Below are 230,686 nucleotides of genomic sequence, written 5' to 3'. Positions count from 1 at the left end.
TTATCACCGCGATATCTGTCTGGTCCCAGAGATTCTTATGGGCGATGGGACTCTGGCAGTCTTCGTCCAGACGCATGGTCCGAATCAGTTCCTGAGCAATGGGTTCGACCTCAAGTTCCGGATAGATAAATGCCAGGTGATCCACCACCTTCTGATGTAAAACTTCCTCGATTGGTAAGTTCGCCGTCGGTTGATTCACTGTGTCCCCCGTTGCATTGTGATGCTGGTCTTGCCGTTGTTTTTTGTTATGCGTTGTATTCTTCGTAGTCCGCTTCCACGGCCTGTTTCAGTTGCTTCAGGAATCCGGGTTCGGCACTGGTGATACGGTTCCAGCTTGGTATAAAAGGTGTTTCCATTGGATTGTCCAGAAATGCCTGTCCGGCTTTTACCAGATTGCTGGCAAACAATTCGACGGTCTGCTCTTCTTTGTGAATGTCGAAATTGAGGCCGTTTATGAGGGCATCATTGCGATAGGTTTCCACGAAATCCAGCGCAATACGGAAGTAGGTAGCCTTGATGCTGCGGAAGGTTTCCGAGGAAAAGACGGTGCCCTGGGTGGCCAACTTGCGGAAAAACGATTTGGCTATATCAATGGACATTTTTGATAGGCCGCAATGTTCGTCGTCAAAGGATACATCCTGGTGCTTGTGGTCGTAGGCGTGGGCAATATCTACTTGGCACAGTCGGTTGGTGGAGTAGTTCCGGTGCATTTCAGATAGCACACCGATTTCCAGGCCCCAGTCACTGGGGATGCGCAGGTCGTTGATAACATCGCGGCGGAAGGAAAATTCACCAGCGAGCGAATAGCGGAAGCTGTCCATGTACTCCAGATATTTGGTGTGGCCGTATATTTTCTTCAAGGTGCGGATCAGCGGAGTGACAAGGAGACGGCACACGCGGCCGTTGATTTTGCCGTTGGCGACGCGGGAGTAATAACCCTTGCAGAATTCGTAACTGAATTGTGGATTGGCCACTGGATAAAACAGGCGTGCGAGCATCATGCGGTTATATGTGACGATGTCACAGTCATGTAGCGCAATGGCCTCGCCACGACGGGATGCGAGAATATAACCCAGGCAGTACCACACGTTTCGACCTTTCCCCGCATCTTGGGGAGCGAGGCCATCTCGCTGTAGCTGTGCATCCAGTTCGCGCAGGCGCGGGCCATCATTCCACAATACCCGTACGTGCTGCGGCAGGATTTTGAATTGCTTTAGTGCATCCCGATACTGGTCTTCATTGGCGCGGTCCAGCCCGATCACAATTTCTGAAAGGTAAGGTACTTCTGCCAGTATTTCGAGAATCTTGGGTAGCGCCTCGCCTTCGAGCTCTGAATAAAGAGAGGGAAGCAGCAGGGACATAGGGCGGTGTTTAGAGAAGCGAATCAGGTCCGCTTCCATATCCTCCAGGCTGCGGTTGGAAAGATTGTGCAGGGTCGTGATGTCACCATTCTGAAAAAAATCGGTCACGGTTTGCTTCCTGTTTTACGACGGTAGAAGTTTTTACAAGGGTAGAAGTTCGGTGGCGAGAATGTCCTGAATGGCCAGTGCCCAGCCCAACGGGCCAGTTTCCTGGGTAACGATCAGTTCAGGATGATGAGGTAATTCGGGGGGCGCGTGGGAGGGCGAGCGCACGATAACAGCGACGTCGGCAATCTTCAGCATGTCCAGATCATTGGGCCCGTCGCCACTGGCGATCAGCTTGCACGAACGGTCGGTGTAGTGCTGGTAGGTCTTCTTCAGCAACTTTGTCGCCTGGCCTTTGTCGGTTTGTCCCAACACATGCAGGAAACGTCCGCCCTGGAGAGTGGCGAAGCCGGCGGCATTGGCACGGGCGGCAAAGGCAGCTTTTTCTTGTTCGTTACCGCGCCATAACAGCGGCTCGGAATAGCCGCGGCGGTTGGCCTGTTCCGCTTCACTGGCGTTCAGGCCCGTAGCTGCGACGATTTCCTCATTGCTGGCGGAGGAAAAACTCAGGTAGGGCACACCGTGGCTTTCGCCGTCGTTGTGCAGAAAGTCCACAATGCTCTGGCGCTGTGCGCCTGGCTCCAGCACCCAGTAACCATCCTCTTCCCGTGCCAACTCCGGCTTATTCGGAAAATATCCCGCGGGTATAAAAATCGCCGATCCGTTTTCAACAATAAACGGGTGCTGGTTCTGCAGCGCATCCCGCAGGGCCAGCATTTCATCGCGGGTTTTACTGCTGTTGAGGATCACCGGTATACCGGCGGATTCCAGCTGTTGCAGGGTGGCATCGGCAGGCTGGTGGGAGTAGCTGAAATGATCCAGCAGAGTGCCGTCCAGATCACTGGCGATTAGCCATTGGGTTTTCGGGCTCGCTATTGTCGTCATTCGATTCCGTTTTTCTGGCTTCTTTTTCTGGCCTGGCGTCGGCACGAAAAAATGCGTGCGCTAATTAGGTAATCCAAAAATAGTGCCAGTCAGAGGAAAACGAGCCATTGCACCGGTTCAGAGCAGTGGATTGGCGTCAGAATCTTTTAGTTCGGATTTGTCGGGCCAGAAATGTGCGGAACCTGCATCGTATTGGTGAGCACACTGCAGGCTAATTTTATGATTGCACCGCAGTGGTGCGCGCAGGAGGGAGGGAAAGCCCCACCGGCACAGCCGGTGAGGCTTTAAAAGGCGATCAGGGCGCGGAGCACCCCAGGCAGCGCGCATAGAGTGCGCGGGGATCTTTAAAGGTTTGCAGTTCCGCCAGGGGCTGTACCGCCGGACGAACGCTGTTCAGCCAGGCACCCAGCGGCAGGTTGCGCTCCACGCTGGCAGAGACATGGGCGTCCACATTTTCCGCCAGGGCGCGCATGATTTTTTCGCTCGGGGTCAGCTCGCGCTGAATTTCCATCACTTCATACTTTTCCAGCTCGGCCAGCTGCGCGGCATCGGCGATGGCATCGTTGAGGTTGCCCAGTTCATCTACCAGACCCAGTTCGTGGGCGGCGCGGCCGGTCCAGACCTGGCCCTGGGCGATTTTATGAATTTCCTCCGGCGTACTGTTGCGCGCTTCCGCGACCAACTGCAGGAATTGCGCGTAGGTGTGTTCTACGCCCTGTTGCAAGATGTTTGCGGCGGCCTCTGGCAGGGCGCGGTCGAGGCGCATGGTGCCCGCTAGTTCGGTGGTGCCCACGCCGTCGTTGTAGATGCCCAGGTGTTCCAGGGAGTCTTCGAAAGTGGGGAAGGCGCCAAACACACCAATGGAGCCGGTAATGGTGGAGGGGGATGCCCAGATGCGATCGCCGCCGGCAGAAATCCAGTAGCCACCGGAGGCGGCGACGCTGCCCATGGAGATCACTACGGGAATACCGGCTTCGCGGGTAGCGAGTAGCTCCTGGCGAATGGCCTCGGAAGCGAAGGCGGAGCCGCCGGGGCTGTCAATACGCAGTACCAGCGCCTTGACGTTTTTCTCGCGGGCCTCGGCAATCAGTTTACCGAGCGTGGTACTACCGATCTGTCCCGCAGGCGCTTCGCCATCGATGATGGCGCCGGCGGCACTGATCAGGCCAATTTTATCTTTCTGCAGACGGGGGTCCGGCAGGTTGGTGAGTTTGACCTGACGCAGGTAATCGTGGGCGTAGATGCCGCTGTACTGGGATTTGTCGTCGTTGGCGACGCCAACCACTTCCTGCAGCTCTTCGATGGCGGCGCGGCGGGTGAGCAGCTTGTCGACAAACTTGTTGGCCAGTGCGGCTTTGGCCCAGCTGCCGCCTTCTGCGCGTAGGTTTTGCGGCAGGTTGGCAATGTAGCTGTCGATGGCGTTGGGCGGCAGGTTGCGCAGGCCGGTGACCTGTTCGGTGTACTCGTTCCACAGCTGGTGCAACCAGCGGGCGTTGTTTTCCCGGGAGGCGGGAGACATGTCGTCGCGGGTGTAGGGTTCGATAAAGTCTTTGTAATCGCCCACACGGAACACGTGGAAGTTGATTTTCAGCTTATCCAGGGCGCTTTTGTAGTAGTTGCGGTAGCTGCCGAAGCCGGTGAGCAGTAGGGAGCCCATGGGGTTCATATAGACCTTGTCGGCGTGGCTGGCGAGGAAGTACTGCCCCTGGGTGTAGTTGTCGCCGATGGCGTAGACCGGTTTTTCACTGGCTTTGAAGCGCTGTACGGCTTCGCCGACTTCTTCGAGTTTGCTGAGGCTGGCGCCGGCGAGGTGATCGAGTTCGAGCACGAGTGCGCTGATACGGTTGTCGCTGGCGGCGGCGTCGATGGCGTCGACGAGGTCTTTTACGCGGGTTTCCGGTGGTGAGGCGGGGCCGCCCAGGAAACTGGGAACGCCACTGGGTTGGCTGACTTCGTCGACGAGGAAGCCGCCGGGGGCAACTTTGAGGGCGCCGCCCTGGGGTACGGTGATGCGCTCTTCACCGCCGAAGATGGCCATGCCGATAAACAGGAGCAAAAGAAGGAAGAGGATGTTGGTGAATACCCGGCGCAGCCAGGTGATGGCTCCACCAATGGCGCCAAAAAAGCGACGAATAAGGCCGCGACGTCGTGTTGATTCGGTCAAACCTGAAACTCCTTGTTGTTCGGTCTATGGGGCTTCTTTCTTGTGGCCCTTGGAAGTTCTTAATTAGCACTGTGGCGTCACTACTGCCGGGTATAGCCTCGCGAGACACGGGCTAGGCGCCCCCCCTCAACCCATCCATGGGGGCTCTGCAAAAACATCCTGTTTTTGAAGGTCTCGCGAGGCTATACCCGTCAGCAGCGACTTCTCGTCGACATCTGATTATTGAAAGACGCCTGCGCTATGTCCGAGCATTTTGTAACTGCACTTGCCAGCGGCTGGTCATCATTGCAGATACAAACAGAATAAGGCTCAAAGCGGTTAGCGCGCCATGCTGCCAGCCGCGTGTAGGCATCATTACGTCGACGATACCGGCGGTGATATAGAGCAGCAGGATAAAACATAGCCATAGATAGGCGCGTTGGTGCTGTTTGAGCAGGCCCGGCAATACCAGCAGCAGGGGGAAGGTCTGTAGTATCCACCACTTGAGTGAGCCGTCGAGGAACAGGTTCCATACCGCGAACAGTAGCAGAAGGCCGCCGTAGCAGAACCAGTTGAGCTTGCGCGCGACGTCCAGTTTGCGGGTGAGGCTGGTGGGGTCGATGGGTGTGCGTTGTTTTTTCTGTTTAGCCACGGTGGTCTCCCAGTTTTTCGGCGAGGGTGGCAATGCGTTTGCCGAGGGCGCGGCACAGGGTGGTTTCGTCCTGGCTGAGTTCGCCGTCGTTGCCGCCGGCCCAGTGGGAGGCGCCGTAGGGGGTGCCGCCGGTGGTGGTGTGCATGAGGGCGCCTTCGGAGTAGGGGATGCCGGCGATGATCATGCCGTGGTGCATGAGCGGCAGCATCATGGAGAGCAGGGTGGTCTCCTGGCCGCCGTGGAGGCTGCCGGTGGAGGTGAATACGGCGGCGGGTTTGCCGCTCAGGCTGCCGTCGAGCCACATGTCGCTGGTCTGATCCAGAAAGTAGCGCAGGGGCGAGGCCATATTGCCGAAGCGGGTGGGGCTGCCCATCAGCAGGCCCGCGCATTTACGTAGGTCGTCGGCGGTGCAGAAAGGAGCGCCGCTGTCGGGTACCGGCGGTTCGCTGGCTTCGGTATTGGGGGAAACCGCAGGCACGGTGCGCAGGCGGGCTTCCAGTCCGGTTTCTTCAATACCGCGACCGAGTTCCGCGGCCATTCTGGCAGTGGCTCCGTTACGGCTGTAATAAAGAACAAGGATGTACGGTGCAGTTGGTGCGGAAGCCACTAGATCAGCTCCAGCACATTTTCCGGCGGGCGGCCGAGTACGGCTTTATTGCCCTTGATGACGATGGGGCGCTCGATCAGTTTGGGGTGACTTACCATGGCGTCGATCAGAGCCGCGTCGCTGTGGGCGGCGTCTTTGAGGTTGAGCTCCTTGTAGGCGTCTTCCCCTTTGCGTAGCAGGTCCCGCGGGGCAATGCCCAATTTGCCGAGGATGTCTTTCAGCGCTTTGGCATCTGGCGGGGTTTCCAGGTAGAGCACGATTTCCGGCTCGATATTGTTTTCCTGCAGCAGTTGCAGGGTCTGGCGAGATTTTGAACAGCGGGGGTTATGGTAGATCGTCCACATCGAAAGCGTATCCTGTTAAGGTTTGGCGTATTCTAACAGCACTCTGTTAGTCGTCTACGCTGAGGTATGGCGTACTTTTTAGACAAAATACACGGATTTACCCGCCAGATTCACCGGAAAATGGCGGACAGCTCCTCTTTTAAAAAATGGTTTGGCAAGCCGTATAACAAACTGAGAAGACCCATGACTGAAATGGTGCACCGCTGGCGGCGCTTTTTTACTTCCCTGTGGACCGTATTCAACGAAAAGAACTGCAGACAGAATGCGGCGGCGCTCACTTATATGACGCTGTTCGCCATAGTGCCACTGGTAACGGTGAGCTATGCCATGCTGTCACTGTTTCCGGATTTCGCGGGGCTCGAGAGCAAGATTCAGCACCAGATCTTTTCCCACTTTGTGCCGGAAAGCGGGCGCGAGGTGCAGGAGTACATCAACAGTTTTTCCACCCAGGCCCAGCGCCTTACCGGGGTGGGTATCGGCCTGCTGCTACTGACCGCGGGTTTTATGCTGAAGAATATCGAGAACACCTTTAATGCCATCTGGGATATTCCCAAGGGGCGCCGGGGTGTCTCCAGCTTCCTGCTGTACTGGGCGATCCTGAGCCTGGGGCCGATTCTGCTCGGTGCCGGTATGGCTGCCACCACTTATCTCTTCTCTCAAAAAGTACTCGCCCAGAACGACAGCCTCGGACTACTGCCGATAGTGTTGCGGGTATTGCCCTGGGTATTTACCGCCATCGCGTTCACGCTGTTGTTTGTTGCGGTTCCCAACTGCCGGGTGCCGTTGCGCCACGGTCTCGCCGGGGGGGTGATTACCGCGTTTGCCTTTGAGGCGGCCAAGTATCTGTTTGGTGCCATTGTCGCGCGCAGCTCGGTACAGGCGATTTACGGTGCCTTCGCCTTTGTGCCCATGTTCCTGATCTGGATCTACCTGATGTGGATGATTGTGCTGGCGGGTTGTGTGCTGGTGCGGACTCTGTCGGCCTATCACGCGGCGGCCCAGGGGCGAAATTACTCCGATCTGGTGGCGACGCTTTCCATCCTGTGGAAGTTTTTCAGCAAGTATCAGCAGGGCCAGACCATCAGCGATCAGGATATTTCCCGCGTAGGGATACGCCCCGCCCAGTGGCGCCGTATCCGGGAAGTTTTGCAGAACAACAAGGTGATCGGGCAGACAGACCGCAACGATTACGTTCTGGTGCGGGATCTGGATTCAGTCACTCTGCAGCAGATGCTGGACTGGCTGCACCCGGCGCCGGTACCGGAGAGCGGTCACCGCGAGTTGCAGGTGCGCCCCTGGTACCGAGACGTGGAAACCCGTTTCCGCGAGGCGCGGGAGTTCTCCCGCGAGCATCTGTCGCAGAGCCTTGGGGACCTGTTCCGGGAGTCCATGTCCAAGGAGATGCTGGAGAAAACCGTGGATACCGGCAATCTGGAACCGGCCAAGCTGCCTGCTTCGGTGGAAACGGTGGACGATTCCGTCGACAACAAATCCAGCGCTAGCAAATCTGCCAACAAGGGAAGCAGCCGCAATGCCCGTAGTAGCAAGTCGTCCAGCAAAACGGCCAAATCTTAACCCGGTTGCCGCGCTACTGTTGCTGATCGCGCTGGCAATTGGCGGTTGCGAATCCCGTAGTGGCGGGCTTATCGCACTGAATGGCGACCGACTGGAGACCGGCGGCAAGGTGCTGCTGGTGAATTACTGGGCCGAGTGGTGTGCCCCGTGTCGAGAGGAAATACCCGAGCTCAATGATTTTTATCGCGAGCATGGTGAGCAGGTGCTGGTGCTGGGGATCAATTTCGATCAGCCGCCTGTCGAGGAAGTCCAGCGACAGGCCGACAAGTTTGGCATCGCTTTTCCGCTGCTCGCTGCGGCACCGAAAGGGCGCTGGGGGCAAGCGGTTCCTCAGGTTCTGCCATCGACATTCATTATTGATCGCAGCGGCCAGTGGCAGCGTACCCTGGTCGGACCGCAGACGGCCACCTCGCTGCAAGAAGCAATCCGTCCTTATCTTGAACAGTAGGTGGCCGTGCAATCAGCGGTCGCCTCGCTTCTACCGGTATAACCAAAGCGTCTTTTAGGGGAAACTGCGCCAGCTGTTAGGATGTGCGCGATTTTTTAACCTTGAACACGCAAACTGGGACTCAAATTCGATGCAATTGGGCGCATTTCTACTGCTGGCGTTTTACCTGTTTCTGCTCTGGCCACTGGCGCGCTGGCACCGCAGTCGTAACTCTCTGGCGCCGGCGGTATTCGCCGGCCTGTCCTTGGGAGTGATGCTGGGTGGCTTAATGCACCTGGCGGAAGGCTGGGGCGTGGATGTGCCCTGGGTGTTGAGCTGGGTGGGGCTTATTGGTGACGGCTATGTAAACCTTTTGCATTTGCTGGTGATGCCGTTGGTGCTGATTTCGATTCTGGGAGCGGTGGTAAAGGTCAGTAATACCCGCTCGCTGGGCAAGATCAGCGTATCCGTGCTGGCAGTTCTACTCGGTACCACTGCCATCGCCGCATTGATCGGCGTAATGATCGCCCACCTGTTTGGCCTTTCTGCCGAGGGGCTGGTGGAAGGCGCGCGGGAAGCGGCACGAGCGGAAGTGCTCAACGAGCGCATCGGTCGTGTCAGCGACCTCAGTATTCCGGAAATTCTGACTTCATTTATCCCGCGCAATATTTTTGCCGACCTCGCCGGCCAGCGAGACACTTCGGTGATTGCCGTGGTGGTCTTTGCGGTATTGCTGGGGCTGGCGGCACTGGCGGTGCGTAGGGAAAACCCGGAGCAGGGCGCGGCTATCGAACATTTCGTTTCCGTGGCTCAAGCCTGGGTAATGAAGCTGGTGCGCCTGATTATGGCGTTTACCCCGTACGGTGTAATGGCGCTGGTCACGGCGCTGGTGGCCAAATCCAGCTGGGCGGATATCTTCAACCTGTTCAATTTCGTGTTGGCCTCATTTGTCGCCATTGTACTGATGTTTGTGGTGCACGCGGTGCTCCTACTGGTGAACGGCATTAGCCCTTTGCACTATTTCGCCAAGGTATGGCCGGTGCTGGTGTTTGCCTTCAGCTCCCGTTCCAGTGCAGCGACGATTCCGTTGAACGTGGAAACTCAGATCGACGAGCTGAAAAACTCCCCGGCCATTGCTAACTTTTCTGCCTCCTTTGGGGCAACCATCGGCCAGAATGGTTGTGCAGGTATTTATCCTGCGATGCTGGCGGTAATGGTGGCGGTACCATTAGGGATCAATGTGTTTGACCCGGTCTGGTTGGCCTCTCTAATTGCCGTCATTGTGATCAGCTCCTTTGGTATTGCCGGCGTCGGCGGCGGCGCAACCTTTGCGGCTCTTGTGGTGCTGCCTGCCATGGGGCTGCCGGTACAGATAGCCGCGCTGCTGATTTCTGTGGAGCCGCTGATTGATATGGCGCGCACCGCGCTCAATGTGAATGGTGCCATGACTGCCGGCACCCTGACTCAGCGCTGGCTGGGTGATAGTACGGGTGAAAGCAGCGGTGGCGATGACCACGGCAGAGAAGAAGCGAGCGAAGCCAGTTAATCCAAAATTTTTTCATCGTTGTGTCAACCAATAGCGCACCCGTGCGTTTTGATAAGAGAACAGAGCAGTTCTCACCCGTACAGCGGGGAATACAACAAGGAAACCACCGATGAAACTGATCAATAAATCGACTCTCTTTTTCACTGCAACCATGCTGTTTTCCGGCGCCGCACTGGCCGAAGATGGCGAGGCGCTGTCGAAGCACCTGGATAACAAGGGCGACCGTATAGAAAATCGTCTGGACCGCCGCGGTGATCGCATCGATAGCCGTCTGGATAATAAAGGTGATCGCATCGACAACCGGCTCGACAACAAGGGCGACCGGATCGATAACCGGCTGGACCGGGCCTCGGAACGCGCCGAAGCCAACGGCAACGATAAGCGGGCCACCTATCTGGACAAAAAGGGCGACCGTATTGATCGACGTTTGGACCGCAAGGGCGACAAAATCGACAATCGCCTGGATCGCAAGGGCGATCGTATTGACCGTCGCCTCGACCGCAAGGGACAAGGTATTGACCGGCGTATGGACCGTCGCAGTCAGCGCGTGAAAAAATAATCACCGCGTTCAGGGCGGTGCTGAGAAACCAGCGCTTGTCCTGATTGAAACAATCACATTGATGCTCACAAGACACCTCTCGGAAAAGGGTGCCGCGCACTGCATGGATCAATTTCTTGCCTCGGTGGAAAAGCGAGCCTATTCCATGGCAGCCATGGCGGTAGGAAACCGCGAAGATGCATTGGACATCGTACAGGATGCGATGTTTGCTCTGGTGCGCCGATACAGCCACAAACAGCGGGAGCAATGGCGCCCGCTGTTTTTTACCATTCTCAATAACCGCATCACCGACTGGCACCGCCGCCACAAAACGGTTTCCCGCTGGCAACTGTTGCGAGAAAAGTTTGCCGGTGATGATGGTGACGAAGACGGCTTTGATCCGGGCATTCTCGAAGACACCGCTGGTCCGAGACCGGAGCAGGGCGTTTTTTCCCAATACACCCTCGACGCGATTGAAGCGGCGGTCGGTCGTTTGCCGCCTCGTCAACAACAGGCGTTTTTACTGCGCTGCGTGGAGGGCTTCGATATCACCGAAACGGCTAGCGTCATGGCGTGCAGTGCCGGTAGTGTAAAAACCCACCTTTCACGGGCGCTCGCCGCCCTGCGTACACAATTGGAGGAAGTGCGATGAGCTCGTCAAAAGATCGAGCAAACGGTCACAGTGACCAGGGGAAACTGATTGCCGGAACCCGTGAGGTGATGAGCCGCCGTGATGAATCTATCGACGGGGAAACCCTGTCCCGCCTGCGCCGCGCGCGCTCGGCTGCGCTAGACGCCAGACCCGGCTTGCGTCCACGCACAGGTCTGTGGTTACCCGCAAGCCTGGCATCTACGGCGGCTGCAGTGGCAGTGGTATTACTGCTGGAGCAATATCACGCTTCTCAGGCAAAGGAGGTGGATTTTCTTGCGGACGCTTGGATTCTGGATGAGGAGGCGGAATTGGAACTGATCGAAGATGTGGAGTTTTACCAGTGGCTGGCAGAGGAAGAGCTGGATGGCTAATCGTGCTGGCCGCTACTTTCAAAAGCGCCTGGGCAAGCCGCGGCTATCGCGCCTGGTTTTGGCCTGGACGCTGTTGGCGTTTCCCGCGGCATTTGCCAACGAATCACTGGATGAAGATTTTTTACTGTTCCTGTCCGACTGGACCGATGATACCGGCGAGTTTGTTTCGCCCAGCGACATGGACGAAAGTTGGGCCGGTGCATCCGTATACGTGGAACCCCAATCGCCGCAGGCACCATCCCAGCAAGCGGCAGACGCCGAACAGGGAGAGCAGAACAAGCAAGGTGAGCCAGATGAGTAACGCCACAATGCGAATGAAAGTACAGAGGGTACGAAAAGAGTTGCGCCGCGGTTTCGGATTTCCCTTGCTGCTAGCGCTGGTTTTGACGGCGATGAGTAGTCTGACCTGGGCAGATCCCGTGACCTGGCAGCAATTGAGCGAGAGTGAGCGTCAGCTGCTGCAACGATTCGAGAACCGCTGGAATGAATTCACTCCGGAGCAGCAGGCACGCCTGCGCCAGGGGGCGGAGCGCTGGACCTCCATGACCCCGGAGCAGCGCCAGCGGGCGCGCCAGGAGTTTGGCAAATGGCAGCGGCTTACCCCTGAACAACGGGAGAAACTGCGTGACGCCTACCGACGCTTCAAGGCCCTGCCGCTGGAGCAGCGGCAGAAAATCCGAGAGGCCCGCCAGCGCTTTCGTCAACTGTCACCGGAGCGGCAGCGGCGCCTGCGTGAGCGCTGGCAGAATATGACCCCGGAACAGCGCCAGCGATTTCGGGCGCGCCGCCAGCGCAAGGAGTCGAGTGATTGACCGCTTAAGGGCTACTGCCGATAGTGCTCCCGCGGCAAAGCGCTCAATGGCCGGAGGCATAGCCCCGCGTAATTTTTCCGCAGAGTTCAGTTTCGATTCAGCCTGTCCCTCGTAAAGTGCTCCCATCGGCCGCTTGTGGCCACAACGAGGCACCCGGTAGCGACCAAATGCAGCTCATGGTCACGCCAGGGCGCCAGAGTCCGGGTCTCTGGGAGTACTGAATATGGCGACAGTAAACAATTGGTTACAGCAGTTGGCATTTGCCGGTCTCACCGCCGCTCTGGTGGGCGTCAGTGTTTCGGCTACCGCCGGTGAAAGCGGCTATCCCGAGCCGTATGAAGGCCAGTACGTGGGCCAGCAGGGCTATCACTATGCCACGGTTACGGGCGTTACCCCCATTTACAATGATATCCGCGTAGTTGAACCCAGAACCCAATGCTGGGACCAGACCGTCACCTACCAGCAACCTTCACCCGCCGGCGCCATTATTGGCGGCCTTGTGGGCGCGGCTGTGGGCCGCAATGTGGTGAAGGGGCACAAGCATCGAAACTATCGTCATTACGGCCGCCATCACTATCGCCACCACCACCGCGCCAACAAGGGCGCGGGTATGGTAGCGGGCGCTGCGGTGGGCACGATTATTGGCAGTGCCATCAGCCGCCATCAGGCGCCGGTGCAATACGGCACCGAGCAACGCTGCCAGGTAGTGGAAGAAGTGAGCACCCGCCGGGAACTGATCGGCTACGACGTGAACTACCGTTACAACGGCCAGGAATATCTGATTCGCACTGACCACCATCCTGGCGATAGAATTCGGGTTCGCGTAGACGTCACGCCGGTATTGTGACCAAAAAGTGTCCATTCAGCGGCGAAGTGGAATTGACAGGAGCAGATTAGTGAAAGTTGCATTGGTTTGTCTGTGGGTGGCCATTCTGGTTGCCGCGCCGGTTTCCGCATCCTCGCGGTATCAGGTGGATACACCTGCCCCTCGGATCGCCAGCGTTCACAAACTGCATATGCAGCCTCTGGCCAGTTTTCGGGTGCAGAACAAGGGCATTTCCAAAAATGAGGCCGCCGCGATCGTAAAGCGGCAGTTCGGCGGCAAGATTCTGGCGATCAGTGAGGTCCAGCGAAAAGGCAAAGCTGCCTACCGGGTTAAGGGACTTTCTGACCAGAGTCAGGTCTATGTCGTATTCGTCGATAAACAGAGTGGGCGTATCTCCCGTTAAACGACCACTCGCCCGCAGAACAACTGCCGAATAGAATTGACCGAGGAAAAACCATGCGCGCACTGCTGGTAGAAGATGAGCACGCCTTGCGTGAACAATTGGCGACCTCCCTGCGCAAGGGGGGGTACACTGTTGACGAAGCGCCAGACGGGGAAGAAGCCCTGTATCTGGGGCGAGAATTTCCCTACGACGTCGCGGTGATGGACCTGGGGCTGCCCAAGGTGGACGGTATCCAGGTGATCGAGACCCTGCGCAAGGAGTCCCGTCATTTCCCGATTCTGATCCTTACGGCTCGCGGCCACTGGCAGGAACGGGTGCGCGGACTGGAAGCCGGTGGTGATGACTATCTCACCAAACCCTTTCACACCGAAGAACTGCTGGCCCGACTCAACGCACTGGTGCGCCGCTCTGCAGGATTTTCCTCGCCTACCATCAATGCGGGCCCCATCGAGCTGGATACCAGCGCCCAGCGGGTAAAGGTCTCCGGCAGTGAGCTGGAACTCACTTCGTTCGAATACAAGGTACTTGAATACCTGATGCTGCACCCGGATGAAGTGGTATCCAAGACCACCCTTACCGAACATATCTACGAGCAGGACTGTGACCGCGACAGCAATGTCATCGAAGTGTTTATTGGCCGCCTGCGAAAAAAACTGGATGCCGCCGGCGGCGTAAAACCGATCGAAACCCTGCGCGGGCGCGGTTACCGCTTTAGTCCGGCGGGCTGATGGACTGGTTGAGGCGGCTGCACCGCCCGCGGCAGCTGCTATTCCGTTGGGTACACTCTTTGTCCGGCCGTCTTTCTCTGATGGCGACACTGGTGCTGCTGGTCTTCCTGGCGGTATTTTCCGGGGTGTTGGAACGCGCGTTCCGTACCTCTCTGGGCGAAGCCAAGGCGCGGGAGCTGCAGCTGCATGTTTACACCCTGCTGGCGGTGGCGGAGCCCGATGGTGATACCCTGCAGTTGCCTCTGAGCCTTCCAGAGCCCCGCTTCAACCAACCGGACTCGGGCCTGATCGGCGCGGTGATGGATGCCCGTGGTCGGGTAATCTGGCGCTCCCCCTCGGCACTCAGTCTGCCGAATTTTTCTGCCCTTCCTCTTCCCCTGCCATTACGCCAGGGCCAGCAGGTATTTGCCGAAGTGCAGATGCCAGACCTGAATCAGCCATACACCAGTTTTCGCCAGGGCATCGCCTGGGGACTGGATAACGAGCTGCAATTTACCTTTGTGGTACTGGAAGACGCGGCGCCGTTGTATGCCCAGCTCAAGCAGTTCAATACCACTCTGTGGCGTTGGCTGGGGGTTGGTTCTCTGGCGTTGATCGCAGTGCAATTGCTGGTGCTGCAATGGGGGCTGGCGCCGTTGCGCGGGCTGACCCGCGCGCTGAAAAACATGCAGCACGGCGGCGCCGATCGCCTGCAGGGCCACTTTCCCCAGGAGCTGGTTCCGCTTACCGATAACCTGAACCTGCTGATCGAGAATGAGCGCCGCCAGCGGGAAAAGACCCGGCACACTCTCGGTGATCTGGCGCACAGCCTGAAAACACCTCTGGCGGTATTGAAAGGCATGGACGTGGCGGCCGATCCAGAGGGTGCGCAGCGCGCTCTGGCAGAGCAGGTAGAGCGGATGGACAGTATTATCAGCTACCAGCTGAAACGGGCGGTTACGTCTTCACCCAAGTCGATCTTGCGCGGTGTGCCGGTGAAGCCCCTCGCGGAAAAAATTCTCTCGGCCCTGGACAAGGCCTATCGCCATAAAACGGTCGACGCGGAATTGCTATGTGATGACTCTGTGCTGTTTTATGGCGACGAGGGGGATCTGATGGAAATGCTCGGCAATCTTTTGGATAACGGATACAAGTACGGTGGTGGCAAACTTGTGGCAAAAATCCGAAATACCGAGGGTCGTCGCGGGCTCGAAATTATTGTCAGCGACAACGGCCCCGGCCTGTCCGAGTCCCAGTGGCAGCAGGTAATCCAGCGCGGTGTGCGCGCGGACCAGAAACAGCAGGGGCAGGGGATCGGGCTTGCGGTGGTGGTGGATATTGTGGAAAGTTACCACGGTACTATAGGCATAGTACCTCCTGCCCAACGGGATGATGAGTACTTCGGGGACGTGGATCTTGGGGGACTTACCCTGCGCGTCGCCCTTTAAAAAAGAAATAACAAGCAAATGGAGTTGGTATGTTTTTCCGATCACTCAAGAGGTCGTCGCGCAGCTTGACCGCTGCGTTGCTGATGGCCGGTTCTATCGCCGCATCGGCGTCTGCCACTGAGGTATCTTCACCCTGGCCTGGTGGTGCCGAAGTCGCAGTGGTACTGACCTATGATGACGCACTGGATTCCCATCTGGATGTGGCCATCCCCCAGCTAAACGAGCATAAACTCCCGGGCACCTTCTATTTGAGTGGCGCGCGCCCCTCAATCCGTATGCGCTTGCACGAGTGGCGCCGGGCCGCCCAGTCCGGCCACGAGCTCGGCAACCACATGCTTTACCATCCTTGCCGAAAATCCGTCGCCAATCGCAGCTGGGTAAAGCCCTGGCAGGACCTGGATAAATACACCCTGGAGCAGTTTATTGACGAAGTGCAGGCCACCAACAGCATGCTTGAGGCCATCGATGGTCAGCAGCAACGGACTTTCGCTTATCCCTGCGGCGATATGGTGGCCGGCGGGCAGGATGTGGTGCCGGAACTGAAAAAACTGGTACCGGCGGCGCGACTGTTTTCCGCTGATGGCCAACATCATCCCGATGACAGGGATTTTTACCGGGTGGCATCATTTGATGGCGCTGAGAAAAGCGCGGATGAATTGATCGCGGTGGTGGAAGCCGCGCGACAAAACAACAGCCTGGTGGGCTTTATGTTCCACGGTGTGGGTGGGGATTACATAACCGTATCGGAGGAAGACCATCAGGCGCTATTGGCGCACCTGGCGGCGCATCCGGGTCGCTACTGGGTGGCCACCATGCGCGAGGCGGTAGCGCATCTGAAGAAAGAGCAATTGCGACAAAACCGCTGACCTTCCATCGGTCTACGCCCACAGGGCGTAGACCGATGGAAGGTCTATCCGGCGGCGCTCAGGAGCTTTCGCTTCCCTTGGCGCCTTCAATTTCCTCCGCGGTTTCCAGCGGAATATTGGTACTGGCCTGCTCCGCGCGGCGCTGACCTGGAACGACACCCTGCCACAATGTGTCTGCGAGGGCTTGTGGCGACTCGCTGCGACCGTCTGCGATCCACTGCACGATCGCGTGCGCCACATCCGGCCAGGCGATGCGCACGCCTCTCGGCTGCTCTTCGAGCCAGCGACCAATGGTCAGTGCATCAATATGCTCGACCACTTTGGCCAGTTGCAGCTCCTTTAATGCCATTCCATTCGCTTCCTGCTCGAACTGTCCCTTCAGCGGGCGGGTCAGAATGGGCTTGCCCAGGGTCAGGGTTTCGGCAATCAGTTCAAAACCGCTATTGCAAATGACTGCACGGGCGGTGGCTACGTCGTGACGGAAGCCTTCCACCGATGGCGCTTTCAGAGTGATATTGTCCGCTTTGGGCAGGTCTGTGGGTAGGCCGTAGACGATAAATTGCTGTGGCAGTTGTGCCAGGTGTTGCAGCAGTGGTGCTGCATGCTCAAACGGCAGGTACACCAGGATATGGTCCTGTTCCGCCGGGGCCGGTTCTTCGTGCGCGTGGGCGATGGGGGGCAGGATCGGGTGGCCAAAGTGATACCAGTGCATGCCCAGGCTTACCGGGACCGGCGCGAAGGCTTTCATGATGCTGCGCGCAACCCAGCCGAAGGCCGGGGTCGGAATGGCGAAGTTGAATGCATACTGGTGGCCCAGCCCGAGACTCGGACATTTGCGCTTTTTCGCCGCCCAGGCGGTAACCGGCTCGAAATCGCTGATGACCAGGTCAAAATCGTTCACCGGCAGATCGCGAATATCTTTCAGCAGCTTGCGCAGATCCAGTTGTCTGGCGGTCGCCAATTTGTCGATCTTGCCTTCCTTGTGCACAAAGGTCAGGCCTTCTCGCCACCAGTAGTCACCGAAGGCTTCCATGGCGAAAAGTTTTTCCGGCGGGCGACCGGAGAAAAGCCACTGTACTTCGAGATCGGGGAATTGCTGAAAGGCTTCCGCCATGGCGCGGGCGCGGGAGATATGACCGTTACCAGTACCTTGAACACCGTACAAAATTTTCAAGTTGCTTCTCCGGGAGGAATGCGAGGATTGTCTATTTCTGGAGCAGGGTGGTGCTGCGCAATAGTTATAGCAGTACGCCGCTCACCGCGAAGCCAACACTGGTGCCAAGTAGCGCACCGGCAAACACATCCGTGGGGAAGTGCACGCCGAGACCTACACGGGAAGTGCCCACACCCGCGGCCCACAAGTAACCAAGTGCCCACAATGGGTTAAGGCACTGGGCGAGCATGGTCACAAACAGGAAGGCGCCGGAGGTGTGGCCCGAGGGCAGGCTGAAGCGGTCGTTGGCCACCACGATGGAGCGCAGTCCCGGAATGGATTCCGGCGGCCGGTTGCGGCGGGTGGTGTTCTTGATGGTCCAGTAGAGGGAGCGCTCGATGGCAAACGCAGCACCGCACACGGTGAAGAACTGCAGTGCGGCACTCAGGCTCATGGCCGCCACCACCAGTGGTGACAGCAGGTAGAGCCAGCCATCCGCCGAGCGGGACAGCAGCAGATAGTTTCTGCGGGATGCCGGCCGTGTTGCCCGTTCTGCCATTCGCAGCACCAGCGACACGTCGACGGTTTTCAGTGTGATAGGTAAGCTTCGCATACGGTAAAAGTACGAAGCCTATGTTGCGCAGACTTGAACAAAATATGTCAGGTCTGTGAAATCTGCCCCTTTTACAGGGGCGGAGAGGTGCGGCGGCGCGATAAGCCACGTAAAACCGTGGCCGCGCGCCGCCGAAATGTGATCAGTCGATGCCGATTTTGATGACCCCGGAGCCGGGCAGTTTTTCCACCAGCTCGTGACCACACAGTTTTGAAGGGGTGAAATAACCGCCTTCCCCCTGATAGTCGAGCAGGAACTCCACCACCGCCAGGGAGCCGTGCACGGTCACATCGTAGCCGTTGGCGGTAACCACACGTCCCACCCGGCGCTCGCCGCGGCGGTCATTGCGCACTTCGCCCCACACCCAGGTTTGCTGCTCTGCGCGCTGGTTTTCGCTGGGGCCGCGGACCTTGTTGTCGACCTTGCCCTTGAGCCAGTTCTGCACCCATTTCATGCGCAACAGCCAGCGGAAGGCGTTCAGCTTCTGCATTTTTTTAGCCCGGCGCGGGCTCATGGGGATGTACACCTCGATATTGGGAATCTCGGTGGAGTAGTAGGCGGTGGCGACGTCACCCCAGGGAATGGCGACGGCGAACTTTTCACCGCGGCCGAAATTGATCTTGCGGGTCAGCTCGGCGTGGGGAGTCACCTCGATCTTGCCGTTGCGACGCACCGCGCCACCCACGCCGAGGCTTTCGATCGAGGTCTTGGCGGTACCGGGGCTGAGGCCGGAATCCGAATCGAATCCCAGGGTCAGGTGCGTAGCGCTGTACATTTCCTTGTGCAGAGCGGCCGCCAGGCAGTCTGTAGGAATCACATCAAAGCCGGTGCCCGGGCACAGTACCACGCCGGCGGCGCGGGCTTCCGCATCCAGGCCGTGGGCCAGTTGGTACACCGACATTTCCCCGGTGATGTCCTGGTAGTGAGTGCCGCTGGCAATACAGGCGCGGATCATCGGTTCGGCGGTGCTGGAGAATGGTCCCGCACAGTGAATCACCGCCGCCACATCCCTCAGGGTATGTGCGAGCGCGTCTTCATCGTCCAGAGAAACGGCAATGGCGGGCAGGCCAAGCTCTGTGGCCAGCGGCTGCAACTTGGCTGCACTGCGACCGGACAATATGGGCTTCAGGCCCCTGGCCACGGCTTTGCGGGCAATCAGCTCGCCGGTATACCCGTAGGCGCCGTAAATCAGGATGTGCTTTTTGTTATCCGAGTTGTTCACCGAGTGTCCTTATTGTCTTTTTTGGGCGAAGCCCGGTATCAGTCGAGTGGGCGTTCCAGGGCAAAGCGCGCGATCGTCTCGCCGTCTTTCTCGATGGTTTCCATAAACATGGTGAGGGGACGTGCCCACACACCGAACTCATCATACAGAGCGCGGTAGATCGCCAGTTGTTCCCCGGTCTCGCTGTGGGTGGCAATTTCCATCAGGTGATACAGGTTGCCTTTGTAGTGCCGGTAGATACCTTTTTGTGGGGCTTGCATAGAACTCACGTGGTTTAGTCCATATGAAAAGGAGAGAGCTGAATCTGGGTAATACGCTGTCCGTGCAGCACGGCAATGCCACTGTAGCGGCGTTCGCCGGTAGAGGTGAATTCAAATTCGTATTGCCGCTGCAGCCGCACATGACCGCGCCGGTCGCGCTTCAGGCGGGTGCGGTTCAGCATCACCGTATCGTCCAGCAACTGCACACCGGTTTTTGCACAGTGATCTTTTACGATGCGCCGCACCCGATCCTTGGCCGCCATACCGGCCCAGAAATACCAGGCGGGCAGTGCCAGGAGAGAAATCCAGAAGAGGTCGCCGAGCGAGTAATACATAAGCGTTGCAGTTGCTATCATCAAACCGCGCAAGAATACCACCACAGGAGGAAACATGTCTGGCACGATTCTCATCACTGGCTGCAACCGCGGCATCGGACTGGAAATGGCCCGCCAATTTGCCGCGGATGGTTGGAAAGTGATCGCTACCTGCCGCAACCCCTCCGCCGCCTGGGAATTGAGCGAGCTGGCGGAGTCCCATGAAAATCTGCAGGTACACGGGCTGGACGTGACCGATTATCAGCAGCTCGAGGAACTCGCGCACAGTTTAGATGAGCTTCCGCTGGATGTACTGGTCAGCAACGCGGGCTATTACGGCCCGAAAGGGGTGACCTTTGGCAGTGTGGATGTGGAAGAGTGGCGCAAGGTGCTGGAGGTCAACACCATCGCACCCTACAAACTGGTGGAAGCATTTGCTCCCCACCTGGCCGCCGGCAAGCGCAAAGTGATCGGTGTGCTGAGCAGCAAGGTAGGCAGTATCGATGACAATGGTTCCGGCGGTGGTTACCTGTACCGCTCATCCAAAACGGCGGTCAATCAGGTTGTTAAAAGCCTGTCCATCGACCTGGCGGAACAGGGCATCCGGGTGCTCGCGTTGCACCCCGGTTGGGTGCAAACGGAAATGGGTGGTCCCAACGCATTGATTTCCACTCAGCAAAGCGTGCAAGGACTGAAGCATCTACTGCTGAACGCGACACCGGAAGACAGCGGCTGTTTCTTCAATTACGACGGTTCGGAAATTCCCTGGTAAATCACGGTTTCTGTTACGGCAGCGGAATCAGATCCAGATGCTGGGCGATCTGCCCCAGCGACATCAATATGCACATGGTGATCACCAGGGGGCGAATCAGGCGGGTACCGCCGGCGAGCATGGTGTGACTGCCGATAAAGGCACCCAGCATCTGTCCGACCATCATGGCACCGCCAATGGTCCAGATCACCTTGCCACCGGCGGCAAACAGCGCGAGGGAAACCATGTTGGTGGTGAGGTTGAACAGCTTTGCGCGGATAGTGGCGGTGAGCAGGGTCTGCCCGCGAAATGCGACCCCGGAGGCGGCGAAGAAGGTGCCGGTTCCCGGACCAAAGGCCCCGTCGTACACTCCCACTGCAGGGACACAGGTCAGCGCCCACTGTTTTTCACTCATTTTCCCCTCGCGCTCGCTATTGCCCATGTTGGGAGTGAACCACACGTACAGCGCGACGCTCAGCAGCAACAGGGGGATAACCCAGTTGAGCCAGCTGGTATCCACCCGCTGAATCAGCCAGGCACCCACGCCCGCGCCAATCCCGGCGGTAATTATGGGGAAGATCAATGAGCGCTCGCGTAAGTGCCCCTTGGAATACAGGGTGGCGGTAGCGGTAAAGGTTCCCAGAATGGCCTGGCTCTTGTTGGTGGCCAGAGCGGCCACCGGCGGTACGCCGGCGAGTAGTAAGGCGGGTACCGTCAGCAGTCCGCCGCCGCCGGCCAGGGTATCCACCCAGCCAGCCAGCATGGCTACGACAAACAGGATCAACAGCAGGGGCAGGGTGATTTCCATCGGGTACTTCTTGGGTAAGTCGGGTTAGGGGGTTTCGGAAGGCGAGTTCAGCGTTTGCGTCGGCAGACTGAGTGCACCGGCGATCAGCGCCTCTTTGCGTGCCTTGCTCCATTTTTTAATCTGCAGCTCCAGTTTGAGCGCTTCGGAATGGCTGTCGACACCCTGCTGGAATTCCAGGGTCAGAGGGCCGCGCCCACGCAGTGCCTTTGCCGCTTTTGGGCCACTACTGTTGTGTTCTTCGAAGCGCCGCGCCACATCCCGGGTAATGCCGGTGTAGAGCGACCCTTTGTTGGTGCGAATCAGGTAAATAAACCAGTCGGACAAAACACTACCGTCGATAAAAAGCTATTAAAACAGACTCTGCTGATCCCCGGACTGGGGTGGCAGGGTGAACTGGCTGCAGTCCAGGTCCAGCTTGCGTGCATTCAGCCCCAGTTTGCGACAGGTTATCCGAAATCGCTGCTGCAGTAACTGGGCAAATACGCCGGTACCGCGCTGGCGCTGGCCAAATTCCGTCTGGTTGTCCTTACCGCCGCGGCTCTGTTGCACCAGGCTCATCACATGCTGCGCGCGCTCCGGATAGTGTTCCGCTAGCCACTGGCGGAACAGCGGCGCCACCTCGTAGGGCAGCCGCAGCAGAATATAGGCGGCGTGGATGGCACCTGCCCCGTGGGCTTGAGTGAGTATCTGCTCCAGTTCCGAATCGTTGAGGGCGGGAATCATCGGCGCGGCCATCACAGCGGCGGGAATGCCGGCATTGGCCAGCGCTTCAATGGTGCGCAGGCGCGCCGCCGGTCCCGCGGTGCGCGGCTCCAGCCTGCGTTTCAGTTCGTGGTCCAGTGTGGTTACGCTGATGCCCACGTGCACCAGATTGTCCCGGGCCATTTCCGCCAGTATTGGCAGGTCACGCAGGATCAGCTGGCTCTTGGTGACGAGGGTGACCGGGTGGCGATAGCGCTGCAGGGTTTCCAGTATCCGGCGGGTGATCTGTTTGTCTTTCTCGAGCGGCTGGTAGGGGTCGGTATTGGTACCCATGGCGATGGGGCTGCACCGGTAGCTCTTTTTGCGCAGCGCCGATTCCAGCAGTTCCACCGCATTGGGCTTGTAGAACAGCCGCGTTTCAAAATCGAGCCCGGGCGACAGGTCCATATAAGCGTGTGCCGGACGGGCGTAGCAATAAACACAGCCATGCTCACAGCCCCGGTAGGCGTTGATCGACTGGGTGAAGGGAATATCCGGTGAGTTATTGGTGGCGATGATCGATTTCGCCTTCTCCTCAATCGCTACCGTCTCGATCCGCTCCTGAGGTTCCAGCAGGGTCTCCCAGCCGTCACTCTCGCGGCTGCTAACCTGATCTACAAAGCGTCCCGCCAGGTTACTGATGGCTCCGCGGCCCTTGAGGGATTGGGTGGGGTTGTCGGGAGCGTCGTTGGCCACGGTGGGTATTCGGTGCTTGGCTGTATGTTTGTACAGTTTATTGCCAGGCCGCAGACGGTGCAAGCGCGTTCCCCAGCACTTACAATGACCGATCAGTACGCGCTAAAAACCAGCCATCAGGAACTAGGGAATGGATCTTCAATCTGTCGCCGCTATTTATGCGTTTGCGGTCAAGGTGCTCCAGATATTCGCCATGCTGTTTGCTTTCGGGCTGGTGGTGCTGGTGCTGTATGTGGTGTATCTGTATCTGTCGGATATCAGCCAGAGCAAACAGGCGATCCGCCGCAATTTTCCGGTACTGGGGCGTTTCCGCTATCAGTTCGAGCACCTGGGCGAGTTCTTCCGCCAGTATTTCTTTGCCCTCGACCGGGAGGAGATGCCGTTCAATCGCGCCCAGCGCAGCTGGGTGTATCGGGCAGCGAAGAATGTGGATTCCACCCTGGCCTTTGGTTCCACCCGCCCCCTGAATCAGCCCGGCGATATTGTCTTTCTCAATCATCCGTTTCCCACTCTGGCCAAGGATGCGGTACCAGCGCGGGAGGTCACTCTGGGGGAGGGTGTTGCGCGCAGACCCTATACCACCCGCTCGATTTTCAATATTTCTGGAATGAGCTTCGGCGCCCTGTCGGTACCGGCGGTGACTGCGCTTTCCAAAGGCGCGGCGAAAGCCGGTATCTGGCTGAACACCGGGGAAGGAGGCCTGTCTTCCCATCATCTGGCCGGTGGTTGTGACATCGTGTTTCAGATTGGCACAGCCAAATACGGCGTACGCGATGCCGAGGGCAATCTGTCCGATGCAAAGCTGCGCGAGGTTGCCGGGCACGAGCAGGTGAAAATGTTCGAGCTGAAACTCTCGCAAGGGGCAAAACCCGGTAAGGGCGGTATCCTGCCGGGGGTGAAGGTGACACCGGAGATTGCCCATGTGCGCGGCATACCGGTGGGAGAAGATTCAATCAGCCCCAACGGCCACCCGGAAATCAAGGACGTCGAGGGGCTGCTGGATATGCTCAATCATATTCGCGAAGTCACCGGCAAGCCCACCGGGTTCAAATGTGTGATCGGCAATAGCGACTGGCTGCACGAACTGTGTGAGGCCATTTTGCGCCGCGGCGCCGAGAGCGCGCCGGACTTCATCACCATCGACAGTGCCGATGGCGGCAGCGGTGCCGCGCCGCAGAGCCTGATGGATTACATGGGTCTGCCATTGAATCGCAGCCTGCCCCTGGTGGTGGATCTGATTGCCGAATACGGTCTGCGCGACCGCATTAAAATCATTTGTGCGGGCAAACTGCTCACTCCGTCGATGGTGGCCTGGGCGCTCGCCATGGGGGCCGACTTCGTCAACTGCGCGCGGGGATTTATGTTCGCCCTCGGCTGTATTCAGGCCATGCAGTGCAACAAAAACACCTGCCCGACCGGCGTCACTACACACAACCCGGATTTACAGCAGGGGCTGGACCCCATGGACAAAGCGGAGCGTGTCTATCACTACGCGCACAATATGGAATACGAGGTGGGAACCATCGCGCACTCCTGTGGCGTACCGGAACCGCGCCAGTTGCGTCGCGCACACGTTGAGGTCATCAACGAACGCGGTGTGCCGGTACCGCTGACCACCCTGGCGCCGGAAGGTAGGCCCAAGGCGGTGATCGCCAGCGATCGCGATCAGATCTGAGCCGCGTTACGCTCTACATAGGCACAACATACATACGCACAACAGAGAGACCGCGAGCATGGAAGGCGTCACCACACTGGTTGGGCAGGGGCTGTATATGGCGGTGGCCGCAGTGGTCGGTCTCGGTATCGCCCGTGTTCTGAAGCGCGATAACACCCTTGGTTGTCTGATCGCAGGCGTGCTGGCCGGGATGCTGTTACCGGTATTCGACTACGACACCGGGCTGCGCGCGGAAAACCTGCATCAGCTGGTATTTTTCGTCATCCTGCCGGTACTGATTTTTCAGTCCGCGTGGAAGATTGATCCGGATATCCTCTTTCGCTGGCTGGGGCCGGTACTGCTGCTGGCGACCCTCGGCGTGTTGATCTGTTGTCTGATTACGGCGCTGCTTGTCTTCTACGGTATTCACCATCCTACTGGTTTTCCCTGGCTGGCCGCGTTTCTCACTGGCGCCATACTGGCCGCCACCGATCCGGTGGCGGTGGTGGCGCGTTTGCGCCAGAGTCGCGCAAATGAAGAGTTATTAACCCTGGTGGAAGGGGAAAGCCTGTTTAACGATGCGGTCGCAATTGTGCTGTTTGCTTTTGCACTGGGTATTGCCAGCCACAGTGCTATGGAGGGCAGTGTAGCTACCGGCGAGGCGATCAGTGGTGTGGGTGGTTTTGCGCTGTATTTTGCGGCGGTATTTTTTGGTGGCCTTGCGGTGGGCACCATCTGTGGGCTGGTTACCGCTATCGTGATTCTGTTTCTCGGCTCGGCGGGCGCTGCGCTAATGGTTCTGGTGCTGGCGGCCTTCGGCAGCTTTTATCTGGCGGAGCACGTGGTCGGGGTCTCAGGAATCCTGTCGGTCATGATCTGCGCCATTGTGGCTCGCGCCTGTCTGCGCGAGCAGCAGGAAACCTACCTGGCCCATGCGGCACCGACCTGGGAGTGGCTGGGGTTATTTTTCAATGCGTTGATCTTCGTGATCATGGGGCTGGTGATCACCTTCGAGATGTTCACCCATCAATGGCTGGCGATGATTATTGCGATTGTTGCTGCAATCGGAGCGCGGGCACTGGCGGTGTTTCTGGTGGCGCCCTTTGCGCGTTTTGTGGGGCCGCCGATTCCAAACAGCTGGCGTTTGATTTTGAGCTGGGGCGGTTTGCGGGGTGTAATAGCGGTGGCGCTGGTGCTATCACTGCCCACGGAACTGCCGTACTGGTGGACGGTGCAGTCGATGGTATTTGGCGTGGTGTTGTTTTCGTTACTGATACAGGGGACAACCAGTACGCGATTGATCAATAAACTGGGGCTTTGAATACGGGCAGCGATATCGCTGCCCGTAGGTGGTCAGGTAGATAGCCAGGGCATTTAGGACGCCCAATTCAGAATAACCTTGCCTGATTCCCCGGAACCCATGGTGTCAAAACCCTGCTGGAATTCGTCCACGGAAAATTGGTGGGTGATGATAGGGGAGAGGTCGAGGCCGGATTGGATCAGGCTGGCCATTTTGTACCAGGTCTCGAACATTTCCCGTCCGTAGATACCCTTGAGAATCAGGCCTTTAAAGATCACCTGACTCCAGTCGATGGCCATTTCGCCCGGGGGAATCCCCAGCATGGCAATCTTGCCGCCGTGGTTCATGGCGGAGAGCATATCGCGGAAGGCGACGGCGACGCCGGACATTTCCAGGCCCACGTCAAAGCCTTCGGTCATGCCGATGTCTTTCATTACATCCGACAGTTTTTCCCTGCTGACATTGACGGTGCGCGTCGCGCCCATTTTCTTTGCCAGTTCCAGACGGTAGTCGTTGATATCGGTAATCACCACATGGCGTGCACCGACGTGGCGGGCGACGGCCGCGGCCATGATCCCGATGGGGCCGGCACCGGTAATCAGAACGTCTTCACCGACGAGATCAAACGACAGTGCCGTGTGCACCGCATTGCCAAACGGATCGAAGATGGAGGCGAGCTCATCGGAAATATTGTCCGGAATCTTGAAGGCGTTGAGAGCCGGGATTACCAGGTATTCCGCAAACGCGCCCTGGCGGTCTACGCCCACACCGTAGGTATTGCGGCACAGGTGGCGGCGGCCGGCGCGGCAGTTGCGGCAGTGGCCACAGGTGATATGGCCTTCGCCACTCACTCTGTCACCGATCTTGAAACCGGCGACTTCCTGGCCCATGCCAACAACTTCACCCACATACTCGTGGCCCACCACCATGGGGACGGGAATGGTTTTCTGCGACCATTCGTCCCAGTGGTAAATGTGCATGTCGGTGCCGCAGATCGCGGTTTTACGGATCTTGATCAGCAGGTCGTTGTGGCCCGGTTCCGGTACCTCAACGTCGGTCATCCAGATGCCGGGTTCGGACTTTAATTTGGATAATGCTTTCATAAATACTGCTTAGATAATCTCGAGTTCTTTACCGACTTCAATAAATGCATCGATGCAGCGATCCAGCTGTTCGCGGGTGTGCGCGGCGGACATCTGGGTGCGGATGCGGGCCTGACCTTTGGGGACCACCGGGTAGAAGAAGCCCACCACGTAAATGCCTTTCTCCAGCATCTTGTCGGCCATTTTCTGTGCCAGGGCGGCGTCACCGATCATTACCGGAATAATCGCGTGGTCCGCACCGGCGAGGGTGAAGCCGGCGTCGGTCATGCGCTTGCGGAAGTACTGGGAGTTTTCCTGCAGCTGGTCGCGCAGTTCGCCACCTTCCACCAGCATGTCCAGCACCTTCAACGACGCGGTGACGATGGCGGGCGCGACGGAGTTGGAGAACAGGTAGGGGCGCGAGCGCTGGCGCAGCAGGTCGATGATTTCCTTGCGGCCGGAGGTGAATCCGCCGGAGGCGCCGCCGAGGGCTTTGCCGAGGGTGCCGGTGATGATGTCGACGCGCTCGACCACGTCGCAGTATTCGTGAGTACCGCGGCCGTGTTGGCCAAGGAAGCCGACGGCGTGGGAGTCGTCGACCATTACCAGTGCATTGTATTTGTCCGCCAGGTCGCAGATGCCTTTGAGGTTGGCGATGACGCCGTCCATGGAGAAGACGCCGTCGGTGGCGATCAGTTTGGTTTTGGCGCCGGCGGCGTCAGCGGCCTGCAGTTGCGCTTCGAGATCGGCCAGGTCGTTGTTGGCGTAGCGGAAGCGTTTGGCTTTACACAGGCGCACGCCGTCGATGATGGAGGCGTGGTTGAGGGCGTCGGAGATGATGGCATCGTCTGGGCCCAGTAATGTTTCGAAGAGGCCGCCGTTGGCGTCGAAACAGGAGGTGTAAAGGATGGTGTCTTCGGTCTGTAAAAATTCAGACAGCTGGAATTCCAGGGCTTTGTGGATGTCCTGGGTGCCGCAGATAAAGCGCACGGAGGCCATGCCGAAGCCGTACTGGTCGAGGCCTTCTTTGGCGGCTTCGATCAAGTCCGGGTGGTTGGCGAGCCCGAGGTAGTTGTTGGCGCAGAAGTTTAGGACCTGGTCTTCGTTATTGACCTGAATCTCGGCGCTCTGCTGCGAGGTAATGATGCGCTCGCGCTTGTAGAGGCCATCGGCCTCGATCTGTTTCAGTTCGTCGCGCAGGTGCTGGAAAAATTGCTCGGGCTTGGACATGGCGTTGTTATTGGCTCCTGTCAGTGCTTTTGGCAGTAGGACTATTTCAGGCGTCGGTGGTACCGCTTGTTCGCGATCTGTGGCGGCAGCGCTAGCGGGTATAGCCTTGTGAGACACGCCGTGAACCCATCCCTGGGGGCTCTGCAAAAACATCCTGTTTTTGAAGGTCTCACAAGGCTATACCCGCTATCGCAGCCTTATCGGCAACCCTATAGGTTATCAATCCAGTAAAGTGGAAAGAGTCTGTATATCCACTTTTTCAATCCGTGCCTAGTGTAGTGTCATCCCACCAGTTCACAGGCCTTGTGAGCCGTGACCGGTGCGTCGCTGGCGCGGCAGTGGGTAGCGAAGGCCAGCGCGTCTTCCGTAGTGTCGAACAGTAGTTGCCACAGCAGTTGCCGATCGCTGCGTTTGACTGCCCGGACGGCGGTTCGGGCGCGCTGGGGCGCGATCTGGATTTCGATAACGTCGGTGCTGGATAGCTGTAATTCGGACATGTTCCCTCCAAAAATTCTGGAGGGCTGACGGCGGAAGAGGCGATTCGTCAGTTAAAAAAATCGCATCCCGGTAGGATTGCAACGCTGTAACCAATGCGGTTCAGCGAGAGCCCCATCCTCTACACGGGCCGTACGCTGGTACGTTCCGTGACGAGAAACCACCTTGCCCCGGTAGGCAGGTTGGCGTTGGCGTCAGCCACTCTCTTGATGTCGGGGGCAAAGATAGCGATGGCGGAACAGCCAGTCAACAGCGCCGCCGCGGGCGACGGCGCGTCAGAGTTTTATGCCGGAAGTTGCACGGATTTCAGTTCAATAAACTCGTCCAGGCCGGCGGCGCCAAATTCGCGCCCATTGCCGGAACGCTTAACACCGCCGAATGGGGCGTCGTAATTGAACTCACCGCCGTTGACGAAGCACAGGCCGGCTTCGATACGGCGCACGACGGGCATTGCGGACTCTGCGTCTTTGGCCCAGACACCGCTGGAGAGGCCGTATTCGGTGTCGTTGGCGATGGCGATGGCTTCGTCCATATCCTTGTAGGGAATCATGCAGGTGACCGGACCGAAGATCTCTTCGCGGGCGATGGTCATGTCGTTGGTGACGTCGGCAAAGACGGTGGGCTTGACGTAGAAGCCTTTGGCGAAGCCTTCGGGAATTTCGCTGCCGCCGGCAACCAGGCGTGCGCCTTCGGCGATGCCTTTATCGATGTAGCCGCGCACGATGTCGCGCTGGCGGGCGGAGGAAAGGGGGCCCATAAAGTCGTCGGCACCGGTGCCCATGGCCACTTCTTCGGCCACGCGTTTGGCAATGTTCACCGCTTCTTCGTAGCGCTCGGCCGGTACCAGCATGCGGGTCAGTGCGGTGCAGGTTTGTCCGCTGTTGATGAACACGTCTTCACAGCCCCAGCGTACGGCGGCTTCGAGGTCGGCGTCGGGGGTGATGATAAACGGGGATTTACCGCCCAGCTCCTGGCACACACGTTTGACCGTGGGCGCCGCGGACTTGGCCACCTCGATACCGGCGCGGGTAGAGCCGGTGAAGGACACCATGTCGATGTCCACGTGGCTGGAAAGCGCCGCACCGACAATGGGGCCGGCGCCCGGTACCAGGTTGAATACACCGGCGGGGAGGCCGGCGGCGTCGATGATTTCCGCCATCACGTAATCCTGTAGCGGGGTCATCTCCGAGGGTTTCTGGATCATGGTGCAGCCGGCGGCGAGGGCGGGGGCGACCTTGCCGACAAACTGGTGCAACGGGTAATTCCACGGGGTGATAAATCCACACACGCCCACCGGTTCCCTGAGCACGACAGAGTGCCCGGCCTTTTCGGTTTCTTCCATCAGCGCGGCGCGGTCGGCGTAGTAGCGCATGGCGTAGATGGGGCCATCGATATGCAACCATTCAGTGATATGCGCGGGGCAACCGAGCGCCTGGGATACGGCGTCGATCAGGTCCTGCTTGTGCGCTTCCATACCGTCGGCAATAGTGTGCATCAGAGCCTGGCGTTTGGCAGCGCGGGTGTGGCGCCACTCTTTGAACGCCACCTTGGCAGCGGCTACGGCGTCGTCCACATCTTCCATGGAGCCCTGAATGACTTCGCACAGGGCTTCTTCGGTGGCAGGGTTGATCACCGGGTGCAGGCTGCCGCCTTTTGAATCGCGCCATTCACCGTTGATGTACAGTTTTTTCGTGGGCAGTTGACTGATTGTTGTCATGAATTAATTCCAAATTTCTCTGTGTTTCTTCTGTATGAGCTTGCCGCCATGGGAACCGCTACAGAGCTCTGACTATTTCGCCTGCCGGCAGGCTCCTGCAGCGCATTCATTCAGGGCGCAGTAATTTCAATCAGGGTCGGGCCCTGGCGGCCGAAGGCTTGTGCCACCGCTTCGCCCAGTTGCTCCGGTTGCTCGATGCGACAGCCCTCGGCACCGAAGGCGCGGGCGAGTGCGACAAAGTCTGGCGCGTGCAGATTGACACCTTCCTGCTCCACCGCCGCCTCGTCCATGAAATCGCGAATCTCGCCGTAGCCGCTGTTGTTCCAAACCAGTATTGGCAGCGCGAGCTTCTGCTCCACAGCGGCGGCCAGTTCACCCAGGGTAAACATGATGCCGCCATCGCCAATCAGGCCGATTACCGGGCGCCGGCTCGCCAGTGCGGCGCCGATGGCGGCGGGCAGGGCGAAGCCCAGGGTGCCGTAGCCGGTGGTGCAGGTAATGTGGCTGCGCGCATGAAACAGACGTAATGCATGGTTGGTGTTGTAGGCCAGCTGGGTGGAGTCTGTCACGAGGATGCCGTCATCCGGCAGCGCGTCGCGCAGAGCCTGCACCCAGGGGTAGCGATCTTCGGAACCCGGCCACCATTCGCTGCGGCATTCGCGCAGCAATTGCGCGACTTCGTCGGCGGCATGTTTCGCTTGCGCAGTTCTGTCGACCGCAGCCATTGCATCGACCAGCTGTTGCAGGGCGGCTTTGGCATCGGCACAGATTGCCAGGTCCGGATTGGCGTTACAGACCAGTTGCGCCGGGTCCAGATCTACGCGAATCAGCTTGCCTTTAAAATGATAATTGTCACGCACCAGGTTGCGGTCGGTTTCTGCCAGTTCCGTCGCCACTGCCAGTACCACGTCCGCGTTTTCAATCCGCTCGCGCACATTGGAAAAGCTCAGGTTGGCGCCGCCGCACAGCGGGTGGCGTTCGTCGACGATGCCTTTTGCGGCGAGGGATTCAAATACCGGTGCGGCAATTTTTTCCGCCAGCGCGGTGGCCTCTGCGCCAGCCTGCTGCGCGCCGCCCCCCAGCAGAATCACCGGCCGCTCCGCTTTTGCTAACAGTTTCGCCGCGCGGTCAATGGTGTCTGCCGGTGCGGCAGGCAGGGCGGTGGGCGCCACTGCCCGATAGTCCGCTATCCCGTGGGACATGGCCGCGGGAAAAAGATCGATGGGAATTTCGATATGCACGGGACCCGGCCGCGGCGCGTGCATCACCTGGAAGGCGCGGGCCAGGGTTTCCGGCAGTTGCTCGGCACTGGTCAGGGCGTGTTGCCACACGCAGAAACCGCGGGTGACATCCTGTTGCCGCGGCAGTTCGTGCAGGCGACCGCGACCACTGCCGAGATCTTCACGGCGGTTGACCGCACTGATCACCAGCATCGGAATAGAGTCGGAATAGGCCTGGGCCATGGCCGTAGCGGCATTGGTTACACCGGGTCCGGTGATCAGAAAACACACACCGGGTTTGCCGCTGGCACGGGCGTAGCCATCCGCCATAAACGCTGCACCCTGTTCATGGCGCGGCGTGATGTGGGTCAGGCCGCTGCCCGGTAGACCGCGGTACAGTTCGATAGTGTGTACCCCGGGGATGCCAAATACGGTATCCACACCGTAACCTTTTAACAGGTGCATCAGTACCTGTGCGCAGCTTGGTGCTCCGGTATTCTGTGGGGTTTGAGAAGTTGCGGAAGACATGCCTTGTTCCTGCCTGTTCTTTCTTGTGTTGGCTTGCCTGCGCAAGCGGGTATGCAACGGAGCCTAGTCTTGCGCCGCGGGGGCTGCAAGCGTCCGCAGAGTCTGCATCCCTGCGGGATTAAACGCAGGAAAATTGAGATAGGGCTGCCTTGGCGGCAGGATATTTGTGAATCCTGCCGGGGTTGCAGGTTGGGGGTGAGATAGTGTCCTCGCAGGGCGGCTCGTCAAATAGTGCCTGGCGCCTGAAATATGGTTCAATGGCGCACAACGATAAAAACATTTCAGCCGGTTTTATGTTCAGGGGGAACAATGGCCATTGTCGGGATTGATCTGGGTACGACCAACAGTGCATGCGGAATTTTGACGGATGAGGCTGTCACCCTGATCCCGAACCGGTTGGGGGAATTACTTACGCCCTCGGTAGTGGGGCTGGATGACGCTGGCGAGCTGGTAGTCGGGCGCACGGCAAAGGAGCGCCTGATCAATCACAGTGATCGTACCGTCGCCGCATTCAAGCGCCTCATGGGCACCGATCACAAGGTCAAGCTGGGACGTCAGTTGTACAGCGCCACGGAGCTTTCTGCGCTGGTATTGCGCTCTCTGAAAGAAGACGCCGAAGCGCATCTGGGCGAGCCGGTTAGCGAAGCGGTAATCAGCGTGCCTGCCTATTTCAACGACAACCAGCGTCACGCCACCAAGCTGGCGGGCGAGCTGGCCGGGCTCAAGGTTGAGCGCCTTATCAACGAACCCACCGCTGCAGCCGTGGCCTACGGACTGCATGACAAACGCGAAGGAAACTTCCTGATTCTCGATATGGGGGGCGGCACCTTTGATGTGTCTATCCTCGAGTTTTTTGACGGCATTATGGAAGTGCATGCCAGCGCCGGTGACAATTTTCTCGGCGGTGAGGATTTTGTCGAGGCGATGATCGACAGCGTGCTGAAAGAGCTCGACCTGGAGAAGTCTGCACTGACTGCCCGGCAGCAGCAGAATCTGTATATGCAGATGGAGAGCGTCAAGCGCCGGATTGGCCAGCAGGCCTCCCAACCCCTGGAGCTGGACCTGGGCAAACAAAAATTCCAGTGGGCCGCTACCAGTGAATGGTTTGAAAAAGTGGCGACTCCGCTATTACTGCGCGCCAAACGTCCGATCGAGCGCGCCATGCGCGACGCGGACATGCCGCCGCAATCTATCGATGAAGTGGTACTGGTGGGGGGCTCCACCCGCATGGCCCTGTTCCGCTCCATGGTGGGGCGTATGTTCGGGCGCCTGCCGTCCTGCCATCTGGATCCGGACACCGTGGTTGCCATCGGCGCGGCGATTCAGGGTGGACTGAAATCCCGCAATGCTGCGCTGGACGATATCGTGCTTACCGACGTCTGCCCCTACACCCTGGGCACCGGCATTGTGAATGAAGACAGCCCGGATCAGGGCAGTTACTTCCTGCCAATTATCGAACGCAATACGGTAGTGCCGGTCAGCGTGGTGCGGCAGGTGTGCACGGCCAGCGACAACCAGACCGAACTGCGTATCGATGTCTACCAGGGGGAAAACCGCCTGGTAAAGAAAAACGTATTTCTTGGTGAGATGAGTGTGCCGGTGCCCAAAGGGCCGCGGGGCAAAGAGGCGGTGGATATTCGCTACAGCTACGATATGAACGGCTTGCTGGAAGTGGATGTCACTGTGGTCTCCACCGGAAACACCTACAACAAGCTGATTGAATTTACTCCCGGTGCACTGGATGACAAAGCGAAAGCGGCGGCACTGGAAAAACTGGCTGCTCTGAAATTCCACCCGCGGGAGGACGAAGTCAACCGCGCACTGATTGCCCGCGGAGAGCGTCTGTACGAAGCCAGTCTCGGTCCGCAGCGGGATGCCATTTCCCATGCACTGGGGGAATTCGACCGGGTGCTGAACGGACAAAACCCGGCGGAAATCAAAAAAGCGCAGGCGGGGCTGCAGGCGTTTCTCGACCGCTTCGACGGCGAGGACTGGATCTGATGAACCCCTGGGCACACCTTGGCATCGAGCCCTGTGATGACCCCCGTGCGGTCAAGCGAGCCTATGCGGCCAAGCTGAAGCTCAACCGTCCCGACGAAAAACCGGAAGAATTTCAACAGCTGCTCAGTGCGTACAAAATGGCACTGAAGCTGGCTCAGGCTCAGGCCCGGCGCAGTGCGCCGGTGGCCGAGGAGCTTACAGAGGTCCTTATCGAGGAGCCTGCCGGGGCAGCGACGGAATCTGTTGTCGAGCCGGCTCGGGAAGCGGTACCACCGCTGATCGAGTCGTCTCCGCAGGTATCTCCGGTAGAGCAGTCCGCTCCATTGGAACCGGAAGAGGCTGGGGTAGAGATCGGGTCTGAAGCGGAAGAGGACGCGGCCCGGCAATTGCGCATCGAAGAATACCGCCGTGTGCTTGTTCTGGTGGAGCAGGTGCTTGAAGACCCCCTGCGTATTCACCGTGAGGAGCGCTGGCACTTCCTCGCTGAATCCCGCTATATGCTGGAAGAAGAGTACAACTGGAATCTCGGGCTGGCGGTGTTTGAGCGTTTTGCGCGCTTCAATCAGGATGCCGCAAAGCACGGGGGCAAACACAATACCCATATCACCGGGAATGTACTGGCTTACTGTGATCAGTTATTTGGCTGGTCTGGCAATGCGCCGGCCTATTACCAGCAGTTTGACGAAGCGCTCGCGGATACCCTGTTTGATGCCATGCAGCCGATTGACACAGAGCGTGACCCAACGACGGCAATCCGGGGTGGTAGCAAGCTGGTTCGCGAGAAGCCCAAGGTGGCCGAAGAGCAGCTGGGCCAATACTTTTTTGGTTCACTGCTGGGGCGCTCCGTTGCCGTGTTACTGGACATGATGCTGGTGCACCTGATGATGGGGGTCATGGCTACGGCAATCATCATGAAAGTCTCCGGCCGGGCGGAGTCCGATGCGACCGTCCTCGGTATCGTTGTGACCGGTGGACTCTATTTGGTGGGTTCTTGGCTGTGCGAGTGCTCCCGATGGCAGACCACACCGGGGAAATGGGTGATGGGGTACAAGGTCACCAACAAAAATTTTCAACGGCTGGGGTACGGGCGCGGTCTTTGGCGCACTCTCAGCTTCACTCTCACCCTGGTTACCTACAAGATTGGCTGGTTTATCAATTGTTTCCTCGGCGGCAACCTGATGCACGACCGCCTCAGCGGCACGCACGTGATCAATTATCGAAAAAGCCGTGAGGAACATCTGCGCCGGCAGAAGTAGCCCTCCGGTGTGGTATACAGATTGGGGATCGGAGACCAAACTGCGTACACTTGCGGGCGATGTCGAAGCCGATGGCGACCACTGGACCCGGTGTTGCGATAGATTGGTCTTCAATGGTTAAGTTGAGCTGTATGTAATGAGTTGTAAAGGAAATGACAGCGATGGAAATTGATCAGTGGCGTAGAGATTACCTGCAAGGTGGCCTGCAGCGGGAAGACCTGGCGGATGATCCGATCAGCCAGTTTCGCAGTTGGCTGGAAGAGGTGGTCAAAACGAATATCTCGGACCCCAGCGCCATGTGCCTGGGTACCGCCGATGCCAGCGGTCAGCCATCACAACGTATCGTGTTGTTGAAAGGGTTTGACGAGGCGGGCTTTGTTTTCTATACCAACCTGAAAAGCCAGAAGGCCTGGGATATCGCCGCGAATCCGCAGGTATCCCTATTATTTCCCTGGCATTTTCTCGAGCGCCAGGTCATCGTGCGCGGCGTCGCTGAGCAGGTGGCCGATAGCGAGGCGGACGCGTATTTCAGTACGCGCCCCAGAGAGAGCCAGATTGCCGCCTGGGCATCGCATCAGAGTGATGCCATAGTGTCGCGTCAGGTATTGGAGGATCAGTTCGCGGCCTGCGCGAAAAAGTTTGCAGACTCCGCGGTGCCGCGCCCGGACTTCTGGGGTGGTTATCGGGTTGTGCCTCACGCCATCGAGTTCTGGCAGGGCAGGGCGTCCCGGCTACACGATCGTTTCGTCTATCGCACCATGCAGAGTGGGGAATGGCAGCTGGAACGGCTGAGCCCCTGATCCGCCTCGCTGCTATTATCCCTGAAAGCTATGGTTATCCCTGAAAGCTATGGTTGGACGAGTGTGCAATAGCCTGAGTGAATATCTAAAAATAAACTTTTGAAACTCGGACAGCTCTTGTAGTCTTTGATTGCCGGCATTGGAGAGTGTCGGCAAAAACAGCGCGGTTTCAGATCGGGTTGTCAGAGGTATTGGCGACAAGCAATACCGGTCATAGTGAATCTGTTGCTGGAAATTACATAAAAATAACTCAGTGCAATGGAGAGAGATTATGGGAAGCGATTCCAATGCTTTCAATACGCCTATTACCCCCTTTAATTCCACCTGTGAACGAAAGAAAAGCGCGAGCCTGACCCTGGCTTCGGCCTGTTCTGTATTTGTACTTTCGGTTGTGTGTGGTTCCGGTGATGCGCGCGCAGTGGAGAGTTCTGTCAATACTTTGATGGAAGAGGTTCAGGTTACTGCGCGCAAGCGCGCGGAGGCTGAACAGCTGCAGCAAGTGCCCGTGGCTGCTACTGCCTATTCCGGGGACCAACTGGAGGCACTACAGACGCGAGATCTGCAAAGTCTCTCTTTCAAGATGCCAAACGTGCAACTGGAGGATATCGGTACCGTCAAGAATACGGCCAACTTTACCGTGCGCGGTCTGGGAGTAAACAGCTCGATTCCCTCCATTGATCCTACTGTAGGAGTGTTTGTCGACGGAATGTACATGGGGGTGAATGCCGGGGTTGTCACCGACATGTTTGACCTGGAAGGTATCGAGGTGCTGCGCGGGCCGCAGGGACTGTTGTTTGGCCGCAATGTGACTGGTGGTGCTGTGGTGATAAAAACCGCGCGTCCATCCGAAGAGTTCTCCAGCAAGTTCAAACTCTCAACGACGGACAATCTCGATACCGTTGCTGCGGCCACCGTAAACGGTGCTATTTCCGAGCGGGTTAATGGTCGAATCACTGCCTATTACAATGATGATCAGGGCTGGTTCGAGAATGTATACACTGGTGATGACCAGGCCGGTGCCTCGGATACCTGGTTTGTGCGGCCGAGCCTGAGTATCGCCCTGAGTGAGTCAGCTGAATTGTTGGTGCGGATGGAGCACGGACGCATGGACGCCGCCGGCGTGGTGGCGCAGAACCGCGGCGCACTGGCCGCTAATTTCCCGGCCTACCCACTATTTGGAGTCGATGTCTCTGATTGGGATAACGGCGAAGGCTCGTTTGAAATTGCCCAGAACGAACCGGGCTATCAAAACGACGAATGGTCGCAGATGATTACCGAGTTCAATCAGGATGTCGCCTTTGGTGACGGTACCATTACCAATATTCTGGCCTGGCGTGAATATGCGGCGATTGGCCTGGGTGATATCGACTCTTTGCCTATTACCGCGTTTCACGCCCATACCAGTATCGACCAGAGCCAGTTGAGTAATGAGTTGCGCTACGCCGGCCGTTTCGGTGCGGCCGCCGTGACCACCGGGTTGTACTGGTTCAGCCAGGACCTGGCCTACTTTGAAAATCGCCAGTTGCCCCTCAATGGTCTTGATATTACCGGTGGCGGTTTGCAGGAACATGAGGCGCTGGGTGTGTTCGCCCAGGCGGATATCGACCTGAACGAAGCCTGGGTACTGACTCTGGGCGGGCGTTATTCCACCGAAGAAAAATCCGCAAAAGTTGCCACCATTAATCCTGTGGTGACGGCGTCGACCCTATGCGATCTGGAAGGCTGTGCATTTTATGATTTCGACGACAGTGCGCGCTGGAATGCGTTTACGCCCAAAGTAGGCCTTCAGTGGAATCTATCGGACACCGCACAGATCTACAGCTACTGGACCAAAGGGTTCCGCAGTGGCGGATACAACATGCGGAATACCGGGCTGTTACATGAACCTGGCCCCACGGATCAGGAGGAGCAGACATCGTTTGAGATCGGCGGAAAAGCGGAGTGGCTGGATGGGCGGCTGCGCACCAACGTAGCCCTGTTCCACAACACCATTGACGATATGCAGCGTGAGGAAAACCTGACGGATCCCGTATTTTCGGTTGTTCAGTATATTCGCAATACCGCGGATGCCACCATTCAGGGGGCGGAGTTCGAATTGATGGCAGTGGCTAGCGAGAATCTGCTGTTCACTGCAAACGTGGGATATGTTGATGGTGCTTACGATAGCGTTCGTGGTGACATCAGCGGCGACGGGATGGTTGATGAACAGGATCTTGCCCTTGATATACCGCGTCTCGCGCCCTGGACTTACGGAGTCGGCGTGGTGCATGATCTGCAGATGGGTAGTCTGGGTATGTTGACCTCGCGGCTGAACTTCAATCACCGTGACGCGGCGCCCTATACCGACAATAATGTAGGCATGCTGTCGGAAGCGGATATGCTCGATGTAAGTCTCGGATTTGTGCCCGACTCCGGCAACTATCGTCTCGCACTGTTCGGGAAAAATATGCTTAATGAGGTCACCGAAGGCAACAACACGCAACTACCCTCGACATTGGGTGGGCCCGGTGCGAGCTTTACCCCGCTGAATAAGGGGCGGGTGTGGGGCCTCGAATTAACTTACGAGCTATAACCGTTCGTTTTTATGAGCCCGGCACTGCCGGGCTTTTTCGTACCAGGGCTCAGGTATCAGGAAAACGGAGTTATCACATGCGATATATTGACCTGCCAGAGCACGGTGGTCCGGAAAAAATGGTGGTCGCCGAAGGCGAGTTGCCAAAGGCTGGCGCTGGCGAGGTGTTGATTCGTGTAGCCGCGGCTGGTGTCAACCGCCCGGATATTGTGCAGCGTGCCGGATATTACCCGCCGCCACCGGGTGCATCTCCGGTAATGGGGCTGGAAGTGGCAGGTGAGGTTGCCGCAGTCGGTGGTGGTGTGCAGCGCTGGAAGATCGGTGACCGGGTGTGCGCATTGACCAACGGTGGTGGTTACGCCGAATATGCGGTTGCGCCCCAAGGGCAGTGCCTGCCGATTCCCGAGGGACTGGGTGACATCGAAGCCGCGGCGCTACCGGAGACGTTCTTCACGGTATGGAGCAATCTGATGCACCGCGCGCACCTACAGTCCGGTGAAGTGTTGTTGGTGCACGGCGGTTCCTCCGGAATCGGCACCACCGCGATCCAGATTGCGGCCAATTTAGGTGTGCGTGTGTTCACCACCGCAGGCAGTGATCGCAAATGTGCAGTATGCGAGCAGCTCGGCGCAGAACAGGCAATCAATTATCGCGAGCAGGATTTCGTGGAGACTGTACTCTCGGCCACCGGCGGCAATGGTGCCAATGTGATTCTGGATATGGTGGGCGGCGCCTATGTCGATCGCAATATCCAGTGTGCCGCTCGCGATGGTCGCATCGTCAATATCGCTTTCCTCAATGGCGCGAAAGTGGAGGTCAATATGCTACCGGTGATGCTGAAGCGCCTGACGCTGACCGGTTCAACCCTGCGCCCCCAGCCGCCCGAGGTGAAGGAAGCAATCGCCCGGGACCTGGAGCAGCATGTGTGGCCGCTGATTGCCGCTGGCAAGATCCGTCCACATGTGACGGCCACATATCCGCTGCAATCGGTAGCCGATGCCCACCGGAAAATGGAATCTGGTGAGAGTATTGGCAAGATAGTGCTGGTGAATTGAGGGATATCTTCACTTGTTGCAACAGATGCTCCAGCCGTGCAGAGAGATTGGCAACGGTGGGCAGTTCCTGAAGCCGGATATGACCCACATCACCGGGTTTCAGATCGGTGTAGGCTTTGTAGATGTTGCTGATATTCTGCACGTAATGCACGGGTTCCGCACCGCGCACATAGCCGTAGCGGGCTTTTTTGAAATAGCGCGGCTCGGAAAGCTTGAGCATCGCTTTTTCCACGTTATCGAACCACACGTTTGGATCCAATCCCAGTTCTTCCGCCAGCCGCTGGGCGTCGTACAGGTGGCCAATTCCGGCGTTGTAGGATGCCAGTGAGAACCAGAGTTTGTTTTCCAGTGTCAGGTCCTCGTCAAATCGATCGCGTACCCAGTTGAGATATTTGACACCGGCCTCGATCCCGCGCTTGGGTTCGAAAAGCGGGTGAGGATAACCGACCTCATCAGCGGTGCGCGGCATTACCTGCAGTAGTCCCTGAGCGCCCACCGGTGATTCTGCCTTGGGGTTAAAACTGCTTTCCTGCCACATCTGCGCAACGATAAGGCGCCAATCGAACTCGTGCTTGCGTGCCGAGCGCTTCACCAGTTTGTCGAAGGGGGAGAGATCCCCGTCCGGGGTCAGGCTTTCCAATAGTTTGGCGGTTGCGGTGCGGTCAGGCTCGAAATACGTTTTGATTTTTTTGGCGTAACTCTCGCTTTTCACATATTCGGACAGAAACGCATCCAGTTTTTTCAGCAGCGCGTGGCTTTTTTTCTCTACCATCCATCCCTGCGGTAGCGGATCGCTGACCAGCGGGCCGGCGGACAACGTATCGCGGAGCATGGACTGTATTTTGGCGGCGTGCGCATCGACGATGGTCACATCCGCCTCACCATTGGCCACCATATTCATGATGGATTCATAGCTGATTTCCGGTGGGGTGAATTCGATCTTCAGTTTGATGCCGCGTTTCTGCAGCGCTTTTGCGGTTTCGACAAAGGCGGTTGTCGGGCGCAGTGTGAGGGTGCGCCCGTTGAGATCATCAAGGGTCTTGATCTCCGGTTTGGCGTTGTTGCTGAGAATCTGCTGAGCGGTTTCGAAGTAGGGTGTGGTGAAGGCTACACCCTGCGCCTTGCGCTCAGGCGTGATGGTCATGGACGCACCGGCGAAGTCACCACGGCCTTTTTTCAGCCATTCAATCAGGGACTCCTCGGGCGGGACGGCGATCAATTGCAGCTCGAGGTCGTGCTTTTTCGCAAAAGCCTTGGCGAGATCGTAGTCGAAGCCCATCAGTTCGCCTTTCCACATAAAGTAACTGGTAGGACCGTTGTAAGTAAGAAAGCGGATAATGTCCGATTTCTTGATGGCTTCCCAATCCGCGGTGCGTTCGACCGGGGCCTTGATCAGTTTTTTTGTGAGAAAATTATTGATGCGAAGACGCAATTCAGAGGAGTCTTTGCGCATGGCCCATACAATATCCTGATCACCGCTGACCATAGCGCCAGCTTTCAGGTCGTCTCGATACGACAGAAATCCCTCGACGATATTGCTGTCCAGGATCATAACCGCATTTTTTCTTGCCTTCATTTTATCGAACACGCGGTCGAGGGGTTCACCGACCTGTAAAACCAGGGTTTCCAGTTTGGCATCGGGGATCTTGTCCACCAGTTGTTTGGCGGTATCCATGTAAGTGCTATCGGCGAGCGCGATAATCGTGATGCCTTTTAATGCCTCCACTGAACTGATATTCGGGCCATCTTTTCCGGTGATCAGCTGTTGCCGAACGCGGTAGATATTTTCACTGAGATCGTAACGTTCTTCACGCTCGTCTGTCCGGGTGAGGTTGGCGGCGACCACATCGGCACGGCCATCATTCAGCATCTGTAGCGCCTCTTCCGGGGTTGTAGCGGTCACCCAGTAAGGCTCCAGACCAAGTCGTTTGGCCAGATCTGCAGAGAGATCAAAGTACAGTTGTGTGACGATGGTGGCGCGGGGCAGCATGGTGTCGAAACCGGTAACGAGATTTACAAAGCGTATGGAACCGCGTTTCTCCAGGGCATCCAGGTCACCTTTCTCGATATAGTTTTCAAACGGGCCTTTGTGAAACTTGCGCTCTGTGGGTGGTTGTTTTTCCGGTTGGCTCTCTGATTTGGCGTCTACCTGAGAATCTGCCTGGGGATCTGTCGGGTCCTTATGACAGCCGCTCACCGCCACTGCACACAGCAGAGTCAGGTGCAGGAGGTAGGTGTAGAAGCTTGTAGTGTGGGGTTGCATTCGCATGGGCAGCTCCGCAATTCCAGAATCGCATAGCCCGCAATGCTAATGTCCCGACAGCGGAAATGGTGTTTCCAATCTGCCGGGCAGTAGGAGGTGATAAAAGAAATAGGAGAAAGTCACTGTTACTCGACCCGTGCGGCGATTTGTCCACGGCTCAGTTTCGCGGTGATCTTCTGCCCTGACTTTACATCGTCTGGCTGTCGAATGACCCGTTGGTTTTCATCAAGTAGAATGGCATAGCCGCGATCGAGCACCGCCAGGGGGCTGACACTGTTCAGCAACTGGCCGGTATAAGCTGCCTGCTCCTTCTTGTGTTGTAGCAGTGCCTCTACGGATTTGTGCAGGCGTTGGGTCTGATGGGCCAGCTGGCTGTGCGCAACCGCAATTCTCTGGCGGGGGTGTACCTGATTCAGGGCGCGTTCCAACTGTGTCAGTCGCTGGGCATGAGACTGGGAGCGGGTGCGCACCGCGGCCTTCAGGCGCATTTCCAGGTGGTCCAATCGCTGCGCGTGATTTTGCAGCTGCTCCCTGGGGTGGCGGATACGATTACTTACCAGCTGGATTTGCTGCCGCTGATGGCGCAGCTGAATTTCCATGGCGCGGGTCAAGCGCCAGCGATACCCCTCGACTTCCTCACACAGTGCGGCTGCATTGGCGCTGGCGATCTCTGCCGCCGCGGACGGTGTCGGTGCGCGTACATCCGCTACCAGGTCGGCAATGGTGGTATCCGTTTCGTGTCCCACCGCGGAAATTGTTGGAATCGGACACGCCGCCAGTGCGCGTGCCACGATCTCTTCGTTAAAGGACCACAGGTCCTCCAGTGACCCTCCGCCGCGACCCACGATCAACAGGTCGTGGCGCTGCAGCCGTCCGGCCATGTGAATGGCGTCAGCGATCTGCTGGGCCGACCCTTGACCCTGTACCGACACGGGAATGAGTTCTATCTTCGCTGCCGGGTAGCGCCGCCCCAATACTTGGATCATGTCCCGCACAGCGGCACCGGTGGGAGAGGTAATGATGCCGATGGTGGCGGGCAGGTAGGGCAGGGGTTTCTTGCGCTCGAGATCGAACAGTCCATCGGCCTGCAATTTCGCCTTCAGCATCTCCAGCTGGCGCATCAGGGCCCCGAAGCCCGCTTCTTCCAGGTGTTCGATGATCAGCTGGAATTCGCCGCGCCCCTCGTACAGGCTCACCCGTGCCCGCGCCAGGACCTCGCGACCGTTACCGGGCTGGAAGCGCACGCTGCGGTTGCGCCCACGGAACATGGCACAGCGCACCTGGGCGCGGGCGTCTTTGAGGGTGAAGTACCAGTGTCCGGAGCTGGGGGCGGCAAAGTTGGAAATCTCGCCTCCGACCCATAACAGCGGCACATTTCCCTCTAACAGCTGTTTCACTTCCCGATTCAGTTCGCTGACGGTCATGACCGGACGGCCGTCGGTGGGGAGTGGATTGGGTGTGCCGGGGGGAGTATTTAGCATTTACGTCTCAACTGGGCTGGCTTGGGCGGGCAATATTGCAAGGATGAGGGTTCACGTAAAGAGTTTTGCCATTCCTGTAGAAATAGGCTTTTGTTTCGGGGCGGGTTGCGGCTATAATCGCGCCGATACCCAATCCCGCTCCCTAGAGGTTTGAGTGTCCATGTCTGAATCTCTGCGTATTGCACGCGAAGCCCTCACTTTTGACGACGTCCTCCTTGTGCCCGGTTATTCCGAGGTCACGGCCAAAGACGTTTCCCTGAAGACAAAACTGTCTCGCAATATCACCCTGAATATTCCGCTGGTGTCCGCCGCAATGGATACCGTGACCGAATCGCGCCTGGCCATTGCCCTGGCTCAGGAAGGCGGTATCGGCATCATCCACAAGAGCATGTCTATTGAAGAGCAGGCTCTTGCGGTACGCGCGGTCAAGAAATTCGAAGCGGGTGTTGTAAAAGACCCGATTACCATCGAATCGGACGCTACCGTACGCGAGCTGATCGCGCTCACGGGCCACCACAACATTTCCGGTGTACCGGTGATGGAGAAGGGTGACCTGGTCGGCATCGTTACCAGCCGTGACGTGCGTTTCCAGACCAACCTGGATATTCCTGTTGCCAAGATCATGACGCCGAAAGAGCGTCTGGTAACCTGTGACGAAGGCGCCTCCCCCCAGGAAGTGCGTGAGTTGCTGCACAAGCACCGTATCGAGAAAGTGCTTGTCGTCAATGACAAGTTCGAGCTGCGCGGCCTGATTACCGTCAAGGATTACAACAAGGCAGAGCAGTACCCCAACTCCTGTAAGGACGCCGATGGCCGACTGCGTGTCGGTGCTTCCGTCGGTACTAGTCCGGACACCGACGACCGCGTTGCCGCGCTGGTTGAGGCCGGCGTCGACGTGCTGGTAGTGGATACTGCTCACGGTCATAGCAAGAATGTGATCGAGCGAGTGCGCCGAATCAAGGAAATGCACCCGCAGGTCGACGTGATCGGAGGCAACATTGCCACTGGTGAGGCGGCCACCGCGCTGATGGAAGCGGGTGCTGACGCAGTAAAAGTCGGTATCGGTCCCGGCTCTATCTGTACTACCCGTATCGTGACCGGTATCGGTGTACCGCAGATTTCCGCGATCGCGGAAGTGGCCAAGGCGCTGGAAGGTACCGGTGTGCCGCTGATTGCCGATGGCGGTATTCGCTTCTCCGGTGATATTTCCAAAGCCATCGTTGCGGGTGCCTACTCGGTAATGATGGGCTCCATGCTGGCGGGCACCGAAGAAGCCCCCGGCGAAGTCGAGCTGTATCAGGGCCGAACCTACAAGTCCTATCGTGGCATGGGTTCTCTGGGCGCCATGTCCCGTACCCAGGGCTCCTCCGACCGTTACTTCCAGGACGCCAGTAAGGGCGCCGAGAAACTGGTGCCGGAAGGTATCGAGGGTCGCGTGCCGTACAAAGGCCCGATCTCAGCCATTGTTCACCAGATGATGGGTGGCCTGCGTTCAGCCATGGGCTATACCGGCAGCGTCGACATGGAAACCATGCGTACCAAGCCTCAGTTTGTGCGTGTTACCGCCGCTGGCATGGGCGAGTCTCACGTTCACGACGTGCAGATCACCAAGGAAGCGCCGAACTACCCGGTGGGTGGTCGTTAATTTTCATTTGCGTAACGTTCCATTCGCGAATCAAAGCCGCGCAGAATGTTTTCCGAAAAATAGAAGTGCACTATTAAAGTGAACCGCAAACGGACCTCTCAGGGTCCGTTTGCCGTTTATTAACCCCTACGAGTAAGCCATGAGCCAAGACATTCATTCCAGCCGAATCCTGATCCTCGACTTCGGCTCCCAGTACACCCAGCTGATTGCCCGTCGCGTGCGTGAGCTGGGTGTATTCTCCGAAATCCGTGCGTTCGACATGAGCGACGAAGAGATCCGCGAGTACAACCCCCAAGGTATTATTCTCGCCGGTGGCCCGGAATCTGTACCGGAAGCCGGCTCCCCGCGCGCGCCGCAGGCGGTGTTTGATCTGGGCGTGCCGGTACTGGGTATCTGTTACGGCATGCAGACCATGGCACACCAGCTGGGCGGCGCTGTAGAGGGCAGTAACGTGCGTGAATTTGGCTACGCGCAGGTGAAAGTGGAAGGTGAATCCGCACTGCTGCACGACATCAAGGATCACCTGGATGACGCCGGCAATGCACTGCTGGACGTGTGGATGAGCCACGGTGACAAAGTGGTGAAAATGCCAGAAGGCTTCGAGTTGATGGCTTCCACCCCGTCCTGCCCGATTGCCGGTATGTACAACGCGGAAAAGAATTTCTTCGGTGTACAGTTCCACCCGGAAGTGACCCATACCCTGCAGGGCACTCGTATCTACGAACATTTTGTCATTCAGCTGTGTGGCTGTGAGAAGTTGTGGACACCGGAAAATATTATCGAAGATTCCATTGCCAAGGTGCGTGCACAGGTGGGGGATCAGAAAGTCCTGTTGGGCCTGTCCGGTGGTGTCGACAGTTCCGTGGTAGCCGCGCTGTTGCACAAGGCCATCGGTGATCAGCTGACCTGTGTGTTCGTTGACAACGGCCTGTTGCGCAAGAACGAAGGCGATCAGGTCATGCAGATGTTTGCCGACAATATGGGTGTACGGGTGATCCGCGCTGACGCAGAGGAGGAGTTCCTGTCCCGTCTCGCTGGGGTGGATGAGCCGGAAGCCAAGCGCAAGATTATCGGTAATACCTTTATCGAGATCTTCGACCAGGAAGCGACCAAACTGAAGGATGTGAAGTTCCTGGCCCAGGGCACTATCTATCCGGACGTGATCGAGTCCGCTGCGGCAAAAACCGGCAAGGCCCACGTGATCAAGTCCCACCACAATGTGGGCGGGCTGCCGGAGGATATGGCGTTTGAACTGGTGGAACCGTTGCGCGAACTGTTCAAGGACGAAGTGCGCAAGATCGGCCTCGAGCTGGGGCTGCCTTATGACATGGTTTACCGTCACCCCTTCCCGGGCCCGGGGCTGGGCGTGCGTATCCTCGGCGAAGTGAAAAAAGAGTACGCGGATATCCTGCGCGAAGCAGATGCCATCTTTATCGAAGAGCTGCACAACGCGGACTGGTACCACAAGACCAGTCAGGCGTTCGTGGTGTTCCTGCCGGTGAAATCCGTGGGTGTTGTCGGCGACGGCCGTCGCTACGAGTACGTAGTGGCGCTGCGTGCCGTGGAAACTGTGGACTTTATGACCGCGCGCTGGGCACATCTCCCCTACGAATTGATTGAGAAGGTTTCCAACCGCATCATCAATGAGATCGAGCACATTTCGCGGGTGGCTTACGACGTCTCCAGTAAGCCACCGGCTACGATTGAGTGGGAATAAGTACTCATTTGGTAGCTGCTGTTCCTAACCAGCAAGAAATGACAAAAAAGCCCATGTTTTCATGGGCTTTTTTGTGTTTAAAGCGCGTGGTTTCCAGCAGTGATTGGCAGGGTAAAGCTTGGTGATTTACCTCTCCGGAGGCAGATGAAAGGAGGTGCCGCAGACATCTATGCCGGGTTTTTGTCGACCCAGCCTGCGCATTGCCCAGAGCCCGAACACTGGCCCCGGAAGTAACCACCAGGTTACCCAAACCCCTTGCCATTGCCACAGTGCTGTAGTTACTGCAATGGACGGGATAGTCAAAGCAAAGCCCACGGTATTTAACATGGCCAGGGTTGAACCGATTCGCTCTCTCGGAGCTGTTTCCGCGGCCAGAGCCGACAGCTGAGGAGAATCCGCAATTGCAGTGAGCCCCCAGATGGCGAGTAAAACGAGGACCGTTATGGGTGGCAAAAACGCAAGCAATGGATACGCCATACAGACTAGCCCGGAGGACGCCAGGGCCAGGCGCGCCACTGGCAGGCTTCCTACGTGTCGGCTCAGTACCCCGCCGCCCACACAGCCCAGCAGCCCAATTGCGATGATGGCGAATGACAATAACGGAATTGAGGAATCCGGCGCGTTGAGACGGAGCATCTCGCGTGTCACCAAAAATGGGACAAGTGTCCAGAACGCATAAAGCTCCCAGCTGTGCCCAAAGTAGCCAATGGCAACGGCGCGGAAACGCCTTTCCCGGAAAGCGGCAAACCCTTCTCGCAGCTGTGCTTTGCCACTCGATGGCGGTAAGTGCGGACCATCACCCAGAGCGAAAATAGCCGCTCCGCCAAGTAATGCTAATCCGGAAGCACCCAGAAGTGTCCATTCCCAGGGGAGTCCCAATGTCGCGCCGCGCAGTAAATGGGGCAGGGCAGTGCCTAACGTTAGCATTCCAACGAGCCAGGCCATCGCGGCCCCCACATATTTAGGCGTCCAGCTGATCACCAACTTCATACCCAGGGGGTAGATCCCCGCCAGGCTTAGACCTGTGAGAAACCGGAGGAGCAGATCAAATGGCTGATAAGCCGCCACCAGCGCAAAGCCGGCATTCGCCAGGGCACCTGCCAGACACGAAATCGCGAATATGCGGCTGGCAGGCAATCGATCTGCTAGGCCGGTAGTGGCAATTGCGAGCGTGCCGGTAATAAAACCGGCCTGCACAGCCAGGGTCAGCCACCCAAGATCAGCTTCGGTTAATCCTATATCGTGAATCAGGGCCAGGCCCGCGCCATTTACGGAGAACCAAAGTGAGGTGCCACATAGTTGGGCGAACACAATAAGGAATAGCGGGAAACGCTGAATCAAGTTTGGCACTGCACCTCACCATATTTAAAGTGACAGATAGGGTGTCCTCTGGTTGAAATTGTGGGCCACGGTACAACTTCAAGCAGAGGGCTGGGTTCTTATTGTGAGCAAGCTCCGTTAACCGCCAAGGCATCACAAGGAGTGGTGCGTTTGGCAGCAGGGAGGTGATTGTCTTTTGGATTCGCCAGGGCGGTTGTTACTGACTTCACTTGCCTGTAGCCAGTTTTCAGTAGAAACGTTGGTGCGCGCCCGTAGCTTTTGATTCCCACAATATAAAGACCGGACTCAGGGTGTGAAAGCTCAGCAGAGCCATGTTCCGGGACCGAACCACACGTATGTAAGTTTGGGTCAATAAGCGGGCCCAGGTCCGCCGGGCTTTCTGTGGCCGGGTCAAGCGAGGTGCGCAACTCAGACAATAGAGCAAGATCCGGCCTAAACCCGGTTGCGGCAATGAGCTGATCCACCGGCGGCAGTTGCCCAGAACGGCTTTGTACGAATAATTTGCCGTTTTCAGTTCTAATATTTTCGATTGCTAGATCGGTAAATACCTCGATTCTTCCCTCGGTAAGTAACTTTTGAATGTAGATTTCCAGTCGCCGACGCTCTTGCAGCTCGTCATTTTCAGGTGAGCGTACGATATTTGTTACTGAAGAGCCACGTACTCCCCACAGGATTCGCATGCCCTCAGATTGATCTGAAAGTTTGACTAAGTCCTGTAGGGCGTTGAATGCCGAATGGCCGCCGCCGACCACAAGTACGGATCTGCCTGCGAACCGTTCACTGGCGGCGCCCAAAATATCAGGTACTCCATAGGTAATCTGTTGGGAAGCCGCAAGCTCTCCAATTGCTGGAATACCATGAGCACCAAGCCAGTTGGGGGTCTGATACGTACCGGACGCGTCGATTACTGCCTGAACAATAATGTCGCGTTCGCCTTCGGTGTTGGAGGTGCGTATTACGAAGGGCGCGAGAGGCCGTTCTGCATTTCGGAGAATATCGTGATATTGACGGCTTACAGCTTCAACGCGGGTATTCAAATGCAGGTGGGGAGCAATCGCTTCATGGGACGCTAGAGGAAGTACGTAGCGCTCCAGTAGCTGTCGTCCGGTGGGAAACTCTGTCGGGGCTGGCGCGGCCCAGTCCGTATTCTCAAGAAGAGACATTGCAACAGGGTCCATATTGTATGACCAGGGTGAAAACATACGCACATGGCCCCAGTTCGCTAGGTTTGCGCCAGCGCGATTGCCTGACTCAAAAATAATGGGGGTGAGACCGACATCAATCAGGTTCGCTGCAGCACTCAAACCAATAGGGCCCGCACCAATGACTGCAACCGGTAAGTCTTTTGCGTTAGATGTCATGCATATATCTCCAGTAAAGGTTGGTAGTAACAACAATGTGGTTAAAAAAAGGCTTAGGTGCCGAGACGAGCCCGTGCCGCTACGGTAAGTTTTTCCAACAGCTCAAGCGCGGCATCGACTGCTTCTGGAGGCATATCCGTGATCATCAATGCCTCTTCTGCGATCAGACTTTTGCGTATGGTTTGATAGAGCTCGCGGCCGTCGGGAGTCAGCGACAGCTGAACCGCACGCTGGTCCATCGGATCCGGGGTCTTGAGCACATAGCCTTTACGAAGCAGGGCGTCAACTACACGGCTTGTAGTGCTTTTATCGAGACACATCTCGTCCGCTAAGCCTTTCAGTCTCAAGGGGCCAAGCTTTACCAGGGTTTCGAGTGCATAGCATTGAGCGACTGACACGTTGTGGCAGCAAATACTTTCGCGATCACGGAATTGATGCACACGGATCAGCTGGTTGACCGCTTCGTAAAGGGCTTCTGCACGCTTGAGCTTGGATTCCATCTGAATGTCATTGCCTATGTTGCTAGTAACAACCATATCCTAGAGATTGATTCTCTACAACCCCTGGCCCCCTGGCTCTGCCTCCTGGCCGCGGATGGAGGGGATCTCTACCGCTATTCCGCTTCCCGGTGTTAAACCCGCTCCATTGGCAATCTGTAAACCCGATATTGCCCCCACATCTGCCCGTCCAAGGCTATTCGAATGGTGAGATTTTCTAAAGTTATTGTGATTTTATTTCAATTTTATTCAAGATCGGCTCAGCATAGAATGCGCACATCGACTGACGGCAGGCCGGAAAACCGGATGCCAGAGGGCTTCCCGTGCAGGGTGAGATACTGAAGTACGGGAGTCTGATTCAGGCTTAATTGTGGACTCAGGATACGGACCGCTATGAGTAAAGAGCTTACATTCGCCATCAAGCGTATTGCTTTCGATGAACACTATCGTCCATCGGACAGCTCACGAATTACAACCAACTTCGCCAATCTGGCCCGAGGGGAGCGTCGGCAGGAGAATCTGCGCAATACTTTGCGAATGATTGACAACCGCTTCAATGCACTTGCGCACTGGGATAATCCCAATGGGGATCGCTATTCCGTGGCACTGGAAATCATTTCTGTGGACATCGATGTCGAAGGTAATGGAGAGACTTTTCCGACGATAGAAATTCTGAAAACGAATATTGTCGATCGCAAAGCCGGCAGGCGTATTGAAGGTATCGTGGGCAACAATTTCTCGTCTTACGTGCGGGACTATGATTTCAGCGTATTGCTGTCGGAGCACAATAAGGGGAAACAGGAATTCAGCCTGCCGGAAAACTATGGTGATCTTCACGGAAAAATATTCAAGTCTTTCTTGGGATCCAATGCGTATAAAGAAAGTTTTAAAAAGCCACCGGTAATCTGTCTGAGCGTGTCAAGCAGCAAGACATACTACCGCACAGAAAATCAGCACCCGGTGCTGGGTTTTGAGTACAGGAACGATGAGTATTCATTAACGGATGAATACTTCGCAAAGATGGGATTGCGGGTTCGTTATTTTATGCCTCCGGGTAGTGTTGCTCCCCTGGCGTTTTATTTCGCTGGTGATTTGCTGGAAAATTATTCAAATCTTGAGCTTGTGAGCACTATCAGCACCATGGAAACTTTTCAGAAAATCTACCGGCCCGAAATATATAACGCGAATTCAGCCGCAGGGAAAATCTTTCGGCCCAGCTTGAAGCATGCCGATTATTCTTTGACCCAGGTTCAGTACGACCGGGAAGAGCGTAAACAGTTGGCGTTAAAGCAGGGGAAGTTCACCGAAGAGCGGTTCATAAAGCCGTATAAACGTATCCTCGATCAGTGGGCAGCCAATTGCGCTGTTTGATTACCCGGAAAATAAGATTTTTACTATGCAAAAATTATTGCCGACCTCTACCGCGGGCAGTCTGCCCAAACCGTCATGGCTGGCCGAACCGGAAAAACTCTGGTCTCCCTGGAAGCTGGAGGCTGCTCAATTAACGGAGGGCAAGCGGGATGCACTGAGCCTCGCGCTGCAGGAACAGCAACAGGCAGGTATTGATATTGTCAGTGACGGTGAGCAGACCCGGCAACATTTTGTAACCACGTTTATTGAACATCTCAGCGGTGTTGATTTTGATAAGCGTGAGACTGTGCGAATTCGTGATCGATATGATGCCAGTGTACCGACGGTTGTGGGAGCCGTGTCCCGACCAAAATCGGTTTTTGTCGAGGACGCCAGATTTTTGCGACGGAAAACCAGCAAGCTGATCAAATGGGCCCTGCCGGGTCCCATGACGATGATTGACACACTATATGACGGTCACTATAAGAGTCGCGAAAAACTGGCCTGGGAATTTGCCCGGATACTTAATCAGGAGGCTCGGGAGCTCGAGGCGGCGGGTGTCGATATCATTCAGTTCGATGAGCCCGCCTTCAATGTTTTTTTTGACGAGGTAAATGACTGGGGGGTGGCGGCGCTGGAAAGAGCTGTCGAAGGTCTACGCTGTGAAACAGCGGTTCATATTTGTTATGGCTATGGTATCAAGGCCAATACGGATTGGAAGAAAACGCTGGGTTCCGAGTGGCGGCAGTACGAGGAGGTTTTCCCCAGGCTGCAGCAGTCGAGTATCGATATCATTTCTCTGGAGTGCCATAACTCCCGGGTTCCAATGGATCTGCTGGAACTGATTCGAGGAAAGAAAGTGATGGTAGGAGCCATTGACGTGGCGACGGATAGTATCGAGTCACCGGAAGAGGTTGCCACAACCCTGCGCAAAGCGCTGCAATTTGTGGGTGCCGACAAGCTTTACCCTTGCACTAACTGCGGTATGGCGCCGCTATCCCGCGAGGTGGCCAGGGGTAAATTGCAAGCACTGAATGCCGGTGCCGAGATTATTCGCACAGAGCTTTCGGCCAGCTAGTTCGGAACCAATCATGTCAATTCACAATGCGGCAATAGAGCCACTGCACTTTCGCCAGGCGCTGGGGCACTATGCCTCCGGTATTACCGTCATTACATCGCAACTGGACAACGACCCGGTAGGCTTTACCTGTCAGTCGTTTTATAGCGTATCGATGGCCCCGCCCCTGGTTTCGTTCAGTGTGATGTCGAGCTCTTGTAGTTATCCCAAAATACGTCGCGCCGGCCGATTCGCGGTCAATATTCTGTCTGGCGCTCAGGTAGAAATTTCCAATCAGTTTGCGCGGCGGGGCGCGGACAAATGGCGTGGCGTCGACCGGAAAGAGTCACCGCTCGGCAACCCGATTATTACGGGTAGTCTGCACTGGCTGGATTGCGAAATACACGCCGAGCACACTGCCGGTGACCACCTGATCGTCATTGGAGAGGTAAAAGCGTTGGCACAGCAAGGGGGTACCGTAGACCAGCCACTGCTGTATTTTAAAGGGCAGTATTGCAATCTTGCCGAACATGGCGTGCTTCACCCTGGGCACCGGTAATTTTATGACAGTGGGGGAAGCGCAGCACTTAGTGTTTTTTCCCGAAGGGGGCCGATAGTGCTCTGAGGTTTTCCAGCAATTTCTGAGCCCGGGCTATGTTGGCTCGAAGCTCGACATTTTCCGGGGCGATGGCTTCCGCTTCACGCCATACTGTCAGCGCCTCTTCAATGTGTCCCTGGCTGTAGAGGTCATTGCCGGTTTTGAGGGCAGTGTCTACCCGTGCGTTCAACTGCATGTTGAACTGCGACTTTAATGGAGTCAGTTGAGGGTGTTGCGGCGCTTTTTGTTGAAGTCGGTCTATATGTTGCTGAGCGCTGACCAGGTCGCCGCTGGCTAACGCCTGCTGAAGCTCTGCGATGGGCAGCCGTTCAATTTTTTTACGGGGCTGTGGTGTGCGCCGCGGTTGTGGTGGACGGAGCCGGTTGTTTACCGCAGCCAGTTCTTGCTCAATCTCATTCCGAAGGTGTTCATTTTGCGGCAGCAGAAGCTCTTCGCCATAGAGCCCTCTGGCGACTTTCAACGCGCGCTGTACTAATTGGTCGTCGGTTTTCTCCTCTCGCTCTAGAGCCCGCTGGGAGAATTCCAGCAGTGATTGTGCGGATGCATTGCGTTTACGATCAAAGTTCTTTAGTTCCAGCCAGTTCAGCACACCGGGCCCCTGCAATTGTTGCAGGCGCTGATAGGCTTGGGCATCTTTTAGCAGTTGTTCACCCTGGTGGATCGCCATTTCCATGCGCACACGCTCCTCATGGAGTTGACGGCGTTCCCGCAGTTGTTGTTGAGCGCTACTGAGTGATTGGCTGTGGGGCCGCAGGCGGGCGGCGCCTTTGAGTAATTGCATGGCACCGTGCCAGTCATTTTGCACTTGGAGTGCGCCCGCTGCGCGGATCACATCGCGCTCAAACTGTTGCAGCTCTTTCTCCAGCCGGGCGATCTGCTGCTGTTGCGTGGGAGAGGGTTGTGGGTATTGCTGGAGCTGTTTCAGATCCGCGGATTGCTGACGAACCTGAGCCAGTGCCTCCCGCGAGTAGCCCGGTAGTGTTTCTGGCGTCGTGGGGACCAGGCTGCAGCCGGGAAATAGCGACAGCAGTAAAAAACCAGTCAGATACCACGCGCTTGTACACCTGTGGTCAGGCATGATCAACCGCTCTTCGGTCTGGTGACTGAATGTCATTCTGCAGGAGCTGGTTCAGGTTGGCCTCCAGGGTCAAACGGGCATCCGTGCGGATATCCCGCACGGAATAGACCTGCACGGGTACCGATTTACCGCGTATCGACAGGGTCTGCTCCATTTGAGCGACAATGCGCGGCTGCAGCATACTGAATAGCTGCTCCCGGATTATGATCTGGTTCGGAGCCGCCTCGCAGCAGAGACGAGAAGCAAGGTTTACGGCGTCGCCGACCACGGTGTATTCCATACGCTCGTCCGAGCCTAGGTTTCCCGCCAGCATGGCACCGCAGTTAATGCCGATGCGGAAGTGGACTTCCGGACGTCCGTCGGCGCGCCGTTGTTCGTTCAGTCTGGCCGCCAACTGCTGAATCAGAACGCCGCAACTGACCGCGTTGAATGCGTGGTCGGTATCATCTTCCAGCACCCCGAACACCAGCATTGCACAGTCGCCAATAAACTTGTCGACAACGCCGCCATAGAGTGCGCAGGCGCGAGAGATGTATGAGAAGTACTCATTCAACAGCTCGGACACCTGGCAGGGTTCCAGTTTTTCCGACATGGCGGTAAAGCCTGTGATGTCAGCAAACAGCACAGTCGCCTCGATCGGCCGATCCACCAGACGCACCTCATCCAGGTTGGCGAGCACCTTGTCCGCAACACTTTTTGAGACGTAGCGGGAAAACACCTGCTCAACCTGGGATTTTTTCAACAGCCCGGCGGCCATATTGTTAAAGCCTTCAAACAGGTAGCCGATTTCGTCGTTGCGTTGCGCATCGATTCGCGTGGCCAGGTCGCCGCGGCCGATAGCCTCGGTCGCCTCCATCAGGTGATGAATCGGGAGCGATAAACGGCGGCTCAGCCAGTAGGCTAGCAGGGAGGCCAAAAGGATCATGGCAAGAGTTGCGTAGATGACCGCAGTGCGGGCCTCACTGGCGGCGCGATCCATCAGTGACGCGGATAGCGTCACCACCACTGAGCCTACGCGGACGCCCTGGTACATAGCGGGCGCCACAAAGGAGATCACACGCTCCGAAGCGGCTTCTGCTTCCTGGTGAAACCAGGGGTGTGCACTTGCTTCGGTGGAAGCCAGCGTAGAGGTTGGCAGGGTAGGCTGTATACCGGATGCCGACAGCAGCGCTCCGCTGTGCGCATAGATTCCCGCGCCGAGCACTTTCGCCTCCTGCCCCAGATTGGCCGTCAGTAGGCTCAGGCTCAGACTGTTCTCGGAAAGAATGGGTTCGCTGGCCTGGCTTGCCAGCTGGAGTGCCATGGCGCTGCCAAAATCGTGGAGCTGGGTGCGGATAAGGTGATTTTGCTTGTCACTGATCAACAGGCCGAGGGTGGTCATGCCCAGAACCAGCAACAGGGTCATGGCCAACGCCAATTTGAAAGCGATGGGGACGTGGCGTGGGCGCAGTCGAGCCAGATTCACCTGTAGACCGGCAATAACGTGCTTCATTGTCGATTTGGTCTTGGTGGTCAAGTGCGTGCTCGTGTGAATTTGGGGAGGGCTGAGAAAAAGGGTGTTGTGGTTAAGAACTATACCAGCTCTTGGCTATTCACTCTCGGTATTGCCGTGAATGAAAGGCGGTGCCCTCCGTCGGGAGGAGAGGATAGCAGGGTGAGACAGGTGAAAAAACAGAGCCGTGCTGATAGTATCCCGTCGCGATATTTAGCGTGATTCGCCATCATCCGAGTGGCTTTCCGGGAGCGCACCGCAGTAGAAGAAGGGAACTTTCCGCATTTCCTGTTATCACAGGACACGCTTTATTCCATTTTTGATAATGAGTATCATTTGCGAAGTTAACGCAAAGAGAGTATAGAACCATGCAAGCTAATTCCTTTCTCCGTAAGCATCGCGGCCTGGGGCTGGCAGTCGGCCTTACCGCGTTGTTGACCACGGCCCAGGTTTCCGCCAATGGCGAAATCGGCGACCACGTAAATGATCTGAAAGGCCATCTGGGGCAGTACTCGGAAGAAGTGAGCTGGCTGGTTGGCAAATACGACGGTGTGGTCGATACCTATGAGGCCAAGGGTAAGGCGGCCGTAGAGACTCAGCAATTGATCGATTTCTGGGAAGAAGTGGATTTCCACTCCGCTATCGAAACCAATTACGTCCCTGTTTACGCGAACATCTGGCAGGGCATTTACGGCATCAAGCAGGCCATTGAAGCCGGCAAGCCGGCGGCGGAAGTGCGCGCCGAGCAGGATAAACTGAACGCAGCCTTCTGGCAGGCCCTGGGTGCGGTGAAGCTCGCCTCTCAATATCAGGAGAAAGGGTTACTGGCAAAGGTTCAGACAACCGAATCCGAGCCCACCACCATGCCGGAGACCCTGGATGACATCAATCATCGTCTGGACCGGGTCGTCGCCAAATACGCGGAAAAGCTACCGGAAGCAGCAACCACAATTGTCCACGATACCTACCTGCATCGTTTTGAGGGTGTGGAAGGTGCGCTGATTGAGCAGGACGCTGCTTTGGTGGAAGACCTCGAGAAAGATTTCAATGTGACCCTGCCACAGGCGCTCAATGGAAAAACCAGCGTAGATGACGTGCGTAAGGTGGTGGAATCCATGCAAGCAAAAATCAACCGCGCCAAAGAGCTACTGGTGGCGGCCGAGAAAAAGCGCAAGGACGTTTTTTAACGCGCGCGCATTCATTTACCCAAGGGCCCTGAAGATGAAAGCCGCCGCGCGGCTTTCGGCCCAAGCCTCCGAGAGATTCGAATAAGGACCATCCGTGCAGCGCAGAGCTTTTTTACGTAGTGCCTGTTTAAATAGTTTTGCCGTGGCTGGCGCCATGGGGTGTCTGCCGGTTTCCGCATTGGCGGCAGAGTCAAACAGCGTGGCGCAATCTGTGGATCAGCTTCCGCCGTTGAAGGGTGACCTCACTCTCTATCTGGGGCGCGGAGAAGGGGGACTGTACGAGAATGTTCTCGAGGCAATCCGCAAGCGAAACCCAGGGTTTAATCTGCAAATCCGCCGTGGGGTGACTGCGGCGCTCGCCAATACCATCGTTGCTGAATCCAAGGCCGGAGTACGTCGCGCCGATGTTTTCTGGGCGGTGGATTCCGGTGCTATCGGCCTAGTTGCGGATGCGGGCTTGGCGCGACCACTTCCTGCGGATGTGACTGCGCAGTTGAAACCCGGCTTCCAGTATCCTCAGTGGGCGCCGGTTACCGGCCGAATTCGTACACTGCCGTACAACACGGAGCGGGTGACTCCCGACCGTATCCCCGACAGCGTTATGGCGCTGGCAGACAGTGATCTGAGTATCGGCTGGGCGCCGGCCTACGCTTCCTTCCAGTCTTTTGTGACCGCGATGCGCCTGCTGGAAGGGGAGCAGGCTACTACTGACTGGCTGAAGGGCGTGAGCAAGCGGGCAAAAAGCTACGCCGGTGAACTCGGCGTCGTTATGGGAGTGGAGCGCGGTGAAGTGGATCTTGGCTTTGCCAATCACTACTACACCTTACGTCTGAAAAACGGTAAGCCAGATGCGAACGTGGATCTGGCATTCACCAAGAACGACGCGGGCTGCCTGGTCAATGCGTCGGGAATACTGGCACTGAGCGAGGGCGACCTGCCAATCAATTTCATTCGCTACCTGCTGACCCGTGAAGTGCAGTCTTATCTGGCCAGCGAAGCCTATGAAATTCCCCTGGTGAACAGTGTGCAGCCGCCACAAGGCCTGCCGCCACTCAATACCATTTCACCTCCCAAGATTGATCTCACCCAGCTGGCGGACTTGCGTCCCACTCTCAATCTGATGCGCCGTGTCGGGGTGTTATGACCCGCTGGCCCAGCTCCTACCCACTGGCGGCGCTGATTGCGCTACTGGCCATTCTGCCTATTGGGGTATTGATTGACCTGGCCGCGGATGAGGCGGCGCTGTTCGATGCTCACAACCTGCGCGTGCTCTCCAATACGCTGTTACTGATGGCGTTTACGGTACTGGGCTCCGTGCTGATCGGCGTACCACTGGCATTGGCGACGGCCTACGTGCAGTTTCCCTGGCGCCGACTGTGGCTGGTGATTCTTGCGGCACCGCTGGCAATTCCCAGCTACATCGGTGCCTTCACCATTTACGCGGCATTTGGTCGGGGTGGGGAAATTCATAATCTGCTGGGGATTCCGCTGCCTGCAATGGATGGCTTGCTCGGCGCGTCATTGGTGATGATTCTATATTCCTATCCGTTTGTCATGCTGACCACCCGGGCTTCGCTGTTGAGTCTGGATGCGAGTCTGGTAAACGCGGCGCGCACGCTTGGAATGTCACTGGGAATGAGCCTCTGGAAAGTGGTGCTGCCTCGGGTTGCCACCGGTATTGCTGCCGGCGGGTTACTTGTAGCCTTGTATACACTTTCAGATTTTGGCACCCCGGCGATCATGCGCCTGGATACATTTACCCGTGTAATTTTTGTTGAATACAACGCGTTCGGCCTGAGCCAGGCGGCGATGCTTTCCCTGCAGTTGCTGGTTATTGTCGGCCTAGTACTCTTTCTCGAATCTCGGGTTCGCGGCAGTCGGGAAAAGCCGGGGCGACATTTGACCCTATGGCCAAGTCCTGCCCAGCGGTTGCTTATCGGATTGACGGTGTCGCCGGTCATATTGCTGGCGGTGGTATTGCCGCTGGCGATTTTCGCAGTCTGGCTGGTGCGCGAGGGCAGTGCTGGATTCGATCCCAGATACGCCTGGAACTCGGCCCATGCATCCTTTCTGGCGGCATTGTGCGCGGTGGTGTTGGCGATACCAGTGGCGCATGCGGCGATAGCCGGTCGTGCAGGACGTATTATGGAGCGCGTGACTTACTTTGGCTTTGGTGTTCCGGGAATCGTAATGGGGACTGCGCTGGTTTACGTTGGTCTCAAGCTGCCATTCCTGTATCAGACACTGGGCTTGCTGGTGCTGTGTTACGTATTGCGTTTTCTACCTCTGGCGGTGGGCTCCGTGCGGTCTACTGCGGAAGGCTTGGATTCCAGTCTGGTGAAAGCCGCTCGGGTACTGGGGGCCAGCCCGCGGGAAGCGTTCCAGCGAATTACCCTGCCATTGACCCTGCGCGGCATGATTGCTGGTGCGGCGCTGGTGTTTCTCGAGGCCATGCGCGAGCTGCCCGCCACGCTGATGCTGGGCCCCACCGGGTTTGAAACGCTGGCGACCTACTTGTGGCGGGTATACGAAGCAGGGTATTTTGGCCGCGCGGCCATCCCCGGGCTGTTGCTGGTGTTGATGTCGGCATTTGGGTTGGCTCTGATGTTGTCCGGGGAGCGCCGGGCCGAACTTGAAGTTTCAGGAAAGTAACCGCGGTAATGCTGAACGTAAGCCACCTGTCTATCGATTACGGTTCCACTCGCGTGGTGGACGACCTCAATCTCGCCCTGGGAAAGGATGAGGTATTGATGCTGGTGGGCCCCACAGGATGCGGTAAGACCACCATCCTGCAGGCGCTGGCCGGACTGATACCAGTATCAGAAGGTGAGATCACTCTGGGGAGCTGGCGATCCACCGCAAAGCAACCTGTGCCACCGGAAAAACGCAATGTGGGGATGGTGTTTCAGGACTTTGCCCTGTTCCCGCATCTTACTGTTCAGGAGAACGTCTGCTTTCGCCTCAAAGATACCGCGCTGGCAGATCACTGGCTGAAGCTGCTGGGGCTGGAAAATTTCCGTCAGGCCAAACCGGCAAGCCTGTCGGGGGGGCAAAAACAGCGTGTTGCCCTGGCGCGGACCATTGCACATCAGCCCGCATTTATTCTATTGGACGAGCCACTTTCCAATCTGGATGCCGCTTTAAAAGACAGTCTTCGCTGGGAAATCCGCGAAGCGCTTAAAGCCGCTGGTATCCCCGCTATCTGGGTCACCCACGATCAGGAAGAAGCGCTTTCCGTGGGCGATCGGGTGGGGATATTGAACGGTGGCAAGCTGGAGCAGCTGGATACCCCGGAAAAATGTTTTGGTGAGCCTGCGAGCCGGTTTGTGGCGCGCTTTCTCGGTGAAGCCAGTTTCCTCCCCGGAATGCTCGACGGGCATCAGGTAACCACTGCATTGGGACCGGCACCGGGCATTCCGATTCATGGTGCCAGTGGTGCTGTAGATTTGTTGTTGCGCCCGGATGATCTGTCTCTGGTTCCCTCACAAATGGGCAACGGGGTAGTGGACTGGGTCCGTTACGAGGGGTGCTCGCGCCTGTTTGCTGTTCAGATCGCCGACGGCGTGCAACTCAAGGTGCGCACCAGCCACGAAGTGCAGGCGGAGCCCGGAGCCCGTGTGCAAATGGCAATTACCACCACCCATCCACTGGCTGCCTTTGCCCGGTAGCACTTTTGCGGCGCCTATTTCACACATTATATGTGACCACTTGGTGCTGTTGCCTGACCGCTGGCCAATCTGTGCCCGCTGCGCGGGCAGTTACCGCTCTGGCGCCTCCTGTAGCAAAAAAACCTTGAAATTCGATAGCTCTTTGGGGCTACCCGAAAAAGCTTTCCACAGTGAAGGGTGAACGGATCAGGTTGTTTAGTTACAGCAGAAATTTGTCAAGTCTGATTTGAAACCATTTGTAAGTGACTGATTTGTAATGAAAATTTAATTTGGTTAAATTTTCTTCACAAAGTGGTTACAACGGAGTCATGCGGGCTGGCGGCGTTTTCCCGTATGTTGCGCACAGACATATCCACAGTTTCTGTGGATTGTGAATAAAAAAGCCGGCAATTTGCCGGCTTTTGTACTACGGAGCTGGGTGCCCTCCCCGGGGAGGTTCCGCAGTGAGGGTTTCTGAACTAATTGGTCAGATCAGCGGAAGTTCAGTTCCACCCGGCGGTTCTGCGCGCGCCCGGCTTCTGTTGCATTGGAAGCGACAGGTTTGGTCTCGCCGTAGCCTTTGGCGGTAATCCGCGAGGTGTTCACCCCACGGGAAACCAGATAGCGACGCACCGATTCGGCACGTTGACCGGACAGGCGAAGGTTATATCCATCGTTGCCCTGGCTGTCGGTGTGTCCGGCAACTTCCACCAGGGTGTTCGGCTGGCTGCGCAGGGACTGAACCACCATATCCAGCGCGGTTTCCGCCCGTGGGGTCAGCTTGGCAGAGTTAAATTCAAACTGGATGTTTTCCAGGGTGATGGTCTGATCCGCAACCACGCAACCAAACTCATCCACCTCTGCACCCGGCAGGGTATTTGGGCAGCGGTCGTTCTGGTTGAGTACGCCATCGCCATCGTCATCCAGATTGATCTGCTCTACGGGTTCCTCTTTGGGAGGCGGCGCATAGGCCACAGTAGGTGCGGGTGGAGGCGGGCAGTTCAGTGGGATGCTAATGCCAATACCGAACTGGTAATCGTTCATATCACCAGCGAAAAAGTCGCGCAGGTAGCGTACTTCCGCGCGTACCTTCAGGCCGTTGTCGCTGATCGGGCCGCTGACAATACCGGCACCAAGGTTGAAAAAGGCGTTGGTTTCCTGGATCCCATAGTCGAACTTGGTGTTGTTGTGAGATACGCCGACACCGCCCAGCAGGAAGGGGGAATACCCCTGGCGGCCGTTGAAGTGATACACCACATCCATACCCAGGCCCGCTAACTCTACATCCCCCGACGGAGTCAGGTTACCGGTAAAAATGTAGGGGTTATCGGTGGGTTGGAGCTCAGGTTGAAACTGATTGTCATCTTCATCCAACTTCACACCAAACAGTTGCACTTCGGTGAACCAGTTGCCACTGGTCTGCCAGCCGTAGGCGGCTCGTGCACCGGCGCCCTGGCGCTCGGTGTGGCGGTCTTTATCTACGCGGGTACCCACCGCCATCAGGTCGATATAGCTGGTTTCCTGCGCGGCAACCTGTGTGCTGGCAATCAGTGCGGCGGCGAGCGTGATCCCCGCGGAGGTTTTGGGAGTAAAGAATTTGAAAGGCATAGAAGTCTTCCTTGGCATTTTCATTAGCAGAGATCGTTTTTTTACGCTGGTGTCAGAGGCGTTGGTTTATGGTACGCGCGTTAAGAACTCTTGAGATCGAACGCACTCCATGTCAGAAAAAAATTAGAAGCTCGTTGCTGTTCTGGGCACTTTTACTTCTTCCCGTTACTTTTAGTTGATCTCGGCGACTTTGCCAGTGCTGTGCTAGGGGGAGGGCAATAATTGGCGGGAAAGTTAACGTGTTGATCATGAACCACGACTTGCGCAGAACTTCAGGTGCGCGAGTCCGCCCGGATGTCTGTGGCCGGCGAGGGAGTGTCCTGTGAGAAAAATCGCGCGGGAAACGTCTGCGGATCAGAACTGGTGTCGAAAACTGATCAGTGCCGCGGTGATGGCTACATTCAGGCTTTCAACATCATTCTGCATGGGAATGCGAATACGATGGGTGCAGGATTTCGCGACCGCAGGGCTCACACCGTGGGTTTCATTGCCCAGAACAAAAATGGTTGCCGCCGTTGAGTCCAGAGTGCCCAGTGTATCTTCTGCGTGGGAGGAGAGTGCGCAAACACGCGCCCCCCGATCACTGAATTTTTGCAGGGTGCTTCCCAGCTGGTCACAGCGCAGAATTCGGGTCCTGAACAGTGTGCCGACGCTGGCTTTGATTACCAGTGGGTCGATTTGCGCGCAGCCCTTCTTTGGCAGCAGGATGCCATCGATGCCGCCCGCGCATGCCGAGCGGATAATCATGCCGAGATTCTGGGGGTTGGTGATGCCGTCAAGCGCCAACAGCTCAAAGTGTGTGCCGTCATTTTCCTGCAGAAAAGTCTCCGCGCTGCCGTATTTCGGCAAGGCCAGATCCAGTGCCACCCCCTGATCCTGGCGGGCATTCTTGGAGATGCGCGACAGGCCTTTGCGGTCCCAGTGGGCGACCGCGATTCCCCGCTCCTGCGCTAGCTGCTCGATGCGGGTAATCAGCTGATCCTTGCGGTTGCTGTCTGCCAGATGCAGCTTGTGCACCGGCAGCGAATTGTCTTCCAGCGCCTCCAGTACCGGTTTGCGCCCGTAGATCGTGAGGAGGCTGTCGAAGAAGGCGCGTTTTTTCAGGTATTCGGGGGAGTCGGTCACGATAGCGGTTCGTCAAGAATGGTTTGCAGTTGGCGGAGCGCATCTTCGCTCAAGCCGGTGTTTTTCGCCAGCGGTAACGCTGCCAGTCCTAAGGTGCGATAGAGTCGCTCTGTTTCCGGGCTCGCATGCTGTAGAGCGCTTAGCTGTCGCGCGACGGTCGCGAGATCACCCCTTACCAGTGGGCCCGTGAGCGCCTGCTCCGGGCCGAGGGCGAAGTTGTTGCGCGCGGTCTGCAGCACAATCGGCTCCAGTAATCGCATGGCGGTCTCGCGATCAATACCCGCTGCATCAAACAGCTGTAGGCTCTGCTCCAATAACACTGTCAGGTAGTTACAGGCCATCACCGAGCCCGCGTGGTACAGCACTTTTTGTTCGGGGCTGAGGTGAATGCAGCGGCAATCCAGCGCGAGAAACGCACTTTCCAGTACCTTTACGCCCTGCGGAGCGCCTTCCAGCGCGACTGTGGCACCGGGCAGGTCCGTCAGTGAGCGCCGTGGGTCGGCAAAACTGTGTACCGGGTGTGCGCTTGCCAGGTTGGCCTCACCGCAATGGGTGAGCACAGCGGCGGGCAGGGCACCACTGCAGTGAAATACCAATGGATGTGCAGCCTGTGTTTGGAAAATCGGCGCGAGTGCTGTCGCTGTTGCCTCGATTCGATCATCCGGCACTGCCAGTAGCCAGATCTCCGCGGGGGGCATTGCGTGTAAGGTATCAATTACCGTGCCCGCGCCGATAAATGCCCGCGCTCGGGTGGCGCTAGCGGTCTGGCGATTGAGAATGCCACCGATCGCGAAGACACCGCGCCGGTGCCACAGGGCGGCCAGGGTCTGCCCCAGTCTGCCAGCGCCAATGATGTTCAGAGTGCGCAATCAGTCACCTGCCAGGCAGCTAACATAGGCGGCCACCGCGTTGGACAGGCCCATACTGATGGCATCTACGGTCAGCGCGTGGCCGATGGAGACTTCCTGTAAGCCGGGCAGTGTGCGGTAGCGGCGCAGGTTGATGAGATTCAGGTCGTGGCCCGCATTGACTCCGAGCCCCAGGTGCAGGGCGTGTTCTGCAGCCGCCCAGTGTTCGGCAAAAATGCGATCGACGTCGGCACTCTGGTTGGTCACCGCTTCGGCAAAGGGGCCGGTATACAGTTCGATACGATCGGCCCCGACTTCTTTCGCCAGGCTGATCTGTGCCTTGACTGGATCCATAAACAGGCTGACACGAATTCCCGCGTCTTTAAGCTGCTGGATAATTGGTTCAAGACGTGTGCCGTCGCGCGTCAGGTCAAAGCCGTGGTCGGAGGTCAGCTGGTCGTTGCTGTCGGGCACCAGGGTGCACTGCTGGGGCCGGGTTTCCATGACCAGCGGCAGCAGCCCGGGATAGCTTCCCAGGGCGCCGGCAAAGGGGTTGCCCTCCACATTGAATTCAACGCCCCGCGCGGAGCAGAGTGCCGCGAGGTCGCGCACATCTCCCGGGCGAATATGCCGCTGATCCGGGCGCGGGTGCACGGTAATACCGTTGGCGCCGGCATCCAGGCAAGTGCGCCCGTGGGCGACCACATCCGGAAAGTTGCCTTCGCGGGAATTGCGAATCAGGGCAATTTTGTTCAGGTTGACACTGAGATCAATCACTGGATTTGTTCTCCACTGGGCTGGGGGAGGCGGAAGACGGAGTACTGTCCGAGTCTTTACGTCTGGCTTTCAGTATACGCACTGACATGTTTGGTGCGTCGCGGAAGGCCTTGTGCTGGCCGCGGGGCTCAGCAGCGATCTGCTGTACCACGCTCATACCTAACAGTACCTTGCCGAATACGGTGTAGCCGGGCTTGTCGGCACTGCCATCAAGACGGCTGTTGTCCACGAGGTTGATAAAAAACTGCGAGGTAGCGCTGTCCGGGTTATTGGTGCGCGCCATGGCTATGGTGCCGCGCTGATTCGACAAGCCATTATCCGATTCATTTTTGACCGGGTCGTTCGTCGGTTTCTCTTGAAAATCGAAGGTGAAGCCGCCCCCCTGAGCCATAAAGCCTGGAATTACCCGGTGAAAAATTGTGCCGTTGTAGAAACCACTGTCTACATAGTTCAGGAAATTTTCCACCGTGGCTGGCGCTTTGTCCGCGTACAGCACCAGCTCAATGGTGCCGAGATCCGTTTCCAGTTCGACACGGGGGTTGTTGGTTACCGCCAGTGTGAGGCTGGAAAGACTCAACAGGACAAAGGCGAGCAGAGTGTTGAGTGGGGCACGACAGCTGGAGAGGTATTTCATCTTCTTTTCCGGTAGTGAATACAAATGTCGAACACAAAAAAGGCCCGGTCGGTGACCGGGCCTTGGAATTCTAACCGCAGCACTGGGTATAGGGAAAATTCGGCGCTGTCAGTTGGCCCATTCGGAATTGCGTTTGCGCGGTTTGAAGTGCGGTGCCACCATGGCCAGTATTGCGCCTAGGAGTACAGACACGGCGCCGTACATATACCATTTCTGGGACTCACTGGAAGACAGGCGTTGAATTTCCGCCTGGCTCATGGACTGCTTCTGCTTCAGTAGTTCGTGCTGATTCAGCAGCTTCTGGTGGCGCTGGTTCAGTGCGACCGCATCCGCCGACAGGGATTTCAGTTCCTTCAGTTCTTTCGCCAGGGCCTCGGCGCGCTCCCGCTCGATCTTTAACGCGGTGGTGAGTTTGGTGTTGTCTTCTTCCAGGCGTCGTACTTCTCCGCCAAGGTCCCCCTGCATGCTTTCGATATGCTGCAGGCGCTGCTCTGCCTGTGCCAGTTTGATTTTGGCGACAGGTTCGGATTCTAGATATTGGCGGCGTACCCAGCCTTCCTCACCCCCGGGCGTACGTACCTGCGCCCAGCCGGTATCCGGTGAGTCTTGCAGAAGTGTCAACTTGGTGCCACTGGGCAGGCCGCGATGCAGAATACGGAATTCGTTGCCCTGGCCGGAGCGCATAGGCACGTGCAGTTCATCGGTAATATAGCGATCGGAGCTGATTGCCTGGCTGTGGCTGGTGGCCAGGGTAATCAGAGAGGCGGTGAGTGCGGAAATCAGTTTCTTCATGGTCTGGGAAAATCGGCCTTGGAGAGTCGGGGGTCTCATTTTTATCGTGCTACAGGCTGCCTCAGGGCAGCACCAGCTTGTAGGGTTTGACGGTGACCGAGGCGTAAACCCCCGCCGCCATATAGGGGTCTTGGTCCGCCCACTTCTGCGCGTCTGCAAGTGAGGCGAATTCGGCAACCACCAGGCTGCCGGTGAAACCGGCTTCGCCGGGATCTTCACTGTCGATGGCCGGGTGTGGACCGGCGATCAACAGGCGCCCCTCGTCTTTCAGGCTAGTGAGGCGAGCAATGTGCTCAGGGCGCGCAGTCTTGCGCAGCGGCAGGCTGTTTTCGACGTCCTGGCTGATGATGGCATACCACATGGTGCGTATCGGATTCCTGATTCGTTATCGTTTTCTGCGATCTGTTTTCGGCGATGTAAAGGTACGGTGCAGCCCGCATGGAGTTACTGCTGTACCATGATTTCTTCAAGGGTCAGCCCGGTCAGTTTGCCAATACGGCGAAACAGGAACACCAGCACCAGCATCAGAATGATGGTGGCAGGCAGTGCAATCACCGGGAAACTGAGCGCAGTCATTTTTCCCAGTTCTTCATTGAACGCTGCGGTGCCGGGAGGGCTTTGCAACAGCACTTCGGCGAGAATGTAGTTCAGGGTCGAAGATAAAAAGAATGACCCGGCAATCATCCAGGAAGCCTGCTGCAGGGTGCGATTAAACGCGCTCTCATTGTTTTTGGCTGCGAGACGGTTGGCAATTTTGCCAGTGTCGAGAATTCGGTCGTTGTAAATCAGGGTCCGCACCAGCGGCCAGCGGGTGTACAGGCTGGCGATCGTGAGCACGCCAAGGAGGCCGGGAATGGCAGCTTCCTTGATGGCGATGTATTTTGCATCCAGTTCCAGCAGGCTCATGCCGCCGGTCAGCAGAATACTGACAACACCCAGCGCTGAAAAGAAATTGACCTTGCCGGAGCGTTGCAGATCGCGCAGGCCATATATGAGCGGAAATGCCAGCGCCACAACGATGGCCCACTTGGTACCGAGCCACTCGTCGCCAGACAACTTGGTCAGGATCAAAGTTGGGATGACAATGTTGAGGAGAAGGTTGCCCAGCAGGCTTTCCTTGTGGGGCTTGTCGGTGGAGGTTTCCGCGGCGCTGCTGGACGTCGCTGCCCCCGAATTCGTCTGGTTGCTATCAGTCATCTTCTGTTCCGGTGATAATGCCCGCTGGCTGACCCTACAGCTGTCAGTGGCGAAGTTACTTTCCCCCGTGCGGGGCCTTATCCCTGAAACCGGTGAATCGGTTGAAACGGCAGATCCGCGCTTCTGGCATCTGCCGCGCACCATCGCAACGGCTGCGTGGGCGGTTTAGCCTGCGAGTTACTGAGACAGCTACTGTGGCAGACGGTTCCATTCGGCGTCTACCGGGGTGTGCTGGCCAGGTTTACTTGTTCGGCGTACCGTGTGAGAGCCGCCCGGGTTGGCCCCAATGCGAATCAAATTAGCACGAGTTATGGACTGTGATATGGACACTGCCCGCGTTACCGTGACCAGCGATACACTATCTGGTCAGGTTGATCTGCACTGCCACAGCACTGCATCCGACGGTATTTTAAGCCCTGCGGCGCTGGTGTCGAGGGCGAAATCCGCTGGTGTGACGCTATTGGCGCTTACCGATCACGACACTGTAGCGGGGATTGACGAAGCTGCGGCGACGGCGAGGGAGCAAGGGGTTACCCTGATGCCCGGCATTGAGCTGACCGCACGCTGGGGACGGCGTGTGATTCACGTGGTTGGGCTCAATATTGACCGTGGGTCCGACGCGCTGACCGACGCCATTTCCGAGCGTGCCCGGCTGCGGCGCCAGAGAGCCCGCGAAATCGCCGCACGGCTGGAAAAGCGAGGCTTTACGGGGGCGTTCGACGGCGCGAGGAGTTTCTCTGGCGGGGATGAAATCGGCCGCCCGCATTTCGCGCGCTGGATGGTGGCACAGGGGTATGTGAGCGATACGGCGAAAGCTTTCAAGCGGTATTTGGGGCAGGGCAAAATCGGGGATGTTTCAGTGCCCTGGCCGGCGCTCGCGGAAACGGTCGCCGCCATTCACGCAGCCAAGGGGGCGGCGGTTCTGGCCCATCCCCTGAAGTACGGTCTCACCCGTACCCGCCTTCTGGCACTGTTGAAGGACTTTCAGTCGGCGGGCGGGGATGCGGCAGAAGTGGTATGTGGGCAGCAAAACCCGGTCCAAACCCGGGAAATTCAGGCACTGATGGCGGATGCCGGTGTTCAGGCAGGCCTGCACAGGCCGAATCTTCTGGCCTCCGTTGGCAGTGACTTTCACCAGCCGGAGCAGCCCTGGCGGGCTCTCGGCAGCGTGCACCTACCGGTGGGCGCGGAGCCGGTCTGGGCTCTTTGGCAATCGTAGCCTGTTTCCGGTGGCTGCTCGTCAGAGGTGTTTGTGGCAAACTGGCGCCAATTAAGAGTATTCGCGCAGGTGCTAACTGCGCTTTCTGAGCAAGGGGGTAGCCGTGGCGCAATTCTTCCAGATACATCCGGAAAATCCGCAAGCGCGTCTGATCAGTCAGGCCACCGATATCGTCGCATCGGGCGGTGTCATCGTATTTCCCACTGATTCTGCCTACGCGGTCGGCTGTCGGCTGGGCGAAAAAATGGCGGTTGAGCGTATTCGCGCCCTGCGTCAGTTGGATAAAAACCACAATTTTACCCTGATGTGCCGCGATCTCTCGGAGCTGGCCAGTTACGCCAAGGTGGACAATCAGATGTTCCGCCTGCTCAAGAACCACACCCCGGGCCCCTATACATTTATCATGCCGGCGACCTCCGAGGTGCCGCGCCGTCTCGCCCATGCCAAGCGCAAAACCATCGGTCTGCGTGTGCCGGACAACCCCATCGTGCAGGGTATTATCAGTGCCCTCGGTGAACCCCTGATGAGTTGCAGTCTGATCCTGCCCGGCGACGAGCAACCGCTCACGGACCCATACGATATCCGTGACACCCTGGAGCACCAGGTGGAGCTGGTGATCGATGGTGGTTTTTGTGGCCTTGAGGCCACAACCGTGGTCGATCTCACCGGCGACGAGCCAGTACTGGTGCGTCAGGGATGTGGTGCAATTGATGAAATTCTCGGCTGACGCTGATGTATAATCGCGCGTTTGGCGTGTCCCGCGGGGTCGCCCATTTCCTCAGATGTCCGGTGATTGTGTGTCCAGTGAAGAATTAGAAGAAGTCGTGGCAGCCGGTTCCGACGTGGCACAGGCTGGGCCAGTGGTCGATGAGCTTCCTGCAACGGAAATGCGCGCCCCTGCGAGCGAGTCTGGCGAAGCGTCCGAAGAGGCGGCAGAAGTTGCAAGCGAGCCAGACAGCCACGGCGACAGCACGCCGGATGCAGGCCAGGTGGCGGCGCCCGCAGGTCCCCGTCAGGGGGAAATGCCATTTGCCATGGTCGAAGGCAAGGCATTCACCGATCTTCCCAGTGATCTGTATATCCCCCCGGATGCACTTGAGGTGATTCTTGAGGCCTTCGAAGGCCCCCTCGACCTACTGCTTTATCTGATTCGCCGGCAGAATCTGGATATTCTCGAGATCAATGTGGCGGACATCACTCGCCAGTACATGGCCTATGTGGAGATGATGACCTCCATGCGCTTTGAATTGGCGGCCGAGTACCTGGTGATGGCGGCGATGCTGGCGGAAATCAAATCCCGTATGTTGCTGCCGCGACCACCTGAGGCCGAGGAAGAAGAGGGCGAAGATCCGCGTGCGGCGCTGATTCGTCGCCTGCAGGAATACGAGCGCTTTAAAACCGCTGCGGAGGACATGGATGAGCTGCCCCGGGTGGGCCGCGATATCCACCAGGCTAGTGCCAGCGGCCCGGATCGCAAGCTGACCCGCCCTGAACCCGAGGTTGATCTGAAGGAAGTGCTGGTCGCCCTGGCGGATGTGCTGCGTCGTGCGGACATGTTTGAAAGCCACCAGGTGGAAAAAGAAAAGCTCTCCACCCGGGAGCGCATGACCCAGGTGCTCGACAAGATCAAACACCGCCAGTTCGTGCCCTTTGTAAGCCTTTTCCGGGCGGAGGAAGGGCGCCTTGGCGTCGTGGTGACTTTTCTGGCGGTGATGGAACTGGTGAAAGAATCCCTTCTGGAGCTGGTTCAGAACGACGCGTTCGGGCCTATCCACGTGCGCGCCCGGGGCGAAGTATCGGAGGCGCCTGAAGAGGTGGGCGAAGGCGAAAGTGGTGAAGTCGAGCCGTTTCGCCACACCGACGATACTAGCGACACCGAAGACGCGGTGACCGGGGCTGCGGTGACCGGGGCTAATGAAATGCGCGTCACCCATGGCGATGAACTGGCGCAGGAAAGCGAGATGTCTCCCTCCGGTGGCGAGTTTGCCGCGGGCCGGGAGGACGAACAGGAAATCAGTACCGGACTACCCCTGCGTACGGCACCGGAGTCCAGTGAAGAGTGAGTGAACCCAATACGATGAGTATCGCCCCGGAACTACTGCGCCGGATTGTCGAAGGAGCCTTGCTGGCGGCGGCGCAACCGCTGTCGGAGGACAAGCTTCTGTCGTTGATTGACGAGGGCGAGCGCCCGGAGAAAGCCGAGCTCAAGCAGGCTCTGGAAGATATCGCAGAAAGCTGCGCCGAACGCGGTTTTGAATTGAAACAGGTCGCCAGCGGCTGGCGCTTTCAGGTGCCAGAAGACCTGGCCCCATGGGTGAATAAGCTGTGGGAGGAAAAGCCGCAGAAATATTCCCGCGCGACCCTGGAGACCCTGGCGATCATTGCTTACCGCCAGCCGATAACCCGTGGTGATATCGAGGAAATTCGCGGTGTCGCAGTGAGCTCGCATATTGTGAAGAGCCTTTCGGAACGAGGTTGGATCAAAGTGGTTGGCCAACGGGATGTACCCGGCAAACCCTCGCTCTATGCCACAACTCGCGAATTTCTCGACTACTTCAATCTGAAGAGCCTGGATGACTTGCCGACACTGGCGGAAATCCGCGATATCGAAAGCCTCAATGCCGCGCTGGATCTGGGTGACGGCGCGCCGGCGCCGGCAGACAGTGCAAGCGCTGGCAGTGAAGACGCAGATGGCGCAGGCCCTGACTCCGATGAAGCGACGGATGAAGCAGCCGGTGAGAATTCCGAAGCTGCAGAGAGTGCGGATCAGGAACAGGCTAGCGGCGACGAATTCGACGAAGCTGCCAAGGCGGGTGAACCGTTAACGGGTGAGCAGGATGACGCTGAACGAGACTTCGGTCAGGCATTCGCGGAGCCGGGCGAAGGCGAGGTCGCAGGCGAACCTGACGATCTACCGACAGAAACCACGCACGGTCGCGGTGACCAGGGCTACCCTGAAGGGGCACCTGTGGCACAAGAGCGCGAGCTGTTAGTGGAGCAAACCAATGAACCGGTGGAAGCCGGTGAAGAAGACGTTGCGGACTATGATGAGCCGCGCGACGAACAGGATGAAGATGAACAGCAATCCCCGGAAAATCTCCACCCATGAGTGATGACGCAGCGCCATTGGGCGAAAAACTGCAAAAAGTACTGGCCAGGGCCGGTCTCGGCTCGCGCCGGGAAATGGAGCGTGCCATTGAGGCTGGCCGCGTCACCGTTAACGGCGAAGTAGCCGGGCTGGGTGAGCGGGTCAGCGAAGATGACCAGATCGAATTCGACGGTAAGCGTATCACCGGCGGTGATGAAAACCGCGTGCGCGTGATCCTTTACAACAAGCCCACTGGCGAAATCTGCTCGCGCCACGACCCGGAAGGCCGCCCTACGGTCTACGATCGCTTGCCGCGTCTGAAAACCGGGCGCTGGATCTCGGTCGGGCGGCTGGATTTCAATACCAGCGGACTGCTGCTGTTTACCAATAGCGGTGAGCTGGCGAATAAGCTCATGCACCCCTCCTCAGTGATTGATCGCGAGTATCTGGTTCGGATCCAGGGGCAGGTGGACGACGACATGAAGAAGCGCCTGATCAAAGGGGTTTCACTGGACGATGGCGATGCCCGCTTTACCGATATTGTGGAGAGTGGCGGCGAAGGAACCAACCGCTGGTTCTACTGTGTGGTCATGGAGGGACGCAATCGGGAAGTTCGTCGTCTTTGGGAGTCTCAGGGTGTGCGGGTCAGTCGTCTGAAGCGCGTGCGCTACGGCAGCGTTTTTATTCCCTCGCATGTTCGTGTGGGGCAGTGGATTGAAATGGAGCCGAAGGAGATCGACGACCTGTGCGTCACCGCCGGTCTGCCCAAGCTGGGGCAGCGGGCACTTACCCAGGCTGAGAAAGAAGTGTTACAACGGCAGCGCCGCAAGTTACGCAAATCCCCGGTACCCGCGGGCGGGCGTGTACCCAAGCGCAAAAGCCAATGAGTATTGGGCGCGGATAAAAAAGGCAGCTTCAGGCTGCCTTTTTTGTACCGGTACGGAAGGGCCGCAGTCGCCGCTCAGGGCTGCTCTTCCTGCTCGAAGTCCTCGATGGCATCACCGTCGGAATCCGGTATTTCAATCTCGTCTCCTTCGATAATCTGGTTTTCCATCCCGGGGTCGGTAACCTCTGGTTCAATGTTCCCTCCGTCGGAGGGGACCGCCTCATCAGCAGAAACTGGTGGGGCACCGGCGCTGGCTTCCGATTCCACCAGGTTTTTCAGCTTCTGCAGGCCGTCCTCAAAGGACTTACCCACCATTCGCGAAACCATCAGTCCCATCCAGCGGGCGATGGGACTTCCTCCCATCTCCGACTCAAAGGACCAGGTTACGTTGGTGCCGCTGCCCTGCGGCTGCAGGGTGAATTCCGCTTTGGCCTGCCCCTGAGACCCAAAATCCAGATCTGTGGCCACGCGCGAGTAGGGTTCACTTGCGGTAATGGTCTGGGAGCCGTTACCGACGCTTGGGTTATCACTCTTCCAGTTCATGATCGCACCATTACCCTCGGGGAAGCCCTCGTAGGTGTATTCGGTGTTCGGATCAATCTGGTACCACGGCGACCACTTGTTGAAGTTGCGGAAGTTGTTCAGATAGGGAAAGACGACTTCCGGTGGCTCGGCAATGTAGACGCTGCGCTCGGTAGTGGCGACCCGCGGGAAGAGAAAACCGGCCAGTACCAGCAGGGCGAGAAAGAGCAGGATGTACAGTATCCAGCGCATGGCGGACCCCCGTTTGAGGTTAAAGACGGTGCTTTAGCGGCGCTGGGGAACTGCGGAATCACCGGCCAGCGAAGCCTGCAGGAAAGTGTACTGGGAGAATTTCAGCTTCGCCAGCGGGCGGACACGAGAATCTGATTCCCCATCCGCCCGCGTGAAATCAAAACTGGGTGTCCAGTATCGGCAGTGTAATGCGCACCGCGAGACCGGCTGAGGGTGCGTTGAACGCTTCAATCTGCCCGCGATGCTGGGCCACAGTACGCTGAGCGATGGCCAGACCCAAGCCGAAGCCGCCACTCTCGCGGCTACGGGCCTCGTCGGTGCGGTAGAACGGGCGGAAGATCGCTTCCAATTCAGATTCGGGTACGCCGCGGCCGGAGTCGGTGACCAGGATCTGGCAATGTCCGGCATCGGTGGACCCGGCCGGGTCGACCGCGGTGGAGGCCACCGTATCCACCGTGATCGTCACGCGCCCGCCCTCGGGACTGTACTTGATTGCGTTGCGCAGAATGTTTTCCAGCGCCGCGGTAAGGGAGCTGCCGCGCGTGGCGACCAGCAGCTCGCTGCCCTCACCACGGAGGGATACGGCTACTTGTTTGCGGTCTGCCTCATCTGTCAATTCATCACTCAGAGCCTGCAGCAGGCTGTTGATTTCCACCACATCGTCCAACGGGCGCTCTTCGTCGCCACTCACCGGCAGGGACAATATGTCGGCAATGATGTCTTCGAGATAGTCCGCCGCCTTTCCGATCTTATCGAGTTCGGGGTCCAGCTCCTGCACCTGTTTCTGGCGCGCGATCCCCAATGCAACCTGCAGACGGGCGAGGGGAGATCGCAACTCGTGTGAGACGTCCTTGATCAGGCGCCGCTGCTCCGCCATGGATTCCTGAAGTTGCGCCGTCATGGAGTCAAAGTCCGCCGCTAGCTCGCCCAGTTCACGGCCGTGACCGCGCAGGGTCGGCGTCACCCGATAACTGAGATCCCCCGCAGCCACGCGCCGGGTGGCGACGCGCAGGTTGTCCAGGGGCTTGCTCAGGTAGCGTGCCAGCAGATAGCAGGCCAGGCCGGAAGCGAGGGTGGTGAGCACCAGGATTGGCCAGAAGCTGCGCAGAATAAATCGCAGCAACAACTCTTCTTTGCTTTTACCGGCAATAAACACTACGCGCAGGGACTCTCCGCCGCGCTGATGGACAAAAAACCCCACACTGGGCTTCCTGTCTACCAACCCGCGTGCCTCGCGGTTGCGGAAATTCAGACCGGCGAACAGGGGGGCCATATCTTTGGGGATAGGGCGCTGCAGAATTTCCTGGCCGGCTCCGTCGATGGCGTACACGCGTTTTTGCACATCTTTTGGCTGCTGTTCGAGCCAGTGCTGGAAGTGCTCGACGCCGTGGCGGCGGGCCATGCGCAGGTTATGAGTGATCTCACGGAACAGTTCCGGCCCTTCCCAGCGATCCCTTTGGGCTGGATCGCCGAATTCGCGTATGTGCGTGATATACACCGCGGCCAAAACCATGATGATGGCGGTAAGCCATGCGCCGAAGAAAACGCGTCCAAACAGGCTGCTCATGGCGTCAGCCTTGTGTGCGGGTCAGCATATAGCCGGCGCCGCGGATATTGATGATCAGTTCCCGGCTTGCGCCCTGTTCCGTGAGCTTCTTGCGGATATTACTGACATGCACATCGATAGAGCGATCGTAGGGCATCAGTTTGCGCCCGAGCGCCTGCTGGGTGAGTACTTCTTTGCTCACTACCTGCCCGGCCCCTTCGGTCAGAACTTTGAGCACGGAAAATTCTGCGCCGGTAAGGGTGACCGCCTGACCGTTCCATTGGCACAGGTGTTCGCGGGGGAGCAGGCGCAGGGGGCCATTTACCAGCTCGTCACTGCCGGTTTCTGTCTCATTGCGCCCGCGGCGCAAAATGGCGCGCAGGCGCGCCGCCAGCTCCCGCGGATTACAGGGTTTGGGGAGGTAGTCGTCGGCACCCATTTCCAGGCCGACGATGCGGTCAACGGTGTCACCCTTGGCGGTGAGCATCACGACTGGTAGAGAATGGCCGGGGTTGGCCGCGTCTTCACGTAACTTGCGCAGTACATCAAAGCCGTTGTGTACCGGCAGCATGACGTCCAGCACCAGGGCGTCGAAGGGCACGCTGCGCGCCAGTTCCAGTCCGCGGCCGCCGTCGTTGGCCACGGTTACGTCAAAACCTTCCCCTACCAGGAACTCTTCCAGTAATTCAGTCAGCTCAGTGTCGTCGTCGACCAGCAGGATATGACTCATGAAATAGCACTCTCATTTCCGGGTGGTGCAGGGTTACTGCTCAGTGGTTGGAAGAATTATATGCGCAGTGGCCCGGGGAATCGGGAATAGGATTTGCGGGTTTTACCGTTCTTAACAAATGTTTACCGCCATTAGCCCCTATTTACAGTGCGCGAGCCTAGTATGCACATACCGACTCGGGAAACACGCAAACCCTCGGTACGGCACACAAGATACACAGTGTGGCCAGGAGGTTTGCCTTACAGCACAGCGTCAATTGAGGATTACAACATGAAACATCTGACTATGAACAAATGGAAAGCACTCGCTGGCACCCTGATCCTGGGCAGCGCACTGACCACCTCAGGAATGGTGATGGCCTTTCCCGACGGCGACCACGGTCCGCGGCACCATAAAGGCGAACACCATCGCGGTAATCACAAGGGGCGTATGTTCGAGCGTCTGGCGGAAGAACTCGACCTTACGGAAGGTCAGAAAGCGCAGCTGAAAGCCAATCGCGAAGCGGATAAAGAGGCGCACAAGGCGGACCGTAAGGCGATGCGTGATCTGCACAAGCAGCTGCGCGAAGCGATTGAGTCCGGTGCCGATCAGGCAACACTGGATAGTCTGGGTGCGCAACTGGGCAAGCTGGAAGTCGCAAAAATGCAGCGTATGCATGAGAAACGCCAGCAGTTCGAATCCATCCTGACCGATGAGCAGAAGGCCAAGCTGCAGGAGCTGAAGGCAGAACGCAAGGCGCGCTTTGAAGAGCGCAAAGCCCGTCGGGCCGAAAAACAGGCAGACTAAGCGCTACTGATACCTCGCTACCTGCAAACCCATGTGATATCAGTCAGTCACACCATCCTGCTGCAACTGCGGCAGCGGACTCGCCGGCAACCACCCCAACCGCCGGTGGGTCCACCCCCTTACGCCCCTGCTCCGCAGGGGCTTTTTTGTTATGCACACTGGCTACCATGCGCCTTGCTGAAGCCGCCCATTGTTGGGAAAATGCCCGCCCCATGAGCGTCGACCGGCTTCTGTCAGCAGTATCGTGTCGCTCAGGGCAGTTATTGGCAGTTGAGGATATACAGTGAGCAAGATCGGCCTGTTTTACGGTAGCGACGAAGGTAACACCGAAGGTGTGGCCCAGCGCATCGCCGCGCGCCTGGGAGAGCACCGGGTTGAGGTCCACGATATTGCGGACGTTACCCAGTTGGAAATTGCCGATTACGAACAGCTGATCTTCGGCATTCCCACCTGGGATTTCGGCCAGATCCAGTCGGACTGGGAAGACTTCTGGGAAGACGTGCAGGAAATCGATTTCACCGGCAAGACGGTGGCGTTATTCGGTCTTGGTGACCAGTTTGGCTATGGAGACTATTTCCTCGATGCGATGGGGATGCTGCACGATGTGATCGTCGCCAATGGCGCCACCATCGTCGGCCACTGGTCGACTGCGGGATATGAGTTCGAAGCGTCAAAAGCGGAAATTACCGGGCAGAACCTGTTTGTGGGGCTGGCAATTGATGAGGATCAGCAGGAGGAAATGACCTGTGCACGCCTGAATGAGTGGTGTCAGCAGATTGCTGAGGAACTGGGCCTGGAAGGCGGTGCGGCTAGCGTCGCGGTACTCGAGGACTGAACCGGCCATGACGCAAACGGAAATGCATACTGCCTCCATGGGATTACAGGACTTCTGGCCCTGGCTCGCCGATCACTGTAACTGTATTCTCCGCGCCGGTACTCCGGATTCCATTCTGTACGATGACGATGATTTCCACTGGCGTTTTACCCAGGAAAATCCACGCACACTGCTGGTCCAGTTGGTGCGCGGTAAACGCCTGATTGGTGAGGTGTTCCTGGAGCCTGATCTGGTCAGCTCCGTGCGCATGACACCCGGTGAAAAGGACGAAGTGATTTTCGATCTGGTGGCCGAAGCCGATGGGGAAGAGCAGGTACTCTACTACTTTGTCATGGCCCACGGTTATGACGGACACACCTCCTCAGAACCTTTGGTGCGGCACGGTCGGCTGCATTAAACGGCCGTAAACCCACCCCTGGTGCTCGCCATCCCTGGCGGTGAAGGTCCACAAGACCGCACCCGGTATCGTCACCTTCGCCCTCAGCAACGTTAATTGAACAGTATAAAGAGCTTACCGGGCTTTTCTTGCCGATATTACCGCTCAGCAGATCCGATTCCGATATGGGCATCCAGGAAACTGAGTAACTGGGTGTACATCAGACGCCGATTGTCTTCGTTGTAAAATCCGTGCCCTTCGTGTTTGACGATAAGGGACTGGGCCGGCTTGCCATTTTTCTCCAGCTCTTCGAGCATCGCTTCTGCGTGGGCCACTGGCGCCCGCTCATCTTCTTCTCCGTGAATGATAAACAGCGGCAAGTCCAGCTTGTCCGTGTGATACAGCGGGGAATTCGCGCGCATGACTTCTGGGTCCTGGCCAATGGTTTCACCGAGGTAGGCGACACCCCGGTCTCGCCGGCGAATATCGCCCTTTTTGTACAATAGCTCCAGATCGTAAACACCCACGTAGCCCGCTGCACACTGGTACAGTTCCGGGTAGCGGATAGGGTTCATTAAAGCGGAGTAGCCACCGAAGCTGGCCCCGTAAATACACACCCGATCGGCATCCGCGTAGCCTTGGTCCACAGCCCAGTGCACGGCTTCAGCGATGTCCCGCTGAATGGCACCGCCCCATTCATTTTTACCGGCATCAAGGAAGTGGTTGCCGAAGCCGGTAGATCCGCGGAAGTTTACCTGTAGTACCAGATAGCCATTCTGGGAAAGAATCTGAGCGTCCCGGGTGAACCCCCAGAAGTCGCGGGCGTGGGGACCACCGTGGGGTACCACCACCATGGGCAGTTTGCCGGATGCTTCGCCACCGGCGGGGAAGGTGAGATAAGTACTGATTCGCAGCCCATCGGATGCTTCGAAGGACTCTGCGCGCATCGGATTCAGGGTTTGCGGGTCCAGCCAGTCGGCGGATGAAAGCAGGAAGTCGACCTTTTTTGACTCCAGATCGACGAGAAAATAATCGCTGGGCAAACGGTCACCCGATACCTGCAGCACGCCCTTTTTACCGTCTCGGGTAAAACTGGTGAAGTCGATGTGGTAACCCTCAAACGCCTTTTTTAAGCCCCGGTAGAAGGGCGCAAAGCCTTCGCCCTCATCGAAAAACTGCGCCGTGGGATAGTCGGGGTTGAGGTAAGCGCCCAGGGGTTTTCGGGTACGTGGGTGGTGGATGACATTGCTGATATCGGCAATATCATGTTGCAGTACCTTTTCGAGGGTTTTGTTTTCGGCGTCCCAGGTCACCAGAGTTTCTGTGGTATTGGGGGTGTCCACCACCAGATAGCTCAAGCTGCGTGCGTGATCGTAGCCGACCGGGTAGGCGTGGCGCAGAAGTGGGTGGGTAATCCGCGTCCAGCCATTGTCGGCTTTTGCGTACAGCTCGTATTCGTTGTCGCGATTTGTTCCGTTGGCAAATAGCAGGTTACCCTTACCATCAGTAAACGCCCGCCCGCCCACTTGCGGTAGGCCCACGACTTCTTTTCGTACCCCGGTGTAAATATTCAGCCGGTACACATCGCCATGACTTTCAAAATCTCGCGCCCAGGGAGAGGTGGAGATAAGAATTTCATTTTTATCATCCACCAGCGGGTCAATAATAGTTGCGTGGGCGTAAGTGGCCTCCGCTTTTTTAATCCGACTCCCCAATTGCTGCTCACCGGCAGCGTAGCCAAAAATGTTTTTGCCGCGGCTACCGTCCGCGTTGATCGCAAACAGCGATCCATAGTTGACCGGGGATTCCAGCGCGGCGCGCCGGCTCATCACTTCGGCAACAACCCGCTCGTTATTCGCCCAGTAAAATTCACCGACTTCTTCCTTACCGCGAAACCGCAGGGAACCGGTAATTTTCAGCGGGGATAAACTCATTATCACCAGAACCCGCTCACCCTCGTAACTACGGGCAACAGCCATATGAGACCCAGTGGGAGATATTTTAACCTGGTGCACTTCCGGGTGGCGGATCAGGTCTTCGAGGGGAACGGTGGCGGCTGAGGCGAAAAGAGGGCTGACCATTGTCAACAGGGCTATGCTCAACGCGGAAATAAAACGCATGGTGACTCCGTGTACTTCTTAGATTCTTCCGGGGGGGCGGAGTACCGGTCAGTTCATCACCTGGGGCACAAGGCCGCCCGTATCCATTATTTGACGACCGAACAGCGTCGACCCTCAAAACACCAGTCTAATGGAAAACAGATCGGGCGGCATCTGAGTGATGCACGTCTCGCTTTTAGTGTGGCGAGTGGCTACGCCAATAAGCCTTTCAGTATCTCCCGGTACATATCCTTTACCAGGTCGAGATCTTCGGCTTTTACGCATTCATCCACTTTATGGATAGTGGCATTTACGGGGCCGAGCTCTACCACCTGCGCGCCTGTCGGTGCGATAAAGCGGCCATCAGAGGTGCCGCCGGCGGTGGAGAGTTCGGTTTCCCGCCCGGTGACTTTGCGAATGGCGGCCTGGGCAGACTCTACCAGCGGGCCTTCGGCGGTCAGGAAGGGTTGGCCGCTGAGGTTAAAGTTGGCTTCGTATTTGAGGCCGTGTTTGTCGAAAATGGCACGGGCGCGGCTTTCCAGTGCTTCCGCGGTAGTTTCCGTGGAGAAGCGCCAGTTGCACACCACTTTCACGTCTCCAGGAATCACGTTGGTGGCACCGGTGCCGCCGTTGATATTGGAGACCTGGAAGCTGGTAGCCGGGAAGAAATCATTACCCTGATCCCATTCTTCTGCAGCCAGTTCGGCGAGGGCCGGTGCCAGTTTGTGCACGGGGTTTTCAGCCAGGTGCGGGTAGGCGACGTGGCCCTGGATGCCGAATACGGTGAGCTCCAGTCCGAGAGAGCCACGACGGCCATTCTTTATCACATCGCCGGCGAGGCTAGTACTGGACGGCTCGCCCACCAGACACCAGTCGATTTTTTCATTGCGCTCTTCCAGCCACTCGACGACTTTCACGGTACCGTGTTTGGCCGGACCTTCTTCGTCGCTGGTGATCAGAAAAGCGATGCGGCCTTTGTGGTCTGGGTGTGCCGCGACAAATTCTTCACAGGCGACCACCATGGCAGCTAGCGAGCCTTTCATATCGGCTGCACCGCGGCCATACAGCATGCCGTCGACCACTTGAGGTTCGAACGGTGGGTATTTCCAGTTTGCTTCCGGGCCGGTTGGCACTACGTCGGTGTGGCCGGCGAAGGCAAACAGGGGGCCTTCTTCGCCGCGCACGGACCAGAAGTTATCGGTATCGCCAAAACGCAGGTGCTCGGTTTTAAAACCGATCTTTTCCAGGCGTTCGAGCATTAATTCCATACAGCCTGCGTCTTCAGGAGTTACGGATCTTTTACTAATCAGGTCGCAGGTAAGTTGTACTGTCGGGGTCATTGTCTTTTGGCTCCGTGGTTTTGGGAGCACTGTTCCTGTTTGGTGGCGGCCCGGCTGGCGGTGACTCCTTGCGAGACACGCCGTGAACCCATCCATGGGGGCTCTTCCGCGAGGTCCCTCTCGCGGAAGGTCTCGCAAGGAGTCACCGCCAGCCGGGCCTGCGCATTGAAGTATCCAGTTCTTAACGTATTTAGCTGGTTGCCCGGTTATTCACTACGAAGTACTGAACTTCGATTGAAGGCGAAGTGCCTGGTGGAAGGTTTCGGAACCGTCGGTGCCATGGATGGCACCGCCGGAGCGTACAGGGGTTAGGCAAACGTATGCGAAGCAACGCTTCGCGAGCAGCCTAACGACGCCAATCTATGATTGGCGGCCGGCCCCGCTTGCGGGTATTCACAGCGATTCCGAAACCTTCCACCAGGTGCTTTGCCGCCACCGGGCGAGGTTGAAGTGGGCCCGGTAGCAGCGCAGCAAGCGAAAGCTACAAATTAATTGCTATGCAGCTCCGCGTTCAGTTCTACGGCACTTTTGTTGGTCAAACACTCAACCGCACCAGTGGCAGAGTTGCGACGGAACAACAGGTCGGACTTGCCAGCGAGGTCGCGCGCTTTTACGGATTCGGCGACTTCTCCCTTGTCATCCAGGAGGGCTACTTTGGTACCGGAAGTAATGTACAGGCCGGATTCAACGGTACAGCGGTCACCCAGCGGAATACCGGTGCCAGAGTTGGCGCCCAGCAGGCAGCCTTCGCCCAGGGAAATTACAATATTGCCACCGCCGGACAGGGTGCCCATGGTGGAACTGCCGCCGCCCAGATCGGAACCGGCGCCAACGAATACACCGGCAGAAATACGACCTTCGATCATGCCCGGGCCTTCGGTGCCCGCATTAAAGTTTACGAAACCTTCGTGCATGATGGTGGTGCCTTCACCCAGGTAAGCACCCAGACGAACGCGGGCAGTGTGTGCAATACGCACGCCAGTCGGCACAACGTAGTTGGTCATTTTCGGGAACTTGTCCACGCAGGAAACTTCCAGCAGTTCGCCCTTGAGGCGCGCTTCCAACTGACGCTGGGGCAGTTCTGCCAGGTCGATCGCGCCTTGGTTGGTCCAGGCTACATTGGCCAACTGGCCGAAGATACCGTCCAACTTGGTGCCGTGAGGTTTTACCAGGCGGTGGGACAGCAGGTGCAGCTTCAGGTAAGCCTCCGGGACAGACTGCGGCGCGTCATCACTGTGCAGTACTACCGCCACCAGTGGGCGCTGACTGCTGGCGAACTGACGCAGGATGGCTGCCTGCTCTTCGGCACCAGCGCTGGCCAGTTGGTCTGCCAGCGGCTGCAATTGTGCTTCTTCCAGAGCAACGGCTACGTTGCCGCCATTGATATCGAGAGTGCCGGTCACGGCCTTGGCGACTTCTTCGCTCGGGTTCAGCAGCGGTTGCGGGAAGTAAACCTCCAGCCACTCGCCCTTGCTGTTGCAGGTGCCGACGCCGAAGCCAATGCTGTACAGGTTGCTCATGATGGTTTCCTTTTCCTGAGTCTGAATTTTTTAACGTGTTGTTGTCGGGGTTAGTTGCCGGTCTTTATTTGACGAAGCTGGCGTAGCTATCGGCCTTGAACCCGAACAGGGTGTCGTTGCCTTTGGTCATCACCGGGCGCTTGATTAGGGTTGGGGTCTCGAGGGCCAGCGCCTTTGCACTGCCGTTGTCCATCCCGTCTTTTTGCGCTTCATCCAGGGCGCGCCAACTGGTGGAACGGCGGTTCAATACCTGCTCCCAGCCAAACTCTTGCAGCCACTGGGTCAGCGGTACACTGTCCATGCCGTCATCGCGGAAGTCGTGGAAGGTGTATTCCACATCGTTTTGTTCCAGCCACTTGCGGGCCTTTTTTACGGTGTCGCAGTTTTTGATGCCGTAGAGGGTAATCATCGATCTTCCAGTTGTTTCGGGCCTGAATCTGTGGGCTCAGGCTTTTTTGGTTTTCTTCGGATTTTTGCGCGCGGGGTAGCAGGTGGTGCAAATCTCGCACACGGTGCCATCGCAGCCGCGGGCGGAGCAGTATTCACGACCGTAGAAGATAATCTGCAAGTGCAGTTTGTTCCATTTCTCCCGCGGGAAAACCCGCTTTAAGTCCTTCTCCGTCTGCGCCACATTTTTGCCGGAGGTGAGCCCCCAGCGTTGGGCCAGACGGTGGATGTGGGTGTCCACCGGAAACGCTGGGTGACCGAAGGCCTGTGCCATGACCACGCTTGCGGTCTTGTGGCCGACACCCGGCAGGGTCTCCAGGGCAGCCATGTTTTCCGGTACCTGGCCGTGGTATTCATTGACCAGAATCTCGGACAGCTTCTGGATCGCTTTGGATTTTTGTGGCGAAAGGCCGCAGGGGCGGATCACTTCGCGGATTTTCTCTACCGGCACCTTGGCCATGTCGTAGGGATTGTCCGCGAGTGCCCACAGTGCAGGTGTAATCTGGTTTACCCGTTCGTCGGTGCATTGGGCAGACAGTAGCACTGCCACCAGCAGGGAGTAGGCATCAAAGTGATCCAGAGGCACGGGTGTTTCCGGGTACAGCTCTTCCAGTCGATGGAGGATGTAATCTACCCGTTCCTGCTTGAGCAGGTTTCTCTTCACTGTAATTTCTTCGGTCATTCTGCTCGCCTGCAAGCAGGCTCCTACGACAGACTCTTTCCGTAGAAGCTGCGAATGCGCTTCGCTGCTTCGATACATTCTTCCAGGGTGGCGACCAGGGCCATGCGTACATACGCTGCGCCCGGGTTTACGCCATTGGCCTCGCGGGCCAGGTAGGCGCCGGGCAGCACAGTAATGTGTTGCTGACGGAACAGTTCGCGAGCAAAGGTCTCGCCATCGCCCACTCGCGGCCACAGGTAAAAACTTGCTTCGGGCTTTTGCACCTCGAGGCACCCGTCGAGGATTTCCAGTACGGCATCAAATTTCTGACGGTACAGGTCTCGGTTAGCTTTCACGTGCTGCTCATCCTGCCAAGCGGCAATGGACGCGTACTGGGTAGGTACCGGCATGGCGCAGCCGTGATAGGTGCGGTACAGCAGAAATTTTTCCAGAATTTCACCATCGCCGGCGACAAAGCCGGAGCGCAGACCGGGCAGATTGGAGCGCTTGGAGAGGCTATGAAATACCACGCAGCGGCGATAGTCATCACGCCCCAGCTCCGCGCAGGCCTGTAGCAGACCCGTCGGTGGATTGGCTTCATCGAAGTAGAGTTCCGAGTAACACTCGTCGGAGGCGATGATGAAATCGTATTGGTCGGCCAGCGCGATCAGTTGCGTCAGGTCGTCTGTATCCAGCAGAGCGCCGGTAGGGTTTCCCGGGGTGCAGAGATACAGGAGGCTGCACTCTTGCCAGACGCTTTCCGGCACTGAGGCAAAATCGGGCTTGAAGCCGTTTTCCGCCCTGCAATTGACAAAAAATGGTGTGGCGCCGGCAAGAAACGCGGCGCCTTCGTAGATCTGGTAGAAGGGGTTTGGCATCACCACCTTCGACCCTGGCGTCACTACGGTCTGTGCGAAGGCAAACAGCGCTTCGCGAGTGCCATTGACCGGAATCACTTCCGATTCCGGACTCAGCGACGAGAGCTTGAACCGACTACACAGCCAATTGGCGATGGTGTCACGTAGCGCGTCCAGCCCTTTGGTGAGCGGGTAGGCGGCGAGCTTTTCCAGGTTGTCGATCAACTCGTCGCGCACAAACGCTGGCGGGGTGTGTTTGGGTTCACCGATGGACAGGGCGATCGGTGCGAGCGCTTCCGGCGCGTCGATGCCTTCTTTCAGTTTTGCCAGTTTGGCAAAGGGGTAGGGCTGCAGCTGTTGCAAATTTGGGTTCATATTGTTGTCTGCTTTAGCGCATTTTTTCGGCGACATTCAAGGTTGCGGCGGTAGCGTTGCCTGGTGTGCGTCCAGTTCCTGACAAATGGCCTGTTCCAACAGTTCGATCAGGCTGTCGTTGGTGAGCGGTTGATCGTCACCGTCGGTAATATGGAAAATATCTTCGACCCGTTCCCCAAGTGTGGAAATCTTCGCATTGTGCAGTCGCAAATCGTGGGTGATGAAAATTCTCGCAATACGTGCGAGTAACCCGGGGCGGTCTGCACTGGTAATTTCCAGAGTACTGTAAGTGTCGCCGGGCTCAGTGGAAATATGGGCCTGGCTGGGAAGGTGAAACATTTTCAGGCGGCGCGGGGTGCGGCGCTTGATGACCTTGGAGTAATCCTCTACCAGCTTGAGTTCTTTTTGCAGGGTATTGCGGATCTGTTCCAGGCGGTGTGGCTCATCCAGGAGTGGTTGGCCGGATTCATCCAGCACGTAGAAGGTATCCAGGGTATAACCGCCAGCGGAGCTATACAGGCGCGCGTCGTGAATGTTCAGGTTGAGCATATCGAGGCCGGTGACCACTGCGGCAAACACGTTGGGTCTGTCCGGGGTGTAGACGAACACTTCGGTGGCACCATCGTGTTCGCCTGGGCCGGAGTTGCGGGTCAGCACCACGGAATCGCTGTCTTCGTCCCGTGCCGGATCTTTCTGTAGCTGGTAGATGGCGGCGGTGTGCCAGGTGATGCTGTCGGCACTTTCGCGCACAAAGTAGTCTTCACCCATTTCCGACCAGATGTCTTCCACCGCATTGCTGGGTACACCCATAGCGCGCAGCATATTGCGCGCCTGTGCCTGGGTTTCCAGGTAGATTTCGTCGCGGTCGATGGGGTTTTCAAGGCCCCGGCGCAGGGCGCGCTGAGTGTATTGGTACAGTTGGCGCATCAGGCTGGCACGCCAGCTGTTCCACAGATCGGGATTGGTGGCGTTGATGTCCGCCACCGTCAGGGCGTAGAGGTAGTCTAGGTGTTCGCGGTCGCCCACTTCGGCGGCAAACGCGTGGACTACTTCGGGGTCGGTAATATCCTGCTTCTGCGATACCGCACTCATCAGCAGGTGCTTTTCCACCAACCAGCACACCAGGCGGCGGTCTCGTGCGGAAAGCCCGTGGCGTCGACAGAAGGCGTCTGCATCGATCACGCCCAGCTTGGAGTGGTCGCCACCGCGACCCTTGGCAATATCGTGGTAAAGACCGGCGATATACAGCAGTTCCGGCTTGCGCATCCGTGACAGAATTTCCGCAGCCAGTGGGAATTTTTCCCAGGCCTCTTCGCTACGAAAACCGCGCATATTACGCACTACCTGCAGGGTGTGCGCATCCACGGTATAGATATGGAATAGGTCGTGTTGCATCTGCCCGGTGACTCGTCCAAATTCCGGCAGGTAACGGCCGAGGATGCCGTAGCGAGTCATGCGAGTAAGTTGAGTGGACAGGCCGCGGGGGCTGCGCAGCAACTGCATAAACAGCCGCGCGTTGGCAGGGTCGGCACGGAACTGATCGTCGATCAAGTGGCGGTGCTCACGCAACAGCCGGATCGTAGAGGCCCGGACACCGTGTATTTCCGGATTGCTGGCCATCAGTACGAAGATTTCCAGCAGGGCAGGTGGGTGTTCGATAAAGGTGCGGGTGACTGCGACCTCAATGGTGTTACCGCGTAACTGGAAACGCTCATTGATGGGGGTCACGGGCAGGTGCTTGCCACGCTGCAGGATCACCTCGTCCAGGAACTGCAGCATTACATCGTTCAACTCTCGCAGCGCCATGACGATACGGTAGTAGGTGTGCATGAACTGTTCCACCGCCAGGTGGGTCTCATTGTCCTTGTAGCCGAAATCCCGTGCCAGTTCCCGCTGGTAATCGAACAGCAGTCTTTCTTCCGGGCGCCCGGCCAGCAGGTGCAGGCCATAGCGTACCCGCCACAGGAAGTCTTCACCGGACTGGAGAATGGCAAATTCTTCCTCGGTGAAGAAGCCCTTGCCCTGCAACTGTTTTAATGTCCGCACATGGAAGTAGCGTTTGGCCACCCAATTAATGGTCTGGATATCCCTCAGGCCGCCGGGGGCGTTTTTGATATTGGGCTCCAGGTTGTATTCGGCACCCTGCTGTTTGCTGTGGCGCGCCTCCTGTTCTGCATACTTCGCGCTGAAAAACGCATCCGCTGGCCACAGTTTGTCGGGCGTCATTCGTTCGGCAAGCGTCTCGCACAGGGCCGGGTTGCCGACCACCGTACGGCATTCCATCAGGTTGGTGGCGACAGTGATGTCTTCCTCCGCCATTTCCACACACTGATCCACGGTACGTACCGCGTGGCCGATATCCAGTTTCAGGTCCCACAGGAAGGCGACCAGGCGCTCGATATTGTCGACGACGGTTTCATCGGGCTTTTCGGTGGTGAGAATCAGCAGGTCGATATCGGATTTCGGATGTAATTCGCCGCGACCGTAGCCGCCCACCGCCAGCAGGCTGATGGTGTCCGGCCACTGAAATTGGTACCACGCATAGTGCATCAGGCAATCCACAAACAGGGCGCGCTCATAGACCAGTGTGCGGACGTCTTCACCTTCGCTGAAGCGGCGCGCCATATGGGTATCTGCGGCACCCACCGCATCCTTGAAGATTTCCAGGGTCGGGCGGGCGCCCTCTGCCAGATCTCTCCGGAACCGGGACTGGTCGAAGAAAAACAGGGGTTTTTCGAAATGCGGTAACTGCGCCAGCTGCTTGGAATTCATAGATGCGGAATCCGGTTAACCCTGTCGGCCAGCGCGAGCGCTGAATAGTGTCTTGGAGTGGCTTGAAATCAGAAAGACTCTTCCTTGCGCGCGGTAAGGATTTCGACGCCGTCACTGGTAACCGCCATGGTGTGCTCCCACTGGGCGGAGAGCCGGCGATCGACGGTGACGGCGGTCCAGCCATCGCGCAATACACGGCTGCCGGGTTTGCCGGCATTGATCATCGGTTCAATGGTGAAGGTCATGCCTTCTTCCAGAACCTGGCCGGTGCCCGGCTTACCGTAATGCAGGATTTGCGGGTCCTCGTGGAAAACGTCGCCAATGCCGTGACCACAGAAGTCCTTGACCACCGAGTAATAGTTCTTTTCCGCGTGCTGTTGGATCACATGGCCGATGTCGCCGAGGGTGGTGCCAGGGCGCACGATTTCGATCGCCTTGTACAGGCATTCCTGGGTCACTTTGACCAGGCGCTGGGCGTGGGCCGCTGGCTTGCCAACGAAATACATTTTGGAGGTGTCGCCGTACCAGCCATCTTTGATAACGGTGACGTCAATATTGATGATGTCACCCTTCTTTAGCACCTTGGATTCCGAGGGGATTCCGTGGCAGATCACCTCGTTGACCGAGGTACAGATTGATTTGGGAAAGCCGCGATAACCCAGGCAGGCGGGGATCGCCTCCTGAACATTGACGATATAGTCATGGCAGCGGCGGTCAAGCTCTTCCGTGGTGACACCGGGAACCACGTATTCGCCAATCATTTCCAGCACTTCGGCGGCCAGGCGGCCGGCAGTGCGCATTTTGGCGATCTGTTCTGGTGTCTTTACGGCGTTGGTCATGAATATTCCCGACTGTTCGTGGCTATTTCTGGACAGAGTGTCGTTGGTAAATGCGCGCGATCTGGCGGCACACTTGGTGTAAATCGGCCCCTGAGTTGGCAGTCTGTTCCGCGGGGCCCGGAAACGGCGCGGTATTGTAGCGGAATTACAGGGGCAGGGCATTAGGTGACCCGATTGTCGCAGCTGGTCCCCATGCTATCGAAATCCTATTATTCCGCTTTCGTGGCGCCCGTCACGCTTCCCGCTTCCTGAGGAATATGGTATAAAGCGCGCCGCTTTGGGCAGTGCCCGAAGTGAAACTAAACAAAGGGTGGTGAATTTCACCGCACTTAACAAACGCCGCACATATACCGGCACATTCTCCTGGGTGTCTTTGTGGTTCCCCATCTGATGGTGAAGTCCGAGGATTGGTGAATGGGGTATATGGAGGATCAAACCCGGGAAGCATTCGGCCTTCAAGTTACGGTCGGTTGCCTCCGTTATTGTTATTGAGGTTTATTATGCCGCAAGTCAGCATGCGCGATATGCTGCAGGCTGGTGTCCACTTTGGTCACCAGACTCGCTATTGGAACCCGAAGATGGGTGAATACATCTTTGGTGCTCGCAACAAGATTCACATCATCAACCTGGAGCACACTGTTCCGGCCTTCAACGAAGCTCTGCAAGTCATCAAAGGTATGGCTGCCCAGAAGAAGAAGATTCTGTTTGTTGGTACCAAGCGCGCAGCGCAGAAGTCCATCAAAGAGCAGGCCGAGCGTGCAGGTCAGCCCTACGTCAGCAACCGCTGGCTGGGTGGTATGCTCACCAACTACAAAACCATCCGCGCTTCCATCAAGCGTTTCCGCGATCTCGAAGCCCAGTCTCAGGACGGCACCTTCGAGAAGCTGACCAAGAAAGAAGCCCTGATGCGCACCCGCACCATGGAGAAGCTCGAGCGCTCCATCGGTGGTATCAAAGACATGGGTGGTCTGCCGGACGTACTGTTCGTGATCGACGTTGAGCACGAGCGCATCGCGATCCAGGAAGCCAATAAACTGGGTATCCCTGTCATCGGTATCGTCGATACCAACAGCAGCCCGGAAGGTGTTGACTACATCATCCCTGGTAACGATGACGCGATCCGTGCCATCAAGCTGTACACCACTGCGGTAGCCGACGCTGTACTGGCTGGCACTGCCGAAGCTGGTGGCGCTGCTGCTCAAAGCGAATACGTTGAAGCAGAAGACGATCAGCAAGCTGCGGACTCCTAATTCGGAGTAATAGCCGCAGGCTACTGGCGGTGTAACATTTTTCGGTTACGCTGCAGGGAAAAGGGGCCACTTAACCGGCCCCTTTTTTTCAAATCCAACAAAGAATTTGAATCTGAACCCGAGGATTGAATCATGGCGATTACCGCGTCAATGGTAAAAGAACTGCGTGAGCGCACTGGCCTGCCGATGATGGAGTGCAAAAAAGCACTGAACGAGGCAGATGGCGACATCGAGAAAGCGATCGAAGATCTGCGTAAAGCTTCCGGCCTGAAAGCGGCCAAGAAGGCTGGTCGTACCGCTGCTGACGGTGTTGTTGCTGCCAAGGTTGCTGAAGATGGCAGCTACGGTGTTCTGGTTGAAGTGAACTCCGAGACCGACTTCGTTGCCCGTGACGAAGGCTTCAAAGCGTTCGTTGGCAAGGTTGTCGACAAGGCATTTGCTGATCGTCAGGAAGATGTTGCTGTACTGATGGAAGGCGAGCTGGAAGAGGCGCGCGAAGCGCTGGTACAGAAAATCGGTGAGAACATCGGTGTTCGTCGCATTCAGCTGGTTGAAGCGCCGGTAGTTGGTGCCTATGTGCACTCCAACAACCGTATCGCTGCCATCGTTGCTCTGAGTGGCGGTGATGTCGAAACCGCACGGGACGTGGCTATGCACGTGACTGCGGTGAGCCCGCAGGTCGTTAAGCCAGAAGATATGCCGGCTGACGTGCTGGAGAAGGAAAAAGACATCATCAAGGCGCAGCCGGATATGGAAGGCAAGCCCGCCGAGATCGTTGAGAAGATGATGGGCGGCCGCATCAAGAAGTTCCTGAAGGAAAACAGCCTGGTGGAACAGCCTTTCGTTAAGAACCCGGACGTTAACGTTGGCAAGCTGGTGAAAGATGCCGGTGGCGACGTTGCCAGCTTCGTGCGTTTTGAGGTGGGTGAAGGTATCGAGAAGGAAGAGGTTGACTTTGCAGCGGAAGTGGCCGCTCAGGTTAAAGCCAGCTCTTGATGTCTGAATCAGCCGGTGACCATTCGGTCGCCGGCGCCAGCGGGGTGCACCCGGTGTGTTCATTAGAATACGTCCGGGGCGCCCCGCTGTTGTATCTGGCGCCTAGTGGCCCATGCGGAAAGTCGTGTAACTGTTCGCTTCACCAAAGCGTCCAGCTCTGCGTTGAGAAAGCTTGAAATAGAACCACTATTCCTGCGCTCTCTCGCCTTGATCTGAACACTTTGGCTGTGCTCCTTAGTTACCGGACTTTCCGCATGGGCCACCAGGGATTTTCTGCTCGATATTTGAGCGAAATTGGGGGCGGGTGAGGCTATCCCGCACTTTGAACCAGGCCAGATCGGTATAGCCATAGGTAAAGCGCCGAATTTGTTGTAATGTTCGGCGGGCGCGACCCGGAACGCCGGTTGCGTCTCAACAGAGAATTTAGCCCGTAACAGTTGAGGAATAAGGGATGCCAGGTATTAAAGACCGCAAGTACAAGCGAATCCTGTTAAAGCTCAGCGGAGAAGAGCTGATGGGCGAACAGGGGTTTGGTATCAGCCCCAAAGTGCTCGACAAAATGGCCCTGGAGATCGGCCAGCTGGTGGGTATTGGTGTTCAGGTTGGACTGGTGGTCGGCGGCGGAAACCTGTTTCGTGGCGCCGCGCTGAACGCTGCAGGCCTCGACCGGGTAACCGGTGACCATATGGGTATGCTGGCTACGGTAATGAACGCGCTGGCTCTGCGTGATGCCCTGGAGCGCTCCAATATTTCCTCCCGCGTCATGTCTGCCATTCAGATGAGCGGTATCGTGGACCACTACGACCGCCGCGCCGCCATCCGTTACCTGGAGCGCGGTGAAGTGCTTATTTTTGCCGCCGGCACCGGCAACCCCTTCTTCACCACCGATTCCGCTGCCTGTCTGCGCGGTATCGAGATCGAGGCGGAAATGGTGCTGAAGGCCACCAAAGTCGATGGCGTTTACTCCGCGGACCCGAAACTGGTGCCTGACGCCACCCGCTACGACCAACTTACTTACGACGAGGTTCTGGACAAGAAACTCGGTGTAATGGATCTAACCGCAATCTGCCTCTGCCGCGAACACAATATGCCTGTGCGGGTATTCCGCATGGATAAGACCGGCGCACTACTCAATATTGTTGTGGGTGGTGAAGAGGGCACACTGATCGAAGAGGAAGTGAATCGTGATTAACGATATCAAAAAGCAAGCCGAAGCGCGCATGGGCAAAGCGATCGATGCGCTGGGCACCAACTTCAATAAAATCCGTACCGGCCGCGCCCACCCGAGCATTCTGGATGGTATTCAGGTGTCGTACTACGGTTCTGATACGCCACTGTCTCAGGTGGCGAATGTGACCGTGGAAGATGCGCGTACCCTGTCCGTTTCCCCCTGGGAAAAAAACCTGGTGCCGGAAATCGAAAAGGCCATCATGAAATCCGACCTGGGGCTCAACCCCAGCACAGCGGGCGCGGTTATCCGTATTCCGATGCCGATGCTGACCGAGGAAACCCGTAAGAATTTCATCAAGCAGGCCAAAGGCGAAGCGGAAAGTGCGCGGGTCTCCATCCGTAACAACCGTCGCGATGCGCTGGCGGAAGTGAAGGCGCTGGTTAAGGACAAGGAAATCTCCGAAGACGACGAGCGTCGTGCAGCGGACGAGATCCAGAAACTGACCGACAAATACATTGCCGAGGTGGAAAAGGCGCTGGCGGCAAAAGAAAAAGACCTGATGGAAATCTGATGTCTTCTGGCGGTACTGGTGCGACAGCGCACAAGCAGGCGGGGCCGCGACATGTCGCCATCATTATGGATGGGAATGGACGCTGGGCTGCGCGTCGTGGGCTGTCACCATCTGCCGGCCACAAGGCGGGCGTGGAGCGAATCAGAGATCTGATTGAAGCGTGCAAGGAGCGCCAGATCGAGGTTCTGACTCTTTTCGCCTTCTCCAGTGAGAACTGGCAGCGACCTCCCAAAGAGGTGGAGCTGTTGATGAGCCTGTTCCACTCCTATTTACGCCGGGAAGCGCGGCGCATGCAGGAGCAGGGGGTTCGGTTGCGCGTGATCGGTCGTCGCGACCGATTCTCTTCGCGGGTGCAGCGCGCCATTATTGAGGCTGAGGCCATGACCCGCGATGGCCAACACGGGACACTGGTGATTGCCGCCGATTACGGTGGCCGGTGGGATATTGCGCAAGCTGCGCGCGCAGTTGCAGAAGAGGTGGCCAGTGGCCTGCGCTCTGCGGACTCCATCGACGAGGAAGCTTTGGGTGCGCATATTCAGTTGGCAGACCTGCCGCCGGTGGATTTACTGATTCGCTCCAGTGGGGAGCAGCGAATCAGCAATTTTGTTCTGTGGCAGACGGCCTATAGCGAATTCTATTTCACGGATACGCTGTGGCCCGATTTTGATGTGCCTGCGCTGGATCTGGCGCTGGAGGCTTTTCGGCTGCGCGATAGACGTTACGGTGGGCGCAAAGAGGATGGCCTGGAGGCTCAGGCCTGAAATGCCAGACCTGCCAGGTTGGCGAGCACAGATTACCGATTGATAATAGTTAAAGGTTTTTAAGGGTTTAACGGTGCTAAAACAAAGAATAATTACCGCGCTGGTGTTGGTGGCTCTTTTCCTGGGGTTGCTGTTCTTCGTGCCCCTTCAGTGGTTTTCCATCGTGATTGCTGGGGTCATTCTGCTGGGTGGTTGGGAGTGGGCCAACCTTTCCAATCTGAACCGTGCTTTACGTTTTGTATTTCTCGCCGCGCTGGGCACCGCGTTGATCGCCACTGCCAGCTATGTGTTCAACTTTGACTTTTCCTCTCCGGATACCGATCGGGCGCGTCAGATCCTCGCGGTGGCCTGCGGATGGTGGGCGTTGGCCTTCCTGTGGGTGCAGGGCTATCCCGCCAGTGCCATGTTGTGGGGGAATCGTTGGGCGCGCGGGTTGATTGGCCTGGTGGTTCTAGTGCCCGCGTGGTTGTCTGTGGTTATTCTGCAGGGGCAGGAACACGGCGCCTGGCTGGTTCTGTTTGTGGTCGCCGTTGTGGTGGCCGCTGATGTAGGCGCTTATTTTGTCGGGCGCAAATTCGGCAAGCACAAGCTGGCACGGGAAGTCAGCCCGGGTAAGTCCTGGGAGGGTTTTTTCGGTGGGCTGGCTGCTTGTCTGGTTCTGGCTCTGGGTGTGTCTGCCGCGTTTGATCTGCCCACCAAAAATACGATCCTGTTTACCATCGGTGTCCTGGTGACCGCCCTGGCATCGGTGATTGGCGACCTGGTGGAGAGCATGTTCAAGCGCCACCGTGGGATCAAAGACAGTAGCCGGATTTTGCCGGGCCACGGCGGTATTCTCGATCGCCTGGACAGTCTTACTGCGGCGCTGCCGGTATTTACTATGGCGGCACTTGCCAGTGAATTGCCCAAATATCTTTAATCTCTTTTAGTTGATTTGGGCGCAGAGGTATTTCGATTTCATGCAAACCATGACCCCACAACCTGTCTGTGTGCTCGGGTCCACCGGTTCCATCGGGGTGAGTACCTTGGATGTACTCGCCCGCCACCCTCAGGATTACTCCGTATTTGCGTTAACCGCCCGTGAGCGGGTGGCAGAGCTCGCGCAGCAATGTCGCCGCTTCAGGCCCCGTTATGCTGTGGTTCTGGAGGCTGAGAAAGCAGCGCAGCTGCGTCGTGACTTTGCCGCCGAGGGGTTGGTCACTGAAGTTTTGAGTGGTGTCGAAGGGCTTTGTCAGGTGGCGTCCGCCCCCGAGGTAAGCATTGTCATGGCTGCAATCGTGGGAGCGGCCGGGTTGAAACCGACGCTGGCGGCGGTTCAGGCAGGTAAAAAAGTGCTGTTGGCGAACAAGGAGTCGCTGGTAATGGCTGGGCCGTTATTTATGTCGGCTCTGGCGCAAAGCGATGCTTCACTGTTGCCCATCGATAGCGAGCACAATGCCATTTTCCAGTGCCTGCCGTACCCGTGTGACAACCTGGTCGAAGCGGGTGTTGAGCGGATACTGCTCACCGGTTCCGGGGGGCCTTTCCGCACCGCAGACCCGGAATCTTTACACCGCGTAACGCCGGATGAAGCGTGTAATCATCCCAACTGGTCCATGGGGCGTAAAATCTCCGTGGATTCCGCAACCATGATGAATAAAGGGCTGGAATTTATCGAGGCCTGCTACCTTTTTCACGCGGCGCCTGCGGATATCCAAGTGGTGGTCCACCCGCAGAGCATCGTGCACTCCATGGTGCAGTACCGGGATGGCTCCCTGTTGGCGCAGATGGGGAACCCGGACATGCGGACGCCAATCGCGCATGCTTTGGCTTTTCCTCAGCGAATTGATAGTGGCGTGAGTGCCCTGGATTTGATCGCTGCCGGACGCCTGGATTTTGAAGCGCCGGATGAGACCCGGTTTCCTTGCCTGCGCCTGGCGCGGGAAGCCATGGAGCAGGGTGGCAGTGCGCCCACGGTGCTCAATGCGGCCAATGAAGTGGCCGTCGCAGCATTTCTTGAGGGTAAACTGCCATTCACCGGAATTGCCGGGCTGATCGAAAAGGTCATGGATTCCACCAATCGCGTTGAACTGGCGGATCTGGAGGTAGTCGAACGGGCTGATCGGGAAGCGCGTGCGCGGGCTCAAGAAGTACTGAGTGAGCTGTGCGGCGTCCACGACGGTGGCGTCGGCGATAACAGTGACGACGGACAGCGCCCGCAAACGAGATCAATGTAAACTGACCCCATGCTAGATTTTCTTCAAACTGCAGCCTGGGCCCTGGTTGCCCTCGGCGTACTGGTGAGCTTCCATGAGTTCGGTCACTTTATTGTGGCGCGCTGGTGTGGAGTGAAAGTGTTGCGCTTTTCCGTCGGTTTCGGCAAGCGTCTGGTATCCCGGTACGATCGCCACGGCACAGAGTTTACTGTGTCAGCTATTCCGCTCGGTGGCTACGTCAAATTCCTCGATGAGCGCGAAGGCACTGTAGCGCCAGAGGAGCTGGATGGTGCCTTCAACCGCAAAAATGTCTGGCAGCGAATGGCAATCGCCGCTGCCGGTCCAGTGTTCAATTTCCTTTTGGCCATCGCCCTTTTCTGGGGGGTGTTTATGGGGGGGACCTCCGGCCCGGTGCCTATCGTGGATCAGGTGGAGCCGCGCAGTATTGCTGCCTATGCCGGCCTGGAGGCCGGGCAGGAAATCATTGCTGTGGACGATCAACCCACGCCCACCTGGCAGGCGCTCAACTGGCGCCTGGCCAACCGACTGGGGGACACAGGGCATATAAAATTTTCCGTGCGATACCCGGACTCGACCCTCGAATACCATATGTACGCGGATATTGACCGCTGGCTGGCGGGGCAGGAAGTTCCTGATCCGCTGGACGAGATTGGTGTCAAACTGTGGATCCCGAAGATCAGCATGACGCTGGCTCAGGTGGTAGGTGACAGCCCCGCAGCGAAAGGTGGTCTCAAGGCCGGTGATGAAATCATCGCCACCGATGGCCGCGACTACCGCGACTGGGATCAGTGGACCAGCTATATCAAAGCGCATCCCGACCAGGCCGTGCAGGTTACCGTACTCCGGGATGGGGCGGAGCAGTCGGTCACGATTACCCCGGATCTGGTAACCCTCGACAGCGGAGAGAAAATCGGTCGTATCGGTGTGCTGCCGGTTGCTGCATCCTGGCCCGAGGACAAGGTGCGCCGCTATCACTACGGGGTGATGGGCGCCTTCAGCAAGGGGTTGGAAGAGACCTGGAGCAAGACGGTATTTACCCTTAACAGCCTCAAAAAACTGCTGTTTGGAGAGATCTCGACCCGCAACTTGAGTGGCCCTATCACCATTGCTAAAGTTGCCGGCACTTCGGCGGATGCGGGCTGGCAGTCATTCCTGTCATTGCTGGCACTCCTGAGTATCAGTCTTGGTGTGTTGAACCTCTTGCCAATTCCCGTACTCGACGGCGGTCATCTCCTTTACTACGGTATTGAAGCGATAAAGGGTTCCCCGGTATCTGAAAAAGTGCAGATGATTGGGTTGCAGGTGGGTATGGCCATGGTGCTGGGAATTATGGCACTGGCGCTGTACAACGATATTCTGCGCCTTTAATGAATTTTTACCCGCGCTCTCTGTCCTACATTTTGTTGAAATCAAGGGTTCCTGATTGAGGGCTCTGTAACGAGGGCGGCGGTTGCTTCGATCGTGCTGGCCAGGCCTGCTCGGTTGGGGTCGACGGGGCCTGCGCCTCTGTGATGTCGGGCATATTGCCCTGATGGAATTGCGAATAAACACTCGGAATTAGTAGATGAAAGATTTCCTGAAGGCTGCGAGCCTCGGTCTGGCAATGCCTATTGCCGCATACGCGCAATCGTTTGTGGTCAACGATATTCGCGTTGAGGGGCTTCAGCGTGTTTCCGCCGGTTCGGTTTTTGCCGCGTTGCCTGTTCGGGTTGGCGACCAGATTGAAAGTGTCGAAATTCAGAGTGCTACCCGCGCCCTGTTCCGCACCGGATATTTCCAGGATATTCAGATCGGCCGTGAAAATGGCGTCCTGGTAATCACGGTACGCGAGCGCCCGGCAATCTCCAAGATCGAGATTACCGGTAACAAGGCTATCAAGACCGAAGATCTGCTCAAGGGCATGAATGATAACGGTCTGGCGGAAGGGCAGATTTTCAAGCGCGCGACCCTCGAAGGTCTGGCGCAGGAGTTGCAGCGCCAGTATGTGGCTCAGGGCCGCTATGGCGCCAGTGTCACCACCGAAGTGAAAGAGCTGCCACGCAACCAGGTGGAGCTGAAGGTGGTGGTGGATGAAGGCTCTGTTGCTGCCATCAAACATATCAATATCGTCGGCAACCAGGCGTTTTCCGATGATGAACTGGCGGAAATATTTGAACTGCAGACCACCGGTTGGTTGTCCTGGCTTAACAGTGATGACAAGTACTCCCGCGAGAAGCTGACCGGTGACCTGGAGCGGCTCGAGTCATACTACCTCGACCGCGGTTATCTCGAATTCAAAATCGATTCCACGCAAGTCTCTCTGAGCCCTGATAAGCAGAGCGTTTTTATTACGGTCAATATCAGTGAGGGCGATGTTTACTCCGTTTCTGAAGTGGAACTTGCGGGTGACCCGGTTGTGTCGGAAGAGGAAATCCGTCGCCTGCTGCTGGTGCGGAAGGGGCAGACTTTCTCTCAGGTACTGATGACCACGACGTCCGATTACATCACCAAGCGCCTGGGTAACGAGGGTTATACCTTCGCTGAAGTGAATGGCATTCCGGAGGCCAATGAGGAAGATAAAACCGTAAAGGTGACCTTCTTTATCGATCCTGGTAAGCGCGCCTACGTGCGCCGGATCAATTTTCGTGGCAATACCCGTACCTCTGATGACGTGTTGCGTCGCGAGATGCGTCAGATGGAATCCGCCTCCGCATCCTCCGCCCGTATCGAACAGTCCAAGGTGCGCCTGGAACGTCTGGGTTACTTCAAGGAAGTGCAGGTGGAAACCACTGAGGTTCCCGGCACATCCGACCAGATCGATGTGGAGTACACCGTAGAAGAGCAGCCTTCCGGTACCATCGGTGGTACCGTAGGTTACGCGCAGGGCAGTGGCCTGGTGCTGGGTGCCAACGTGCAGGAAAATAACTGGCTGGGCACCGGTAAGTCTGTGGGTTTTGCGGTCAACACCTCTACCTATCAGACGGTACTTAACTTCTCCTATACCGATCCGTATTTCACGCCAGACGGTGTCAGTCGTGGTTTCAACGTGTTCTATCAGGAGCGCGATTATTCCGAGATCAACCTGTCCAGCTATAACACCACCACTTACGGTGCCGGGTTGAGCTTTGGTTACCCGATTTCTGAAATTTCGCGCATCGGTCTGAATATCGGTTTCAATCACCTGGAGTTGAGCACCCATAGTAGCTCTGTCCAGGAGATCAAAGACAGCCCTGTGCCGATCAGTGGGGTGAATGGAGAAATCAATTCCGACGACGAAGCGGATATTCTCGAAGAGCTTGAGATGGCTGTCGAGGACGGTATTGCGCTGGACCTCAGTATGCCCGTGGATACCGGGTTGCTGAACACTAACCCGGATGGCTTCGTTGATCTGTATGGCGATGAATTTGATTCCTGGTCCCTGACGACCTCTTACGCCCGTTCCACTCTGAACCGGGGCATTCTCGCCACCCGCGGTGCGTCACAGCGCGCCTCTATCGAGATTGCCCTGCCTGGTGGCGATCTCGAATATTACAAATTTATTTATACCGGGCAGTATTTCCGTCCATTGACCAAAGACTTGACCCTGCGTCTGCGCACTCGTTTGGGCTATGCCGAAGGCTACGGTGAAACCGACGAGCTGCCGTTCTTCGAGAACTTCTACGCCGGTGGCTTTGGCTCCGTGCGCGGCTTCGAGCGAAACACACTGGGCCCGCGTTCAACCCCGGCAGTGAATTATCGCACCACGCCCTGTGCGGTGGATGCGGAAGGCGACATCACCGAATACTGCTATGTTCTGGACGACGCGACGGGCGAGCTGGAAACCACACCGGTCAGCAGCCGCCGCCCCGATCCATTCGGTGGCAATATCCTGGTGGAGGGAAGTGCAGAAATCATCTTCCCGATTCCTTTCGTGAAGGATCAGCGGTCCATGCAATCTGCCTTCTTTATCGATGCGGGTAATGTTTTCAGCACCAATTGCGGTGTCTCCCAGCTCAATTGTTACGACATCGATATCGATCATATCAACGTTTCCGCGGGCATCGGCCTGACCTGGATTACCGGGTTTGGCCCGCTGACCTTCAGCCTGTCCAAAGCCCTGCAGGAAAATGAGGACGACGAGATCGAAGTATTCCAGTTCTCACTGGGTAATAGCTTCTGACCACTGGAAATTGCCGCCGCAACTGTTTAGGGTTCACTCCTAGCGGCGAGCGGTGGCCTTCCAGATGAAGCGGCCTCTGTGGAAGCGGCCGTAAATTTACAGAAATACGGAGAATAAAAAGTGTTCAAATTTGTGAAAGTAAGTGCGATTCTGCTGGCTGGCCTGCTGTTTGCGGGAACCGCGAGCGCACAGTCAAAGGTGGCCGTAGTAAATATCCAGGCTGCGATTATGAGCACTGAGAAGGCGACCTCCAAGATCAATGCTCTGAAGACCAGCTCCGAATACTCCCAGTTGCAGAACAGTGCCGAGAGTATCCGTGCGGAAGTGCAGAAGATGGCCGAAGACGCGCAGAAGAATGGCGTGACCTGGTCTGAAGAGAAGAAGGCGGAGCAGCAGCGCAAGATCAACTTTAAACGTTCTGACTTTGAAACAACGGTTAAAAAGCTGCGTGCGATGGAAGGTCAGGCGGTGCAAGACCTGCAGAAAGACCTGCTGCCGAAAGCCAAGGCCGCATTGGAAGAGGTGATCAAGGAGCAGAAGCTCGACTTGGTGTTGGATGCCAGTGCTGCTGTCTATGCGGGTAAAACGGCCAATCTGACCGAAGAGCTGGTCAAACGCCTGAACGCGGCCAAGTAATTTCGACAGCACGACCATGATGAAAAATGCACAGCCAACGCTGGCGCAGTTGGCTGAAGAGCTGGGTGCAGAGTTGCGCCTTGCGGTTGGGGCCAGCGGCGATCAGGTGCCGACTGGCCTCAATACGTTACAGGATGCGGTGAATAGCGAGGTCAGCTTTCTCGCCAGTGCGAATTATCGCCGCTTTCTGGCTGCAACCAATGCATGTGCGGTATTGGTTTCTGCTGAGGATGTGGAGGCCTGTCCCGGCACAGCTCTGATCGTTCCCAATCCCTATCTTGCCTTCGCCAAGGCAACCGCTATTTACGATCGCACACCGACCCCGGCGTCGGGGATTGATCCTTCAGCCACAATCCATGCCAGTGCAGATGTCGCTGCGGATGCCAGTGTCGGCCCAGGGGTTGTGGTTGAAGCGCACGCCAGAGTCGGGCAGGGTGCCATTATCGGATCCGGTTGTGTGGTAGGAGAGGGCAGTGAAATTGGCCCCCGTACCCGCCTGTTCCCTAATGTGGTGGTCTACCACGGTTGCTCAATTGGTGCGGATTGCACGGTACATAGCAATACGGTCATTGGCGCCGACGGGTTTGGCTTTGCACCGGCTCAGGGGCAGTGGACCAAAATCCACCAGCTAGGTGGTGTAGAGATTGGGGACGAGGTGGAGATCGGCTCCTGCACCTGTATTGACCGTGGTGCACTTGGCAATACGGTTATCGGACGCGGGGTGAAGATCGACAATATGGTGCAAATCGCGCACAATGTGCAGATTGGTGACTACTCAGCCATGGCAGCCTGCTCTGCGGTGGCGGGTAGTGCGGTTATCGGCAGGCACTGCACCATTGCGGGCGGTGCGGGCATTGTTGGCCACGTCACCATTGCAGATCGCAGCCATGTCACTGCGCGTACCCTGGTTACCAAATCCATCGAAGAGGCCGGCTCCTACTCTAGCGGAGTGCCCTTTATGGAGAGCCGTAGCTGGCGCCGCAATGCCGTGCGTTACGGCCAGCTGGATCAGATGGCCCGGCGTCTCAAAGCGCTGGAGTCTGCGTTCAAGCAACAGCAGGCACCGGAATAGATAGACCTGCTTCATTGATTGCAGATACAAGATTTAATCGAAAGTTCGGGGCGTTCAACGCCCCGAAGTGGTTTCTGGGGACAAATCGTCATGATGGACGTACAGGAAATTCGTCAATACCTTCCACACCGCTATCCTTTCCTTTTGGTGGATCGGGTGGTTGAGCTGGAAGAGGGCAAATCGATCAGGGGTTACAAGAATATCTCGATCAATGAAGAGGTGTTCAATGGCCACTTTCCCGAAGTGCCGATCTTTCCGGGGGTAATGATCGTGGAGGCCCTGGCGCAGGTGTCGGGCATTCTTGGATTCAAGACGCTGGGACAAAAGCCGGAAGACGGGTACCTGTATTTGTTTGCGGGTATCGACAATGTGCGCTTCAAGCGTCAGGTAGTTCCCGGTGATTGCCTGCAATTGGAATCCGAAGTTGTTTCGGAGCGTCGAGGCATCTGGAAGTTTGCCGGAAAGGCAACCGTAGATGGGAGTCTGGCCGCTTCTGCTGACATCCTGTGTGCGGTCAAGAAAATCTAAGACCGGTTGCGTGCCGGTTGCATGGTCTGATGGGGCCCATCCTCCTGTCAGTGTGACCAAATTGTTTTTTATATTCGCGATTCGCGGGTAAAGTATTGTCGTCGTTTCTGGCGCCATGGCGAGGAGGTACCTCGCTGATAGCCGATCAACCATCGAGCCGGTGAGGAGATAGCCACAGCATGCAGACCAGTATTCATCCGACCGCGATTGTCGACGATTCGGCAGTTATCGGTGATGGGGTGCAGATTGGCCCGTACAGTATTGTGGGGCCTGGTGTGGAAATTGGCGATGGGTGCCAGATCGCGTCTCATGTGGTGCTGAGTGGGCCAACCAAGCTCGGCAAGAACAATCATATCTATCAGTTCGCAACCGTTGGTCAGGATACCCCGGATAAAAAATATCAGGGGGAGCCCACCACGCTGGTGATTGGTGATGACAATGTGATCCGTGAAGGGGTCACCATTCACCGCGGCACCGTCCAGGACCGGGGCGAGACGACCATCGGCAACGATAATCTGCTGATGGCGTATGCCCATATCGGTCATGACAGTGTCATTGGTAATCACACCATTCTCGTCAATAACGTCGCTCTGGCGGGCCACGTCTACGTGCGCGACTGGGCAATACTCAGCGGGTACACCCTGGTGCATCAGCACTGCACGATTGGCGAGCACGCCTTTACCGGTATGGGGGCGGGGATCGGCAAGGATGTCCCTGCCTATGTGATGGTGGCGGGTAATCCGGCGGAAGCCAAAACCATCAATGCGGAAGGGCTGCGCCGTCGGGGTTTTTCTCGCGAGGAAATTTCCCTGATCAACAAGGCTTACAAAATTGTGTATCGCCGCGGATTGACCGCGGATGAAGCGCTGGAGTCCCTGGCACAATTGCGACAGGAGTCCGAGGTCATCCAGCCGTGGATTGATTCGCTGCAAAACTCGACACGCGGAATCGTGCGTTGAGCGGTACTTCACTGGATTCAAACCGGACCATACGGGTAGGCATGTTGGCCGGCGAGGCCTCTGGTGACATCCTGGGTGCCGGACTGATTGAGGCCCTGCAACAGCGATTTCGCACCGTTGAGGTGGTCGGTATCGCCGGGTCTCGTATGCTTGCCCTGGGTGCGGAATCGCTATTCCCCATGGAGCGCCTTTCCGTCATGGGGCTGGTCGAGCCGCTGAAGCGATTACCTGAACTGCTGAAAATTCGTCGCACTCTGCGCGAACATTTTATTGCCAATCCGCCAGATGTTTTTATCGGCATAGACTCCCCCGACTTTAATCTTGGTTTGGAAGAGGCGCTGCGCTCTGCGGGAATTCCTACGGTGCACTATGTGAGCCCTTCGGTCTGGGCCTGGCGCCGCGGGCGAATCAAGAAGATTGCCCGGGCGGTGGACCATATGCTGACGCTGTTGCCGTTCGAGGCCGATTTTTATCGCGAGCACCAGGTGCCGGTGACCTTTGTCGGCCATCCATTGGCCGATGAAATTCCGCTGGATGTGGACGTCGCAGGTGCTCGCCGTGCCCTGGGATTGACTCAGCAGGATGAGGTTATCGCGCTCTTGCCCGGTAGTCGTGGTGGGGAGGTGCGCTTGCTGGGGCCCTTGTTCATGCAGGCGGCACTCTGGTGTCAGCAGCGGCGGCCGGGGCTCAAGTTTGTCCTTCCGGCGGCGAGCCCCGAGCGTCGGGATCAACTGGAGCAGCAGCTCGTTCAGACACCAGCCCTGCAAGAGCTGTCGCTGACCATTCTGGATGGGAACTCCCAGCAAGCCCTGGCAGCGGCGGATGCGGTGTTGATTGCCTCCGGGACTGCCACGCTGGAAACCATGTTGATGAACAAGCCCATGGTCGTGGCGTACAAAATGGCGGCACTTTCCTATGCTATTTTCTCGCGCATGCTGCACACACCCTGGGTTTCTCTACCCAACCTGCTCGCCCAAAAAGAGCTGGTGCCGGAAATTCTTCAGGACGATGCAACCCCCGAAACGCTCGGTGCGGCGCTGCTGAATTACTTCCACGATCCGCTGCTGGGAGACCAATTGCGTCGTGAGTTCAGCGAGATGCACCAGGAGCTGCGCCGCAACGCTTCAGACAAGGCCGCAGACGCAGTGTGCGCGCTGCTGTCCAGGTAGCCCGACTCCCAGCCTCTACCACCTATCAATTGATCTTTTATCTGATATGCCAAAGTCGTCATTGCCTCCCTATATCTGTTCTTATACCGGGTCATTGCTGGCGGGGGTTGATGAAGTGGGCCGCGGTCCTCTTGCTGGCGATGTGGTTGCCTCCGCGGTAATTCTCGACCCGGGTAACCCGATTGAAGGTTTGGCGGATTCGAAAAAGCTCAGTGAAAAAAAACGCGAAATCCTGTTTGATGAGATTCGGGCAAAAGCATTGAGTTTTGCTATTGCTCGGGCCACGGTTGAGGAGATTGATCAGCTCAATATTCTTCATGCGAGCCTGCTGGCGATGAAGCGGGCGGTAGAGCAGCTATCGGTGCAGCCGGAGTTTGTGCTTGTGGATGGCAATCGCAAGCCCCAGTGGCGGTACGAATGCGATACGGTGGTGAAAGGTGATGATCGGGTCGCCGCCATCGCGGCGGCCTCCATTCTGGCGAAGGTCACTCGGGATCGGGAAATGGTCGCGTTGGATGCTGTCTATCCGGGCTATGGCTTGGCGGGACATAAAGGGTATCCCACCAGCGCGCATATGGATGCGCTTGAGCGTTTGGGGGCGACCCCAGTACACCGCAAGAGCTTCGCACCAGTAAAGCGGCAGCTGGCGCTGATCTAGAGCGCTACGTGGTGTTGGCGGCTCGTGGAAGCAGTTGGCAGCTGTCCGCACGGACCACCACGGTTTAACCTGCTTTTTTCACGCGGGCGCTGGTAATCATCTTGTCTGAGACTTCCACAATCTCGATCAGGTAGTCCTGGATATACAGGCTGATATTACCCTCCGGGATGCTTTCCAGGTGTTCCATGATCAGCCCGTTAAATGTTTTCGGGCCATCGGTGGGCAGGTCCCAGTGCAGGGTGCGGTTGATCTCGCGAATGGAAGTGCCACCGTCAACCAGATACCAGCCGTTGTCCTGCTCGATGATTTCTTCATCGTCACTGGGTACCGGGCTTGCGGTAAAGTCGCCGACAATTTCTTCCAGCAGATCTTCCAGGGTCACAATCCCCATCACCTCGCCGTACTCGTCCACCACCAGTCCCATGCGCCGTTTCTTCTGTTGAAAATTCATCAGCAGGGTAGGCAAGGGTGTGGCTTCCGGGACGAAGTAGGGTTCGTTCAGGTGTGATTTCAGGGTTTCGGCGGTCAGTGTATCGGGTCCGTCGCGCAGGATTTGTGCGGCGCGGCGCAGGTGTAATATACCGACGACGTGGTTGATGTCCCCGCGGTAGACCGGCAGCCGGGTGTAGCTGCTTTCTGCCAATTGCTGCAGAATCGCCTCGGCACTGTTGTCCAGGTCTACGCCGATGACCTCGTTGCGCGGAATCATGATGTCTTCCACTGTGGCCTGGTCCAGGTCCAGTACGTTCAGCAGCATCCCTTTGTGCTTGGTCGGCAGCAGGGCACCGGATTCAAAAACAACGGAGCGCAGCTCTTCCGGAGCCAGATGCTCCGCTTCAGCTTCCTTGTCTGCCTGTACTCCGACGAGTCGCGCCAGGCCGTTGGAGATACCCCCGATCAGTCGCACAAAGGGGGTAAGTAGCCACAGTAAGGGGCGCAGTACCACACTGGCGGGAAAGGCGATTTTTTCCGGGTGCAGTGCGGCGATGGTTTTTGGGGTGATTTCCGCAAAAATCAGTACAACAAGCGTGAGTGCCGCGGTGGCGTACCACACTCCAGCCTCACCATAGAGTCGGGTGAACACCGCTCCGGCAATCACCGAGGCCAGGATGTTGACAATGTTATTACCAATCAGGATGACGCCGATCAGTTTGTCTGGGCGCGCAAGCAGCTCCATGGCCCGCTTGGCACCGCGGTGGCCGGTTTTGGCCTGGTGGCGCAGGCGATAGCGGTTCAGCGCCATCATGCTGGTTTCGGAGCTGGAGAAAAACGCAGAAATAACTATCAGCAGGCCTATCAACGCAAATAGCAGGCCGGGAGGCAGATCGTTCAAGGGAGAGCTCTTTCTATTTGGATAGGGCGATATTGGATCAGAACGGCTGAGCTCGCAACTTTCGTGATTTGGCTGCGGCCCAGCGGTGCATTGATACGCGCGTGCTACTGTTTGGGAAAGATGACTTCCAAAGCCAGCTTACTGCCAAAAAAAGCCAGCATCAGAATGGCGAAGGCGGATAGTGTCCAGCGTACGGCGGTATTGCCGCGCCAGCCTTTTTTCCAGTGTCCCCAAAGCAGAATGGTGTACAGAACCCAGGCCAGAAACGACAGTGCAGTTTTGTGAACCAGATGCTGCCCAAAAAGGTCATCGATGAACAGAGTGCCGGTAACAAGTGCAGCAGTGAGCAACAGCTGGCCAAAGGCCACCAGGCCAAACAGCAGGCTTTCCATGGTTTGCAGCGGCGGAAGCAATCGGCTGATGCCACCAGGTTGGTGGTTGTGCAACTGTTGGTTGAGCCAGTACAGATAGATGGCCTGCAACGTGGCCAGAGTCAGAAGCGAATAGGCCGCAATGGATAAAAACGCGTGTGCGGCGATGCCCGGGGATATCTGGTCGCGCGGTGTGGCGCCGCCCCAGGCGTGTATCGCCCCCAGCTCTGCCAGCGCGGCCAGAGGGGCCATGACGAGAATCAGCAGCGTCAGCCGGTGTCGCAGTGACAGGCAGAGTAAAAGCAGGCCGACGGACCAGGTAATCAGTGACATGACCGCAAGCAGGTCGAAGCGGAAGCCGCCTGCGGTGATCAGGGTGAATTTCAGGGAGATAGCGTGGGCCGCCAGGGCGCAGGCAAACAGGGCCAGCAGCAGTGGTTGTCTGTTGGACTGCGATTGGCGCGACAGGGTAGCCGCCGCTACACCTGTGCTAGCGATATACAGTGCGATAGCCATCCAGTGGGCGAATGCCGCCATTGGGGTGTGTCCGTCTTACAGTTTCATTATTCATCCGGGCGGGCAGTGTGTCACAGCGCGCCTGTGCTGGAAAGCCCGGCTGGGCTATACTGCCGCGTTTTTGGGGGCGGGCACCACAGTGGGTGTGGATAGGGCTCGAATTCCCCAGCCCGGCTTTTACGATTTGAGAAGGTGATATGTTCGATAACCTGAGCGACCGATTATCGTCGGCACTGAAGAAAGTCACAGGTAAAGCCCGCCTGACAGATGACAATATCCGCGACACCCTGCGCGAAGTGCGCAAAGCGCTGCTCGAGGCAGACGTGGCGCTGCCCGTGGTCAAAGCCTTTGTGCAGCAGGTACGCACCGCCGCGGTGGGGCAGAAGGTCAGCAAGGCGCTCAACCCCGGTCAGCAGTTTGTCAAAATCGTACAGGATGAACTGGTCAAGGTAATGGGAGAGGCGGCTACGCCGCTAAACCTGGCGGTGCAGCCGCCGGCAGTGATCCTGATGGCTGGCCTGCAGGGTGCGGGTAAGACGACCAGCGTGGCCAAGCTCGCCAAGTATCTGCAGGAGCGGGAAAAGAAAAAAGTGATGGTGGTCAGTGCGGACGTGTATCGCCCTGCGGCCATCAAGCAGCTGGAAACCCTCGCCGGTGAGGTGGGTGCACTGTTCCAGCCGTCAGAGGCGGACCAGAAGCCGGTGGAGATCGCCCGCCAGGCGGTGGACGCGGCACGCAAACAATTTGCTGATGTGCTGATCGTGGATACCGCCGGTCGTTTGCATGTGGACGAGGAGCTGATGGGGGAGATTCGTGAGCTGCACGAGTTCCTCGAGCCCGCAGAAACCCTCTTCGTGATCGATGCCATGATCGGTCAGGATGCGGTGAATACCGCCAGTGCCTTTAATGATGCCTTGCCGCTGACCGGCGTGGTGTTGACCAAGGCCGATGGTGATGCCCGTGGTGGTGCCGCGCTGTCGGTGCGTCATGTGACCGGCAAACCCATCAAGTTTATCGGTGTCGGGGAGAAGACCGACGCTCTGGAAACCTTCCATCCGGACCGTATTGCTTCCCGAATTCTCGGTATGGGGGACATCCTGTCCCTGATCGAGCAGGCCGAGCAGACCATCGATAAGTCGAAGGCCGAAAAGCTCGTCAAGAAGGTACAGAAGGGCAAGGGTTTTGACCTGGAAGATCTGCGCGACCAGCTGCAACAGATGCAGAACATGGGCGGTCTTGGTGCGCTGATGGACAAGATGCCGGGTATGGGCGGTCTGGCCCAGGCGGCACAGCAGGCGGATATGGGTAAGGAGTTCCGCCGTATGGATGCGATTATCAGCTCCATGACGCCGGATGAGCGCCGCAATCCCGATATTCTCAGCGGTTCCCGCAAACGTCGGATTACCGCAGGCTCTGGCACCCAGATTCAGGATCTGAATCGTCTTCTCAAGCAGCACAAGCAGATGGGCAAAATGATGAAGAAGCTCAAGGGCGGTGGTATGAGCAAGATGATGCGCGGCCTTGGCGGCCTGCCCGGAATGGGTGGTGGTATGGGTGGTGCTGGTATGGGTGGGATGCCCGGTGGCCTGCCTCCCGGCTTCAAGAAGAAGTAAGTGGAGCGGGTGCGTTGCATCTGCTCGCTGGCGGCGGATTCGCCGCTATACAAACCCGGTTGCGTGCATTAGAATACGCCGCCTTTCAGCGAGCTCCGGCTCGTTGAACATTGATTTAAAAGCAGATTTCCGCCTCGGCGGTGTCTGAAATACCGCCGAGAGGCGGGATGTTCCGGTCATAATCCCTGACCGGTTAGTGTTGAAACTACAGGATAGCTACATGGTAACCATTCGTTTGGCTCGTGGCGGTGCGAAGAAGCGCCCGTTTTATCACCTGACTGTGACCGACAGCCGCAAATCCCGCGACGGTCGTTTCATTGAGCGTGTTGGCTTCTTCAACCCGGTTGCACGTGGTCAGGAAGAGCGTCTGCGCATCGACCGTGATCGCGTTGAGTTCTGGGTAGGCCAGGGCGCGCAACTGTCTGATCGCGTCAGCAAGCTGATGAAAGAATCTGCCTGATTCTTCGATCCCTGATTGGCTGTATTCCGGGGTGTCCCTGTGACTGAAAGTTCGGTAACTAGCGAAGCGTTGGTCACGGTAGGGCGCATTACCTCGGTGTATGGCGTACGCGGTTGGGTCAAGGTGCATTCCTATACCGAACCGATGGAAAACATACTGCAGTACTCCCAGTGGTGGCTGCACAATCCCGCCGCTAAGGGTGATTCCCAGTGGCAGCCCCTGGAGATTGATGCTGGTAAGCATCACGGCAAGGGCTTGATCATTCATATCAAGGATGTGGACGATCGGGATATCGCCGCGCAGCTTTGCCAGCGGGACATCGCCGTTATCGGTGGTGAAATGCCCCAGCTGGAAGAGGGTGAGTACTACTGGCATCAGCTGCAGGGCCTGCAGGTGGTGAGTGTGTTTGAAGGTCGTGAGACTCCCTTCGGGGAAGTGGTGCGACTGATGGAAACCGGTGCCAACGATGTGATGGTGGTGCGTGGGGGGAGCGACGGGCGTGAGCGCCTGATTCCGTACCTTCCCGGTGAATTCATCACCAATGTAGATCTCACTACTGGTGTGATCACGGTCGATTGGGATCCGGAGTTCTGATGGCTGCCAAGCGCATTGCGCTGGTGAGCATCTTTCCAGAGATGTTCGCGGCACTGACCGACTACGGTATCAGTGGCCGGGCAGTGAAAGATGGTTTGCTGGAAGTGCGCTGCTGGAATCCTCGGGATTTCACCAGTGACCGCCACCGCACCGTGGACGACCGCCCTTACGGCGGTGGCCCCGGCATGGTGATGCTGGCAGAGCCTCTTTCCCAGGCCTTGAGTGAGGCGCGTAACTGGGCAGAAGAAACCGGCCCCGCAAGATCTATCTACCTGTCCCCTCAGGGGCGGCAGTTGGATCAGCAGGGCGTTGAGCAGCTCTCCGGCAGTGGCAATCTGGTATTGCTGGCGGGCCGTTATGAGGGAATTGACGAGCGTATCGTCGATACCCTGATCGATGAAGAGTGGTCGATAGGCGATTACGTACTGAGTGGTGGTGAACTTGCTGCCATGGTACTGGTGGATGCGGTGACCCGTCTGATCCCCGGTGCACTCGGACACAACCTGTCTGCGGTGGAGGACTCCTTCGCCCAGGGACTGTTGGATTGCCCGCACTACACTCGCCCGGAAGAATTTGCGGGCATGACGGTGCCGGAGGTATTGCTTTCCGGTAACCACGAGAAGATTCGCCGCTGGCGCCTCAAGCAGGCCCTGGGCCGGACGCAGCAGCGCCGCCCGGATCTGCTGGAATCGCTAGCGCTGTCCTCGGAGCAGACGAAACTGTTGGACGAGTTCCTTCGGGAAACTGGACAGGAGTCTGGATCCGGCGAACAGAAATAACGTCGAATTCGCCGTGAGGCGAGAGTAATTCGGCCATCTAGCCGAGAGGCTACATAAAACCCTTTTGGAGAACTCCAAATGACCAACAAAATCATTCAGCAGCTGGAAACTGAACAGCTGAAAGCGGAACTGCCGGCCTTTGCTCCGGGCGACACCATCGTTGTTCAGGTAAAAGTAAAAGAAGGTAACCGCGAGCGTCTGCAGGCGTTTGAAGGTGTTGTAATTGGCAAGCGTAACCGCGGCCTGAACTCCTCCTTCACCGTGCGCAAAATCTCTCACGGCGTTGGTGTTGAGCGTACTTTCCAGACTCACAGTCCGCTGGTTGACAGCATCACTGTGAAACGTCGCGGTGACGTTCGTCAGGCCAAGCTGTACTACCTGCGCAGCCTGACTGGTAAAGCGGCACGAATCAAAGAAAAGCTGGCCAAGTAAGCTTTTATTGATCGAGAAAACCGGAGCCTGGCTCCGGTTTTTTTATGCCTGTGGTTTGGAGGAGGGGGCTCTGAGACGTCTTATTGATGGTGGCTGGTTCGGCCAGTCTCGGATCACCCGGGCTTTTTATGGGTGATGCAGGTTAGCGTTTACGATGATTGTGTAGTAAAACGCGTCAAACGTGCGCCAATGCCATCCCGTGGATACGGTCGGATGCCATACTGGGCTGGAACCGGCACCCGCGGGTAGGGTCTGAGTATCGACTTTCACGGGTCAACAGTGACGAATAACACCGGAGTAACTCCCAAAATGAATTTTCTAGCCAAGCCACTCAAGCCTCTCGCCGCATTGGTGGCCACCACTGCGCTGTTGCTGGGGCAGTCCGCCGTAGCCGTCGACGACAATGTGGCGAAGCAGATCAAGGCCAAGCTGGCGGCGGGAAACCCCAATGCCAGTTTTGGTGAGGTTCGCGAAAGCGCCATGCCTGGTATCTACGAGGTGGATATCAATGGCGGTAACGTGTTGTTTGTGTCCAAAGACGGTGGGCACTTTATTGCCGGCGACCTGTTCGAGGTGACTCCACAGCGCGTGGTAAATCTGTCCGAGCAACGCCGCGGCAAGAGTCGCGCGAAAGTGATGAGCGAGCAGAGCCTGGACGACATGATTGTCTTCTCGCCAAAGGGAGAGACCAAAGCGCACGTCTACGTGTTCACCGATGTGGACTGTGGTTACTGCCGCAAATTGCACGATGACGTGCCTGAGCTGAATCGTCGCGGTATTGAGGTGCGCTATCTCGCCTTCCCGCGGGCAGGTCTCAATTCTGTGGGGTATCGCAAGGTCGCTACCGCCTGGTGTGCGGATGATCCCAACAAGACCCTGACTGACCTGAAGAACCGCAAGAACGTGCCCCTTAAGGTGTGCAAAGACAATCCAGTCGCGGCCCAGTACAAGCTGGGTAATGAAGCAATTGATGTGCGCGGAACGCCTACGATAGTGATGCAGGATGGCACCGTGGTGCCCGGCTATCTGCCGCCGGATACCCTTGTCAAGGCGCTGGGTATCTGATCCGGAATTATTGTCCGGTTTGCGATGAACGAGGGTCGGCTTTGCCGGCCCTTGTTGTTTCTGGCAGTGTTGTCGAGGGTATTTGGGCGGGATTGGATTAATGCCTGGCCGGTTTGATGAACTTATGACCGGCCTGCGCAATTTAATTGACTTTTTCCCCCGTATCTCAGTAAGGTTGTCGACCTTTTTTCGATTTTTACGCCAGTTATTGCGCTGTGTACCATCAAGTCATGCGCGGAGGGAAGTTGTGAGCGCATTCGCCGACGAAGCCACTCAGGTCTCAGAAAAGTTATCAGTAGCAGGCCGTTCGCCTGCCGTACGTATCGGCATTTGCGGTCTCGGGACCGTAGGTGGCGGTACGGTCAATGTAATGGCGCGCAACTGCGAAGAGATCGCTGCGCGCTGTGGCCGCCCGGTCGAAATCGTCCAGGTCGGTGCCCGTCGGGACAACCCCGATTGCGACACCAGTCAGATGACTATCACCCGCGATATTTTTGATGTCGCTAATAATCCCGACGTAGACGTGCTGGTGGAACTGATTGGCGGTACCACTGTGGCCCGCGAACTGGTTCTGACCGCCATTGCCAATGGCAAGCACGTAGTGACCGCCAACAAGGCGCTGATCGCCGAGCACGGCAACGAACTGTTTGCGGCCGCGGCGGAGCGGGGCGTGACCATTGCCTATGAAGCCGCCGTTGCGGGCGGTATCCCCATTATCAAATCTCTGCGCGAAGGCCTGGTCGGCAATCGCATTCAGTGGTTGGCCGGTATCATCAACGGAACCGGCAACTATATCCTCACCGAGATGCGTGAGAAGGGCCGCAGCTTTGACGAAGCTCTGGCCCAGGCCCAGGCGCTGGGTTATGCAGAAGCAGATCCCACATTCGACGTGGAAGGTATCGATGCGGCCCACAAGCTGGTGATCATGGCGTCCCTGGCGTTTGGTATGCCGTTGGCGTTCGACAAGGTATATACCGAAGGCATCAGCGGTGTGGCCAAGGAAGACATCCAGTATGCGGATGAGCTGGGCTACCGTATCAAACATCTGGGCATTGCCCGCCGTACCAGCGATGGGGTGGAACTGCGGGTACACCCGACCCTGATTCCCCAGCGTCGCCTGATTGCCAATGTGAACGGCGTGATGAACGCGGTACTGGTTAATGGGGATGCCGTGGGTCCGACCCTCTATTACGGTGCTGGTGCCGGTGCCGAGGCTACCGCCTCTGCGGTCATTGCGGATATCGTCGATGTGGCGCGTACTCTGAACGTGCGTCCGGACCAGCGTGTACCGCTGGCGGGCGTCACTCAGGACAGCCAGGGTAACCTGGACGATGTCCTGCCCATGAGCGACGCGGAAACCAGCTACTACATGCGTATTTCGGCGTTCGACAAACCCGGCGTCATGTCCAAGGTGGCGACCATCTGCAGTGAGCAGGGCATCAGCATCGAGGCATTGATTCAGCACGAGCCGGCGGAAGACGAGGAGCTGGTGCCTGTGGTTCTGCTCACCAGCCGTGCCCGCGAGGCACAGTTGCAGGAAGCGGTAAATCAGATCGAAGCCCTGGATAGCATTCAGGGGCCGGTAGTACGTATTCGCGTCGAATCGCTCGGCTGATCGCATCCTGCGGGACAACCTTTAAGCTGGCGAGCGATCCCCGCTCGCCAGATTTCAATTCATTAATTGCGCTATATCGAATTACCGTGAAATTTATCAGCACCCGCGGCCGCGCGCCGTCTTTGAGTTTTGCCGACACCGTTCTTACCGGACTTGCCAGTGACGGTGGCCTGTACGTACCGGAAAAATTGCCCACTTTTACCCGCGAAGAAATCGCGGATATGGCTGGCCTGAGTTATCAGGAGCTGGCCTTTCGTATTATGTGGCCGTTTGTCTCGGAGGATCTGAGTGAAGACGAAATGCGCGGGATCATTGATCGCGCTTACGGCAGCTTCCGTCACAGCGCCATCGCACCGCTGGTGCAGACCGGTCACAACGAGTGGGTGTTGGAGCTGTTTCAGGGGCCAACCCTGGCGTTCAAGGATTTTGCTCTGCAGTTCCTTGGCCAGCTGTTCGATCTGCTGCTGAAAAAACGCGGTGAAAAAGTGGTGGTACTGGGTGCAACCTCTGGCGATACCGGCTCTGCCGCCATCGAGGGGTGCCGCCACTGCGACAATATCGATATTTTCATCATGCACCCGCACAACCGCGTATCGGAAGTACAGCGCAAGCAGATGACCTCGGTACTGTCGGACAACGTATTCAATATCGCCTTGGAAGGTAATTTCGACGATTGCCAGAATATGGTGAAGGCGAGCTTCGCTGACCAGTCGTTTCTGCCCGATGGTCGCCGCCTGGTCGCGGTGAACTCCATCAACTGGGCGCGGATCATGGCCCAGATCGTCTACTACTTCCATGCCTCCCTGAGCCTGGGCGGCCCGCATCGAGCGGTGAATTTCTCCGTGCCCACGGGGAATTTCGGCGATATTTTTGCCGGTTACCTGGCGAAGAGTATGGGGTTGCCGATCAATCAACTGGTGATCGCCACCAACGCCAACGATATTCTGCACCGTTGTATCAGTGCCAACGACCACTCCCCCAAGCCTTTGGTGCACAGCCTGTCGCCGAGTATGGACATCATGGTATCCAGCAACTTCGAACGCCTGCTGTTTGATCTGTATGATCGCGACGGCGCAGCGGTCTCGGATCTGCTGGCGGACCGCAGTGCGCCGCTGAAGCTGGATGAAAAGGTGCTGGAAAAAGCGCGTACCCTGTTCGCCTCCGAGCGTGTCGGTGACGAGCGCACCGTGGAAGTGATCCGCGATGTGTACGAGTCCACGGAGTACCTGCTTGATCCCCATACCGCCATTGGTGTGGAAGCGGCGCGCCGCGCGCGCAAGTCCAGTGCCGAGCCCATGGTCTGTCTGGCCACCGCGCACCCGGCCAAATTCAGTGAGGCCGTCGACAAGGCACTGCCTGGCACCAAGGTGCCGTTGCCGCACCATATGGAGGATCTGCTGGAGCGGGAGGAGCGGTTACAAGTCCTGCCAAACGAGCTTTCTGCGGTACACGATTTTATCGCGCACGCCCTGGGTTAACCTTGGCATCGCTGTCCGGGTAGAATGTTGGGAAAGCCGGTGCGACACCGGTATCCTAGGAATCTAAGCGACCGGATGCGATGAACGCGATTATTCGACGACGGCCAGTGGATTTTTCCGCTGGCCGTTTTACGTCCTCCACCCCCGAAATTCTCCAGCGCGTATTGCTGGGCCGCGGTGTCCACAGCGACGACGCGCTGGATCACCAGCTGGCGCGCCTGCACAGCCCAATGTCCATGCGTGGCCTGGAGGCGGCGGTTGCGCTGCTTACCGACGCCATACGCGCACAACACAAAATCCTCATCATCGGTGACTTCGATGCGGACGGCGCGACAAGCAGTACCCTCGCAGTACTCGCCCTCGGCGCACTGGGCGCCGGTCCCGTGGATTTTCTCGTGCCTAATCGCTTCGAATTCGGCTACGGCCTGACCCCGGAAATCGTCGAGGTGGCGAAGGAGTACGATCCGGATCTGCTGATTACCGTGGACAACGGCATCAGCAGTATCGATGGTGTTAAGGCTGCGCGCGAAGCGGGCCTGAAAGTCATTGTCACCGACCACCATCTGCCCGGCGAAGTGCTTCCCGAGGCGGACGCCATCGTCAATCCCAACCAGCCCAATTGCGAATTCCCGAGCAAGAACCTGGCGGGTGTCGGGGTAATTTTCTATCTCCTCAGTCGTGTCAAAAGTGCACTGCAGGCGGAGGGCTGGTTTGAAGAGACCGGCGTTACACCGCCCAATATGGCGGAATATCTGGATCTGGTCGCCCTCGGCACCGTGGCCGACCTGGTGCCGCTGGATCAGAACAACCGCGTACTGGTACATCAGGGCATCGCGCGTATTCGCGCGGGCCGCTGCCGTGTGGGTATACAGGCGCTGATGGAAGTGGCCGGGCGCGATCGCAGCCGGCTTTCCACCACCGATATCGGTTTTATCCTTGGTCCGCGCATTAACGCCGCCGGGCGCCTAGACGATATTGGTACCGGTATTCGCTGTCTGTTGACCCAGGATCCGCTGGAAGCCCGGGAACTGGCAGCGGAACTCGACGGCCTGAATCGCGACCGCAAGGCCATTGAAGCGGGTATGCAGCGGGAAGCCATGGCTGCCCTGGAAAAACTGCAGCTGGCGGAAGAGGGATTGCCCTGGAGTCTGTGCCTGTACGATGGCGATTGGCACCAGGGCGTGGTGGGCATTCTCGCCAGTCGCATCAAGGAAAAGTTTCACCGCCCGGTGATCGCCTTTGCCGACGGCGATAACAATCTGGTGAAGGGGTCCGCGCGTTCTATCCCCGGTTTGCATATTCGTGATGCGCTCAGCGATGTGGCAGCGGCGCACCCGGATCTGATCAGCAAGTTTGGCGGCCATGCCATGGCCGCTGGCCTCAGCCTGCCGGCAGAAAATCTCGCGGCATTCACCGACGCGTTTGAAGTGGCTGTGCGCAGCCGCCTGAATGAATCCCAGTTGCAGGCGATTATTGAGACCGATGGTGAATTGCGGCCTCACGAATTTTCCATGGAAACCGCCGCGCTGCTGCGCGCCTGTGCGCCCTGGGGCCAGGCGTTCCCCGAGCCGGAGTTTGACGGAGAGTTTTTGATACTGCAGCAGCGCATTGTTGGCGAGCGCCATCTGAAAATGACCGTGGCACCGGTTGCCGCGCCGCAACAGGCGATCGATGCCATCGCTTTCAATATCGATACGGATTTCTGGCCTGCGCAGGTGGACAAAGTCCAGCTGGCGTACAAACTCGATATCAACGAATTCCGCGGGCGCCAGTCACTGCAGCTGATGGTCAGCCATATCAGTCCACTTTAAACCCTTGCGGGCTTATAGCTTTTAACAACTTAGAATTTATATGCATCAAAAACAAACGCGCGCAGAACTTTTGCTGTTACTGGCAGCGCTTTTCTGGGGGATCGCTTTTGTACCCCAGAAAATGGCCATGGAACACCTGCCACCACTGGCCTTCAACGCCTGGCGTTTTCTGCTGGGCGGACTGATCCTAATTCCGCTGGTGTACTGGCTGTCTTCTCGTAAGGAAATTGCCACGCCGGAAGAGGGGGCCTCGGTGAAAATGGGGTGGCGCCAGTGTCTGCCCGGCGGGGCCATTCTCGGTTTCTGGCTGTTTCTGGGGTCTGCGTTGCAGCAATGGGGTCTGGTGTATACGGGCGCCGGGCGCGCCGGGTTTATTTCCGGCATGGAAATGCTGCTGGTTTCGGTGATTGGCCTGTCCCTGGGTGTGGCGACCAACCGCTGGACCTGGGCAGGGATCGGTGTGGCCCTGATCGGTCTCTATATCCTCGGTGACTTCTCGCAAGAATCCCAGATGATCGGGGATCTGCTGGTATTTTCCGGCGCCTTCGCGTTCGCCCTGCAGGTATTGACCGCCGATCGCCTGGTTAAGCGCTATCACGCCCTGCGACTGGCGGCCATCCAGTTTATTTTCTGCGGGCTGTTTTCGACAGTCGCATCGTTGATGATCGAGCAGGCCACGTTGCAGGGGGCCATTGATGCTGCCTGGCCCATCGCCTACATGATGATTTTCTCCACCGCTATCGCGTTTACGTTCCAGCTACTGGGACTTCGCCACGCGGCCACCTCTCACGCTACGGTGATCATGAGTCTGGAGTCGGTGTTTGCACTGATTGCCGGCTGGTTGATTTTGAGCGAGGTGTTTACCGGCCACGAACTACTGGGTTGCGGCCTGATGCTGGCGGGTATGCTGCTGAGTCGCTACGGCGCTCACGCCGGCACGCATCACTGAGTCTGCTGATATGGGCGTAGTCGACTTTTCCGTACTGGCGCTGTTTGTGTCGACCTTCTTTTTCGTATCCATTACTCCGGGGATGTGTATGACCCTGGCGCTGACCATGGGGATGGCGTTTGGGGTAAAGCGCACCCTGTGGATGATGCTGGGCGAGCTGTGTGGCGTCGCCCTGGTAGCAATTGCCGCTGTGCTGGGTATTGCGGCGTTTATGCTGAAATACCCGCAGGCCTTTCAGATCTTCAAATACTGCGGTGCCATCTATCTGGCGTATCTGGGCATACAGATGTGGCGCGCGCGGGGGCGGATGGTGTTGGTGGAATCTTCCGGCGAGGCGCCCGCGCCCGTCTCCGCATTCTCTCTGGCGTCTCAGGGGTTTGTTACCGCGGTAGCCAATCCGAAAGGCTGGGCATTTTTTATTGCCCTGTTGCCGCCGTTTATCAATCAGGCCAAGCCGCTCCTGCCACAAATGACGGTATTGCTCAGCGTGATCCTGCTGCTGGAGTTTATCTGCATGCTGATTTACGCGAGTGGTGGGCGCACTTTGAGTCGCTTGCTGCATCGGGGAGAAAATGTCAGGCTGATGAACCGGATCGCCGGTACCCTGATGTTGGGCGTAGGGGGCTGGCTCGCGCTAAGCTGAACGGGATAGAGCGTTTTGAATGGCAACAGGAAAAGGAGTGCAACAATGCGCCAGCCGTGGATTCACATGCTGTGTATGGCCCTAATGACGGTGGTGATGGCAGGCTGTGACGCCTCGCACAACAAGTCTGATGGAAGCGCCGATACATCGCCGGCGGAGGAAGTAAAAGAGATGCCCGCTGACAAGCCGGATTCTCCTTCCGGTAGTGCGCAGGGAGGCAGTGCTGACGCGGTATCTCCCGATTCCGCTACCGGTGACAGTAACCTCTGGGTGATGCAGCCCCGGGGCAATCGCCAGTGTGAGGGTGGTGGCCGTACGCTCGAAGCGAGTGCGGCGCAACTTGTGCAAAACGGCATCAAAGTACAGGAAAGTCGCTGTGCCACCCGCACCGACCGCATGTATCCCAGCGTCTGTGGCGGTGCCACCGGTGACCTGCTGGTGCATCGTATTCCTGCGAGCTTTCTCGACGCGGCTCTGGAGCTGGGTTTCGACCCCGTCAAGCCTGGCGCCTACCAGTTTGGCGATTGCCCGAAGGAGGCGTCGGGCGGAGGCTCCTCAGTCTACTGATGCCCCCGCCCTTGGCCCTTATGTGATCCATAGCGGTAGTGGGCCTGGTGCGACTGGAAAAAGGCGCTTCACTCACGGCGTTGCTTAGAACGGCGCTTTCCAGTCTGCGAGAATCCGCTCCCTGGTATAACGCTCTGCTTCGATCTCCGTCAGCTGCCGCCGCCGTTCATTGACCTGTGCGCCCGGGCCATGACTCTGATATTCATAAAAGCGTGCGCTCTCGGGGGGAAATACCGTGGACTTGGTGCCGTCGCGGCTGGTGCCGCGCATGGATGCCCAGCCATCGCCGGTGATGTGGTCGTCCATAAAGGTACGGATGAATACCGCAGCACCAACGGCATTCGGGTCCGCGTAGCGTCCGTCGGCGAAGGTGGTGGTAGGGTGCCAGGGGCGACCCAGCGGCGACGAATTGGCCGGAACACCATCGGCTTTCAAAAGCCGGCAATTCAGGAATACCAGGCCATATTCATTCCCGATATCGGTACTCGGTGCGGTCACGTAGCCCACGGTTTCCCGCCTGCTACCACGGGGGCGAGTGACAATATCGCTGTTCTCAAACAGCGCCTGGCCCGCCCCGAAGATAAAATCCACGTTTCCCTCGATCACGCTGTCCAGAAAATAGCTACGGCCTCCCTGTACAAACAGGGTGTCCTGGTAGCCCAGCAGACGCACGTTGCGGAAGGCGGAGCGGTCGCTGTTCAACCCGGTTTCCAGAGCCACCGCCTGGGTGCCGCTGACCTTGTCCGTGTGACCCTTCGGCAGGGCATCGGTGGTAAGGAAATCGAAGCTGTTTTCGATGGTCAGGTTTTCCGCGCGAAAGTCTGTAGCCTCGACGGTTACTGTGGCCGTGGCAAAGGTGCCCAACTTTTCACCGGAATCCGCGGGAAATCCGGGAGCGGCCATCCCGGCATAGTCACCGTAGCGTATCACCGTCTCATCGCGACCGGCGCCAACCAGGTGCACATTGGGTTTACGCACCAGCACTTTTTCATTGTAGATACCGGCGGGCAGGAAAATGGAATAGGGTGTATCGCCATCTGCGGGAGCGGCCTCGAGAGCGGATTGAAGGGAGTCAAACCGGCGTGCAGCCGAAATTTCCGAAGGCGCTATTCCTATCATTGCGTCAAATCGTGCCTCATTTGCGCAGGCGGAAAGGCTGAGCAGGGCAAGCAAGCTCAGTAAACTGGCTAGCCACTTTGATTGCCCGGTACGACATACCGTCCACGTCCACATTGCGGAAGGCGTGGGTTTGTATTGGGTAGGGTGGTATAGCATCTCTCAACGCTCTGAATGAAATTGGCCTGATGGTGTGTTTTTATTGGTCAGGCCATTCTATCCCCACTTGTTGTTTTCGCTCAAGCCAACTACCGTCGCCCATCTAGCGGGATCTATCACTGCGCCCCCTTATTTCCGGGCCCGTCCTGAGGTAGAATGCGCGCCCGATTTAACCGACAGAAGCCGACGCATCTATGGAAATTAATCCGCTTCTCAACCAGATGAAAGACCTCGCAGAGCGCACCGACGTTCTCAGGGGGTATCTTTGACTATGCTGGCAAGAAAGAACGCCTGACCGAAGTTGAACTGGAACTGGCCGAGCCCAGTGTCTGGGACGACCCCGACCGCGCCCAGGATCTGGGGCGTGAACGCTCCTCCCTGGAAGCCGTCGTAAAAACCATCGAAGACCTCGACGCCGGTATCAACGACAGCCGCGAGCTGCTCGACATGGCTGTGGAAGAGGACGATGAAGATTCCGTCGCCGAAGTCGCCAGCGAACTCGAAAACCTCCAGCAACAACTGGAAACCCTCGAATTCCGCCGCATGTTCTCCGGACAGACCGACCCCAACAACGCCTACCTGGATATCCAGGCCGGCTCCGGCGGCACCGAAGCCCAGGACTGGGCCGAAATGCTGCTGCGCATGTACCTGCGCTGGGGCGAAGCCCACGGCTTCAAAACCACCCTGGAAGAAGCCTCCGCTGGCGAAGTCGCCGGTATCAAAAGTGCCACCATCCACTTCCAGGGTGAATACGCCTTCGGCTGGCTGCGCACCGAAACCGGCGTGCACCGCCTCGTGCGCAAAAGCCCGTTCGACTCCGGCAACCGTCGTCACACCTCGTTCACCTCCGTCTTCGTCTCCCCGGAGATCGACGACAACATCGAAATCGAAGTGGACAAATCTCAGGTGCGCGAAGACACCTACCGCGCCTCCGGCGCCGGTGGTCAGCACGTCAACAAAACCGACTCCGCCGTACGTTTGACCCACATCGAATCCGGCATCGTCGTCGCCTGTCAGAGCGAGCGCTCCCAGCACCAAAACCGCGATAAAGCGTGGAAAATGCTGCGGGCCAAACTCTACGAACAGGAAATGCAGAAGCGCAACGCCGAAAAACAGGCGATGGAAGAAAGCAAATCCGACATCGGCTGGGGCAGCCAGATCCGCTCCTATGTACTGGACGACCAGCGCATCAAAGACTTGCGCACCAGTGTTCAGACCAGCAATTGCCAGGCAGTGCTGGACGGGGACCTGGACCAGTTTATTGAAGCGAGCCTAAAAGCAGGCTTGTAACCCAAGCATCGGGCTCCACTAGCTTACGAAGTAAAACTCTTCAAAGCGAAGGCGGAGTGCCGGGTATCCCTTTTCGAAAGCGTCGGCGACAGGGACGTCGCCGACGCAGCGTACAGGGATGTATTCACAGCGGTTTCGAAAAGGGATACCCGGTGCTCAGCCGCCACGGTGCCCAAACAGAGCTCAAGCTACGAAGCCCGCACTACACCCAAAAGACATGTGATAGATCATGAGCAATACACCAACTCAGCAAGACGAAAACAAACTGATCGCCGAGCGCCGCGCCAAACTCAGTGCCATGCGCGAGAAGGGCAACGCCTTCCCGAACAGCTTTCGCCGCGAAAACCTCGCCGCCGACCTGCAAAAAGAGTTTGGTGAAAAGAGCAAGGAAGAACTGGAAAGCGAAGGCAACACCGCCTGCGTCGCCGGCCGAATCCTCGCCAAGCGCGGCCCCTTCATGGTCATCCAGGACGTCTCCGACCGCATCCAACTGTACGCCGACAAAACCGCACAGAAAGATATCAAAGAGCGCTGGGGCACCTGGGACATCGGCGACATCGTCGGCGTCAAAGGCACGCTGCACAAATCCGGCAAAGGCGACCTCTACGTCAACTGCGAAGAGTACAGCCTGCTCACCAAAGCCCTGCGCCCGTTGCCGGAAAAATTCCACGGTATCGCCGACCAGGAAATGCGCTACCGCCAGCGCTACGTAGACCTGATCGCCACCCCGGAGTCCCGCGACGTATTCCGCATCCGCTCCGAAGTGATCAGCTACATTCGCAGCTACCTCAACAACAACCACTTCATGGAAGTGGAAACCCCCATGTTGCAGGTCATTCCCGGCGGCGCCACCGCACGTCCGTTCGTCACGCATCACAATGCACTCGACATCGACATGTACCTGCGCATCGCGCCGGAACTGTACCTCAAGCGACTGGTTGTCGGTGGCTTCGAGCGTGTTTATGAAATCAACCGCAACTTCCGTAACGAAGGTCTGTCCACTCGCCACAACCCCGAGTTCACCATGCTCGAGTTCTACCAGGCGTACGCGGACTACAACGACCTGATGGATCTGACCGAAAACATGATTCGCGGTATTTGCACCGACGTATTGGGCAGCACTACCGTTCAGTATCAGGAAAGCAGCTACGACTTCGCCAAGCCGTTCGACCGTATCAGCGTTTTCGACTCCATCCTGAAATACAATCCGGAACTGAAAGCGTCCGATATCGACAATATCGAAAGCGCGAAGAAAGTAGCAGAAGGCCTGGAAATTCCGCTGAAGGGTATCTGGGGTCTTGGTAAAATCCAGATCGAAATCTTCGAGAAAACCGTAGAGCATCGCCTGGACCAGCCGACGTTTATCACCGAGTACCCGACCGAGGTATCACCGCTGGCGCGCCGCAACGACGACAACCCGTTCGTCACCGACCGCTTCGAATTCTTCGTTGGTGGCCGCGAGATTGCCAACGGCTTCTCCGAGTTGAATGACGCCGAAGACCAGGCCGAGCGCTTCAAGGCCCAGGTGGCCGAGAAAGATGCCGGTGACGACGAAGCCATGCACTACGACGCCGACTATATCCGCGCACTGGAGTACGGCCTGCCGCCCACCGCTGGTGAGGGTATTGGTATTGACCGCCTGGTAATGCTGCTCACCAACTCGCCATCCATCCGCGACGTGCTGCTGTTCCCGCATATGCGCCCGGAAGCGTCCGCTGAATAACGGTTTATAGAAGCAAAGCGGATTAAAAAGGGCGATGGCTTCGCAGCCATCACCCTTTTTTGTGTGGTCCGGGTCGCTTATCCGCGAATGCCCAGGGGCCCCGCGGGCAAGTAAATCGTTTCTGTCGACGAGCTGCCCTGACGCTGAACCTCGACCGCCACCGACTCTCCCGGTTTGGCCTGGTAAACCTGCGTGCGCAGATCCCCCATATGAAATACACGCTTGTTGTTGTAGCGGATTATTTTGTCGCCCGGCCTTAGTCCTGCCTCGTAAGCCGGGGCCGAGTCCACAAGGTCGCCAATTTCCAATTCCGTACGACCGCCATAGGCATTGAGATACTGCTCAAATTCTTCTGTGCTCAATTCCTGCTCAAAAACCCGGCGCGGATTGCTGTAGGTCTGAAGCTTTTCCTGCAGCTCTTTTGCGCGGTCCGAGCGCTTATCCTGAAGATGGTGATACTCGTAACTGTACTGCATCTGCTCGTATTGCAGGCGCTCCTGCTTTTCCACAATAGCCGTCGCCCGGCCGTGACTGAAGCCGGCGTCCACCAGTTGTTGCACCTGATTTTGTCGTTGCCGTTCGAAACGATTTCTGATGCGTTGCGAGCGGTTGGGTTCTGGGGCTGGCTGAACATCGGCGCTTTCCATGACCACGCTCGCGTGGCGGGTCTGTGGCGGCTCGGACTCAGGATCGAGTCTGGCGCTCAACTCGTTGACCAGGTCGAGAAGTTGCCCCTGGATTTTCAGCGTTTGATCCAGGGTGCGCTCCAGAGTCGCCAGGCGGGTTTCCACGCTTTGCGGGCTTTCTGAGGGGGGAGTGGAAGTGTCCGCGCTGGCCTCGGTATCGGTACCGAGAGGGAGCCAGTGTGTGGCTGCGCTGCCGATGATCAATAGCAGTACCACTGTGACGGGGACCCGGTATCTGTGAAGGGGGTGAACGTTAGACTGCATGGGGACACTCGTGAACTTCTAGTTTGCCGTGTGTAGCTGATTATAGAAGTACCAGATGGTTGGGCAGCTCGTTCTTGATTACTGTGGCGGGTGCCGCTTCCTGCAACAGCTCGCCACACTTCTCGACACAGTGCACAAAAGCTTCGCCAGTTTTGCCTTTTTTGACCTCGTGGATAAAGTTTTCCACGATCTCCTGCCATGTCTCATTGGTGATCTGCTCGGCCAGCCCGCGGTCGGCGAGAATTTCTACGTAGTGTTCCGCTTGCGACACGAAAATGAGTAGACCCAGACGGTCCTTGGTGCTGTGCAGCTCGTGCTCCAGAAACTGGCGGCGGGCGAGGTTGGCGGCGCGCCAGAATTTAACCTTCTTGGGAACCAGCCACATGGTGAGGGGGCGCCAGCGAAACAGTACCGCGAGGACGATAAACAGTATCCATTGCAGGGTAAACGCCTGCTGGTACTCGATCCACCAGGGTAAAAACTGCATGAGCGGTGCAGTGAGCAGTGCGATAAAGGCCGCCCACAGGGTGGATATGTAAAGGTAGTTATCGGACTGGCGTGCCAGTACCGTTACCACCTCCGCATCCGTCGTGGATTCCACAGCCTTGATGGTGTCTGCAAGCTGGCGTCTTTCCTGCGCATTTAGCATGTGTATAGCCGCTCGTGAATTATTCCCGTTGTAATCGAGGTATGGGGTTGCGGGTGTGCCGGTGCAGTTTACCAGCCACCGGACGCGCCACCACCGCCGAAGCCGCCACCTCCGCCACCGAAGCCGCCACCAAAACCGCCCGAGCCTCCGCCGCCATAGCCTCCGAAACCGCCACCGCCGTAATAGCCGCCGTAGCGACCGCGCCGGTATCTGTTGCTGCCGGTGGGTGCCCCCAATGCTGAAGATCCAAAGATCTGCAGCATCACAAACAGCAGAAATACCCCGACAAGCAGTGCCAGCTGACGGTTGTCGTTGGAATCGGTGCTTTCGGCAACATATTCGTTGTTGATCGCTGCAATGATTGAGTCGACGCCAGCGACAATTCCGCCATCAAAATTACCATTGCGAAATTGAGGCAGAATTTTGGTATGAATGATGTTTGAGGAGAGGGCATCAGTAAGGGCCCCTTCCAGACCGTAGCCCACCTCGATACGCACTTTGCGCTCAGCCGGAGCCACAATCAGCAGTACACCGTTATCCTTGTCTTTTTGCCCAATCTTCCAGTGACGGCCTAACTGGTAGCCATATTCCTCGATGGTCAGGCCCTGTAGGTCCGGCAAAGTCACCACCACTATCTGGTTGCTGGTGGTTTTCTCCTGCTGTTGCAGGCGCTCAGTGAGCTGGTATCGAGTGCTTTGGCTAAGCAGGTTCGCATTGTCCACTACCCGGCCAGACAGGGGCGGAAACTGGATGTTCGCCACCGCAGTTGCCGCCCACAACAGAGTAGGGCACAGGAGTAGTAGAAGGGCGATCCGCCGGATCGTCATAAACAGGCCCCGTGGTCGAGATTACTGGAAGTCGACTTCCGGTGCTTTGTCGGCACCTTCCGAGGTGGCTTCAAAGGTGTCGCGTAGGGGCATGTCGCTGTACAGCACGGTATGCCAGATTCGCCCAGGAAAGGTGCGAATCTCGCGGTTGTAGCGCTCTACGGCGGCGATATAATCGCGGCGGGCTACGCTGATGCGGTTTTCGGTGCCCTCCAGCTGTGACTGCAGTGCCAGGAAGTTCTGGTTGGCTTTGAGGTCCGGGTAGCGCTCAACCACCACCATCAGGCGGGACAGGGCGCTACTCAGCTGTGACTGGGCCGCCTCAAACTGTTGCAGCTTCGCCGGATCATTGATGATGTTTGAGTCGACTTGCATGGAGTTGACCTTGGCGCGTGCTTCGGTGACGGCCTCCAGCGTCTCTTTTTCATGGGCGGCGTAAGCCTTGACTGTTTTCACCAGATTGGGAATCAGGTCTGCCCGGCGCTGGTACTGGTTCTGCACCTGGGCCCAGTTGGCTTTCACATTTTCATCGTAGGTGGGAATGTTATTGATACCGCAGCCGCTCAGCCCGAAAGCAATCAGAATAGTGAGCAGCAGTTGCCAGGGGCGAGAGCCAGAATGTGAGGTATTTTTCTGGCGCAATCTTGTTGTAGGTGCGTTCATTCCTTCCATCCCTGTGGGTTTCGAACCAGACAATAATAGTCTTCAATCCGGTGGATCCGCGCAAGATCTTTCCGGAGGAAGCGATAGAGAGTAGTAATGGCACTTAAAGCGACTATCTTCAAGGCCCGGTTACAGATTGCTGATATGGATCGGGACTACTATGCCGAGCACGTCCTGACTTTGGCGCGCCATCCGTCAGAGACCGATGAGCGCATGATGATTCGGCTACTGGCGTTTGCCCTGAATGGAAATGATCAAATGGCCTTTACCCGTGGGCTTTCCAGTGATGAGGAGGCTGATTTGTGGCAGCACAGCCTGAGTGGCGAAATTGAGCATTGGATTGAGGTGGGAGTCCCTGCAGAAGAGCGGGTGCGCAAGGCTTGCGGTCGGGCCCGGCGAGCAACCATTTACGCCTACGGGCAGCGTATGGCACCGGTGTGGTGGCAGAAGATGGAGGCAGCCAGTGCGCGCTTTGACAACCTGCGGGTATTCTTTTTACCTGCAGAGCAGTGCGCGGAACTGGCTTCTTTGGCGGAGCGAAATATGGAGCTCACCGCCACTATCCAGGATGGGCAGCTTTGGCTGGCCAGTGAGAACCACACGGTGGAGGTCCAGCCTCAGCGCTGGAAATAATGTAGCAATCCCGCGGGGCGCGGGACTTTTTGAGTGGAGATAACGATGCCTTCTTTTGACATAGTTTCTGAAGTCGATAAACACCAGCTGACTAATGCGGTGGATCAGGTAAACCGCACCATTACCAACCGGTTTGATTTCAAGGGAGTGGATGCGGAAGTAGAGATGAGCGAGTTCTCTCTGACACTCAGGGCGGAGTCCGATATGCAGGTCAATCAGATGGTCGATATGCTGCGCGCCGCGCTGATCAAGTGCAATATTGATCCTCTGGCAATGGAGGTGGGCGAAGAGGAGCAGTCCGGCAAACAGGTGAAAGTCGGTGTGACCCTGAAAAATGGTCTCGACAAAGATCTGTCAAAAAAGATCGTTAAGATCATCAAGGAAGAGAAACTGAAGGTGCAGGCGGCGATTCAGGGTGACTCTGTCCGGGTTACCGGTAAGAAACGCGACGACCTGCAGCAAGTCATTGCCATGTTGCGGGGTAAGGAGCTGGAGCAGCCGCTGCAGTTCAATAACTTCCGCGATTAAATTTGGGAGATTGCTCCTTGGAGGGTGGCGATCTCAACGAGGAGAATCCCTTGAAGATCTCGACCCTATTCAAAGGCCTGTGTCTGATACTTGTCGCATCGAGTGCACAGGGAAAACCTCTGCCCGGACAGCGAATTCCTGTTTTGCCTGCGCAACTGCTCGATGCCTGGTGGATCGATGGTAGTGAAGGGCTGGATATTTCCGGCCTTGGCTTTTGCCATGGTGAACTGCTTGCGGTTGCGGATAAGTCTTCCGAACGGGTGTATCGCCTCAAGCCGCACCCGGGGCAGACCAGTACCGCTCTGGAAACCTGGGCATCGTTTTCTCGCCCTTCGTTACCCGATGATCAGCCGGTCACAGTAAAAGCGCGTGCACTCCACTATGCGAGTGTGCCGCTAAGCATGGACTTTGAGGGCGTAACCTGCGATGCCAGTGCGACTTACCTGTTGAGCGAGCGCCACAATCGTATCGCGCGATTGGATATTGCCAGCAAGCAGGCGCATTGGCTGCCTCAGCGCTGGTCTGAAGCTGCAAAAGCACAGGGGTATCTGCAGGTGGACAACGCGGAGAGCGAGGGACTGGTAAAGGCCAAAGACGATTTCTGGGTTGCGCTGGAGCGACAGCCGAGGGGGTTGCTCCGGCTAACACCTGGGGAGCCTGAGGGTAGGGCGTTTTACTCCCTGCCAGAGGTGCCTGACCTGGATTTCCGTGGCCGGTCTGAGGACCTGACGGCATTGTCCTTTTTCGATGGTGCGCTGTTTACCCTGGAGCGCAATGCATTTGCGGTTTGTCGGCGGGATCTCCAGAGTCTCCGTGCCGAGTGGTGTGTTCAATACCGGGATGTGGAAGAGGGGCCTGAGTACGTTTATCAGGAAACCCGCTTTGGCAAAGGTGAGGGTTTGGCGATCAATGATCAAGGTATGTATGTAGTACTGGATAACAATGGTGTGGCCCGTGCGGCAGACCCGGAAGATAATCGCGGCCTGTTATTGCGCTTGGCATTCCCGGATAATGCCGCATATCGAGATGCCGTAACGAATTAGCGAAGTTTGAGTTTGTCGGATTCTTCACTGGCGATATTGTTAAAAGAGGTTCGCGCCTGCTGCTTATGCGAGGCCAATCTGCCCCTTGGCCCCCGGCCTGTTGTGAGCGCGGCTCGCTCTGCGCGTCTGTTGATTGTGGGGCAGGCGCCCGGTACGCGGGTGCATGAAACCGGTATTCCCTGGAACGATCCTTCCGGCGAGCGCCTCCGTGACTGGCTGCAGCTGGATCGCGATGCCTTCTACGATGAATCCCAGATTGCCATTATGCCCATGGGCTTCTGTTACCCTGGGCGTGGCAAGGGTGGCGACCTGCCGCCGCGCCCGGAGTGCGCACCGACCTGGCATCAGCGCATACTGGATCAGATGCCGGATATTCAACTGACCCTGCTGATCGGCCAGTATGCCCAGCGCTACTATCTCCCCCACTGGTATGGCAGCATTACGGAAAACGTGCGCCATTTTACCGATGCGTTGCCTCACGGATTCTTTCCGCTTCCCCATCCGAGCCCGAGAAATACCCTGTGGCTGAAGCGCCGCCCCTGGTTTGAGGAAGAGGTGGTGCCGGCATTGCGCGCGCAAGTTCAGAGCGTATTGAAAGGTTGACGATGCAGGTTCCCGAAAATATTAGAATTCACCCATCCTGGTACTCCGTGCTCGAGCCGGAGTTTCATAAACCCTATATGGGTGATCTGCGAGAATTCCTGCGGCAGGAAAAACAGGCCGGCAAGACCATCTTTCCCCCGGGCGGCCAGATCTTCAACGCGTTCAACTCCACACCGTTTGATCAGGTAAAGGTGGTGATACTCGGGCAGGATCCCTACCACGGCGCGGGCCAGGCCCACGGCTTGTGTTTTTCGGTCATGCCTGGTGTGCGTGTGCCGCCATCACTGAGAAACATTTACAAGGAAATGGAGTCGGATCTGGGTATCGTCGCGCCGGATCACGGATGCCTGCAGCCCTGGGCGGAGCAGGGGGTGTTATTGCTGAATGCGACACTCACCGTGGAAGAGCGTAAAGCGGGTGCACACCAGGGACGCGGCTGGGAGCAGTTTACCGACGCCGCGGTACACGCACTGGCAGAGCAGCGGGAAGGATTGGTGTTCGTTTTGTGGGGAAGCTACGCGCAGAAAAAGGGCGGCTTTATCGATCAGCGCAAGCATCTGGTATTGCGCGGCCCGCATCCGTCGCCGCTGTCCGCGCACCGTGGATTTTTCGGCACGCGGCCGTTCTCTAAGGCGAATAGCTATCTACAAAGCCGGGGTGTCGCGCCCATTGAATGGGCGCTGCCTGCAGCAGGAGCACTGCGTAGGGTTGCGGTAGAGATCTGATCAGGCGAGGGGATCGGCGTCTGCGTCGTAGGGCAATTCAAGCACTTCCAGTACGCGGCCGTCCTCGAGTTGCAGACTTTCCCCATCCGCGACCTTGCTTTTGGTGAGCACTGCCAGCAGGGCTGTTTCACCGTTCTGCGGGCTGGCCAGTACGATATTTCCCACACTGGATTTACCTTCGCCAGAGAAAATCTCTGCGCCCGGTGCGGGCAGTTCGCCATTGTCGATCTGCGCCCGGTACATGCGGCGTTTGGAAGCACCCAGGTACTGCATGCGCGCGACCACCTCCTGTCCGGTATAACATCCTTTCTTGAAGCTGACGCCACCGAGCAGGTGCAGGTTGACCATCTGCGGAATAAATTCTTCACTGGTGCTCTGATATACCAGCGGGGTGCCGGCTTCCACCAACTGTGACAGCCATTGGCTGTAGCTGGCGGCTTCTGTGTCATTGCTGGCGAGTTTCCGCCAGAAATCTGCAGCCTGATCTGCAGGGATCTGCAGTATTACATTGCGCTCGCTCAAGCCCGCTGCCAGAGCCCGCTCACCATTGTGGTCGAAGGGGCGCAGCTGGTGGGGGAGCAGGTCGGTGGCTTCGCTGTTGGACAGGCTGAGCAACTGGCTGGCGGTGCGGCAGGCGTCGCGGCCGCACAGGGCGAGCCAGCGATGGCTGTCGCTGACATCGTTCAGTTCGGCTTTGAAGAACACCGCATACTTTTTCAGTGCGGCGAGGGCGGTAGCTACCAGGTCCCGGGGCATCAGCAGGAGGAATTCAGTCTGCTCGATTTTCAGTGCGTAGAAGGCGCTGATCATACGGCCTTTTGGGTTGCAGTGGCTGCCCAGGGTGAGCTGCTCATCGGGCAGGTTGACCAGATCGCAGGTCAGCTGGCCCTGCAGGAACTTCTGGCTGTCCGGACCCTTTACGGAGATGGCGCCCATGGGACTGAGGTCGATCAGCTGCAGTTTTCCGCCGACTTCAGTTTCACTGGCCGGCTCTGTCTTGGGGAAGAGGGCGCTGTCGCCCTGCCAGCTTGCGCCCTGGGTGCTGAGAAAATCCTGCCACTGCTGCTGGTCCATGTTGCGCTCACTACCTGAATTGTACGTTTCTTACTGCGCCGGCGGGCGCGCTGAGTCGACTACCTAAATTGGGGTTTTGCCGCGGGATTTCAACTACCGCTATACTGCGCGCACTTTGAATTATGGCTTGAGTACGAAGTATGGATCGCAACCGCCTGTTTTGGGCCAGCCGTCGCGGCATGTTGGAGCTGGATCTGGTGCTGCTGCCTTTTCTCGATAATGTGTACGAGACATTGCCCGAGGAAGACAAGCAGCGCTATATCAAATTGCTGGATGAACAGGATCAGGACTTGTTTGCCTGGTTCCTGCGTCGGGAAGATCCGCAGGATCCGGAGTTGAAGCATATTGTCCAGATTATCCGCGACAACACCGGCCTGCAGGAATAATAGGGGAGCGAAAGTCGCTTCCGGTTTCCCTGCTTCCGATTCCGCTCAGTCCCGCTCGGCGGGGCTGAAGCGTGCAGACCGCAGTGCACGGCTGGTGTGTGATCTGGCACCGTCGCGGCTACTGCGCATTTTCCTGCTGCTTGTTCTCCTGCAGTCGATTCTGCTGCTGTTTCTTTCCCGTCTCCCGTGGATTGCTGTGTGCGCACTGGTTCCCGTAATAGTACTTTATGGGGTGTCTGAATGGCGTCGGCTGGCGGTGTCGGTCGGGCGCCTTTCGACCACTGAGCGACGCTGGTACTGGCAGGTAAAGGGCGGAGCGCGGCGGGAGTTTCAGCTGGTGGGGGAGTTGACCCTGTGGCGTTGGCTGATCGTGATCAACGGCCGGGATCTCGAAGGGCGCCGATTGCGGTTGGTATTGGCACGGGACGCCGCCAGTGCGGATGACTGGCGGCGTTTGCTGGTCGCACTGCGCCACTCCCGTTAGACCACTTTCCCGGCACAGGTTCAGGAGGCGCTTTAAGGACCGATAAAGTGCCGCTGATCGGCAAAATTTTCCGGCACCAGGATGGTGTCCATCGCCAGTTCCCGCAACCCCGGGTAGTCCAGTGAGTAGTGGAGGCCGCGACTCTCGCGGCGGTCCAGAGCGGAACGGATAATCAGCTCGGATACCACCGCCAGGTTGCGCAGTTCGATCAGGTCGCTGGTAATGCGGTAATTGGCGTAGAACTCCAGAATCTCCTGCTGCAGCAGTTTCACCCGATGCTCCGCCCGTAACAGGCGCTTGCGGGTGCGTACAATCCCCACGAAGTCCCACATAAAGCGGCGCAACTCATCCCAGTTGTGCGAGATCACCACGTCTTCATCGGAATCCGTCACCCGCGAGGCGTCCCAGGCCAGGGCAGCCTTCGGTGGCGCGACCTGGTCGATGGTACTGTCGATATGCATGGCCGCGGAGCGCGCGTATACCACGCATTCCAGCAGGGAGTTACTGGCCAGGCGGTTGGCGCCGTGCAGGCCGGTAAAGGTGGTTTCTCCAATGGCGTACAGCTGATCCAGATCACTGCGGCCGTGCTGGTCCACCATCACGCCGCCGCAGGTGTAGTGGGCGGCTGGCACCACAGGGATGGCTTCACGGGTGATATCAATGCCGTACTTCAGGCAGTTTTTATACACAGTGGGGAAGTGCTCGCGGACAAATTCCGGGTCCTTGTGGGAGATGTCCAGATAGACACAGTCCGCACCCAGGCGCTTCATCTCATGGTCGATGGCGCGGGCGACAATGTCCCGCGGCGCCAGCTCGCCGCGCTTGTCGAAGCGGTGCATAAAACGCTCGCCGTTCGGCAGCTTCAGCAGGGCGCCCTCGCCACGGAGCGCCTCGGTGATCAGCATGGATTTGGCTTTTGGGTGGTACAGGCAGGTCGGGTGGAACTGGTTGAATTCCATGTTTGCCACCCGGCAGCCGGCACGCCAGGCCATAGCGATGCCGTCGCCGCTGGCACCGTCCGGGTTGCTCGTGTACAAGTATGCCTTGGCGGCCCCGCCGGTGGCGAGTACCACGGCCTTGCCCTGAAACACCTCAACCTCTTCGGTTTCCTTGTTGTACACGTAGGATCCGGCACAGCGGAAGCGCCCGGTAGAGGCGTCTGGCTGGCGAATCAGGTCCAGGGCGATATGGTGTTCGAAGCAGTCGATATTGGGGGTGTTGCGCACCTGCTCAATCAGGGTGCTGTGCACCGCGCGGCCGGTGGCGTCGGCGCTGTGAATGATGCGCCGGTGGCTGTGGCCGCCTTCCTTGGTCAGGTGGTAGTCGCCGTCGTCTTCGCGGGTGAAGTCCACGCCCTGATTGATCAACCAGTGAATGGCGTCGCGGCTGTTTTCTACGGTGAAGCGCACCGCCTCCGGGTGGCAGAGTCCGGCTCCTGCATCTAATGTATCGGCTATGTGTGCGTCTACCGAGTCGGTTTCGTCCAGCACGCCGGCGATGCCGCCCTGGGCAAACCAGGTGGAGCCGTCCTGCAGGCGCTGTTTGGATAGCAGGGCCACGCGGTGGCGCGCGGCAAGGTGCAGCGCCAGGGTCAGGCCGGCGGCGCCACTGCCAATTACCAGGACGTCGTAGTGGTTCTCGTTCGGGGTCACAGGTCCGTTTGCCTTCTCTCTCATGGAGTTTTATTCATATTAGGGGGCGCGTAGTATACGCCATCTTCAAAAATTACCGATTTGTCAGGAACTTATGACCAAAATCCGGTGTCTTGAACACAACAGAATAAGCTTGGCTATGGCGCATTCCGGCGCCCGTGCCGCGGTTTGGAGTAGGGGATGACAGGGCAACAGGCGTCACCAAGTGATCGCCAGCTGGTAGAGCGGGTACAGAAAGGGGACAAGCGGGCCTTCGACCTGCTGGTGCTCAAATACCAACATAAGATCATGGCGGTGGTCAGCCGCTATATCAACGACCACGCCGAGGTACACGATGTGGTGCAGGAGGCCTTTATCAAGGCGTACCGCGCACTGGGCAATTTCCGTGGAGAAAGTGCCTTTTACACCTGGATGTACCGAATTGCGATCAATACCGCCAAGAACCACCTGGTATCCCGCAGCCGCCGCCCGCCGTCATCCGATGTGGATCTGGACGACGCCGAATTCTATTCCGGCGCGGATTTGCTACGTGACAACGAGACCCCGGAAAACCAACTGTTTCGCGACCAGCTTGAGGCCGCCGTGCACCGCGCGATCCGAGAACTGCCGGAAGACCTGCGCTCCGCGGTGACGCTGCGGGAAATGGAAGGGCTGAGCTATGAGGAAATTGCCGAAGTGATGGGGTGCCCGGTTGGTACTGTGCGCTCGCGGATCTTCCGCGCCCGGGAATCCATTGACCGCGCGGTTCAGGCAACCATGGCCGGCGAACCGGAACCGGTAGACGGGCGCGGTTAGAAAGTGGCGATGTACCGAGGCGATGTACCGAGTAGAAGGCGCTGACTATTCTTTAGTCAGTTCTGTTTCAAGCCAGAACCCGTTGAGGGGTTTCTGGTCTAAATCTTCCCGGTGACCGGGACGGCAGATAAAATATTCGACGAATTCACACAAATTTTGTCTGCCCGGTAAAACTTTTTCGACAGGCCCCGGTCTGACGTATTAACAAACAGGGTGTAATGCACGCCCAAAGAATTGCACTGAAAGAGGGTTGACCCGTATGTCTCACGGGAATCATCAGCAGCGCCTGAATGAGTCACTGTCCGCCTTGATGGATGGTGAGGCCAATGAGTTGGAAATTCAGCGTCTGCTCAAAGAAAGTGATGCCGCGGGCAGCGCTTCTGGCGGTGACCTGAATGCGCGCTGGTCCCGCTATCAGCTGGCCGCCAGCGTGATGCGCGGTGAAAAGGTGGCCCCGGTGGATGTCGGTCTCGCCGCCAGTATTTCCGCGGCCATTGCCGATGAGCCACCGCTGCAATCTGCAGAACCCTTACCGGCCAATGACACCCATCACAACGCATCGCGCAGCCGTTGGTGGCGCCCGCTTTCTCGCGGTGCTGTGGCAGCGACGGTAGCCTTTGCGGCAGTGCTGGGGGTGCAGCAGATACAGGCACCGCAGACTCAGGGCGACCTGGTAGCAGAAACCGAGCGTCCGCAGCAGGCGCCGGTGGCGTCCATGCCGCAGCCGAGCGGTTTTCTGGCGCCGACCCTGAACACCCGCGCGGTGAGTACCGCACCCCAGCTGGTTCCCGAGCAACGGGTTGGCCCGGCACCGCAGGTGCAGATGGTTCCAACTCCGGAGTTGATGCGACACCTCAACCGGGTAATGGTGGAGCATTCTGAGCAGGCGGCCCGAGTGGGCAGTCAGGGTATGGTGCCCCACGCGCGTGCAACCTATGGGGAGCGTCCGTCGGAGTGATTGTGATGGCCGGTGTTTGCACCGGCCTCTGGTGCGTAGCAGATAGATGCATAACGAAATTAAGCATGAATATGGCGAAATTTATCTCCCGTAATACCCGCAAAGCCAACAGCTCGCTGTTGGCTTTTTTACTATTGGCTGCGCCATTTACGGTACCCGGTGTAAGTGCGCAAAGCACCGACCCCGACGATACCGAGGCGGCACGGCGAGAGGCCCCCAGCGGTGTATCTGCTGCGCCGTCCGCTACGGGGCAAAAGCCCTCAGTGCCGCAGGCTGTCGGAGAAACTGCGGAAGTGACCCGCACACTGCTGGCAAAACTCGCTCAGGCTGTCTCCAGTCTGGAGTACCGCGGTCTGGCGACATTCGAGCATGTGGGGTCCATGGAAACTCTGGAGGTGGTACACGGCATTCGCGATGGCGAGCAGGTCGAGCGCATTCGCTATCTCACCGGTAGCCCGCGGGAAATGGTCACTCGCAGCGGTGACCGCCAGTGTCATCGCGAGGGCAACCCGCTCACGCGCCCCGGGCTGCACAGCGCAGCGGGACTGCGGGATGTGCAGGCCAGCTACGTGTTTCTGATTCGCGGAGAGGAGCGGATCGCCGACCGCGAAGCGGTTGTTGTGGAGGCGCGCCCAAGGGATCTGCACCGCTTTGGTATGGTCATCAGTGTCGACAAGGAAACGGGGTTGCCTCTCAAGTCCATGCTGGTCGCCCCTGCGGGGCGAGTGCTGGAGCGCTTTCAGTTTGTGGAGCTGGATCTGACGCCGGTGACCGATAGCGAGTTGCAGCCGCGCTCACCATCGGTTCGCGAAGAGCCTGGTGCGATCGCCTGTACCCCTGCGGAAAGTCGCTGGCGTCTGGGTTGGGCCCCTGAGGGGTTCAAACCGGTGGCGGTTCAGGCTCTGGCAGATGGTCAGATGCTGGTGTTCAGTGATGGTCTCAGTGCGTTCACCGTGTTTGTACAGCAGTTGCCGGATATGAATTACAAGGGGCGGGCAGTGCGCGGCGCAACAGTGGCGTATATGGATCACCTCGACGTGGATGGCGCCCGCTATACCGTGACAGTGGTAGGGGAAATCCCGGACAATACTGCGCAGCTGGTGGCCAAGGCGGTTACCGAAAAACAGTAAGCGGAAGTGTCCAATCATGATTGAAGAGCGTGGCAAGATCGTCGCTATCGAGAAATCCGCAGTTTGGGTGGAGACTGTGCAACGCAGCGGGTGCCACAGCTGTGCGGCCAAGCCTGGTTGTGGCACTGGGCTGCTGGGCGACTTCTGGGCCAACGCGTCCCGTGTGCGCGTTCAGGTTTCTCCGGCCGAGGCGGAAGCGCTGCAATTGCACGACACGGTGGTTATCGGTATCGGCGAGCGGGTATTGGCAACCAGCTCGCTTGTGGTGTATCTGGTGCCGCTGATAGCGCTGGTGCTGGGTGCCCTGGCGGGGCAGACCCTGGGCTCTGAGCCATTGGCGATTGCTGGTGCATTTTTGGGGTTGGGTGCGGGCGCGGCAGTGGTGCGTTTGTATAGTCATTTCCACCGCGGCAATCGCGCGTTTGCGCCCCAGTTTTTGCGCTGTGAGCAGGGTGCGCCCTGTGCCATCCCGGTTTCACCGATCTCCTGATTACCTCTATCCCGCCGCTTTCTTCGTCCTTTCCTCGCCATTTAACCGATGCTTCCGCGGTAGCCGGCTCTGGCTATGGGGAGCCGACCCCATCACGCCGATTTCGCGATTGATTTATGCGGAGATTTACCCGCTGATTCCCCAGTAGTTTCTACACTGAATGCTGACCCGTCGGTACGCACTATCGCGGTATCGCACAAAGCAATAATGGAACTGATCGGAGATGCAGGGATGACAGGTCAAGCGGCGTCAGTTGGGCCCCACAGATTTGAAGTGCGGTGCTATGCGGAAAGCTGGCCACTCAACACGGCATTTGTGATATCCCGCGGTGCACGCACCGAGGCACGGGTGGTGGTGGTCGAGGTCTTCGCTGGTGGTGTGACCGGTATCGGTGAGTGCACCCCCTATCCGCGTTACGGCGAAAGCCTGGAGTCCGTGCTGGCGGAAATACACTCGATTCTGCCAGCGCTACAGCGTGGAATTACCCGCGGTCAATTACAGGAATTGATGCTTGCCGGCGCCGCAAGGAACGCGGTGGACTGCGCGCTGGCAGATTGGTTGCAGAAGAAAAGTGGCGCAGGTTTTACCGGTCCCGAGTCCTTGCCTACCGTGCAGACGCTGGTGATCGCGGAACCCGAGGCGATGGCGGAAGCCGCGCGCACCGCCGAGAGCGCGGGTGCGTCGGTGCTCAAGCTCAAACTGGATCGCCAGTTGGTGTTGGAACGGGTAGCCGCCGTGCGCCGTGCGGCACCGGGGTGCGAGCTGGTGATTGATGCCAATGAAGCCTGGGCGCCAGAGGGGCTGCCGGCACTTTGTGAAAAGCTCGCGGCGCAGGGTGTGTCGATGCTGGAGCAGCCTTTGCCGGTGGGCGAGGATCAGGTGCTTGAGCGCTTCGCGCACCCGCTGCCGATTTGCGCGGATGAGAGCTGTCATACCCGTGCGGATTTGCCAAAACTCAAGGGTCGCTACGACATGGTGAATATCAAGCTGGACAAGACCGGCGGGCTGCAGGAGGCGCTGATGCTCGCCGACGCCGCCAGCGCTCAGGGCTTCGAGTTGATGCTCGGCTGTATGTTGTGTACCTCACGGGCGATTCGCGCGGCTTGGCCCCTCGGTGAGCGGGCGCGGTTTGTGGATCTGGACGGACCAACCTGGCTGGCAAAAGATGTGCACCCGCTACAGTTCTTTCACGGGCGGGTATTCTGGACCTGATGAACCACTGAGGCGGGTCTCTGCGGTTCAGGGGCGGTAGCAGAGCAGATCGGTCATCACCTGCAGATATTCCTCGCTGGCGACATCGGCGGAAATCGGGGGGAACTCGAGAGTGATACAAGGGTGTGCATTTTCCGCGCACCAGGTGCCGAACGAGCCGGGTGTCTGGTAACCCAATTCGGTGACCAGAGGCAGCTCGATGCGCTCCGCCAGCCAGTGCCCCAGGGGGCTCTGCAAGGGATCTTCAACGCACGCCAGGGGTTCGTGGATCGATACCATCCAGGCTGGGTTCAGCTCCCGAACAAGACGACACAGGGATTGGGTCTCTGGCTCGGACCCCGGGTGGTCGCCGGTGGATAGGAATACATCCCGCTCCTCGGCGGCACTGTTCCAGCGGTACACGGTGCCGTCGGGCTTCCAGTTGATCGTGGCAAAATTGCGGTTCAGGTCAACGCCGCGGGCGTTGGAGCGCACTCCCAGCTGGCAGCCGTCGGGATTGACCGCCAGGATGACGTGGTGGCGCAACAGGCCCGCCTCCAGGGACCTCAGGGCGCAGGAAAGGGTGACAACCGCAGCGACTTCGTCGCCGTGGGTGCCCGCCATTACCAGTCCGGAATTTTCATCACAGATTTCGGCGGGAAAGTAGTACAGCGGCGCCCCGAGAGCGGATTGACCGTACTGCAGGCGCTGAGCGTGGAACAGGCCACGCTGTGGCCGCGGTCTGAGACGCACTGGCGGTGGACGATGTTGGCGGAGCGGTTGTTTTGGGGCTGTCATGCAATCCTTAACACTGTTTTACACTAGGGAATGCGAACTTTTTAACGTAATGCCCAACTAATAGGGTGTCACGGGCTGGGGTTCAATAGTGTTCCCGGCCGATAGCAGCCTTCGCGGATAACACTGAGTGATAACCAAAAGGCTGCCAAATCAAAATGTATTTTTTGCATATTAGTAAAAGGGCCTATCAGGGGTGACAAATATGGTTGCACGCTGTTCGCAATTCTTGATTGCGCTTTGTTTCCTTATCTCGACCGCAGCATTTGCCCGCGGCTTGCCGGAACTGACCGACCTGATCGAGCAGAATTCACCGGCGGTGGTGAAGATCAATACCGTGGAGCGCAATCGCGTCTCCCGCAATTCCATGCCCCCCCAGTACCAGCAGGAGATCCCGGATATCTTCCGCCATCTGCTGGAACCCCGTCAGCGCCAACAGCGCCCAGTAGCCAGTATGGGGTCGGGGTTCATCATTTCCGATGATGGCTATGTGGTCACCAATAACCACGTGGTCGAGGGGGCAGATGAAGTCCGCATTACCCTCACCGACCGCCGCGAATACGATGCCAAGGTCGTGGGTACCGACCCCCGGTCCGACCTGGCTCTGTTGAAAGTGGAAGGAGAAAATCTGCCCACGGTGCGCTGGGGTGACTCTGAAACTATCAAGGTTGGCGAGTGGGTGGTGGCCATCGGTTCCCCATTCGGGTTGGATTACTCGGCCAGTGCGGGCATTATCAGTGCCATGGGCCGCAGTATCCCCAACGAAAGCCGCGAGAACTACGTGCCGTTTATCCAGACCGATGTGGCGATCAACCCCGGTAACTCCGGTGGCCCACTGTTCAACCTGAAGGGGGAAGTGGTCGGTATCAACTCCCAGATCTACACCCGCAGCGGTGGTTCTATTGGTCTGTCGTTCGCGATTCCGGCGAGCCTGGCGCAGGATGTGGTTGCCCAGCTGAAAGAGAAAGGCCGCGTTGACCGCGGCTGGCTGGGCGTGGGTATCCAGGATGTGGACCGCAAGCTCGCCACCGCCATGGGGCTCGGGAAGCCGGCAGGTGCGCTGGTCGGTCAATTGGAAGCCGGCTCTCCTGCAGATAATGCCGGTATTCAGGTGGGCGATATCATCATGCGTTTTGACGGCCAGAAGATTCTGATGTCCGGCGATCTTCCCCATGTTGTCGGCCGTACCCGCCCGGGTGCCGAGGTGCCGGTACTGCTGATGCGCGAGGGTAAAGAGCGCAAGCTGAATGTGCGGGTAGGCGCTTTGCCTGGCGATGATGATGGTCAGCAGCAGGCCAACGCCCCGGCCGCCAGTGATGTTGGCGGTCGTCTCGGCCTGGTCGTTGACGAAATCCCCGATAGTCTCAAACAGCGTCTGGGGGTGGAAAGTGGTGTGCTGGTCAAGCAGGTGGTACCCGGGAAAGCCGGCGCCAACGCGGGGCTGCGCAGTGGTGATATCATCGCGCAGCTTGGCTTCGAACAGGTGGAGTCCCTGTCGGATTACGAGAAAGTGGTGAAGAAGCTGCCCACCGGCGAGTTGCTGCCGATCCGCTTCTTCCGTGGTGGCCAGCCGACCTTCCGTACCATCCAGATCGAAGAGGACTGATGGCTCTCTTATAGATCACGTGAGTAGAGCGGTTGAGGGTAGAAGTCTGCCCTCAGGCCGCTCGAGGCCAGTAGCGCCAAGGGTTGCAGACAGATTGGATGCACTTTTTGCGCAACCTGTTAGACTTGCGCCCACAGCGCGGCCCGGTCCGCCCATTAACTCACTGATTTTTAAAAGGTTTTATCCTCGCAGTGGCCACTGATCTCTCCCATATCCGCAACTTTTCCATTATTGCCCACATCGACCACGGCAAATCCACCCTCGCAGACCGCTTTATCCAGGTGTGCGGTGGCCTGAGCGACCGTGAGATGGCGGCACAGGTGCTTGATAGCATGGATATCGAGCGGGAGCGGGGCATCACCATCAAGGCCCAGAGCGTTACCCTGGATTACAAGGCGCGCGACGGCAAAACCTATCAGCTGAACTTCATTGATACCCCCGGGCATGTGGACTTCTCCTACGAGGTATCCCGCTCTCTGGCAGCCTGTGAAGGTGCTCTACTTGTAGTAGACGCGGCCCAGGGTGTGGAGGCGCAATCCGTCGCCAACTGTTACACCGCGATCGAGCAGGGCCTGGAAGTGATTCCGGTTCTGAATAAAATGGATCTGCCCCAGGCGGAGCCGGAAAAGGTCGCGGAAGAGATCGAAGATATTATCGGTATCGACGCCACAGAGGCCACCCGCTGCAGTGCCAAGTCGGGACTGGGCATCGAAGACGTACTGGAAGACCTGGTGCGCCTGGTACCGCCGCCCGAAGGTGACGTAAACGCACCCCTGCAGGCACTGATTATCGATTCTTGGTTCGACAGCTACCTGGGTGTTGTGTCCCTGGTGCGTGTGGTGCAGGGCACCCTGAAGAATAAAGACAAGATCGTTACCAAATCCATCGGCCGCGCCCACGTAGTGGACAGCGTCGGTGTGTTTACCCCCAAGCGCAAGGAAACCGGTGAACTGAAGGCCGGCGAAGTAGGCTTTGTTGTGGCCGGTATCAAGGACATTCACGGTGCCCCCGTGGGTGACACCCTGACCCACGCAAAAGATGCGGATTTGGTCAAAATGCTGCCGGGCTTCCAGCGCGTCAAACCCCAGGTTTACGCCGGCCTGTTCCCGGTGAGCTCTGACGATTACGAAGCCTTCCGCGATGCCCTGGACAAGCTCTCCCTGAACGATGCGTCGCTGTTCTACGAGCCGGAAACCTCCGATGCCCTGGGCTTCGGTTTCCGTTGTGGCTTCCTCGGCATGCTGCATATGGAGATTATCCAGGAGCGCCTGGAGCGGGAATACAACCTGGATCTGATCACCACCGCGCCAACTGTGGTGTACGAGGTGGAACTGACCAATGGCGAAATCGTCAATATGGACAACCCCTCGCGCATGCCCGACCTGGGTCAGATCGAGGAAATGCGTGAGCCCATCGTGGAAGCGAATATTCTGGTACCGCAGGAATACCTCGGTAACGTGATTACCCTGTGTGTGGAGAAGCGCGGCGTTCAGCAGGATATGCAGTACGTGGGTGGGCAGGTTTCCCTGCGCTACGAGCTGCCCATGAGTGAAGTGGTAATGGACTTCTTCGACCGCCTCAAGTCCGTCAGCCGCGGCTTTGCCTCCCTGGATTACAACTTTGTGCGCTTTGACCCGGCAAAACTGGTGCGTCTTGATATCCTGATCAACGGTGAGCGAGTAGACGCCCTGGCGGTGATTCTGCACCGGGACAACGCGCAACAGCGCGGTCGCGCCCTGGCAGAAAAAATGAAAGAGCTGATTCCTCGACAGATGTTTGACGTGGCAATTCAGGCGGCTATCGGCGGTCAGGTGGTAGCGCGCACCACGGTGAAAGCCCTGCGTAAAAACGTAACCGCCAAATGTTATGGTGGTGACGTGACCCGTAAGAAGAAGCTTCTGGAGAAGCAGAAGGCCGGTAAGCGCCGCATGAAGCAGCTGGGCAAGGTCGAAGTGCCGCAGGATGCATTCCTGGCGGTTCTGAAAGTGGACAATTGATACGCTCGTAATCTGGCAAAATACAGTCGTTCGGTAGCGGGGCGCTTTGATGGAGACCCGCTACCCCAATAAGAAGCAGTCGGAAAGAGACAACTGAATGGATATCAACTTCCCCCTAATTTTGCTGTTGCTGGTTGTAGTGACAGGGGTGATCTGGCTGTTTGATGCATTGTTTCTCGCCCGTGGACGCAAGGCGCAGGCGACGAAAGGACAGCCGGTACAAGAGCCGGTGGCGGTGGAATACGCCAAGTCTTTCTTTCCGGTGCTGGCTATCGTATTCGTGCTGCGTTCGTTTGTGGTCGAGCCGTTCCAGATTCCTTCCGCGTCCATGGACCCGACGCTGGAGGTGGGTGATTTCATTCTGGTGAACAAATACGCGTACGGCCTTCGCCTACCGGTAAGCCGTACCAAAATACTGGATATCGGCGAGCCCAAGCGCGGCGATGTCATGGTGTTTTTCCCCCCGCATATGAACGAGACCTATTACATCAAGCGTGTTATCGGTCTACCGGGAGATGAGATTCGTATAGAAAACAACCAGCTATATATCAATGGCGAGGCCATGCCGCAGGAGTTTATCCGCTTTGATACGGAAAACCCTGGGCGTGAGCTGCTGTGGGAGACCCTCGGTGGGCATCGCCATTTGACCGCGAAACAGAGCCGCCCGGGCCCGTTTGGCAATATTCGAACCCTGAAAGTGCCGGAAGGCCACTATTTCATGGTGGGCGACAACCGTGACAACAGTCTCGACAGCCGCAAGTGGGGATTCGTGCCCGAGGAAGACATTGTCGGCAAAGCCTTTGCAATCTGGATGCATTGGGAGAAACTACTGAGCCTACCCAGCTTTGACCGGGTAGGGAGCATTGATTAAAACGATAACAATCGGTAGATCGACATGGCATTAGATATACAGATTTCCCGCCGTATGGCTGGCCAAAAAGGCATGAGTTACTGGGGCTGGCTGGCGATTATTGCGGTATTCGGTTTTGGCTTGACCGTGGTATCCAAAATGGGGCCGGCTTATGTGGATGCGCACTTTGTCGAAGAGGGGCTGCACTCCCTGGCCCAAAATGACGGTGTGCGGGAAATGAGCAATACCGAGATCAAGCGTGAGCTGGACCGCTTCTTCACCATCAATAACGTGCGTGGTGAACCGGTCAACTCGGTCAAGATAATTCGTGGTGCCGACAGTACTCTTGTCAGCATCAACTATGAGCTTCGTCAGCCGCTGTTCCACAATGTGGACGTGGTGATGAAGTTCGACAAACAACTGAATACTGCCAAGCCCGAGTTGTGTTGTGAGCCGCTCGTGGATCTTGAGCAGTTTCGCAAGCGAGACGACTACTGACCGGTGACCGACCTCCATCTGCAACGACTGGGCAACCGCCTGGGGTACCAATTTGCCCAGGCGGATCTGCTTGACCTGGCACTTACCCACCGCTCTCACGGCAGCCGCAACAATGAAAGGCTGGAATTCCTTGGTGACTCGATTCTCGGGTTTACCATCAGCGCGGCGCTATTTGAAAAATTCCCCGATGGCCGCGAAGGACAGATGAGCCGGCTGCGCGCGCAGCTGGTCAGCGGCGAAACCCTGGCCAAAGTGGCCCGTGAGCTGGAGCTGGGCGAATGCCTGCGCCTTGGCGAGGGGGAAATGAAAAGTGGCGGTTATCGCCGTGCCTCGATTCTTGCGGATGCGGTGGAGGCGATAATCGGTGCAATTTACCTGGATTCCGGGCTCGAGGCGGCGCGGGAGCGGGTACTGGCCTGGTTTGGTCCGCGCCTGCAGAGCCTGTCTCTGGAAACCGCAAAGGATCCAAAAACCCGCCTGCAGGAGTGGTTACAGGCACGGCAAAAGCCGCTGCCCGATTACACCGTGGTGGAAGTGGCGGGCGAAGAGCACTCCCAGCAGTTTGTTGTCGAGTGCCGTGTCTCCGGCCTGAGTGAGCCCGCCAAAGGTATTGCTGGAAACCGTCGCGCCGCGGAGAAAGCCGCGGCCACTGAAGCCTACGCGCGACTGACCGGGCAGAACTGAGCCTATAATCAGCTGCAAGTCGCACCCAAATACTGACCGGTCCGCCTACGGCGGGCCAATTCGACCAGCTCGGAGACCCCCTTGAGCGAACCCAATACCCCCATTTCCCGCTGCGGTTATGTCGCAATCGTGGGCCGCCCCAATGTGGGGAAATCCACTCTGCTGAATCATATGCTGGGGCAGAAGATCTGTATTACGTCCCGCAAGCCACAGACGACCCGCCACAATATGCTGGGTATCAAGACCGACGGGCAAAACCAGATTATTTTTGTGGATACTCCCGGGCTTCATGCAGGTGAAGAAAAGGCCATCAACCGCTATATGAATCGCGCTGCTATCAGTTCTACCCGGGATGTCGATGCGGTGGTGTTTGTGGTGGAGCCTGCACGCTGGACCGAAGGGGATGAGCTGGTGGCGCAAAAGCTGCGAGGCCTTAAGTGTCCGCTGATTGTCGCGGTGAACAAAGTGGACCAGTTGCAGGACAAAAATGCGCTGTTACCCCAGCTACAAGCCTTGCAGGAGCGCTTTCCCAAAGCGGAAATCGTACCGATTTCGGCACTGCGTACCTCCAATCTGCAAGCTCTGGAAGATGTGATAGTCGAGCGCCTGCCTGAAGGCGGGCACTTCTTTGAGGAAGACCAGATTACCGATCGCAGCTCCCGCTTCCTCGCCGCCGAAATCGTGCGTGAGAAAGTGATGCGTCAATTGGGTGCAGAGATTCCCTATTCGGTCACTGTGGAAGTGGAAGAATTCTCCCAGGAAGGCAAGGTGCTACACATCAGTGCGGCGATTCTGGTGGAGCGCAACGGCCAGAAGCGCATCCTGATTGGCACCAAGGGTGAGCGTATCAAGCAGATTGGCCAGCAAGCACGCCTGGATATGGAGACCCTGTTTGATAGCAAGGTGATGCTGAACCTTTGGGTGAAAGTAAAATCCGGCTGGTCCGACGACGAGCGCGCTCTGCGCAGCCTCGGCTACGTCGATAAGCAGTAACCACTCGGCAACGTGCTGTGCAGCAGCTTCCGCCGCAACCCGCCTACGTTCTCCACTCCCGTCCATACCGGGATTCCAGTCTGATTCTGGTGCTGCTAACCCCGGACTACGGGCGTATCGTCTGTATCGCCAAGGGCGCGCGCCGTGACAAACAGCGTCGCCAGCGCGCCTTGCAACCTTTTGCCCCGTTACTGGTAACCCTACTGGGGCGTCACGAGCTGAAGACGCTCGGGCCGCTGGAAAATGCCGGCCAGCCGCTCTGGCTGAAGGGGCGTGCCGTGTATGCCGGGCTTTATGCCAACGAACTTCTGGTGCGGTTGATGCCGGAAGGGGAAAGTCAGGTATCCATATTTGTCGCATACCAGAATTTGTTGCAGCGTCTGGCGAGTTTGTCCGGCGAGAAAAGTGATGAGCTGGAACTGCCACTGCGAATTTTCGAGTTGCAGATGTTGCAAGCGCTGGGCAGCTGCCCCGAATTGGATTATTGCTCCCTGGAAGGTGCTGCGATAAGGCCGGATGGAGTCTACCGGCTGACTCTGGAAGAGGGGTTTGTACCTGTCGCGGTGCCCCCGGGTCAGGCGCTGCGAGGGGCAGATTTTGTTGGTGGACAGCTGCTGGCATTGGCGCAGTTGCTCGCAGAGGACACGCTATTTGAGAGTCGTACGGCGCCTCAGGGGCAGCTTGGCGATGCCAAACGCCTTACACGCCTTTTATTGAGCCCAATGCTCGGTCAGCGTCCACTTAAAAGTCGCGAGCTATTTCGACAGGTGTACTGCGCAGACTGAATTTACAGCCGATGGTCGAGGTCAGTTTCCCCGGGGCCTGCTTGCTCTACCTCGCACTCCAGGCCGAACAATGCGTCCAGGTCCTGGTCCGCCGCCCAATCCCGCAATCCGCGAATCTCTTTTCTGACCAGTTTGTAGACTGTCTCAAAAGTCGCTTTATCCGGCAGGTCGTCGTCACTCAGTGGAGTGCGCTGTGTTTCCGCCTTTTCACCATCCAGGTGTTTCTCCTGCAGTGGCCGCAATAGCTCCTGCAGCTGCTCGGTGGCGGTGCGCAGGCGTGGTACGCCGCAATAGCAGCAGCCGCCGTGCAGGCGGTGCACCCGTTCGAACATGGCGAGGTAATCGCCGCTTTGCGCCATACTCGCGAGCGCCTGCTCGTCTTCATGCAGGCCTTTCAGCAACATGCGCAGCAGATCCCGTGCGAGCCTTGCATCCTGATTGGCCAGGTTGAGACTGTCCGCGATGTCGACCAGTCGCGGCTCCATCAGTGTGGTAAGTGGTGTGGGGGCACCATTTGAGCTTACTTCCATCCAGCGTTTTACGGTGTGAGTCAACTGACTCTCGCTGACCGGTTTGCTGAGGTAGTCGTCGAGGCCGGCACTTAACAGGCGCGACTTCTCTTCGGTGCCGGCGTGCGCGGTAAGGGCGATCACCGGTGTGCGCCGCCCGCTCTCTTCGCTGCGGATCGTCTGCGTGGTGGCGATGCCATCGAGCCCCGGCATCTGGATATCCATAAAGATCATGTCGAAATGCTGTCCTCGCCACAGTCGCAGAGCCTCTTCACCACTGTCGGCCAGGGTTGTTTCGATGTGCTGTGCTCGCAGCAGTTCGCTCATCAATCGCCGGTTCGCTTCGTAGTCGTCCACCACCAGGACCCGCGGCTGGGTCGGCCAGGGCAGGGCCGGAAAGGTGCCCGTCTGTGGGCGGGACTGTGCCTGTTGCGGGACCGCGCGCTTGAGGGCGCGCAGCAGACCTTCGCGGCTGACCGGTTTGGCGAGGAATGCGAGCACCCGGGTGCGCAGGGCGTCGTAGCAGCGCCGGAGGTCAACCGGTGATCCCTGAATGATCACCCGGCATTGGTAGGTGTCGATGAGTTGCTGCACGGTGCTGATGAAACCATCGAAATCGTTATTCGCCAGGGCCGTGTCGATAATCAGGCCATCCGGCAGAGCGTCGTGACGCCACATCTGCTCTACCGCCGGCACCAGGCTTTCGCCATCATTGTGTTCCAGCGGTGCAGCGCGCCAGTACGAGAGCTGCTGGTAGATCTGCTGGCGGGTCATGGGGTTGGGGTCCACCAACAGCAGACGACAGCCCGGGAACTGCTCTCGAGTTACTGCGATTCGATTGCGATCGATGGTCAGAGGAAGTTGAATCCAGTAGGTGCAACCGCCCTGTTCATTCTCGTCGAGACCGATTTCCCCCTGCATGGAGTGCACCAGGTTACGCGCAATTCCCAGCCCCATACCGCTATTGGACAATTGCTGCTGATTGGCTGTACCGGTCAGTAGCAGGCGCAGCTCGCGGCGACCCTGATCATCACAGCGCTCCCCGTTGTCGGTGATACTGATGCGCACCATCAGCTCGGACTCTTTGCCGCTCAAAACGGCAATGCGCACGGGGATACTGCCGTTCTCCGAGCACCGGATTGCAGAGCTCACAAGGTTGGTCAGTATCTGTTTGATCCGTAGCGGGTCACCAATTTGGGAGGGCGGCAACTGCGGGTCGACGAAAGGCACCAGTTCCAGGTTGTGCTCGTAACCGTAGGGCGCGAGGATCTGCAGCGTTTCCTCCAGAACCTGCCCCAGATTCATGGGGCTGTGATCCAGCACCAGGTTACCGGACTCAATCCGGGAGAAGTCCAGAATATCGTTGATCGACGTCAGTAGATTCTCGGATGAGCGCTGTATCGTCTGCAGGTAGTCGTGCTGCAGCTGGTCGACTTCAGTTTTCAGTAGCAGGTTGGTGAACCCGATGATTCCGTTCAGTGGCGTGCGGATTTCGTGACTGGTGTTGGCGAGAAAGGTGGACTTGACGCGGCTGTTTTCCTCGGCTTTTTTACGCGCGATCTCCAGCTCGATGTTCTGCTCTTCCATGGCGTCCAGAGACTGGCGCAGGTCCTCCATGGTCTGGTGGAGGCCTTCCTGGTAGTCACGGTGGTATTCCGCCAGGTTGCGTGCCATCTGGTTGATTTCTTCCCCCAGCTGAAACAGTTCCAGATTGTGGGAGTTGGGTACCCGGGTGGCGAATTTGCCGGTACCGATAATCCGTAGGGACTCCTTGATGCGATCCATACTGCGGGAGGCGCGCTCCGACATGGCAACCGCCCATACCAGCGCCACCAGACTGCAGATGATCAGCCCGACTAACCCTACCAGCGCCACCTGATAGGTGCCCACCAGAAAGTAGGGGCGGTGCAGTTCAATACTCAACCAGCAATTGGCGTCGTCTCCGATCAGCGGTTGCAGTACCTGAAGACTTTTCAGGTCCTCGTGCACGTGAGCCGACTTGCCGCGCAGCTCATCGGCAGTAAATATGGTGCGAGGGCGTGGCCCGACACTGGATATCAGTTTGAATTCCTCTTCGCCAGCACTGTTCAGGTCTGCCCGGTACAGTTGGACCGAGCGGATCATGTCCCGCTCCAGCATCAGCGCCATCAGGCTTTTATCAAGCCATTGGATGCGCTCCTCAAAGGCGTAGCCATCGCTCAGGTGGATCAGCTCTACCAGTTGCTCGGCACTGGCGCGACCATGACTCAACAGTAGGTCACGCCGGTCGCTCATTTGCTGGAGCGTGAACAGCAGGCACAGTAGCACGGCCAGAATCAGTGCGGGCGTCATCGCGTAGCGGAACAGCAGCGCTCTCAGGGACAGTCGGCGCTTGCTCCTGTGGCGCCGGCTAGACGGAGGCACTTGCGGCGTGGATGTCGGGTCTGAGGGGGTGGGGGGAACCATGTTGCCTGATCGCGCCTGTTTCGATTGTGTTATTTTTGTCCGATTCTACCTCTGCTGGCAGCAGAAACCAGCCCCATTTAACCTTGTCAGTGGCCAGATATCCGGGTTCGGATTCGCAGCTCGCCCCGCGGACAGGTAGAATGTGCGCCCGCCTGGCCTTTGGCCGCCCCTTGAATGGCCTTTTGATGCGTTCTTTGAACCAAGCGATGGACCTGAAGTTGACTATGGAATATCCGACGATTGCCGATTGTGTCGGCAATACGCCACTGGTGCGCTTGCAGCGCCTGCAAGGGCAGACCAGCAATACGCTGCTGCTCAAATTGGAAGGCAATAACCCTGCGGGATCGGTCAAGGATCGGCCTGCGCTGTCCATGATCAGCCGAGCTGAGGCCCGTGGTCAGATTACCCCGGGGGATACGCTGATTGAGGCCACCAGTGGCAATACCGGTATAGCCCTCGCCATGGCGGCGGCGATCAAGGGCTATCGTCTGATTCTGATTATGCCTGAGAGCGCTACCGATGAACGCAAGGCTGCGATGACCGCCTACGGTGCCGAATTGATTCTGGTCACCGCTGAGCAGGGTATGGAGGGTGCACGGGATCTGGCACTGCAAATGCAGGCGGAAGGTCAGGGGCTTGTACTGGACCAGTTCTCTAACCGGGATAATCCCAGCGCGCATATCGATAGTACAGGCCCCGAGATCTGGCGTCAGACAGGTGGCCTGATTACGCACTTTGTATCGTCCATGGGGACCACCGGCACGATCATGGGGTGTGGCCGCTATTTGAAGCAGCAGAACCCCGCGGTGCAGATCATCGGTCTGCAGCCCACCGAGGGTTCATCCATTCCCGGAATACGGCGCTGGCCGCCGGCCTATCTGCCCAAGATTTTTGTTCCGCAAGAGGTGGATCGGGTAATGGACATCAGTCAGGCAGAAGCCGAAGCCATGACCCGTCGCCTGGCACGGGAAGAAGGTATCTTCTGTGGTGTGTCTTCCGGCGGTGCGGTGGCCGGTGCACTGAAAGTTTCCGCTGAAGTTGAGAATGCCACGATTGTGGCGATCATTTGTGATCGCGGCGACCGATATCTGTCATCTGGTCTGTTTGACGCCGACCAGGATGCATAAGTCCGAACAGCGATCACGCCGTATAAAGATCCTTGTAACCGCGAGTTAGACCATTGGTACAAGTCAGAAAAAATTATCCGCGACTGGAAGACGGCACCCTGGACAGGGAGGCATGGTTGCGCCACATACAGGCGATGGCCAAGCTGGACGGGGGCACACTGGTCAATCTGCGCAAAGCCGTGGAGATCAGTGAGGAAGCGGAACAGAAAGCCATCGAGGCAGAAAATATCTGGGCCGAGGGCGCCAGCAGCTTCCTTACCGGTCTGGAAATGGTAGAGATCCTTGCGGACCTGCAGATTGACGGCGAAGCCCTGTGTGCGGCCATGCTCTATCGAGCGGTGCGGGAGAAACGCCTGTCCCTGCAAACCGTCGAAAGCGAAATGGGCGAGACGATCGCCAAGTTGATTCGCGGTGTTCTGCAGATGGCGGTAATCCGCAATCGCAGTGCGGACACTGGGGAGGAAAATCAGAGCGGCGCTGTTGAAGAGCATTCGGAAAATATCCGCCGTATGCTGGTTGCGCTGGTGGACGATGTCCGGGTTGCGCTGATCAAGCTGGCGGAGCGTACCTGCGCTATTCGCGCGTCGAAAAAGGCCGACGAGGCCAAGCGGCGCCGTGTCGCCCGCGAAGTGGCGGATGTGTATGCACCGCTCGCCCATCGCCTGGGCATCGGTCATATCAAATGGGAATTGGAAGACCTGGCCTTTCGTTACCTTGAACCCGATGACTATATGCAGATTGCCCGGCTGCTGGATGAGAAGCGGCTGGCGCGGCAGGAGTACATCGACGATGTGCTCGGTCTGTTGCGCAACGAACTGCACAAGGCGGATATCGAAGGTGAAGTCTTCGGTCGCGCCAAGCATATTTACAGCATCTGGCGGAAGATGCGCCGGAAAAACATCGGCTTTTCCCAAGTCTACGATATTCGCGCGGTGAGAATCCTGGTGCCCACGGTGCGCGACTGTTACGCGGTGCTCGGCATCGTACATAACCTGTGGCGCAATATTCCCAATGAATTTGACGATTACATTGCATCGCCTAAAGAAAATGGCTACCGGTCTTTACATACCGCGGTAATCGGACCTGATCGCAAAGTTCTGGAAGTCCAGATCCGTACTTTCGCCATGCACGAGGAGGCCGAGTACGGGGTTTGTGCTCACTGGCGCTATAAAGGTACGGATAAGAAGTCTGGTCAGCTGGAAGGCCAGGACGGTTACGAACAGAAAATCTCCTGGCTGCGTCAGGTGCTCGACTGGCACGAAGAGGTGGGGGGAAATCCGTTGCAGGACGACCTGCAGGCCAGCGACGTAGATACTCGAATTTATGTATTTACGCCGGATGGTCACGTAGTGGATTTGCCCCGTGGTGCGACGCCCCTCGATTTCGCTTACAAAATCCATACAGAGATCGGGCACCGTTGCCGGGGCGCCAAGGTGGATGGCCGCATCGTGCCCCTCAACCACGAGCTGCAAACTGCAAACCAGGTAGAAATTCTGACCGGCAAACGGGAGGCACCCAGCCGCGACTGGATTTCGCGCAGTATGGGGTATATCACTACCTCGCGAGCGCGGGCCAAGGTCATTCACTGGTTCAAGCAGCAGGCGAGAGACCAGAATGTGGCGGAAGGCCGCACCATTCTTGATGGCGAATTCAAACGGCTGGCGCTGACGGATTTCGATTTCGAAAAGCTGGCGAAAAAACTCAATATGCATTCCCTGGATGATCTGTATGCCGCAGTGGGCGCCGGAGATATCGGGGTCGGACAAGTGCTGAATGCCGCTCAGCGGATGATCAAGGTAGAAAAGGGCGAGCCGGTACTGTCACTTACCGCACCGGTGGCGCGTGAGGGGCAGGCGGATGTCTATATCGATGGTGTCGGCAACCTGTTGACGCATATTGCCCGCTGCTGCAACCCTCTGCCCGGCGATGAAATCATGGGTTACATCACCCTGGGACGCGGGGTCTCCATTCACCGCAAGGACTGCGCCAATATGCTGCGAATGCAGTCGGAAGAACCAGAGCGCATCCTGCAGGTGGAGTGGGCCGAGAAACCAACGGAAGTATACGCGGTGGAAATTATGGTAGAGGCTTACGACCGCCACGGCCTGCTGCGGGATGTCACCACCATGCTTGATAGCCAGCGTATCAATATCACTGCCATGCAGACTCACTCCAACAAACACAAGCACACGGTGGATATGGTCATCACGGCAGAGATCCACAATTTTGAGGAACTCAGCCAGGTGCTACATCGCATTAACCAGCTGCCCAATGTGGCCTCGGCGAAGCGTCGAATATTGCACTGAGGTGGCGAGGTACGAGAAAGCGAGTCGATTATGAAGCAAACCTACGATGTCGAAGATCTGCAATATCTGATGGCGCAGCTGCGAAATCCTGACGGTGGTTGCCCCTGGGATCTCAAGCAGAGCTTTGCGAGTATCGTACCGTCGACCATTGAGGAGGCTTATGAAGTCGCCGAAGCTATCGAGCAGGAAGATTTCGAGCACTTGCACGAAGAGTTGGGCGACTTGTTGTTTCAGGTCATCTTTTACGCGCAATTGGGGCGGGAAGAGGGGTGCTTCGATTTTTCCAGAATTGTCGATACGCTGGTGCGTAAACTGGTTCGTCGCCATCCTCATGTGTTTCCGTCAGGTGCGCTTTATGGCGAAAACCAGACAGCGGAAATCGACGAGCGGCAAGTGAAGGCCAACTGGGAAGCGATCAAGGCCGCCGAGCGGGAAGCAAAAGGCGAGGGCGGTACACTGGCCGGTGTGGCGGTGGGATTACCGGCGCTGACCCGTGCCGCGAAATTGCAGAAGCGGGCTTCCCAGGTCGGCTTCGACTGGCCGGAAATAGATGGGGTGCTGGACAAGGTAGAAGAGGAACTGCGGGAGCTGCGAGAAGCCATAGCCAGTGGCGACCGTGACCACGCGAGTGAAGAGCTGGGCGACCTGATGTTTTCCTGCGTCAACGTGGCGCGGCACCTGAAACTTGACTCTGAGACGGCCCTGCGTCAGAGCAATCGAAAATTCGAGCAGCGCTTTGCTGCGGTTGAAGCGGCGCTCGCTAAGCGCGACCAGCAACCTGCGGACGTTTCTCTCGAAGAACTGGACCGGCTTTGGGACGCGGCGAAGGTCGCCGGAAATCAGTCCCCGGAGGCGGGTTGAACGGTGTTCGGTGCTGTTTGCTTGAGTCAAGAAAGACTTGGCTGGCTGGCTGGCTGGTGAAATTATCCCCGGGAAGAGAAGCGATCTGCTTTAATTGACGGGAAATTTGTAAAAAAATTACCTAATTCGGCCTGACCACATGCGGACTTGTTCTGTGTGGGGGCAAAGTGTAAGGTAGCGCTCTTTTCTCGGGGCGCCACCGGAACCTCCGGCTGGGAATATTCAATAATTGCCTCGGCATGATCTGGAGACTATCTGTTTATGCGAATCATACTTCTGGGCGCACCTGGCGCCGGCAAAGGCACCCAGGCCCAGTTCATTACCGAGAAGTTTGGTATTCCTCAGATTTCTACCGGAGACATGCTCCGCGCCGCTGTCAAAGCGGGCACGCCGCTGGGTCTGCAGGCCAAAGATGTCATGGCAGCCGGCAAGCTGGTTTCCGACGATCTGATCATTGCGCTGGTGAAGGAGCGAATTGCACAGGCAGACTGCGCTAATGGCTTCCTGTTTGATGGCTTTCCGCGCACTATTCCCCAGGCACAGGCACTGCTGGATGCGGACGTATCCATCGATCACGTGCTGGAAATCGCTGTTGATGATGAAGAAATCGTTAAACGACTGTCCGGCCGACGGGTGCATGAAGGCTCCGGTCGCGTTTATCACCTGATTTACAATCCACCCAAAAACGAAGGTGTGGATGATGTGACTGGCGAAGCACTGGTTCAGCGTGCTGATGACACCGAAGACACCGTGCGCAATCGCCTGTCGGTATACCATGAGCAAACAGAGCCGCTAGTCGGTTTCTACCGCGAACTGGCCCAGCGCGCACCGGAAACCGCCCCCAAGTACAGCAAGGTGGAAGGGGTTGGCTCCATGGACGATATCCGTGAGAAAGTGATTGAGGCGCTGAGCTGAAGTCGTATCTCCTGCGATGTTCCCAGTAGAGGGAATAATACGAAAAAGCTCCTTCGGGAGCTTTTTTTGTATTCACGTCCCTCCCCCCGGTTGATTGTCACAGCCTATCAAGTTACCGGGAAAACCTGCTAAATACTTTTTTTCAGGATTCTGGAATACTCTGCATCACATTCGCCCCTGACCCCACACTGATTTTCAATAGAGGAGCGTATCGCAATATGGCGCATGCAATCATCCTGATGAACCTGGGTACCCCCGCTGAGCCGACTCCCGGCGCCGTGCGCCAGTTCCTGAAGGCGTTTCTCTCTGACTCACGGGTGGTCGAGATTCCTCGTCCGTTATGGGCGATGATCCTGAACCTGTTGGTGCTGCCGTTCCGCCCGGCGAAGATCGCCCCCGCTTATCGGGAAATCTGGAATCAGGGGCTGGATGGTGAAACCGTCACCGGCTCGCCCATCGTGTATTACACCCAGCGTCAGGTGGCCTTGCTACAGCAACGGCTGAACTCTCGCGCCCCAGGGCAATTTACCGTGGCCTATGCGATGACGTACGGTGGCCCTTCGCTGGCCGATACCGTGTCCCGGTTGTCCGAAAATGGCATTACCCAGTTTACCGTTTTGCCGTTGTATCCCCAGTATTCCGCCACTACCACTGGTGCCATCTACGATCAGGTGGCAGAGATCCTGCGCAGTAGCCGCAATGTGCCGGATATTTCCGTGGTACACGAATACTGGCAGCACCCTTTATATATTGAAGCGCTGGCCAACTCGGTGCGCGAGCATTGGGCGGGTCGGGGTGCTGCGGAGAAATTGATGATGTCGTTCCATGGCATTCCCAAGGCAAACATTCGCAAGGGCGACCCTTACTATGATCAGTGCTGTGGCACAGCCAGGCTGCTGGCTGCTGAACTGGGACTTTCTGAGGATAAATGGGCAATTACCTTTCAATCCCGCTTTGGTAAGGCGGAGTGGCTACAGCCTTATACCGACAAAACCCTGATAGCGTGGGGGCAAAGTGGGGTGGCCAGCGTAGATGTGATTTGCCCCGCGTTCTCTGCTGATTGTCTCGAGACCCTGGAAGAAATCGCGGTAGAGAATCGCGCTAATTTTATCGAAGCGGGGGGTACCGAGTACCGGTATATTCCAGCACTGAACGCCCGCGAGGACCATTTAAAAGCATTGGAAGCGGTGGTTCGAGATCGTTTACCGGCGGTCATTGCAGATCAAATCGCGGGAGATGGAATAAATTAATTGCTATCCACTCCCTTCCTTTTCCTCTCCCGCGCTTGGGGTTTTCCGGAAATTCCATCGGAATTTTGTTAAATCCCTAAAAAAAATCCAACTTTTTTGTGAAATTTGGTTGTTTTTAATCTTTTTTTCTTGCAAACCCTCTTTTTTTTATTAACTTTGATACAGCCGTGTCATTTTCAATGGCTGGGCTGCTCTCAATTTTCACGCTTGGTCGATACACAATTCAGTGTGAACAGTGACTTCTTTAATTAGAGAAAGAGGAGACAAGGGATGGCACGAGTCGCAAAGAAAAAGGCTAAGGCAAAACGGGTAGCAAAACCGGCCGCCAAAGCTTCCGTTGCCGCTTCACCAGTGGTAGTCAAAGCCCAGAAAGCAGTGGATGCCGCTGCAAAATCGCTGGATGCACAGCTGGACCGCGTTGGAAAAGCCCGTGCCCGGGTGCAAAAGTCCAACACTGCGGCGGCAAAAAAGTCGCTGACAGCCGCCAATGCAAAGTTGCGTGAGCAGCGCGCCAAGCTGGCTGAGGCCAAACTTGGGCTTGCAAAAGCCAATACCATGGATGCCGTGCGCCAGGCTGAAGAATCCGCGAAGAAGTCGGTTTCCGAGTTGGCCGAGAAGTTGTCGAACAAAGCTGATAAGGAGCTGAGTAAGGCGCTGAAAGCCTTTGAGGCCCGCTGGAAAAAGACCCGAGCCAAGGCGGATGCCAAAAAAGTAAAAGCGGCAGAGAAGAAAGCTACCGCCAAAGTGAAAGCTGCGGCGAAGAAAGCTGCTGCGAAAGCCAAGGCGATGGAGAAAAAGGCTGCTGCCAAAGCGAATGCAGAAGCCAAAAAGGCAGCCAAGAAAGCCAGTAAGAAAAAGGCGGTGAAGAAATCGGCCGGGCGTCCTAAAAAGGCCGCTGCGAAAAAGTCGACCGTGAAAAAGGCTGCCGCCAGAAAAGCGGCAACCAAAGCGGTAAAATCAGCACCCAAGAAGTCCGCACGTCGCGGTCGCCCACCGAAGGCTACTGCCAAAAAGGCCACAGGCCGGCGCGGTCGTCCGCCCAAGAAGGCATGATCAACGGCCACTGACCCGGAGTGCCCTTCGCGGGCGCACTCGCAAAAGCCCTGGAACCTGGTTCCGGGGCTTTTTTGGTTTGTAGTAGGTCCAGTTTGGCGGCCAGTTGCGTTTACGGCTGGCCGTGCCACAATTCGCCCCCGAATACCGGAGCACGGTCAGTCTGGAAGAGGTAGGGGTGGTACAAGTCCTGCAGCTCACCAGGGGGCTGAATCGCCTGATATCCACCGTAACTGCTTAGTAAAACACCGGAATGGGACCTGTCTGTTGAAAATCCTTGCTATCGATACTACTTCCGGCGCCTGCTCCGTTGCCCTCTACGATCACGGAGCGGTGCGTGAGGCTTTTGTCCGTGCAGAGCGCGATCACACCCGCCGACTATTGCCTATGGTGGAGCAGGTATTGGCCGAAGGGCAATGTAGCCTGTCCCAGATCGATACCATGGCGGTTAGTAAGGGGCCGGGTTCTTTTACCGGTCTGCGTATCGCGATCAGTTGCGTGCAGGGGTTGGCGTTTTCCGCAGACAAGCCGGTAGTACCCGTTTCCAGTCTTGCTGCTCTCGCCTGTGGTGCGGTGCGTGAGAACCCGCAGTGGGCAGCAGAGTCGGTACCCGTACTGGCAGCTCTGGATGCGCGTATGCAGGAGGTTTACTGGGGGCTCTACGACGCCTCAAGTCCGGGAAAGCCTCTCGTTGACGATCAGGTGTCCGCCCCGGATCAGGTCGTGTCCACCTTGCTGGCGGAGCAGTATATTGTCGAATCCGAGCCTTGCGCGCCGCTGCTGGGAGCCGGTCCCGGCTGGAAGTACACACCTTTGGCAGAGCTTAATCCACGGGCACTCGCGCTGGATGCTGCCATCCACGCCCAGGATATTGCGGTGCTGGCCGCTGATTTGTGGGGAACTGGGGTGCAGGTATCCGCAGAAGCGCTGGAGCCCGCTTACCTGCGCAATGAAATTACCTGGAAAAAGCGTGAACGTATTCGTCCGCTCAAATAACGTTTTAATGCAGTAGAAGAGTATGGAAACCTTTCAGATTGTCATCCTGGCGCTTATTCAGGGAATTACGGAATTTCTGCCAATTTCCAGTTCCGCACATTTGATTTTGCCTCATCAGGTACTGGGCTGGCCCGATCAGGGGCTGGCGTTTGATGTGGCCGTGCATTTCGGATCCTTGATCGCCGTACTGGTGTATTTTCGCAAAGACGTTTGGCAGTTGATTAGTGACGGCCTGGGGGGATTCAAGACTGGTCAGTTTTCCAGTGAAGGCCGCCTCGCGTGGCTTATAGTGCTCGCCACGATTCCCGCTGGTCTTGTAGGCCTGGCATTCAAGGGCTTCATTGAGGAGCATCTGCGCTCCTCGGCGGTGATCGCAGCCACGACCATTATCTTTGGTTTGTTGCTGTGGTGGGCGGATGCTCGCGGCGAGCGTCGTGATGATATTGAAAAACTGAACTGGAAAAAGGCCTTATTGATTGGTGCGGCCCAGGCTCTCGCACTGATCCCTGGCACATCCCGCTCTGGTATTACCATGACAGCGGGCCTGATGCTGGGAATGAAGCGGGAGGCCGCTGCACGTTTTTCTTTTCTGATGTCGATACCGGTGATTGCTCTGAGTGCGCTTCTATTGACCCTGGAGTTACTCGACACAAGCTCCGTACCCTGGGGAAGTATCTTCCTCGGGGTTGTTCTATCCGGTATCAGCGCCTATCTGTGCATCCATTTTTTCCTTCAGTTTATTAGCCGTATTGGCATGGCGCCCTTCGCAATCTACCGGCTGCTGCTGGGGGGAGCACTGATTTGGCTTATTCTATCCAGTTGACCCGGCGTAAGCCTTGTGACCAGCTGGTGCGGCCGGTACTGCAAAACCTTCAGGTGTAATCATGACGACCACAGTGGCATTTATCGGGCTCGGAGTAATGGGGTTTCCCATGGCGGGCTTTCTTTCCCGGGCAGGGTACAAAGTACAGGTTTATAACCGTACGGCGAGTCGCGCTCAGTTGTGGCTGGACTCCTACGAAGGTGAAGCGTTCACGACGCCGGCCAAGGCTGCGGAAGGGGCGGACTATGTATTTTGCTGTGTCGGAAACGATGACGATTTGCGGCAGGTAACTACGGGCGAAAACGGAGCATTTCATGGTATGGCGGCCGGGACCCTGTTTATTGACCACACGACGGCCTCCGCCAATGTCGCAAGAGAGCTCGCCGATGCAGCGTCCCGTTGCGGTATCGGATTTCTCGATGCGCCGGTTTCCGGCGGTCAGGCTGGTGCGGAAAATGGTGCACTCACGATCATGGTGGGTGGCGTGGATGCGGATTACCAGCGTGTCAGTCCCTTATTGAACTGCTATGCCCGCGCGGTGAACCTGCTCGGCCCCGTGGGCAGTGGACAGTTGTGCAAAATGGTCAATCAGATATGTATCGCAGGGCTGGTGCAGGGACTTTCGGAAGGGTTGCATTTCGCCAGGGCTGCAGGGCTGGACCCGGCACAGGTTGTCGAAGTGATTTCCAAAGGCGCGGCACAAAGCTGGCAAATGGAAAACCGCTACAAGACCATGCTGGCAGGTGAGTATGAGCATGGCTTTGCAGTGGACTGGATGCGCAAAGATCTGGGAATTGTTCTGGATGAGGCGCAAAAAAATGGCGCTCTATTGCCGGTCACCGCGCTGGTGGATCAGTTCTACAGTGAAGTGCAGGCCCTTGGTGGCGGCCGCTGGGATACTTCCAGCCTGTTCGCAAGATTGACTAACCTGCGCGATTTCGACTGATACACAGACCCGCAGATCATGTGTGCCAGTGCTGAGTGCCCTTAACGAGTCATTTTTGTGAAAGTTTTGTTACTTTCTGCATACGATGCCGACAGTCACAAGCGCTGGCGGCGCGGTCTGGTGTCGGCCATTCCACACTGGCAGTGGACCCAGTTGACACTGCCCCCCCGCTTTTTCAGCTGGCGTATACGTGGAAACAGCCTGAGCTGGGGAAGGGGAGAAGCGCGCGCGCTAATGGAGCAGCCATGGGACCTGCTTGTTGTCACTTCCATGGTGGATCTGGCATCTCTGCGGGGTCTGGTGCCCTGTCTGGCGCACGTGCCGACAGCGGTCTATTTTCACGAAAACCAGTTCAGCTATCCGCGCAGCGAAAACGCGGTGGCCTCGGTCGAACCGCAGATTCTTAACATCTATTCTGCGTTGTGCGCGGACTGCATACTGTTCAATTCGGAATTCAATCGCAGCAGCCTGCTGGACGGTGCCGCCGAGCTGCTGAATAAATTGCCGGATCAGGTGCCCGACGGTATTTGTGACGAAATCCAGAGTAAGTCCTGGGTGTTGCCGGTGCCACTGGAAAGCAGCACGTTCAGTATCGAGCGAATCCCTTCGACGAGGCCTACATTTATCTGGAACCACCGTTGGGAGTACGATAAAGGGCCGGATATTTTACTCGCCGCCCTGCGTAGGTTCGGGCGTGCGCAAATTCCATTTACCTGTCACGTGGTCGGACAGCAGTTTCGGCGACAGCCCGCGGAGTTCGCCCAAATCCGCAAGCTTCTGCAGAAACTCGGAGCTCTTGGTGCATGGGGCTATCAGGAGCAACTGCCCGAGTATCGGCGACTTCTCGGGCAAAGCCACGGGGTGATTTCCACCGCACGACATGATTTTCAAGGGTTGGCCGTGTTGGAGGCGGTGGCTGCTGGCTGCCAGCCTCTGGTGCCAGATAATCTGGCGTATCCGGAGTGGTTCGGTGGCGGAGGCTGGCGTTATTCCGATGATATTGAGTCCTGCGCGGCAAACCTCAGTGCCGCTATGCTGCGTTGTGCGAGGGGAGTGCGAGACTGCGTAACGGCGCATGTACCGGATGTCCAGCACCTGAGCTGGACGCACATGGCTGGTGAATATGAGGTGCGGCTGCGCAATTGTGCCGATGGCGCAAGAGGTGTGCGCGCCTGAGCGTACAACCGGCCGCAGGAAACAGGTATCATGCGGCCCTTAGTTCAGCAGATAGTCAATTTTAAGTACGGAATTTTAAGGACATATGAGCAAGCAGCGTGTATTGACCGGTATTACCACCACCGGTACTCCCCACCTGGGAAACTACGTGGGAGCGATTCGCCCGGCCATCGCCGCCAGTCAGGACGAGAACAATCAGTCTTTCTATTTCCTTGCGGACTATCACGCGCTGATCAAATGTCATGACCCGGAGCAGGTTCATCAGTCCACCCGGGAAATCGCCGCAACCTGGCTGGCGTTGGGGTTGAACACCGATAACGTTGTGTTCTATCGCCAGTCCGATATTGTCGAGATTCCCGAGCTGACCTGGTTGCTTACCTGCCAGACTGCCAAGGGCCTGATGAATCGAGCCCATGCCTATAAGGCGGCGGTGGATGCCAACCGGGATGATGGCCAGGATTCCGATTTCGGGATCACCATGGGCCTGTACAGCTACCCGGTGCTAATGGCCGCAGATATCCTGATGTTCAACGCCAACAAGGTTCCTGTGGGTAAAGACCAGATTCAGCATATCGAAATGGCCCGTGATATTGCGGCCCGTTTCAATCACCACTACGGAGAGCACTTCGCGTTACCCGAGGCGGTGGTGGACGATCATGTCGCGGTACTGCAAGGGCTCGACGGTCGTAAGATGAGCAAAAGCTACGGGAATACCATTCCGTTGTTCCTGGCGGAAAAACAGCTGAAAAAACACATCAACAAGATCAAAACCAACCTGCTTGAGCCAGGCGAACCCAAAGACCCGGATACCTCTACGGTATTTCAGATCTGGCAGGCATTCGCTACACCGGAGCAGACCGCCGACATGCGGCAGGCATTCGCCGATGGTATCGCTTGGGGGGAATCCAAAAAGCAGCTGTTCGAGTTGATCAACGGCCAGATTGGCGAGGCGCGCGAGCGCTACAACGAACTGCTCGCTAACCCCGCTCAGATCGAGGCTGAACTGGAAAAGGGGGCGGAGAAGGCGCGCGCCTATTCGGCACCATTCCTGGAAAAACTACGTGAAGCGGTCGGTATCCGCAAAATTAGTTGAGGCAGTTACTGGTCCTGCTTTGATTGGCTCGCAGTTTTCTTGACTGCGGGCCATCCTTCCCTCTGTCTCCCCCGTTGGCCGTCAGATTCATCGGTCTGGTCATGAAACAGATGCACCTGTGTCTCAAATGGCATATCGATGCCAGCCTCGTCGAGCGCTTCTTTCACCGCCTCTACGACCCGCGCGCGTACATGGGTAACATCTGTCTGTCGGCTGTTGGTCCACCAGCGTGCGCGGATGGTTACCCAGCTTGCGGCAAGATCCCACGGGAGTGCTTCTGGCGCCGGCTTCGTGGCGATACCCTCCACATTCCCGAGTGCTTTTTCGATAACCTCGCAGGCTTCAGTGATACTGTCACTGTAACCAATGCCAATTTCGTAATCACTTCGGCGTAAGGAGCGAGCAGTTTTCACGAGGATCGCATTAGTGTAGATGTCGCTATTGGGAATGAGAACCCGCTGGCCATCATAGGTATTTATGACTGTTGCACGGGTTTCAATGCGTTTCACTGTGCCTTCAAAATCGGAAACCTGGATTTGATCACCCACTTCAAAGGGTTGTCGGATCAGTATCAGCAGTCCCGCCAGCCAGTTCTGCAATATGTCTTTGAATGCGAAGCCGATGGCAACTGAGCCGACCCCCAGGCCGGCGATCAGGTCGCCGGGCTTCAGGCTGGGCATGACGATGGTTGCCGCGAGGAGCAGCCCGATCAGGGTGATTCCCCATTTCACCAGCCCCCCCAGTACATCGCCCAGATTGGAGCGGTCACGGCGTTTAAGATGGCGTCGAATCAGAAGTCTTACCAGCGCGCCGATAGCGTAGAAAATGATGAGAACGACCAGTGCCACGGCAAAGTTTGGCAAGAGCTTGATGGCACCATCTACCCAGCTATCAACCTGACCGATCGCCTCACTCAGGTCGGCATCAATTTCACTGGCTTTTTCCCGGGTATTTTCCTGCATATTGACCGCCTGGCGTTACCCGGGGTTTCGAATCCGGATGTTCAGAAAAAACTCCGCTCGCTCTCCGTTTTTTGCGGCGGCGTCCATCAGGTAAACCAGCACCCGATAGGTTCCGTCCCGCGGTAGGGTAACGGAGTACATCGAGTGTCGACCCTGGCCGCGGTGCAGCGCGCGCGGTGCCGCCGGCGCGGTGATACGGTAGCTGGCCTGGGCATGATCACTGCGCAGGTCCAGCTCCAGCGACTGGCCGGTTTTCGCCTCAATCAGATATTCGATGGTGTTACCTCCGCTCAGGGTGCCCTTGACTCCCGCAAACTCAAACGGACCGTTGCGTTGCTTATGCAGCTGGATTTTTTCGACAATCGGCTGGAGCGCTTCTGTCGCCTCTGTTTGTGGTGGGGTGTATTCGCCCGATGTGGAGGAGAGGGCGGATTGTGCCTGCAGGTGTGACGGCATGGACAACATGGACAGGAGTAACAGCCAGGTCGACACACGGTCCATGTGCAGAGAAGGCAGACGGTGAAAGAACCAGGAGATGGACTGCACGAAATGCCCCACTCGATAGATTTCTGAGCCATTCAGTGTAGTTTGCCCGGCGGAGAACTAGTCGTCGTAGGTATTCTTCGGTATTGGCGGTGGTGGACGAGGCTATGAAACCTAGGATTCGGAAAGTCGCTCGAAATTCCCATGTTTGAGGTAGTGGATGACCTGTGCGATGACCTTGGGGTTTTTCATCATAAATACATGGGTCACCGGCATCTCCAGATGGTCATCCATGCCGTCAACGCGAGTGCGGGCGACACTGACCTTACCATCGTCCTGGTCCGGCAGCATCGTGGACAGGATCGGGTTGATACTGCGGGTGCCAGCAATAATACCGAGTTCAAAATCAACTGCACCGAGCTTGTTTGGCACGCTCAATTTCCCTGTCCCCAGCTGCAATCCGGCGTCGCCAAAAATAAAGTGGAACCCCGGTACCTTTCCCAGGTTGTCCACTACTTCACTGCCCTGATTGGGTGGGCCCAGCATGACAACACGGCCCAGGTTTTTCACCTTCACCCTGCTCAGGTACTGGCGCACGAGAATGCCCCCCATGGAGTGGGTAACGAAATGCACGCGGGAGGATCGGGCTGAAAGGGTGTTTTCCGCTGCATCAGTACTCTGTGCCGGGTCAGTACTCTGCCCTTGACGGGTCAGGGAGGCGCAACGATCGAGCGCGGGGGCAATTGCCGGGCCTGCCAGTGCTTCGATCGGATGATCTGTCGAAGGGTAATCCACATTCACCGTGGCAAATCCCGCTGCGGAAATCGCCGTATCCAACTTTTTCATCGCGCTTTTGGACTTTGCCAGGCCGTGCAGCAAAATCACACAATCTTCTGCCTGTGCCGAGAGGGGCAGGAAAAGTGCCATGGTTGCGCTGAGCACCGAGGAAATCAGGATTTTCATCGTTATTGGTCACTGCGTTGTGTATTGGTTCATCGCTGGGTTAGGGGCGCAAGCCAACGACTGGATTACCGTCGATGGAGACCATCATATACCCCAGCGATCCGCGTGTGCACTTTACGGACCTTGCGCTTACCGGGGCGGCGGTTGTCGATGCGTAAACCGATTCATCCGTTCCTCCGCGGCAGTCGCCAAAACCCAACCCTGAAAGTGTAGTTCAGCGTCAGATGGAGGGTTGAATGATGCCGCTTGCGGTGAATGGGTCAAGCGGAGGTGCTGATTGCGGAAGCGCGTGGCCAGCTAGGCTATTGTCTGCACCACTAACCATTTTTTGTGGCCAGGTGGGCGACGCTATGGGCGAATGTTTCGGGGTCATCCGGAGTGATCACGATTGTTCTTGTTCTCAGTTTCAATACCACACTGCGGGCAGCATCTGTGGCATAGGCGCGATAGCGGCCCAGCGGTTTGTTCTGGAATAGCCCCAGATAGGCGAACAGGCCGCCATTGCCGAACAATCGAATAGAGCCATCCATTGCTGATGAATCGACAGTCACGGTTTCCAGTTGTGTCAATGACAGGCGGCTGCGCCACCCGAGGCGCAATACATAGAGCTGACTTCCTTCAACCTGATACCCGCGCACCGTGAAGAGGGCGCCGAGTACAAGAGTCGCCACCGGAATCCAGATGCCCAACTGGTAAACGGCCGGTGCTTCATCTGGCGTTTGCAATAGTAGCGCGAGAGTAATGCCCAGCAGAATAATGCTACATAGCAGGGTAAGCAATTTCAGCTGGCGGCTCCAGGGAGCAGCGTAAATCCGGCTTTTCATATTGTGGCAACAGTCCGTAGTCTGGCTGATTAGAGCGCGTATTATAAAGCTGACAGGGTAATCGCGTGCCCAATTGATAGCCTGTGCATCCAGTCGTTACCACGAGGCAAAATGCAACATCAACATGTAGGTACCAAGTACCGGGCGTGCCCTGAGAAGGGGAACCGGTGAATGAGTGTCGTGATTACTACAATGGCGTCAGGCGTAAAATGCGCTCCCGATGCGCCTGTTCGATTGCTATACTCCGCGCCCTTTGAGCAGGGGCATAAAACCAGCCAGCCCCACCGCCAACAAGTGTGCACTGGAGATTCAAATGAAAGAAACACTCTGCGATATCGGCTTTATCGGCGCCGGCGTCATGGGGAAGAACCTGATCCTCAACCTGGTGGATAACGGATACCGTGTGTGTGCTTTCGATCTTGATCACAGTCGCCTGGATGCGCTGCTTGAACAAGATGCCCGTGAACGCGGTGACAGTGCCCCGCGGGTAGAAGTGTGCAATTCCTATACAGAGCTGCTTTCCCGGGTAAAAGCACCGCATCTGGTTATTCTTTCTGTGCCGGCCGGTGCACCGGTAGACGACGTATGCAACAAACTGCTGGACGCCGGCTTACAGGCCGACGATATCGTGATTGACACGGGCAACAGCCTCTGGACTGACTCGGTACAGCGCTGCAAGCGCTACGAGGGCAAGCTGATATTCTTTACTACCGCGGTTTCCGGCGGTGAGGTGGGTGCACGATTCGGGCCGTCGCTCATGCCCAGTGGCGATCGTTACGCCTGGGCGCGCATCGAGCCGGTATGGCACGCCATCGCGGCCAAGGTAGACCCCAAATCCGGCCAGCCCATCGAGCGATTTGAGCCCGGTAACCCGGTAAAAGTAGGGGATCCCTGTGCAGCCTATATCGGACCGATTGGCTCCGGCCACTTTGTGAAGATGGTGCACAACGGCATCGAATACGCCGACATGCAGATGATCTGCGAAGTTTATGATGTCATGCGCAGTGCGCTTGAAATGACCCCCAGTGAAATTGCCGGTGTATTCCGTGAGTGGAACAAGGGAGTGCTGAACAGCTATCTGATCGATATCAGTGCGGAAGTACTGGACACCCGCGACTCGGAAACCGGCGAGCCCCTTGTCGATGTGATTCTCGATCGTGCGGGCCAGAAAGGTACCGGCCTCTGGACCGCGGTGGGCGCATTGCAGGTGGGTTGCCCGGCGCCCAGTATCGCCGAGGCGGTTTTTTCGCGCTCACTGTCCACGCGCAAGGTGTTGCGTGGTCGTGCGGCCAAGAAGCTGGTTGGGCCAGAGGTCGCACCGGTACCGGCGGATAAGCGTCAGGAGGTGATCGACCAGCTGCACGACGCACTCTACTGCGCAAAAATCTGTGTGTACGCGCAGGGTTTCGACCTGATGAAACTGGCTGCCCGCGAACAGGGCTGGGAACTGAACTTTGCCGAGATCGCGCGCATCTGGCGCGCCGGATGCATCATTCGCGCCGTCTTCCTGCAGTCCATCAGCGATGCCTACGAGCGCGACGTGAAGCTTTCCAATCTGTTACTGGATGATTTCTTTATTGAGCAGATTGCCAATCACCAGGGCAACTGGCGCCGCGCCGTCGCTGACGCCACCATCGGTGGTATTCCGGTCCCGGCATTGTCTTCTGCCCTCAGTTACTACGACGCCTTCCGTCGCGAATCCCTTCCGGCCAACCTGCTGCAGGCCCAGCGGGACTTCTTCGGCGCGCACACCTTTTCGCGGGTGGATAAGCCAGAGCAGGAGAAGTACCACGTACTCTGGGGCGAGTCGGGTCGGCCGATGAAGAAGGTCTAAAGACTCACCAGAAAAATGGCCGCACTAACTTTGAAAAGCTGCGGCCATTTTTTTTGAGTTTTTTGTGAGATTTTCGCGGACTAGTGCACGCGCCGCGGAAAGCTGCGAAATGCTTCATCAACTGCCCGATCCATCGATCGTTGCGGATTATTCAGTACCTCCCGGGTGATCGGAGCGACGGTACGGCCTTGCCATACCAGGTGTTTCTGGCGTGCATCAACAAGCTCTATGGTCAGTTGTCCCTCAGTAGCGGATTGACTTACGCGGGCGTGCGGGGCGTATGCTGGCATTTGACGAGTGGGATATGCGCGTACCTGCACGTTCACCAGCAGGTCGGGATTGGCGCTCGGCATCATGCCGCGGGCCATCAGTTGTTGGGATACTTCGTTTTGTGCCAATGACATCGCACGGCCGTTGCTGCCGGTAACCGGTGCAAAGCCGAAAGTCTGGTACTGGCTAAAAGCGGCTGCCGCTGCCTTGTCGGAGGGCGGAGTGGCACAACCCTGCAGGGTGGTGAATGCCACTGTTAGCGACCCGGTCAGGACGAGCGCCCGTAGCGCTGCGGTGGTGAAGGGTTTGTGGAAGGAATTCCTGTGTTTCATAAGCCAACCCCGAAACGTCGGTAGTGATTACCGACACCAGCATAGGGAAACTCTGACCAAGTCCGTAATGCCTCAGCGTGACCTGAAGGCAGTAGCTGTAAGGCGCAGCTCGCAGTGAATGGCTGGCCCTTTACAAGAGCTGCAACGCAGCAGATGCTGTCTTCAGGTCGCGCCCTGCGGGGCTTTCAGAGCGATTCACACTCTGCGTTGTGACTTCTTGAAAGGTCTAGACATTCCTGCGAAGCCACGCCTTGATTGTGAACTGCTCTGAAAGCCTGAGGCATCATGGACTTGGTCAGAGGTTCCCTTGATTCGGGCTGGCGTAAAAACATTGCTGGAACCAGTTGGTCATTTGGGGGCGATTTCGCTCCCGCCTCTACACAACTTCTTCCACTTCACTAACAAGCTGCTGCTCGCGATCCTCGCGGCTTGCGCGGGCGACGATCTCATCGACACTGGCGGTATCCGTATTGAGCCCGCCGAAGGCGCTGAGCAGGTCCTTCAGTAGGGCGGAGATTTCCAGGGTCATTACCGAGAATTCAATATCGAATCGCTGGGCCGCGTTGTCCGCATCCACGTTGTCAGCTTTCTCGGTAACCGCATCACTGAATTTCAGGCGCTTGATCGCTAACTGGTCGTCCACCATCAACTCAACGCCATCGCGCCAGATCAGGCCAAGCTTGTGCACCTGCATACCGGCCACCAGATGGTTGTGAATCTCTTCCGCGCACAGGTCCTGGTTCTTACAGCGGATGACACTGCCGGATTCCTGCGGGTCGCGCAGTTCGCACTCGTGGCCGAACTCGAAGTTGGCGGGTGCCTCCGGGGCGGTCAGCCAGTGGGTCATGGACTGCTGGGGGATATTTTTCGCGGTCAGCGGAATTACAGACAGGCTGCTGATAGCTTCGCGCAGGTTTTCCAGCAGCTCTTCGGCAGCCTTGGCGGAAGAGGCATTGACCACAATCCAGCCATCTTTCGGGTCGATATAGGCAAACTGCAGCCTGGAGCGTGCGAAGGCTTTGGGTCGCATTTCCAAGAGCACTTCGTCCTTGAGGTTTTGCCGTTCTTTGCGGCCAACACTGCGGGCTTCCTTTTCTGAAATGGCGAGGGCCATCTCTTCGACCTTCTCGTTTACCACTGCTGCGGGGATGACCTTTTCCTGCTTTTTCGCACATACCATCAGGTAGCCGTTGGCCGCATGCACCAGCTCGGTACCGTGCCGGCCCAGAGGGGGAACCCAGCCGTAGCGGGCCATATCCTGGCTGCCACAGGGGGTGAAGGCGTCCGGCTCGAGCATTTCATTCAGTTGCTCGGCGGACAGGGAAAATTCGCGGGTGAGACGGTATACGCGCAGGTTTTTAAACCACATACAACAGGCCAGGAGTCGATTGGAAAATTTGGCCGCGCATTATGCGATGTAAGCGGGCAGGGAGCCAGCCAAAGTCGGGACCGGCGGTTCCCTGCGGGCTTGGCGCAGCCGGAAAATATTGGTCAGAATTTCTACAGATCTACACTGCCTTGCTGACTTTGCGCATAGATGGTGTAGGGCAGTGCGACGGTGTCGGTGGCCGCTGAAAATACACTGTCGACCAGGTAAATACCTACCAGTGGGGCAAAGTAAATGGAGCTTCCATTGGAATTCAACTTGCACATATTGTAGGCAACACCGCTGTATACCCGGGGCACACTGACACACCCCGAGTTCTTCTGTTTCAGGTTGCGGGCTATCTCTGAGTCAGAGCTGGTCAGAGTGGTCACGGTGCCACAACCAGAAAGAAGCGCGAGGGACAGGGTACATAAAATGCGTTTCACGAGATTTCCTTTTATTTTGCTATCGGCAGTCGGACCACAGAAATCAGAAGATGTTCAGGATTTCGGATGGGTGGCGGAACAGGTGGCTGGGTGTGTGTTTCTCGAGCTCTTCTCTGGAGCCGTAGCCCCAGAGAACGCCGGCACCGGGGAGGCCGTTTTGTGCAGCAGCGGACAGGTCATAGCGCCGGTCGCCAATCATGAGGGAATTGTGCCCGATTCTGTTTTCTTTGAGCAGTGTCTCAAGCTGTTGCCCCTTGGTGATACCCACATCACCGCCACTGACAAACTCGAAATAGTGGCGTAACTCAAACTGTTCGAGAATTCGCGTGGCAAAATCGGCTCTTTTTGAGGTACATACACCCAGGCGAATGCCGTCTTGCATATTGAGTTGCTGTAGCATGTCAGCGATTCCGGGATAAAGCCTGTTCTCCGCATAGCCTGTTTCGCCGTAGCGCTCACGGTATTTATCGACCAGGGCCCGGACATGGGTGTTGTCGTCGGAGCCAGTGAGGTGCGCGAGGGTCACCTCCAGAGGTGGGCCAATATGCGGGGTAAGTTGAGTTGCGGGCCGCGGTGCGTAATCGAAGGCTTGCAGGGCGTAATTCATGGAATTCACGAAACCATCTGCGGGGTCACTCAGGGTCCCATCCAGGTCAAATAACAGCCATTCATATTTACTCATGTATTGCTCCTGAGTCTAATTTCAATTTCCAGCAGGTGCGGAGATTATGTGGCCAGCGGAGCAAGTTTTCCTCGGGTCAGCTCCAATAAGTCATTGGGGGCCAGCTCAATCTCCAATCCGCGGCGGCCGGCACTGACATAAATAGTGTCGTAGGACTTCGCTGTAGTGTGCAGGAACGTAGGTAGCGGTTTTTTCTGGCCAAGTGGGCTTACCCCACCAAGTACATAGCCTGAAGAGCGTGTCACCGCATTTTTGTCGGCCATCGCTGCTCTTTTTGCGCCCGCTGCCTTGGCGATCAACTTCATATTGAGTTGACCCTCCACCGGTAGCACGGCTACCGCCAGCGATTTTCCATCCAGGGATACCACCAGGGTCTTAAACACCCGTTGCGGTGCCAGCCCCAGCTTTTCCGCCGCTTCCAGTCCGTAGGATTCAGCCGCTGGATCATGGGAATACTCGTGAATCTGAAATGTCACGTTCGCTTTTTCGGCGGCTTTAATTGCGGGGGTCATGCTGGGTACCTATCCGGTTTTCCACATTCTCTCCCGATTACTTCCGCAATACAAAAAGGCCCGGCGTGCTGGCCGGGCCTTTTTGAAGCGGTTACGGTTTATTTCTGCGGAATTGCGGAAACCACTTTCACAAAGTAGTCCCAGAAGTTTGCCACGCTCTGAATATGTACCCGTTCTTCTGGCGAGTGCGCGCGGCGGATGGTGGGGCCAAAGGACACCATATCCCAATTGGGGTAAGGCTTGGCGAGCAGGCCACACTCAAGCCCAGCGTGGATTACTTTGACTTCCGGTTCCTTGCCTTCCATTTCTTTGTAGACATCTTTCATTAGCGCCAACAGCGGAGACTGCATATTGGGGGTCCAGCCTGGGTAGGCGTTGTCGAGGCTGGCCTCGGCACCGGCGAGTTGGAATGCGGCGGCGACGTTCAGGCCGTGTTCGTCCCGGGCACTGTCAGACAGGCTGCGTACTAGGCACTGGATTCTTACCTGATAATTGCCGCTTTCGCCGGTCTCGGTTACTACGCGAGCAAGGTTGTTCGAGGTGTCGGCGATGCCTTCCAGTGCGGTGCTCATGCGCTCCACCCCGTTGGGGCAGCAGCGGATGCAGTGAATCAATTTTTGCTGTGTTGCCAGGTCCATCACCACTGCGGGTATTTCAGCGGTTTCCAGTGCAATGTCCAGTTTGGGTTCATTATCGAACTCAGCTTTGATGGTTGCGCTTGACTGCTGCACGATATCCCTGAAGAGCTCAGCGTTACCTTCCGGTACGGTAACAACGCTGAAAGATTCCCGCGGGATGGCGTTGCGCAGGCTGCCACCGTCTAGGCTGGCGATGCGCAGTGCCGGAATCTGTTGTTGCGCCGTATCGATAATGCGGTTGGCAATCTTGTTGGCGTTGCCGCGACCTTTATCGATATCCAGGCCGGAGTGCCCGCCGCGCAGGCCGCGCACACTTAATTTGAAGGCCTGGTGACCTGTCTTGACCGGCTCGGCGACGTAGGGCAGGGAAATATTCACGTCGACGCCACCTGCGCAGCCCACATACAGCTCGCCTTCATCTTCGGTATCCAGGTTCAGCAGCAGTTCTGCCTCGAAGTGGCCCGGTTGCAAGTGTTTGGCGCCGGTCATACCCGCTTCTTCGTCAATGGTCAGCAGGGCTTCCAAGGGTGGGTGCGGAATATCGGTGGATTCCATCAGTGCGAGAATGGCCGCGACGCCGATGCCGTTATCGGCTCCCAGGGTAGTACCTTCTGCCGTGACCCATTCGCCGTCCATATAGGGTTTGATGGAGTCGGTCAAGAAGTCGTGCTGGGTATCGGCATTTTTCTGCGGCACCATGTCCACATGGCTCTGCATGGCCAGAGTTTTTCGATCTTCCATACCGGGGGTGGCCGGCTTTTTAATGATGATATTGCCGATCTGATCCAGTTTAACGTCAAGACCGCGGCTTTTCGCAAAGTCGACAATATAAGCCACCACCTTGTCTTCGTGTTTGGATGGACGTGGTATTTCACAAAGCTTTGCGAAGTGTTTCCACAGCGGCGTCGGTGTCAATTCTGCAATGGTCGACATGGTGTTTCCTTTTTAAACGTGAATCATCGGCTCCGGGGTGTGGAGCCGGTGACGGCCACAGGCTTTTGGTCAGTGGCTGGATGTTTAGTTACTCTGAGTCGGTGACCGAGTGTGTCCGTCAGACTACTGGGCGGCTAAAGTGGCAGCCGCACTTACGCGCTAGCAGATTCGTTTGCGACCAGCTCAAACGCGATGCGGCGCTTGTCGGTATCTACTGCCGCAATTTTTATCTCAACTCCCTGGTCGAGTTGAAAACGTTCCTTGCCGCGGGTGATGCGCAGACGTTTGCCGTCGAACTCAAACGGGTTCTTTTTACTATTGAATCGTACGAAGCCGTTGATGCCGTTGTCATCCAGACGTACGCCAATACCGGCGCCGTTTACCAGAGTGACTTTCCCAGTAAAGGTCTCCCCGATTTTATTTTCCAGAAATTGGCAGTAGAGCCATTGTTGAAGAGCGCGATCGGCCTGTCTGCCGGTAGTGACGCTTTGTTGCAGAGACTCACCGTCATCGCCAGTGAAAACGGGTAGAGGCTGTGCTTCTGCAGCGGCACGCAGCACCCGGTGATTGTGCATGTCATTGAATTTACGAATCGGGGAGGTGACTGTGGCATAGTGGGCGAGTCCCAGACCCAGATGCGCAGCCGCATTCCCGGAAAGCTCGCCGGGGCGGAGCATGCGCTTCAGCACCGCCAGTACGTTTTTCGATTCGTCATCGCCTCGGGATGCGAGCGTCTTGACCAGATTCAGGTAAATATCCAGTTGGTGCAGATCCTGGTCTGCAAATTCGGGCATGGCATCTTTCAAAAGTGCGCGGATTTCCGCCATGCGCTCGTCACGGAAGCCCAGGTGCACCGAGAAACACCCTCCGCCAAGTGCGGCGAGCTTTTCTCCGGCGCAAATATTGGCTGCGAGCATGGCTTCTTCCACCATGCGCTGTGCGGATGAACGCTCCTGTTTTTCAATACGCTCGATTTTGCGCTGTTCGTTGAGAATCAGCTCGTAGTCCGGGCGATCCTCCATTACCAGCGAGTGGCCGGCACGATATTGGGCGCGGGCCTTACTGAGAGCATCCAGTTCACTGAGTGGTGCATGGTGTGCCGTCGGCACAGCGCTGGCATCGCCGTCAATAAACCGCGCCACTTGCGCGTAGCTGAGTTTGTGCTGTGAGCGAATCGTGGCAAATTCGTAGTCAAATCCGTTCAAGGCGCCGTCGCTAGTGATGGTAATGTGCATCACCAGCGCTGGGCGTTGCTCCCCTTGCAGTAGTGAGAAACTGTTTTCGCAAAGGTTGGCAGGCAGCATGGGAATGGTTTCACCAGCGAGGTACACGCTGTTCGCCCGTGCGCGAGCTTCTTTATCCAGCGGGCTCTCGGCTTCAATCAGACTGGAAGGGTCGGCGACGGCAATATGCAGTTTCCAGCCATTTTCAGTTCTGGTCACGGCGATGGCATCATCCATATCGCGGGTGCTTTCCGCATCGATGGTGACAAACCCCAGGTCAGAGAGGTCTTTGCGCCCGGCGCATACACTCTCGAGTTGCGAGGGAATGGCTTCCGCCTGTTTCAGCGCAGCCTCGGAAAATTCATTGGGCAGGCGATGCTGCGCTACTACAAAGGCGTGCTCGATGCCCGCCATATCCGGTTTGCCGATGATGTTCTCGACCTTCGCCTGGGACTTGCCATCCTTGAACGGGTGGCGGGTAATGCTACAGGCAATAAACTCGCCCGGTTGGGCCTTGCCGCGCGCCTTGGGCGGCAGGAAGATCCAGCGGGATAGCCCGTGCTCACTGGGCTGAATAAAGTGACCCTGGCCTCGTTGGATATATTGACCTACCAGATATTTCAGGTCGGATGCGATCAGGCTGTCCAGCTCTGCCGACAATTTACCTTTATCCTCCTCCGTTAAACTGACTTTTACCCGGTCTCCGGGAAAAACGCGGTCCATTTCCGCAGGAGGTAAGAATGCCTCCCGCCCATCATCCAATACCACAAAGCCAAATTTTCCATTGGCGCCACGCACGCGGCCTTCGGCGAATTCCTTGGTGGAGCGGATATCGGTCTTCAGCTGGGAAAGCTGCTTGAGGGCGTCGGCATTGAGCATAACCAGATCTCTGTAACTCTGTCTGTAATGGGGGAAATCGGCGGAAGACCGCATCAGGGCGCGGATTCTACCAGACGAGGGTTTCCAGACCAGTTGCCGATGGCGCTTGCCGGCCAATTTACCCTATTGGCTCGACTAAAAAATGACCAGATGGCCTGCCTGATCACCTGCGAAATATTTATCCCAATTTGTTTCTTAGATTAGGATGTTCTTGGTCGTGTTTGATTGATTCATGCAAAGATCGCAATGATAATTTGCTGCTGCTGGCTATATTCTTAGTGGCTACAATAAATCGCGGTTGCGGGTTGTGTCGACAAAATCGGCCGCGCCTGGCGCCGTAGTAATTCCGACCTCTGGAGAGGAATGCACATGAGTATTTTTTCCCATCCTGCCTACGACAATCACGAAGAAGTTGCTTTTTACCACGACGCCAAAAGCGGCCTGAAAGCGATTATTGCCGTGCACAATACCAATCTGGGGCCCGCACTGGGTGGGTGTCGTATGTGGCCATACGCGGATGATGCAGAGGCGCTGAATGATGTGTTGCGCCTGTCGCGCGGTATGACCTACAAATCGGCCATGGCCGGTCTCAAGCTGGGTGGTGGCAAGTCGGTCATTATCGGCGACCCGCGCAAGCAGAAAACTCCTGAACTGTTGCGCGCCATGGGTGACTTTCTGAATACCCTGGGTGGGCGCTATATCACCGCCGAAGACAGTGGCACCAGCGTGGCCGATATGAAGATTATCGGCGAACGCAGCAAATATGTATCTGGTGTGATTGCCGGTCAGGAGCACGGTGGTGATCCTTCGCCTTCGACTGCATATGGCGTATTTGTTGGCCTCAAAGCCGCAGCTGCCCACCGATGGGGGCGCACCGATCTGAGTGGCATGAAGGTCTCTATCCAGGGGGTCGGTAATGTGGGCTTCCGCCTTGGCAAACTGTTGAAGGATGCGGGTGCCGAACTGTTTGTTACGGATATTTTCCAGGACAACATCGATCGCGCGGTAAGCGAATTGGGTGCCACAGCCGTTGGTGCCGATGAAATTTTCGATCTGGATGTCGATCTGTTTGCCCCCTGTGCACTTGGTGCCATTCTCAATGACAGCACTATTGATCGCCTCAAAGTAGGCGCCATTGCCGGTGCCGCGAATAACCAGTTGGCGGAAGAGCGCCACGCTCAGGTACTTAAAGAGCGCGGCATCCTTTATGCCCCGGATTATGTGATCAATGCCGGTGGCATTATCGATGTTTATTACCAGCAGCTGGGTCAGGAGCAGGGTGAGTACAATGCCGCTCAGGTGAAGGCGCATATTGAAAGTATCGCCACCACCATGGAAGAGGTTTTCCAGCGTGCTGACGAAACCGGCGATACCACTGCACAGGTCGCAGACCGCGTTGCCGAAGAGCGGTTCGGCCACAAAGATGCGCTGAATGGCACAGATTCCGCCGCCGCCTGATTTCTCTTTCCTTTTTTCGCCCCGGTACATTTGGCACTGGGGCTGCAGTTTTCCTCTGGCGACATGTCGTCTCTCTGTGAGGTATTCTTCGGGCGCTACGGCGCCCGCTTTTTTGCCTACACTGTTACTCGCGTACCATACGTGATATTCCCGTCACACCTTACCGTTCACGACTTGAATGGCGTTCCCAGAAAATCAGGCTAATTGACAATGGACATGCGATTTTCCCGGCTGTTTTTACCCCTGTGTGCTTCTTGTTTGATTTTTGCTCTGGTCGGGTGCGATCGGCACCAGGGCGATGCAAGTGGCGACGAAAACGTGCACAAGGCGCTCACGGTGGATAAGCAGGCTGCGGCCAGCAGCAAAGCGGCCGCCAGTGGAAATGCCGCTTTTGTGAAAGCCCCCGATATAGAACTCTCGTACCACAAAGAAGTACTGAAAAATGGATTGACGGTGATCGTGCATGAGGATGATAAAGCGCCGGTCGTCGCCATCAATATCTGGTACAAGGTCGGGTCGAAAGATGAACCCCCTGGGAAAACCGGGTTTGCCCATCTGTTTGAACACCTCATGTTCAACGGTTCCGAAAACTTTCCGGGCGAATATTTCGAGCCGTTTCAACGTTCCGGCGCTACGGACATGAACGGTACCACCAATAACGATCGCACCAACTATTTTGAAACTGTCCCGGTGGGTGCCCTGGATATGGCTCTGTGGATGGAGTCGGACCGCATGGGTCACTTCAAAGGCGCCATTAGCCAGGAGAAACTGGATGAACAACGTGGCGTGGTAAAAAATGAAAAGCGCCAGGGTGAAAATGCGCCTTATGGCACCGCGTTTGATGAAATCGCCCGCGCAACCTTCCCCTCAGACCACCCATATTCCTGGACCACAATAGGATCGATGCAGGACCTGGACAATGCCAGCCTGGAAGATGTTAAGCAGTGGTTTTCCGATTACTACCAGCCGGCCAACGCCATTCTGGTCATTGCCGGGGATATCACTGTCGCGGAAGCCATGGAAAAGGCGCGTAAATATTTCGGTAATATTCCCAGTACCTCTGTGCCACCGAAATTGGAAAACTGGGAGTTGCCCACGCAGGTCGAGAAACGCAAGGCGATTACCGATCAGGTCCCTCAGACCCGCATTTACAAAGTCTGGAACGTGCCAGCCATCGGTAGCGAAGAAGAAAATGCACTGGACCTGATGACGTCGCTGCTCGCAAACCGAAAAAACTCATGGCTTTACCGCCGTCTGGTGCGCGATGAACAGGTTGCTACCAGTGTCAGTGCGTTCTATTACGGCCGCCAGCTTGCTGGTCAACTGATCATTATGGTGGATGTAAAGCCCGGTCAGTCTGTTGAAAAAGTGGAAACGCTGCTTGATCACGAACTGGAGGCGTTCGTGAGCACGGGAATTAGTGCCGATGAGTTGCGCCGGATCAAACAGAGTGAATTTGCCAGTCTGGTAAAGGGACTGGAGAAAATTGGTGGTTTTGGAGGGAAGACGGATATTCTCGCGCGCTCTGAGTTCTACTATGGCGATCCGGGAGCACTGATTAGTGGCCTGGATGACTATGCAAAAGTCTCGGTGGCGGATGTTCAGGGTGTCGCGCAGGAGTGGCTCACCTCCGAGCAGTTCACTCTGGTCATATCCCCTCAGGAGGAATACACGACAACCGGCCAGGACGTTGACCGCAGCACCTTGCCGTCGATCGACAAGACTGTTGATCTTGAACTTCCGGAACAGCAGGAATTTACACTGGAAAATGGCTTGAAGGTTGTGCTGGCTGAGCGGCACGATACCCCCGCTGTGTTTATGAGTCTGCAATATCGCAGTGGCGCATCCGCAGATGGTGAAACCCCCGGGTTGGCTTCCATGGTGGCGCGAATGTTGAGTGAGGGTGCCGGTGAGTATGACAGCCTGTCCTTCAGCTCGCGTCAGGAAGAGCTGGGGGCGAGTATTGGCGCCAGCAGCGGGCTCGATTACAACACACTGAGTTTCAGTGCGCTGAAATCTCAGCTGAAGCCATCGTTGGAGCTGTTTCGCGATGTGATCTCAAGTCCACTGTTTCCGGAAGATGATCTAAAGCGGGTCAAATCTAACTGGTTGGACTCCATTCGCCAGGAAGAGGCGCAGCCCCAAGGGCTGGCGATGCGTAAACTGCCGCCCCTGCTGTATGGTGAAAATCACCCCTATGGCGCGCCACTTACTGGCTCTGGTACGCCCGAGGCCATCGAATCAATTACCCGTAAGGATTTGGTGAAGTTCCATCAGACCTGGTTGCGCCCGGATAACGCCCAGCTGGTTGTTGTTGGGGATGTAACCAAGCCGGAAATTGAAAAGCTGCTGAATGAAACCCTCGGCAACTGGACCGCGCCGGCAGAAGCGTTGCCCTCTCTGGAGATCCCGCTGGTCGAGCGCCCGCCCAAGGCGCGAGTGTATTTGCTGGATCGTCCCGGTGCTCAACAGAGCTATATTATGGCGGGGCTGATCATGCCTCCGTGGAACCCGCAGGGAGCGGAAGCGTTTGATGCTATGGCGTCGGCGATCGCGGGTAAATTTACATCACGCATTAATATGAATCTGCGGGAAGATAAGCACTGGTCCTATGGCGCCCGGGCTGTTTCCATGGATGCAGAAGCGCAGCGTCCATATATCGTGGTCGCCCCGGTCCAAACAGACAAGACCGCGGCGGCGATGAAAGAGCTGGTCAAGGAATATCGGGATTACCTCGGTAAGCGCCCGATCAAGGACAGTGAACTGAACGATTACAAAGATGATGAGGTACTGAAACAGAGCGCCCGCTTTCAGACAAAAGGTCAGTTACTATCCAGTATTGCCTGGCAGGTGGAGAAGGGGTTACCCGCAGATTACATTGCTGATTACCCTGAGCGTGTGGCGGCACTGAGCAAAGAACAGGTGGAGAAAGCGGCGAGAGAATACCTGGCTCCGGACCAGTTTACCTGGCTGGTGGTTGGCGATCTGAAAAAAATTCAGGAGTCGATTGAGGCATTGAACCTGGGGCCGGTTGAGGTGCTCCCAACCGATTAAACATGTATGTCACCTTATCCGTAAGCCCGAAGCAGTCCGCTCCGGGCTTTTTTTATGGCCTCAGATTACGTTAAATTGCACCGGACCTATAAATCAATAATACCGGGGCGGCGACTGCCGGGCCCGAAATGGCCGGATTACTCATGATCACATTGACATACATACTCAACGGGCTCAGACGCTGTCTGGGTGGGTTGCCCGTTTTGTGCACATTACTTCTCGCCACCTTCACAACCCTCAGTACTACAGTGAATGCGGAACAGATTGCGGTGCACGCGGGCTGGCTGTTCGATAGTGAAAAAGGGCGCCTGCTGGAAAAACGTACGGTACATATCGTGGATGGCAAGGTGGAGTCTGTGGAGCGAGGCTTCAACCAGCGCGAAGGTGAGCGGGTAATCGATCTCCGCGCTTTCTCTGTGTTGCCCGGCTTGATGGATATGCACACGCACCTCTCCTATGAGTTTGGGCCGCGTACTTACACAGAGGCCTTCACGTGGAACCCGGCGGATTACACTCTGCGCTCGGTGAATACAGCGGAGCGAACTCTCAAGGCTGGTTTTACTACCGTGCGGGATCTCGGAGACAGCGGCAACGTCACGGTCAGTCTGCGCAATGCCATCAATCGGGGCGATATCATTGGCCCGCGGATATATACGGCAGGTAAATCCATCGCTACCACCGGCGGCCACGCAGACCCGACCAATGGCCATCGTCACGACCTGATGGGTAGCCCCGGCCCGGCGGAGGGTGTGATCAATGGTGTGGCCAGTGCCCGCGAGGCTGTGCGGCAGCGCTACAAAGAGGGTGCGGATCTGATCAAAATTACCGCCACCGGAGGCGTGCTGAGTGTGGCCAAAAGTGGCCAGAATCCGCAGTTTATGCAGGACGAAGTCGAGGCGGTGGTAGAGACGGCAAAAGACTATGGGCTCACCGTGGCGGTGCACGCCCACGGAAAAGAGGGTATGCAGCGGGCAATTCGCGCGGGTGTGGATTCTATCGAGCACGGCACCTACATGGATGATGAGACCATGGGGATGATGGTGGACCATGGCACCTGGTATGTGCCAACGCTGCTCGCCGGTGACTGGGTCACTCAAAAGGCCGCGGTGGAGGGTTTCTTCCCGGACATGGTACGTACCAAGGCAGCCAAAATTGGCCCCCTGATCCAGGATACGTTCAATCTTGCGCACAAAAAGGGCGTGAAAATCGCGTTTGGTACCGATACCGGGGTAAGCCGGCACGGGGATAACGCGAAAGAATTTGCATTGATGGTGCAGGGTGGTATGAGCCCTGCCGATGCGATCCGCTCGGCCACCTGGAATGCGGCACAGTTGCTGCAGGTCCAGGATGAACTGGGCAGCATTGCCCCGGGTAAGTGGGCGGATATGGTGGCGGTGATTGGTAACCCCTTGGAAGATATCACTACCCTTGAACGGGTTCGGTTTGTGATGAAGGGTGGGGAGGTTTACAAGCAGCCCGAGTGATTTCGAAGGCTGAATAGTGCGTATGCGTTTGGGCGAACGTGGCACTGACGGGGATAGGTGTGTGAGACCTTCACCGCCAGGGATGGCGGTGCGGAGCCCCCAGGGATGGGTTCACGGTGTGTCTCGCACACCTATCCCCGACAGTGCCACCGCTACCGGGGCAAATAATTTTTTACTTGGCTAGTTCAAAAACGAGTTCCACATTCACCGATACCGAAGTCTCCCCCGGCGCCACCGGCGTGCTGGCACTGTCTTTGGCCATGGCACTTTCTGCGCGCATTACCATTGGGCGCGGCATGCCGCCGTGGCTGCCCTCCGAGATGCTCACAATTCTACGTACCTTGGTACCCAGTGCTTCCGCATAGGAGTCCGCGCGGGCCTGAGCCATTTTCAGGGCTTTTCCCCGGGCTTCTGCCAGCAGGGGTTCCGGATCGTCGATGGAGAAACTGGGGCCGTGGATCTGGTTGGCACCTTCCGCGGTCAGTGCGTCGATCACTTTGCTCAGGTCATCCAGTTTGCGCACGGTAATACTCACACTATTGCGGGCCTGGTAGGCAATGATCTTGCGTTCGCGGTTGGGCTGGTAGTCGTAGCGCGGGTTGAGGCTGATGCCGCTGGTCTGCACATCTTTTTCCTCGATACCGGCTTTCTTGATTGCCCGCATGACTTTTTCCATCTGCTCAGCATTGGCCTGCATGGCTGCCTGGCTTTCATCGGCTTCGGTAACCACGCCCGCGGAAATGTTTGCGATGTCTGGTACCTGGCTGGCTTCTCCCTGTGCCGAGATACTGATCAATGTGCCTGCCGGGCGCTCGTCGGTGTCGCTACCGCATCCGGTTGCGAAAATGGCGAGGCCGGCAATCAGGCCAGCGGAGAAAAGCTTTATGGTCTTGTGCATGGCGAATCCTTATGTTGCCAAAAGTACTTCTCGTTACGGCGGCCATTGTGGCGCCAATAAGATGAATATCAGGTGAACAGACGTTCGAATGTTTCGCTTTCCGGATGGTACAGGGCAAAGCCGAGGCGCAGCAATTGCTGGCGCCGGTCACACAGCACATTCTTTTTCCGCAGCTGCGCCTGGAGTCTTTCTGCTGCATCGGCACTGCCACAGCGGAAGGTGAAAAAGTGGCCGTGGCCATTTTCCAGGTCGTGTGCGATAAGGTTTTTCCGGTTCAGGATCGGGTGCGCGGCGTTGTCCATGGCTTGCAGAAAGCGTTGCTGATTATTTTGCACATAGCGGTGGATGTTGGGTATCGTCACTTCTTCCTGCCGATACAAATCCAGTACCGCGAGTGCTTTGTACAGTGGTGAGAAATCCATAGTGGCGCCAGCAAAACGCAGCCAGTCATTGCCAAAACCGACACCTTCAGCGCGATTTTCCAGCTCTGCCATCTCTGCAAACCAGCCGGTGTTGAGTGGCCGCAATTGGCAGCCTCGCGGGATGCTCATGAAGCACATGCCCTCACCAGCGCCGAGATATTTGTAAGATCCTGCGGTGTAGAAAACCTTGTCCGCTACGGTGCTGAGATCGGTGGGGCGGGCAAAGAAACCATGGTAGCCGTCGATCACCATTTCTGTGGTTTCGGGTTTGCGCTCGGCCAGCGCCAGCAGATCCGGAAAGGCAACGCCGGAGTCAAAGAAGACCTGGCTGGCGTAGGCCAGCTGGTACTGCCCGGACTGCAGCTCCTCATCAAAGCGCTCCGCCAGCGTGGCGTAGGGCAGGGTGGGTATGCGGGTTACCTGCACATTGGGCAATTCTTCCAGGCGCAGCAATTGCCGGGTAAAGCTGTAGAATTCGCCGTCGGTGGTCAGGATGCGCAGGGGCTCGTTCAGATCAAATGCACTCAGCAGCCGGAATATCAGTTCATGGGTATTTGGCGCCAGCGCGATTTGCTCCGGCGCGGGCAGGTTGAGTGTGCTTGCAATACTTCGCTGAAAGGCCGGTATCATCTCGCCAAAAATCTTCTCCCACTTGAGATCGGCCATGGCCGCAGCGTCCTGCCAGTAGGCATTCACCGCATCCAGGGTGACGTCGGCCCAGTAGTGGTGGGAGTGGCATGCCATATGCAGAACCGGCAGGTCGCAGCCAGGAGAGGCAGCTTTTTGGGCGGCCTGTAAAAAATGTCGATAGTATTTTTGATACATTTCGCTCTGGTAACTTTATCTGGGATGGCTAAATTGTCATCCGTTATTCGATGTACTAGGGAACCTCTGAACAAGTCGGCAATGTTGTCGTATGGCTTGAACAAAGAATCCCTGAGATTTTAATCCCGCAAAGGAGGCGTTGCAGTGGAATATTTGCACACAATGGTGCGTGTCACCGACCTGGAAAAATCTTTGGAGTTTTATTGCGACAAATTGGGCCTGTACGAGGTCAAGCGCAATGATTACGAGAAAGGTCGCTTCACTCTGATATTTCTGGCGGCGCCGGGAGACAAGAGCACAGCGGATGCCGACGCGCGGCCCTGCCTTGAACTGACCTACAACTGGGACCCGGAGTCATACTCCGGTGGCCGGAACTTTGGCCATCTCGCCTACCGCGTAGACAATATCTACGAAACCTGTCAGCGCCTGATGGACATGGGGGTCACCATCAACCGTCCGCCACGGGATGGTCATATGGCGTTTGTACGGTCCCCGGACAATATTTCCATCGAATTGTTGCAGAAGGGTGACTCTCTGCCGCCGCAGGAGCCCTGGGCGTCTATGGAGAACACCGGGGAGTGGTAACCCGCCACAGGTAATCGCAGTTAACGAAGTACGCTGTAGTTGAGTTGAGAGTAAAGATGGTGAAGCCAAACAAACCCCGAAGCTGTGTGATTCTTGCCGGCGCCAGCGCGGCCCGGCGAGTGCGAGAGGAAGGTCTCAATCAGGGCATGGTGTCCACCCTGGTCGGAGCATCCGGCGGCCCCAAATGGTTGTCGATCAGCCAGTTGGATCGGGTACTGATTGGCGAGTTTTTCCGCGACCGCAAAACGCCCATCGCTACTCTCGGCTCATCCATCGGTAGCTTCCGCAACATGTGTTACGCCACCGCCAACCCGATGGCTGCGCTGGAAAAGCTTGAGTACGGCTACGTCAATCAGACGTACGCCAGCGACCGACCGTTGCCGGCGGAGATTACCGGTGCTGGTGAGAAGATCCTGCTGGATGTGCTGGGGGAAGAGGGCGCGCAGCAGGTGGCGGATAACCCCGTGTGGCGCAGCCACTTTGTAACCGTGCGTGGACGCGGGCCGCTGGCCAGTGAGAAAAAAGCCCTGCTGGCGCCGGCGCTGCTGGCGTCGGCCCTGGCGAACGCGGTCAGTCGCCGCAGTCTGCGAGCGTTTTGGGATCGGGTGGTATTCCACTCTGGCGAGGCGCCGAGTGTGGCTTTTCGCAACCTCAGCACGGTCAACACTCCGCTCAGTGCAGATAATGTGTGCCCGGCGGTGCTCGCCAGCGGATCTATTCCCCTGGTGATGGCCGGAGTGCCCACGCCCGCCGGGGCCCCCACAGGAAACTACCGCGATGGCGGTATCACCGACTACCATTTCGACCTCGGCTTTGAGCACCCGCAGGGGCTGGTTCTGTATCCCCACTTCTTTCCTTATATGGTGCCGGGCTGGTTCGACAAGAGCCTGCGCTGGCGCTGGGTACGTGGGGGCGCCATGGAAAATGTGATTCTCGTTGCACCGTCGCCGTCCTGGGTGGCCAAGTTGCCCTTCAGCAAAATCCCGGATCGGGACGATTTCGTGAAGCTCTCTACCGAGGAACGCCTCAAGTACTGGAATGCGGTGACCGAAGCGGGCAAACAGGTAGCGGAGGATTTCTTTGAATTGTGGCAAACTGGCGCCATTGCCAGCGAGTTGATCGAAGTTGGCAGCGACCAGGCACCCCACAAGCTGGCCCTTTCCGCTTAGGCGGCGTTCAAGCCGTGCGTGACGGTGCCTTAAGGACTGAATCCGTGATCGCGGGACCAATAGCAAAAGGCCACCAGTGAAAGACGCCGAGTTTACCGAACCGCAGGAAGAATTCCGCACGACCCAGGAACGGGTTTACTACCAGGTACGGGATGCCATACTCCGCGGTCAGTTTCTGCCTGGAAATCCAATTACGATTCGCGGCCTTGCCGCGGAGCTGGGCTGCAGCCCGATGCCCGTGCGCGAAGCGCTGCGGCGGTTGACCTCAGAGCGGGCGCTGGAACTGTCGGATACGCGGCGGGTCACGGTGCCCACCATGACCCGGGAAAAACTGGATGAAATCTGTGCGGCGCGAGTGGCGCTGGAGTGTCAGGCCGCAGCTCAGGCTTTGCCCCACGTCGGCGAGTCAGAGCTGGAGGCTTTACGTGCTCTGGATGATCGGGTCACAGCGGCGCTGGATAAAAACGATATTCAGGAATATGTGACAGGTAACCTGGATTTTCACTTCACCCTCTACCGTCTCGGGCGCCCGCATATCATTTTGTCCTTGATCGAGAGCCTGTGGCTGCAAACGGCACCATTGCAGCACCTGGTTTTTCAGCGCTTCGGTGTCCAGGAGTTGCCGGACAGGCACCAGGACCTGGTTGAGGCCATTGCGCAAAAAGACGAGCAAGCCGTGCGAACGGCCATCCGTCAGGATATCGAAGAGGGTCTGGGTTCTATTTCTGCTGAAGAGTTAATGCCGCACTGATGTTCAGTTATTTACATATCGTTTTACATTTCCTGATTCCCCTCGCCATCGCCTGGTATTTCTTTCGTGACGAATGGAAGAAGGCCGCGCTGTTTATGCTGGCGGCAAACCTGGTGGATCTCGACCACCTGCTTGCGTCGCCGATGTACGACCCGGATCGCTGCAGTATCAACTTCCATCCTCTGCACACTATGTTCCCGATTTCTTTCTACGGCGCGATGATGTTTCTGCCGTGGAAGCCGGTGCGTTGGCTGGGTATTGGACTGGTTACCCATATGCTGTTGGATGCCATCGACTGTGGAATTTGATTTGGTTTCCCCCAACCTGGAGCGATGGTCTTGGGGCGAGAGTCTCCATATGACCACCCGGTGCATGCTTCGCTGAATGCTTAGCCTATTTCCCGGTTGTGTAATTCGTTAGCGAAACCTTATTTCCCGCATCTTTACCCTCCGATACCCTCCGATAACTCCGCAACCACTGCACGTTGTTTGGCACTACGCTTGTGCTTGCCGTGCTACTGTGATTTGGCGGGAATATCGTGTTTGTGACCTCCCGGTGAATAGCAGTTGCACTACTTCCGTTCTTACCCCTAAAATGTGATCACATTTTGTGGCGGCCGCTTCGGAGTGCCGTGGTAGCCGCTGGCGTCATTCGAATCAGGAGTGAGTTCATGAACAAGAGCCAGTTACAACAGCATGACCGCGAGCACCTGCTGCACCCGTTTACGGATTTCAGCGATCTGGGTAAACAGGGCACCCGTGTGATCACCAGTGCGGAAGGCGCTTATATCACCGACATTGACGGCCACAAAATGCTCGATGGCATGTCCGGCCTCTGGTGCTGCAACCTGGGCTACAGCCGTCGGGAAATCAGCGAGGCCATTTACGAGCAGCTGAACAAGCTGCCGTTCTATAACAGCTTCTTCCAGTGCACCACCGTGCCCTCTATCGAGCTCGCCGACCTGCTGTCGGAGGTGACGCCGGCGCATATGAACAACGTATTCTTCACCGGCTCCGGCAGTGAAGCCAACGATACCAACCTGCGTATCATCCGCCGCTACTGGGACTTGCTGGAGCAGCCAGAGAAGCGCATCGTGATTTCCCGTACGAACGGCTACCACGGGTCCACCATCGGCGGTGCCAGCCTGGGTGGTATGAGCGGTATGCACAAGCAGTTCCAGAAACTGGATTACATCGAGCATATCCAGCAGCCTTACTGGTTCGGCGAAGGTGGTGACATGTCACCGGAAGAGTTCGGCGTGTACGCTGCCCGCTGTCTGGATGAGAAAATTCAGGAATTGGGTCCCGAGAAAGTCGCGGCCTTTATCGCCGAGCCCATTCAGGGTGCTGGCGGTGTGATTATTCCGCCGGAGACCTATTGGCCAGAAGTGAAGAAGGTGCTTGATCAGTACGACATTCTGCTGGTGATGGACGAAGTGATCTTTGGCTTCGGGCGCACCGGTGAGTGGTTCGGTGCGGACTACTACGGCATGAAGCCGGACCTGATGACCTTTGCCAAGGCCGTTACCAACGGCTATTTTCCGCTGGGTGGCACCATGGTGAGCGACCGCGTAGCGGAAGTGATCAAAGCCAAGGGTGGCGAGTTCACCCACGGCTACACCTACTCGGCCCACCCCGCGGCCTGTGTTGCTGGCATTGCCACCCTGAACATTCTGCGCGAAGAAAAGATTATCGAGACGGTGCGGGATACCACCGGGCCGTACCTCGCCAAGCGTTGGGCCGAGCTGGCAGATCACCCGATTGTCGGGGAGGCTCGTAGCCTAGGCCTGGTTGGCGCCCTCGAGCTGGTACAGGACAAGGGAAGCCGAGCGCGCTTTGACGACAAGTGCACTGCCGGTGCGGTATGTCGCGATATGAGTATCAAGAATGGCCTGGTGATGCGTGCCACCGGCGATACCATGATCATCGCACCACCGCTGATTCTGGACACTACCCAGATTGATGAACTGGTAGAAAAAGCCCGTCGCGCACTGGATGATACCGCCAAAGCCATGGCGTAAACTCCGTGAGTGGCTCCTGTGGTTACCAACTGCGGGAGCCCACGTATTCAGTCAATGCTCTATCAGCCAATATCCACCAATTGTGTGAACCCTTTTTTATGGCAGCAGAACAACAATATCAGCCACCGGCGGAGATCCTGGAACCGTCGGAAACCTTCCTCAAAACGCACCCCGAACTGAAATGGATTGAGGGCTTTGCCTTTGATATCAACGGTGTGCCGAGAGGCAAGTGGTTGCCGGCGGACTCCGCCAAGAAGCTGTTGGCTGGTGGCCTGCAAATGCCGCGCAGTGCCGTCAGTCTGGATATCTGGGGTCGCGATATTGAAAACAGCCCGCTGGTGTTTGCCAGTGGTGATAGCGACGGCGTGTGCCATCCGGTTTCACCCATTTGCCTGGCGCCCTGGCACCGGGAGCAGACTGCGCAGCTGCATATGCAGTTGTTTGAGGCGGATGGCAATGTGCTCTACGCAGACCCCAGGGCGCAATTACAAAAAGTTGTCGAGCGTCTGGGCAAGCTGGGCTACAAGGCGGTTTGTGCCACCGAGCTGGAGTTTTACCTGTTGCGGGAAGAGGCCGATGAGCTGGGGCGCCCGCGCCCGGTTAGCGACAACGACTCTGACCTGGTTCCTTCCACCGATGTGTACGATCTTGCCGAGCTGGACGCACAACGGCACTTTTTCGCCGACGTGCGTGCTGCCTGTGAAGAGCAGGGGATACCAGCGGATTCAATCCTCTCGGAATGCGCACCTGGTCAATTTGAGATCAATCTGCTGCACTGTGATGATCCGGTAAAGGTGGCGGACCAGACCCTGTTGTTCAAACGCTTGTTGAAGGGGGTGGCACGCAGTCACGGTCTGCGGGTAAGCGCGATGGCCAAGCCGTTTGGTGAGCTGGCAGGCAACGGCATGCATGTACACATGAGTCTGGTGGACAAAGACGGCAATAACGTTTTTGACGATGGCAGTGATGAAGGGGCGGAGTTGCTGCGCCACGCTGTGGCAGGAATGATGCGTACGGCCAATGACGCCATGGCGATTTTTGCCCCACACGCCAATTCGTACCGCCGTTTTCAGGAAAGCAGCCACGCGCCACTCAACCTGTGTTGGGGGTATGACAACCGCACAGTGACGTTCCGGATTCCTGCCAGTGAGGCAAAAGCCCGCCGAATTGAACACCGTATCTCAGGCGCTGATGTCAATGCCTACCTGGTGTTGGCGGCAATTCTCGCTGGTGTGTGCCACGGCCTGGAGAATAAATTACAGCCGCCAGCACCGGTTGAGGGCGATGCCTATCAGGTGGAAAGCGAACAGCTGATCAATACCTGGGATGGCGCTCTGAAGCAGTTCGAGCGCAGTGCACTTTGGCGGGAATATCTGGACCCGGAGTTTGTTGAGCTGTTTGTTTTACTCAAACGTCAGGAGCAGGCGGAGATTGCCGCCCGGGTGACTGATGTGGAGTACCAGAGCTACCTGCAACGGGTCTGATGATCCTGCCGGTCTGCATTTTTATCACTTCATATACTTCCGGCGTGGTTTGCGTCCACAACCCAAAGGGTTTGATGACAGATGGGCTGGCAGGGGGAAATGCTCTGCTATACCTAAACACAGACAGCTGTGCACTTGCGTTCACAGCCGGTCGCAAACTCTCCTCCTGAAAGTGTGTTCGAGAAATCTGGCCCGCCATTTGGCGGGCATTTTTTTTGCCCGAAAACTTTTTGCAGAAATTTCTTCCCATTTGCGGGTTAAACCTTAGTCGGTACTTGCTGTTTTCCTGAAAACTCCACCTATACTGAAACTAACCGCACGCACGGGTCACTTTTTATTCTGTGGCCCCGGCGGCCCTGGAGCATTTCGTGTTAAAAGGAGTTACCCATGCGAACCAAGTCCCTTCTTCTGCCGCTGGCGATTGCTGCCGCCAGCGCGACTTCTCCGGCATTTGCCGATTTCAACGCCGGTGATTTCATTGTGCGTGTTGGCGCGGCCTACATGGACCCGGAGAATTCCGCTTTCTCCCAAAGCACTATTGTGGATGTCATTGACCCTCTGGATCCGGAAGAGACGATCAGAGTAGAGCTGGGTGATGCACTGGACCTGGATTCAGATACCACCTGGTTTATCAACGGCACTTACTTTGTGGCGGACCACTGGGCTGTTCAATTGAACTACATGGGCGCCGCCAAACTGGACGCGGACTACACCACTTATGTCATTGGCGAAAACATCGATTTTCGCAGCTACGACAGCCTCGGTAATTTCGAAACCAACATCACAAGCGCATTCGTTAACTGGTATCCGGTCTGTGTCGAGAGCTGGGTCCAGCCCTATGTGGGAATTGGCGTAAACTATACGGATATTGACCAGGATTTCCTGCGTCCGGTATTTGTTGAAGACGTCACTAATGACAACGGTCAGGTTGTCGATCGGGTAAACCGCGGCCTGGTGAACTTCGGCAGCTCCTGGGGTTGGACTGCTCAGGTTGGTATCGACATCGAATTTGGTCGTGATGCCAACTGGCTGTTCAACGCCTCTGCGATGTATGTTGACGCCTCTCCGGAAGTAGAAATTGGTGTTGATGATGTGATTCTGAGCAATGGCATTGCGGTTGAGAGCATCCGTTACCGGGACGATCTGGACATGGATTCCTGGGTGTTCAATCTGGGCGTGGGTTACAAGTTCAGTTTCTGATCGGATAAGTGCTCCAGACATCATTGCCTCGGTGCGCCACACGGGCGGGCCGGGGCTTTGTCGTGCCTGTATGGGTGAAAACTGATCGCACTCTCACTTTGCGAGTGATCCTGATAGTGCCCGCGGGCTGAAAAGTCTTGTACCGGACGTGGACGGATTCTGTCTAGCGGTCATAACCGCGCCAGTGTATTCTTCGCCTTTCTTGGCACCGGATCAGACGCCAGCCAGAACGATAAATACGGGGAAATTATGACCGCCTTGGGGAATCATACAGACGGTCCATCGGCCGGGTTGCGGCCACTGCATATCTGCTTGTTGGGGTACCGTAGCCACCCGCATTGTGGTGGTCAGGGAATCTATCTCCACTACCTGAGTAAAGCCCTTGTTGAGGCAGGGCACAGGGTTGATGTCATTTCGGGGCAACCGTACCCGGAACTGGACCCTCGGGTGAAATTGATAAAAATGCCCGGCCTCAATCTCTACGAGCATGAACATCCCACTCGCGCCTTGAAGCTTAAGCACCTGCTGAGCTGGGCGGATTTTTACGAATGGTTCGGCAAGTTGACCGGGGGCTTCGTTGAACCGTACACCTTCGGCCGGCGAGTGGCGCGTTATTTACGCCGGCACCGGGGCCGTTACGATGTTGTGCACGATAATCAGTCTCTTTGTTACGGGCTGCTTGATATCGAGAAGGCGGGGTTGCCTGTTGTTGCCACCATTCACCACCCGATTACCCGCGACCGTCAACTCGCACTGGATGCTGCACCCGACTGGTTTTACCGGCTGCTGGTACGTCGTTGGCACAGTTTTCTCGGAATGCAAATCAAGGTTTCACGCAAGCTCAAGCATATTGTCACTGTGTCGACGCAATCACTGAACGATATCGTGTCCCAGTTCGGCGTCAGGCGTGAGCAGCTGAAATTGATCTATAACGGCATCGACACCAACATTTTCGCCCCCCAGGCCGGCGTGGTGCAGAATCCGATGCGCATAATGACCACGGCTTCTGCAGATCAGCCGCTGAAAGGGTTGCGTTTCTTATTGCAGGCGATGGCGCTGCTGCGCGTGCGTCACCCTGAGCTGGAATTACTGGTGGTGGGGAAATTGAAAGAGGGGGGAGCTACCGAACAGTTGCTGCAGGAGCTGAAACTGCAGGACTGCGTAACCTTTGTCTCGGGCATTTCCAATGAAGAGATGGTTCGTCATTACGCCTCATCCGGTATGGTGGTATGCCCGTCTCTTTACGAAGGTTTTGGACTGCCCGCAGGAGAAGCCATGGCCTGCGGTATCCCTGTTATTTCCAGTGATGGTGGTGCACTGCCCGAGGTGGTCGGGGATGCGGGTATTGTAGTGCCCGCCGGTGACAGTGGTGCGCTGGCCCGCGCCATTGAGCAACTATTACAGGACCCGGCCTTGCGTATGTCGTTGGGTGAAGCGGGGCGCCGCCGGATCGAAGAGCAGTTCTCCTGGCAGGTGGCGGCGACACACCTGGTGCGCTATTACCGGGAAATTCTCGCTGCTGGCAACAAACGCACGGACTCAGTTGATCGTGCGGTTGCCCATGCGCCAGGCGGTGTTGATGGAGAAACCGTTGAGCGGTCGGATATCAGTGCTGAAGCCACCGCGCGCCGTGGAGAAGCAGCCTGATGATTACTGTTGATCCCCGTCGCTTGAACCTGCAAGCCGGCCAACGTGTGTTGGATCTTGGTTGTGGGGAAGGGCGCCATGCCATCCACTTTTCAATTACCGATCAGGTAGACATTTTCGGCCTTGACCTGAGCGCGAATGATCTGGCGACCGCCGCTGAACGTGCGCAGCCTTTTGCCGAATGTGACCAGCAGAGGGGACGCCTGCAGTTGTGTGTGGGAAATGCGCTGCAACTGCCATTTCCCTCAAATTTTTTTGATGTGGTGATTTGTTCTGAGGTGCTGGAACATATCGAAGATTATCAAGGGGTTCTTCAGGAAATTTATCGCGTGCTCAAGCCCTGCGGTATTTTTGCTGCGACTGTCCCTGCGTTTTTTCCTGAGTGGGTGTGCTGGAAACTGTCCGATGCTTACCATCAGGTTGAAGGTGGCCATATCCGGATATTCCGCGAGAAAAAATTACGGTATGCCATTGAAGCGCTGGGGCTAACGTATTTCGCCCGGCACAAAGCCCATGCACTGCATGCGCCTTACTGGTGGCTCAAATGCCTGTTCTGGGGGCGGGATGACTCGCCGGTTGTACGTCAATACCACCGTTTGCTGGTGTGGGACATGATGGAGCGTCCGCGAATTACCCGCTGGGTGGAGACGCTGTTAAACCCGCTGCTGGGCAAAAGTGTCGCGTTGTATTTCGTGAAGTCTTCGGCAGAGGATAGCGCTGGTGTGCCACTGTCAGTGGCCGCGGCCGGTGCCGCCGGCTCCCGAGAGGAGCAGGCTGCATGAGTCGGTGTACAGAAACTCTGAAGCCCCTGAAGCGAGATGGTGTCGGGGCTGCCGATGGCGCCTCGATGAGCACAGAGCTGCCACTGTTGCCGGAAGGTTTTATCCGCAGTAGCGCAGATTACATTCTTTCCCAGCAGCAGCCAGATGGTTGCATCCCCTGGTTTGAAGGGCACTACGCTGACCCATGGGATCACGTTGAAGCTGCTATGGGGCTAAGCATTGCCGGTGAGTTCGCCGCAGCAGAGCGGGCATACGGCTGGCTTGCGGGCAAACAGCTGCAAGACGGCAGCTGGTGGGCGGCTTACCGTGATGGTGAGATTGATACCAGCAGTCAGGCTGGCGAGCGTCGTGAGTCCAACTTTGTCGCTTATGTGGCGACCGGTGTCTGGCACCACTTTCTGATTCGCAGGGAGCAGGCATTCCTTGAGCGTCACTGGCCCATGGTCGAGGCCGCCCTGGAATTCGTGCTGAAACTTCAGTCGCCCGATGGTGAGATTCAGTGGGCCGTAGATAAGAGCGGCGTCCCAATGGAGGATGCACTGATTACCGGCTGCGCGTCTATCTTCAAAAGTCTTGAGTGCGGCATCAATATTGCGGCAGTTTTGGGGCGGCCCAAGCCCCGTTGGATGGATGCCCGTGAGCGATTGGGCTCAGCCCTGCGTGACAAGCCCCATCGGTTTGATCGCACCTGGGAAAGCAAAGACCGCTTTTCCATGGACTGGTTTTACCCGGTGTTGACCGGCGCAGTGGCGGGCGATGCGGCCAAATTTCGCCTGCACAAAAAATGGGGTGAATTTGTTGTGGCGGGGCTGGGTTGCCGCTGTGTCAATGACGAGCCCTGGGTTACCGTGGCCGAGTCTTGCGAGTTGACCATGGCTTTGCTGGCGGCCGGCGAGACTGGTAAGGCGCGCACTCTGTATCGCGGGCTGCACCGTTGGCAGGATAAGGATGGCGGCTACTGGACCGGGTACGTGTACCGTGACAGGGCTATTTGGCCGGAAGAAAAAACCACCTGGACGGTTGGGGCAATGCTGTTGGCGGCGGATGCGCTGGCCGGTTTGACGCCGGCCAGCAGACTGTTTACCAGCGTGAGTTTGACGGGGAGTACCTCAGAGACGGCGCAGGATACCGAGCGTCTCGACCAACTCGACCAGCTCGAACTGACCGGAAGCCAGCGCTAGTTTGTAGATGTCGTAAGGTGCCTGGCCGCCGTCCTCCGGGTTGGGGAAAATGTCGTGAATGGCCAGATAACCACCAGGCACGATATGCCGGGACCAGCTGCGGTAGTCCGCCAGTGCCGCTTCAAGCGAGTGGCCGCCGTCGATAAAAACGAGGCCGAGTGGGGTGTTCCAGTGGCGCGCTGCGACAGCCGTCGGCGCAACGACTGGCACTACGTGATCCTCCAGTTTTGCTGCACGCATATTGGTGCGGAATGCGTGAAAACTGTCCATCAACTGGCTGCGGTCATCAAACAGTTCTCGATCGTGGTACTCCTCTCCGGGCTGATGCTCCTCCGACCCCCGGTGATGGTCCACCGCAAATAGGGTGTTGTCCATCAGCTTGCAGGCGCTGCCCAGGTAAATGGTGGACTTTCCACAATAGCTGCCCACTTCCAGACAGGGGCCGCGGTCACTGGCATCGGCGGCCAGTCGGTAGAGTGCTTCGCCTTCGGTATCTGCAAGAAAACCTTTTACGGTTGTGATATCCAGGGGGAGTTCCATGGGCAGGGCGGTATCCATAGTGGGGTAATCTCTGAGCGGTAATTCGTAAGTTTTGCGAGACGTTACGTGCAATAGCGCACTTTGGCAATGCGCTGGAGCGACAGTTTTACTGGCGGAAGTTGCAAACCCAAAATTCAAAATAACGAACAGGTTTCGGTATCAGAGGTAGTTGGGCAGCGATCGGCAATTGCGGTCTGTCAGCCGTGAGTTGTCGAGCGCTAGGTTGATACTCGAAACAAAAGGCGCATTATGCGAAAAGATCATAGACCATACTGGCTTAAGCGCGCGCTGATTGCCTTTCGCAATTGGCGCTGCCGGCATTTCCTGCTGCCGCAGTTTGATGCCATAGGCCGTGAGCCTGAAATCATGCACCCGGCTTCGGTCAAGGTATTTGGCAGTAACATTTGCCTGGGGGATTTTCCGCACCTGATATCAACACCGGATAATTGCATTCGCTTTACCGCAATGGGCCATCGTGGTGGCGATGCGCAAATCACCATTGGTGACTACGTGCTGATTTCCCCGGGGGTGCGTATATCGGCTGGCGAATCCATCACTCTTGGCGATGCCTGCATGCTTGCCGCCAATGTGTATATATCCGATTCAGACTGGCACGGGATCTACAACCGTACCCGGCCGTTTCGCTGCACCGCACCGGTTGCCATCGGCAACAATGTCTGGATAGGCGACAGCGCGATTATCTGTAAAGGGGTATCCATTGGCGACAACTCGGTTGTCGGAGCCGGCAGTGTTGTAACCAGGGATGTGCCAGCGAATACGGTGGTGGCAGGGAATCCGGCCAGGGAGATTAAGCAGATCAATCCACGCCGGCGAATGATTACCCGGGAAGCCCTGTTTGCGGACAGTTTCAGGCAGGCGCACAATCTGGATGAATTAGATAAAATGCTGCTTGCAGGTAATGGCCTGTTGGGTTGGCTGCGGTCACTGCTGTGGCCGAGGCGAGGGGATTAACGTAGCTTGGATACCGAATAACAATGCAAAAACAGGGCAGTGTGGTACTGATTGGAATGCCGGGGGCGGGCAAAAGTACGCTGGGGGTATTGCTGGCCAAGGAGCTGGCGAAAGATTTTGTGGATACGGACGTGCTGATCCAGCTGCGGGAAGATAAGACGTTGCAGGAGATCATGAATGAATCCGATTACCTCAACCTGCGCCGTATCGAAGGGGAAGTGATTGCGGATGCCGAGCTGCCCAATCATGTGATCGCAACCGGTGGCAGTGCGGTGTACAGCGAGGACGGTATGCGCAACCTTTTGTCCTATGGCCCAGCGGTGTTCCTGAACTGTTCCGCAGACGAGCTCCGTCGCCGTATTCACAATTACGAGAGTCGCGGAATCGCCAAGGCCCCCGGTCAGAGCTTTGAGGCACTGTTTGAGGAGCGTCAGGCGCTGTATCGCCGATACGCCGATATCGTGGTGGATTGCGATGGTCAGGATCTGGAGCAGGTGCTGGGGCAGGTGATTGCTAGGCTGGAGGCTCGTTAAGCGCCCGCTCTCTCATTCCGGGCTGGGCCCGGAATGCAAAGCTGAAAAGCCCGACGCCGGATTGTATCCGGCATGATGGATCTGGATGTATCTTTTCGCGCCCGCTTAGAGCGGCAACTGTGTGGTGTACTTTACCTGTTTCAATGCGAAGGTGGAGTTCACCGATGCAACATTCGGCAAATGCACCAGTGAGCGTTTCAGTAGCTGCTCGTAATGCTCAACACTGTCCACCACTACACGCAGTACATAGTCCTTGTCACCACTGGTGGAATAGCACTCCACCACTTCTTGTACGTCCTGTACCGCCGATTCAAAATTATTCAAAGAATCTTCATCGTGGTTGTGTATGGTGACATAGCAGTATACTGTGACCCCCAGGTCAAGTTTGCGCGGATCCAGGAGGGTGACGCGGCCACGGATGATACCTTCGGCCTCCAGGCGCTTGATGCGGCGCCAGCAAGGTGTATGGGACAAACCCACTTTGTCTCCCAGCTCAGCCATGGAATAATCGGCGTTCTCCTGCAGCGCCCTCAGAATCTTGCGGTCGAAATCATCCAGGTCGGTTGAGCGCTTCATATAAACTCCTGTCCTACAGTTTCACTATTGGCCGAGATGGCTGTCATAATTTTACGTGCAAACCTGTAAATAAAGCAATGTTTCAATGCGCTTTAAGCACTAGTATGACCTGACCACGCCGTCGCTATCTTTGGCAGCCCCGGCCGAGACACCCATCGGTCCGATCAATTTGGCGCCAATTTCGGCGATGCGCGCCCCGAATCACAATAATTAGCGGAAGCCCGTGTCCAAGGCGGTGCTTCAACGATCAGCGGGAAGAAGTAGGCGTATGAACGAGCAGAAGGTGAACACCGGATCTCAGTCCGAGTCTCAGCAAGGTCTGGATCAGGCGGTCAGCGGCAATTCGGCTGCGGCGAAAGCAGTCTCTCTTGATGACAGGTACACCACCCTCAAGGGGCGAGTGCTGTTATCGGGTATTCAGGCGCTGGTGCGCCTCCCCATCGATCAGATGCGTATTGACGCTGCGCGGGGACTGAATACCGCCACGTTTATTTCCGGTTACCGCGGTTCCCCCCTGGGTGGGTATGACCAGCAACTGGCCCGCGCCAAAACACTCCTAGATCAATTCAATATCCGTTTTACACCCGGCGTGAATGAAGAGCTGGCCGCGACTGCCGTGTGGGGTTCCCAGCAGGTGGGCCTGTTTGACGGGGCTGAGGTCGATGGCGTCTGCGGAATCTGGTACGGCAAAACGCCGGGCGTCGACCGCTCCTGTGATGCGTTCCGCCACGCCAACGCGGCAGGCTCCTCTCCGAAGGGCGGTGCACTGATTATTGCTGGCGATGACCACGGCTGTAAGTCGTCGTCCTATCCGGGCCAGTCCGAATTTGCCTTCGTGGATATGCATATTCCGGTACTGAACCCGTCGACGGTACAGGAGGTGTTGGACTACGGCCTTTACGGCCTGGAGCTGTCCCGCTTCAGTGGTTGCTGGGTGGCGATGATTACCCTGGCGGAAAATATGGACAGTGCCTCCACTGTGGATGTGGACCCGGCAGGTGTCTCGTTCGAGTACCCGGAAATCGAGCGCCCGCAGGGCGGTCTGAATATCCGCAAACAGGACAACCCGCTCGAGCAGGAAGAGCGTCTGTGGCGCTACAAGCGCCCGGCGGCACTCGCCTTTGCTCGCGCTAACCAGTTGAACAAACTGGTGCTGGATAACCCGAGTGCGACACTCGGTATCGTCACTGCCGGTAAAGCCCATCTGGATTTGATGCAGGCATTCGAGGATATGGGAATCGATGAGGAGCGCGCTCGCGACCTCGGTATTCGGATTCTCAAGGTGGGTATGACTTATCCGCTGGATGTGCCCGGCATTCAGGAGTTTGCCCGTGGCCTCGACTCTCTACTGGTCCTGGAAGAAAAGCGCAGTCTGATGGAAGTGCAGCTGAAAGAAGAGTTGTACAACGTACATCTGCGCGACCCCCATTTCCCGCGCATTCTCGGCAAGGTGGACGAGCACGATAAGCCGCTGCTGCCCATGTACGGCGAACTGTCGCCAGCGGTTGTGGCGCAGGTACTCGGTTACCTGCTGGGTGAAGAAAATCTGCACGATCGCGCCAAACACCGCCTGATGCGACTGGACGCCCTGGCCGAGCGTATTTCTGCCCAGGCCGGATCCAGTGTCGCGCGCCTGCCGATGTTCTGCGCCGGTTGTCCCCACAACCGCTCCACGCGTGTACCAGAAGGCAGCCGCGCGTTGGCGGGGATCGGTTGTCATTATATGGCCCAGTGGCTGGACCGTGAGACCTATACCTTCACCCAGATGGGGGCTGAAGGCGTCAACTGGATCGGCCAGGCGGCATTTACCAGTGAGCCTCATGTCTTTGTGAATCTGGGGGATGGAACCTACTTCCACTCCGGGATTCTCGCTATCCGCGCGTCTGTCGCCGCCAAGGTCAATATTACCTACAAGATTCTGTTCAACGATGCGGTGGCGATGACCGGTGGCCAGCCCCACGATGGTGAACTGCACCCGGATATGATCTGTCGCCAGGTTCTGGCGGAAGGGGTCAAGCGAGTCGTGTTGGTGATGGACGACACCGACAAGTACAAGGGTGCCCTGAGCTTCCCGTCGGAAGTGGAAATTCGCCACCGGGACCATATGCCTGCGGTGATGAAAGAGCTGCGCGAGGAGCCCGGCTGCACCGTTATCATTTATGACCAGACCTGTGCCACCGAACTGCGCCGCAAGCGCAAGCGTGGCCTTCTGCCAAAAGCGGAAGGGCGCCCGTTTATCAATGAGTTGGTGTGTGAAGGCTGCGGCGACTGTGTCACGCAGTCCAGCTGTATTGCCGTCGAGAAGGTTACCACGGCGCTCGGTGACAAACGCCGGATCAATCAGACCGCGTGTAATCAGGATATGTCCTGCGTAAACGGTTTCTGCCCGTCGTTTGTTACTGTGAAAGGCGGAAAACTGAACAAGCGTGCAGGTGTCGGTGACGCCCTTTGCCAGGCGGCCGACAAGTTGCCGGCCCCGCAGATGCCGGATCTGAGTGAGCCGTTCAACCTGCTGGTAACTGGCGTCGGTGGCACCGGGGTGGTCACCATTGGTGCACTTCTGGCCATGGCGGCGCACATTGAACAGAAAGCCTGCAGTACCCTGGACCAGACCGGTCTCGCGCAAAAGGGAGGGGCGGTGTACTCCCATGTGCGCTTTGCGGATCGACCGGAATCCCTGAAAGCGGTGCGTATTTCCGATGGGCGTGCGGACGCTCTCATGGCTTGTGACCTGATTGCCGCAGGCAACCTGTCTGCCAGTCTCGCCAAACTGGATGAGACCCACAGCCGCGCAGTGGTGAATACCCACCTAAGCCCGACCGCGGCATCGGTGCTGGGACGCGAAGATATTCATTCGCCGCAGGCGGTACTGGACACCATCAAGGATGCGGTGCTGGAGCTGGATGTGGTCGAGGGGCACACCCTCACCAAGGCGGCGCTGGGAGACACTCTTGCGGCGAATATATTCATGCTCGGCTTTGCCTGGCAGAAAGGTCTGATTCCCCTGGGGCTAGAGGCGCTCCAGGAGGCGATCCGGCTCAATGGGGTGGCGGTAGAAGGTAACCTGCAGGGGCTGGCAGCGGGCCGTCTGGCTGCGGCGGATCGCGAGGCACTGGACCAGCTCCTGTCGAAAGAGGAAGAGCTCGTTCTGCCGCAGGGGCTGGAGGCGATTGTCGCCCACCGTGTGGAGCATTTGACCGGCTATCAGGGTGCGGCGCTGGCCCGCCGTTACCGTCATCTGGTAGACAAGGTGAAGGACGCGGAGATTCTCAAGGTGCCGGGCAGTGAGGCACTGGCCGAGGTGGTGGCAAGGCATTACGCCAAACTCCTCGCGTACAAGGACGAGTACGAAGTGGCGCGTCTGTACTCCGATGGGCGTTTTATTGAGTCCCTGAAAGAGAATTTTGCCGGAGACTTCGAGCTGGAATTCAATCTGGCACCACCACTTTTGAGCCCGTTCGATAAAAATACCGGGCGCCCGCGCAAACTCAAATTCGGCGGCTGGATGCACAAGGCGTTCGGTGTACTGGCAAAGTTTCGATTCCTGCGCGGCAGCGCGCTGGATATTTTCGGTTACACCGCAGAGCGCAAAATGGAGCGTGGCCTGATTACCGAATACGAAAAAATTGTCGACGAAGTACTGGGCCGATTGAATGCCGAGAACCACGCAGCGGCGATTGAACTGCTGAGCTATCCAGACCAGATTCGTGGTTACGGTGTAATCAAGGAAGAAAATGTAAAACTCGCACACCAGGCTCGCAATCAGGCGTTACAGCGTTTTTATAATCCGAAAGTGGAAGTTCCGGAGACTTCACAAGTAGAAGTGTTTGACCCCGCCAAGGCACAGCAGGTGGGGTAGGGATAGAAAATTGGATACAAAAAAAGCGAGCTAAATAGCTCGCTTTTTTTGTGCTCTTTAGCTCAACACACCAGAACCTGCTTACCAGGCCATCTGTACTCGTAGGCCAAGCTGATTGGTGTTGTCGCCAGTAAAGTCATCATCACCGAAGATCATATTCATCATCACGCGCACATTACGATTGGCGTAATAGTTGAGGCCGATCTGTGCACTGCTGGCTTCGAGACTGTGAATGTCGCGGTTTTCCATGGTGTCGTAGCGGGCTGTCAGTTCCCAGGCTCCGCCCCACAGGCCGTTGCCAGAAGGTTTGGCGGAATTGAAGGCACCGCGTTTCTTGCTGTAGGTCTTGTGTTCACCGGTAATCATCCAGCTGCCCTGCACATACCAGGTGTGTACGGATTGATCGTCAATATAGCAGCCGAACATCGGGTCGCAGTAGAAGGGAGGTGGCGCACCAAATTCATCTTCAAATTCGACTTCGGTCAGGTAGTAGTCTGCCTCAAACTCCCCGATAGCGTATTCCGCCTGAAGGTAGAGCGGCCCGTAACTGCCTGCGATTTCAAAGCCGGCGTAAGACGCGTCTTCGCCCAGATCGCCGGGTGTCAGCGCCATTAGTTGCGAAGGGCCGCGGCGCCCAGCATAGTCGGCCTCTGCGTATAGATCGCCGGAGTCGCGATTGGCATTCTCATAGCTTAGGTAGGTGCCTAAATGGAATACCGCGTGATCGGTATTGATGGGTGCCCAGGCCAGCCGCCCGGCGGCTCCGACCCCTTCATTGCGAGACTCGGCAGCATCGCGGAGGTTGAAGGCCATCATTCCTAGAGTGAAGCAGTCCAGAACGCCGGTCCAGCCAATACCCTGTTGGAACTGGTAACCGTCATACAGGCCGGTGGCGCTGGAGAAAGGTCGCTCCAGCATGGTTATCTCATTGGAGCTGGTCATTTCCGCCATTGAACGGAACGGCTTGAACTGTCCGATACGAATTTCGCCATCTAGAAATTTATGGGCAATAAACACGTCGCGAAAGCCTGCGTGGGTGTCGCCCGCGGCGAAGTCCTGCTCCAGCACGTATTTCCAGTCGTAGATACTGCCTTTCAGGGTGATTCGCGCGCGACGAAATTCCGTGGTACTTACGGGATCTTCGATATCGGTGTCGAAAAGATAGGTATCGAAGTGGATGCGCCCCCCCAGCGAGGCAGAAAAATTGCCGTCGTCCGAAGTGATTTTCAGTCCGCCCTTGGTTTCAGCGTCGTCGGCGATGGCGGTGATGGAAAGCAGGCTGCATGTGACCGCGGCGAGCGCCTTGCCCATTTTCCCTGTACCTGAGGCTTTCATTGGAACTCCTGATCGCAGCGTTATGAAAAACGATTGATAAAAATTTGGGGCGCAATGGAAACATAACGCGCGCAGAAATGAAATATTTCCGTAACATCTGCTAGCGGCGGGTCTGAAAGACATATCCCATAACGCCGATATGCATAGGGATAATAGTCCACTTGAGTGGGAGTATTTTGCGCGAGAAACCCAATGGCACAGCGGAATTGTCGAAATAAACGATGAGTATCGGTAAGGAGGGATGGAGCCCGGCGTTGCCGGGCTCGTAGAGGGCGCGATATGTCAGATTTGCTCGATGGAATAGCCGGCTTCTTCGAGTAACTCCGTAACGGATTTCTTTCCTACGAGATGCCCGGCGCCAACTACGACAAACAGGGTATTGTAATCCGCGCTGAAGTCGCGGATTTTCTCAGCCATTGTCTGGTTGCGTTGATAGAAAAGTTTGTCGAACAGCGGGGCAAACCCGGGGTTTTCCTCCAGGCTTTCTCGGATCACCAGGTCGTATATGTCGTTCTGGTCTCCCTTTTTCCATGCCTTGGTGATGCGCGGGACAAAACTGTCCATTTCGGATACCTGAGCAAGGGTCTGTTGCAGGTACAGTTCGGGATTGTCGAGATTGTTCAGCATTTCGATCTGTCCGAGCACGCTTTCCAGTTCAAGAATGGTCCCGTTGTTCCGGTGGGCCTGGTTGAGGAAATGGCGATCAATACCCGCTTTAGGGTCCAGTCCCCGGGCCTGCATTTCAATCATGCTGAGGGTGATCATGGCAATTGCCGGGCGCAGGCGGCTAAAGTTTTGCTCTGGAATCTGTCGTTTGGCCAGCCAATCCTGCAACTGTTTATACACCGCGGGTGAAATGTGGTCTTTCAGTTGCTGGCCCGCAGGATAAACCGACTCCTGCATGATTTTCATTTGCAGCGCCGGATCGGTTTCCATGGCGAGAATATCCGCCTCCACAACCAGCGCGTCGCTGCTGGAGTAAGCGCGCTCAATCTGGTCGCGCAGTGGGTAAAAGCTTTTGTCGGCGAGGTGGATGGATCCCAGCAGGTAAACGCGCTTCTCCCCCTTTTTTGCCTCCAGCAGAAGACCTCGATCATTTGCCGCCTGTGCGGAAGCCGCCAGCGCTATTGCCAAAAGGGCAATACTGAAGCTGGCGAGCCAGCGGGTGAAAAGACCCTTCCTGGTAAGACCCGGTATCGAGGTTGAAGATACGCCTTGAGTTGCCATTCGTGTGTTTCCTTCCACTGTTATTCGAGTAGCCCATTTGTCGCGGTGGGCTCTTTTGTTGAAGTCTATGCCGGTCATTCGGCCGCGAGCCATGATACCCCGCTTTTCGGCCGCGAGGGTGACGGGATTCCGCAGGTTTTGTGAAGCGGTCGCGAGAAAATAAAAATGTGGCTTGTGGCGCAGAATTTGCCGGTACAATGTAATGATCAGGACAGGAGTCGTTTAGGATCGAGTCGCATGCGGATTGTTCAATTGGTACCGTCCATGGACGGCAGCAAGTTGGCCCAGGAAACACTGGAGTTTGCCCAGGAGCTGGCCCGCCAGGGGCATGAGTCTTCGGTGATCTCGGCTGGTGGTACGCTGGTATCCCGTCTGACGTTGCACAATTGCCAACATCTGGAGTTACCGGTAAATCGCAAAGGGTTTTTCAACCACCGCCTGCACCGCCGTCTGTATCATCAGCTTGAATCTCTGCAGGCGGATGTCCTTCTATGTCGCGACTCCCTGTGCAGTTGGCACGGTTGGAAAGTGTGGTCCCGCCTGCCTGAGACGACGCGTCCACGGTTGGTAACAGCGCTGCACCGCTGGCCAGCGGGTGGGCCGTTCAGCGGGGCCTGGCAGAACGGCGCGGTGTCGCGTGGTGAATTAGTATTGGCCTCTTCACGGAATCTCGCGCAGCGGATGTCACAGCGTTTCTCCATGCCGGTTGCTGAGCCCGGGTCCTGTGAACAGGGAATCCAGGTTATCTACCGTGGAGTGAACACCCGAGAACTGGATCGGCGCGCCCCGGTCTCCGGGCACTGGCAACATCGGCTGCTGAACAGCTTCCCGCAGATTGAAGGTCGCAGCTGGCTGTTGCTACCCGGTGACATCGGCCCCGGGCGTGGCCAGGAACGGTTTCTCGAATTGTTGGCCGAGTTGAAAAAAACGCGCGACGACCTGTTTGGGCTGGTGGTCGGAGAGGCGCTTCCCGGGCAGAAAAAGTTTGCCCGCGGCCTGGAAAGACGGGCGGAAGCCATGGGCCTTGCCGAACATGTTCTGTTTCTCGGCGCGCGCAGGGATATGCGCGAGCTCTACGCCAGTGCACGGATAACCTTCGACCTGGCGGAACCGGCTTTGACTGACGGGCGGGTGGTCTGTGAGTCCCTGGCAATGGGGTGCCCTGCGATTGCCGATGGTGGGCTCGGGCTTGAGCTACTCCAGCAGTGCTTTCCTCAGGGAGTGCCAGTGGAGGCTGCCGCACAGGGAGAGGGCGGTTGCGGGATGGAACCGCTGGTGCGTACCAGTGTGTCGGTACTGGATGCCGCAAAATCCATCCAGTTTGCCGGCTTCAGTCTCGCGGAAACGACGGCCCAGGCCGTTCGCTGGTTCGACGAGCTTACTGCAGCGTCCTCTCAGCCGTTGGCCGTTAGTGTTGTCAAATGATGGCTTCTGGCAGTAGCTGGGTGTAAACCTGCCAGGTTGCCTTGGCCATGGAATCCAGGGTGAAGCTGTTTGCGGCGCGGTCATAAAGGGCCGAGAAATCCGTGCTCAGAGTTGGGTTCTGCAGTGCACCGCGGATTTTTTCCGCGAGGTGGTCCGGATCTGTCGTGTCCAGTAAATACTTTTCCGGAAGGTAATCGATGGCATTCCCTGCCCGGTTGGCCAGTACTGGGGTTCGTTGCAGCAATGCCTCAATAAGGGTGTAAGGCGTGCCTTCTGCCTCTGCGGGGATGACCACAAGATCTGCCGCTTCCATAAACTGCGCAACAATCCCATTGCCCGAAAAGAACTCCACCCGTTGCGCGAAATCCGCCAGCGCCGGTTTGCTTGAGCTCAAGTTTCTTACCTGTTGCTGCAGGTTTTCCTTCTCCGGACCTTCCCCCAGAATCATCAGGCGTGTTCCCGGCAGTAGTGCGACTGCATCGATCAGCTTGTCGACGGCACGTGCTTTGATCAGCCGGCTGGCGACCAGCAGGGTTGGCTGCTCTGCACTGAGAGATAGTTGGGGTGTTGATTCGCCGGGGGCTGTCGGTAATTCGACGCCATTGGGAATAATATTCCAGTCCAGTTTTGAGTTGGCCACGGTATTTTCGCTGATGGCAATGCGCGCGTCGAATGCGCTGGCGAGCTTATCGCGCGGGTGCCGTACATTGTGCCGGGTAATGATCTGGCGAGTTTCCGTGTAAGGTTGGACCGCGGCGAGTAATTGCGCAGATTTGGAACCGTGGCCGTGGACAATCTGGTATTCCCCCTTACGAATCAGGTTGGCCAGGCGCCAAACCAGGTTGGGGTGATGCCGGCTGCGGTCTGTATTCAACGGAATAAACTGAATGCGCTCATCGAGCGTCTGGAGGTATCGGGGGTGGGCAATCACCGCCACCTGCGCGTCAGTGTTACAGGCCTGCCAGCGGGACAGGTCGGCGACATGCTTTTCCATACCGCCGTGCTCACGGCTGGCAATCAGGTGACAGATACTTTGAATCATACGGCTACACGTCCGATGTCTCTGCGCCGCGTTGGGTTTATTGGTGTCAGGCAGGATAGGCACGTGTGTGCGGTATCGGTACGGCGCCAGACTGACCGCGCGTGGTGCACGGTGCAGGAATGGCGTTATTGTCCCTCACAGGTGTGACAATATTTTGATGTAAATATTACGGTTAGTTTTAAGTTGGTTGGAAAATAACCGTACACCTCAGAATTTGGCGTGCCAGTTCAGTGATGCAAAATCGAAGCCGGGATTGGGGGAATTGGTATAGCCGTTGGAAAAATGACTGTACCGCAACGATATGGTGTGCCCGTTCTCAAGAGTGTATCCGCCGGCAAAATGCAGCGAAAAATTCAGATTAGTTGACAGGTCTATGGCACCGAAACTGCGCTCGGTCAGGTAGGCTGCACCAACGCCGAATTCGCCGAAAATCCCTTTTGCCTCACGTTGCGGGTACCAGCGAACCACTGGTTTCAGCTCCCAGATCTGCTGTTTCTGATCCTCACCCTGATAGTCGATCCACATATGGCTGTAGCTGACCTGCGCCCACCACTGGAAGTGGTGATTGCCCGGATAGTCATAAAATTGATACGACCAGTTGACGCCGACCATATCCGACCCGGCAATGGATTTCTGCTGGATCAGAGCGCTTCCGATTCCCTTGCCGCCGCTCAAAATCAGCTCCTGAGAGCCGTCACGCCAAACTGCACCGGCTTGAGCAGCCATTGAGTTCAGGGTCAGAAGGGCGCCGGTAATCACCAGGGCAAATATTTGTTTCCCGATGGTGCGGGAGGGTACGGGCACCGGGGCCGCGGTGGGGGAGTGAGGCATGATGTAATCGCCGGTTATCGCTGTTAGTGGGCAGTATTACAAGGTTAGCCGGAATCGAAATGAAGGCAAGCAGGCGCCCCGTTTCCGGGGCCCTGGTATGATAGATTTGGTTGCTACCTTAGCGCCACTGACGCTTCAGTTGCCGCAGCGCATCGGAATGCAGTTGCCGCGCTCGCTCCTGACTAAGGCCCAGCTGCTCACCGATAACCCGGAATGAACAATCCCGGTCTGAAATAAGTCCGTAACGCAAACTGAGAACCGTGCGCTGACGTGGTGGCAGCTTGGCAACCGCGTCCCGCAGGCGCTGGGCCAATTCCTGATTGGATACCAGCTCGTCGGTATTGAACATATCCCCGGCGGGGGCATAGTCCAGTCGTGTGCTGGCCTGGTCGTCGGAGATCGGGTCATCCAGCGAGCCGGTTGGGCCGGGTAACTTGAGCAGGCTCTGTACGCGCTCCAGGTCGAGACCCGTTTGTTTCGCCACATTTTCATCCGAGGCCGGGAGCCCCTCTGAACGCACCTGATTGATGGCCCGGTAGATATTGCGCAAATCGTCCTGCACATTGGCGGGCTGGCGCACCAGGTCGTCGTTGCGTCGCAGGGTCAGCTGGATTTCCTGCTGAATCCACCAGTAGGCGTAAGTGGAGAACCGGTAACCCATCTGGGGTTTAAAGCGCTCAATGGCCTTCATCAGGCCTACGTTGCCTTCCTGAATCAGATCGATGAATGGCACCGAAGGGTTGCGAAAACGCTTGGCGATGGCAATGACCAGGCGCAGATTACACTGAATGAGTTTCTTGCGCTGCGCCTTGAATTTTTTCATCAGGTTTTGCAGCGCGCTGCGATCGCGCTGGGAAATATTAGCGCTCGCTAACAGGCCGTCAGCTTTGGCGATAATCAACCCGTGGTCGTAGGCCCCGGTACTCCCGCGTTGCTCAACCCCTTCACTGCGCAGGTCTACCAGCGTCACGCCGCGTTTTTGCAGTAGCGCGATAATTTTCTCCTCCAGCTCCCGCAGCAGGCAGGTGGTGGTGTGCTCATCCTCCGGGGTCAGCAGATCAAGCCGATAGAGATGCTTGAGGTAATTCTGCATCGGCGTGCCGACGTTATCGCCAAGGGAGTCTTCTGAGCCTGAGTCTTCTTCGATTGCCTCCGCGCGGGGTTGCATGGATGGATCCGGGTCTTCCTGTTGGAAGCTGCTCCCGGTTGCGTTGTTGCTATTTTCCTTCAGCCACTGGTCATCCCTTGTTTCAATATTTACTCGGGACAAAAGTCTGAACCTTATGCTGAGGCAGCGCAGTTTTACCTTGTGGACCGCGCTGCTGCCGTAAAACTACCGGCGTCATCCTTTCGCAGGATCGCTGCATGGCGCAGAAATTGCCATGCGGACCATTTGACTATAGATGACGGCGCGGGCTCTGTGGAAATTAGCGCCGCAAAAAACGGGACCGGTGAGTACTCGGAGGGAGTGTGTGCGGGGCTAGGGGGAGGGTTAACGGCAAAACCCGGCAGGTTGCCGGGATTTCACGAATTTTACTGGAAAATAGTGGTATAGAGGCGTTTTCAGTTACTGATGGGCGGCTTATTTTGTCCGGTTATAACCGCACCTGACGGCGCGGTTTTACCGACGTTGACGATTACTTGATGCGTTTGACCCGCAGTGAACGACCGCCAGTTGCCTTGCGCATAAAAAAGGAGCCCAGGGCACCGCGTTCCAGTGTGATCTGCTCACCCTCGCGCCAGATGGCGCGGCCACTGCCGGTTTGCCGCCAAACCTGGCCGTTATCCAGCGTGAACGTATATTTCCCGTGGGCGCCTTCCACTGCGCTGGTAATCGTGGCCGAAATGGACTCGGGGGCTTCTTCAGCTACGTCTTTTCCTTCGTGACCAAAGCGCAGCTCAGCGCGCTGTTTGAGATTTCCGGAAGCCTTGTCGAAGCAGGCGAGCCGCTTCTTGTCATCGCTGAATTCTGTGCAGCGGCGCAGTGCGTCTTCCAGAGTCTCGGCACTGGTGGCGGGTGTTAGAAGGGGCGTCATTGCGAACAGGAATAGCAGGGGGGCGAAGAAGGGTTTGGCATGGGGCAAATTAGGAGCGCCTATTTTTCGCATAATGTCAGGTCCGTTCGTTAGGTCTGTCGAATATTGCACCAGTCGTGCGCGCTACACAATGCAATTTGAGTTGCCTGTCACATTTCCAATTGGCACACCGTGGAAGAATATTCGAGCCGAGAGCTTACAAAAATCATAAGACATCATAAACAACACTCAGGGGTGTAGCCGAATATGAAAAAGCTGTTGATTCCCGCAATTGCCATTGCCGCCGTCGGTGGTTATTTCTATTACACCAACCTCGAAGTGACTGCGCCGCAGGCGGAAGAGGTTGTTGTCGAGGAAGAGCAAATCGTTGACGAAGTCGAATCCGCCGTAGCAGAAGCAGAGGTGGCGGCAGACAACTCTCCTGAGGCCGCAGGCGATATGATGGCCTCTGCAGAAGGGGATGTGTTTGCCGATGTGCCGGAAGCCATGGGGCACGCTCTGGATGAAACGTCAGAGGCAATGCACGAGATGGCCGAGGAAGTGGAAGAACTGGTCGAGGAAATTGATCACAGCGGAGAGTAACTCTCGCTGACGTTTGCTGCAGCCGTTGAAAAATACCCGGGGCGCGGGAGGAGTTATCCTTTTCGCTATCCGGGTATTTTTTTGTGGCAATTCACTAATTTTAGTGATTAGTGCTGCTGCAGGTTCTGCAGCGCCAGGCGCAGGAAGCCGTTGGCTCTTTTCAGTGCCTGTTCCGCTTCCGCGCGTTCGAGTCCACTCAATATGATCATGATCGCCAGCTTGGCGTTGTGATCGCAGCCCATCAGTACCTGATCGGCTTCCGCGTAACTCACTCCGGTGGCCTCGACTACAATCCGTCGAGTGCGGTCCACCAGTTTCTGGTTGGTGGCCTTCACATCCACCATCAGGTTGTAAAAACTCTTGCCGATGCGAATCATGCTGGCGGTGGTAAGCATATTCAGCACCAGTTTCTGTGCGGTGCCGGCTTTCATACGCGTGGAGCCGGTTAATACTTCCGGGCCCACCTCCGGCAGAATGGCGATGTCTGCTTCTTTGGCAATGGCTGCGGATTTGTTACAGGCAAGGGCTACCGTTGTGCAACCGAGGCTGCGCGCGTAGCGCAACCCGCCGGTGACATAGGGCGTGCGCCCGCTGGCCGCAATCCCTACCACCATGTCCTTGCTGGTCAGCTTGATGCTGCGAAGGTCTTGTTCACCCAGGGTGGGGCTGTCTTCTGCGCCTTCCTGAGCGCGGTGTACTGCCTGTTCACCGCCGGCGATCAGTGGCACCACCATTCCTTCCGGAACACCATACGTTGGAGGACATTCCACTGCATCCAGCAGGCCGATGCGCCCGCTGGTGCCGGCACCCATATAGATCAGGCGGCCCCCGGCCTTGAAGGCCTCTACCGCTTTATCCACCGCCTCGGCGATCGCCGGCAGTACCTGCCGCACCACGCCGGGGACACCGCTGTCAGCGTCGTTGATCTTCTCGAGAATCCCGTAGGTGGGGAGCAGATCAATGTCCTGAGTGTCCGGATTGCGGGACTCACTGGTAAGTACGCCCAGATCCTCTTTTTGAGAGTCGCTAGTGCGATTGGGTGTAGCGCTGGCGCCTGAACTGGCGATTGATTTGGAGCTGTGGTCGGTCATATCCCCTCGCCGGCGATTGATTTATGCCCGGAACCTGGCGGTCGACCTGAAATGCGTGTTGGTCGAGATTGGGGAAAGTGTAATCACCGGGGCTGCAGTGCACCACTGCAGCCCGGATCTTTCGAATTGATTGCAGGGAGGAGGGGATCAACCCTGAGCGTTGAACTGCTTGCCGTTAACGCCAACGCTGTCGTCACCCATCAGGTACAGATAGGTAGGCATGATGTCTTCCGGCGTGGTCACCGAGGCGGGGTCTTCCGCCGGGTAGGCTACAGCACGCATGTTGGTGCGGGTGGCGCCCGGGTTGATACTGTTGACCCGGATATTGGAAACACCGTCCACTTCATCCGCCAGGGTCTGCATCATGCCTTCGGTCGCGAATTTGGAAACCGCGTAAGCGCCCCAGTAGGCGCGACCTTTCAGGCCTACCCCGGAACCGGTGAAGATCACTGAGCCCGCTTTGGATTCTTCCAGGAGTGGCAGCATTGCCTTGGTCAATCCAAACGCGGCATTCACGTTGATCTGCATCACCTGCTGCCAGGTCGCGTAGTGGTAGTTGGCCATGGGGGTGCGCTGGCCGAGTACGCCTGCGTTGTGCAGCAGGCCATCTAAACGACCGAATTCCTGGTCGACACCCTGGGCCAGGTATTCCAGCTCTTCCCAGCGTACTTCGGAAAGATCCACCGGTAGAATGGCGGGCTTGGCGCCGCCCGCGGCTTCGATTTCGTCATAGACCGCTTCCAGCTTGGGTACGGTGCGGCCGAGCAGGATCACGGTGGCGCCGTGGGCAGCGAAGGTCTTGGCGGCAACACGGCCGATGCCGTCGCCAGCGCCGGTGATCAGAATGACTTTTTCTTTGAGCAGGTCGGCGGGTGCCTGATATTGCGTGGCAGTGTCGTTGGTGATGGTTTCAGACATGTAGTTTTACTGGCTCGTTGATCGCGTGTGTTTGGTAAAGATTGCGTGTCGCAATCATTTGTTCAGGTAGTGTTTTTCCAAGAGCGGCCAGATCTCTTCCGCGTGGTGGATCAGGTGGTCTGCCTGCCAGTTCTCCGGATCATCACCAGTATCGATATAGCCATAGCTACAGGCGATGGTGGGCATGCCGGCGGCGCGGCCTGCCATGATGTCGCGCTCGTGATCACCGACGTAAATTGCTTCCGAGGGATTACAGCCGATGCGGCTGCAGGCGAGCAGAATGGGCTCAGGGTCGGGTTTGCGATGGGTGACGTCGTCGGGGCAGATGATGGCACCGGGGGTGGGGAGGTGCGCAAAGGCTTGCATCAGGGGAATGGTGTAGGCCGAGGGTTTGTTGGTCACCACGCCCCAGGCGATACCGTTTTCCGTCAGTTGATTGAGCAGTTTTTCAATGCCCGGAAAGGGTACGGTGTGTTTGGCCAGGTGCATCAGGTACAGGTCCAGGAGGCGTTGGCGCAGCATGTCGAACCCGGGTTGCCCTTCGTCGACGCCGAAACCCAGGTGCACCATGGCGCGGGCGCCATTGGAGACCACTTCGCGAATGGTGGCGTCTGCCAGAGGCGGCAGCTTTTCCTGCTCGCGCAATTGATTGAGCACCACCACAAAGTCTGGAGCGGTGTCGAACAGGGTGCCGTCGAGATCAAAGAGTACAGCTTTCATAGTCGGGTAATTCTGGATTTATTCGGCGGGGCGAATGGTGTGCATCAGGTAGTTGACGTCGACGTCCCTCGGATTCAGTTTGTACTGTTTGGTGAGGGGATTGTAGGTCATACCGGTGATGTCGCGGGTTTGCAGGTCTGCTTCCCGTACCCAGCGCCCCAGTTCTGACGGGCGAATAAATTTGCCGTATTCGTGGGTGCCTTTGGGCAGCATGCGTAGGACGTATTCGGCTCCGACCACGGCAAACAGCCACCCCTTGGGGGTGCGGTTGATGGTGGAGAAGAAGACGTGGCCGCCGGGTTTGACGAGCTTGGCACAGGCGCGGATTACCGAAGACGGGTCCGGTACGTGTTCGAGCATTTCCAGGCAGGTGACGATGTCGAAGCTGCCGGGCTGGTTTTCGGCCAGCTCTTCCACGGGGATGCGTTGGTAATCGATCTTTACGCCGGATTCCAGGGCGTGCAGTTTGGCGACGTTCAGTGGGGCTTCGCCGAGGTCGATGCCGGTGACATCGGCGCCGCGCTGCGCCATGGCTTCGGTGAGAATGCCGCCGCCACAGCCTACGTCGAGCAGTTTTTTGCCGGCGACGGGTGCGCGCTGGTCGATGTAATTGGCGCGCAGGGGGTTGATCTCGTGCAGGGGCTTGAATTCACCCTGCTGGTCCCACCAGCGGCTGGCCAGTTGTTCAAATTTGGCGATTTCCGCCGGATCTACGTTGATCATTTGGGCCTTGTTTAGGTTGTGGGGTCCGTTATTCCCACCTGCAGTGGCGCCTTCGCTCCCGGTAACCGTTTCCGGGACACGCCGTAAACCCGTCCATGGGGGCTCGGCTGCGGCCGTCCTGGCCGCAGACGGTCCCGGAAACGGTTACCGGGAGCGCCAGCTTCGATTCTTGGTGTTTGGCTTCGTTAGCAGCCTAGTGCGTGCGACCCGCGATTCTATCACGCCAGTTCGCCGCCCGTTGCTTCAGTTCTTCTTCATTGAGTGTGGTGAGTTTGCGGTCTTTCAGCAGCTGCTTTCCGGCCACCCACACATTGCGCACATGGTGACCGTTGGCGGTGTAGATCAGCTGTGACAGCGGGTCGTGCAGGGGTTGTTGTTCCAGGGCGCTGAGGTCGATGGCACACAGGTCTGCGGCTTTGCCTACTTCAATGCTGCCAGTGACATCGTCAATGCCCAGGGCGCGTGCACCGTTGATGGTGGCCATGGCGAGGGCCTGGTGGGCGGGGAGGGCGTCGGCCTGTCCGGAGACGGCTTTGGCCAGTAGTGCGGCGGTGTTGGTTTCCGCGAGCATGTCGAGGCCGTTGTTGCTGGCGGCGCCGTCGGTGCCGATGGAGACGTTGATGCCGGCTTCCAGCATTTTCGCCACCGGGCTGAATCCGGAGGCCAACTTGAGGTTGGAGCGTGGGCAGTGGCTGATGTGGGCGCCGGTTTTCTGGATCAGGGCGATGTCATCGTCGTTCAGTGCGGTCATATGTACGGCCAGGAATTGAGGGGAGAGCAGGCCGAGGTTGTGCAGTCGTTTTGTGGGGCGTTGGCCGGTCTCGGCCACGGCGCGTTCTACTTCGCCGGCGGTTTCGTGCAGGTGCATCTGCACCGATATTCCCAGCTCGTTGGCGTAGATGGCAATTTTCTTAAGGGTCTCGTCGCCCACGGTGTAGGGCGCATGTGGGGCGAAGGCGACGCCGATGCGGTGGTGGGAGCGGTAATCGTCCCGCAGTGCCAGCCCTTTTTCGATGGCGTCGTCGCCATTTCTGGACCAGTTGTTGGGGAAGTCGATGATTGGGAAGGCGATCTGGGCGCGCATGCCGGCTTCGCGGACGGTGGCGGCGGTGGCTTCCGGGAAGAAGTACTGGTCGCAGAAAGTAGTGGTGCCGCTGCGCAGCATTTCGGCCATGGCGAGTCTGGTGCCGTCGCTGACAAATTCCGGGCCGACCCACTGTTGCTCCGCGGGCCAGATGTGTTTTTCCAGCCACGTCATCAGCGGATAGTCGTCGGCGAACCCCCGCAGCAGACTCATGGCGGCGTGGTTATGGGTGTTGATCAGCCCTGGAATAAGCAGTTGATCACCAAGCTGCCGTTCTTCCTTTGGTGCGAAGCGGTTGCGGGCTTCACTGCTGGGCAGGATGGCGGTGATGGTGCCGTTAGTAATCGCCAGTGAGCAATTTTCGTACAGTCGCTTTTCCGGTACTACCGGAATAATCCAGCGAGCGTGGATCAGGGTGTCGATCGCCTGTTTATTGTGCGTTCTTTCAGTGGGTACGGTGCGGTTTGCCATGGCTGTTGTGTGTTTTTTGTTCCGTTGGAAAGGCGCAGACTTTAACTGCGGGAAGGTGCGCGAACAAGTCCGCACTTGGCGTCTGATGTGCTAGAATCGCCCGCTTGATCGGGGTCCGTGACTTACTGGCCCCACCAGTTCCCAGCCTGTTGCTGTGCGCTCCCAGAGAAGGGTGGTGGTTACAGGTGTAGCCGGGGCCTGCCCCGCGGGTGGCGTTAACGATAAGGAATGCCTGAAAATATGGGCGAATTAGCCAAAGAAATTTCTCCGATCAATATCGAAGAAGAGCTGAAGCAATCCTACCTCGACTATGCGATGAGCGTGATTGTGGGCCGTGCGTTGCCAGATGTGCGCGATGGCCTGAAGCCGGTGCACCGGCGCGTGCTCTACGCGATGAACGAACTCAAAAACGACTGGAACAAACCCTACAAAAAATCTGCCCGTGTGGTGGGTGACGTAATCGGTAAATACCACCCGCACGGCGACAGTGCTGTGTACGACACCATTGTGCGTATGGCGCAGCCATTCTCCCTGCGTTACATGCTGGTAGACGGTCAGGGTAACTTCGGTTCCATCGACGGTGACAGCGCGGCAGCGATGCGTTACACCGAGATCCGCATGGATAAGCTCGCCCACGAGCTGTTGTCGGATCTGGATAAAGAAACCGTCAACTTTGTTGATAACTACGACGGCTCCGAGCAAATGCCGGAAGTGTTGCCGTCGCGGGTGCCCAATCTGCTGGTCAACGGTTCTTCCGGTATTGCCGTGGGCATGGCCACCAATATTCCGCCGCACAACCTCAGTGAGGTGGTGAAAGGGTGCCTGGCGCTGATCGATAACAGCGAGCTGACCATCGATGAGTTGATGGAGTACATCCCGGGTCCGGATTTCCCCACCGGCGCGATCATCAATGGTCGTGCGGGAATCCTGATGGCGTACCGCACAGGTCGCGGACGCATCTATATCCGTGCCAAAGCGGAAGTGGTGCGCGATGACAAGACCAATCGTGAAACCATCATCATCCACGAGATTCCCTACCAGCTGAACAAGGCGCGCCTGATCGAGCGTATTGCCGAGCTGGTTAAAGAAAAGAAAATCGAAGGCATTTCCGAGCTGCGCGACGAGTCTGACAAAGACGGCCTGCGCGTAGTGATCGAGCTTAAGCGCGGTGAGCTGGGTGATGTGGTTCTGAACAATTTGTATGCCCAGACCCAGCTGGAAAGCGTGTTCGGCATCAATATGGTGGCGCTGGTGGACGGCCAGCCCAAGTTGCTGAACCTGAAACAGCTGCTGGAATACTTTATCCGTCACCGCCAGGAAGTGGTGACCCGCCGTACCGTATACCTCCTGCGCAAAGCGCGTGAGCGCGGTCATATTCTGGAAGGTCTGGCGATTGCCATCTCCAATATCGACCCGGTCATCGAGCTGATCAAAGCCTCCGCCACTCCGGCAGAAGCCCGTGAGGCGCTGCTGGCCAAAGGTTGGCCGGTGGGTGAAGTGGAGCAGTTCCTGGAGCGCGCCGGTGCCGACGCCTGCCGCCCGGATGATCTGCCGAAAGAATTTGGTATGCGCGATGGCGCTTACTATCTGTCGCCGGCTCAGGCCCAGGCCATTCTCGAACTGCGCCTGCACCGCCTGACCGGTATGGAGCACGACAAGCTGTTGGCGGAATACAGCGAGCGTCTGGAACAGATCGCCGAATACCTGGAGATTCTCGGCAGCCCCGAGCGCCTGATGCAGGTAATCCGCGAAGAGCTTGAAGTGCTGGAAAAAGAGTACGGCGATGAGCGTCGTACCGATATCGTCGCTTCCCGCCAGGATCTGTCCGTAGAAGACCTGATTACCCCCGAAGACAAGGTCGTAACCATCTCCCACGGCGGCTACGCCAAGAGCCAGCCGCTGGCGGACTACCAGGCTCAGCGCCGTGGCGGTATGGGTAAATCTGCCACTCAGGTAAAAGACGAAGATTTTGTTGAGCACCTGCTGATCGCCAACTCCCATGACACCATTCTGTGCTTCTCCAACAAGGGTAAGGTGTACTGGTTGAAGGTGTATGAGGTGCCCACCGCCGGTCGCGCTTCCCGCGGTCGCCCAATGGTGAATATGCTGCCACTGGAAGATGACGAGCGCATCAGCAGCCTGATGCCGGTGTCCGAGTACGATGAAGACCACTTTATTTTCTTTGCCACTGCCAACGGCACCGTGAAGAAAACCCCGCTGACGGCATTCTCCCGTCCGCGTAGCGTTGGCCTGCGAGCCATTGAGCTGGAAGAAACCGATCGCTTGGTTGCCACTGCCATTACCGATGGCAAGCAGGATGTGCTGCTGCTGACCAGTGCCGGTAAAGCGGCCCGTTTCGCGGAAGAAAACGTACGCTCCATGGGGCGTGTTTCCCGTGGTGTGCGTGGTATCCGCATGGCCGAAGGTGTACATGTCATCGCCATGGTGATCCCGGAAGAGGGTGGCTCGGTGATGATGGTGACCGAGAATGGTTACGGTAAACGCACTGCGACTTCCGACTTCCCCACCAAAGGGCGCGGCACTCAGGGTGTGATTGCCATTGCGGAAAGTGAGCGCAACGGTGCCCTGGTTGGCGCCTGTCAGGTGCACCCATCAGAGGAAATCATGCTGATTTCCGATCAGGGCACCCTGGTGCGTACTCGCGTTGATGAGGTTTCGGTTCTCGGTCGAAATACCCAGGGCGTTCGGGTGATTCGCCTGAAGAGCGGCGAGCATCTGGTTGGTCTGGCGCGTATTCAGGAGACCGAAGGTGAAGAGGGCGAAGAGGGTGGTGCAGCCGAAGGCGGCGCTGCCGAGGAGTAACCTCTGAACCGGATTTATCTCGAAAAAGGCTGCGAAAACTCGCGGCCTTTTTTGACTTTAGCGGCCGGGAATGTGTCGGTGGCGAAAGGTCTGTAATCGCAAGTGTTGAAAGTGGGGTTTGCCCATCTCGACATTGCGTCTGAGGCCAAAGAATTTATCCAAGTTTGTTTTTTCTCTGTGGAAGTGAATCGATGAGAAAGTTTAATTTCTGTGCGGGACCTGCGGCGCTGCCGGAGCCGGTATTGCAGCAGGCACAGGAAGAATTGCTGGATTGGCAGGGGTTGGGCTGCTCTGTGATGGAGGTAAGCCACCGCTCGCCGGAGTTTACCGAAGTGGCGGAAACCGCCGAGCAGGACCTGCGCGACCTGCTCGCTATCCCGAGCCACTACAAGGTATTGTTTCTGCAGGGAGGCGCCACCGGTCAATTCAGCGCCATTCCCTGGAACCTGCTGGGGGGCGGCAGCAAGTCCGCCGACTATATTCATACCGGGCAGTGGGCGGACAAGGCGATCAAGGAGGCACGGCGCTATGGCCAGGTGAATATTGTCGCTTCATCGGAAGACCGCAACTTCAGTTACGCGCCGGCGGCGGATAGCTGGCAGGAAAGTGATGATGCAGCTTATTTTCACTATACACCGAATGAAACCATCGGCGGTGTGGAGTTCCCATACATCCCGGATGTAAAAAGCCCGCTGGTTGCGGATATGTCGTCCTGCATTCTGTCCCAGGAAATTCCGGTGGATAAGTTCGGCTTTATTTACGCTGGCGCCCAGAAAAATATCGGTCCGTCCGGAATTGCGGTGGGTATCGTGCGCGACGACCTGTTGGATCGTGCTTTGCCGGATATTCCGCGCAGCCTGAACTGGAAGGTCGCTGCAGACGGTGGTTCTATGGACAATACACCGCCGACTTTCGCCTGGTACCTGTCTGGACTGGTATTCAAATGGTTGAAAGCGCAGGGTGGCGTTGCCGCCATGGCGGAGCTGAGTAAGAAGAAGTCTGCATTGCTGTATGACTTCCTCGACCGCAGCGATTTCTTTTCCAGTCCGGTTTCGAAGGAAAGCCGCTCGCGCATGAATGTGCCGTTCGTGCTGGCAGACGAAAAACTGGACAAGCTGTTCCTCGAAGAGTCTGAAGCGGCAGGCCTGCTGAACCTCAAGGGGCATCGTTCCGTGGGTGGTATGCGTGCTTCCCTGTATAACGCGGTGCCTTTGGCAGCGGTTGAGGCTCTGGTCGCCTTTATGGCGGACTTCGAACAGCGCAACGGCTGATTGCAGCCGGATATTGATTGGAAGGATTAGGTAAGAGGGCGATAGTTATGTCTGAAGATAAGCCCAAGCAGGACCCGCGCCTGCTCGAACTGCGTGATCGTATCGACAGTCTCGATAGCGACATTGCGAAGCTCATTTCCGAGCGCGCCAACTGTGCGCTGGAAGTGGCAGAAGTCAAAAAAAAGAACGGTGAGAACGCACTCTACTACCGTCCCGAGCGCGAGGCGCAGGTACTGCGTCGTGCCATGGAGCGCAATCAGGGGCCGCTGACCAATGAGGAGATGGCGCGGCTGTTCCGTGAAATTATGTCTGCCTGCCTGGCGTTGGAAGAGCCCATCAAGGTCGCCTACCTGGGGCCGGAAGGCACCTTTACCCAGCAGGCGGCATTGAAGCATTTCGGGCATTCTGCGGTTTCCAAGCCGCTGGCGGCCATCGATGAAGTGTTCCGCGAAGTGGAAGCCGGTGCGGTAAATTACGGTGTAGTGCCGGTGGAGAACTCCACCGAGGGTGTGGTGAACCACACCCTGGACAACTTTATGACGTCCAACCTGAAAATCTGTGGGGAGGTGGAGCTGCGTATCCACCAGCACCTGATGATTTCCGATATCACCCGCAAGGAATCCATTACCCGCATCTACTCTCATGCACAAAGCCTGGCCCAGTGTCGCAAATGGTTGGATTCCTACTATCCGAATGTGGAACGGGTAGCGGTGGCCAGTAATGCAGAAGCCGCCAAGCGCGTCAAAGGTGAGTGGAATGCGGCGGCCATCGCCGGCGATATGGCTGCGGAGATGTACGGCCTGAAGATCCTTAATGAGAAAATTGAAGATCGCCCGGACAACTCCACCCGCTTCCTCATTATCGGGACTCAGGCTGTGCCCGCCAGTGGCGATGACAAGACTTCTCTAATGGTCTCCATGCGCAACGAGCCGGGTGCCTTGCACGATCTGCTGGTGCCATTCCAGACCCACAAAATTGATCTGACCCGTGTGGAAACCCGTCCGTCCCAGAGTGGCAACTGGACGTACGTATTCTTCATCGACTTTGTCGGTCACCGCGATACCGAGAATATCGCCGCGGCGCTTAAGGATGTGGGTGCCTGCGCATCGGATATGAAAGTGCTGGGCTCCTACCCCCGCGGAGTTCTGTAAATGCCGGAAGCAGGGACGTTGGCGGGTCAGGATGCAGCAGCCGGGATTGGCCGTTTGGTCGTGGTCGGTATTGGTTTGATTGGTGGCAGTCTCGCGCTGGGATTGAAGGCGGCCAGTGGTTGTCGTGAGGTTATTGGCGTTGCCCGCCGCCCCCAGACCTGTGAGCAGGCAGTGGCGCTGGGTGTGGTCGATCGCGCCGTTACTGATATCGCGGAAATTCTGCCGGAGCTGGAAGCTGGGGATGTAATTTTCGTAGCGGTACCTACGCTGACGGTCGAGGCGGTATTCGCCCAGCTAAAAGACCGGGTACCTGCGGGTGTCACCATTACCGATGGTGCCAGCGTAAAGGGCAGCGTGATTGCCGCGGCAAAAAATGTCTGGGGCGAAGTGCCAGAATTTCTGGTGCCGGGCCACCCCATCGCCGGCTCCGAGCAGAGTGGGGTGACCGCCGCTCGCGACGATCTCTATATCGCGCACCGCATTATTCTCACACCGATGGAAAATACCGCGGATGAGCATGTACACCGCATTCGGAAAATGTGGGAAGCGGTGGGTGCAGAAGTGCTGAGTATGCCGGTCGATGAGCACGACGAAGTGCTCGCCGCTACCAGTCATTTGCCTCATGTGATCGCTTTCGGTCTTGTCGATACCCTGGCCCATGATGCGGAGAACGAAAATATTTTTCGTTACGCGGCCGGCGGTTTCCGCGATTTCACCCGTATCGCTTCCAGTGATCCGGTGATGTGGCGGGATATAATGCTGGCCAATCGCGATGCCATTCTGAAATCCATCGATCTCTACACCTCCAATCTGGGTTCTCTGCGCAGTGCCATTGCCAGCGGCGACAGCGAGCAGCTGATGGGGGTATTTACCCGAGCCAAGGCGGCGCGGGATCACTTCACCAAAATGCTGGCCAAAAAAGCGTATACGGAAACTATGGAAGCGAAGGAAGTAACTTTTATTGCCCAACCGGGCGGTGCGGTAAATGGCGACCTACGAGTGCCTGGTGACAAGTCCATGTCTCACCGCTCGATCATGCTGGGTTCCCTGGCGGAAGGCGTCACTGAGGTGGAAGGGTTCCTGGAAGGGGAAGATGCCCTCGCCACGCTGCAGTCGTTCCGCGATATGGGTGTGGTGATTGAGGGGCCGGTCAACGGCCGCGTTACCATTCACGGCGTGGGCATGCACGGTCTGCAGGCGCCTCCCGGGCCTCTGTACGTGGGTAACTCCGGCACTTCCATGCGTCTGCTGGCGGGCCTGCTCGCCGGACAGAAGTTCGATACCGTGCTGACCGGTGACGAATCCCTGTCCAAGCGCCCGATGAACCGTGTGGCCAACCCGCTGCGTGAAATGGGTGCGGTGGTGGAGACCGGAGAGGAAGGGCGTCCGCCGCTCAAGATCAAAGGGGGTAATGCGCTCAAGGCCATCGATTACACCCTGCCCATGGCCAGCGCCCAGGTAAAATCCTGTGTGTTACTGGCGGGCCTGTACGCCGATGGTGAAACCAGTACGACCGAGCCGGCGCCAACTCGCGATCACACCGAGCGTATGCTGTCGGGCTTCGGCTATGAAGTGCAGCGTGACGGTCCCCGCGCCAGCCTGAAAGGCGGTGGCAAACTGACCGCTGGCCACATCGATGTGCCCGCGGATATTTCTTCTGCCACCTTCTTTATGGTGGCGGCTTCCATCGCACCGGGCTCCGACGTGCTGCTGCAGCACGTGGGTATCAACCCGACCCGCGACGGTGCCATCAATATCCTGCGCGCCATGGGTGCCGACATAACCCTGGAGAATCAGCGCGAAGTGGGCGGTGAGCCGGTGGCGGATATCCGTGTGCGCTACGCCCCTTTGAAAGGCATCAAAATTCCGGAAGACCAGGTGCCCCTGGCCATCGACGAATTTCCGGCGATCTTTGTCGCCGCTTCCTGTGCCGAGAGTGAGACTGTGCTGACCGGTGCGGAAGAGCTTCGGGTCAAAGAGAGTGATCGCATTCAGGCCATGGCCGACGGCCTCGAAGTTCTGGGTGTGGATGCCAAGCCGACTGCGGATGGCATCGTGATTCAGGGTAAAGGTGGTGAAGGCGCGGTATTTGGTGGCGGTGAGGTGGATAGTCTTGGCGATCACCGTATTGCCATGTCCTTCGCGGTAGCCGCTCTGCGTGCCGGTGCGGATATCCGTATCAAGCACTGCGCCAACGTGGCCACCTCCTTCCCCAATTTTGCCGAACTGGCGAAAGGTGCGGGTATGAACCTGCGGGTAGTTTCCCTGGGTTAGTTTCCTGGGAAGTGGCAGAATCTCTGCCAGAGGCCATCGCGGCTAACTAAAGTAGTACTGGATTTCGTGAGACTGATATGACCACCAAAGCCCCTGTAATCACCATCGACGGCCCGAGCGGCTCCGGTAAAGGCACCATTGCCAAGCTGGTCGCAGACAAGCTCGGCTATTCGCTGCTGGATTCCGGGGCGCTGTACCGTTTGACCGCGCTGGCCGCTTTGGATGCGGAGGTAGATCTGGCGGATGAGAAGAGGGTGGCAGAGATAGCTGCCAACCTCGATATCCGCTTCGCCATTGCCGGCGGCGAAGTCAGTGCGGTGTTGGCTGGTAAAGATGTCAGCCGCGATATCCGTATGGAGCGCGTCAGCATGGCGGCGTCCAAAGTGGCGGCTTTACCCGCTGTGCGTGAAGCGCTGCTGCAGCGGCAGCGGGATTTTCGCGAGTTGCCGGGGCTCGTCGCCGACGGGCGTGATATGGGCACCACCGTGTTCCCTGACGCGCCGGTCAAAGTGTTCCTGACGGCCAGTGCGGAAGAGCGCGCCCGCCGCCGCTTCGATCAGTTGCAGGGTAGGGGTGTTTCTGTTAGCCTCCGCGACCTGCTGGAGGACATCCGCGCCCGGGACGACCGGGATATGAACCGCGCAACCTCCCCTCTGGCCCCCGCAGAAGACGCCGTGGTGCTGGATAGCACGGACATCGATATAGAGGGTGTTCTGCAACAAGTGCTCGAATTGGTACAAGAACGTATCAGTTGAGCCAGACTGACAACAGGGTGCTAAAGCGCACCGGTAGTGATCAGTCCAAACAATCTGTTTCTAACGTCAGCGGCCGGGATCAGCCAGAATTGCCCGGCCGCTGTCGTAATCTAGCCCGCGTGCTGGCAGCGCGGCGGGGTCTGAGCTGAAGATCGACTACGTTTTACAGTCATCCGCGGCCGGGCCCACCTAAATAGGTATGAGTAATGACCGAGAACTTTGCTGAGTTATTTGAAGAAAGCTTGAAGAGTGTCGAGATGGCGCCTGGCGCTATCGTGACCGGAATGGTTATCGACATCGATAAAGACTGGGTTACCGTTCACGCGGGCCTGAAGTCTGAAGGTGTGATTCCTGCAGAGCAATTCAAAAACGAAAAAGGCGAAGTCGATCTGCAGATCGGCGACGAAGTACAGGTTGCCCTGGAAGCCGTAGAAGATGGCTTCGGTGAAACCCGTCTGTCCCGCGAAAAAGCCAAGCGCGCTGAAGCCTGGAAAATCCTCGACGCTGCACACGCTGCAGACGAAGTGGTCAAGGGTGTTATCAGCGGCAAGGTTAAAGGTGGCTTTACTGTTGACGTTGCGAACATCCGCGCGTTCCTGCCGGGTTCTCTGGTAGACGTTCGCCCGGTTCGCGACACCGCGCACCTGGAAGGCAAAGAGCTCGACTTTAAAGTGATCAAGCTGGACGCCAAGCGCAACAACGTTGTTGTTTCCCGTCGCGCCGTGATGGAAGCAGCCAACAGCGAAGAGCGTGAAGCCCTGCTGGCCAGCCTGCAAGAAGGCATGGCGATCAAAGGTATCGTGAAGAACCTGACCGACTACGGTGCTTTCGTAGATCTGGGCGGTATCGACGGCCTGCTGCACATTACCGATATGGCTTGGAAGCGCATCAAGCACCCGAGCGAGATCGTGAATGTTGGCGACGAGATCGAAGTAAAAGTACTGAAGTTCGACCGCGAGCGCAGCCGTGTATCCCTGGGCCTGAAGCAACTGGGCGAAGATCCTTGGGTATCCATCAAGCAGCGTTACCCGGAAAACAGCCGCGTGAAAGCGGTTGTCACCAACCTGACCGACTACGGCTGCTTCGCCGAGCTGGAAGAAGGTGTGGAAGGTCTGGTACACGTTTCCGAAATGGATTGGACCAACAAGAACATTCACCCGTCCAAAGTTGTCAATGTTGGCGACGAGGTCGAGGTAATGATTCTGGATATCGACGAAGAGCGTCGTCGTATTTCCCTGGGTATCAAGCAGTGTCAAGAGAACCCGTGGGATGCCTTTGCGCGTAAATTCGCTAAAGGCGACAAGATCTCCGGTAAGATCAAGTCCATCACCGACTTCGGTATCTTCATCGGTCTGGACGGCAGCATCGACGGTCTGGTTCACCTGTCCGACATCTCTTGGAACGAAGCTGGCGAAGAAGCCGTGCGCAAGTTCAAGAAAGGTGACGAGCTGGAAACCGTTATCCTGGGTATCGACTCCGACCGTGAGCGTATCTCCCTGGGTATCAAGCAGCTGGAATCCGATCCGTTCTCTGATTACGTAGCCACCAACGATCGCGGCAGCATCGTAATGGGTACCATCAAAGAAGTTGATGCCAAGCAAGCCATTATCACCCTGGCGGACGAAGTGGAAGGCGTACTGCGCGCTTCCGAAATCAGCCGCGACAAGGTTGAAGATGCGCGCAACGCTCTGAAAGAAGGCGAAGAAGTAGAGACCAAGATCACCAGCGTGGATCGCAAGAACCGCGTGATCAGCCTCTCCATCAAAGCCAAAGATCAGGACGATGAGAAGCAAGCGATCAAGGATCACAGCAAGAAGCAGGCTGAACAGGTTCAGCCGGCGACTATCGGTGACCTGATCAAGGCGCAGATGAATAACAAAGACTGATAAGGTTTTGTTATCAATGGTTTTGGCTCAATGAGCTGAGGCTATGCGAAAGCCGGACTGGGGTTGCCCAGTCCGGCTTTCTATTAGATGATTGCCGCTATTCCAGAATAATCAATGACTTAGAAAGGATTGCGGACTGCATGACCAAGTCTGAACTGATCGAGAAAATTGCTCTGAGGTTGGATCAGCTGCCGGTTAAGGATGTTGAACTGGCGGTCAAAGTCATGCTGGACACTATGTCGAGTGTTCTGGCAGAAGGGGAGCGTATAGAAATTCGCGGTTTTGGCAGCTTTTCCCTGCATTATCGCGCGCCGCGCACCGGGCGCAACCCGAAAACCGGTGACTCCGTGGAGCTGGCGGGCAAATATGTTCCGCACTTCAAACCGGGAAAAGAACTCAGGGATAGGGTAAACCAGCAGATGAAGCGGGATGTCTACGAGGACGCGTAAGTCGCGGACGAGGATTCCATTGCTGAGCTGGTCACAGTGGGCTAACACTGTAACGGACTTTTAGATTTTCACATTCCTTCCGGAACCGGAGGTTCACTTGTCATTTCTGCGCTGGATATCGCGTTTGCTGTTCGGGATATTGGCACTGGCGTGTATTGCGCTGGGTGTATATTTTGCAGTCGATAACCCCGAAAGCATTACCCCCCGATTTGCGGGATATCCCCTATTTGCGGGCAGTGTCGGCTTCTGGCTGATCGGTTTCCTGCTGATCGGTGCCTTGCTCGGGTTTCTCGCCAGTCTTCTGCCTTATTGGACTGAGCGGCGTCGGGTGAAAGGCCTGGAGCGCCAATTACTGCGCACCGAGCGCGAGTTGCATACGGTGCGTCGACAGGTTGCCGGAGAGTAGTTTGAGCGACCTGATATTTTTCATTTTCATTTTTGCGGCTATTGCCATTGGGTGGTATCTCGGTCGCAAGAGTGGCAAGAAAAAGGGTGCCAAGAATAACGAGCACCAAGCCCTGGCGCAGTCTTATGCGCAGGGGTTGAATTACCTCTTGAGTGAGCGCCACGGCGACGCCATCGAAAAGTTCATTGACTCGCTTGAAGTCAGTAGCGCCACCTTTGAAACCCACCTTGCCCTCGGCAACCTGCTGCGTAAACGCGGGGAGCACGACCAGGCTATTCGGGTGCATCAGAACCTGCTCGCACGCCCCAGCCTTAATCGTATCAGCCAGCAAAAGGCGCAACTGGAACTGGCGCGGGACTATATCGCCGCCGGTTGGCTCGACAGAGCAGAGCGTTTGTTGCAGGAGCTGGTGGAAACGTCTTCTGAGCTGCGTAATACCAGTCTTGAATATCTGGTTGAGGTTTATCGAGATGAACGGGAGTGGGCCAAAGGTATTCATGCAGTTAACCTACTGCACGGCCGTCGCTTCAAGCGATTGTCCAGCGAATGGGCGCCTATTCAGGCGCATTTCTGTTGTGAACTGGCGGAAGAGGCGATCAATGGCAAGGACTACCTGAGCGCGCGTAAACATATTGACGCGGCGCTGGGATACGACAAGCACTCGGTGCGTGCCAATCTGCTGCTGGGTCGGCTGGAGCATATTCTGGGGCGCCCACAGGAAGCGATTCGTGTGTTAGAGCGGGTGCCCAAACAGAATCCGGATTACATCCCGGAAATCCTTGAATTACTGATTACCTGCTACGACGCGCTAGGCGACGAGCGGGGGCTCGAGCGCTATCTTGAGGCGCTGCAGAGAGAGCACCCCACAAATAGTGTGTTGATCGCGCTGGCAGAGCGTATTCATCAGCAGCAGAGTGAAGCGGAAGCGGCGGCCTTTATGGGTAAGCAGCTCGCGCTACGTCCTTCACTGCGTGGCCTGGGCCATTTTCTGAACCTGCATATCGACAGTACTGAAGGGCGCTCTCGAGAGAACCTGTACCTGCTGAAAAACCTGATCGATCAGCTGATTGCAAGCCGTCCTCACTACCGCTGTAATCACTGCGGTTTTTCCGGCAATCAACTGCACTGGCTGTGTCCCAGCTGCAAGCGTTGGGATACCGTGCGCTCGGTCAAAGGGATTGAGGGCGAATAGCTCCGGTCCGGCCGACTTATTTCTTTCACCCATTCCTGACACTGAGGTGTTCATTGACTGAATCTGTTTCTTCTCCGGTTATCGTGGCTCTGGATTACGATAATGCCGACGACGCTCTGGCGATGGCCGCGCAACTGGATCCGGCAGTCTGCCGTGTCAAAGTCGGAAAAGAACTGTTTACCATCACCGGCCCGGAGCTGGTACGACAGCTGGTGGCGTTGGACTTTGACGTGTTTCTCGATCTGAAATTTCACGATATTCCGAATACGGTGGCGGCCGCTGTACGTGCGGCCGCCAATCTCGGTGTCTGGATGGTAAATGTGCACGCCTCCGGCGGCGAGAGAATGATGCGCGCCGCTCGCGACGCCCTGGAGTCCTTTGGCGACAGGCGCCCGCTGCTGATCGGGGTAACCGTGCTGACCAGTATCGCCGAGGAAGAGCTGGCGCCGGTAGGGGTGACGCGTGCTCTGGGTGAGCAGGTTACCGCGCTGGCCAGGCTTGCTCAGGAAAGTGGCCTTGATGGTGTTGTCTGTTCTGCGCGTGAAGCGGGTGCGCTCAAAGCTGCATGCGGCAAGAATTTTGCGCTGGTGACCCCCGGTATTCGTCCGGCGGGTGCGGCAGCAGACGACCAGCGTCGTATCGTAACGCCGGCAGATGCAGTGAAAAACGGCTCTGACTATCTGGTGATTGGTCGCCCGATCACCGCGGCGGAAGATCCAGCTGGAGCGCTGCAGGCGATCGTGCGGGAATTGGCGGGCCATTGATCGTAATGTAAACCGGTGTAACGCGGTGTAATGGCGTGTAATGGCTCAGGGCTCAAAAGGTTGCAGATAGTTTGCTAGAGTGCTTCCGCCTGGGGAGGTTTGTGGTCCCACGGATTGAAGACCATAACACTTTGAGCAATTACAAAAAGGAATTTGCCATGAAACTGTTTCGTTTCCCTCTTGCTGCACTATTTGCCCTTTCCATGTTGCTGGTCAATGTACCGGCTGTATTCGCCGAAGATATGCCGGCGCAGGAAGTGCAGGTCGTGAACCTGAATACTGCCACAGCGGAAGAATTGTCCGCAGCACTGGATGGCGTAGGGGCGGCGCGTGCAGAGCTGATCGTCCAGTATCGAGAAGAAAACGGTAGCTTTTCCAGCGTTGAAGAGCTTCTCGAAATCAAGGGGATCGGCGTAGCCACGCTGGAGAAGAATAGAGATCGGATCCAGTTGTAAATAAGTACCAAAACAGCGCCCCAGGGCGCTGTTTCTTTTTTTGACCGGGGAGTGGATCGCGCGCATGCGATGGGTGGTAGTTGGAAGTTCGGGTTACATCGGCGAGGCGCTCTGCCGGTATCTGGTGGCCGCCGGTTTTTCCGTGTGCTCGGTATCTCGCCAGCCCTTTGGCCCCGGCGGAGTGAGCCACCGACAGGTTGAGAATTACTGTCCTGATACTTGCGCGGAACTGTTCTCTGCTGGTGACAGAGTGGTGTTTGCAGCGGGCTTGTCTTCGGCCAGAGATTGCCGGCGGCACCCAGCGCGCGCGAACGAGGTTAATTACCAGCTCCCATTGGCAATACTACAGGCGGCTGAAAGCGCACAGGCAGAATCATTCCTTTACCTTTCCAGTGTAAAGGCGGTTGTTCCTCCTGATGGAGAGATCGCTGGCGAGTGGGCTGGTGAGCCGGCGCCCGATGTTTACGGCAATAGTAAATGGCGCGCAGAGCAAAAGCTTCTGGCATCAGGGGCTACTATTCGTGTCAACATTCTGCGGCCCGCGGCCGTTTATGGTGAGTATGTGTCATCTGCCGGCACTTCAGGGCGGGGTGCTGAAGCGGTAAAGGCGAAGAGGGCCTATGCCTGGCGGCAGAGGTTTCGAGCCTGGGGGCAGTTATTTCCGTGGGTGCCCGCAACCGGTTGGCGGAGTTTTGTAGCGCTGGAAGACTTGCTGTCGGCTATCTACCTGGTCGTGGAATCCAATAGTGACCGGGAAACCTTTATCGCGGCAGAGCCGCAATTTTATGATCTTGCCAGGATTGCCTCTGTCGCCAGCGGGCGGCGTATAAAAAGTAGTCGCTTCGGAGCGGCTGTTCTGTTGGTGCCGGCTCGGCTGCTTGCGCTTGTGGGAGTTAAGACAGGTTTCCTTGATGTTCAAAGGAGCGAGCTATATAGTTCAGCGCGAATAAAAAATGCACTGAATTGGCGCGCAAATCGACGCTACAGTCAGTATTTACGGGGCTTGGACGGGGATCGTTGATGGGGGCGTATTTTGATCACGGTTGGTGGTCGCTGCTTATTTATTGCGCAGTGTCCGGCGCCGTCGCCGCGATGGTGTTGCGACTGCTTCTAACCCGGCTGCGTGAATTTGCCTTGGATGCGCCGAATCACCGCTCCCTACATGAAACGCCGGTGCCGAGAACTGGGGGTTGGGGGCTGCTGACTGGCACCTCTGTCGGATTACTGCTAAGTCAGCCGGAATTTCAACCTGGCATCGTTTTTGCCTTTATCGCGTTACTGCTGGTTTCTGTGGCCGATGATTTGCGCTCGCTGAGCGCGCGATTGCGTTTCTCTGTACAGATTTTATCCGTAATGGTCTTGCTGTATTCGTTGGCGCTGCCGTTTGTTACGCCATTGTCCTGGGTTATATGGCCGCTGTTGGTCCTGACCGGCGTCTGGGTTGTCAATCTGTATAACTTTATGGATGGCATGGACGGGTTTGCCGGGAGTATGACGGCGATCGGCTTTGCAGCGTTGGGTGCGATCTGCTTTTTGAGAAATGTGCCGCAAATCGGAATTATTTGCCTGTTGGTCGCAACAAGTAGTGTCGTTTTTTTGTACTACAATTGGCCGCGTGCACAAATTTTCCTCGGTGATGCCGGCTCAACCGTAATCGGTCTGGCGGTTTTTGCAGTGAGTGTGGCAGGCTGGCAGCAGGGCGCCTTTGGGTTGGTGGTTCCGTTGCTGATATTTCTGCCGTTCTGGCTGGATGCCACGGTTACCCTGATCATCAGAATGCTGCGCAGAGAGCGCTGGTGGGAAGCGCATCGCCAGCATTTTTACCAGCGGATGGCACTGAAGCACGGCGTGAAAACGTCATTGTTTATCGAAGTGGCCGTGATGGTGAGCACGTCTTTGTTAGCCCTGGTGCTGGTAGCATCCGGGGTGGCTTGACGGCCCCACAAAGTGGTTGCGAAGGGTAAATGACGTAAAGGGCATTTCGGTTGTTTGTGTTTGTGGGAGGGCCTGTGGTGCCCGGTAAAGGAATTTTTTGGGGGGTTGGTGAAAAGCTTTTATAAAGCTGCGCAAAAAAACTACAAGCCGTTTTTGATGCTCTGCTATGACCTGCTGATGCTCACGGCTGCGTTTTTACTGGCCATGACCATTCGCTTTAATGGTGCTGGCACGGTCACCGAGCCCGCTATGGCGTTGTGTCTGGCCATGACACTCATTTCCAGTAGTTTTATTTTCCTCCGCCTGGGGTTGTATCGCACGGTAATCCGCTACATGGGTCAGCAGGCTATTGTGGCTGTGCTGCAGGGCGTGACGGCGTCTGCCGTGGTCTTGGCGGTGGCTTCCTACCTCACCTATGCCGGTGTGCCGCGCTCTGTCCCGGTCATTTACTGGTGTTTCGCGCTGATTACCGTGGGTGGTTCCCGCTGGTTGGTGCGTGTCTACTACCAGATGGCGCTGGAAATTCACAAAACTCGCGTTGCAATTTACGGTGCGGGTACCGCTGGCCTGCAGCTGTACAAGGGGCTGATTCACGGCGAGATGTACAAGACCGTCGCTTTTTTTGACGACAACGCCTCCAAGCAGAATACGCTGATTGATGGTGTATTGGTTTATAGCCCGGCCAATATCCACGAAGTGATTGCCGAGCGGGACATTTCCGAAATCCTGCTGGCAATGCCCGGCGTGCCCAAGCGTCGTCGTCGAGAGATCACTCGCAGTCTGCGTGAGCGCGGTATCGTGGTGAAAGTGATTCCGGGTATGGAGGAGTTGGTAGACAGTGCCGGCCGCGTATCCGATGTCTCCCAGATTTATGAAAACATCCTGGGGCGTGCCCCGGTTGAGCCGCAGAAAGAGCTGGTCTCAGCATCCATTACCGGCAAGGTGGTGATGGTGACAGGGGCGGGCGGCTCTATCGGCTCGGAGCTTTGTCGCCAGATTATCCAGTGGGCACCTGCCAAGCTGATAATGCTCGAGTCTTCAGAGTTCTCCCTGTACCAGATCGAGCGCGAGTTACAGCAACAGCAGCAGGATGAAGGCCTGCAAGTGGAAGTGACAGCGCTGTTGGGGGATGTTCGTAATCGCGGGCGGGTTGCCGAGATTATCCAGTCATTCGAAGTGCACACCATCTATCACGCGGCGGCCTACAAGCATGTGCCGCTGGTGGAGCAGAATGTGGTGGTGGGTGCCGAGAATAATGTGCTGGGTACTCTCGCCGTGCTGGAAGCTGCCGAGGCGTACGGCGTGGAGCAGTTTGTACTGGTTTCCACGGATAAGGCGGTGCGCCCGACCAATGTCATGGGAGCGACCAAGCGCCTTGCCGAGTTGATCTGTCAGGATTTTGGGCGTCGTTTCGGGCGTACCCGGGTTTGCATGGTGCGTTTCGGAAATGTACTGGGTTCTTCAGGCTCGGTTATTCCGCTGTTTACCGACCAGATCAATGCCGGCGGCCCGGTGACGGTGACCCACCCCAAGGTGACCCGTTTCTTTATGACCATTCCTGAAGCGGCACAGCTGGTGCTGCAGGCGGGAAGCATGGGGCGCAAAGGGGAAGTCTTTGTGCTGGATATGGGTGAACCGGTTCGCATTCTGGATATTGCCCGGCGTCTGATTCAGATTATGGGTCACACCGTGCGCGATGAGGCCAACCCCGATGGCGATATCGAAATTCAGATTTCCGGGTTGCGCCCGGGTGAGAAGCTTTACGAAGAGTTATTGCTGGGGGATGCGGTTGCGGGAACCGATCACCCTATGATCATGCGCGCCGAAGAGGAGCGCCTGCCCAGTGAGCAGCTTCAGTCGTTTATGGTCGAGCTGAAAGACGCCTGCGCGCGCCAGGATTGTGCTGCGGTGCATCGCCTGTTGATTGAAGCGGTGAAAGACTATACGCCGAAACAGGAGTTGGTGGACACAGTCTGGACGCAGTTGTCGGAAGCCGGTGTATCTGGAAGTGCTGTGTCGGAGGGCGCAGAAGTGCGTCGTTTGCCTGTAGCGTCAGGTGGTCGCCGGGTGCAAAGAATCACCGGCGAAGTGCCGGAAGTGTAATTGATGGATACGTGGGGTGGGGCGAATTGTGTTTGCCCCCTCCGTATTCCCGGAATAAAGGTCCAATCAAAGTGCCTGCCGAGGCCACCAAACGTCAGGCAATAAAAAACCCCGTAACCGGTTAGGGTACGGGGTTTTTTGTTTGGCTCCGCCTGCTGGGCTCGAACCAGCGACCCAATGATTAACAGTCATTTGCTCTACCAACTGAGCTAAGGCGGAA

The 230,686-nt window shown here is 57.2% G+C and carries 211 protein-coding genes, 1 tRNA gene, 2 pseudogenes and 1 riboswitch (1 of these 215 running past the window's edge); of the genes and pseudogenes, 130 read left to right on the top strand and 84 right to left on the bottom strand.

Annotated elements, in window-relative coordinates; all coding sequences use genetic code 11:
* The 7 genes from AAFH99_RS13165 to arsC form a co-directional block, all read right to left on the bottom strand.
* On the bottom strand, positions 1-199 hold the beginning of the coding sequence (locus AAFH99_RS13165; RefSeq protein WP_043315517.1) for an alpha-amylase family glycosyl hydrolase. Its footprint begins 1,556 nt before the window's first position; only the first 199 of its 1,755 coding nucleotides appear in the window; its start codon is at positions 197-199; the stop codon falls past the left edge of the window.
* Positions 200-245: 46 nt separating this feature from the next.
* The gene (locus AAFH99_RS13160; protein WP_043315520.1) at positions 246-1,469 is read right to left on the bottom strand and encodes a glycosyl transferase; all 1,224 of its coding nucleotides are present in this window, start codon (positions 1,467-1,469) and stop codon (positions 246-248) included.
* Between the two features lie 33 nt (positions 1,470-1,502).
* The gene (locus tag AAFH99_RS13155; RefSeq protein WP_043315523.1) at positions 1,503-2,351 is read right to left on the bottom strand and encodes a mannosyl-3-phosphoglycerate phosphatase; all 849 of its coding nucleotides are present in this window, start codon (positions 2,349-2,351) and stop codon (positions 1,503-1,505) included.
* 295 nt (positions 2,352-2,646) lie between these two features.
* Positions 2,647-4,515, bottom strand: coding sequence for a signal peptide peptidase SppA (sppA, locus tag AAFH99_RS13150; protein ID WP_406827944.1), 1,869 nt, complete (start codon positions 4,513-4,515; stop codon positions 2,647-2,649).
* A gap of 238 nt (positions 4,516-4,753) precedes the next feature.
* Positions 4,754-5,146, bottom strand: coding sequence for a DUF2069 domain-containing protein (locus AAFH99_RS13145; protein ID WP_406827943.1), 393 nt, complete (start codon positions 5,144-5,146; stop codon positions 4,754-4,756).
* Complete coding sequence (gene wrbA / locus AAFH99_RS13140; protein WP_406827942.1) at positions 5,139-5,753, bottom strand: NAD(P)H:quinone oxidoreductase; 615 nt, start codon at positions 5,751-5,753, stop codon at positions 5,139-5,141. The genes AAFH99_RS13145 and wrbA overlap by 8 nt, the downstream gene beginning before the upstream one ends.
* The gene (gene arsC / locus AAFH99_RS13135) at positions 5,753-6,097 is read right to left on the bottom strand and encodes an arsenate reductase (glutaredoxin) (protein ID WP_406827941.1); all 345 of its coding nucleotides are present in this window, start codon (positions 6,095-6,097) and stop codon (positions 5,753-5,755) included. Before arsC ends, wrbA begins: the two co-directional genes overlap by 1 nt.
* A 183-nt stretch (positions 6,098-6,280) precedes the next feature.
* On the opposite strand from arsC, the gene AAFH99_RS13130 reads away from it, so the two are divergent.
* The 13 genes from AAFH99_RS13130 to AAFH99_RS13070 all read left to right on the top strand — a co-directional run bounded on the left by AAFH99_RS13130 (position 6,281) and on the right by AAFH99_RS13070 (position 16,268).
* Complete coding sequence (locus AAFH99_RS13130; protein ID WP_043317754.1) at positions 6,281-7,672, top strand: YihY family inner membrane protein; 1,392 nt, start codon at positions 6,281-6,283, stop codon at positions 7,670-7,672.
* Positions 7,629-8,120 (top strand): TlpA family protein disulfide reductase, encoded by a 492-nt coding sequence (locus AAFH99_RS13125; RefSeq protein ID WP_406827940.1) that lies wholly within the window; start codon positions 7,629-7,631, stop codon positions 8,118-8,120. Before AAFH99_RS13130 ends, AAFH99_RS13125 begins: the two co-directional genes overlap by 44 nt.
* Positions 8,121-8,250: 130 nt before the next feature.
* Positions 8,251-9,645 (top strand): L-cystine transporter, encoded by a 1,395-nt coding sequence (locus AAFH99_RS13120; RefSeq protein ID WP_406827939.1) that lies wholly within the window; start codon positions 8,251-8,253, stop codon positions 9,643-9,645.
* A 109-nt stretch (positions 9,646-9,754) separates the two neighbouring features.
* A complete protein-coding gene (locus tag AAFH99_RS13115; RefSeq protein ID WP_051686816.1) occupies positions 9,755-10,204 on the top strand; it encodes a hypothetical protein in 450 nt (149 codons plus the stop codon).
* Between the two features lie 103 nt (positions 10,205-10,307).
* A complete protein-coding gene (locus tag AAFH99_RS13110; protein ID WP_406827938.1) occupies positions 10,308-10,835 on the top strand; it encodes an RNA polymerase sigma factor in 528 nt (175 codons plus the stop codon).
* A complete protein-coding gene (locus AAFH99_RS13105) occupies positions 10,832-11,206 on the top strand; it encodes a hypothetical protein (RefSeq protein WP_043315534.1) in 375 nt (124 codons plus the stop codon). Before AAFH99_RS13110 ends, AAFH99_RS13105 begins: the two co-directional genes overlap by 4 nt.
* Positions 11,199-11,507: a hypothetical protein gene (locus AAFH99_RS13100; protein WP_406827937.1), complete on the top strand. Its 309-nt coding sequence runs from the start codon at positions 11,199-11,201 to the stop codon at positions 11,505-11,507. Before AAFH99_RS13105 ends, AAFH99_RS13100 begins: the two co-directional genes overlap by 8 nt.
* The gene (locus AAFH99_RS13095) at positions 11,500-12,018 is read left to right on the top strand and encodes a DUF3106 domain-containing protein (RefSeq protein WP_051686817.1); all 519 of its coding nucleotides are present in this window, start codon (positions 11,500-11,502) and stop codon (positions 12,016-12,018) included. Before AAFH99_RS13100 ends, AAFH99_RS13095 begins: the two co-directional genes overlap by 8 nt.
* Before the next feature lie 223 nt (positions 12,019-12,241).
* Positions 12,242-12,865 (top strand): glycine zipper 2TM domain-containing protein, encoded by a 624-nt coding sequence (locus AAFH99_RS13090; RefSeq protein WP_406827936.1) that lies wholly within the window; start codon positions 12,242-12,244, stop codon positions 12,863-12,865.
* Between the two features lie 49 nt (positions 12,866-12,914).
* On the top strand, positions 12,915-13,247 hold the full coding sequence (locus tag AAFH99_RS13085; protein WP_043315542.1) for a PepSY domain-containing protein: 333 nt from the start codon (positions 12,915-12,917) through the stop codon (positions 13,245-13,247).
* Between the two features lie 53 nt (positions 13,248-13,300).
* Positions 13,301-13,975, top strand: coding sequence for a response regulator transcription factor (locus AAFH99_RS13080; protein ID WP_043315544.1), 675 nt, complete (start codon positions 13,301-13,303; stop codon positions 13,973-13,975).
* A gap of 59 nt (positions 13,976-14,034) precedes the next feature.
* Positions 14,035-15,402: an ATP-binding protein gene (locus AAFH99_RS13075; protein WP_406827935.1), complete on the top strand. Its 1,368-nt coding sequence runs from the start codon at positions 14,035-14,037 to the stop codon at positions 15,400-15,402.
* A gap of 65 nt (positions 15,403-15,467) precedes the next feature.
* Positions 15,468-16,268: a polysaccharide deacetylase family protein gene (locus AAFH99_RS13070; RefSeq protein ID WP_406827934.1), complete on the top strand. Its 801-nt coding sequence runs from the start codon at positions 15,468-15,470 to the stop codon at positions 16,266-16,268.
* A 58-nt stretch (positions 16,269-16,326) separates the two neighbouring features.
* Here the strand turns inward: AAFH99_RS13070 and AAFH99_RS13065 are convergent, their stop codons facing one another.
* From AAFH99_RS13065 to AAFH99_RS13045, 5 genes are all read right to left on the bottom strand, one after another.
* A complete protein-coding gene (locus tag AAFH99_RS13065) occupies positions 16,327-17,442 on the bottom strand; it encodes an MJ1255/VC2487 family glycosyltransferase (RefSeq protein ID WP_043315549.1) in 1,116 nt (371 codons plus the stop codon).
* A 64-nt stretch (positions 17,443-17,506) separates the two neighbouring features.
* Positions 17,507-17,980 (bottom strand): phosphatase PAP2 family protein, encoded by a 474-nt coding sequence (locus AAFH99_RS13060; protein ID WP_231491373.1) that lies wholly within the window; start codon positions 17,978-17,980, stop codon positions 17,507-17,509.
* Between the two features lie 196 nt (positions 17,981-18,176).
* On the bottom strand, positions 18,177-19,256 hold the full coding sequence (locus AAFH99_RS13055; RefSeq protein WP_043315553.1) for a trans-acting enoyl reductase family protein: 1,080 nt from the start codon (positions 19,254-19,256) through the stop codon (positions 18,177-18,179).
* Between the two features lie 38 nt (positions 19,257-19,294).
* Positions 19,295-19,516 carry a DUF1653 domain-containing protein gene (locus AAFH99_RS13050; RefSeq protein WP_043315557.1) on the bottom strand — a complete coding sequence of 74 codons (222 nt, stop codon included), beginning with the start codon at positions 19,514-19,516 and terminating at the stop codon, positions 19,295-19,297.
* Positions 19,517-19,530: 14 nt separating this feature from the next.
* Positions 19,531-19,851, bottom strand: coding sequence for a DUF3301 domain-containing protein (locus AAFH99_RS13045; RefSeq protein ID WP_043315558.1), 321 nt, complete (start codon positions 19,849-19,851; stop codon positions 19,531-19,533).
* Positions 19,852-19,906: 55 nt separating this feature from the next.
* On the opposite strand from AAFH99_RS13045, the gene AAFH99_RS13040 reads away from it, so the two are divergent.
* Positions 19,907-20,602, top strand: coding sequence for an SDR family oxidoreductase (locus tag AAFH99_RS13040; protein ID WP_406827933.1), 696 nt, complete (start codon positions 19,907-19,909; stop codon positions 20,600-20,602).
* 13 nt (positions 20,603-20,615) lie between these two features.
* Here AAFH99_RS13040 and AAFH99_RS13035 read toward each other — a convergent pair whose 3' ends face one another.
* Genes AAFH99_RS13035 through AAFH99_RS13025 form a run of 3 tightly spaced genes read right to left on the bottom strand, consistent with a single transcriptional unit; the run spans position 20,616 to position 22,826 of the window.
* Entirely contained in the window at positions 20,616-21,389 is a 774-nt protein-coding gene (locus tag AAFH99_RS13035; RefSeq protein ID WP_406827932.1) for a TSUP family transporter, read from the bottom strand.
* 24 nt (positions 21,390-21,413) lie between these two features.
* A complete protein-coding gene (locus tag AAFH99_RS13030) occupies positions 21,414-21,713 on the bottom strand; it encodes a GIY-YIG nuclease family protein (protein ID WP_406827931.1) in 300 nt (99 codons plus the stop codon).
* Positions 21,714-21,737: 24 nt separating this feature from the next.
* Positions 21,738-22,826 (bottom strand): PA0069 family radical SAM protein, encoded by a 1,089-nt coding sequence (locus tag AAFH99_RS13025; RefSeq protein ID WP_406827930.1) that lies wholly within the window; start codon positions 22,824-22,826, stop codon positions 21,738-21,740.
* Positions 22,827-22,956: 130 nt separating this feature from the next.
* On the opposite strand from AAFH99_RS13025, the gene AAFH99_RS13020 reads away from it, so the two are divergent.
* On the top strand, positions 22,957-24,501 hold the full coding sequence (locus AAFH99_RS13020; RefSeq protein ID WP_406827929.1) for an FMN-binding glutamate synthase family protein: 1,545 nt from the start codon (positions 22,957-22,959) through the stop codon (positions 24,499-24,501).
* A gap of 58 nt (positions 24,502-24,559) precedes the next feature.
* Positions 24,560-25,801 carry a sodium:proton antiporter gene (locus tag AAFH99_RS13015; RefSeq protein WP_043315583.1) on the top strand — a complete coding sequence of 414 codons (1,242 nt, stop codon included), beginning with the start codon at positions 24,560-24,562 and terminating at the stop codon, positions 25,799-25,801.
* A gap of 53 nt (positions 25,802-25,854) precedes the next feature.
* Here the strand turns inward: AAFH99_RS13015 and tdh are convergent, their stop codons facing one another.
* The 5 genes from tdh to AAFH99_RS12990 all read right to left on the bottom strand — a co-directional run bounded on the left by tdh (position 25,855) and on the right by AAFH99_RS12990 (position 32,052).
* Positions 25,855-26,883 (bottom strand): L-threonine 3-dehydrogenase, encoded by a 1,029-nt coding sequence (gene tdh, locus AAFH99_RS13010; protein ID WP_043315585.1) that lies wholly within the window; start codon positions 26,881-26,883, stop codon positions 25,855-25,857.
* Between the two features lie 9 nt (positions 26,884-26,892).
* A complete protein-coding gene (locus tag AAFH99_RS13005; protein WP_043315587.1) occupies positions 26,893-28,092 on the bottom strand; it encodes a glycine C-acetyltransferase in 1,200 nt (399 codons plus the stop codon).
* 281 nt (positions 28,093-28,373) lie between these two features.
* The gene (locus AAFH99_RS13000; protein WP_043315589.1) at positions 28,374-28,589 is read right to left on the bottom strand and encodes a hypothetical protein; all 216 of its coding nucleotides are present in this window, start codon (positions 28,587-28,589) and stop codon (positions 28,374-28,376) included.
* Positions 28,590-28,651: 62 nt separating this feature from the next.
* Positions 28,652-28,805, bottom strand: a riboswitch (SAM-I-IV-variant riboswitch).
* A 65-nt stretch (positions 28,806-28,870) separates the two neighbouring features.
* Positions 28,871-30,304 carry an aldehyde dehydrogenase family protein gene (locus tag AAFH99_RS12995; RefSeq protein ID WP_406827928.1) on the bottom strand — a complete coding sequence of 478 codons (1,434 nt, stop codon included), beginning with the start codon at positions 30,302-30,304 and terminating at the stop codon, positions 28,871-28,873.
* A gap of 110 nt (positions 30,305-30,414) precedes the next feature.
* The gene (locus AAFH99_RS12990; protein ID WP_406827927.1) at positions 30,415-32,052 is read right to left on the bottom strand and encodes a 5-guanidino-2-oxopentanoate decarboxylase; all 1,638 of its coding nucleotides are present in this window, start codon (positions 32,050-32,052) and stop codon (positions 30,415-30,417) included.
* A gap of 309 nt (positions 32,053-32,361) precedes the next feature.
* Between AAFH99_RS12990 and AAFH99_RS12985 the strand changes: the two genes are divergently transcribed.
* From AAFH99_RS12985 to AAFH99_RS12965, 5 genes are all read left to right on the top strand, one after another.
* Positions 32,362-34,053: a molecular chaperone HscC gene (locus tag AAFH99_RS12985; protein ID WP_043315593.1), complete on the top strand. Its 1,692-nt coding sequence runs from the start codon at positions 32,362-32,364 to the stop codon at positions 34,051-34,053.
* Entirely contained in the window at positions 34,053-35,309 is a 1,257-nt protein-coding gene (locus AAFH99_RS12980; protein WP_406827926.1) for an RDD family protein, read from the top strand. The genes AAFH99_RS12985 and AAFH99_RS12980 overlap by 1 nt, the downstream gene beginning before the upstream one ends.
* A 161-nt stretch (positions 35,310-35,470) precedes the next feature.
* On the top strand, positions 35,471-36,109 hold the full coding sequence (gene pdxH / locus AAFH99_RS12975) for a pyridoxamine 5'-phosphate oxidase (protein ID WP_043315598.1): 639 nt from the start codon (positions 35,471-35,473) through the stop codon (positions 36,107-36,109).
* Between the two features lie 271 nt (positions 36,110-36,380).
* On the top strand, positions 36,381-38,681 hold the full coding sequence (locus tag AAFH99_RS12970; protein ID WP_406827925.1) for a TonB-dependent receptor: 2,301 nt from the start codon (positions 36,381-36,383) through the stop codon (positions 38,679-38,681).
* Positions 38,682-38,758: 77 nt separating this feature from the next.
* Complete coding sequence (locus AAFH99_RS12965; RefSeq protein ID WP_081847852.1) at positions 38,759-39,736, top strand: NAD(P)H-quinone oxidoreductase; 978 nt, start codon at positions 38,759-38,761, stop codon at positions 39,734-39,736.
* A 280-nt stretch (positions 39,737-40,016) separates the two neighbouring features.
* Here the strand turns inward: AAFH99_RS12965 and AAFH99_RS12960 are convergent.
* Positions 40,017-41,726 (bottom strand): annotated as a pseudogene (locus AAFH99_RS12960) (transporter substrate-binding domain-containing protein); the annotation flags it as partial.
* Positions 41,727-42,124: 398 nt separating this feature from the next.
* Positions 42,125-43,480 (bottom strand): exodeoxyribonuclease VII large subunit, encoded by a 1,356-nt coding sequence (gene xseA, locus AAFH99_RS12955; RefSeq protein ID WP_043315604.1) that lies wholly within the window; start codon positions 43,478-43,480, stop codon positions 42,125-42,127.
* Between the two features lie 160 nt (positions 43,481-43,640).
* On the opposite strand from xseA, the gene guaB reads away from it, so the two are divergent.
* Together guaB and guaA are read left to right on the top strand one after the other, a co-directional pair.
* A complete protein-coding gene (gene guaB, locus AAFH99_RS12950; protein ID WP_043315606.1) occupies positions 43,641-45,125 on the top strand; it encodes an IMP dehydrogenase in 1,485 nt (494 codons plus the stop codon).
* 139 nt (positions 45,126-45,264) lie between these two features.
* The gene (gene guaA / locus AAFH99_RS12945) at positions 45,265-46,842 is read left to right on the top strand and encodes a glutamine-hydrolyzing GMP synthase (protein ID WP_043315608.1); all 1,578 of its coding nucleotides are present in this window, start codon (positions 45,265-45,267) and stop codon (positions 46,840-46,842) included.
* 126 nt (positions 46,843-46,968) lie between these two features.
* On the opposite strand, the gene AAFH99_RS12940 is transcribed toward guaA, so the two are convergent.
* From AAFH99_RS12940 to AAFH99_RS12930, 3 genes are all read right to left on the bottom strand, one after another.
* Entirely contained in the window at positions 46,969-48,183 is a 1,215-nt protein-coding gene (locus AAFH99_RS12940) for an MFS transporter (protein WP_406827924.1), read from the bottom strand.
* Between the two features lie 98 nt (positions 48,184-48,281).
* Complete coding sequence (locus AAFH99_RS12935) at positions 48,282-49,544, bottom strand: NAD(P)-binding domain-containing protein (protein WP_406827923.1); 1,263 nt, start codon at positions 49,542-49,544, stop codon at positions 48,282-48,284.
* A gap of 53 nt (positions 49,545-49,597) precedes the next feature.
* Positions 49,598-50,080, bottom strand: a complete 483-nt coding sequence (locus tag AAFH99_RS12930; RefSeq protein WP_406827922.1) for a MarR family winged helix-turn-helix transcriptional regulator — start codon at positions 50,078-50,080, stop codon at positions 49,598-49,600.
* Positions 50,081-50,434: 354 nt separating this feature from the next.
* Between AAFH99_RS12930 and AAFH99_RS12925 the strand changes: the two genes are divergently transcribed.
* Genes AAFH99_RS12925 through AAFH99_RS12915 form a run of 3 tightly spaced genes read left to right on the top strand, consistent with a single transcriptional unit; the run spans position 50,435 to position 53,007 of the window.
* Complete coding sequence (locus AAFH99_RS12925) at positions 50,435-51,412, top strand: DUF1852 domain-containing protein (RefSeq protein ID WP_043315610.1); 978 nt, start codon at positions 50,435-50,437, stop codon at positions 51,410-51,412.
* Positions 51,413-51,437: 25 nt separating this feature from the next.
* Positions 51,438-52,469, top strand: a complete 1,032-nt coding sequence (locus AAFH99_RS12920) for a methionine synthase (protein ID WP_043315612.1) — start codon at positions 51,438-51,440, stop codon at positions 52,467-52,469.
* A gap of 13 nt (positions 52,470-52,482) precedes the next feature.
* Positions 52,483-53,007, top strand: a complete 525-nt coding sequence (locus AAFH99_RS12915; RefSeq protein WP_043315614.1) for a flavin reductase family protein — start codon at positions 52,483-52,485, stop codon at positions 53,005-53,007.
* Positions 53,008-53,035: 28 nt separating this feature from the next.
* On the opposite strand, the gene AAFH99_RS12910 is transcribed toward AAFH99_RS12915, so the two are convergent.
* Complete coding sequence (locus AAFH99_RS12910) at positions 53,036-54,145, bottom strand: tetratricopeptide repeat protein (protein WP_043315616.1); 1,110 nt, start codon at positions 54,143-54,145, stop codon at positions 53,036-53,038.
* Positions 54,138-55,661, bottom strand: a complete 1,524-nt coding sequence (locus AAFH99_RS12905) for an adenylate/guanylate cyclase domain-containing protein (RefSeq protein ID WP_156035058.1) — start codon at positions 55,659-55,661, stop codon at positions 54,138-54,140. The genes AAFH99_RS12910 and AAFH99_RS12905 overlap by 8 nt, the downstream gene beginning before the upstream one ends.
* Positions 55,662-56,005: 344 nt before the next feature.
* On the opposite strand from AAFH99_RS12905, the gene AAFH99_RS12900 reads away from it, so the two are divergent.
* The 4 genes from AAFH99_RS12900 to AAFH99_RS12885 all read left to right on the top strand — a co-directional run bounded on the left by AAFH99_RS12900 (position 56,006) and on the right by AAFH99_RS12885 (position 60,492).
* Entirely contained in the window at positions 56,006-56,824 is an 819-nt protein-coding gene (locus tag AAFH99_RS12900; protein ID WP_043315620.1) for a hypothetical protein, read from the top strand.
* Positions 56,825-56,918: 94 nt separating this feature from the next.
* Entirely contained in the window at positions 56,919-57,968 is a 1,050-nt protein-coding gene (locus tag AAFH99_RS12895) for a substrate-binding domain-containing protein (RefSeq protein WP_043315623.1), read from the top strand.
* The gene (locus AAFH99_RS12890; protein WP_043315625.1) at positions 57,965-59,476 is read left to right on the top strand and encodes an iron ABC transporter permease; all 1,512 of its coding nucleotides are present in this window, start codon (positions 57,965-57,967) and stop codon (positions 59,474-59,476) included. Before AAFH99_RS12895 ends, AAFH99_RS12890 begins: the two co-directional genes overlap by 4 nt.
* 8 nt (positions 59,477-59,484) lie before the next feature.
* Positions 59,485-60,492 carry an ABC transporter ATP-binding protein gene (locus AAFH99_RS12885; protein WP_406827921.1) on the top strand — a complete coding sequence of 336 codons (1,008 nt, stop codon included), beginning with the start codon at positions 59,485-59,487 and terminating at the stop codon, positions 60,490-60,492.
* A 471-nt stretch (positions 60,493-60,963) separates the two neighbouring features.
* On the opposite strand, the gene AAFH99_RS12880 is transcribed toward AAFH99_RS12885, so the two are convergent.
* The 8 genes from AAFH99_RS12880 to AAFH99_RS12845 all read right to left on the bottom strand — a co-directional run bounded on the left by AAFH99_RS12880 (position 60,964) and on the right by AAFH99_RS12845 (position 67,452).
* Positions 60,964-62,079 (bottom strand): OmpA family protein, encoded by a 1,116-nt coding sequence (locus tag AAFH99_RS12880; RefSeq protein ID WP_051686824.1) that lies wholly within the window; start codon positions 62,077-62,079, stop codon positions 60,964-60,966.
* A 354-nt stretch (positions 62,080-62,433) separates the two neighbouring features.
* Entirely contained in the window at positions 62,434-63,204 is a 771-nt protein-coding gene (locus tag AAFH99_RS12875) for an RNA methyltransferase (RefSeq protein WP_043315631.1), read from the bottom strand.
* Positions 63,201-64,073, bottom strand: coding sequence for a Rossmann-like and DUF2520 domain-containing protein (locus AAFH99_RS12870; protein WP_406827920.1), 873 nt, complete (start codon positions 64,071-64,073; stop codon positions 63,201-63,203). The genes AAFH99_RS12875 and AAFH99_RS12870 overlap by 4 nt, the downstream gene beginning before the upstream one ends.
* Positions 64,074-64,829, bottom strand: coding sequence for a pyridoxine 5'-phosphate synthase (locus tag AAFH99_RS12865; protein ID WP_043315637.1), 756 nt, complete (start codon positions 64,827-64,829; stop codon positions 64,074-64,076). It lies immediately after the preceding gene.
* On the bottom strand, positions 64,822-65,463 hold the full coding sequence (locus AAFH99_RS12860) for a peptidylprolyl isomerase (RefSeq protein ID WP_406827919.1): 642 nt from the start codon (positions 65,461-65,463) through the stop codon (positions 64,822-64,824). Before AAFH99_RS12860 ends, AAFH99_RS12865 begins: the two co-directional genes overlap by 8 nt.
* Positions 65,464-65,571: 108 nt before the next feature.
* Positions 65,572-66,255 carry a TIGR04211 family SH3 domain-containing protein gene (locus tag AAFH99_RS12855; RefSeq protein WP_043315640.1) on the bottom strand — a complete coding sequence of 228 codons (684 nt, stop codon included), beginning with the start codon at positions 66,253-66,255 and terminating at the stop codon, positions 65,572-65,574.
* A 61-nt stretch (positions 66,256-66,316) separates the two neighbouring features.
* The gene (locus AAFH99_RS12850; protein ID WP_043315642.1) at positions 66,317-66,616 is read right to left on the bottom strand and encodes a YciI family protein; all 300 of its coding nucleotides are present in this window, start codon (positions 66,614-66,616) and stop codon (positions 66,317-66,319) included.
* An 83-nt stretch (positions 66,617-66,699) separates the two neighbouring features.
* Positions 66,700-67,452, bottom strand: coding sequence for a VC0807 family protein (locus tag AAFH99_RS12845; protein WP_043315644.1), 753 nt, complete (start codon positions 67,450-67,452; stop codon positions 66,700-66,702).
* Between the two features lie 322 nt (positions 67,453-67,774).
* On the opposite strand from AAFH99_RS12845, the gene AAFH99_RS12840 reads away from it, so the two are divergent.
* From AAFH99_RS12840 to rluB, 5 genes and pseudogenes are all read left to right on the top strand, one after another.
* Complete coding sequence (locus tag AAFH99_RS12840; protein ID WP_051687035.1) at positions 67,775-68,671, top strand: PHP domain-containing protein; 897 nt, start codon at positions 67,775-67,777, stop codon at positions 68,669-68,671.
* A gap of 103 nt (positions 68,672-68,774) precedes the next feature.
* Positions 68,775-69,398, top strand: coding sequence for an L-threonylcarbamoyladenylate synthase (locus tag AAFH99_RS12835; RefSeq protein ID WP_406827918.1), 624 nt, complete (start codon positions 68,775-68,777; stop codon positions 69,396-69,398).
* Positions 69,399-69,558: 160 nt separating this feature from the next.
* Positions 69,559-70,464: pseudogene (locus AAFH99_RS12830) on the top strand (segregation and condensation protein A); the annotation flags it as partial.
* Between the two features lie 266 nt (positions 70,465-70,730).
* The gene (gene scpB / locus AAFH99_RS12825; RefSeq protein ID WP_406827917.1) at positions 70,731-71,780 is read left to right on the top strand and encodes an SMC-Scp complex subunit ScpB; all 1,050 of its coding nucleotides are present in this window, start codon (positions 70,731-70,733) and stop codon (positions 71,778-71,780) included.
* Positions 71,777-72,646, top strand: coding sequence for a 23S rRNA pseudouridine(2605) synthase RluB (gene rluB / locus AAFH99_RS12820; protein ID WP_043315650.1), 870 nt, complete (start codon positions 71,777-71,779; stop codon positions 72,644-72,646). Before scpB ends, rluB begins: the two co-directional genes overlap by 4 nt.
* Before the next feature lie 74 nt (positions 72,647-72,720).
* Here the strand turns inward: rluB and AAFH99_RS12815 are convergent, their stop codons facing one another.
* The 3 genes from AAFH99_RS12815 to AAFH99_RS12805 all read right to left on the bottom strand — a co-directional run bounded on the left by AAFH99_RS12815 (position 72,721) and on the right by AAFH99_RS12805 (position 75,695).
* Positions 72,721-73,419 (bottom strand): SRPBCC family protein, encoded by a 699-nt coding sequence (locus AAFH99_RS12815; protein ID WP_051686826.1) that lies wholly within the window; start codon positions 73,417-73,419, stop codon positions 72,721-72,723.
* 157 nt (positions 73,420-73,576) lie between these two features.
* On the bottom strand, positions 73,577-74,986 hold the full coding sequence (locus AAFH99_RS12810; RefSeq protein ID WP_406827916.1) for an ATP-binding protein: 1,410 nt from the start codon (positions 74,984-74,986) through the stop codon (positions 73,577-73,579).
* Between the two features lie 4 nt (positions 74,987-74,990).
* The gene (locus AAFH99_RS12805) at positions 74,991-75,695 is read right to left on the bottom strand and encodes a response regulator transcription factor (RefSeq protein WP_043315656.1); all 705 of its coding nucleotides are present in this window, start codon (positions 75,693-75,695) and stop codon (positions 74,991-74,993) included.
* A 270-nt stretch (positions 75,696-75,965) separates the two neighbouring features.
* On the opposite strand from AAFH99_RS12805, the gene AAFH99_RS12800 reads away from it, so the two are divergent.
* From AAFH99_RS12800 to AAFH99_RS12790, 3 genes are all read left to right on the top strand, one after another.
* Positions 75,966-76,481 carry a Spy/CpxP family protein refolding chaperone gene (locus AAFH99_RS12800; RefSeq protein ID WP_406827915.1) on the top strand — a complete coding sequence of 172 codons (516 nt, stop codon included), beginning with the start codon at positions 75,966-75,968 and terminating at the stop codon, positions 76,479-76,481.
* 283 nt (positions 76,482-76,764) lie between these two features.
* Positions 76,765-77,316, top strand: coding sequence for a flavodoxin (locus AAFH99_RS12795; RefSeq protein ID WP_043315659.1), 552 nt, complete (start codon positions 76,765-76,767; stop codon positions 77,314-77,316).
* 7 nt (positions 77,317-77,323) lie between these two features.
* The gene (locus AAFH99_RS12790; protein ID WP_406827914.1) at positions 77,324-77,713 is read left to right on the top strand and encodes a hypothetical protein; all 390 of its coding nucleotides are present in this window, start codon (positions 77,324-77,326) and stop codon (positions 77,711-77,713) included.
* A gap of 137 nt (positions 77,714-77,850) precedes the next feature.
* Here AAFH99_RS12790 and AAFH99_RS12785 read toward each other — a convergent pair whose 3' ends face one another.
* The 8 genes from AAFH99_RS12785 to map all read right to left on the bottom strand — a co-directional run bounded on the left by AAFH99_RS12785 (position 77,851) and on the right by map (position 88,602).
* Positions 77,851-79,812: a S9 family peptidase gene (locus AAFH99_RS12785; protein ID WP_043315665.1), complete on the bottom strand. Its 1,962-nt coding sequence runs from the start codon at positions 79,810-79,812 to the stop codon at positions 77,851-77,853.
* A 191-nt stretch (positions 79,813-80,003) separates the two neighbouring features.
* Entirely contained in the window at positions 80,004-81,131 is a 1,128-nt protein-coding gene (gene dapE / locus AAFH99_RS12780; protein WP_043315667.1) for a succinyl-diaminopimelate desuccinylase, read from the bottom strand.
* 488 nt (positions 81,132-81,619) lie between these two features.
* Positions 81,620-82,651 carry a 2,3,4,5-tetrahydropyridine-2,6-dicarboxylate N-succinyltransferase gene (gene dapD, locus AAFH99_RS12775; protein WP_043315669.1) on the bottom strand — a complete coding sequence of 344 codons (1,032 nt, stop codon included), beginning with the start codon at positions 82,649-82,651 and terminating at the stop codon, positions 81,620-81,622.
* Positions 82,652-82,715: 64 nt separating this feature from the next.
* Positions 82,716-83,060, bottom strand: a complete 345-nt coding sequence (locus AAFH99_RS12770) for an ArsC family reductase (RefSeq protein WP_043315671.1) — start codon at positions 83,058-83,060, stop codon at positions 82,716-82,718.
* Positions 83,061-83,096: 36 nt separating this feature from the next.
* Positions 83,097-83,750, bottom strand: coding sequence for an endonuclease III (nth, locus tag AAFH99_RS12765; protein WP_043317799.1), 654 nt, complete (start codon positions 83,748-83,750; stop codon positions 83,097-83,099).
* 53 nt (positions 83,751-83,803) lie between these two features.
* On the bottom strand, positions 83,804-84,991 hold the full coding sequence (gene dapC, locus AAFH99_RS12760) for a succinyldiaminopimelate transaminase (RefSeq protein WP_043317800.1): 1,188 nt from the start codon (positions 84,989-84,991) through the stop codon (positions 83,804-83,806).
* A 36-nt stretch (positions 84,992-85,027) separates the two neighbouring features.
* Positions 85,028-87,763 carry a [protein-PII] uridylyltransferase gene (locus AAFH99_RS12755; protein WP_043315673.1) on the bottom strand — a complete coding sequence of 912 codons (2,736 nt, stop codon included), beginning with the start codon at positions 87,761-87,763 and terminating at the stop codon, positions 85,028-85,030.
* Between the two features lie 68 nt (positions 87,764-87,831).
* Positions 87,832-88,602 (bottom strand): type I methionyl aminopeptidase, encoded by a 771-nt coding sequence (map, locus tag AAFH99_RS12750; RefSeq protein ID WP_043315676.1) that lies wholly within the window; start codon positions 88,600-88,602, stop codon positions 87,832-87,834.
* 500 nt (positions 88,603-89,102) lie between these two features.
* On the opposite strand from map, the gene rpsB reads away from it, so the two are divergent.
* The 15 genes from rpsB to rnhB all read left to right on the top strand — a co-directional run bounded on the left by rpsB (position 89,103) and on the right by rnhB (position 104,727).
* Positions 89,103-89,852 (top strand): 30S ribosomal protein S2, encoded by a 750-nt coding sequence (gene rpsB, locus AAFH99_RS12745; protein ID WP_043315677.1) that lies wholly within the window; start codon positions 89,103-89,105, stop codon positions 89,850-89,852.
* 132 nt (positions 89,853-89,984) lie between these two features.
* The gene (gene tsf, locus AAFH99_RS12740; protein ID WP_406827913.1) at positions 89,985-90,848 is read left to right on the top strand and encodes a translation elongation factor Ts; all 864 of its coding nucleotides are present in this window, start codon (positions 89,985-89,987) and stop codon (positions 90,846-90,848) included.
* Positions 90,849-91,299: 451 nt separating this feature from the next.
* Complete coding sequence (gene pyrH / locus AAFH99_RS12735; protein ID WP_043315683.1) at positions 91,300-92,040, top strand: UMP kinase; 741 nt, start codon at positions 91,300-91,302, stop codon at positions 92,038-92,040.
* Entirely contained in the window at positions 92,033-92,590 is a 558-nt protein-coding gene (gene frr, locus AAFH99_RS12730; protein ID WP_043315686.1) for a ribosome recycling factor, read from the top strand. The genes pyrH and frr overlap by 8 nt, the downstream gene beginning before the upstream one ends.
* Positions 92,590-93,351 (top strand): polyprenyl diphosphate synthase, encoded by a 762-nt coding sequence (gene uppS, locus AAFH99_RS12725; protein ID WP_043315689.1) that lies wholly within the window; start codon positions 92,590-92,592, stop codon positions 93,349-93,351. Before frr ends, uppS begins: the two co-directional genes overlap by 1 nt.
* Positions 93,352-93,424: 73 nt before the next feature.
* Positions 93,425-94,270: a phosphatidate cytidylyltransferase gene (locus tag AAFH99_RS12720; RefSeq protein ID WP_043315690.1), complete on the top strand. Its 846-nt coding sequence runs from the start codon at positions 93,425-93,427 to the stop codon at positions 94,268-94,270.
* A gap of 40 nt (positions 94,271-94,310) precedes the next feature.
* Positions 94,311-95,567 carry a 1-deoxy-D-xylulose-5-phosphate reductoisomerase gene (ispC, locus tag AAFH99_RS12715; RefSeq protein ID WP_406827912.1) on the top strand — a complete coding sequence of 419 codons (1,257 nt, stop codon included), beginning with the start codon at positions 94,311-94,313 and terminating at the stop codon, positions 95,565-95,567.
* Positions 95,568-95,576: 9 nt separating this feature from the next.
* Positions 95,577-96,935: an RIP metalloprotease RseP gene (rseP, locus tag AAFH99_RS12710; protein ID WP_406827911.1), complete on the top strand. Its 1,359-nt coding sequence runs from the start codon at positions 95,577-95,579 to the stop codon at positions 96,933-96,935.
* Positions 96,936-97,131: 196 nt separating this feature from the next.
* Positions 97,132-99,705, top strand: coding sequence for an outer membrane protein assembly factor BamA (gene bamA / locus AAFH99_RS12705; RefSeq protein ID WP_043315696.1), 2,574 nt, complete (start codon positions 97,132-97,134; stop codon positions 99,703-99,705).
* Between the two features lie 120 nt (positions 99,706-99,825).
* Positions 99,826-100,341, top strand: a complete 516-nt coding sequence (locus AAFH99_RS12700; RefSeq protein WP_043315699.1) for an OmpH family outer membrane protein — start codon at positions 99,826-99,828, stop codon at positions 100,339-100,341.
* A gap of 16 nt (positions 100,342-100,357) precedes the next feature.
* Positions 100,358-101,413 (top strand): UDP-3-O-(3-hydroxymyristoyl)glucosamine N-acyltransferase, encoded by a 1,056-nt coding sequence (gene lpxD / locus AAFH99_RS12695; RefSeq protein WP_231491393.1) that lies wholly within the window; start codon positions 100,358-100,360, stop codon positions 101,411-101,413.
* A gap of 90 nt (positions 101,414-101,503) precedes the next feature.
* On the top strand, positions 101,504-101,941 hold the full coding sequence (fabZ, locus tag AAFH99_RS12690; RefSeq protein WP_043315703.1) for a 3-hydroxyacyl-ACP dehydratase FabZ: 438 nt from the start codon (positions 101,504-101,506) through the stop codon (positions 101,939-101,941).
* Between the two features lie 179 nt (positions 101,942-102,120).
* A complete protein-coding gene (gene lpxA / locus AAFH99_RS12685) occupies positions 102,121-102,900 on the top strand; it encodes an acyl-ACP--UDP-N-acetylglucosamine O-acyltransferase (protein WP_043315706.1) in 780 nt (259 codons plus the stop codon).
* A 41-nt stretch (positions 102,901-102,941) separates the two neighbouring features.
* The gene (gene lpxB, locus AAFH99_RS12680; protein ID WP_406829181.1) at positions 102,942-104,069 is read left to right on the top strand and encodes a lipid-A-disaccharide synthase; all 1,128 of its coding nucleotides are present in this window, start codon (positions 102,942-102,944) and stop codon (positions 104,067-104,069) included.
* Positions 104,070-104,115: 46 nt separating this feature from the next.
* Positions 104,116-104,727: a ribonuclease HII gene (rnhB, locus tag AAFH99_RS12675; protein ID WP_406827910.1), complete on the top strand. Its 612-nt coding sequence runs from the start codon at positions 104,116-104,118 to the stop codon at positions 104,725-104,727.
* Positions 104,728-104,791: 64 nt separating this feature from the next.
* On the opposite strand, the gene AAFH99_RS12670 is transcribed toward rnhB, so the two are convergent.
* Both AAFH99_RS12670 and AAFH99_RS12665 read right to left on the bottom strand, forming a co-directional pair.
* Positions 104,792-106,060 (bottom strand): HlyC/CorC family transporter, encoded by a 1,269-nt coding sequence (locus tag AAFH99_RS12670; protein WP_043315713.1) that lies wholly within the window; start codon positions 106,058-106,060, stop codon positions 104,792-104,794.
* 104 nt (positions 106,061-106,164) lie between these two features.
* Entirely contained in the window at positions 106,165-106,968 is an 804-nt protein-coding gene (locus AAFH99_RS12665) for an inner membrane protein YpjD (RefSeq protein ID WP_406827909.1), read from the bottom strand.
* Positions 106,969-107,144: 176 nt separating this feature from the next.
* Between AAFH99_RS12665 and ffh the strand changes: the two genes are divergently transcribed.
* From ffh to AAFH99_RS12605, 12 genes are all read left to right on the top strand, one after another.
* Positions 107,145-108,560 (top strand): signal recognition particle protein, encoded by a 1,416-nt coding sequence (gene ffh, locus AAFH99_RS12660; RefSeq protein ID WP_043315719.1) that lies wholly within the window; start codon positions 107,145-107,147, stop codon positions 108,558-108,560.
* Between the two features lie 220 nt (positions 108,561-108,780).
* Positions 108,781-109,020, top strand: coding sequence for a 30S ribosomal protein S16 (gene rpsP, locus AAFH99_RS12655; protein WP_043315722.1), 240 nt, complete (start codon positions 108,781-108,783; stop codon positions 109,018-109,020).
* A 39-nt stretch (positions 109,021-109,059) separates the two neighbouring features.
* Positions 109,060-109,614 carry a ribosome maturation factor RimM gene (gene rimM, locus AAFH99_RS12650; protein WP_043315724.1) on the top strand — a complete coding sequence of 185 codons (555 nt, stop codon included), beginning with the start codon at positions 109,060-109,062 and terminating at the stop codon, positions 109,612-109,614.
* Positions 109,614-110,393, top strand: coding sequence for a tRNA (guanosine(37)-N1)-methyltransferase TrmD (trmD, locus tag AAFH99_RS12645; protein ID WP_043315727.1), 780 nt, complete (start codon positions 109,614-109,616; stop codon positions 110,391-110,393). Before rimM ends, trmD begins: the two co-directional genes overlap by 1 nt.
* Before the next feature lie 78 nt (positions 110,394-110,471).
* Positions 110,472-110,825: a 50S ribosomal protein L19 gene (gene rplS, locus AAFH99_RS12640; protein ID WP_043315728.1), complete on the top strand. Its 354-nt coding sequence runs from the start codon at positions 110,472-110,474 to the stop codon at positions 110,823-110,825.
* Between the two features lie 309 nt (positions 110,826-111,134).
* Positions 111,135-111,890: a DsbC family protein gene (locus tag AAFH99_RS12635; RefSeq protein ID WP_043315730.1), complete on the top strand. Its 756-nt coding sequence runs from the start codon at positions 111,135-111,137 to the stop codon at positions 111,888-111,890.
* 370 nt (positions 111,891-112,260) lie between these two features.
* Positions 112,261-113,505, top strand: coding sequence for a homoserine dehydrogenase (locus tag AAFH99_RS12630; protein WP_369797797.1), 1,245 nt, complete (start codon positions 112,261-112,263; stop codon positions 113,503-113,505).
* 86 nt (positions 113,506-113,591) lie between these two features.
* A complete protein-coding gene (thrC, locus tag AAFH99_RS12625; protein WP_043315732.1) occupies positions 113,592-114,983 on the top strand; it encodes a threonine synthase in 1,392 nt (463 codons plus the stop codon).
* A gap of 80 nt (positions 114,984-115,063) precedes the next feature.
* On the top strand, positions 115,064-116,794 hold the full coding sequence (gene recJ / locus AAFH99_RS12620; RefSeq protein WP_043315734.1) for a single-stranded-DNA-specific exonuclease RecJ: 1,731 nt from the start codon (positions 115,064-115,066) through the stop codon (positions 116,792-116,794).
* A gap of 40 nt (positions 116,795-116,834) precedes the next feature.
* Complete coding sequence (locus AAFH99_RS12615; RefSeq protein ID WP_406827908.1) at positions 116,835-117,743, top strand: DMT family transporter; 909 nt, start codon at positions 116,835-116,837, stop codon at positions 117,741-117,743.
* Between the two features lie 10 nt (positions 117,744-117,753).
* Positions 117,754-118,386, top strand: a complete 633-nt coding sequence (locus AAFH99_RS12610) for a LysE family translocator (RefSeq protein ID WP_406827907.1) — start codon at positions 117,754-117,756, stop codon at positions 118,384-118,386.
* A 45-nt stretch (positions 118,387-118,431) separates the two neighbouring features.
* Positions 118,432-118,953 carry a hypothetical protein gene (locus AAFH99_RS12605; protein WP_051686831.1) on the top strand — a complete coding sequence of 174 codons (522 nt, stop codon included), beginning with the start codon at positions 118,432-118,434 and terminating at the stop codon, positions 118,951-118,953.
* Between the two features lie 84 nt (positions 118,954-119,037).
* Here AAFH99_RS12605 and AAFH99_RS12600 read toward each other — a convergent pair whose 3' ends face one another.
* Positions 119,038-120,072, bottom strand: a complete 1,035-nt coding sequence (locus tag AAFH99_RS12600; protein ID WP_406827906.1) for a pectinesterase family protein — start codon at positions 120,070-120,072, stop codon at positions 119,038-119,040.
* A gap of 350 nt (positions 120,073-120,422) precedes the next feature.
* Between AAFH99_RS12600 and prfB the strand changes: the two genes are divergently transcribed.
* Positions 120,423-121,518 (top strand): peptide chain release factor 2 gene (gene prfB / locus AAFH99_RS12595; protein WP_156035060.1). Its coding sequence is split into 2 segments (ribosomal slippage): positions 120,423-120,494 and positions 120,496-121,518, totalling 1,095 coding nucleotides; the frame shifts between segments, so codons are not numbered across the junction.
* A gap of 229 nt (positions 121,519-121,747) precedes the next feature.
* Positions 121,748-123,241 (top strand): lysine--tRNA ligase, encoded by a 1,494-nt coding sequence (lysS, locus tag AAFH99_RS12590; RefSeq protein WP_406827905.1) that lies wholly within the window; start codon positions 121,748-121,750, stop codon positions 123,239-123,241.
* 77 nt (positions 123,242-123,318) lie between these two features.
* On the opposite strand, the gene AAFH99_RS12585 is transcribed toward lysS, so the two are convergent.
* The 4 genes from AAFH99_RS12585 to AAFH99_RS12570 form a co-directional block, all read right to left on the bottom strand.
* Entirely contained in the window at positions 123,319-124,191 is an 873-nt protein-coding gene (locus AAFH99_RS12585) for a PDZ domain-containing protein (protein ID WP_406827904.1), read from the bottom strand.
* A gap of 40 nt (positions 124,192-124,231) precedes the next feature.
* The gene (locus AAFH99_RS12580; RefSeq protein WP_051686835.1) at positions 124,232-124,840 is read right to left on the bottom strand and encodes a TPM domain-containing protein; all 609 of its coding nucleotides are present in this window, start codon (positions 124,838-124,840) and stop codon (positions 124,232-124,234) included.
* Between the two features lie 68 nt (positions 124,841-124,908).
* Positions 124,909-125,667: a YgcG family protein gene (locus AAFH99_RS12575; protein ID WP_043315750.1), complete on the bottom strand. Its 759-nt coding sequence runs from the start codon at positions 125,665-125,667 to the stop codon at positions 124,909-124,911.
* A 21-nt stretch (positions 125,668-125,688) separates the two neighbouring features.
* Positions 125,689-126,330, bottom strand: a complete 642-nt coding sequence (locus tag AAFH99_RS12570) for a LemA family protein (protein ID WP_051686836.1) — start codon at positions 126,328-126,330, stop codon at positions 125,689-125,691.
* Between the two features lie 96 nt (positions 126,331-126,426).
* Between AAFH99_RS12570 and AAFH99_RS12565 the strand changes: the two genes are divergently transcribed.
* The 5 genes from AAFH99_RS12565 to ung all read left to right on the top strand — a co-directional run bounded on the left by AAFH99_RS12565 (position 126,427) and on the right by ung (position 129,862).
* Entirely contained in the window at positions 126,427-126,963 is a 537-nt protein-coding gene (locus tag AAFH99_RS12565) for a YaeQ family protein (protein ID WP_043315753.1), read from the top strand.
* Positions 126,964-127,008: 45 nt separating this feature from the next.
* Positions 127,009-127,491 (top strand): YajQ family cyclic di-GMP-binding protein, encoded by a 483-nt coding sequence (locus tag AAFH99_RS12560; RefSeq protein ID WP_043315755.1) that lies wholly within the window; start codon positions 127,009-127,011, stop codon positions 127,489-127,491.
* Positions 127,492-127,541: 50 nt separating this feature from the next.
* Positions 127,542-128,534, top strand: a complete 993-nt coding sequence (locus AAFH99_RS12555; RefSeq protein WP_406827903.1) for a hypothetical protein — start codon at positions 127,542-127,544, stop codon at positions 128,532-128,534.
* A 102-nt stretch (positions 128,535-128,636) separates the two neighbouring features.
* A complete protein-coding gene (locus AAFH99_RS12550) occupies positions 128,637-129,137 on the top strand; it encodes a uracil-DNA glycosylase family protein (protein WP_231491394.1) in 501 nt (166 codons plus the stop codon).
* 2 nt (positions 129,138-129,139) lie between these two features.
* Entirely contained in the window at positions 129,140-129,862 is a 723-nt protein-coding gene (gene ung / locus AAFH99_RS12545) for a uracil-DNA glycosylase (protein WP_043315760.1), read from the top strand.
* Here the strand turns inward: ung and AAFH99_RS12540 are convergent, their stop codons facing one another.
* On the bottom strand, positions 129,863-130,936 hold the full coding sequence (locus AAFH99_RS12540) for a YgfZ/GcvT domain-containing protein (RefSeq protein ID WP_406827902.1): 1,074 nt from the start codon (positions 130,934-130,936) through the stop codon (positions 129,863-129,865).
* Positions 130,937-131,076: 140 nt separating this feature from the next.
* On the opposite strand from AAFH99_RS12540, the gene AAFH99_RS12535 reads away from it, so the two are divergent.
* Together AAFH99_RS12535 and AAFH99_RS12530 are read left to right on the top strand one after the other, a co-directional pair.
* Positions 131,077-131,322, top strand: coding sequence for a succinate dehydrogenase assembly factor 2 (locus AAFH99_RS12535; RefSeq protein ID WP_043315763.1), 246 nt, complete (start codon positions 131,077-131,079; stop codon positions 131,320-131,322).
* Complete coding sequence (locus tag AAFH99_RS12530) at positions 131,282-131,806, top strand: protein YgfX (protein WP_406827901.1); 525 nt, start codon at positions 131,282-131,284, stop codon at positions 131,804-131,806. The genes AAFH99_RS12535 and AAFH99_RS12530 overlap by 41 nt, the downstream gene beginning before the upstream one ends.
* Positions 131,807-131,838: 32 nt before the next feature.
* On the opposite strand, the gene nadB is transcribed toward AAFH99_RS12530, so the two are convergent.
* Positions 131,839-133,482, bottom strand: a complete 1,644-nt coding sequence (nadB, locus tag AAFH99_RS12525; RefSeq protein ID WP_043315767.1) for an L-aspartate oxidase — start codon at positions 133,480-133,482, stop codon at positions 131,839-131,841.
* Positions 133,483-133,638: 156 nt separating this feature from the next.
* Here nadB and rpoE point away from each other — a divergent pair, with 156 nt between their 5' ends.
* The 5 genes from rpoE (at position 133,639) to ycjG (ending at position 138,043) form a co-directional block, all read left to right on the top strand.
* On the top strand, positions 133,639-134,253 hold the full coding sequence (rpoE, locus tag AAFH99_RS12520) for an RNA polymerase sigma factor RpoE (RefSeq protein ID WP_043315769.1): 615 nt from the start codon (positions 133,639-133,641) through the stop codon (positions 134,251-134,253).
* Between the two features lie 259 nt (positions 134,254-134,512).
* Positions 134,513-135,211, top strand: a complete 699-nt coding sequence (locus tag AAFH99_RS12515) for a sigma-E factor negative regulatory protein (RefSeq protein WP_081847862.1) — start codon at positions 134,513-134,515, stop codon at positions 135,209-135,211.
* Positions 135,212-135,276: 65 nt separating this feature from the next.
* On the top strand, positions 135,277-136,341 hold the full coding sequence (locus AAFH99_RS12510) for a MucB/RseB C-terminal domain-containing protein (protein ID WP_043315771.1): 1,065 nt from the start codon (positions 135,277-135,279) through the stop codon (positions 136,339-136,341).
* Between the two features lie 16 nt (positions 136,342-136,357).
* Entirely contained in the window at positions 136,358-136,831 is a 474-nt protein-coding gene (locus AAFH99_RS12505) for a SoxR reducing system RseC family protein (RefSeq protein WP_043315773.1), read from the top strand.
* Positions 136,832-137,104: 273 nt separating this feature from the next.
* Entirely contained in the window at positions 137,105-138,043 is a 939-nt protein-coding gene (ycjG, locus tag AAFH99_RS12500; protein ID WP_043317817.1) for an L-Ala-D/L-Glu epimerase, read from the top strand.
* A 27-nt stretch (positions 138,044-138,070) separates the two neighbouring features.
* On the opposite strand, the gene mpaA is transcribed toward ycjG, so the two are convergent.
* The gene (gene mpaA, locus AAFH99_RS12495) at positions 138,071-138,775 is read right to left on the bottom strand and encodes a murein tripeptide amidase MpaA (RefSeq protein ID WP_043315776.1); all 705 of its coding nucleotides are present in this window, start codon (positions 138,773-138,775) and stop codon (positions 138,071-138,073) included.
* A 247-nt stretch (positions 138,776-139,022) separates the two neighbouring features.
* On the opposite strand from mpaA, the gene AAFH99_RS12490 reads away from it, so the two are divergent.
* The 7 genes from AAFH99_RS12490 to recO all read left to right on the top strand — a co-directional run bounded on the left by AAFH99_RS12490 (position 139,023) and on the right by recO (position 146,230).
* Positions 139,023-140,423, top strand: a complete 1,401-nt coding sequence (locus AAFH99_RS12490) for a DegQ family serine endoprotease (RefSeq protein ID WP_406827900.1) — start codon at positions 139,023-139,025, stop codon at positions 140,421-140,423.
* A 191-nt stretch (positions 140,424-140,614) separates the two neighbouring features.
* Complete coding sequence (gene lepA / locus AAFH99_RS12485; protein WP_043315778.1) at positions 140,615-142,420, top strand: translation elongation factor 4; 1,806 nt, start codon at positions 140,615-140,617, stop codon at positions 142,418-142,420.
* A gap of 97 nt (positions 142,421-142,517) precedes the next feature.
* On the top strand, positions 142,518-143,291 hold the full coding sequence (lepB, locus tag AAFH99_RS12480) for a signal peptidase I (protein WP_043315780.1): 774 nt from the start codon (positions 142,518-142,520) through the stop codon (positions 143,289-143,291).
* A 24-nt stretch (positions 143,292-143,315) separates the two neighbouring features.
* Positions 143,316-143,768 carry a DUF4845 domain-containing protein gene (locus AAFH99_RS12475; RefSeq protein ID WP_051686840.1) on the top strand — a complete coding sequence of 151 codons (453 nt, stop codon included), beginning with the start codon at positions 143,316-143,318 and terminating at the stop codon, positions 143,766-143,768.
* Between the two features lie 3 nt (positions 143,769-143,771).
* Positions 143,772-144,452 (top strand): ribonuclease III, encoded by a 681-nt coding sequence (gene rnc / locus AAFH99_RS12470; protein ID WP_406827899.1) that lies wholly within the window; start codon positions 143,772-143,774, stop codon positions 144,450-144,452.
* 81 nt (positions 144,453-144,533) lie between these two features.
* On the top strand, positions 144,534-145,445 hold the full coding sequence (gene era, locus AAFH99_RS12465) for a GTPase Era (RefSeq protein WP_406827898.1): 912 nt from the start codon (positions 144,534-144,536) through the stop codon (positions 145,443-145,445).
* Between the two features lie 17 nt (positions 145,446-145,462).
* A complete protein-coding gene (gene recO, locus AAFH99_RS12460) occupies positions 145,463-146,230 on the top strand; it encodes a DNA repair protein RecO (protein WP_406827897.1) in 768 nt (255 codons plus the stop codon).
* Positions 146,231-146,232: 2 nt separating this feature from the next.
* On the opposite strand, the gene AAFH99_RS12455 is transcribed toward recO, so the two are convergent.
* Positions 146,233-149,184, bottom strand: coding sequence for a response regulator (locus tag AAFH99_RS12455; protein WP_406827896.1), 2,952 nt, complete (start codon positions 149,182-149,184; stop codon positions 146,233-146,235).
* Between the two features lie 218 nt (positions 149,185-149,402).
* Here AAFH99_RS12455 and cysM point away from each other — a divergent pair, with 218 nt between their 5' ends.
* The 11 genes from cysM (at position 149,403) to AAFH99_RS12400 (ending at position 161,730) form a co-directional block, all read left to right on the top strand.
* The gene (gene cysM / locus AAFH99_RS12450; RefSeq protein ID WP_304412652.1) at positions 149,403-150,311 is read left to right on the top strand and encodes a cysteine synthase CysM; all 909 of its coding nucleotides are present in this window, start codon (positions 149,403-149,405) and stop codon (positions 150,309-150,311) included.
* Positions 150,312-150,364: 53 nt separating this feature from the next.
* On the top strand, positions 150,365-152,617 hold the full coding sequence (relA, locus tag AAFH99_RS12445) for a GTP diphosphokinase (protein WP_043315792.1): 2,253 nt from the start codon (positions 150,365-150,367) through the stop codon (positions 152,615-152,617).
* A gap of 30 nt (positions 152,618-152,647) precedes the next feature.
* Entirely contained in the window at positions 152,648-153,478 is an 831-nt protein-coding gene (gene mazG / locus AAFH99_RS12440; RefSeq protein WP_043315794.1) for a nucleoside triphosphate pyrophosphohydrolase, read from the top strand.
* A 261-nt stretch (positions 153,479-153,739) separates the two neighbouring features.
* Positions 153,740-154,393: an adenylate kinase gene (gene adk / locus AAFH99_RS12435; protein ID WP_406827895.1), complete on the top strand. Its 654-nt coding sequence runs from the start codon at positions 153,740-153,742 to the stop codon at positions 154,391-154,393.
* 218 nt (positions 154,394-154,611) lie between these two features.
* Complete coding sequence (hemH, locus tag AAFH99_RS12430; RefSeq protein ID WP_406827894.1) at positions 154,612-155,643, top strand: ferrochelatase; 1,032 nt, start codon at positions 154,612-154,614, stop codon at positions 155,641-155,643.
* Positions 155,644-155,913: 270 nt separating this feature from the next.
* Positions 155,914-156,696 carry a hypothetical protein gene (locus AAFH99_RS12425; RefSeq protein ID WP_406827893.1) on the top strand — a complete coding sequence of 261 codons (783 nt, stop codon included), beginning with the start codon at positions 155,914-155,916 and terminating at the stop codon, positions 156,694-156,696.
* 267 nt (positions 156,697-156,963) lie between these two features.
* A complete protein-coding gene (gene tsaB / locus AAFH99_RS12420; protein WP_406827892.1) occupies positions 156,964-157,692 on the top strand; it encodes a tRNA (adenosine(37)-N6)-threonylcarbamoyltransferase complex dimerization subunit type 1 TsaB in 729 nt (242 codons plus the stop codon).
* A gap of 22 nt (positions 157,693-157,714) precedes the next feature.
* Entirely contained in the window at positions 157,715-158,515 is an 801-nt protein-coding gene (locus tag AAFH99_RS12415; RefSeq protein ID WP_043315812.1) for an undecaprenyl-diphosphate phosphatase, read from the top strand.
* Between the two features lie 61 nt (positions 158,516-158,576).
* On the top strand, positions 158,577-159,461 hold the full coding sequence (locus tag AAFH99_RS12410) for an NAD(P)-dependent oxidoreductase (protein WP_406827891.1): 885 nt from the start codon (positions 158,577-158,579) through the stop codon (positions 159,459-159,461).
* Positions 159,462-159,518: 57 nt separating this feature from the next.
* Positions 159,519-160,637, top strand: coding sequence for a DUF3524 domain-containing protein (locus tag AAFH99_RS12405; protein WP_406827890.1), 1,119 nt, complete (start codon positions 159,519-159,521; stop codon positions 160,635-160,637).
* Between the two features lie 85 nt (positions 160,638-160,722).
* Positions 160,723-161,730, top strand: a complete 1,008-nt coding sequence (locus AAFH99_RS12400) for a tryptophan--tRNA ligase (protein WP_043315820.1) — start codon at positions 160,723-160,725, stop codon at positions 161,728-161,730.
* Between the two features lie 5 nt (positions 161,731-161,735).
* Here AAFH99_RS12400 and AAFH99_RS12395 read toward each other — a convergent pair whose 3' ends face one another.
* The 4 genes from AAFH99_RS12395 to AAFH99_RS12380 form a co-directional block, all read right to left on the bottom strand.
* Positions 161,736-162,692: a mechanosensitive ion channel family protein gene (locus AAFH99_RS12395; protein ID WP_406827889.1), complete on the bottom strand. Its 957-nt coding sequence runs from the start codon at positions 162,690-162,692 to the stop codon at positions 161,736-161,738.
* Positions 162,693-162,707: 15 nt separating this feature from the next.
* Complete coding sequence (locus AAFH99_RS12390) at positions 162,708-163,238, bottom strand: hypothetical protein (protein WP_156035066.1); 531 nt, start codon at positions 163,236-163,238, stop codon at positions 162,708-162,710.
* A 111-nt stretch (positions 163,239-163,349) separates the two neighbouring features.
* A complete protein-coding gene (locus AAFH99_RS12385; protein ID WP_231491399.1) occupies positions 163,350-164,138 on the bottom strand; it encodes a triacylglycerol lipase in 789 nt (262 codons plus the stop codon).
* Positions 164,139-164,455: 317 nt separating this feature from the next.
* Positions 164,456-164,962: a PH domain-containing protein gene (locus AAFH99_RS12380; protein WP_406827888.1), complete on the bottom strand. Its 507-nt coding sequence runs from the start codon at positions 164,960-164,962 to the stop codon at positions 164,456-164,458.
* Positions 164,963-165,275: 313 nt separating this feature from the next.
* Here AAFH99_RS12380 and gndA point away from each other — a divergent pair, with 313 nt between their 5' ends.
* Positions 165,276-166,796, top strand: a complete 1,521-nt coding sequence (gene gndA, locus AAFH99_RS12375) for an NADP-dependent phosphogluconate dehydrogenase (protein ID WP_043317828.1) — start codon at positions 165,276-165,278, stop codon at positions 166,794-166,796.
* An 80-nt stretch (positions 166,797-166,876) separates the two neighbouring features.
* On the opposite strand, the gene AAFH99_RS12370 is transcribed toward gndA, so the two are convergent.
* From AAFH99_RS12370 to AAFH99_RS12340, 7 genes are all read right to left on the bottom strand, one after another.
* Positions 166,877-167,398 (bottom strand): DUF4136 domain-containing protein, encoded by a 522-nt coding sequence (locus AAFH99_RS12370; protein WP_406827887.1) that lies wholly within the window; start codon positions 167,396-167,398, stop codon positions 166,877-166,879.
* A 376-nt stretch (positions 167,399-167,774) separates the two neighbouring features.
* Positions 167,775-168,767: a recombination-associated protein RdgC gene (gene rdgC / locus AAFH99_RS12365; RefSeq protein WP_406827886.1), complete on the bottom strand. Its 993-nt coding sequence runs from the start codon at positions 168,765-168,767 to the stop codon at positions 167,775-167,777.
* 131 nt (positions 168,768-168,898) lie between these two features.
* Complete coding sequence (locus AAFH99_RS12360) at positions 168,899-169,210, bottom strand: YceK/YidQ family lipoprotein (RefSeq protein WP_043315832.1); 312 nt, start codon at positions 169,208-169,210, stop codon at positions 168,899-168,901.
* A gap of 43 nt (positions 169,211-169,253) precedes the next feature.
* Positions 169,254-169,892 carry an HAD hydrolase-like protein gene (locus tag AAFH99_RS12355; RefSeq protein ID WP_043315834.1) on the bottom strand — a complete coding sequence of 213 codons (639 nt, stop codon included), beginning with the start codon at positions 169,890-169,892 and terminating at the stop codon, positions 169,254-169,256.
* Positions 169,893-169,936: 44 nt separating this feature from the next.
* A complete protein-coding gene (ybaK, locus tag AAFH99_RS12350) occupies positions 169,937-170,404 on the bottom strand; it encodes a Cys-tRNA(Pro) deacylase (protein ID WP_043315836.1) in 468 nt (155 codons plus the stop codon).
* Between the two features lie 98 nt (positions 170,405-170,502).
* Positions 170,503-171,975, bottom strand: coding sequence for an aminoacyl-histidine dipeptidase (locus AAFH99_RS12345; RefSeq protein ID WP_406827885.1), 1,473 nt, complete (start codon positions 171,973-171,975; stop codon positions 170,503-170,505).
* A gap of 152 nt (positions 171,976-172,127) precedes the next feature.
* A complete protein-coding gene (locus AAFH99_RS12340) occupies positions 172,128-174,077 on the bottom strand; it encodes a VacB/RNase II family 3'-5' exoribonuclease (protein WP_043315840.1) in 1,950 nt (649 codons plus the stop codon).
* A gap of 369 nt (positions 174,078-174,446) precedes the next feature.
* Between AAFH99_RS12340 and AAFH99_RS12335 the strand changes: the two genes are divergently transcribed.
* The 3 genes from AAFH99_RS12335 (at position 174,447) to AAFH99_RS12325 (ending at position 180,073) form a co-directional block, all read left to right on the top strand.
* A complete protein-coding gene (locus AAFH99_RS12335; protein WP_043315842.1) occupies positions 174,447-175,535 on the top strand; it encodes a Glu/Leu/Phe/Val dehydrogenase dimerization domain-containing protein in 1,089 nt (362 codons plus the stop codon).
* Between the two features lie 258 nt (positions 175,536-175,793).
* Positions 175,794-178,589 (top strand): pitrilysin family protein, encoded by a 2,796-nt coding sequence (locus AAFH99_RS12330; protein WP_231491400.1) that lies wholly within the window; start codon positions 175,794-175,796, stop codon positions 178,587-178,589.
* 143 nt (positions 178,590-178,732) lie between these two features.
* Positions 178,733-180,073, top strand: a complete 1,341-nt coding sequence (locus AAFH99_RS12325) for an amidohydrolase family protein (protein WP_081847867.1) — start codon at positions 178,733-178,735, stop codon at positions 180,071-180,073.
* Positions 180,074-180,245: 172 nt separating this feature from the next.
* On the opposite strand, the gene AAFH99_RS12320 is transcribed toward AAFH99_RS12325, so the two are convergent.
* Positions 180,246-180,971, bottom strand: a complete 726-nt coding sequence (locus AAFH99_RS12320) for an SIMPL domain-containing protein (RefSeq protein WP_406827884.1) — start codon at positions 180,969-180,971, stop codon at positions 180,246-180,248.
* A 68-nt stretch (positions 180,972-181,039) separates the two neighbouring features.
* Positions 181,040-182,137: a hypothetical protein gene (locus AAFH99_RS12315; RefSeq protein ID WP_406827883.1), complete on the bottom strand. Its 1,098-nt coding sequence runs from the start codon at positions 182,135-182,137 to the stop codon at positions 181,040-181,042.
* 225 nt (positions 182,138-182,362) lie between these two features.
* On the opposite strand from AAFH99_RS12315, the gene AAFH99_RS12310 reads away from it, so the two are divergent.
* The 10 genes from AAFH99_RS12310 (at position 182,363) to AAFH99_RS12265 (ending at position 193,037) form a co-directional block, all read left to right on the top strand.
* Complete coding sequence (locus tag AAFH99_RS12310; RefSeq protein ID WP_043315848.1) at positions 182,363-182,803, top strand: VOC family protein; 441 nt, start codon at positions 182,363-182,365, stop codon at positions 182,801-182,803.
* A gap of 56 nt (positions 182,804-182,859) precedes the next feature.
* The gene (locus AAFH99_RS12305; RefSeq protein ID WP_043315849.1) at positions 182,860-183,972 is read left to right on the top strand and encodes a hypothetical protein; all 1,113 of its coding nucleotides are present in this window, start codon (positions 182,860-182,862) and stop codon (positions 183,970-183,972) included.
* 76 nt (positions 183,973-184,048) lie between these two features.
* Positions 184,049-184,723, top strand: a complete 675-nt coding sequence (locus AAFH99_RS12300) for a GntR family transcriptional regulator (RefSeq protein WP_043315851.1) — start codon at positions 184,049-184,051, stop codon at positions 184,721-184,723.
* A complete protein-coding gene (locus AAFH99_RS12295; RefSeq protein ID WP_051686841.1) occupies positions 184,723-185,031 on the top strand; it encodes a DUF6122 family protein in 309 nt (102 codons plus the stop codon). Before AAFH99_RS12300 ends, AAFH99_RS12295 begins: the two co-directional genes overlap by 1 nt.
* Positions 185,032-185,393: 362 nt before the next feature.
* Positions 185,394-186,743: an aspartate aminotransferase family protein gene (locus AAFH99_RS12290; protein WP_043315855.1), complete on the top strand. Its 1,350-nt coding sequence runs from the start codon at positions 185,394-185,396 to the stop codon at positions 186,741-186,743.
* 98 nt (positions 186,744-186,841) lie between these two features.
* Positions 186,842-188,227 (top strand): glutamine synthetase family protein, encoded by a 1,386-nt coding sequence (locus tag AAFH99_RS12285; RefSeq protein ID WP_406827882.1) that lies wholly within the window; start codon positions 186,842-186,844, stop codon positions 188,225-188,227.
* 387 nt (positions 188,228-188,614) lie between these two features.
* Positions 188,615-189,427, top strand: coding sequence for an OmpW family protein (locus AAFH99_RS12280; RefSeq protein ID WP_051686842.1), 813 nt, complete (start codon positions 188,615-188,617; stop codon positions 189,425-189,427).
* A 249-nt stretch (positions 189,428-189,676) separates the two neighbouring features.
* A complete protein-coding gene (locus AAFH99_RS12275) occupies positions 189,677-191,074 on the top strand; it encodes a glycosyltransferase family 4 protein (RefSeq protein ID WP_406827881.1) in 1,398 nt (465 codons plus the stop codon).
* Positions 191,074-191,856, top strand: a complete 783-nt coding sequence (locus AAFH99_RS12270; protein ID WP_406827880.1) for a class I SAM-dependent methyltransferase — start codon at positions 191,074-191,076, stop codon at positions 191,854-191,856. The genes AAFH99_RS12275 and AAFH99_RS12270 overlap by 1 nt, the downstream gene beginning before the upstream one ends.
* 65 nt (positions 191,857-191,921) lie before the next feature.
* Positions 191,922-193,037 (top strand): prenyltransferase/squalene oxidase repeat-containing protein, encoded by a 1,116-nt coding sequence (locus AAFH99_RS12265; RefSeq protein WP_406829180.1) that lies wholly within the window; start codon positions 191,922-191,924, stop codon positions 193,035-193,037.
* Here AAFH99_RS12265 and AAFH99_RS12260 read toward each other — a convergent pair.
* Positions 192,966-193,595 (bottom strand): class I SAM-dependent methyltransferase, encoded by a 630-nt coding sequence (locus tag AAFH99_RS12260; protein ID WP_406827879.1) that lies wholly within the window; start codon positions 193,593-193,595, stop codon positions 192,966-192,968. The genes AAFH99_RS12265 and AAFH99_RS12260 overlap by 72 nt on opposite strands.
* A gap of 231 nt (positions 193,596-193,826) precedes the next feature.
* On the opposite strand from AAFH99_RS12260, the gene AAFH99_RS12255 reads away from it, so the two are divergent.
* Both AAFH99_RS12255 and AAFH99_RS12250 read left to right on the top strand, forming a co-directional pair.
* The gene (locus AAFH99_RS12255) at positions 193,827-194,549 is read left to right on the top strand and encodes a DapH/DapD/GlmU-related protein (protein ID WP_043315859.1); all 723 of its coding nucleotides are present in this window, start codon (positions 193,827-193,829) and stop codon (positions 194,547-194,549) included.
* A gap of 23 nt (positions 194,550-194,572) precedes the next feature.
* Positions 194,573-195,082: a shikimate kinase gene (locus tag AAFH99_RS12250; protein WP_043315861.1), complete on the top strand. Its 510-nt coding sequence runs from the start codon at positions 194,573-194,575 to the stop codon at positions 195,080-195,082.
* A gap of 105 nt (positions 195,083-195,187) precedes the next feature.
* Here AAFH99_RS12250 and AAFH99_RS12245 read toward each other — a convergent pair whose 3' ends face one another.
* On the bottom strand, positions 195,188-195,658 hold the full coding sequence (locus tag AAFH99_RS12245; RefSeq protein ID WP_010131435.1) for an Lrp/AsnC family transcriptional regulator: 471 nt from the start codon (positions 195,656-195,658) through the stop codon (positions 195,188-195,190).
* Positions 195,659-195,926: 268 nt separating this feature from the next.
* Here AAFH99_RS12245 and AAFH99_RS12240 point away from each other — a divergent pair, with 268 nt between their 5' ends.
* The gene (locus AAFH99_RS12240; protein ID WP_043315863.1) at positions 195,927-199,517 is read left to right on the top strand and encodes an indolepyruvate ferredoxin oxidoreductase family protein; all 3,591 of its coding nucleotides are present in this window, start codon (positions 195,927-195,929) and stop codon (positions 199,515-199,517) included.
* A gap of 81 nt (positions 199,518-199,598) precedes the next feature.
* Here AAFH99_RS12240 and AAFH99_RS12235 read toward each other — a convergent pair whose 3' ends face one another.
* Positions 199,599-200,852 carry an OprO/OprP family phosphate-selective porin gene (locus tag AAFH99_RS12235; RefSeq protein WP_051686845.1) on the bottom strand — a complete coding sequence of 418 codons (1,254 nt, stop codon included), beginning with the start codon at positions 200,850-200,852 and terminating at the stop codon, positions 199,599-199,601.
* Positions 200,853-201,134: 282 nt separating this feature from the next.
* The gene (locus tag AAFH99_RS12230; RefSeq protein ID WP_081847869.1) at positions 201,135-202,079 is read right to left on the bottom strand and encodes a TraB/GumN family protein; all 945 of its coding nucleotides are present in this window, start codon (positions 202,077-202,079) and stop codon (positions 201,135-201,137) included.
* Between the two features lie 237 nt (positions 202,080-202,316).
* Here AAFH99_RS12230 and AAFH99_RS12225 point away from each other — a divergent pair, with 237 nt between their 5' ends.
* The gene (locus tag AAFH99_RS12225; RefSeq protein ID WP_406827878.1) at positions 202,317-203,504 is read left to right on the top strand and encodes a glycosyltransferase; all 1,188 of its coding nucleotides are present in this window, start codon (positions 202,317-202,319) and stop codon (positions 203,502-203,504) included.
* Here the strand turns inward: AAFH99_RS12225 and AAFH99_RS12220 are convergent.
* The 4 genes from AAFH99_RS12220 to AAFH99_RS12205 all read right to left on the bottom strand — a co-directional run bounded on the left by AAFH99_RS12220 (position 203,497) and on the right by AAFH99_RS12205 (position 207,485).
* A complete protein-coding gene (locus tag AAFH99_RS12220) occupies positions 203,497-204,546 on the bottom strand; it encodes a glycosyltransferase family 4 protein (protein ID WP_406827877.1) in 1,050 nt (349 codons plus the stop codon). The genes AAFH99_RS12225 and AAFH99_RS12220 overlap by 8 nt on opposite strands.
* 207 nt (positions 204,547-204,753) lie before the next feature.
* Positions 204,754-205,305 (bottom strand): acyloxyacyl hydrolase, encoded by a 552-nt coding sequence (locus AAFH99_RS12215; protein ID WP_231491407.1) that lies wholly within the window; start codon positions 205,303-205,305, stop codon positions 204,754-204,756.
* Between the two features lie 190 nt (positions 205,306-205,495).
* Entirely contained in the window at positions 205,496-206,647 is a 1,152-nt protein-coding gene (locus tag AAFH99_RS12210; protein ID WP_406827876.1) for an RNA polymerase sigma factor RpoD/SigA, read from the bottom strand.
* Between the two features lie 367 nt (positions 206,648-207,014).
* On the bottom strand, positions 207,015-207,485 hold the full coding sequence (locus AAFH99_RS12205) for a hypothetical protein (RefSeq protein WP_156035068.1): 471 nt from the start codon (positions 207,483-207,485) through the stop codon (positions 207,015-207,017).
* A gap of 174 nt (positions 207,486-207,659) precedes the next feature.
* Here AAFH99_RS12205 and AAFH99_RS12200 point away from each other — a divergent pair, with 174 nt between their 5' ends.
* Entirely contained in the window at positions 207,660-207,995 is a 336-nt protein-coding gene (locus tag AAFH99_RS12200) for a hypothetical protein (RefSeq protein ID WP_406827875.1), read from the top strand.
* A 107-nt stretch (positions 207,996-208,102) separates the two neighbouring features.
* On the opposite strand, the gene murQ is transcribed toward AAFH99_RS12200, so the two are convergent.
* The 5 genes from murQ to AAFH99_RS12175 form a co-directional block, all read right to left on the bottom strand.
* Positions 208,103-209,086, bottom strand: a complete 984-nt coding sequence (gene murQ, locus AAFH99_RS12195) for an N-acetylmuramic acid 6-phosphate etherase (protein ID WP_406827874.1) — start codon at positions 209,084-209,086, stop codon at positions 208,103-208,105.
* A 147-nt stretch (positions 209,087-209,233) separates the two neighbouring features.
* Positions 209,234-210,004, bottom strand: coding sequence for a YciK family oxidoreductase (locus tag AAFH99_RS12190; protein ID WP_406827873.1), 771 nt, complete (start codon positions 210,002-210,004; stop codon positions 209,234-209,236).
* A gap of 54 nt (positions 210,005-210,058) precedes the next feature.
* Positions 210,059-210,724 (bottom strand): HAD family hydrolase, encoded by a 666-nt coding sequence (locus tag AAFH99_RS12185; protein ID WP_043315874.1) that lies wholly within the window; start codon positions 210,722-210,724, stop codon positions 210,059-210,061.
* Positions 210,725-210,742: 18 nt separating this feature from the next.
* Positions 210,743-211,447, bottom strand: coding sequence for a bifunctional 2-polyprenyl-6-hydroxyphenol methylase/3-demethylubiquinol 3-O-methyltransferase UbiG (gene ubiG, locus AAFH99_RS12180; RefSeq protein WP_043315875.1), 705 nt, complete (start codon positions 211,445-211,447; stop codon positions 210,743-210,745).
* Positions 211,448-211,640: 193 nt separating this feature from the next.
* Positions 211,641-213,002 (bottom strand): TRZ/ATZ family hydrolase, encoded by a 1,362-nt coding sequence (locus tag AAFH99_RS12175; protein WP_406827872.1) that lies wholly within the window; start codon positions 213,000-213,002, stop codon positions 211,641-211,643.
* A 240-nt stretch (positions 213,003-213,242) separates the two neighbouring features.
* Between AAFH99_RS12175 and gyrA the strand changes: the two genes are divergently transcribed.
* From gyrA to AAFH99_RS12105, 14 genes are all read left to right on the top strand, one after another.
* Positions 213,243-215,825 (top strand): DNA gyrase subunit A, encoded by a 2,583-nt coding sequence (gene gyrA, locus AAFH99_RS12170; protein ID WP_043317845.1) that lies wholly within the window; start codon positions 213,243-213,245, stop codon positions 215,823-215,825.
* A 191-nt stretch (positions 215,826-216,016) separates the two neighbouring features.
* Positions 216,017-217,096 carry a 3-phosphoserine/phosphohydroxythreonine transaminase gene (serC, locus tag AAFH99_RS12165; RefSeq protein WP_406827871.1) on the top strand — a complete coding sequence of 360 codons (1,080 nt, stop codon included), beginning with the start codon at positions 216,017-216,019 and terminating at the stop codon, positions 217,094-217,096.
* 47 nt (positions 217,097-217,143) lie between these two features.
* On the top strand, positions 217,144-218,247 hold the full coding sequence (gene pheA, locus AAFH99_RS12160) for a prephenate dehydratase (protein ID WP_043315879.1): 1,104 nt from the start codon (positions 217,144-217,146) through the stop codon (positions 218,245-218,247).
* Positions 218,248-220,521 carry a bifunctional prephenate dehydrogenase/3-phosphoshikimate 1-carboxyvinyltransferase gene (locus AAFH99_RS12155; protein ID WP_406827870.1) on the top strand — a complete coding sequence of 758 codons (2,274 nt, stop codon included), beginning with the start codon at positions 218,248-218,250 and terminating at the stop codon, positions 220,519-220,521.
* Positions 220,522-220,598: 77 nt separating this feature from the next.
* On the top strand, positions 220,599-221,276 hold the full coding sequence (gene cmk, locus AAFH99_RS12150) for a (d)CMP kinase (protein WP_043315882.1): 678 nt from the start codon (positions 220,599-220,601) through the stop codon (positions 221,274-221,276).
* Positions 221,277-221,482: 206 nt separating this feature from the next.
* On the top strand, positions 221,483-223,162 hold the full coding sequence (rpsA, locus tag AAFH99_RS12145) for a 30S ribosomal protein S1 (protein ID WP_043315884.1): 1,680 nt from the start codon (positions 221,483-221,485) through the stop codon (positions 223,160-223,162).
* Between the two features lie 140 nt (positions 223,163-223,302).
* Positions 223,303-223,611, top strand: a complete 309-nt coding sequence (gene ihfB / locus AAFH99_RS12140) for an integration host factor subunit beta (protein WP_043315886.1) — start codon at positions 223,303-223,305, stop codon at positions 223,609-223,611.
* 97 nt (positions 223,612-223,708) lie between these two features.
* Entirely contained in the window at positions 223,709-224,017 is a 309-nt protein-coding gene (locus tag AAFH99_RS12135; protein ID WP_231491409.1) for a lipopolysaccharide assembly protein LapA domain-containing protein, read from the top strand.
* A gap of 1 nt (position 224,018) precedes the next feature.
* On the top strand, positions 224,019-225,209 hold the full coding sequence (gene lapB / locus AAFH99_RS12130) for a lipopolysaccharide assembly protein LapB (protein WP_043315887.1): 1,191 nt from the start codon (positions 224,019-224,021) through the stop codon (positions 225,207-225,209).
* Between the two features lie 53 nt (positions 225,210-225,262).
* A complete protein-coding gene (gene pyrF, locus AAFH99_RS12125; protein ID WP_406827869.1) occupies positions 225,263-225,973 on the top strand; it encodes an orotidine-5'-phosphate decarboxylase in 711 nt (236 codons plus the stop codon).
* A 158-nt stretch (positions 225,974-226,131) separates the two neighbouring features.
* Positions 226,132-226,428: a ComEA family DNA-binding protein gene (locus AAFH99_RS12120; RefSeq protein WP_043317851.1), complete on the top strand. Its 297-nt coding sequence runs from the start codon at positions 226,132-226,134 to the stop codon at positions 226,426-226,428.
* 64 nt (positions 226,429-226,492) lie between these two features.
* On the top strand, positions 226,493-227,449 hold the full coding sequence (locus tag AAFH99_RS12115; RefSeq protein WP_406827868.1) for an NAD-dependent epimerase/dehydratase family protein: 957 nt from the start codon (positions 226,493-226,495) through the stop codon (positions 227,447-227,449).
* The gene (locus tag AAFH99_RS12110; protein WP_406827867.1) at positions 227,449-228,363 is read left to right on the top strand and encodes an MraY family glycosyltransferase; all 915 of its coding nucleotides are present in this window, start codon (positions 227,449-227,451) and stop codon (positions 228,361-228,363) included. The genes AAFH99_RS12115 and AAFH99_RS12110 overlap by 1 nt, the downstream gene beginning before the upstream one ends.
* A 108-nt stretch (positions 228,364-228,471) precedes the next feature.
* Complete coding sequence (locus AAFH99_RS12105; protein ID WP_406827866.1) at positions 228,472-230,466, top strand: polysaccharide biosynthesis protein; 1,995 nt, start codon at positions 228,472-228,474, stop codon at positions 230,464-230,466.
* A 143-nt stretch (positions 230,467-230,609) separates the two neighbouring features.
* Here AAFH99_RS12105 and AAFH99_RS12100 read toward each other — a convergent pair.
* A tRNA-Asn gene (locus tag AAFH99_RS12100) sits at positions 230,610-230,685 on the bottom strand.
* Between the last annotated feature and the right edge of the window lies 1 nt (position 230,686).

This window comes from Microbulbifer sp. ARAS458-1, assembly GCF_045348205.1.
Classification (GTDB): Bacteria; Pseudomonadota; Gammaproteobacteria; order Pseudomonadales; family Cellvibrionaceae; genus Microbulbifer.
The sequence above is the reverse complement of the archived record's forward strand: the minus strand, read 5'-3'. Positions and strand labels throughout refer to the sequence as shown.

Coding starts and splice junctions, on each gene's coding strand:
- AAFH99_RS13155 (WP_043315523.1), bottom strand. CDS start 2,351: ATGACGACAATAGCGAGCCCGAAAACCCAATGGCTAATCGCCAGTGAT.
- arsC (WP_406827941.1), bottom strand. CDS start 6,097: ATGTGGACGATCTACCATAACCCCCGCTGTTCAAAATCTCGCCAGACC.
- AAFH99_RS13130 (WP_043317754.1), top strand. CDS start 6,281: ATGACTGAAATGGTGCACCGCTGGCGGCGCTTTTTTACTTCCCTGTGG.
- AAFH99_RS13125 (WP_406827940.1), top strand. CDS start 7,629: ATGCCCGTAGTAGCAAGTCGTCCAGCAAAACGGCCAAATCTTAACCCG.
- AAFH99_RS13120 (WP_406827939.1), top strand. CDS start 8,251: ATGCAATTGGGCGCATTTCTACTGCTGGCGTTTTACCTGTTTCTGCTC.
- AAFH99_RS13115 (WP_051686816.1), top strand. CDS start 9,755: ATGAAACTGATCAATAAATCGACTCTCTTTTTCACTGCAACCATGCTG.
- AAFH99_RS13110 (WP_406827938.1), top strand. CDS start 10,308: ATGGATCAATTTCTTGCCTCGGTGGAAAAGCGAGCCTATTCCATGGCA.
- AAFH99_RS13105 (WP_043315534.1), top strand. CDS start 10,832: ATGAGCTCGTCAAAAGATCGAGCAAACGGTCACAGTGACCAGGGGAAA.
- AAFH99_RS13100 (WP_406827937.1), top strand. CDS start 11,199: ATGGCTAATCGTGCTGGCCGCTACTTTCAAAAGCGCCTGGGCAAGCCG.
- AAFH99_RS13095 (WP_051686817.1), top strand. CDS start 11,500: ATGAGTAACGCCACAATGCGAATGAAAGTACAGAGGGTACGAAAAGAG.
- AAFH99_RS13090 (WP_406827936.1), top strand. CDS start 12,242: ATGGCGACAGTAAACAATTGGTTACAGCAGTTGGCATTTGCCGGTCTC.
- AAFH99_RS13080 (WP_043315544.1), top strand. CDS start 13,301: ATGCGCGCACTGCTGGTAGAAGATGAGCACGCCTTGCGTGAACAATTG.
- AAFH99_RS13060 (WP_231491373.1), bottom strand. CDS start 17,980: ATGGCAGAACGGGCAACACGGCCGGCATCCCGCAGAAACTATCTGCTG.
- AAFH99_RS13050 (WP_043315557.1), bottom strand. CDS start 19,516: ATGCAAGCCCCACAAAAAGGTATCTACCGGCACTACAAAGGCAACCTG.
- AAFH99_RS13045 (WP_043315558.1), bottom strand. CDS start 19,851: ATGTATTACTCGCTCGGCGACCTCTTCTGGATTTCTCTCCTGGCACTG.
- AAFH99_RS13040 (WP_406827933.1), top strand. CDS start 19,907: ATGTCTGGCACGATTCTCATCACTGGCTGCAACCGCGGCATCGGACTG.
- AAFH99_RS13035 (WP_406827932.1), bottom strand. CDS start 21,389: ATGGAAATCACCCTGCCCCTGCTGTTGATCCTGTTTGTCGTAGCCATG.
- AAFH99_RS13020 (WP_406827929.1), top strand. CDS start 22,957: ATGGATCTTCAATCTGTCGCCGCTATTTATGCGTTTGCGGTCAAGGTG.
- AAFH99_RS13015 (WP_043315583.1), top strand. CDS start 24,560: ATGGAAGGCGTCACCACACTGGTTGGGCAGGGGCTGTATATGGCGGTG.
- tdh (WP_043315585.1), bottom strand. CDS start 26,883: ATGAAAGCATTATCCAAATTAAAGTCCGAACCCGGCATCTGGATGACC.
- AAFH99_RS13005 (WP_043315587.1), bottom strand. CDS start 28,092: ATGTCCAAGCCCGAGCAATTTTTCCAGCACCTGCGCGACGAACTGAAA.
- AAFH99_RS13000 (WP_043315589.1), bottom strand. CDS start 28,589: ATGTCCGAATTACAGCTATCCAGCACCGACGTTATCGAAATCCAGATC.
- AAFH99_RS12995 (WP_406827928.1), bottom strand. CDS start 30,304: ATGACAACAATCAGTCAACTGCCCACGAAAAAACTGTACATCAACGGT.
- AAFH99_RS12990 (WP_406827927.1), bottom strand. CDS start 32,052: ATGTCTTCCGCAACTTCTCAAACCCCACAGAATACCGGAGCACCAAGC.
- AAFH99_RS12985 (WP_043315593.1), top strand. CDS start 32,362: ATGGCCATTGTCGGGATTGATCTGGGTACGACCAACAGTGCATGCGGA.
- AAFH99_RS12980 (WP_406827926.1), top strand. CDS start 34,053: ATGAACCCCTGGGCACACCTTGGCATCGAGCCCTGTGATGACCCCCGT.
- pdxH (WP_043315598.1), top strand. CDS start 35,471: ATGGAAATTGATCAGTGGCGTAGAGATTACCTGCAAGGTGGCCTGCAG.
- AAFH99_RS12970 (WP_406827925.1), top strand. CDS start 36,381: ATGGGAAGCGATTCCAATGCTTTCAATACGCCTATTACCCCCTTTAAT.
- AAFH99_RS12965 (WP_081847852.1), top strand. CDS start 38,759: ATGCGATATATTGACCTGCCAGAGCACGGTGGTCCGGAAAAAATGGTG.
- xseA (WP_043315604.1), bottom strand. CDS start 43,480: ATGCTAAATACTCCCCCCGGCACACCCAATCCACTCCCCACCGACGGC.
- guaB (WP_043315606.1), top strand. CDS start 43,641: ATGTCTGAATCTCTGCGTATTGCACGCGAAGCCCTCACTTTTGACGAC.
- guaA (WP_043315608.1), top strand. CDS start 45,265: ATGAGCCAAGACATTCATTCCAGCCGAATCCTGATCCTCGACTTCGGC.
- AAFH99_RS12935 (WP_406827923.1), bottom strand. CDS start 49,544: ATGACATCTAACGCAAAAGACTTACCGGTTGCAGTCATTGGTGCGGGC.
- AAFH99_RS12930 (WP_406827922.1), bottom strand. CDS start 50,080: ATGGTTGTTACTAGCAACATAGGCAATGACATTCAGATGGAATCCAAG.
- AAFH99_RS12925 (WP_043315610.1), top strand. CDS start 50,435: ATGAGTAAAGAGCTTACATTCGCCATCAAGCGTATTGCTTTCGATGAA.
- AAFH99_RS12920 (WP_043315612.1), top strand. CDS start 51,438: ATGCAAAAATTATTGCCGACCTCTACCGCGGGCAGTCTGCCCAAACCG.
- AAFH99_RS12915 (WP_043315614.1), top strand. CDS start 52,483: ATGTCAATTCACAATGCGGCAATAGAGCCACTGCACTTTCGCCAGGCG.
- AAFH99_RS12910 (WP_043315616.1), bottom strand. CDS start 54,145: ATGCCTGACCACAGGTGTACAAGCGCGTGGTATCTGACTGGTTTTTTA.
- AAFH99_RS12900 (WP_043315620.1), top strand. CDS start 56,006: ATGCAAGCTAATTCCTTTCTCCGTAAGCATCGCGGCCTGGGGCTGGCA.
- AAFH99_RS12890 (WP_043315625.1), top strand. CDS start 57,965: ATGACCCGCTGGCCCAGCTCCTACCCACTGGCGGCGCTGATTGCGCTA.
- AAFH99_RS12885 (WP_406827921.1), top strand. CDS start 59,485: ATGCTGAACGTAAGCCACCTGTCTATCGATTACGGTTCCACTCGCGTG.
- AAFH99_RS12880 (WP_051686824.1), bottom strand. CDS start 62,079: ATGCCTTTCAAATTCTTTACTCCCAAAACCTCCGCGGGGATCACGCTC.
- AAFH99_RS12860 (WP_406827919.1), bottom strand. CDS start 65,463: ATGAAATACCTCTCCAGCTGTCGTGCCCCACTCAACACTCTGCTCGCC.
- AAFH99_RS12855 (WP_043315640.1), bottom strand. CDS start 66,255: ATGAAGAAACTGATTTCCGCACTCACCGCCTCTCTGATTACCCTGGCC.
- AAFH99_RS12850 (WP_043315642.1), bottom strand. CDS start 66,616: ATGTGGTATGCCATCATCAGCCAGGACGTCGAAAACAGCCTGCCGCTG.
- AAFH99_RS12845 (WP_043315644.1), bottom strand. CDS start 67,452: ATGACTGATAGCAACCAGACGAATTCGGGGGCAGCGACGTCCAGCAGC.
- AAFH99_RS12840 (WP_051687035.1), top strand. CDS start 67,775: ATGGACACTGCCCGCGTTACCGTGACCAGCGATACACTATCTGGTCAG.
- rluB (WP_043315650.1), top strand. CDS start 71,777: ATGAGTGATGACGCAGCGCCATTGGGCGAAAAACTGCAAAAAGTACTG.
- AAFH99_RS12815 (WP_051686826.1), bottom strand. CDS start 73,419: ATGCGCTGGATACTGTACATCCTGCTCTTTCTCGCCCTGCTGGTACTG.
- AAFH99_RS12810 (WP_406827916.1), bottom strand. CDS start 74,986: ATGAGCAGCCTGTTTGGACGCGTTTTCTTCGGCGCATGGCTTACCGCC.
- AAFH99_RS12805 (WP_043315656.1), bottom strand. CDS start 75,695: ATGAGTCATATCCTGCTGGTCGACGACGACACTGAGCTGACTGAATTA.
- AAFH99_RS12800 (WP_406827915.1), top strand. CDS start 75,966: ATGAAACATCTGACTATGAACAAATGGAAAGCACTCGCTGGCACCCTG.
- AAFH99_RS12790 (WP_406827914.1), top strand. CDS start 77,324: ATGACGCAAACGGAAATGCATACTGCCTCCATGGGATTACAGGACTTC.
- AAFH99_RS12785 (WP_043315665.1), bottom strand. CDS start 79,812: ATGCGTTTTATTTCCGCGTTGAGCATAGCCCTGTTGACAATGGTCAGC.
- dapE (WP_043315667.1), bottom strand. CDS start 81,131: ATGACCCCGACAGTACAACTTACCTGCGACCTGATTAGTAAAAGATCC.
- dapD (WP_043315669.1), bottom strand. CDS start 82,651: ATGAGCAACCTGTACAGCATTGGCTTCGGCGTCGGCACCTGCAACAGC.
- AAFH99_RS12770 (WP_043315671.1), bottom strand. CDS start 83,060: ATGATTACCCTCTACGGCATCAAAAACTGCGACACCGTAAAAAAGGCC.
- dapC (WP_043317800.1), bottom strand. CDS start 84,991: ATGAACCCAAATTTGCAACAGCTGCAGCCCTACCCCTTTGCCAAACTG.
- AAFH99_RS12755 (WP_043315673.1), bottom strand. CDS start 87,763: ATGAATTCCAAGCAGCTGGCGCAGTTACCGCATTTCGAAAAACCCCTG.
- map (WP_043315676.1), bottom strand. CDS start 88,602: ATGACCAACGCCGTAAAGACACCAGAACAGATCGCCAAAATGCGCACT.
- rpsB (WP_043315677.1), top strand. CDS start 89,103: ATGCCGCAAGTCAGCATGCGCGATATGCTGCAGGCTGGTGTCCACTTT.
- tsf (WP_406827913.1), top strand. CDS start 89,985: ATGGCGATTACCGCGTCAATGGTAAAAGAACTGCGTGAGCGCACTGGC.
- pyrH (WP_043315683.1), top strand. CDS start 91,300: ATGCCAGGTATTAAAGACCGCAAGTACAAGCGAATCCTGTTAAAGCTC.
- uppS (WP_043315689.1), top strand. CDS start 92,590: ATGTCTTCTGGCGGTACTGGTGCGACAGCGCACAAGCAGGCGGGGCCG.
- ispC (WP_406827912.1), top strand. CDS start 94,311: ATGCAAACCATGACCCCACAACCTGTCTGTGTGCTCGGGTCCACCGGT.
- rseP (WP_406827911.1), top strand. CDS start 95,577: ATGCTAGATTTTCTTCAAACTGCAGCCTGGGCCCTGGTTGCCCTCGGC.
- bamA (WP_043315696.1), top strand. CDS start 97,132: ATGAAAGATTTCCTGAAGGCTGCGAGCCTCGGTCTGGCAATGCCTATT.
- lpxD (WP_231491393.1), top strand. CDS start 100,358: ATGATGAAAAATGCACAGCCAACGCTGGCGCAGTTGGCTGAAGAGCTG.
- fabZ (WP_043315703.1), top strand. CDS start 101,504: ATGATGGACGTACAGGAAATTCGTCAATACCTTCCACACCGCTATCCT.
- lpxA (WP_043315706.1), top strand. CDS start 102,121: ATGCAGACCAGTATTCATCCGACCGCGATTGTCGACGATTCGGCAGTT.
- lpxB (WP_406829181.1), top strand. CDS start 102,942: ATGTTGGCCGGCGAGGCCTCTGGTGACATCCTGGGTGCCGGACTGATT.
- rnhB (WP_406827910.1), top strand. CDS start 104,116: ATGCCAAAGTCGTCATTGCCTCCCTATATCTGTTCTTATACCGGGTCA.
- AAFH99_RS12665 (WP_406827909.1), bottom strand. CDS start 106,968: ATGGCGGCATTCGCCCACTGGATGGCTATCGCACTGTATATCGCTAGC.
- ffh (WP_043315719.1), top strand. CDS start 107,145: ATGTTCGATAACCTGAGCGACCGATTATCGTCGGCACTGAAGAAAGTC.
- rpsP (WP_043315722.1), top strand. CDS start 108,781: ATGGTAACCATTCGTTTGGCTCGTGGCGGTGCGAAGAAGCGCCCGTTT.
- trmD (WP_043315727.1), top strand. CDS start 109,614: ATGGCTGCCAAGCGCATTGCGCTGGTGAGCATCTTTCCAGAGATGTTC.
- rplS (WP_043315728.1), top strand. CDS start 110,472: ATGACCAACAAAATCATTCAGCAGCTGGAAACTGAACAGCTGAAAGCG.
- AAFH99_RS12635 (WP_043315730.1), top strand. CDS start 111,135: ATGAATTTTCTAGCCAAGCCACTCAAGCCTCTCGCCGCATTGGTGGCC.
- AAFH99_RS12630 (WP_369797797.1), top strand. CDS start 112,261: ATGGCGCGCAACTGCGAAGAGATCGCTGCGCGCTGTGGCCGCCCGGTC.
- recJ (WP_043315734.1), top strand. CDS start 115,064: ATGAACGCGATTATTCGACGACGGCCAGTGGATTTTTCCGCTGGCCGT.
- AAFH99_RS12615 (WP_406827908.1), top strand. CDS start 116,835: ATGCATCAAAAACAAACGCGCGCAGAACTTTTGCTGTTACTGGCAGCG.
- AAFH99_RS12610 (WP_406827907.1), top strand. CDS start 117,754: ATGGGCGTAGTCGACTTTTCCGTACTGGCGCTGTTTGTGTCGACCTTC.
- AAFH99_RS12605 (WP_051686831.1), top strand. CDS start 118,432: ATGCGCCAGCCGTGGATTCACATGCTGTGTATGGCCCTAATGACGGTG.
- AAFH99_RS12600 (WP_406827906.1), bottom strand. CDS start 120,072: ATGATAGGAATAGCGCCTTCGGAAATTTCGGCTGCACGCCGGTTTGAC.
- lysS (WP_406827905.1), top strand. CDS start 121,748: ATGAGCAATACACCAACTCAGCAAGACGAAAACAAACTGATCGCCGAG.
- AAFH99_RS12585 (WP_406827904.1), bottom strand. CDS start 124,191: ATGCAGTCTAACGTTCACCCCCTTCACAGATACCGGGTCCCCGTCACA.
- AAFH99_RS12580 (WP_051686835.1), bottom strand. CDS start 124,840: ATGCTAAATGCGCAGGAAAGACGCCAGCTTGCAGACACCATCAAGGCT.
- AAFH99_RS12575 (WP_043315750.1), bottom strand. CDS start 125,667: ATGACGATCCGGCGGATCGCCCTTCTACTACTCCTGTGCCCTACTCTG.
- AAFH99_RS12570 (WP_051686836.1), bottom strand. CDS start 126,330: ATGAACGCACCTACAACAAGATTGCGCCAGAAAAATACCTCACATTCT.
- AAFH99_RS12565 (WP_043315753.1), top strand. CDS start 126,427: ATGGCACTTAAAGCGACTATCTTCAAGGCCCGGTTACAGATTGCTGAT.
- AAFH99_RS12560 (WP_043315755.1), top strand. CDS start 127,009: ATGCCTTCTTTTGACATAGTTTCTGAAGTCGATAAACACCAGCTGACT.
- ung (WP_043315760.1), top strand. CDS start 129,140: ATGCAGGTTCCCGAAAATATTAGAATTCACCCATCCTGGTACTCCGTG.
- AAFH99_RS12540 (WP_406827902.1), bottom strand. CDS start 130,936: ATGGACCAGCAGCAGTGGCAGGATTTTCTCAGCACCCAGGGCGCAAGC.
- AAFH99_RS12535 (WP_043315763.1), top strand. CDS start 131,077: ATGGATCGCAACCGCCTGTTTTGGGCCAGCCGTCGCGGCATGTTGGAG.
- nadB (WP_043315767.1), bottom strand. CDS start 133,482: ATGAGAGAGAAGGCAAACGGACCTGTGACCCCGAACGAGAACCACTAC.
- rpoE (WP_043315769.1), top strand. CDS start 133,639: ATGACAGGGCAACAGGCGTCACCAAGTGATCGCCAGCTGGTAGAGCGG.
- AAFH99_RS12515 (WP_081847862.1), top strand. CDS start 134,513: ATGTCTCACGGGAATCATCAGCAGCGCCTGAATGAGTCACTGTCCGCC.
- AAFH99_RS12510 (WP_043315771.1), top strand. CDS start 135,277: ATGAATATGGCGAAATTTATCTCCCGTAATACCCGCAAAGCCAACAGC.
- AAFH99_RS12505 (WP_043315773.1), top strand. CDS start 136,358: ATGATTGAAGAGCGTGGCAAGATCGTCGCTATCGAGAAATCCGCAGTT.
- AAFH99_RS12490 (WP_406827900.1), top strand. CDS start 139,023: ATGGTTGCACGCTGTTCGCAATTCTTGATTGCGCTTTGTTTCCTTATC.
- lepB (WP_043315780.1), top strand. CDS start 142,518: ATGGATATCAACTTCCCCCTAATTTTGCTGTTGCTGGTTGTAGTGACA.
- AAFH99_RS12475 (WP_051686840.1), top strand. CDS start 143,316: ATGGCATTAGATATACAGATTTCCCGCCGTATGGCTGGCCAAAAAGGC.
- AAFH99_RS12455 (WP_406827896.1), bottom strand. CDS start 149,184: ATGGTTCCCCCCACCCCCTCAGACCCGACATCCACGCCGCAAGTGCCT.
- mazG (WP_043315794.1), top strand. CDS start 152,648: ATGAAGCAAACCTACGATGTCGAAGATCTGCAATATCTGATGGCGCAG.
- adk (WP_406827895.1), top strand. CDS start 153,740: ATGCGAATCATACTTCTGGGCGCACCTGGCGCCGGCAAAGGCACCCAG.
- hemH (WP_406827894.1), top strand. CDS start 154,612: ATGGCGCATGCAATCATCCTGATGAACCTGGGTACCCCCGCTGAGCCG.
- AAFH99_RS12425 (WP_406827893.1), top strand. CDS start 155,914: ATGGCACGAGTCGCAAAGAAAAAGGCTAAGGCAAAACGGGTAGCAAAA.
- AAFH99_RS12415 (WP_043315812.1), top strand. CDS start 157,715: ATGGAAACCTTTCAGATTGTCATCCTGGCGCTTATTCAGGGAATTACG.
- AAFH99_RS12410 (WP_406827891.1), top strand. CDS start 158,577: ATGACGACCACAGTGGCATTTATCGGGCTCGGAGTAATGGGGTTTCCC.
- AAFH99_RS12400 (WP_043315820.1), top strand. CDS start 160,723: ATGAGCAAGCAGCGTGTATTGACCGGTATTACCACCACCGGTACTCCC.
- AAFH99_RS12395 (WP_406827889.1), bottom strand. CDS start 162,692: ATGCAGGAAAATACCCGGGAAAAAGCCAGTGAAATTGATGCCGACCTG.
- AAFH99_RS12385 (WP_231491399.1), bottom strand. CDS start 164,138: ATGAAAATCCTGATTTCCTCGGTGCTCAGCGCAACCATGGCACTTTTC.
- AAFH99_RS12380 (WP_406827888.1), bottom strand. CDS start 164,962: ATGAAAAGCCGGATTTACGCTGCTCCCTGGAGCCGCCAGCTGAAATTG.
- gndA (WP_043317828.1), top strand. CDS start 165,276: ATGAAAGAAACACTCTGCGATATCGGCTTTATCGGCGCCGGCGTCATG.
- AAFH99_RS12370 (WP_406827887.1), bottom strand. CDS start 167,398: ATGAAACACAGGAATTCCTTCCACAAACCCTTCACCACCGCAGCGCTA.
- rdgC (WP_406827886.1), bottom strand. CDS start 168,767: ATGTGGTTTAAAAACCTGCGCGTATACCGTCTCACCCGCGAATTTTCC.
- AAFH99_RS12355 (WP_043315834.1), bottom strand. CDS start 169,892: ATGAGTAAATATGAATGGCTGTTATTTGACCTGGATGGGACCCTGAGT.
- ybaK (WP_043315836.1), bottom strand. CDS start 170,404: ATGACCCCCGCAATTAAAGCCGCCGAAAAAGCGAACGTGACATTTCAG.
- AAFH99_RS12345 (WP_406827885.1), bottom strand. CDS start 171,975: ATGTCGACCATTGCAGAATTGACACCGACGCCGCTGTGGAAACACTTC.
- AAFH99_RS12340 (WP_043315840.1), bottom strand. CDS start 174,077: ATGCTCAATGCCGACGCCCTCAAGCAGCTTTCCCAGCTGAAGACCGAT.
- AAFH99_RS12335 (WP_043315842.1), top strand. CDS start 174,447: ATGAGTATTTTTTCCCATCCTGCCTACGACAATCACGAAGAAGTTGCT.
- AAFH99_RS12325 (WP_081847867.1), top strand. CDS start 178,733: ATGATCACATTGACATACATACTCAACGGGCTCAGACGCTGTCTGGGT.
- AAFH99_RS12320 (WP_406827884.1), bottom strand. CDS start 180,971: ATGCACAAGACCATAAAGCTTTTCTCCGCTGGCCTGATTGCCGGCCTC.
- AAFH99_RS12315 (WP_406827883.1), bottom strand. CDS start 182,137: ATGGCATGCCACTCCCACCACTACTGGGCCGACGTCACCCTGGATGCG.
- AAFH99_RS12305 (WP_043315849.1), top strand. CDS start 182,860: ATGGTGAAGCCAAACAAACCCCGAAGCTGTGTGATTCTTGCCGGCGCC.
- AAFH99_RS12295 (WP_051686841.1), top strand. CDS start 184,723: ATGTTCAGTTATTTACATATCGTTTTACATTTCCTGATTCCCCTCGCC.
- AAFH99_RS12290 (WP_043315855.1), top strand. CDS start 185,394: ATGAACAAGAGCCAGTTACAACAGCATGACCGCGAGCACCTGCTGCAC.
- AAFH99_RS12285 (WP_406827882.1), top strand. CDS start 186,842: ATGGCAGCAGAACAACAATATCAGCCACCGGCGGAGATCCTGGAACCG.
- AAFH99_RS12280 (WP_051686842.1), top strand. CDS start 188,615: ATGCGAACCAAGTCCCTTCTTCTGCCGCTGGCGATTGCTGCCGCCAGC.
- AAFH99_RS12275 (WP_406827881.1), top strand. CDS start 189,677: ATGACCGCCTTGGGGAATCATACAGACGGTCCATCGGCCGGGTTGCGG.
- AAFH99_RS12270 (WP_406827880.1), top strand. CDS start 191,074: ATGATTACTGTTGATCCCCGTCGCTTGAACCTGCAAGCCGGCCAACGT.
- AAFH99_RS12265 (WP_406829180.1), top strand. CDS start 191,922: ATGAGCACAGAGCTGCCACTGTTGCCGGAAGGTTTTATCCGCAGTAGC.
- AAFH99_RS12260 (WP_406827879.1), bottom strand. CDS start 193,595: ATGGATACCGCCCTGCCCATGGAACTCCCCCTGGATATCACAACCGTA.
- AAFH99_RS12255 (WP_043315859.1), top strand. CDS start 193,827: ATGCGAAAAGATCATAGACCATACTGGCTTAAGCGCGCGCTGATTGCC.
- AAFH99_RS12250 (WP_043315861.1), top strand. CDS start 194,573: ATGCAAAAACAGGGCAGTGTGGTACTGATTGGAATGCCGGGGGCGGGC.
- AAFH99_RS12245 (WP_010131435.1), bottom strand. CDS start 195,658: ATGAAGCGCTCAACCGACCTGGATGATTTCGACCGCAAGATTCTGAGG.
- AAFH99_RS12240 (WP_043315863.1), top strand. CDS start 195,927: ATGAACGAGCAGAAGGTGAACACCGGATCTCAGTCCGAGTCTCAGCAA.
- AAFH99_RS12235 (WP_051686845.1), bottom strand. CDS start 200,852: ATGAAAGCCTCAGGTACAGGGAAAATGGGCAAGGCGCTCGCCGCGGTC.
- AAFH99_RS12230 (WP_081847869.1), bottom strand. CDS start 202,079: ATGGCAACTCAAGGCGTATCTTCAACCTCGATACCGGGTCTTACCAGG.
- AAFH99_RS12225 (WP_406827878.1), top strand. CDS start 202,317: ATGCGGATTGTTCAATTGGTACCGTCCATGGACGGCAGCAAGTTGGCC.
- AAFH99_RS12220 (WP_406827877.1), bottom strand. CDS start 204,546: ATGATTCAAAGTATCTGTCACCTGATTGCCAGCCGTGAGCACGGCGGT.
- AAFH99_RS12205 (WP_156035068.1), bottom strand. CDS start 207,485: ATGCGAAAAATAGGCGCTCCTAATTTGCCCCATGCCAAACCCTTCTTC.
- AAFH99_RS12200 (WP_406827875.1), top strand. CDS start 207,660: ATGAAAAAGCTGTTGATTCCCGCAATTGCCATTGCCGCCGTCGGTGGT.
- murQ (WP_406827874.1), bottom strand. CDS start 209,086: ATGACCGACCACAGCTCCAAATCAATCGCCAGTTCAGGCGCCAGCGCT.
- AAFH99_RS12190 (WP_406827873.1), bottom strand. CDS start 210,004: ATGTCTGAAACCATCACCAACGACACTGCCACGCAATATCAGGCACCC.
- AAFH99_RS12185 (WP_043315874.1), bottom strand. CDS start 210,724: ATGAAAGCTGTACTCTTTGATCTCGACGGCACCCTGTTCGACACCGCT.
- ubiG (WP_043315875.1), bottom strand. CDS start 211,447: ATGATCAACGTAGATCCGGCGGAAATCGCCAAATTTGAACAACTGGCC.
- AAFH99_RS12175 (WP_406827872.1), bottom strand. CDS start 213,002: ATGGCAAACCGCACCGTACCCACTGAAAGAACGCACAATAAACAGGCG.
- gyrA (WP_043317845.1), top strand. CDS start 213,243: ATGGGCGAATTAGCCAAAGAAATTTCTCCGATCAATATCGAAGAAGAG.
- serC (WP_406827871.1), top strand. CDS start 216,017: ATGAGAAAGTTTAATTTCTGTGCGGGACCTGCGGCGCTGCCGGAGCCG.
- pheA (WP_043315879.1), top strand. CDS start 217,144: ATGTCTGAAGATAAGCCCAAGCAGGACCCGCGCCTGCTCGAACTGCGT.
- AAFH99_RS12155 (WP_406827870.1), top strand. CDS start 218,248: ATGCCGGAAGCAGGGACGTTGGCGGGTCAGGATGCAGCAGCCGGGATT.
- cmk (WP_043315882.1), top strand. CDS start 220,599: ATGACCACCAAAGCCCCTGTAATCACCATCGACGGCCCGAGCGGCTCC.
- rpsA (WP_043315884.1), top strand. CDS start 221,483: ATGACCGAGAACTTTGCTGAGTTATTTGAAGAAAGCTTGAAGAGTGTC.
- ihfB (WP_043315886.1), top strand. CDS start 223,303: ATGACCAAGTCTGAACTGATCGAGAAAATTGCTCTGAGGTTGGATCAG.
- AAFH99_RS12120 (WP_043317851.1), top strand. CDS start 226,132: ATGAAACTGTTTCGTTTCCCTCTTGCTGCACTATTTGCCCTTTCCATG.
- AAFH99_RS12115 (WP_406827868.1), top strand. CDS start 226,493: ATGCGATGGGTGGTAGTTGGAAGTTCGGGTTACATCGGCGAGGCGCTC.
- AAFH99_RS12110 (WP_406827867.1), top strand. CDS start 227,449: ATGGGGGCGTATTTTGATCACGGTTGGTGGTCGCTGCTTATTTATTGC.